General features: G+C 63.9%; 166 protein-coding genes and 2 tRNA genes. 70 read left to right on the forward strand and 98 right to left on the reverse strand.

What is annotated here, in order from left to right:
• Positions 1-96: 96 nt before the first annotated feature.
• The 5 genes from FJ958_RS14825 to FJ958_RS14845 all read right to left on the reverse strand — a co-directional run bounded on the left by FJ958_RS14825 (position 97) and on the right by FJ958_RS14845 (position 6,425).
• Positions 97-942, reverse strand: coding sequence for a fumarylacetoacetate hydrolase family protein (locus tag FJ958_RS14825; protein WP_140743798.1), 846 nt, complete (start codon positions 940-942; stop codon positions 97-99).
• 26 nt (positions 943-968) lie between these two features.
• Positions 969-1,700 carry an SDR family oxidoreductase gene (locus FJ958_RS14830; RefSeq protein ID WP_140743800.1) on the reverse strand — a complete coding sequence of 244 codons (732 nt, stop codon included), beginning with the start codon at positions 1,698-1,700 and terminating at the stop codon, positions 969-971.
• 188 nt (positions 1,701-1,888) lie between these two features.
• Positions 1,889-4,261: an aldehyde dehydrogenase family protein gene (locus tag FJ958_RS14835; protein WP_140743802.1), complete on the reverse strand. Its 2,373-nt coding sequence runs from the start codon at positions 4,259-4,261 to the stop codon at positions 1,889-1,891.
• A gap of 68 nt (positions 4,262-4,329) precedes the next feature.
• Entirely contained in the window at positions 4,330-5,373 is a 1,044-nt protein-coding gene (gene deoC, locus FJ958_RS14840) for a deoxyribose-phosphate aldolase (protein ID WP_140743804.1), read from the reverse strand.
• 224 nt (positions 5,374-5,597) lie between these two features.
• The gene (locus FJ958_RS14845) at positions 5,598-6,425 is read right to left on the reverse strand and encodes a ferredoxin--NADP reductase (protein ID WP_140743806.1); all 828 of its coding nucleotides are present in this window, start codon (positions 6,423-6,425) and stop codon (positions 5,598-5,600) included.
• A gap of 220 nt (positions 6,426-6,645) precedes the next feature.
• Between FJ958_RS14845 and FJ958_RS14850 the strand changes: the two genes are divergently transcribed.
• The 5 genes from FJ958_RS14850 (at position 6,646) to FJ958_RS14870 (ending at position 12,509) form a co-directional block, all read left to right on the forward strand.
• Positions 6,646-8,730, forward strand: coding sequence for a hydantoinase/oxoprolinase family protein (locus tag FJ958_RS14850; RefSeq protein WP_140743808.1), 2,085 nt, complete (start codon positions 6,646-6,648; stop codon positions 8,728-8,730).
• A gap of 2 nt (positions 8,731-8,732) precedes the next feature.
• Complete coding sequence (locus tag FJ958_RS14855) at positions 8,733-10,490, forward strand: hydantoinase B/oxoprolinase family protein (RefSeq protein WP_140743810.1); 1,758 nt, start codon at positions 8,733-8,735, stop codon at positions 10,488-10,490.
• A 117-nt stretch (positions 10,491-10,607) separates the two neighbouring features.
• On the forward strand, positions 10,608-11,723 hold the full coding sequence (locus FJ958_RS14860; protein WP_246679599.1) for an aminomethyltransferase family protein: 1,116 nt from the start codon (positions 10,608-10,610) through the stop codon (positions 11,721-11,723).
• A 75-nt stretch (positions 11,724-11,798) separates the two neighbouring features.
• On the forward strand, positions 11,799-12,005 hold the full coding sequence (locus FJ958_RS14865) for a hypothetical protein (protein ID WP_140743814.1): 207 nt from the start codon (positions 11,799-11,801) through the stop codon (positions 12,003-12,005).
• 3 nt (positions 12,006-12,008) lie between these two features.
• Positions 12,009-12,509 (forward strand): Fic family protein, encoded by a 501-nt coding sequence (locus FJ958_RS14870; protein ID WP_348642204.1) that lies wholly within the window; start codon positions 12,009-12,011, stop codon positions 12,507-12,509.
• A gap of 129 nt (positions 12,510-12,638) precedes the next feature.
• Here the strand turns inward: FJ958_RS14870 and FJ958_RS14875 are convergent, their stop codons facing one another.
• From FJ958_RS14875 to FJ958_RS14885, 3 genes are all read right to left on the reverse strand, one after another.
• Positions 12,639-14,126 carry an aldehyde dehydrogenase gene (locus FJ958_RS14875; protein ID WP_140743816.1) on the reverse strand — a complete coding sequence of 496 codons (1,488 nt, stop codon included), beginning with the start codon at positions 14,124-14,126 and terminating at the stop codon, positions 12,639-12,641.
• The gene (locus FJ958_RS14880) at positions 14,123-15,322 is read right to left on the reverse strand and encodes a cytochrome P450 (RefSeq protein ID WP_140743818.1); all 1,200 of its coding nucleotides are present in this window, start codon (positions 15,320-15,322) and stop codon (positions 14,123-14,125) included. The genes FJ958_RS14875 and FJ958_RS14880 overlap by 4 nt, the downstream gene beginning before the upstream one ends.
• Before the next feature lie 71 nt (positions 15,323-15,393).
• Positions 15,394-16,842, reverse strand: coding sequence for an APC family permease (locus FJ958_RS14885; protein WP_140743820.1), 1,449 nt, complete (start codon positions 16,840-16,842; stop codon positions 15,394-15,396).
• Positions 16,843-17,013: 171 nt separating this feature from the next.
• Between FJ958_RS14885 and FJ958_RS14890 the strand changes: the two genes are divergently transcribed.
• Genes FJ958_RS14890 through FJ958_RS14915 form a run of 6 tightly spaced genes read left to right on the forward strand, consistent with a single transcriptional unit; the run spans position 17,014 to position 23,466 of the window.
• Positions 17,014-17,784: an IclR family transcriptional regulator gene (locus FJ958_RS14890; protein ID WP_140743822.1), complete on the forward strand. Its 771-nt coding sequence runs from the start codon at positions 17,014-17,016 to the stop codon at positions 17,782-17,784.
• Positions 17,784-19,070 carry a Tm-1-like ATP-binding domain-containing protein gene (locus tag FJ958_RS14895; protein WP_140743824.1) on the forward strand — a complete coding sequence of 429 codons (1,287 nt, stop codon included), beginning with the start codon at positions 17,784-17,786 and terminating at the stop codon, positions 19,068-19,070. The genes FJ958_RS14890 and FJ958_RS14895 overlap by 1 nt, the downstream gene beginning before the upstream one ends.
• Positions 19,067-19,729: an HAD-IA family hydrolase gene (locus FJ958_RS14900; protein WP_140743826.1), complete on the forward strand. Its 663-nt coding sequence runs from the start codon at positions 19,067-19,069 to the stop codon at positions 19,727-19,729. Before FJ958_RS14895 ends, FJ958_RS14900 begins: the two co-directional genes overlap by 4 nt.
• Before the next feature lie 19 nt (positions 19,730-19,748).
• Entirely contained in the window at positions 19,749-21,098 is a 1,350-nt protein-coding gene (locus FJ958_RS14905) for an aminotransferase class III-fold pyridoxal phosphate-dependent enzyme (protein ID WP_140743828.1), read from the forward strand.
• A gap of 26 nt (positions 21,099-21,124) precedes the next feature.
• Positions 21,125-22,447 carry an aminotransferase class III-fold pyridoxal phosphate-dependent enzyme gene (locus tag FJ958_RS14910; RefSeq protein WP_140743830.1) on the forward strand — a complete coding sequence of 441 codons (1,323 nt, stop codon included), beginning with the start codon at positions 21,125-21,127 and terminating at the stop codon, positions 22,445-22,447.
• On the forward strand, positions 22,444-23,466 hold the full coding sequence (locus tag FJ958_RS14915) for a phosphotransferase (protein WP_140743832.1): 1,023 nt from the start codon (positions 22,444-22,446) through the stop codon (positions 23,464-23,466). The genes FJ958_RS14910 and FJ958_RS14915 overlap by 4 nt, the downstream gene beginning before the upstream one ends.
• 140 nt (positions 23,467-23,606) lie before the next feature.
• Here FJ958_RS14915 and hpaH read toward each other — a convergent pair whose 3' ends face one another.
• Genes hpaH through FJ958_RS14940 form a run of 5 tightly spaced genes read right to left on the reverse strand, consistent with a single transcriptional unit; the run spans position 23,607 to position 28,224 of the window.
• Entirely contained in the window at positions 23,607-24,407 is an 801-nt protein-coding gene (hpaH, locus tag FJ958_RS14920) for a 2-oxo-hept-4-ene-1,7-dioate hydratase (RefSeq protein WP_140743834.1), read from the reverse strand.
• Positions 24,404-25,279, reverse strand: a complete 876-nt coding sequence (locus FJ958_RS14925; protein WP_140743836.1) for a fumarylacetoacetate hydrolase family protein — start codon at positions 25,277-25,279, stop codon at positions 24,404-24,406. The genes hpaH and FJ958_RS14925 overlap by 4 nt, the downstream gene beginning before the upstream one ends.
• Positions 25,280-25,310: 31 nt before the next feature.
• A complete protein-coding gene (hpaD, locus tag FJ958_RS14930) occupies positions 25,311-26,291 on the reverse strand; it encodes a 3,4-dihydroxyphenylacetate 2,3-dioxygenase (RefSeq protein ID WP_140743838.1) in 981 nt (326 codons plus the stop codon).
• Positions 26,292-26,305: 14 nt separating this feature from the next.
• Positions 26,306-27,823 (reverse strand): 5-carboxymethyl-2-hydroxymuconate semialdehyde dehydrogenase, encoded by a 1,518-nt coding sequence (hpaE, locus tag FJ958_RS14935; RefSeq protein ID WP_140743840.1) that lies wholly within the window; start codon positions 27,821-27,823, stop codon positions 26,306-26,308.
• Between the two features lie 14 nt (positions 27,824-27,837).
• Positions 27,838-28,224 (reverse strand): 5-carboxymethyl-2-hydroxymuconate Delta-isomerase, encoded by a 387-nt coding sequence (locus tag FJ958_RS14940; RefSeq protein ID WP_140744093.1) that lies wholly within the window; start codon positions 28,222-28,224, stop codon positions 27,838-27,840.
• A gap of 219 nt (positions 28,225-28,443) precedes the next feature.
• Between FJ958_RS14940 and hpaR the strand changes: the two genes are divergently transcribed.
• Positions 28,444-28,839 carry a homoprotocatechuate degradation operon regulator HpaR gene (gene hpaR / locus FJ958_RS14945; protein WP_246679605.1) on the forward strand — a complete coding sequence of 132 codons (396 nt, stop codon included), beginning with the start codon at positions 28,444-28,446 and terminating at the stop codon, positions 28,837-28,839.
• A 240-nt stretch (positions 28,840-29,079) separates the two neighbouring features.
• Here the strand turns inward: hpaR and FJ958_RS14955 are convergent, their stop codons facing one another.
• Entirely contained in the window at positions 29,080-29,589 is a 510-nt protein-coding gene (locus FJ958_RS14955; protein ID WP_140743844.1) for a flavin reductase, read from the reverse strand.
• Between the two features lie 6 nt (positions 29,590-29,595).
• On the reverse strand, positions 29,596-31,140 hold the full coding sequence (locus FJ958_RS14960) for a 4-hydroxyphenylacetate 3-hydroxylase N-terminal domain-containing protein (protein ID WP_140743846.1): 1,545 nt from the start codon (positions 31,138-31,140) through the stop codon (positions 29,596-29,598).
• Between the two features lie 93 nt (positions 31,141-31,233).
• Here FJ958_RS14960 and FJ958_RS14965 point away from each other — a divergent pair, with 93 nt between their 5' ends.
• Positions 31,234-32,103: a helix-turn-helix domain-containing protein gene (locus FJ958_RS14965; RefSeq protein ID WP_140743848.1), complete on the forward strand. Its 870-nt coding sequence runs from the start codon at positions 31,234-31,236 to the stop codon at positions 32,101-32,103.
• Positions 32,104-32,319: 216 nt separating this feature from the next.
• Here the strand turns inward: FJ958_RS14965 and FJ958_RS14970 are convergent, their stop codons facing one another.
• On the reverse strand, positions 32,320-32,946 hold the full coding sequence (locus FJ958_RS14970) for an FMN-binding negative transcriptional regulator (RefSeq protein ID WP_140743850.1): 627 nt from the start codon (positions 32,944-32,946) through the stop codon (positions 32,320-32,322).
• Between the two features lie 73 nt (positions 32,947-33,019).
• On the opposite strand from FJ958_RS14970, the gene FJ958_RS14975 reads away from it, so the two are divergent.
• From FJ958_RS14975 to FJ958_RS15000, 6 genes are all read left to right on the forward strand, one after another.
• Complete coding sequence (locus tag FJ958_RS14975) at positions 33,020-34,477, forward strand: PLP-dependent aminotransferase family protein (RefSeq protein ID WP_140743852.1); 1,458 nt, start codon at positions 33,020-33,022, stop codon at positions 34,475-34,477.
• A 147-nt stretch (positions 34,478-34,624) separates the two neighbouring features.
• The gene (locus tag FJ958_RS14980) at positions 34,625-35,833 is read left to right on the forward strand and encodes an ABC transporter substrate-binding protein (RefSeq protein WP_140743854.1); all 1,209 of its coding nucleotides are present in this window, start codon (positions 34,625-34,627) and stop codon (positions 35,831-35,833) included.
• The gene (locus tag FJ958_RS14985) at positions 35,830-36,624 is read left to right on the forward strand and encodes an ABC transporter ATP-binding protein (RefSeq protein ID WP_181176400.1); all 795 of its coding nucleotides are present in this window, start codon (positions 35,830-35,832) and stop codon (positions 36,622-36,624) included. The genes FJ958_RS14980 and FJ958_RS14985 overlap by 4 nt, the downstream gene beginning before the upstream one ends.
• Positions 36,617-37,327 (forward strand): ABC transporter ATP-binding protein, encoded by a 711-nt coding sequence (locus tag FJ958_RS14990; RefSeq protein ID WP_140743856.1) that lies wholly within the window; start codon positions 36,617-36,619, stop codon positions 37,325-37,327. Before FJ958_RS14985 ends, FJ958_RS14990 begins: the two co-directional genes overlap by 8 nt.
• Positions 37,328-37,334: 7 nt before the next feature.
• A complete protein-coding gene (locus FJ958_RS14995) occupies positions 37,335-38,222 on the forward strand; it encodes a branched-chain amino acid ABC transporter permease (RefSeq protein ID WP_140613316.1) in 888 nt (295 codons plus the stop codon).
• Between the two features lie 45 nt (positions 38,223-38,267).
• Entirely contained in the window at positions 38,268-39,239 is a 972-nt protein-coding gene (locus tag FJ958_RS15000; protein ID WP_140743858.1) for a branched-chain amino acid ABC transporter permease, read from the forward strand.
• Between the two features lie 284 nt (positions 39,240-39,523).
• Here the strand turns inward: FJ958_RS15000 and FJ958_RS15005 are convergent, their stop codons facing one another.
• The 11 genes from FJ958_RS15005 to FJ958_RS15060 form a co-directional block, all read right to left on the reverse strand.
• On the reverse strand, positions 39,524-40,597 hold the full coding sequence (locus FJ958_RS15005) for an adenylate/guanylate cyclase domain-containing protein (protein ID WP_140743860.1): 1,074 nt from the start codon (positions 40,595-40,597) through the stop codon (positions 39,524-39,526).
• Positions 40,598-40,600: 3 nt separating this feature from the next.
• Complete coding sequence (locus tag FJ958_RS15010; RefSeq protein ID WP_140743862.1) at positions 40,601-41,095, reverse strand: Rab family GTPase; 495 nt, start codon at positions 41,093-41,095, stop codon at positions 40,601-40,603.
• Between the two features lie 12 nt (positions 41,096-41,107).
• Positions 41,108-43,771: an OmpA family protein gene (locus tag FJ958_RS15015; protein ID WP_140743864.1), complete on the reverse strand. Its 2,664-nt coding sequence runs from the start codon at positions 43,769-43,771 to the stop codon at positions 41,108-41,110.
• Positions 43,772-43,778: 7 nt separating this feature from the next.
• A complete protein-coding gene (locus FJ958_RS15020; protein ID WP_140743866.1) occupies positions 43,779-44,444 on the reverse strand; it encodes a hypothetical protein in 666 nt (221 codons plus the stop codon).
• Positions 44,445-44,830: 386 nt separating this feature from the next.
• Positions 44,831-45,811: a 2-dehydropantoate 2-reductase gene (locus tag FJ958_RS15025; RefSeq protein ID WP_140743868.1), complete on the reverse strand. Its 981-nt coding sequence runs from the start codon at positions 45,809-45,811 to the stop codon at positions 44,831-44,833.
• Between the two features lie 2 nt (positions 45,812-45,813).
• A complete protein-coding gene (locus tag FJ958_RS15030; protein ID WP_140743870.1) occupies positions 45,814-47,328 on the reverse strand; it encodes an acyl--CoA ligase in 1,515 nt (504 codons plus the stop codon).
• A 274-nt stretch (positions 47,329-47,602) separates the two neighbouring features.
• On the reverse strand, positions 47,603-49,189 hold the full coding sequence (gene ggt / locus FJ958_RS15040; protein ID WP_140743872.1) for a gamma-glutamyltransferase: 1,587 nt from the start codon (positions 49,187-49,189) through the stop codon (positions 47,603-47,605).
• A gap of 48 nt (positions 49,190-49,237) precedes the next feature.
• The gene (locus FJ958_RS15045) at positions 49,238-50,032 is read right to left on the reverse strand and encodes an ABC transporter permease (RefSeq protein WP_140743874.1); all 795 of its coding nucleotides are present in this window, start codon (positions 50,030-50,032) and stop codon (positions 49,238-49,240) included.
• Positions 50,029-50,955 carry an ABC transporter permease gene (locus FJ958_RS15050; protein ID WP_140743876.1) on the reverse strand — a complete coding sequence of 309 codons (927 nt, stop codon included), beginning with the start codon at positions 50,953-50,955 and terminating at the stop codon, positions 50,029-50,031. The genes FJ958_RS15045 and FJ958_RS15050 overlap by 4 nt, the downstream gene beginning before the upstream one ends.
• Entirely contained in the window at positions 50,952-52,037 is a 1,086-nt protein-coding gene (locus FJ958_RS15055; protein WP_140743878.1) for an ABC transporter ATP-binding protein, read from the reverse strand. Before FJ958_RS15055 ends, FJ958_RS15050 begins: the two co-directional genes overlap by 4 nt.
• Positions 52,038-52,115: 78 nt before the next feature.
• The gene (locus FJ958_RS15060; RefSeq protein ID WP_140743880.1) at positions 52,116-53,156 is read right to left on the reverse strand and encodes an ABC transporter substrate-binding protein; all 1,041 of its coding nucleotides are present in this window, start codon (positions 53,154-53,156) and stop codon (positions 52,116-52,118) included.
• 225 nt (positions 53,157-53,381) lie between these two features.
• Between FJ958_RS15060 and FJ958_RS15065 the strand changes: the two genes are divergently transcribed.
• Positions 53,382-54,083, forward strand: coding sequence for a GntR family transcriptional regulator (locus FJ958_RS15065; protein WP_181176401.1), 702 nt, complete (start codon positions 53,382-53,384; stop codon positions 54,081-54,083).
• Positions 54,084-54,095: 12 nt separating this feature from the next.
• On the opposite strand, the gene FJ958_RS15070 is transcribed toward FJ958_RS15065, so the two are convergent.
• Entirely contained in the window at positions 54,096-54,860 is a 765-nt protein-coding gene (locus tag FJ958_RS15070; protein WP_140743884.1) for an SDR family NAD(P)-dependent oxidoreductase, read from the reverse strand.
• On the opposite strand from FJ958_RS15070, the gene FJ958_RS15075 reads away from it, so the two are divergent.
• Positions 54,756-55,958 carry a hypothetical protein gene (locus tag FJ958_RS15075; protein WP_246679607.1) on the forward strand — a complete coding sequence of 401 codons (1,203 nt, stop codon included), beginning with the start codon at positions 54,756-54,758 and terminating at the stop codon, positions 55,956-55,958. The genes FJ958_RS15070 and FJ958_RS15075 overlap by 105 nt on opposite strands.
• A gap of 48 nt (positions 55,959-56,006) precedes the next feature.
• Here FJ958_RS15075 and FJ958_RS15080 read toward each other — a convergent pair whose 3' ends face one another.
• The 5 genes from FJ958_RS15080 to FJ958_RS15100 form a co-directional block, all read right to left on the reverse strand.
• On the reverse strand, positions 56,007-57,110 hold the full coding sequence (locus tag FJ958_RS15080) for a LysR substrate-binding domain-containing protein (protein WP_246679600.1): 1,104 nt from the start codon (positions 57,108-57,110) through the stop codon (positions 56,007-56,009).
• A gap of 106 nt (positions 57,111-57,216) precedes the next feature.
• Positions 57,217-58,521, reverse strand: coding sequence for an extracellular solute-binding protein (locus FJ958_RS15085; RefSeq protein WP_246679601.1), 1,305 nt, complete (start codon positions 58,519-58,521; stop codon positions 57,217-57,219).
• Positions 58,522-58,543: 22 nt separating this feature from the next.
• Positions 58,544-61,927 carry an adenylate/guanylate cyclase domain-containing protein gene (locus FJ958_RS15090; RefSeq protein WP_140743890.1) on the reverse strand — a complete coding sequence of 1,128 codons (3,384 nt, stop codon included), beginning with the start codon at positions 61,925-61,927 and terminating at the stop codon, positions 58,544-58,546.
• Positions 61,928-62,146: 219 nt separating this feature from the next.
• Positions 62,147-62,223: transfer RNA gene (locus tag FJ958_RS15095), tRNA-Arg, on the reverse strand.
• Between the two features lie 258 nt (positions 62,224-62,481).
• Positions 62,482-63,969 (reverse strand): HAMP domain-containing sensor histidine kinase, encoded by a 1,488-nt coding sequence (locus FJ958_RS15100; protein ID WP_140743892.1) that lies wholly within the window; start codon positions 63,967-63,969, stop codon positions 62,482-62,484.
• Between the two features lie 279 nt (positions 63,970-64,248).
• Between FJ958_RS15100 and rpmH the strand changes: the two genes are divergently transcribed.
• The 5 genes from rpmH to FJ958_RS15130 all read left to right on the forward strand — a co-directional run bounded on the left by rpmH (position 64,249) and on the right by FJ958_RS15130 (position 69,297).
• Complete coding sequence (rpmH, locus tag FJ958_RS15110; protein WP_008833937.1) at positions 64,249-64,383, forward strand: 50S ribosomal protein L34; 135 nt, start codon at positions 64,249-64,251, stop codon at positions 64,381-64,383.
• 14 nt (positions 64,384-64,397) lie between these two features.
• Positions 64,398-64,751: a ribonuclease P protein component gene (rnpA, locus tag FJ958_RS15115; RefSeq protein ID WP_140609842.1), complete on the forward strand. Its 354-nt coding sequence runs from the start codon at positions 64,398-64,400 to the stop codon at positions 64,749-64,751.
• A 14-nt stretch (positions 64,752-64,765) separates the two neighbouring features.
• Positions 64,766-66,577: a membrane protein insertase YidC gene (yidC, locus tag FJ958_RS15120; protein ID WP_140743894.1), complete on the forward strand. Its 1,812-nt coding sequence runs from the start codon at positions 64,766-64,768 to the stop codon at positions 66,575-66,577.
• 380 nt (positions 66,578-66,957) lie between these two features.
• Complete coding sequence (locus tag FJ958_RS15125) at positions 66,958-67,176, forward strand: hypothetical protein (protein WP_140744099.1); 219 nt, start codon at positions 66,958-66,960, stop codon at positions 67,174-67,176.
• 147 nt (positions 67,177-67,323) lie between these two features.
• Positions 67,324-69,297 (forward strand): protein-L-isoaspartate(D-aspartate) O-methyltransferase, encoded by a 1,974-nt coding sequence (locus tag FJ958_RS15130; RefSeq protein WP_140743896.1) that lies wholly within the window; start codon positions 67,324-67,326, stop codon positions 69,295-69,297.
• 163 nt (positions 69,298-69,460) lie between these two features.
• Here FJ958_RS15130 and FJ958_RS15135 read toward each other — a convergent pair whose 3' ends face one another.
• Genes FJ958_RS15135 through FJ958_RS15145 form a run of 3 tightly spaced genes read right to left on the reverse strand, consistent with a single transcriptional unit; the run spans position 69,461 to position 72,721 of the window.
• Positions 69,461-71,008, reverse strand: coding sequence for a DHA2 family efflux MFS transporter permease subunit (locus tag FJ958_RS15135; protein WP_140743898.1), 1,548 nt, complete (start codon positions 71,006-71,008; stop codon positions 69,461-69,463).
• Complete coding sequence (locus FJ958_RS15140; protein WP_140743900.1) at positions 71,005-72,300, reverse strand: HlyD family secretion protein; 1,296 nt, start codon at positions 72,298-72,300, stop codon at positions 71,005-71,007. Before FJ958_RS15140 ends, FJ958_RS15135 begins: the two co-directional genes overlap by 4 nt.
• A complete protein-coding gene (locus FJ958_RS15145) occupies positions 72,293-72,721 on the reverse strand; it encodes a MarR family winged helix-turn-helix transcriptional regulator (RefSeq protein WP_140743902.1) in 429 nt (142 codons plus the stop codon). Before FJ958_RS15145 ends, FJ958_RS15140 begins: the two co-directional genes overlap by 8 nt.
• Positions 72,722-72,898: 177 nt before the next feature.
• Between FJ958_RS15145 and FJ958_RS15150 the strand changes: the two genes are divergently transcribed.
• Together FJ958_RS15150 and yihA are read left to right on the forward strand one after the other, a co-directional pair.
• On the forward strand, positions 72,899-73,213 hold the full coding sequence (locus FJ958_RS15150) for a hypothetical protein (RefSeq protein WP_140743904.1): 315 nt from the start codon (positions 72,899-72,901) through the stop codon (positions 73,211-73,213).
• Positions 73,214-73,334: 121 nt separating this feature from the next.
• Positions 73,335-74,039, forward strand: a complete 705-nt coding sequence (yihA, locus tag FJ958_RS15155; RefSeq protein WP_181176402.1) for a ribosome biogenesis GTP-binding protein YihA/YsxC — start codon at positions 73,335-73,337, stop codon at positions 74,037-74,039.
• Between the two features lie 36 nt (positions 74,040-74,075).
• On the opposite strand, the gene FJ958_RS15160 is transcribed toward yihA, so the two are convergent.
• The gene (locus FJ958_RS15160) at positions 74,076-74,801 is read right to left on the reverse strand and encodes a TetR/AcrR family transcriptional regulator (RefSeq protein ID WP_140743908.1); all 726 of its coding nucleotides are present in this window, start codon (positions 74,799-74,801) and stop codon (positions 74,076-74,078) included.
• Positions 74,802-74,929: 128 nt separating this feature from the next.
• On the opposite strand from FJ958_RS15160, the gene FJ958_RS15165 reads away from it, so the two are divergent.
• Positions 74,930-76,117 carry an HlyD family secretion protein gene (locus FJ958_RS15165; RefSeq protein ID WP_140743910.1) on the forward strand — a complete coding sequence of 396 codons (1,188 nt, stop codon included), beginning with the start codon at positions 74,930-74,932 and terminating at the stop codon, positions 76,115-76,117.
• Positions 76,118-76,189: 72 nt separating this feature from the next.
• On the forward strand, positions 76,190-77,785 hold the full coding sequence (locus FJ958_RS15170; RefSeq protein ID WP_140743912.1) for a DHA2 family efflux MFS transporter permease subunit: 1,596 nt from the start codon (positions 76,190-76,192) through the stop codon (positions 77,783-77,785).
• Positions 77,786-77,902: 117 nt separating this feature from the next.
• Here FJ958_RS15170 and msrB read toward each other — a convergent pair whose 3' ends face one another.
• The 4 genes from msrB to FJ958_RS15190 all read right to left on the reverse strand — a co-directional run bounded on the left by msrB (position 77,903) and on the right by FJ958_RS15190 (position 80,646).
• Positions 77,903-78,406 carry a peptide-methionine (R)-S-oxide reductase MsrB gene (gene msrB / locus FJ958_RS15175; RefSeq protein ID WP_140743914.1) on the reverse strand — a complete coding sequence of 168 codons (504 nt, stop codon included), beginning with the start codon at positions 78,404-78,406 and terminating at the stop codon, positions 77,903-77,905.
• A gap of 198 nt (positions 78,407-78,604) precedes the next feature.
• The gene (locus tag FJ958_RS15180; protein WP_140743916.1) at positions 78,605-79,162 is read right to left on the reverse strand and encodes a fasciclin domain-containing protein; all 558 of its coding nucleotides are present in this window, start codon (positions 79,160-79,162) and stop codon (positions 78,605-78,607) included.
• Positions 79,163-79,387: 225 nt separating this feature from the next.
• A complete protein-coding gene (locus tag FJ958_RS15185) occupies positions 79,388-80,110 on the reverse strand; it encodes an anti-sigma factor (RefSeq protein WP_140743918.1) in 723 nt (240 codons plus the stop codon).
• On the reverse strand, positions 80,107-80,646 hold the full coding sequence (locus tag FJ958_RS15190) for a sigma-70 family RNA polymerase sigma factor (protein ID WP_140744101.1): 540 nt from the start codon (positions 80,644-80,646) through the stop codon (positions 80,107-80,109). The genes FJ958_RS15185 and FJ958_RS15190 overlap by 4 nt, the downstream gene beginning before the upstream one ends.
• 137 nt (positions 80,647-80,783) lie before the next feature.
• Between FJ958_RS15190 and FJ958_RS15195 the strand changes: the two genes are divergently transcribed.
• The gene (locus FJ958_RS15195; RefSeq protein ID WP_140743920.1) at positions 80,784-82,280 is read left to right on the forward strand and encodes an amidase; all 1,497 of its coding nucleotides are present in this window, start codon (positions 80,784-80,786) and stop codon (positions 82,278-82,280) included.
• Positions 82,281-82,434: 154 nt separating this feature from the next.
• Positions 82,435-83,328: an acetylglutamate kinase gene (gene argB, locus FJ958_RS15200; RefSeq protein WP_140609858.1), complete on the forward strand. Its 894-nt coding sequence runs from the start codon at positions 82,435-82,437 to the stop codon at positions 83,326-83,328.
• 33 nt (positions 83,329-83,361) lie between these two features.
• Here the strand turns inward: argB and FJ958_RS15205 are convergent, their stop codons facing one another.
• The 3 genes from FJ958_RS15205 to FJ958_RS15215 form a co-directional block, all read right to left on the reverse strand.
• Positions 83,362-83,820 carry a RidA family protein gene (locus FJ958_RS15205; protein WP_140743922.1) on the reverse strand — a complete coding sequence of 153 codons (459 nt, stop codon included), beginning with the start codon at positions 83,818-83,820 and terminating at the stop codon, positions 83,362-83,364.
• Positions 83,821-83,874: 54 nt separating this feature from the next.
• The gene (gene bchE / locus FJ958_RS15210; RefSeq protein ID WP_140743924.1) at positions 83,875-85,461 is read right to left on the reverse strand and encodes a magnesium-protoporphyrin IX monomethyl ester anaerobic oxidative cyclase; all 1,587 of its coding nucleotides are present in this window, start codon (positions 85,459-85,461) and stop codon (positions 83,875-83,877) included.
• A gap of 111 nt (positions 85,462-85,572) precedes the next feature.
• A complete protein-coding gene (locus FJ958_RS15215; RefSeq protein WP_140743926.1) occupies positions 85,573-86,049 on the reverse strand; it encodes an Lrp/AsnC family transcriptional regulator in 477 nt (158 codons plus the stop codon).
• 139 nt (positions 86,050-86,188) lie between these two features.
• On the opposite strand from FJ958_RS15215, the gene phhA reads away from it, so the two are divergent.
• On the forward strand, positions 86,189-87,025 hold the full coding sequence (gene phhA / locus FJ958_RS15220; protein ID WP_140743928.1) for a phenylalanine 4-monooxygenase: 837 nt from the start codon (positions 86,189-86,191) through the stop codon (positions 87,023-87,025).
• Positions 87,026-87,184: 159 nt separating this feature from the next.
• Here phhA and FJ958_RS15225 read toward each other — a convergent pair whose 3' ends face one another.
• Positions 87,185-87,631, reverse strand: coding sequence for an Lrp/AsnC family transcriptional regulator (locus FJ958_RS15225; protein ID WP_246679602.1), 447 nt, complete (start codon positions 87,629-87,631; stop codon positions 87,185-87,187).
• Positions 87,632-88,066: 435 nt separating this feature from the next.
• On the opposite strand from FJ958_RS15225, the gene FJ958_RS15230 reads away from it, so the two are divergent.
• From FJ958_RS15230 to FJ958_RS15240, 3 genes are all read left to right on the forward strand, one after another.
• A complete protein-coding gene (locus tag FJ958_RS15230; protein WP_246679606.1) occupies positions 88,067-88,831 on the forward strand; it encodes a transporter substrate-binding domain-containing protein in 765 nt (254 codons plus the stop codon).
• A gap of 79 nt (positions 88,832-88,910) precedes the next feature.
• Positions 88,911-90,215, forward strand: coding sequence for an FAD-binding oxidoreductase (locus tag FJ958_RS15235; protein WP_140743932.1), 1,305 nt, complete (start codon positions 88,911-88,913; stop codon positions 90,213-90,215).
• Positions 90,212-91,186 (forward strand): amino acid ABC transporter permease, encoded by a 975-nt coding sequence (locus FJ958_RS15240; protein WP_140743934.1) that lies wholly within the window; start codon positions 90,212-90,214, stop codon positions 91,184-91,186. Before FJ958_RS15235 ends, FJ958_RS15240 begins: the two co-directional genes overlap by 4 nt.
• 436 nt (positions 91,187-91,622) lie before the next feature.
• On the opposite strand, the gene FJ958_RS15245 is transcribed toward FJ958_RS15240, so the two are convergent.
• Positions 91,623-92,384 carry a GGDEF domain-containing protein gene (locus FJ958_RS15245; protein ID WP_140743936.1) on the reverse strand — a complete coding sequence of 254 codons (762 nt, stop codon included), beginning with the start codon at positions 92,382-92,384 and terminating at the stop codon, positions 91,623-91,625.
• A gap of 161 nt (positions 92,385-92,545) precedes the next feature.
• Between FJ958_RS15245 and FJ958_RS15250 the strand changes: the two genes are divergently transcribed.
• Positions 92,546-93,262 (forward strand): pyrimidine 5'-nucleotidase, encoded by a 717-nt coding sequence (locus FJ958_RS15250; RefSeq protein ID WP_140743938.1) that lies wholly within the window; start codon positions 92,546-92,548, stop codon positions 93,260-93,262.
• A 107-nt stretch (positions 93,263-93,369) separates the two neighbouring features.
• Here FJ958_RS15250 and FJ958_RS15255 read toward each other — a convergent pair whose 3' ends face one another.
• Positions 93,370-94,215, reverse strand: a complete 846-nt coding sequence (locus tag FJ958_RS15255; RefSeq protein WP_140744105.1) for an LOG family protein — start codon at positions 94,213-94,215, stop codon at positions 93,370-93,372.
• Positions 94,216-94,358: 143 nt separating this feature from the next.
• Between FJ958_RS15255 and dapD the strand changes: the two genes are divergently transcribed.
• The 4 genes from dapD to FJ958_RS15275 all read left to right on the forward strand — a co-directional run bounded on the left by dapD (position 94,359) and on the right by FJ958_RS15275 (position 96,770).
• Positions 94,359-95,213, forward strand: a complete 855-nt coding sequence (gene dapD / locus FJ958_RS15260) for a 2,3,4,5-tetrahydropyridine-2,6-dicarboxylate N-succinyltransferase (RefSeq protein WP_140743940.1) — start codon at positions 94,359-94,361, stop codon at positions 95,211-95,213.
• Between the two features lie 71 nt (positions 95,214-95,284).
• Positions 95,285-95,647, forward strand: a complete 363-nt coding sequence (locus FJ958_RS15265) for a DUF805 domain-containing protein (protein WP_140743942.1) — start codon at positions 95,285-95,287, stop codon at positions 95,645-95,647.
• On the forward strand, positions 95,640-96,017 hold the full coding sequence (locus FJ958_RS15270; protein WP_246679603.1) for a DUF805 domain-containing protein: 378 nt from the start codon (positions 95,640-95,642) through the stop codon (positions 96,015-96,017). Before FJ958_RS15265 ends, FJ958_RS15270 begins: the two co-directional genes overlap by 8 nt.
• Positions 96,018-96,050: 33 nt before the next feature.
• A complete protein-coding gene (locus FJ958_RS15275) occupies positions 96,051-96,770 on the forward strand; it encodes a hypothetical protein (protein WP_140743946.1) in 720 nt (239 codons plus the stop codon).
• A 40-nt stretch (positions 96,771-96,810) separates the two neighbouring features.
• Here FJ958_RS15275 and FJ958_RS15280 read toward each other — a convergent pair whose 3' ends face one another.
• Positions 96,811-97,827 (reverse strand): 2-dehydropantoate 2-reductase, encoded by a 1,017-nt coding sequence (locus FJ958_RS15280; RefSeq protein WP_140743948.1) that lies wholly within the window; start codon positions 97,825-97,827, stop codon positions 96,811-96,813.
• Positions 97,828-97,955: 128 nt separating this feature from the next.
• Between FJ958_RS15280 and dapE the strand changes: the two genes are divergently transcribed.
• Both dapE and FJ958_RS15290 read left to right on the forward strand, forming a co-directional pair.
• Positions 97,956-99,149: a succinyl-diaminopimelate desuccinylase gene (gene dapE, locus FJ958_RS15285; protein WP_140743950.1), complete on the forward strand. Its 1,194-nt coding sequence runs from the start codon at positions 97,956-97,958 to the stop codon at positions 99,147-99,149.
• A 2-nt stretch (positions 99,150-99,151) separates the two neighbouring features.
• Entirely contained in the window at positions 99,152-99,784 is a 633-nt protein-coding gene (locus tag FJ958_RS15290) for a transporter (protein ID WP_140743952.1), read from the forward strand.
• Positions 99,785-99,845: 61 nt separating this feature from the next.
• Here FJ958_RS15290 and truA read toward each other — a convergent pair whose 3' ends face one another.
• From truA to def, 4 genes are all read right to left on the reverse strand, one after another.
• Positions 99,846-100,622, reverse strand: coding sequence for a tRNA pseudouridine(38-40) synthase TruA (gene truA, locus FJ958_RS15295; RefSeq protein ID WP_140743954.1), 777 nt, complete (start codon positions 100,620-100,622; stop codon positions 99,846-99,848).
• Positions 100,623-100,737: 115 nt separating this feature from the next.
• On the reverse strand, positions 100,738-101,244 hold the full coding sequence (locus tag FJ958_RS15300) for an N-acetyltransferase (RefSeq protein ID WP_140609877.1): 507 nt from the start codon (positions 101,242-101,244) through the stop codon (positions 100,738-100,740).
• Complete coding sequence (gene fmt / locus FJ958_RS15305) at positions 101,241-102,194, reverse strand: methionyl-tRNA formyltransferase (protein ID WP_140743956.1); 954 nt, start codon at positions 102,192-102,194, stop codon at positions 101,241-101,243. The genes FJ958_RS15300 and fmt overlap by 4 nt, the downstream gene beginning before the upstream one ends.
• 6 nt (positions 102,195-102,200) lie before the next feature.
• Positions 102,201-102,731, reverse strand: coding sequence for a peptide deformylase (def, locus tag FJ958_RS15310; protein WP_140743958.1), 531 nt, complete (start codon positions 102,729-102,731; stop codon positions 102,201-102,203).
• A gap of 103 nt (positions 102,732-102,834) precedes the next feature.
• Here def and FJ958_RS15315 point away from each other — a divergent pair, with 103 nt between their 5' ends.
• Positions 102,835-104,106, forward strand: a complete 1,272-nt coding sequence (locus FJ958_RS15315) for a DNA recombination protein RmuC (RefSeq protein ID WP_140743960.1) — start codon at positions 102,835-102,837, stop codon at positions 104,104-104,106.
• 124 nt (positions 104,107-104,230) lie between these two features.
• On the opposite strand, the gene FJ958_RS15320 is transcribed toward FJ958_RS15315, so the two are convergent.
• From FJ958_RS15320 to FJ958_RS15330, 3 genes are all read right to left on the reverse strand, one after another.
• Positions 104,231-105,043, reverse strand: coding sequence for a class I SAM-dependent methyltransferase (locus FJ958_RS15320; protein WP_140743962.1), 813 nt, complete (start codon positions 105,041-105,043; stop codon positions 104,231-104,233).
• Between the two features lie 79 nt (positions 105,044-105,122).
• On the reverse strand, positions 105,123-105,527 hold the full coding sequence (locus FJ958_RS15325) for a GFA family protein (RefSeq protein ID WP_140743964.1): 405 nt from the start codon (positions 105,525-105,527) through the stop codon (positions 105,123-105,125).
• Positions 105,528-105,604: 77 nt separating this feature from the next.
• Positions 105,605-106,558 carry a cation diffusion facilitator family transporter gene (locus FJ958_RS15330; protein ID WP_140743966.1) on the reverse strand — a complete coding sequence of 318 codons (954 nt, stop codon included), beginning with the start codon at positions 106,556-106,558 and terminating at the stop codon, positions 105,605-105,607.
• Positions 106,559-106,776: 218 nt separating this feature from the next.
• Between FJ958_RS15330 and FJ958_RS32420 the strand changes: the two genes are divergently transcribed.
• The gene (locus tag FJ958_RS32420; RefSeq protein ID WP_081294138.1) at positions 106,777-106,902 is read left to right on the forward strand and encodes a hypothetical protein; all 126 of its coding nucleotides are present in this window, start codon (positions 106,777-106,779) and stop codon (positions 106,900-106,902) included.
• Between the two features lie 211 nt (positions 106,903-107,113).
• Positions 107,114-107,428: a quaternary ammonium compound efflux SMR transporter SugE gene (gene sugE, locus FJ958_RS15340; RefSeq protein WP_140743968.1), complete on the forward strand. Its 315-nt coding sequence runs from the start codon at positions 107,114-107,116 to the stop codon at positions 107,426-107,428.
• 152 nt (positions 107,429-107,580) lie between these two features.
• Here the strand turns inward: sugE and FJ958_RS15345 are convergent, their stop codons facing one another.
• Positions 107,581-108,009, reverse strand: coding sequence for a DUF6481 family protein (locus FJ958_RS15345; protein ID WP_140743970.1), 429 nt, complete (start codon positions 108,007-108,009; stop codon positions 107,581-107,583).
• 278 nt (positions 108,010-108,287) lie between these two features.
• Here FJ958_RS15345 and FJ958_RS15350 point away from each other — a divergent pair, with 278 nt between their 5' ends.
• From FJ958_RS15350 to FJ958_RS15370, 5 genes are all read left to right on the forward strand, one after another.
• Positions 108,288-109,349, forward strand: coding sequence for an LLM class flavin-dependent oxidoreductase (locus FJ958_RS15350; RefSeq protein WP_140743972.1), 1,062 nt, complete (start codon positions 108,288-108,290; stop codon positions 109,347-109,349).
• A gap of 169 nt (positions 109,350-109,518) precedes the next feature.
• Positions 109,519-110,688, forward strand: coding sequence for an AI-2E family transporter (locus FJ958_RS15355; protein WP_140743974.1), 1,170 nt, complete (start codon positions 109,519-109,521; stop codon positions 110,686-110,688).
• A gap of 71 nt (positions 110,689-110,759) precedes the next feature.
• Complete coding sequence (locus tag FJ958_RS15360; RefSeq protein ID WP_140743976.1) at positions 110,760-111,593, forward strand: arylamine N-acetyltransferase; 834 nt, start codon at positions 110,760-110,762, stop codon at positions 111,591-111,593.
• Entirely contained in the window at positions 111,590-112,591 is a 1,002-nt protein-coding gene (locus FJ958_RS15365; RefSeq protein WP_140743978.1) for an LLM class flavin-dependent oxidoreductase, read from the forward strand. The genes FJ958_RS15360 and FJ958_RS15365 overlap by 4 nt, the downstream gene beginning before the upstream one ends.
• 128 nt (positions 112,592-112,719) lie before the next feature.
• Entirely contained in the window at positions 112,720-113,508 is a 789-nt protein-coding gene (locus tag FJ958_RS15370; RefSeq protein WP_140743980.1) for an inositol monophosphatase family protein, read from the forward strand.
• Between the two features lie 20 nt (positions 113,509-113,528).
• Here the strand turns inward: FJ958_RS15370 and FJ958_RS15375 are convergent, their stop codons facing one another.
• Positions 113,529-114,548, reverse strand: coding sequence for a LacI family DNA-binding transcriptional regulator (locus FJ958_RS15375; protein WP_140744107.1), 1,020 nt, complete (start codon positions 114,546-114,548; stop codon positions 113,529-113,531).
• Between the two features lie 224 nt (positions 114,549-114,772).
• Here FJ958_RS15375 and FJ958_RS15380 point away from each other — a divergent pair, with 224 nt between their 5' ends.
• Genes FJ958_RS15380 through FJ958_RS15390 form a run of 3 tightly spaced genes read left to right on the forward strand, consistent with a single transcriptional unit; the run spans position 114,773 to position 118,658 of the window.
• Positions 114,773-116,362: a sugar ABC transporter ATP-binding protein gene (locus FJ958_RS15380; RefSeq protein ID WP_140743982.1), complete on the forward strand. Its 1,590-nt coding sequence runs from the start codon at positions 114,773-114,775 to the stop codon at positions 116,360-116,362.
• The gene (locus FJ958_RS15385; protein ID WP_140743984.1) at positions 116,359-117,693 is read left to right on the forward strand and encodes an ABC transporter permease; all 1,335 of its coding nucleotides are present in this window, start codon (positions 116,359-116,361) and stop codon (positions 117,691-117,693) included. The genes FJ958_RS15380 and FJ958_RS15385 overlap by 4 nt, the downstream gene beginning before the upstream one ends.
• Positions 117,690-118,658, forward strand: a complete 969-nt coding sequence (locus FJ958_RS15390; RefSeq protein ID WP_140743986.1) for a substrate-binding domain-containing protein — start codon at positions 117,690-117,692, stop codon at positions 118,656-118,658. The genes FJ958_RS15385 and FJ958_RS15390 overlap by 4 nt, the downstream gene beginning before the upstream one ends.
• 260 nt (positions 118,659-118,918) lie before the next feature.
• Here FJ958_RS15390 and FJ958_RS15395 read toward each other — a convergent pair whose 3' ends face one another.
• From FJ958_RS15395 to FJ958_RS15420, 6 genes are read right to left on the reverse strand one after another with little or no spacing between them, the layout of a single operon-like run.
• The gene (locus tag FJ958_RS15395; RefSeq protein ID WP_140743988.1) at positions 118,919-119,380 is read right to left on the reverse strand and encodes a MarR family transcriptional regulator; all 462 of its coding nucleotides are present in this window, start codon (positions 119,378-119,380) and stop codon (positions 118,919-118,921) included.
• Complete coding sequence (locus FJ958_RS15400; RefSeq protein ID WP_140743990.1) at positions 119,377-119,961, reverse strand: amino acid synthesis family protein; 585 nt, start codon at positions 119,959-119,961, stop codon at positions 119,377-119,379. Before FJ958_RS15400 ends, FJ958_RS15395 begins: the two co-directional genes overlap by 4 nt.
• Complete coding sequence (locus FJ958_RS15405) at positions 119,954-120,838, reverse strand: UPF0280 family protein (RefSeq protein ID WP_140743992.1); 885 nt, start codon at positions 120,836-120,838, stop codon at positions 119,954-119,956. Before FJ958_RS15405 ends, FJ958_RS15400 begins: the two co-directional genes overlap by 8 nt.
• Positions 120,838-122,379, reverse strand: coding sequence for a 6-hydroxynicotinate reductase (locus FJ958_RS15410; RefSeq protein WP_140743994.1), 1,542 nt, complete (start codon positions 122,377-122,379; stop codon positions 120,838-120,840). The genes FJ958_RS15405 and FJ958_RS15410 overlap by 1 nt, the downstream gene beginning before the upstream one ends.
• Entirely contained in the window at positions 122,376-125,345 is a 2,970-nt protein-coding gene (locus FJ958_RS15415; RefSeq protein WP_140744109.1) for a molybdopterin-dependent oxidoreductase, read from the reverse strand. The genes FJ958_RS15410 and FJ958_RS15415 overlap by 4 nt, the downstream gene beginning before the upstream one ends.
• A gap of 17 nt (positions 125,346-125,362) precedes the next feature.
• Positions 125,363-126,220, reverse strand: a complete 858-nt coding sequence (locus tag FJ958_RS15420; RefSeq protein ID WP_140743996.1) for a xanthine dehydrogenase family protein subunit M — start codon at positions 126,218-126,220, stop codon at positions 125,363-125,365.
• A gap of 296 nt (positions 126,221-126,516) precedes the next feature.
• Here FJ958_RS15420 and pncA point away from each other — a divergent pair, with 296 nt between their 5' ends.
• On the forward strand, positions 126,517-127,131 hold the full coding sequence (gene pncA, locus FJ958_RS15425) for a bifunctional nicotinamidase/pyrazinamidase (protein ID WP_140743998.1): 615 nt from the start codon (positions 126,517-126,519) through the stop codon (positions 127,129-127,131).
• Between the two features lie 45 nt (positions 127,132-127,176).
• Positions 127,177-128,589 (forward strand): sodium:proton antiporter, encoded by a 1,413-nt coding sequence (locus tag FJ958_RS15430; RefSeq protein ID WP_140744111.1) that lies wholly within the window; start codon positions 127,177-127,179, stop codon positions 128,587-128,589.
• 241 nt (positions 128,590-128,830) lie between these two features.
• Here the strand turns inward: FJ958_RS15430 and FJ958_RS15440 are convergent, their stop codons facing one another.
• The 8 genes from FJ958_RS15440 to gcvA (FJ958_RS15475) all read right to left on the reverse strand — a co-directional run bounded on the left by FJ958_RS15440 (position 128,831) and on the right by gcvA (FJ958_RS15475) (position 137,849).
• The gene (locus tag FJ958_RS15440) at positions 128,831-129,553 is read right to left on the reverse strand and encodes an ABC transporter ATP-binding protein (RefSeq protein WP_140744002.1); all 723 of its coding nucleotides are present in this window, start codon (positions 129,551-129,553) and stop codon (positions 128,831-128,833) included.
• Positions 129,550-130,275: an ABC transporter ATP-binding protein gene (locus tag FJ958_RS15445; RefSeq protein WP_140744004.1), complete on the reverse strand. Its 726-nt coding sequence runs from the start codon at positions 130,273-130,275 to the stop codon at positions 129,550-129,552. The genes FJ958_RS15440 and FJ958_RS15445 overlap by 4 nt, the downstream gene beginning before the upstream one ends.
• Complete coding sequence (locus FJ958_RS15450; RefSeq protein ID WP_140744006.1) at positions 130,272-131,234, reverse strand: branched-chain amino acid ABC transporter permease; 963 nt, start codon at positions 131,232-131,234, stop codon at positions 130,272-130,274. The genes FJ958_RS15445 and FJ958_RS15450 overlap by 4 nt, the downstream gene beginning before the upstream one ends.
• On the reverse strand, positions 131,231-132,112 hold the full coding sequence (locus tag FJ958_RS15455; protein WP_140744008.1) for a branched-chain amino acid ABC transporter permease: 882 nt from the start codon (positions 132,110-132,112) through the stop codon (positions 131,231-131,233). The genes FJ958_RS15450 and FJ958_RS15455 overlap by 4 nt, the downstream gene beginning before the upstream one ends.
• Before the next feature lie 214 nt (positions 132,113-132,326).
• Positions 132,327-133,631: an ABC transporter substrate-binding protein gene (locus tag FJ958_RS15460; RefSeq protein ID WP_140744010.1), complete on the reverse strand. Its 1,305-nt coding sequence runs from the start codon at positions 133,629-133,631 to the stop codon at positions 132,327-132,329.
• A gap of 183 nt (positions 133,632-133,814) precedes the next feature.
• On the reverse strand, positions 133,815-135,407 hold the full coding sequence (locus FJ958_RS15465; RefSeq protein WP_246679604.1) for a hypothetical protein: 1,593 nt from the start codon (positions 135,405-135,407) through the stop codon (positions 133,815-133,817).
• Positions 135,408-135,434: 27 nt separating this feature from the next.
• On the reverse strand, positions 135,435-136,739 hold the full coding sequence (pncB, locus tag FJ958_RS15470; protein ID WP_140744014.1) for a nicotinate phosphoribosyltransferase: 1,305 nt from the start codon (positions 136,737-136,739) through the stop codon (positions 135,435-135,437).
• Between the two features lie 135 nt (positions 136,740-136,874).
• A complete protein-coding gene (gene gcvA / locus FJ958_RS15475; RefSeq protein WP_140744016.1) occupies positions 136,875-137,849 on the reverse strand; it encodes a transcriptional regulator GcvA in 975 nt (324 codons plus the stop codon).
• Between the two features lie 206 nt (positions 137,850-138,055).
• Between gcvA (FJ958_RS15475) and speB the strand changes: the two genes are divergently transcribed.
• From speB to FJ958_RS15495, 4 genes are all read left to right on the forward strand, one after another.
• A complete protein-coding gene (gene speB / locus FJ958_RS15480) occupies positions 138,056-139,117 on the forward strand; it encodes an agmatinase (protein WP_140744018.1) in 1,062 nt (353 codons plus the stop codon).
• Positions 139,118-139,197: 80 nt separating this feature from the next.
• Complete coding sequence (locus FJ958_RS15485) at positions 139,198-140,004, forward strand: transporter substrate-binding domain-containing protein (RefSeq protein ID WP_140744020.1); 807 nt, start codon at positions 139,198-139,200, stop codon at positions 140,002-140,004.
• A 6-nt stretch (positions 140,005-140,010) separates the two neighbouring features.
• Positions 140,011-140,667 (forward strand): amino acid ABC transporter permease, encoded by a 657-nt coding sequence (locus FJ958_RS15490; RefSeq protein ID WP_140744022.1) that lies wholly within the window; start codon positions 140,011-140,013, stop codon positions 140,665-140,667.
• Entirely contained in the window at positions 140,664-141,311 is a 648-nt protein-coding gene (locus FJ958_RS15495) for an amino acid ABC transporter permease (RefSeq protein WP_140744024.1), read from the forward strand. The genes FJ958_RS15490 and FJ958_RS15495 overlap by 4 nt, the downstream gene beginning before the upstream one ends.
• Before the next feature lie 33 nt (positions 141,312-141,344).
• Here FJ958_RS15495 and FJ958_RS15500 read toward each other — a convergent pair whose 3' ends face one another.
• The 10 genes from FJ958_RS15500 to gcvA (FJ958_RS15545) all read right to left on the reverse strand — a co-directional run bounded on the left by FJ958_RS15500 (position 141,345) and on the right by gcvA (FJ958_RS15545) (position 152,961).
• A complete protein-coding gene (locus FJ958_RS15500) occupies positions 141,345-142,748 on the reverse strand; it encodes an MATE family efflux transporter (protein WP_140744026.1) in 1,404 nt (467 codons plus the stop codon).
• 169 nt (positions 142,749-142,917) lie between these two features.
• Positions 142,918-144,504, reverse strand: a complete 1,587-nt coding sequence (locus FJ958_RS15505) for an FGGY-family carbohydrate kinase (protein WP_140744028.1) — start codon at positions 144,502-144,504, stop codon at positions 142,918-142,920.
• Positions 144,501-145,184 (reverse strand): HAD family hydrolase, encoded by a 684-nt coding sequence (locus FJ958_RS15510; protein ID WP_140744030.1) that lies wholly within the window; start codon positions 145,182-145,184, stop codon positions 144,501-144,503. The genes FJ958_RS15505 and FJ958_RS15510 overlap by 4 nt, the downstream gene beginning before the upstream one ends.
• Before the next feature lie 15 nt (positions 145,185-145,199).
• Positions 145,200-146,678 (reverse strand): mannitol dehydrogenase family protein, encoded by a 1,479-nt coding sequence (locus FJ958_RS15515; RefSeq protein WP_140744032.1) that lies wholly within the window; start codon positions 146,676-146,678, stop codon positions 145,200-145,202.
• Between the two features lie 174 nt (positions 146,679-146,852).
• Entirely contained in the window at positions 146,853-147,623 is a 771-nt protein-coding gene (locus FJ958_RS15520) for an L-iditol 2-dehydrogenase (protein WP_140744034.1), read from the reverse strand.
• A gap of 2 nt (positions 147,624-147,625) precedes the next feature.
• Positions 147,626-148,624, reverse strand: coding sequence for an ABC transporter ATP-binding protein (locus FJ958_RS15525; protein WP_140744036.1), 999 nt, complete (start codon positions 148,622-148,624; stop codon positions 147,626-147,628).
• A gap of 63 nt (positions 148,625-148,687) precedes the next feature.
• Entirely contained in the window at positions 148,688-149,512 is an 825-nt protein-coding gene (locus tag FJ958_RS15530; protein WP_140744038.1) for a carbohydrate ABC transporter permease, read from the reverse strand.
• A 10-nt stretch (positions 149,513-149,522) separates the two neighbouring features.
• Positions 149,523-150,395 carry a sugar ABC transporter permease gene (locus FJ958_RS15535; protein WP_140744040.1) on the reverse strand — a complete coding sequence of 291 codons (873 nt, stop codon included), beginning with the start codon at positions 150,393-150,395 and terminating at the stop codon, positions 149,523-149,525.
• Positions 150,396-150,517: 122 nt separating this feature from the next.
• The gene (locus tag FJ958_RS15540; RefSeq protein ID WP_140744042.1) at positions 150,518-151,828 is read right to left on the reverse strand and encodes a sugar ABC transporter substrate-binding protein; all 1,311 of its coding nucleotides are present in this window, start codon (positions 151,826-151,828) and stop codon (positions 150,518-150,520) included.
• A gap of 227 nt (positions 151,829-152,055) precedes the next feature.
• Positions 152,056-152,961 (reverse strand): transcriptional regulator GcvA, encoded by a 906-nt coding sequence (gcvA, locus tag FJ958_RS15545; RefSeq protein WP_140744044.1) that lies wholly within the window; start codon positions 152,959-152,961, stop codon positions 152,056-152,058.
• A gap of 110 nt (positions 152,962-153,071) precedes the next feature.
• Between gcvA (FJ958_RS15545) and FJ958_RS15550 the strand changes: the two genes are divergently transcribed.
• Entirely contained in the window at positions 153,072-153,257 is a 186-nt protein-coding gene (locus FJ958_RS15550) for a hypothetical protein (protein ID WP_140744113.1), read from the forward strand.
• A 64-nt stretch (positions 153,258-153,321) separates the two neighbouring features.
• Here FJ958_RS15550 and FJ958_RS15555 read toward each other — a convergent pair whose 3' ends face one another.
• Positions 153,322-154,281 (reverse strand): sugar-binding transcriptional regulator, encoded by a 960-nt coding sequence (locus FJ958_RS15555; protein ID WP_140744046.1) that lies wholly within the window; start codon positions 154,279-154,281, stop codon positions 153,322-153,324.
• A 244-nt stretch (positions 154,282-154,525) separates the two neighbouring features.
• Between FJ958_RS15555 and FJ958_RS15560 the strand changes: the two genes are divergently transcribed.
• The gene (locus FJ958_RS15560) at positions 154,526-155,158 is read left to right on the forward strand and encodes an HAD family phosphatase (protein ID WP_140744048.1); all 633 of its coding nucleotides are present in this window, start codon (positions 154,526-154,528) and stop codon (positions 155,156-155,158) included.
• Between the two features lie 143 nt (positions 155,159-155,301).
• Here the strand turns inward: FJ958_RS15560 and FJ958_RS15565 are convergent, their stop codons facing one another.
• From FJ958_RS15565 to ureC, 8 genes are all read right to left on the reverse strand, one after another.
• Entirely contained in the window at positions 155,302-156,069 is a 768-nt protein-coding gene (locus FJ958_RS15565; protein WP_140744050.1) for a class II aldolase and adducin N-terminal domain-containing protein, read from the reverse strand.
• Between the two features lie 72 nt (positions 156,070-156,141).
• Entirely contained in the window at positions 156,142-156,783 is a 642-nt protein-coding gene (ureG, locus tag FJ958_RS15570) for an urease accessory protein UreG (protein WP_140744052.1), read from the reverse strand.
• Positions 156,780-157,220, reverse strand: a complete 441-nt coding sequence (locus tag FJ958_RS15575) for a DUF3995 domain-containing protein (protein ID WP_140744054.1) — start codon at positions 157,218-157,220, stop codon at positions 156,780-156,782. Before FJ958_RS15575 ends, ureG begins: the two co-directional genes overlap by 4 nt.
• Entirely contained in the window at positions 157,217-157,888 is a 672-nt protein-coding gene (locus FJ958_RS15580) for an urease accessory protein UreF (protein WP_140744056.1), read from the reverse strand. Before FJ958_RS15580 ends, FJ958_RS15575 begins: the two co-directional genes overlap by 4 nt.
• On the reverse strand, positions 157,881-158,471 hold the full coding sequence (ureE, locus tag FJ958_RS15585) for an urease accessory protein UreE (RefSeq protein ID WP_140744058.1): 591 nt from the start codon (positions 158,469-158,471) through the stop codon (positions 157,881-157,883). The genes FJ958_RS15580 and ureE overlap by 8 nt, the downstream gene beginning before the upstream one ends.
• Entirely contained in the window at positions 158,468-159,073 is a 606-nt protein-coding gene (locus tag FJ958_RS15590) for a glutathione S-transferase family protein (RefSeq protein WP_140744060.1), read from the reverse strand. The genes ureE and FJ958_RS15590 overlap by 4 nt, the downstream gene beginning before the upstream one ends.
• Before the next feature lie 42 nt (positions 159,074-159,115).
• Positions 159,116-159,709, reverse strand: a complete 594-nt coding sequence (locus FJ958_RS15595; protein ID WP_140744062.1) for a hypothetical protein — start codon at positions 159,707-159,709, stop codon at positions 159,116-159,118.
• A 95-nt stretch (positions 159,710-159,804) separates the two neighbouring features.
• Positions 159,805-161,517, reverse strand: coding sequence for an urease subunit alpha (gene ureC, locus FJ958_RS15600; protein WP_140744064.1), 1,713 nt, complete (start codon positions 161,515-161,517; stop codon positions 159,805-159,807).
• Positions 161,518-161,684: 167 nt separating this feature from the next.
• Here ureC and FJ958_RS15605 point away from each other — a divergent pair, with 167 nt between their 5' ends.
• Entirely contained in the window at positions 161,685-162,074 is a 390-nt protein-coding gene (locus FJ958_RS15605) for a hypothetical protein (protein ID WP_140744066.1), read from the forward strand.
• A gap of 114 nt (positions 162,075-162,188) precedes the next feature.
• Positions 162,189-162,683 (forward strand): hypothetical protein, encoded by a 495-nt coding sequence (locus tag FJ958_RS15610; RefSeq protein ID WP_140744068.1) that lies wholly within the window; start codon positions 162,189-162,191, stop codon positions 162,681-162,683.
• Positions 162,684-162,754: 71 nt separating this feature from the next.
• Here FJ958_RS15610 and FJ958_RS15615 read toward each other — a convergent pair whose 3' ends face one another.
• From FJ958_RS15615 to FJ958_RS15635, 5 genes are read right to left on the reverse strand one after another with little or no spacing between them, the layout of a single operon-like run.
• Positions 162,755-163,060 carry an urease subunit beta gene (locus tag FJ958_RS15615; protein WP_140744070.1) on the reverse strand — a complete coding sequence of 102 codons (306 nt, stop codon included), beginning with the start codon at positions 163,058-163,060 and terminating at the stop codon, positions 162,755-162,757.
• A 6-nt stretch (positions 163,061-163,066) separates the two neighbouring features.
• Positions 163,067-163,654, reverse strand: coding sequence for a HupE/UreJ family protein (locus tag FJ958_RS15620; RefSeq protein WP_140744072.1), 588 nt, complete (start codon positions 163,652-163,654; stop codon positions 163,067-163,069).
• A 36-nt stretch (positions 163,655-163,690) separates the two neighbouring features.
• A complete protein-coding gene (locus FJ958_RS15625) occupies positions 163,691-163,945 on the reverse strand; it encodes a DUF1272 domain-containing protein (protein ID WP_140744074.1) in 255 nt (84 codons plus the stop codon).
• A gap of 10 nt (positions 163,946-163,955) precedes the next feature.
• Complete coding sequence (locus FJ958_RS15630) at positions 163,956-164,258, reverse strand: urease subunit gamma (protein ID WP_140744076.1); 303 nt, start codon at positions 164,256-164,258, stop codon at positions 163,956-163,958.
• 13 nt (positions 164,259-164,271) lie between these two features.
• Entirely contained in the window at positions 164,272-165,114 is an 843-nt protein-coding gene (locus tag FJ958_RS15635; RefSeq protein WP_140744078.1) for an urease accessory protein UreD, read from the reverse strand.
• 202 nt (positions 165,115-165,316) lie between these two features.
• Between FJ958_RS15635 and FJ958_RS15640 the strand changes: the two genes are divergently transcribed.
• The 3 genes from FJ958_RS15640 (at position 165,317) to FJ958_RS15650 (ending at position 167,647) form a co-directional block, all read left to right on the forward strand.
• On the forward strand, positions 165,317-165,571 hold the full coding sequence (locus tag FJ958_RS15640; RefSeq protein ID WP_140491308.1) for an acyl carrier protein: 255 nt from the start codon (positions 165,317-165,319) through the stop codon (positions 165,569-165,571).
• A gap of 4 nt (positions 165,572-165,575) precedes the next feature.
• On the forward strand, positions 165,576-166,784 hold the full coding sequence (locus FJ958_RS15645; RefSeq protein WP_140744079.1) for a beta-ketoacyl-[acyl-carrier-protein] synthase family protein: 1,209 nt from the start codon (positions 165,576-165,578) through the stop codon (positions 166,782-166,784).
• Positions 166,785-166,942: 158 nt separating this feature from the next.
• On the forward strand, positions 166,943-167,647 hold the full coding sequence (locus tag FJ958_RS15650) for a glutathione S-transferase N-terminal domain-containing protein (RefSeq protein ID WP_140744081.1): 705 nt from the start codon (positions 166,943-166,945) through the stop codon (positions 167,645-167,647).
• Positions 167,648-167,702: 55 nt separating this feature from the next.
• Here the strand turns inward: FJ958_RS15650 and FJ958_RS15655 are convergent, their stop codons facing one another.
• The 3 genes from FJ958_RS15655 to FJ958_RS15665 all read right to left on the reverse strand — a co-directional run bounded on the left by FJ958_RS15655 (position 167,703) and on the right by FJ958_RS15665 (position 169,921).
• Complete coding sequence (locus tag FJ958_RS15655; protein WP_140744083.1) at positions 167,703-168,020, reverse strand: hypothetical protein; 318 nt, start codon at positions 168,018-168,020, stop codon at positions 167,703-167,705.
• Positions 168,021-168,113: 93 nt separating this feature from the next.
• The gene (locus FJ958_RS15660; RefSeq protein ID WP_140744085.1) at positions 168,114-168,725 is read right to left on the reverse strand and encodes a nucleoside triphosphate hydrolase; all 612 of its coding nucleotides are present in this window, start codon (positions 168,723-168,725) and stop codon (positions 168,114-168,116) included.
• Positions 168,726-168,820: 95 nt separating this feature from the next.
• Positions 168,821-169,921 (reverse strand): hypothetical protein, encoded by a 1,101-nt coding sequence (locus FJ958_RS15665; protein WP_140744087.1) that lies wholly within the window; start codon positions 169,919-169,921, stop codon positions 168,821-168,823.
• 203 nt (positions 169,922-170,124) lie between these two features.
• On the opposite strand from FJ958_RS15665, the gene FJ958_RS15670 reads away from it, so the two are divergent.
• From FJ958_RS15670 to FJ958_RS15680, 3 genes are all read left to right on the forward strand, one after another.
• Complete coding sequence (locus FJ958_RS15670) at positions 170,125-171,018, forward strand: D-alanyl-D-alanine carboxypeptidase family protein (RefSeq protein ID WP_140744089.1); 894 nt, start codon at positions 170,125-170,127, stop codon at positions 171,016-171,018.
• Positions 171,019-171,420: 402 nt separating this feature from the next.
• Positions 171,421-172,350 carry a DUF1003 domain-containing protein gene (locus tag FJ958_RS15675; RefSeq protein WP_140744091.1) on the forward strand — a complete coding sequence of 310 codons (930 nt, stop codon included), beginning with the start codon at positions 171,421-171,423 and terminating at the stop codon, positions 172,348-172,350.
• Positions 172,351-172,619: 269 nt separating this feature from the next.
• Positions 172,620-172,696 (forward strand) — tRNA-Arg (locus tag FJ958_RS15680).
• Positions 172,697-172,781 lie beyond the last annotated feature (85 nt).

Raw genomic sequence — 172,781 nt, forward strand, 5'->3', positions numbered from 1 at the left:
TTACTTCTGCAAAGCCGCAATCCTTCCAACACCCCTCATCCGACCTCGCTTCGCGAGGCCACCTTCTCCCACAAGGGAGAAGGGAAAGCCATCGAGCTACACGTCAGCCCTGAAAGTCTGCTTCTGCTGGCCGAGCCCTTCGATACCGAGCTCCACCACGTCGCCGGCCTTCAGGAACATCGGCGGCTTCATGCCAAGGCCAACGCCGGGCGGGGTTCCTGTCGAAATGATGTCGCCGGGATGCAGCGACATGAACTGGCTGAGATAGGACACCAGATATTTGACGCCGTAGACCATGGTCCTGGTCGAGCCGTCCTGCATGGTCTTGCCGTTGACGGTCAGCCACATCTTGAGGTTCTGCGGGTCTGATACCTCGTCCTTGGTCACCAGCCAGGGGCCGGTGGGGCCGAACGTGTCGCAGCTCTTGCCCTTGGTCCACTGGCCCTGGCGCTCGGCTTGGAAGGCGCGCTCGGACACGTCGTGGGCGACGCAGTAGCCGGCGACATAGTCGAGCGCGTCGGCTTCGCTGACATATTTGGCTGTCTTGCCGATGACGACGCCGAGCTCGACCTCCCAGTCGGTCTTTTCCGAGCCGCGCGGGATCAGCACGTCGTCGTCCGGTCCGACGATGGCCGAGCTTGCCTTCATGAAGATGATCGGCTCCGGCGGTACTTTGGCGCCGGTTTCGGCGGCATGGTCGGAATAGTTGAGGCCGATGCAGATGAACTTGCCGGTGCCTGCCACACAGGCGCCGAGTCGCGGCTTGCCGGAAACCGCCGGCAGTGACTTCGGATCGAGCTTGGACAGCATCTCCAGCGAGGCCGGATGCAGCACCGTGCCGGCAATGTCGGCGACATGGGCGGAGAGATCGCGGATCGTTCCATCCGCATCGAGCAGGCCGGGACGTTCGCTCCCCACCTCGCCATAGCGCAGCAGTTTCATGCAGTTCTCTCCTCAGTCAGATTGGTTCAGATCGACCAGCCACCGTCGATATTATAGGCCTGCCCGGATGTGTAGCTCGCACCGGCGAGATAAACCGCGAGATCGGCGATTTCCTCCGGCGTGCCGAGCCGGCCCATCGGCTGGCGCGCGATGAAGGCGGCGCGGGCGGCGTCATAGTCGCCTTGCGCATGCATGCGGTCCTGCAGCGACGGGCTCTCGACCGTGCCGGGGCATATGGCGTTGCAGCGTATGCCCTTGCCGACATAATCGGCGGCAACCGCTTTGGTCAGGCCGATCACCGCAGCCTTGGTAACCCCATAGGCGAAACGGTTCGGCACACCCTTCTGCGAGCTCGCCAGCGAGGCCATGTTGATGATCGACCCGTCACCACGCTCCAGCATGCCCGGCAGCACGGCGCGGATGGTGCGGATCATGGCGCGCACGTTCAGATTGAACGCGAAGTCGAGATCGGCGTCCTTCATCTCCAGGATCGATCCCGAATGAACGAAACCGGCGCAGTTGAACAACACGTCGACGCGGCCGATCTCGGCGAAGGCTGACTTGACCGCCTCGTCGTTCAGCACGTCCAATTTGCGGGTCTTGACGCCGGAAGTCCTGGCGAGCTCCGCCAGCAACACCTCATTGATGTCGGTGGCGTAGACGGTGGCTCCGGCCTGGGCGAAGGCCAGCGCGCTTGCCTTGCCGATTCCTTGTGCCGCTGCCGTGACGACAACGACCTTGCCTGCCAGATCCGCCATGCTCTTCTCCTCGCCTGCCTGATGCATCCGCTCTATCGGTGGCCGGCCGACAGGTCATGTACCAGTCAGGCTCGATTGTACGGCCTGTGCCGTAGCCGGTTCACAGATAAAGATGTTTTTTCTGGTTAAAGAACATGCGTTCGGGCGTCAAGCCCGAACACGATCATCATTGCGGCAGTATGGCGGTGTCAGTCGCCATAGGGCACCCAGACATTCTTCACCTCAATGGCGCGACGCAGCAGGGCGTCGCCGGCGGCCTCTTCCGACGCCCAGTCCAGGTTGCGCCCGTTGCCGCTCCAGACGCGCTTGAGGTTGCCGATGGAGTCGGCTTCCGCCTTGGCGCAGGTGTCGGCGTCGGCGAACAGCCAGAGCCCGTCGACATCGTCATGCTTGGCCAGCACGCCCGCAAGCTCGGCGCTGCGGCCGGTGACGATGTTGATGACGCCGGCGGGCACGTCGGAATATTCGATGACCTGGTAGAGATCGGTGGCCAGCAGCGGATAGCGCTCGGAAGGCACGGCGACCACGGTGTTGCCCATGGCGAGTGCCGGCGCGATGAGCGAGATGAAGCCGAGCAGCGGCTGATTGTCGGGGGCGACGATGCCTAGCACCCCGACCGGCTCATGCAGCGCCAGCGTGACGGCGCGAGCCGGCGGCTGGTGCACACGGCCCTCGAACTTGTCGGCAAGGCCGGCATAGAGGAACAGCCGTTCGATCGACTGGTCGACCTCCTCGCGCGCGGCCTTCGCGGGCACGCCGGTCAGCTGGACAAGCCGGGCAGCGAATTCATCCGCGCGGCCAGAAAGGTTCTCGGCCAGGTAATAAAGCACCTGGGAGCGGTTGTAGGCTGTCGCTTCCGGCCATGCCTTGGCTGTGCGAGCGGCTGAAACGGCGTCGCGTATATCCTTGCGGTTGCCGAGCCCGACTTCGCCCGCCAGTTTGCCCTTGGCGGTGGCGACGGCCAGCGAATAATTGCCGTCCGGCCGCACCTGCTTGCCGCCGATGAACAGCTTGGCCGTACGGTCGATGGCCGAACCCTCGGCCTGTTCGACCGGCTGCACCGACGCCATCGCCGGCTTGATGACCGGACCGAGCGGCAGCTTTGCCGTGAGATACTCGAACATGCCCTCGCGCCCGCCCTCGCGGCCGAAGCCGCTTTCGCGATAGCCGCCGAAGCCGCAAGCGGCGTCGAACATGTTGGTGCCGTTGACCCAGACGACACCGGCCTTCAGCTGCGGCGCGACGTGCAGGGCGAGATTGACATTCTCGCTCCACACCGACGCGGCAAGCCCATAACGTGTGTTGTTGGCGAGCTCGATCGCTTCCTCGGTGTTGCGGAAGGTCATCGTGGCCAGAACCGGCCCGAACACCTCCTCTTGCGCCAAGACATTAGCCGGCGAAACACCGGTCGCGAGCGTCGGCAGGTGGTAGTAGCCCGAGGAGGGCAGGGCCGCATCCGGCTGCCAGCAGACGGCACCCTGTCTGGCGCCCTCGGCGATCAGGCCCTTGACGCGATCAAGCTGCGTCAGATCGACCAGCGGGCCGATATCGGTGTTCTTGTCGAGCGGACTGCCGACGCGCAGCCGACTCATCCGCGTTTTGACCTTGGCGATGAAAGCTTCGGCGATGCCTTCCTGCACCAGCAGCCGCGAACCGGCGCAGCAGACCTGGCCCTGGTTGAACCAGATGCCGTCGACCAGCCCTTCGACCGCGCTGTCGAGATCAGCGTCCTCGAAGACGATGAAGGCCGACTTGCCGCCAAGCTCCAGCGACAGTTTCTTGCCCGAGCCGGCGGTCGCCTTGCGGATGATCTTGCCAACCTCGGACGAACCGGTAAAGGCGATCTTCTGGATGCCGGGATGGTTGACGATCGCCGCGCCCGCTTCCGGACCGCCCTGGACGATGTTGACGACGCCTTTCGGCACACCGGCGCGTTCGCAGATTTCGGCGAACAGGATCGCGGTCAGCGGCGTGAACTCGGCCGGTTTCAGCACAACGGTGCAGCCCGCGGCAAGCGCCGGCGCGATCTTCCAGGCCAGCATAAGCAGCGGAAAATTCCACGGGATTATCTGGCCGACGACACCGACGCCCTTCTGGCCGGGGAAATCCCTGTCCAGCGCCTGCGCCCAGCCGGCATGGTGGATGAAATGGCGGATCGCCAAGGGCACGTCGATGTCGCGGCTTTCACGGATCGGCTTGCCATTGTCTATCGATTCCAGCACCGCGAAAAGGCGCTGATGCCGTTGCATGGCGCGGCCGATGGCATAGAGCACCTTTGCCCTGACATAGCCCGAGGACGCGGACCATTTCGGCAGCGCCTTCGTCGCGGCCGCAACGGCCGCGTCGATATCGGCGGCATTGGCATCGGATACCTTGGCCAGCAGCTTGCCGGAAGACGGCTCGCTGGTCTCGAAGGTCTTGCCGCCGCCGGCCGCTTTCCAGTCGCCGCCGATAAACAAAGCTTTGGAGAAATCGCGCGCGGCCAGCCATGCATCGGACTCGTTGCGAGCCTCCGGCGCCGGGCCGTATTCCATGGCGTGATAGCGTTCAAGGATGTTCATCAGGTTCCTCCTTCACCCTCCCCCGTGTGGGGAGGGTCGATCGACAAAGCCGATCGGGGTGGGGGTGCTTATGCCATTGCGTGCCGGTGATTGGCCGAATAATGCCCGGTCAAATGGTGCTCGAGCTGTCGCTCGATGTCTGTCAACAGGCTCGATGCGCCGAAGCGGAACAGGGTCGGCTCCAGCCAAGGCCGGCCAAGTTCCTCCTTCATCAGCACCAGCCAGTCGAGCGACACCTTGGCGGTGGAGATGCCGCCGGCCGGCTTGAAGCCGATGAGATAGCCGGTCTCCTCGAAATAGGCCCTGATGGCGCGCACCATGGCGAGGCCGACGGGCAGTGTCGCGTTCACGCTCTCCTTGCCGGTCGAGGTCTTGATGAAATCGGCGCCCGCCATCATCGCCACCATCGAGGCCAGCATCACATTGCGCAGCGTGGCGAGGTCGCCGGTACCGAGAATGACCTTCAGATGCGCGTCGCCGCAGGCCGCGCGCATCGACACGATCTCGTTGTAAAGCTCCCGCCACTTCGCCCCGAACACCAGGCCGCGCGGAATGACGACGTCGATCTCGTCGGCGCCATCGCGGACCGAGGCCTCGATCTCCTGCAGGCGGGTCGAGAGCGGCGCCAGGCCGTGCGGGAAAGCGGTGGAGACGGCGGCGACATGAATGCCGGTGCCGCGCACGGCATCGACGGCGGTGGCGACAAAGGGATGATAGACGCAGACCGCCGCCGGGCGGATGGTTTCACCCGCAATGCCGAGACCTTCAATGATGTCGCGGCGGAGCGGGTTGATCGCCTTGGCGCAGAGCCGGCGCACGCGCTCCTCGGTGTCGTTCGAATTCAGCGTCGTCAAATCCATGCAGCTTATCGCCCGCAGCAGCCAGGCCGCCTGGTTGTCGGCCTTGATCGAGCGCCGCTTGGTCAGGCTGGCGACGCGTCGCTCCAGCGCCGAGCGATTGACGCTGCGCACCGATTCCATGAAGCCGAGATCGAGCTTCATTCCGGGGTTACGCGCGATGCGGTCCAGCGGCACAGCCGTGTTCGCGGCGGCACGCGCGGGCAGCGGCGTGACCTTGCCGCCCAGATCGGCTTCGCGGATTGTGCTGCTCATCTCCTGCCCTTTCATTCAGCGACATGCGCTTATGTCTTGGTGCGTGTCGTTGTCCCAAACCGCTCGATACGCTTGGACGACACGCAAGAAGATAGCCCGCGAAGCCGCGCTTCACGAGTCCTCAAGCGATGGATAGCCGAAAAAGGCTGCGAAAGCAGCTGATTTTTGACCGGAAGGTCAAAAGCAGATTCTTGCCAAGCAGTTTCTTGGAAGAAGCGCCGGCCTCAGCCGACGAAGGCGCGTTCGACGACGAAGGTCGAGGGATGGCTGAGCGAGCCTTCCTGGAAGCCGAGGCTTTCGGCCATCTCCTTGACGTCCTTCAGCATGTGCATCGAGCCGCAGATCATGATGCGGTCGGTCTCGGGATTGAGCTTCTCGATGCCGAGGTCGGTGTAGAACTTGCCCGAGCCGATCAGCGCGGTGATGCGGCCCATGCGCGCCGATTCCTCGCGAGTCGTCGAATTGTAGAGCGTGACGCGGCCGGTGGTCAGTTCGCCGATCAGCGGGTCGTTCTCGAGTGCCGCCACCAGCTCCTGACCGTAGATCAGTTCGGCATTGTCGCGGCAGGTATGGGTCAGGATCAGCTGATCGAATTTCTCGTAGGTGTCGGGGTCGCGCAGCAGGCTGGCGAAGGGCGCGATGCCGGTGCCGGTCGAGATCATGAACAGCCGCTTGGCCGGTGTCAGCGCGTCCACCACCAGCGTGCCGGTCGACTTCTGGCGCATGATGACGGTGTCGCCGACCTGGATCTTCTGCAGTTCCGAGGTCAACGGGCCATCCGGCACCTTGATGGAAAAGAATTCCAGTTCTTCGTCCCAGGCCGGGCTCGCCACCGAATAGGCGCGGAACACCGGCTTTTCAGCATTGGGCAGGCCGATCATGACGAACTCGCCGGAGCGGAAGCGCAGCGACTGCGGCCGGGTGATGCGGAACGAGAACAGCCGGTCGGTGTAATGCTTCACCGAGACGACGGTTTCGGCATAGACATTGGCCGGAATCGGGAACTGCAGCGGGCGGGCGCCGGCGGTGTTGAACGCGGAGGTGGTGTTCATCAAAACCAACTTTCTGGCCCAGCCGGGAACGCGGGCGCCAAACCTTTTCCTGCGCGCCCGGACCGTTCAGGTCCCGGCGTGCTGCTCACACACTCCAAAGCGGTAAGCTCTTGTGTCCGGAATTTATTAGTATACAAACGATATTTGCGTCAAGATGGCGCCGTAAAACACCTTTCCAAACTGTGACATATTCGTAGTCCCAGCATTTCAGGTTTCGACAATGAAAGAGAATTTTTCGGTGCAACCGTCGGATTCCCTGGGCAGCGTCGTTGCCGGCATCGATGTTGGCGGAACCTTCACCGACCTGCTTCTGATCGACGGCAGGGACGGCGGCAAGGTCCATATCGCCAAGACGCCCACCACGGTCGACAATCAGGCTTTCGGCGTGGTTTCGGCGCTCGGCGCCACCGGCTTCCCGGTCGACGGCATCGACCTCATCGTGCATGGCACCACCACCACCACCAACGCGGTGCTGGAGCGCCGGCTGGCCAAGACCGGCATGATCACCACGCGCGGCTTTCGTGACGTCATCGAACTTGGCCGGCGGACGCGGCCTCAAGCCTATGGCATGACCGGCACCTTCGTGCCGATCATCCCGCGCAATCTGCGGCTCGAAGTGTCGGAGCGCGTCGAAGCCTCGGGTGCCATACGCATGCCGCTCGACGAGACCGGGATGCGCGAAGCGGTGAAGGCGCTGGTCGCCGCCGGCTGCGAATCCCTGGTCATCCATTTCCTGCATTCCTACGCCAACCCCGCCCATGAGCGGCGCGCCGCCGAGATCGCCGCCGAGCTCTGGCCGAACGGCTACATCACCACGGGCCATGCGCTGCTGTCGGAAGCACGCGAATTCGAGCGCGGCGTGACCGCTTCGGTCAACGCTTCGGTGCAGCCGATCCTCGAGCGCTATGTCGAGCGCCTGCGCAAGGAATTGGCCGAGAAGGGCTATGCCCGCGATTTCCTGATCATGAACGGCAATGGCGGCATGATATCGGCCCGCTTCGTCACACGTGAATCGGCCAAGACCGTCATGTCGGGCCCCGCCTCCGGAGTCATCGCCGCCGCCTATACGGGCAAACGCGCCGGCTTCGAAAACCTCGTCACCTACGACATGGGCGGCACTTCGACCGACGTGGCGCTGATCCGCAACGCCGAGCCGGCTGTCTCGAACGAGATCGAAATCGAATACGCCATGCCCATCCATGTGCCGATGGTGGCGGTGCACACGGTCGGCGCCGGCGGCGGCTCGATCGCCCGCGTCGACGCGGCGGGGCTGATCCAGATCGGCCCGGAAAGCGCAGGCGCCAATCCGGGCCCGATCTGCTATGGGCGCGGCGGCCTGGAGCCGACCATCACCGACGCCAATCTGGTGCTTGGCCGGCTGGCGCCGAAAAAGCTGCTTGCCGTCGACAATCCGGTCACATCAGAGCGCGTTACGGATATTTTCGCCGAAAAGATCGGCGAGGCGACCGGCCTGCCCGGCGTCGAGGCGGCCGGGGCGGTGCTTAGGCTCGGCAACATGAAGATGGCGGGCGCCATCCGAATGGTCTCGGTGTCGCGCGGCCATGACCCGCGCGATTTCGCGCTGTTCGCCTTCGGCGGCGCCGGGCCGCTGCATGCGACTGCCCTGGCGCGCGAACTTGGCCTTCCCCGTGTGCTGGTGCCGGCGCGGCCGGGCATCACCAACGCGCTCGGCTGCGTCGTCGCCGATTTGCGCCACGACTTCGTCAACACCGTCAACCAGCCCGTGGCTATTCTCGACGAAGCCCAGCTTCATGCTGTATTGGAACGGCACCGAAACGAAGGCGGGGAACTGATCGGCAAGGAAGCGGTGAAACCGGAAACGATCCGCGTCACGCACTCCGCCGACATGCAGTTCGTCGGCCAGACCCACATCATCAACGTGCCGCTGCCGTCCTCGTCGGTGACGCGTGCGACGCTGCAAGCGCTGTTCGAAAAAGCCTATTTCGCCCGCTTCAAGGTCGAACTGCCGGAGATCCGCGCCAACCTCGTCAACCTCAACACCTCGGTCACCGGCGTGCGTCCGGCGATCGACCTGTCGCGGCTGATCGACCCGGCCGGGCGGGCAAAAACGCTCGACGAGGCGCGGCGCGAGGTCAGGCCTGTCTGGTATGCCGGTCGCTGGCACGACACGCCGGTCTATGCGCGCGAAAAACTGCCGCTCGACGCGGTAATAGAAGGTCCGGCGATCCTCGAACAAATGGACGCCACCACGGTGCTCGAGCCCGGCGACCGCGCCCGCTCGGACATCGACGGCAACATCATCATCGACATCGGCGAGGCCTGACAATGTCAGCTTTAAAAGGGGCAAAGCTCGACACCATCACGCTTTCGGTCCTCCAGGCAGCGTTGCAGCAGGTCTGCGACGAGATGGACCTGACCTTTTCCCGCGCCGCGTTCTCGCCTGTCATCGCCGAGGCCAACGACCGCTCCGACGGCATCTATTCCGCTGTCGACGGCTCGCTGATCGCGCAGGGCAGCCAGGGCCTGCCGGTCTTCGTCGGCGTCATGCAGTATTCGACCAGGACGGTGATCGAGATGATCGCCGATGCCCGCTGCCTGGCACCGGAGCCGGGCGACATCTACATCGTCAACGATCCCTATCTCGGCGGCACGCATCTGATGGATGTGCGCTTCGTCATGCCGGTCTACCGGAGCGAGAAAATCTTCTGCTGGCTGTCCAATACCGGCCATTGGCCTGATATTGGCGGCTCGGTGCCCGGCGGTTTCTCGGCTTCCGCGACCGCGGTCGAACAGGAAGGCCTGCGGCTGCCGCCGGTGAAACTGTTCAAGAAGGGCGTGCTCGATCCGGAGATCTATGCCATCATCTGCTCCAACATCCGCGTCGCCGACCAGCGCATCGGCGATATCAGGGCGCAGGCCGCCGCACTGCTGATCGGGCAAGACCGGCTCAACGAAATCCTAGATCGTTACGGAGACGAAACCGTTGTCGAGGCAATCGCCGAGCTGCGCCGCCGCGCCGCAGAGCAGATGCGCGCCAACATAGCGGCCATCCCGGATGGCACCTATAGTTCGCAGGCCTTTGTCGATTCCGACGGGGTGGTCAACGAGCCGCTGACCATCGCGCTCGCCGTCGAGAAAAAAGGCGACACGCTGACCTTCGATTTCGCGGGCTCGTCGAAGCCCTGCGCCGGACCGATGAACAGCGTGCTGGCGACGACCTTGTCCTCGGTCTATCTCGCCATGCGCCATATCTTCCCGGATGTGCCGATCAGCGCCGGCGCCTTCGAGCCGCTGATCGTCAAGCGGCCTGAGGGCACGTTCCTCGACGCGAAATATCCCCGGCCCGTTTCGGGCTGCGCGGCGGAAGTCTCGCAGCGCATCGCCGAGGCGGTGTTCGCCGCCATGGTGCAGGCGCTCCCGGAAAAGGTAACGGCCGCTCCCGCCGGCTCCAGCGGCAATTTCGCGCTCGGCGGCAACGACCCGGCGCGCGGCCGCGACTATGTCATGTACCAGATTTCAGGCGGCGGTTATGGCGGCAATTCCGGTCATGACGGCCTGACCAATGGCTGCTCGACCATCGGCATCTCGAAATCGCCGCCGGTCGAGATCATGGAACAGGCCTTTCCGGTGCTCTATCGCCACTATGCCTTGCGCGAAGGTTCGGGCGGCGCCGGCAAGCATCGCGGCGGCTTCGGCCTAGCCTATGAGGTGGAGATCCTGCGCGGCGAAGCGCGAGCTTCCTTCGTCATGGACCATGGCCGCTTCGGCCCGCAGGGCGCGCTGGGCGGCAAGGACGGCGAGCCCAACAGCGTCACCGTGTTCCGCAACAGCGAGGAACATGTGCCACCGCATCTGTCAAAGGAACAGGATATCGCGCTGAAGGCGGGCGACCGCGTGCGCGTCGGCACGCCGGGCGGCGGCGGCTATGGCGACCCGCGTGAGCGCGATGCGGAGCAGGTGTTGAAAGACGTGACGCTCGGCTATTACACGCCTCGGCAAGCGGCCGAGAAATTCGGCGTCGTGATTTCAGCGGACGGGCTCGCCGTAGACCGAGCGGCGACGGATAAAATGCGGGATAGCTGATCCACTGCACGTAGACGCGAAGTTTGCGGTCCGCCGGGATCGACAAGGCATGTCGTTTCCGTCTCCGCCGGCGATGCAAAAGCTCGTATTTTCCATCGACAAGCGATGGAGGCAGTCTTGGCCGAGCGGCGATCCCCTTTCTACAGCAGCCTCGTCGCGCTGGGCGCGACCATGGGTCGTGTCGGCGGCGATTTCATCTCGGCCAAATACTACTCCGGCATTGCCGACGAGCATCTGAACACCCGCGCCAATGTCGGCGTGCAGGATCTCAGCACCATGGGCAAGATGGACATCAAGGGTCCGCAAGCCGAGGCGCTGGTCAACCATGTCATCGTCAACGATGCCGCGGCGATGAAGCCGGGCAATGTGCGCTACTCCACGGTCTGCCGAGAGGACGGCGGCATCATGGATGACCTCACCGTCTTCCGGCTGGCACCCGAACATTTCATGCTGGTGACCGGCTCGGTCAACCGACTGAAGATGCTGCCCTGGCTCCAGCATCATGCCCGGGGGCGTCAGGCCTATGTCACCGACATCACCGCCGCGGTCGCCTTCCCGACCATCCAGGGCCCGCGTTCGCGCGAACTCCTGAAGGCGCTGGTTTCGGATGCCGATTTGGACGGGCTGAAGCGCTGGGCGTTCACCTCCGGGCGCGTCGGCGAGACCAGGGTGCTGATCTCGCGCACCGGCGTGACCGGCGAACTCGGCTTCGAACTCTTCGTGCCGGCCGACGAAGCGGTCTCCGTCTGGGATGCCCTGATGAAGGCCGGCCGGGATTTTGGCCTCAAACCCTATGGCGTGCTGGCGATGTTCACGCTTGGCCTGGAAAAAGCGTACCCGGCGCATGGCATCGACATGGACGAGACCCGCACGCCGTTCCATGTCGGCCTCGACCGCTGGATCAAGTTCGACAAGGGCGATTTCATCGGCCGCGAAGCGCTGCTCAAGATCCGCGGCGAGGGCCTCGACGAACGCTGGACCGGACTGGTCCTTGATGGCGACAAGCCGGCTGCGACAGATGCCAGGGTTTTGGCCGATGGCGAGGACGTCGGCATCGTCACCTACAGCGACCACGGCTATACGCTGGGCAAGGTGCTGGCGACGGCACATCTGCGGTTGCCCTTCACCGCGATCGGCACCGAACTCAGCATCGACATCGACGGCAAGCCGACACGCGCGGTGGTGGCGCCGATGCCGTTCTTCGATCCGGAGGGGACAAGGCTGCGGGCTTAGGAGTGGACCGACGGCACATGGCTTGCTTCGGAAATCGGTTTTGTCCGCCCTTTGAATTCATGGTATGATCTGCAGATGAAATCCCCAACTTCGAGACCCGGCCATTCGGCCAAAACAGGCCAATTCGTTCTGACCAGGGCGCGCGGCGAGAAAATCAGCGCCGTGGAAGGCATGAAACTGTCGCCCCGCATGAGCGAAGTGCTTAGTCAAGGTGCCCGGCACGGACTGTCCGGTGATGAGCGCCGCTCGCTCATCAAGGAAGAAATCCGCAAGAAGAAATAGACGTTGGTCTACGCAGCCGAGTCCGATCCGCTCTGCTATCCCGGCACAACGGTGCTCATCAACCTGCTGGATATGCGCGACCAGGCCGAACTTGAAGAGGTCGAACCCGCTCTCTTCCTAACTCGCGCCGAGGAGCCTTTACCGGCAGGCGAACTGGACTATCCCCACTATCTCAGCTTGCACCGACACCTTTTCCAGGACGTATACGCCTGGGCCGGCCAGGTGCGTACCATTCGCATCGGCAAGGGTGGCAATTGGTTCTGCTATCCCGAACACATTGCCAGCGAGATGGGGCGGGTCTTCCATGAACTCGGCAATCCCGACTACCTGGCTGACTTTAACACTACCGACTTCGCGAAGCACTTGGCGCACGTCATCGCCGAGCTCAATGCCGTGCATCCGTTTCGCGAGGGCAACGGCCGCACCCAGCTCGCATTCCTCGCAATGCTCGCCGAGCATCGGGCTTTGCTTTCAATGCCGATATGCAAGCCCGCGATCGGGTGATCCAGGCCATGATTGACAGTTTCAACGGCTCCGAAGCGCCACTGCAAGCGCTCATCGAAGATATAGTTGCCTTAGTTAGTTAGTCGGCGCATCATGTATTTTAGTGGGCGACCTTGCTCTGTCGCTGGCTCAAAGCGCGATCCATGCCGTCTTCAGCTCCATATATTTCTCCAGCGCGTGCAGCGACTTGTCGCGGCCGAAGCCGGACTGCTTGACGCCGCCGAGCGGCACGGTGATGTCGGCGCCGCCATAGGTGTTGACGTGGACGACGCCGGCATTGATGGCGCGCACCATGCGGTGCGCGGTGGAAAGGTTTGATGTCCACACCGCCGAGGCAAGCCCGTAGACGGTCGAATTGGCAAGCCGCACCGCTTCCTCCTCGGTCTCGAAGCGCATGACACCGAGCACCGGCCCGAACACCTCCTCGCGGGCAAGCTGCATGTTCTGCGTCACGTTCTCGAAGATCGTCGGCGCCATGTAGCTGCCGCCGGTCTCGGTCAGTATCCTTTCGCCACCGGTGACCAGCCTCGCGCCTTCTTCCCTGGCCTTGGCGACGAAGCCGAGATTCTTGTCCAGCTGCTCCGCGCTCGACACCGCGCCGATGTCGCTTGCGAGGTCAAGCGGATCGCCGACCTTCAACCGCGTGGTGGCCTGGAGAAGGTCGTCCATGAAGCGGTCATATACCGAGGATTGCACAAGCAGGCGCGAGCCGGCGACGCAGACCTGGCCGGAGTTGCGGAAGATGCCGTTGGCCGAGACGACCGCCGCCTGTTTCAGGTCCGGAGCGTCGGCAAAGACGATATTGGGCGACTTGCCGCCGAGTTCGAGGAAGACACGCTTCAAATTGGAACGGGCGGAATAGTCGAGCAGCCGCCGGCCGACCGGTCCCGACCCGGTGAAGGCAATGGCGTCGACATCCATATGCAGGCCGAGCGCCTCGCCGGTAACGGCGCCCCGGCCGGTCACGACATTGAGCACGCCGGCGGGCAGTCCTGCTTCGGCAGCCAGTTCCGCCAGCCGCAGCAGCGTCAGCGACGCGATCTCCGGCGGCTTGACCACCACGCAATTGCCGGCGGCAAGCGCCGGCGCGATCTTCCAGGCGCCGATCATCAGCGGGAAGTTCCAGGGAACGATGACGCCGACGACGCCGAGCGGTTCCTTGTGGATCAGACCCAGCACGTTCTCGGCCGTCGGCGCGATCTCGCCATAGACCTTGTCGATCGCCTCGGCGTAATAGCGGATGGTCCCGGCGGCCGACAGCGGCTCGGCCTTGTAGGCCATGCCGATCTCGGTGCCGTTGTCGCGTACGCCGAGCACGGCCAGTTCATCGGCATGCCTTTCGATCAGCTCGGCGAATTTGGTCAGCACCTTCTTGCGCAAGGCGGGTGCGGCGCGCGACCACGACCCCTTCTCGAACGCCTTGCGGGCCGATTTCACCGCGCGGTCGACATCGGCGGCATTGCCGTCGGCGATGCTGGCGAAAGACCGGCCGTCGATCGGCGAGACCACCGGCAGCGTCGCGCCGCTTGTTGCCTCGGAGTGTGCGCCATCGATGAACAGTCCGCGCGCGCCGATCTCGGCCTTGCGCAGCGTGTCGATGGTATTTTGACTGATCATGGGGAAACGGCTCCGAAACTGACATGCAACGTGGTTGGCGCCCGGAATTCCCAGCCGCGGAACACCGGCTCCTTGCCAGGCACCAGCCTGAGATCGGGGAACCGCTCGAGCAGCAGCCTTACGGCGAGGCACATCTGCTCGCGCGCGAAAAACCGGCCGGAACAGAAATGGTGACCGAAGCCGAAGGCGGCGTGATTGCCTTCGTCGCGGTTGATGTCGAAGCGGTCGGGATCGGCGAAGCGGCTCTCGTCGCGGCCGGCCGAGGAGACAAGTGCCGCCACCGGCGCGCCGGCGGGGATCGTCGCCCCGCCGAGTTCGACCGCGCGGGTCGTTTCGCGCGTCTGTGTGCCGATGGGCGCCACCCAGCGCAGGCCCTCGTCGACAGCCTTGGGCACGAAGGTCTCGGGATCGTCGAGCACCTGCCGCAACTGGTCGGGATTCCTCAGCAGCTCGACAAGGATGGAGCCGGCGCCATGGCCAGGCTCCTGCATGCCGCCAAGCAGGATGACCTTGATGGTCGGCATCAGCAAGTCTATCGGGCGCGTTTTGCCGTCAGGCATGCCGTCATGCAGCATGTGCGACAGCGCTGAATCATCGCGCTCGCGGGCAAGCCTTTCCAGCGTCGGCGTCACGGCATCGCCGACCTCTGCGCCGATAGCGTCGGCGATCTCCTGTCGCTTCGGGTCTTTCTCGAAATTGATGGCGCCCTGGGCAAGCCCATAGAACCAGCGGCGCAAGGTCGGCATGCCGATGTCGGCAAGGCCGAGCGAGCGTGCCAGGCTGAGCGTCGACACCGGTTCGAAATAGTCGGCCATCAGTTCGGCCGAACCGCGCTCGGCGATCGCGTCGAGATAGGGTTCGGCGATCGAGCGCACGAGATCGCCGGCATAGGAGGCGACGGTGCGCGGCCGGTATTTCGGATCGACGCCCTGGCGAAGGTCCTTGTGCACCTCGCCATCGGTGGTCAGGATCGTTGGCTTGCCGAAGGAGCGCTCGACGGGCGATACGCCCGCTCTGACGATCGCCGAGAAGATGTCGGGCGACTTCGCCACCTGTTCGACATCCTTCCAGCGGGTGACGAACCAGAGATTGACCGAGGGCACGAAGGCAACTGGCGCGTTGCACCTGAGCTCGGCGTAGATCGGGTATGGATCGGCTTCCAGCGCCTCGACGGTGATGTTTTCGACAAAGCTCAAACCCGCCACTCCTTATACGATGAGAAGGGCGGCGTGGCACGCCGCCCGGTAGTCTCTCAGCCAGGCTTCGCTCAATCCTTCAGCGGCACACCGAGGTTCTGGTAGGCGACCGGATCCCGGCCCTTCAACGCACCCGCCAGCAACAGGCCGATCACCGCCGCGATCAGCACCAATCCCGGCAGGAACACGCCGAGCAAGCCGCCGGCTCCCGACAGGCTGCCGAAATTGATGACAATCAGGTAGATGATGATGGCGAAGGCGATGAAGGTCAGCCCCGGCAGGATGGTGGTCTTCACGGCATTCTCCTGCGCCGACGGGTTGGCGCGGAAGTACATCACCACGGCGAGCGAGGCGACAGCCATCATCACGATGACGCCGAGCGTCGCGACATTGGTCAGCCAGGAAAACAGCGCCAGCACCGGATCTAGGCCGAGCACGGCGAACAGCCCGACGACGACGGCCGCAAGCACGCTCTGGATCACCGAGGCGACATGCGGGCTCTGGTGCGCCGAATGCGTCACACCGATCGACTGCGGCAAGAGCTTCTCGCGGCCGGAGACATAGATGTAGCGGGCGACCGCGTTGTGGAAAGCCAGCACGCCGGCGAACAGGCTCGATACGAACAGGATGCTCATCGCATGGGTAAGCAGCGTCCCCGCATAACGGTCGGACAGGCCGAACAGGAAGGTCGTCGGGTCCTGCAGGCCCTGCAGGGCCGGCAGCAATTTGTCGACGCCGGCGCCCACCGCCATCAGCCAGGCCGTGACCATGTAGAAGAGCCCGATCAGCAGCACCGAGAAATAGGTGGCGCGCGGAATCGTGACCTTGGGGTCGCGGGCTTCCTCGGCATAGATCGTCGTCGCCTCGAAGCCGATGAAGGCGGCGAAACAAAACAGGATGGCGATGGCCGGTGCGCCTGAGGTGATCTGGCTCCAGCTGAACGGTGCCGCCGAAAGGCCGCTGTCGCCGCCGGTCTTGAGGATGGCCAGATCAAGGACAAGCACCACGGCGTATTCGCACAGCACCAGCACCGTCAGGATCTTGGCCGACAGGTCGACCTGGCGGTAGCCGAGCACGGCGACGATGGCGATGGCGATGAAGCTCCATACCCACCAGGGCAGGTTGATGCCCCAGCCGGCGAACAGGCCGGATGTCGCGGCGCCGAGCAGCCCCATGACGCCGATCTGCATGGCATTGTAGGACAGGATGGCGATCAGCGCCGTGGCGCCGCCGGCCATGCCACCAAGGCCGCGCGCGGCATAGGCATAGAAGGCGCCGGCATTGCCGACATGGCGCGACATGGCGACATAGCCGACCGCGAACAGGAGCAGCAGCACCGTGACGATCAGATAGGTGCCGGCAAAGCCCGCGCCATTGCCCATCAGCATGCCGAGCGGCGTGCCGCCGGCGACCGCCGTGAGCGGAGCCGCCGCCGAGATCACCATGAAGGTGATGGCGCCGACGCCAAGACTGTTCTTGCGCAGCCTGTTGGCCGGCGCCTGTTCCGAAACTGCTGTCATTGGTCCTCCTGATTGCGAACCTTGGAGTTCGCCGGCCGACTGGCCTGTCCCACGCGCTCTGGATGATGGTTCATTATTTGAACCGTTATTTTGAATAGAGACTTGCAAACAAAGCCGCTTCCTGTCAAGTTAATTCACACGTTAAATGATTGCGCGATCTGGGAGGATGCGTTGGGTACGGTCGGCAAGGCGATTTCACTTCTGGAGCTGTTCACCGTGGCCGAGCCCGAGCTCGGGCTGACCGAGCTGGCGCGCCGGGCGGGCTTCGACAAGGCGACGACACGTCGGCTGCTGGTGGTCCTGACCGACAATGGCTTCGTCGAGCAGGACGCCGCCACACGGCACTACAGGCTCGGCGCCGGTCTGTCGCGGCTGGCACGCATCCGCGAGGCCCGCTTTCCTTTCCTGCAGACCGCGGTACCGCTGGTGCGGGATCTGGCCGGCGCGACGGCCGAGACCGTGCATCTGTCGGAATTCGGCACCGACAGGCTGGTCACCGTCCATGTCGAGCATCCGGCCTGGGCAAATCGGGTTAACATCGATATCGGCCAGCTTCTGCCGCTGCATTCGACCGCGTCGGGCATCGCCTATCTGGCCTTTGCCAGGGATGAGACCGTCAAGGCATGCCTGGCGGGCCCGCTCGATGCCTTCACGGCGCACACGCTGGTCGAGCCGGCCGCCATCTCCCGCTCCATGGGTGAGGCGCGCGATCGCGGCTATTCGATCTGCGACCAGGGCCTGGAAGAAGGCGTCATCTCCGTCGCGGCGGCGATCCTGGCGGCGGACGGCTTCGCGCTCGGCACCATTGCGGTGGCGGCGCCGAAGGCAAGAACGACGACGGCCGACATCGCGCAACGAGGACTTGCGGTGATGGCCGCGGCACGGGAGATTTCGATGCGCCTCAATGGCGACAATCTGCAAACGCTGAGGAGGCAGGCCTGATGTCCAAGCAGATCGCGACAGTGCCTCGCATCCTGGTCATCGGCACGGGCGACACCAAAGCCGACGAACTGCTGTTCATGAAGGCATGCATAGAGGCATCGGGCGGCAGCGCCGTGATGATGGATGTCAGCGTGCTGGGCGATCCGCCCTATAGCCCTGACCACGATAAGCATGCCGTGGCGCGGGCCGTCGATGTGACGATAGCCGAGATCGTCGCGAGCGGCGACGAGAACACCGCCATGACGCTGATGGCCGGCGGCGCCGTGCAATTGGTGCGCAGGCTTCACCAGGCCGGAGAGATCGACGCCTTCATCGCCATAGGCGGCTCCATGGGCACCGATCTGGCGCTCGACATCGCGCTCAGCCTGCCGCTTGGCGTGCCGAAATTCGTCGTCTCCACCATCGCCTATTCGCACCTCATCCCACCGGAGCGGGTCGCGCCGGACCTGATGATGATCCTCTGGGCCGGTGGGCTCTACGGCCTCAACACTATCTGCAAGTTGGTTCTGTCGCAGGCCTGCGGCGCCGTGGTCGGCGCTGCGAAAATCGTGCTTGCGTCGCGTGCGTCGGCTCCGGCGCACGGCCCGACAGTCGGCATGACCTCGCTCGGCTCCAGCTGCTTGCGCTACATGAAGACGCTGAAGCCGGCGTTGGAGCGGCGCGGCTATGACGTCGCCGTCTTTCACACCACCGGAATGGGCGGCCGCGCCTTCGAATCGATCGCCGGCCAGGACCACTTCTGCGCCGTCTTCGACTTCAGCCTGCAGGAAATCACCAATCACCTGGCCGGCTCCGTCGTCAGCTCGGGAGTGGACCGGCTGGAGAATGCCGGCGCTCGCGGCATCCCGCAGATCGCGGCGCCGGGCGCGGTGGACATGGTAGACCTGCCGACCTGGCAGGATTTGCCGGCTAAGTTCTCCGAGAGACCGTTTCATGCCCACAACCGGCTGATCGCCTCGGTCACCGTCGACGCGGACGACCGCCGCCAGGTCGCCAGAACCATTGCCGGAAAGCTCGCCATGGCAAAAGGCCGCTCCGCCCTCATCCTGCCATCCCGGGGCATCCAGGAATGGGACGTGCAGGGCGAGCCGCTCTATGAACCGGAAGCCCTTGCCGCCTTCGTCGATGAAATGCGCAAGGCGGTCCCCGCAAGCGTCGAGTTCCACGAGATTGACGCTCATATCAACAGCGACGACTTTGTCGGCAAGGCGCTCGAGATCTTCGACCGCTGGGTCGAGGAAGGCATCATCCCGCGCGGCATGCCGGCCAAGGGAGTGGCCGCGTGAGCGCTCCGTCGGCCCAGGCGCTTGTCCTCGATTTCGGTGGCGTCGTCACCCGGACGCTGTTCGAGACCCATGCCTTGACCGAACAGGCGCTTGGCCTGAAGCCCGGCACGCTGCAATGGCGCGGGCCGTTCGATCCGGACAGCGATCCGCTCTGGCGCTCGATGCAGGCCGACGAGATCAGCGAGCGCGACTACTGGCGCACCCGCACCAGCGAGGTCGGCCGGCTCGTCGGCGAGGACTGGCAGGCCATGGAAACCTTCGTCCGGCGCGCCCGTGGCGCCGAGCCGGAAAAGGTGGTGCGCCCCGAAGCCGACCATGCCATTCGCGCCGTCCATGCGGCGGGATTTCGCCTGGCGATCCTGTCCAACGAGCTCGACCTGTTCTACGGTGCCGACTTTCGCCATCGGCTGCCGCTGCTCGGCCTGTTCGACGTGATCGTCGACGCTACCTATACCGGCATCCTCAAGCCCGACCCGCGCGCCTATGCCTTCGTCACCGAGGCGTTCGGCCTGCCTGCCGGCACTTGCGTCTTCGTCGACGACCAACAGCGCAATGTCGATGGCGGCAGCAAAGCCGGCATGCGCACGGTTCATTTCGACGTTGCCCGGCCGACCCACTCCTATGCCGAAGCCCTTGCCCATTTCGACCTCGTCCCCTGAGACATCTGCGGAGCCTTTCATGCGCGACATCAATTTCCTCACCGAGACGAACGCCAAGCCGATCTGGCATCCGATGGCGCATCCGGCCGAGATGCGGGCAAACCCGCCGAAGGTGATCATGAAGGGCGAGGGCGTGATGGTCACCGATATCGCCGGTAACACCGTGCTCGACGCCGTCGGCGGCCTGTGGAACGTCAATCTCGGCTACACCTGCGATCCGATCAAGAAGGCGATCGCCGACCAGCTCAGCGCACTGCCCTATTATTCCGGCTTTCGCGGCACCTCGACCGGGCCGTCGATCGAGCTCGCCTATGAACTCGCTGATTGGTTCGCGCCGGAGGGCATGGTGCGAACCTTCTTCACCTCGGGCGGCTCGGATTCCGTGGAGACGGCGCTGCGGCTCGCCCGGCAATACTGGAAAATCCGTGGCCAGGGCGACCGCACCAAGTTCCTCGCCTTGAAGAAGGGTTATCACGGCACTCATTTCGGCGGCGCGTCGGTCAATGGCAACGCCAATTTCCGCCGCAACTACGAGCCGCTGCTGCCCGGCGTCTTCCACATCCCCGCCCCCTGGACCTTCCGCAACCCGTTCGACGAAACCGACCCGGCGCGGCTGGCGAAACTGTGCGTCAAGGCGCTGGAGGACGAGATCGCCTTTCAGGGCGGCGATACCATCGCCGCTTTCATCATGGAGCCGGTTCTGGGTGCAGGCGGTGTCATCGTTCCGCATGAAAGCTTCATGCCGCTGGTACGCGAGATCTGCGACCGCCACGAGATCCTGCTGATCGCCGACGAGGTCGTCACCGGCTTCGGCCGCACCGGCGCATGGTCTGGTTCGCGGCTGTCTGGCGTGAAGCCGGATTTCATGACCATCGCCAAAGCGATCACCTCGGGCTATTTCCCGCTTGGCGCTACATTGATCGGTGCCAAGGTCGCCGACGTCTTCGAGACCGACAAGACCAGTTTCGGCGCGATCGGCCATGGTTATACCTATTCCGGCCACCCGGTCGGCTGTGCCGCGGGGTTGGCGGCGCTTGCCGAAACCAAACGGCTGCGCCTGAGCGAGAACGCGGCCGCGCGCGGTCTCGAACTCGCGGCGGTGCTGGAAGGGCTGAAGGCCAAGCATACGATTGTCGGCGATGTCAGGTACAAGGGGCTGATGGCGGCGCTGGAACTGGTCTCCGACCGCGCGACGAAAAAGCCCGCCGACAAGAAGACGATGGGCGTGGTTTCCGAGGCCGCCTACGAAGCCGGCGTCATGCTGCGCGTTTCCGGCAACAACATCATCCTGTCGCCGCCATTGATCATCAGCGCCGCCGATGTGGCAAAGATGGGCGAGGCGATCGACGCCGGCCTGTCGAAGGTCTGAGCACGCAACGGAGGATCAGCAGGAAAATGACTCTCTCGCGGGAAAATCCGGCACACCAAAAGCCGGCTCAGGAAACGCTGGTCGGCAGGCGCTCGCGCCTGCTCGGTGCGAAATCGCAATTGTTCTATGACGAACCCGTGCATCTGGTGCGCGGTGAAGGCGTCTGGCTCCAGGACGCGGCTGGCCGCAAATATCTCGACGCCTACAACAATGTCGCCCATGTCGGCCACTGCCACCCGCATGTGGTCGAGGCTCTGTGCCGGCAGGCAAGCCTGCTCAACACCCACACCCGTTACCTGCACACCGCCATTCTCGACTATGTCGAGCGGCTGACCGCGACCTTCGACGCCAGCCTGTCCACCGCCATCCTGACCTGCACCGGCAGCGAGGCCAACGACATCGCGTTGCGCATGGCGCAGGCGAGTTCCGGTCAGATGGGCGTCATCGCCACCGACGCCACCTATCACGGCAACACCACGGCGGTTTCGCAGCTCTCGACGCGGATGCCGCCGGTCGGCGGCCGTGCCCGCCATGTCAGGCTGGTGCCGGCACCCGACAGCTTTCGCCATCCCGACGCGATGGCCAACGGCAAGGCTTTCGGCGACGCCGTGCGCGAGGCGATCGCTTCGCTGGCAAAGGACGGCATCGGCCTTTCCGGCATGATCCTGTGCCCGCTGCTCGCCAATGAGGGCTTCCCGGCATTGCGCGGTCGATTCTTCGAGGACGCGATATCGGCGGTGCGCGAGGCGGGCGGTCTGGTGATAGCCGATGAGGTGCAACCCGGCTTCGGCCGCACCGGCAGCCATTTCTGGGGCCATCAGCGCGCCGGTTTCGTGCCCGACATCGTCACCATGGGCAAGCCGATGGGCAATGGCCATCCGGTCGCCGCCGTCGTTACCACAACGGAAATCCTGGCGACCTTCCGCGATGCCTTCCGCTACTTCAACACCTTTGGCGGCAACCCCGTTTCCTGTGCGGTGGCCAATGCGGTCCTCGATGTCCTGGAACAGGAGAACCTTGTCGCCAATGCGCGCGATGTCGGCGCCTACGCGCTCGATTTGCTGCGACCGCTGGCCGACCGTCACGAATCCATCGGCGAGGTCAGGGGCGCCGGGCTGTTCTTCGGCGCCGAGCTGGTCCACGACCGCGAGACGCGCGAGCCCGCGCCCGACATCGCCGGGCGCGTCATCAACGCAATGCGCGACCGCGGCGTGCTGATGGGCAAGACCGGCATTCACGGCAATGTGCTCAAGATCCGCCCGCCAATGCCCTTCTCCCGGGAGAATGCCGATATCCTGATTGGCATACTCGACGAGGTGTTGGGCGAAGTCGGCGGAGTGACGGCGTGACCACAGTTTCCACGCGATCCGAGCCCGAGACGGCGGCCGATGTCACGGCGCTTGCCCGGCAGGCGCTCGAACATTGGGGCGTCCGCAACGGTGAACCGGAGCTGCTGAAATACCGCGAGAATGCGGTGTTCCGGGTCTGTTTGCTGGGTGGCCGCCCGGCGGCCATGCGCATCCATCGGCTTGGCTATCACACCGATGCGGCACTGCGCTCGGAACTGCAATGGATGGGCTTCCTGCAATCCGCCGGTGTCGCCACGCCATCACCGGTCGCGACGCTGAGCGGGGAACCCTTCGTGCTGGTAGACACGGCGGCTTCGACGCAGCCCCGTCAAGCCGATTGCCTGAGCTGGCTGGAGGGCCGCCCCGTTGGCGCGCGTGGCGTGCCGCTGGACTACTCACCCGAACAGGCAAAGCGAATTTTCACCGCGATCGGGCGAAACATAGCTCATATGCACACTGTCACCGCCGCCTGGGCACCACCCACCGGCTTTGCCCGCCACGCCTGGGATTTCGACGGGTTTTTTGGCCCGAACCCGATATGGGGACGTTTCGAGACCTCGCCTTTTCTCGATCCCTCCCGCCGCGAGCTGGTTCTGCAAGCGCGGGAAAAGGCGGTGAAAGCGCTCTCGAATCATGAACGCAGCGCCCGTAATTTCGGTCTCATCCACGCCGATCTCGTGCGCGAGAACGTGCTCATCCATGAGGATGCCGTGCGCATCATCGACTTCGACGATTGCGGCTATGGCTGGCACATGTACGACCTTGCAGTCGCCCTCTACCAGAACCGGGACGAGCCGATCTATCCCCTGATCGAGGCCGCTCTCCTCGACGGCTACCGGCAGGAGCGGGACTTGACTCGTGAGGACGTCGCCGCGCTGCCGTTGTTCTCCGCGTTGCGCGCCTTCGCTTTCCTCGGCTGGGTACAGAGCCGCGTCGAGGGCGACATCACCAGGGATGTCGGGCTGCGCATGTCAAACATCGCCGCCGATGTGGTGATTGCCTATCTCCGCTGCGCGTAGCGCGGCGGGTGCGGCAAGGCCTACAGCAATTCCAGGAAAAGTGCGTAGCGGTTTTCCGTCCGGGATTGCGTAAAAACAAAGAGTTAGAGCGAGTCAACGATTCCATCAAACGCTGAATCGCTCTAGCCAGGCTTGGCGTATCAGGCGAAGTGGATGCTGACCGTGCCCGAACCGCCGAAATCGGCGACGATCGTGTCGCCGGGCCGAGCCTCGACGGGACGCACGAAGGAACCCGAGAGAACAACCTCGCCGGCCGCGATCGACATGCCGTAGCGCGCGAGCCGGTCCGCCAGCCAGGCAATACCCATTGCCGGATGGTTGAGCACGCCGGCGCCGAGGCCGGTCTCCTCGACCTCGGCATTGCGCGAAACGATGGCGCCGATCCAGCGCATGTCGGCCTCATCAGGCCGTTGCGGCCGGCCGCCGATGACGATGCCGGCATTGGCGGCGTTGTCGGCGATCGTGTCGAAGAAGGTGCGCGCCTCTTTGGTCTCGGCATTGACACGCTCGATGCGCGTGTCGAGGATTTCCAGTGCCGGCGTGATGTAGTCGGTGGCGTTGAGCACGTCGAAGAGGGTCACATCAGGACCCTTCAGCGGCGCTTTCATGACGAAGGCGATCTCGGCCTCGACGCGCGGCTGGATGAAGCGGCCGGCGGGAACCGTCGCGCCGTCGTTGAAGAACATGTCGTCGAACAGCACGCCCGAATCCGGCGTGTCGATGGCAAGCGCATATTGCATCGCCTTGGAGGTCAGGCCGATCTTCCAGCCCTTCGGCTTCAGACCGGCATCGATCTTGCGCGCCACCAGTGCGGCCTGGACGCGATAGGCATCCTCCATCGTCGCCTCGGGAAAATCGAGGCTGAGCAGGCGGATCTGGCGGCGCGAACGCTCGGCCTCGAACAGCCGCGCCGCGGCATCTTCCACCTGGCTTGGGGTCATGCTGTTGCCTCGTCGACGACGCCGTTCCTGAGCACGCCGACACCGTCGGCCTCCACTTCGATCACATCGCCCGGCTTCAGCCAGATCGGCGGCTCGAAGCGGGCGCCGGCGCCGGTCGGCGTTCCGGTGACGATGATATCGCCAGGCACCAGCGTGGTGAAGGTCGAGATGTAGTTGATGATCTTGCGGAACGGAAAGATCATCCGGCTCGTACGGTCCTGCTGGCGCACCTCGCCATTGACGCGGGTGGTCAGCGCGATGTCGGCGATCTGCGCCTCGTCCGTGAACGGCACCAGCCACGGGCCGATCGATCCGGTGCGGTCGAAATTCTTGCCTTGCGTGACGTTGAACTTGGCGTGCCGCACCCAGTCGCGGATGGTGCCCTCGTTGCAAAGCGACAGCGCCGCGATGTGATCGAGCGCGTCGGCTTGCGTGATGCGTCGCCCGCTTTTGCCGATGACGATGACGACCTCGCCCTCATAGTCGAGCTGCGGCGATTCCGGTGGCCGCACCAGCGGCGCGCCGTGGCCGACGAAGGACCTGGCAAAGCGGATGAACAGCGACGGATTGGCGGGTGCCGCCTGGCCGTCCTTGTATTCCTCGTTGCGGTCGGGATAGTTGACGCCGACGCAGATGATCTTTTCCGGCGACGGTACCGGGATTTCATATGCGATGGCGTCGAGCGGGAAATCGACCGCGATGGCCTCGGCCTCTTCCGCCAGCCGCCGCAAGGCGCCGGCCTCGATCACTTCGCGCAATGTCGGCCATTGGCTGTACCGGGAAGACAGGTCGACGGCGCCCTTGCCGGTGATCGCGCCGTAACGCGTCCTGCCGCCGGCGGTGAAGGTGGCGAGGCGCCCATGCGCAGTCATCGAGGTCTCCTCGTCAGATCCATACCCATGATCACGGCGCGATGATCGGCGAAGCCGTCAGGTCCGGCTGGCGCACCGCCGCGCCGGCAAAGCTGCTGCCTTCCTCGAACCAGCTTTTCGGCGCCGGCGCGCCCCACAGCGTCTGCCGCTGCGGGTCCTTCAAATCCCATTTGATCGGCTCGAGGTCGGGATCGACCGTCTGGTAATCCGAACAGTAGATCTCGATGCGATGGTTGTCCGGATCGCGCACGTAGAGGAAGAAGGCGTTGGAAATGCCGTGCCGGCCGGGGCCGCGTTCGATGTTCGGCAGATAGCCAGTCGTCGCCATCAGGTCGAGCAGGTCGATGATGTTGAGCGGCGTCGGCACCCAGAAGGCGACGTGGTGCAGGCGCGGCCCGACGCCGTTGGTGAAGGCGATGTCGTGCACGCCGCCCTTGCGGTGGGTCCAGGCCGCCCACAGTTTTCCGCTGCCGGCGTCCTCGGTGTATTCGGTGACGCGAAAGCCCAGCTCGTTGTAGAAGGCGACGGACTCGTCGACATTGGGCGAGAAGCAGTTGAAATGGTCGATGCGCAGCGGCTTCACGCCCTTGTAGAGCGCGTATTTCTGGTGGATCGGCGCCAGCCGCTCCATCTGGGCATAGAATTCCAGCGGGATGCCGTGCGGGTCGCGCGTGCGGAAGGTGCGCGACTGGTAGGGCCGCTCGACCCATTCCACCGGCAGGCCTCTGCCCTTGAAGAAGTGCTCGGCCCTGTCGAGGTCCTCTTCGGAAAACACCTTGAAGCCGAGGTCGCGCGCTTCCGGCGTGGTCGTCTTCTTCAGCACGATGCAGTGATGGCCGCGCTCCTCCATGGCACGCAGGTAGATGGCGCCCGATGTCTCGTCGGTGACCTGCAGGCCAAGCGTGTCGACATAGAAGGCGCGGGATCTGGCAAGGTCGGTCACCGCCAGCTCGACATGGCTGAGGCGCACGATGTTGAAGGCGGGATAGAGGTTGGGTTTGGGCAAGGGCATCCGATGTCCTCCGGTCAGCCGCCGAGTTTCTGGATCGCGTGCGCTGACGTGGCGAAGGCGATGTTCTTGGTCTCCATGTAGAAATCGAAGGAATGGTCGCCGCCGTCGCGGCCGATGCCGGAGTTCTTGACGCCGCCGAACGGCGTCGGCAAATGGCGCACATTCTCCGAATTGACCCAGATCATGCCGGCCTCCAGCGCATCGGTGAAACGGAAGGCGCGGGTCACGTCGGAGGTCCAGAGATAGCCGGTCAGCCCATATTGCGTGTCGTTGGCCAGCGCCAGCGCTTCGGCCTCGTCCTTGAAGGCAATGGCGGTCAAAACCGGCCCGAATATCTCTTCCTGGGCAATGCGCATCCTGTTGGTGGCGCCGATGAACAGCGTCGGGCTGACATAGCAGCCGCCGCCCGGCCCGGCGAACTTGCCGCCGCCGGCGGCGACCACAGCACCCTCCGATTTGCCGATCTCGATATAGGACAGCACCTTTTCCTCATGCACCGGATGGATCAGCGGCCCGACCACGGTCTTGGGGTCGAGCGGATGGCCGATCCTGATGCGCTTTGCCTTCTCCGCCACCAGATCGGTGAACTGGTCGTAGATCGAGGCTTCCACCAGAAGCCGCGACGACGAGGTGCAGCGTTCGCCGTTGAGCGAGTAGATCATGAATACCGCCGCATCCGCGGCGCGCTCGAGGTCGGCATCGGCGAAGACGATCACCGGGTTCTTGCCGCCGAGCTCGAAGTGGACACGCTTCAGCGTGTCGGCGCCCTGGCGCAGGATCATCGAGCCGGTGCGGCTTTCGCCGACGAAGCCGATCGCCTTGATGTCGGGATGCTCGGTCAGTGCCTTGCCGGCGTGCTCGCCAAGGCCGTTGACCAGGTTCCAGACACCTCTCGGCAGGCCGGCCTCCTCGGCGATCTCGACCAGCAGCCGCGCCGTCAGCGGCGAGAATTCAGCCGGCTTATGAACCACCGTGCAGCCGGCCGCCAGCGCTGGAGCGATCTTCCAGGTCGACAGCATGAACGGCGTATTCCACGGCGTGATGATACCGACCGGCCCGATCGGCACCCGCGTCGTCAGGTTGATCTGGCCGGGTGTGCGCAAGGTTTCGCCGTCGCGCGCTTCGGGCGCGCGGTCGGCGAAGAAGCGGAAGTTCTCCGCCCCGCGCAGGGCGGCCTTGGCCATGAACTTCAGCGCCTGGCCGGTGTCCATGCATTCGACGAAGGCGATCTCCTCGGCGCGCGCCTCGATTGCGTCGGCTATCCTGTGCAGCAGCCTCTTGCGCGCTTCGCCTGATATGGCGGCCCAGGCCGGGAACGCCGCCTTCGCCGCCTTCGCGGCACGGTCGATGTCCGCGGCACCGCCGCGCGCGACCTTGGCGAGCGGCTTGAGATCGACAGGCGACAGCGTCTCGAAGGTCGAGCCGTCGGCGGCCGGCACCGCTTCGCCGCCGATCTGGTTCAGCACGCCATCGCTCTTGAAACGGGCGAGATAGGCTTCGGCCTTTTTCAGATTGCCTTCGAGGTCTAACATGTCCAGTTTTTCCGTCACTTGCCGCGTAGTCGCGGGTGGATTGCGTTCTTCTTCCAGCTCAGCACCGGATCGATTTCCCGGATCTCCAGCGACAAAGCGAAATGCGGGGTCTCGAACAGTTTGCCAAGGTATCCGCTCACTGCCGCGAACACGGCTTCGCCTGTCCGTTTCTTGTCTTCGCCGCTGCGGCCGGTGCCGATGCGAAACGACATGTCGAGAAAGGCGTTTTCCGGCAGGCTGTCGGCAATGGCGTAGGCGGTGGCCCGAAAGGCCCGGACCCGCACCGCGCCAGTTTCGAAAAGCCCGGTGTCCAGCACCGTGCGCAACACCAGCGCGCACAATTCGTCCATGTCGACCTTGGCATCGAGATTAGCCGAATACTCGATGGAGAAGTGAGGCACCGCGTCCCGTTCCCTGGGTTGTTGCATTGTTGTACTTAACGCGTTAATTACATGCGGTGCCGCCGAAGTCAAGTCTTGCATCGGGCTTGGCACGACGATACGGGATGACGGTGACGGGCTGTGCGGGCCAGCGCTGCTGGGCAAAGCTGGCCGCCGATCGCGAGCCAGCGCTGGAGAGAATTTCACTTGCTGCCGGAAAACACGCGTCGTTCCCTGCCGATGGCACTGCTTCATGCCCGCGAAGCGGTGATGGCGCGGTTTCGCCCCATGCTCGCCGCGCATGACGTGACCGAACAGCAATGGCGCGTGCTGCGCGTGCTGAGCGAGGCAGGCCCGGTCGAGGCGACGGAGCTCGCCGACCGGGCCTCGGTGCTGCCGCCCAGCCTGACCCGCATCATCAAGGCGCTCGAAGGCCGGAAATTCATCACCCGCAACAAGGCGGAAGGCGACGGCCGCCGCGTCATCCTGGCCATCGCCCCCGCCGGCTCGGCCCTGATCGAAGCCCTGTCGCCCGAACGCCGCGTCATCTACGACGACATCGAAAAACGGTTCGGGCACGAGCGGCTGGAACAGCTGCTCGACCTGCTGGAAAACCTGATCGACGGCGAGAGCTGAACACCGGCCTCTTCGAGATGTTGGCGGGACAGCACCCCCCTCTGGCCTGCCGGCCATCTCCCCCGCAAGGGGAGAGATCGGACGTCGCGAAGGCTTTCGCCAATTTTCAGCGTTGCAGAAGAGGCACAGCAGCGGAACTGCCAATCTCCCCCCTTGCGGGGAGATGTCCGGCAGGACAGAGGGGGTGGGAAGAAACTCGACAGAGGGTTCTGAATCGCCCCAGCCTTCGACAGCGGTTGTTCACCCCCCAAAACTCCCCAGCCGCGTCGGCTGCGTGTAGTTGCGGTCGACATAGAGCAGCGCCGAGCCGCCGCTGCCGTGGCGCACGTCGATGACGCGGCCGATCATGACGTTGTGCGTGCCGACGACATGCACATCCTCGATCTCGCAGTCGAAATTGACGATGGCGTCCGACAGCGCCGGCGTGCCCGACGTCAGCGTCTGCCAGCGCGCCGCCGAATAGCGCGCCTCCATGTCCTTGGTCGCGCCGGCGAACTTTCCCGCCAGATGCATGTGGTCATGCGTCAGCACGTTGACGCAGAAGCGCCGGTTGGCAAGGAACATGGCGGCCTGCGTCGAGCGTCCGTTCATGCATACCAGGAGCGTCGGCGGCTCATCCGAGACGCTGCACATGGCGGTGGCGGTGAAGCCGCCACGTCCGGCCGGCCCGTCGGTGGTGACGATGTTGACCGGCGCGCAGACCCTTGCCATCGCGTCGCGGAAATCGGTCTTCGAAATCTGCGCGGCCATCGCGGTTCATCCAGCCGTCGAAGCCAGCGGCGGGAGCCAGGTGTCGCCTGTCCAGCCATTCTCGTCATAATCGGCCATGCAGGTATCGACCAACTCCTCCATCGCCTTCAGCCGCCCGCCGCGCTCGGCGCCCTTCAACACTTGCAGCCGCACCTCTTCCGGCGCGCCGGCATAGTTGAGTTCGTAGAGCGCGTGCCGGCCGCCGAACTCGGTGCCGGTCGCGTCCCACAACAGCTTCATGACCTTGATGCGCTCGACATGGCCCATGTCGTTGGAGCCGCGCACATATTGAGCGAGGTATTTGTCGATCTCGGGGTTGTTGAAGTCACGCACCGACGACGGCAGGTAGATCAGGCCGGAGGCGATCACCCGGCGCACCGTGTCGATGACGCGCGGATAGGCTTCCGACATGAAGGTGCGGTAGGCCAATGCTGCTTCCAGATTGGGCAGCACGGCGCCGTTCGCCCACGGGATGGGGTTATAGGCCATGGCGTTGGAAAAGCTCCAGAACATGTGCCTGAGCGCGATCACCTCGCCAAGTGCCGCCTGGTTGCCGCGAAAGGCATCGCCGCCAGTGGCGCGCAACGCCTTGGCCAGCAGGCCGGCAAGGAAATCGAGCTTGACGGCGAAGCGAGTGCAGCCCTGGAAGCAATAGCCATGCATGAAGCCGGATGCCGGATGGAAGGACAGGATCTTCTGCGCGTCGCGCAGCACCAGCACGTCCTCCCAGGGGATGAAGACATTGTCGAGCACCAGGATCGCGTCGTTCTCGTCGAAGCGCGACGACAGCGGATAGTCGAAGGGCGCGGCCACGGAATTGGCCGTCTGCTCGTAGGAGACGCGGCAGAACATCTTTATCCCCGGCGCGTTCATCGGCACGATGAACATCACCGACAGCGACGGATCCTCGGTGACCGTCGCCGAACTCTGCGCCAGGAAATTGTAATGCGTCAGGGCCGAGGACGTCGCCACCACCTTGGCGCCGGAAACGAAAATGCCGGCATCCGTCTCCTTGGTGATGTGGACGAAGACGTCCTTCACCTGTTCGGCCGGCTTGTGGCGGTCGATGGGCGGGTTGACGATGGCGTGGTTCATGAACAGCACGGCTTCCTGGGCACGCTTGTGCCAGGACAACGCGTTCTCCTTGAACGGCCCGTACCACTCGGCGTTGGCGCCGAGCGTGTTCATCAGCGCCGCCTTGTAGTCTGGCGTGCGGCCCATCCAGCCATAGGACATGCGCGACCATTCGGCGATCGCCGTCTGCTGGGCGGCGAGTTCGCCGGAAGATTTGGCGACGCGGAAATATTTGTGGGTGTAGCCGCCCGAGCCGGTGTCTGTGGCCGAGGTCAGCGTATCCCGCCGCTTGGCGTCATGCAGCGCATCGTAGAGCCGTGCCAGCGACCGCGCCGAATTGCGCATCGCCGGATGGGCGGTGACGTCGGCGATGCGTTCGCCGTTGATATAGACCTCGCGGCCGTCGCGCAGGCTCTCCAGATACTCGGCCCCGGTGAACGGGCGCGCTTTGTCGGCACGAAAATCTTCTGACCGCATGATGCTCCTCCACTTGATATTGCAACCCTAGCGCCTTGGGCGTCGATCGGTTATGGACGGAACGGCAAAACCGATTGGACTTTTCCCGGCGCCATGGTCCAGAACTCCATTCCTGATTTCTTCGTCTATGGCGAGCCGGCGCGGCCGCTCGACGTCGGTTTCCTGCATGTCGAGACGGTGCTTGCGCGCGGCAGCATTCATCTCGGTCAGGTCGCGGCGCACAGACATCCGCAGATGGGTCAGATCACCTACTGGACCAGTGGCTCCGGCACCTACCGCATCGAGGATCAGTCCTGGGACTTTTCGGCGCCAGCCGTCAGCTTCGTGCCGAGCAATGTCGTGCATGGCTTCTCGATCGGGCCTGGCACCGACGCCATCGTCGTCTCGGTCGCCGACGATGCGCTCGCCGCACTTGCCGGTCAAAGCCTGCTGCCGCTGGACCGGCCTGTCTTTGCCGACGGTCTGCCGCAGCATGCCGCATGGCGAAGACTGGCGGCGGTGCTGGAGATGATCGCCGCCGAATACGCCGAAGCCCAGGCCGGCAATGACAAGACGTTGCCGGCGCTGATCGCCGTCGCGCTCTGCCACATCGCGCGCCTCGCGCCGGCGACAATCGCCGCTCCACCGTCTTCCGATATGTCGCTGGCCTTCGGCCTGCGCCGGCTTGTCGATGCGCATTTCCGCGACAACTGGCCGGTCGACCGCTACATTGAGGCGCTCGCCACGACACCGCATCTCCTCGACAAGGCCAGCCGCGCTGTGCTGGGCACCGGCGTCAAACGGTTCGTCGGCGAGCGGCGGCTGTTGGAAGCCAAGCGGCTGCTGCTGTTCACCGTGCGTACGGTCGAGGACATCGCCTACGAGATCGGCTTCGACGATCCGGCTTATTTCTCACGCTTCTTTCGTGAACGGACGGGCGAGGCGCCCGCCGCCTGGCGCCGGAGGCAGTTGGAAGCGCACTGATCCCGCGCTGGCTGGCGGATGCTGGCGCGCGGCCCGCATCCTGTTTCCGGCTAGCGTGCGGCGAGAAGCCAAGCCCGCGCGCCGCGTTCCTGCCGCGAACGATCAGCACCGGCTCCGCCTTCGATACCTCCGCCTATGCCTCAACGAAAGCGATGACCGGCGTGCGGTGTAGCGGCCGCGACCAGCCGCCACTGAGCGATGAGGGAAATTACCGCTTCACGAGATCGGGATGAGCTCCGAAACGATGTGGTCGGTTGCCCGGCTGCTTGCGGCAAGCCCCTCTTTCACGCCCCTGCGGTCGGCCTCCGGTCGATTTTGGCTCATCTTGCGTTTTCCCTGCAGGGAAGCAATCGGCATGCGGATACCGACGATGCCGCGCAGTTGGGCGTTGATATAGGCTTCCGGCGCGTCGGTCGGCGCCCACGGTGCCCGGCGGCCGCTTTCATGAAGGGCGGTGAGCCGGGTTACGACATCGCGCAGCCGCTCGGTATCGCTAAAGAACTCGACTGGTCCGCTGGCTTGGACAGCCGAGTAGTTCCAGGTGGGGACGACCTTTCCATGTTCGGCCTTGGATGCGTACCAGGACGGCGTCACATAAGCGTCCGGGCCCATGAAAACGGCCAGTGCGTGACCGATGACGGCAGCTTGCCACTGGGGGTTCGCCCGCGCCAGATGCGCATAGAGAACGCCCCTTTCTCCCTCCTTCTCGTCAAGAAACATCGGCAGCGGAGTGGCCATGGGGCCGTCGGACGTCGCTGTGATGAAGCTTGCTAGGCGACATTGCCGCATCATGTCGTAAATCTCGGCCGGGTCGGCCACTGTGAAGGCGGTTGGGGTGTACATTTACGGTCCTTGATTTGAACGCATCATTCCACTCAACTGGTCCAAAATATGCAGCCAGTTCGGGAGAGTTTCATTGGGCCACTTTGAACGGCGACCGCGCGGAACGGGCGTTACCCGCCGCATCTATCTTTCCCTGCGGGAGCAAATCGAATCCGGCATCTACAAGGCCGGAGCGAAGCTTCCGTCCAGCCGCTCGCTGGCCGAGGAGCTCGGCGTGTCGAGGACGACGGTAACCGCGGCTTTCGATCAACTGATTTCAGAAGGCTATGTCCAGGTCCGGCAGGGGTCGAAAGCCACCGTGGCCTCCACCGGACGTCCCTCCCGCATCAGTCAACCTCAGCTGGAGCCGAAGGCAACCCCTAAGCTTTCCGATTACGCAAGACGTGTCATGGCGTTGCCTTCGCACACCAGTGCCGGGCAGGCGCCACTGAAACACGACTTCCGCTATGGCGATATCGCATCGGCGGATTTTCCAAAACTCCTGTGGCGGAGAGCCTTGAACACAGCCATTCTGACCTATCGCGAACGCCTGGCTTATGAGCATCCCGCGGGCAATCCCCGCCTTCGCCAGGCCTTGGAAGGCTACCTCTGGCGAGCGCGCGGCATAAGGTGCGAGGCGGCGCGGATCATCATCGTCAGCGGGTCCCAGCAGGCTCTGGACCTGTGTGCGAGAGTGCTCGTCAATCCGGGAGACAGCGTCGTCGTCGAGGACCCATGCTACGCGATGGCTCGAAACGTCATGCTTGCCATAGGCGCCAAGCCCGTCGAGCTTGCTTGCGACAACGATGGAATGGATACCGCGCGGCTTCCCGATCCAGGCCGGATCGCGCTTGCCTACGTGACCCCAAGCCATCAGTTTCCGCTGGGAGGTGTTCTGTCGGTTGGCCGCCGCCAGGCCTTGATCGAATGGGCAAGCCTGGGGAACGCCTACGTCATCGAGGACGACTATGATGGCGAGTACCGCTATGACGTCAGCCCGATCCCGCCTCTGTATCTGTCAGGCCGGGATAAGGTCATCTATGTCGGCACGGTGTCCAAGACGCTGTCTCCGACACTTCGGCTGGGATACATGGTCGTTCCCGGTCCGCTGGTCGAACCCCTCATCCTGGGCAAACAAATTGCCGACCGCCACAGTTCGAGCTTCGAGCAGGACGCTCTGGCGACCATGATCGAGACAGGCGCGTATGAGCGCCATGTGCGCAGGATGAGGAGACGCAATGCCGAAAGGCGAACCGCTTTCCTGAACGCGATGCGGGAAGCATTCGGCGGCGAGATCGAAATCGTCGGAACATCGGCGGGCCTTCATGTCGTGGTCTGGTTCAACAGCCTGCGGTCCGACGAGGAGGAGCTTTTCGCCGAAGCGGCCCGGAAAAATGACGTCGGGATTTATCCGGTCTCGCGGCTGTTCGCGGCCAAGGGCGACCCGCGTGCCGGCTTCATTTTCGGATACGCCTCGATGGCGGTCGAGGCGATCGACAAGGGGGTGGCCAAACTGTTCGATGTTTTCCAGTCGAAGGCATTCCACGCATGAGGAAGCGAGAAAGGCTTGCGGCCGATCGAAAATGAAATCCGCAACGGCCCCTTGCCGTTCATCCCCATTTTCCTCATGTTCAGAGTGCTTGCAGATGATCGATCGTTGGGGGGCGGCCGGATGCATCGTAATGGGAGGAAGTAGACTATGAAGGCCTGCTATTTCGTTTCCGCCGCGCTTCTTGCCGCGGCCTCAATTCCCGCCTCGGCCGCCGAAATTTCCGATGGCAAGGTCAAGATCGGCATCCTCAACGACCAGTCCGGCGTCTATGCCGATTTCGGCGGCAAATGGTCGGTCGAAGCGGCCAAGATGGCGGTCGAGGATTTCGGCGGCAAGGTCCAGGGAGCGCCGATCGAGATCATCAGCGCCGATCACCAGAACAAGCCGGATATCGCCTCCAATATCGCACGGCAGTGGTACGACACCGAACAGGTCGACGCCATCATGGAGCTGACGACCTCTTCGGTCGCGCTCGCCGTCCAGGGGATTTCCAAGGAAAAGAAGAAGATCGACATCGTTACCGGTGCCGCGACCACGGACCTGACCGGCAAGCAGTGCTCGCCCTACGGTTTCCACTGGGCCTATGACACCCACTCGCAAGCGGTGGGAACCGGCGGCTCGCTGGTGCAGCAGGGCGGCGACAGCTGGTTCTTCCTCACCGTCGACTATGCGTTCGGCTATTCGCTGAAGGAGCAGACCGCCAAGTTCGTCGAAAGCCACGGCGGCAAGGTGCTGGGCGAGGTGCGTTATCCCCTGGGCTCGACCGACTATTCATCCTTCCTGCTGCAGGCGCAATCGTCCGGCGCCAAGGTCATCGGGCTGGCCAATGCCGGCCTGGACACCTCCAATTCCATCAAGCAGGCGGCCGAATTCGGCATCGTCCAGGGCGGCCAGCGTCTTGCAGCGCTTCTGTTCACGCTGGCTGAGGTGCATGGGCTGGGCCTGCAGGCGGCGCAAGGCGTCGTGCTGACCGAGGGCTTCTACTGGGATCGCGACGACAAGAGCCGCGAATTCGCGCAGCGCTTTTTCAAGCGCACAAACCGCATGCCGAACATGATCCAGGCCGGGACCTATTCGGCGGTGACACAATACCTGAAGGCGATCGACAAGGCCGGCACCGACGAGACCGAGGCCGTCGCCAAGCAATTGCATTCGATGCCGGTGAACGACGTCTTTACCGCCAACGGCAAGGTCCAGGCCGACGGCAACATGGTGCACGACATGTATCTCTACCAGGTCAAGTCGCCCAGCGAGAGCACCAAGGATTGGGACTATTACAAATATCTCGCCACCATTCCCGGCAATGAAGCCTTCCTGAGCGAGAAGGAAAGCGGCTGCCCGACGGCGGCCCAGTGACCGGCGCGGCCACGGTGCCGCCCGACCTGACCACGGATGAGCCGCGGGTGGTGTTGTCCGCCCGCGGGCTGCGACGCGACTTCGCCGGCTTCGTCGCCGTCAGGAATGTCGACCTCGATGTCCGCCACCGCAACATCCATGCCTTGATCGGACCGAACGGCGCCGGCAAGACGACCGTTTTCAACTTGCTCACCAAGTTCCTGGCGCCGACCAGCGGCAGGATCGAACTGCTCGGCCACGACATCACCCGCACGCCGCCGGCGAAAGTCGCGCGGATGGGGCTGGTGCGCTCGTTCCAGATATCGGCGATCTTTCCGCACCTCAGCGTGCTCGACAATGTGCGCGTCGCGCTGCAGCGGCCGGGCGGGCTTGGCGTCCAGTTCTGGCGTTCCCTGGCGGCGCTCGACCGGCTGACGCCGCGCGCGGTCGAACTGCTGCGTTCCGTCGGTCTCGACGATGCCAGGAACAGGCTGGCCGGCGATCTTTCCTATGGCAGGAAACGCGTGCTCGAAATCGCCACCACCCTGGCGCTCGACCCGAAAGTGCTGCTTCTGGACGAGCCGATGGCCGGCATGGGGCATGAGGACGTCGCCACGGTTTCCGCCATCATCCGTTCGGTGGCGAGCGAGCGTGCCATCCTGATGGTCGAGCACAATCTGACTGTCGTGGCCGATCTCTGCGACTGGATAACGGTCATGCAGCGCGGCGAGGTGCTGGCGGCCGGCGACTATGCCACGGTCAGCCGCGACGAACGCGTGCGGGTCGCCTATATGGGCACCGCCGATGACTAGCGCCGCGCCCCTGCTCGCGGTCCGCGGCCTTAACGCCTGGTATGGCGAGAGCCACGCGCTTCACGGCGTCGATCTCGAGGTGTTCCGCGGCGAAACGGTCACACTGCTGGGCCGCAACGGCGTCGGCAAGACGACGACGCTGCGCGCCATCATGGGCTTGATCCGCCGGCGGACTGGCCAGGTCGTGTTCGACGGCGCGGACCTGATGCGGCTGCCGCTGCACCGCACCGCCCATCAAGGGATCGGCTTCGTGCCGGAGGAGCGCGGCATTTTCGCGACACTGACCGTGGACGAGAACCTGACGCTGCCGCCGGTCGTCGCCGAGGGCGGCATGAGCGTCGAGGAGATATTCGATCTCTTTCCCAATCTGAAGGAACGGCGCAACACGTCCGGCACCAGGCTGTCGGGCGGCGAACAGCAGATGCTGGCGATAGCGCGCATGCTGCGGACCGGCGTCAAGATGCTGCTTCTCGACGAGCCCACCGAAGGCCTCGCTCCCGTGATCGTGCAGCGCATCGGCGAGCTGCTGGTGACGATGAAAAGCCGGGGCATGACGATCCTGCTGGTCGAGCAGAATTTCCGCTTCGCCAGCCGTGTCGCCGACCGTTTCTACCTGATGGAGCACGGCAAGGTCGTGGCCGGCTTTCCGGTCGGCGAACTGGCCGGCCGCATGACGCTGCTCCACGAAATTCTGGGTGTATGATGGCGCCATGACGATGATCTTCGGTATCCCCGTCCAGGCGTTCCTCGGCCAGTTGCTGGTCGGACTGATCAACGGCTCGTTCTACGCCATGCTGAGCCTCGGCCTTGCCGTCATTTTCGGCCTGCTGCGCGTCATCAATTTCGCCCATGGCGCCCAGTACATGCTCGGCGCCTTCATCGGCTATCTGCTGCTCACGCGTCTCGGCATTGGCTATTGGCCCGCGCTCGTCCTTGCGCCGTTGATCGTCGGCCTGTTCGGCATCGTGGTCGAGCGCCTGGCGCTGTCGCGGCTTTACGACACCGATCCGCTCTACGGCCTGCTCTTCACCTTCGGTCTCGCGCTCGTGATCGAGGGCATCTTCCGCTACTATTACGGCGTGTCGGGAAATCCCTACGCCGTGCCGCCGCTGCTTTCGGGAGGCACCAATCTCGGCTTCATGTTCCTGCCCAACTATCGCGGCTGGGTCGTGGTCGCCTCGCTGATCGTCTGTTTCGGAACCTGGGCGCTGATCGAGAAGACCAGGCTCGGCTCCTATCTGCGCGCCGCGACCGAAAATCCCCGCCTCGTCCAGGCCTTCGGCGTCAACGTGCCGTTGCTGCTGACCCTTACCTACGGCCTCGGTTCGGCCCTTGCCGGGCTGGCCGGGATCCTGGCGGCGCCGATCTATCAGGTGAGTCCGCTGATGGGGTCGGATCTCATCATCGTCGTCTTCGCGGTCGTCGTGGTCGGCGGCATGGGGTCGATCCTCGGCGCGATCGTCACCGGCTACATGCTCGGCCTAGCCGAAGGCCTGACCAAGGTCTTCTATCCCGAAGCCTCCAACCTGGTGGTCTTCATCATCATGGCCATCGTGCTCCTGGTGCGGCCGGCCGGCCTGTTCGGAAGGGACGCCTGACATGGCGGAAGGGACACGCCTGACCTGTCGGAAGGGACGCCTGACATGGCCGACCTGACACTTCGCGAAACGGCCGCCAGAACCCCGGCATGGCTTGAATGGACACTGATCGGGCTCGGCATCCTGGCGCTGCTGGCAGCACCCTTCTTCGTCTATCCGATCTTCCTGATGAAGATGCTGTGTTTCGCGCTGTTTGCCTGCGCGTTCAATCTCCTGCTCGGCTATACCGGCCTCCTGTCCTTCGGCCACGCCACCTTCTTCGGCGGCGCCGCCTACTTCACCGCGCATGCGGTCAAGGTGTGGGGCTGGCCGCCGGAAGCGGGCATCCTGCTCGGTACTGCGGGCGCGGCCCTGCTCGGCCTCGTCATGGGCTTCTTCGCCATCCGCCGGCAAGGCATCTATTTTGCCATGATCACGCTGGCGCTGTCGCAGATGTTCTTCTTCTTCTGCGTGCAGGCGCCGTTCACCCGGGGCGAGGACGGCATTCAGGGCGTGCCGCGCGGCACGCTGCTTGGTTTTCTCGACCTGAACGTTTCGTTGAACATCTACTATTTCGTGCTGGCGGTGTTCCTGATCGGTGTCTTCGCCATCTGGCGCATCGTCAATTCGCCCTTCGGCATGATCCTGCGCTCGATCCGCGAAAACGAGAATCGCGCCATTTCGCTGGGCTATTCCGTGGCCAACTACAAGCTCGCCGCCTTCGTCATGTCGGCGGCGCTGGCGGGGCTGGCCGGCGCGGTCAAGGCGATCGTCTTCCAGTTCGCCACGCTCACCGACGTCACCTGGCAGATGTCGGGCGAAGTGATCCTGATGACGCTTCTGGGCGGCATTGGCACGATGGTCGGCCCGATCATCGGCGCCAGCCTCGTCGTCGGCCTGGAAAACACGCTAGCCACCTCCGGTTTCCCGGTCACCATCGCCACCGGGCTGATCTTCATGGTCTGCGTGCTGGTGTTTCGGCGCGGCATTGTCGGGGAGGTTTATGCGCGGGTAGTGAAGCGGGCGGGGAAGGGGTGATCGGCTCCAGATCGACTGGATGCGATTGATCGGATCGCACGCGCTTCGCCCGGTGTAGGAAACGTCTTGATCGGGGCCGGAAGCAGTAGGTCCGCTTGTGGTGCAGGGAAGAATGATGGCGGGCGCTAAATCTCAGGACCGATGTCCTGAGTGCCCCAGGACGGACCTTTTGGCGGTCGCTCGGTGGTCGACTGCTTCTTGCACCTCTGCGGACATTCGACACGATGATGTTGGATTAGCTTGAGATGCAATGCGCTTCAGGGTCGGCACCGCCAAGCGGCAAATCAGGCCCGGAGCCGCCACATTCGCACACGACCTGTACCACGCAATTCCGTTTCCCCGAGTGGGTCGCAAGCAAAATTTGGTCCAAGCAGTTTGTGAGTTGCATCCGAAATACGTATCTCATCGGGCTCCGCGGACTTTTGAATACGTGCGGCGAGATTGACGGTGTCGCCCCACAGGTCATAGGCAAAGCGCCTGTTGCCTATGACGCCCGCCACGATTGGTCCTGAGTGGATTCCAATTCTCAGTCTCAGCGGTTCTCCCGCGAAGCGTTCGCGCCTACCCACCTCCCGCAGTTCAAGTGCATAGTGCGCAAGGGCTTCTGCATGATCGGACCGCGCGACGGGCAGGCCGGCCACCACCATCACACAGTCGCCGATTGTCTTGATCTTTTCGCAGCCGTATTCTTCTGAGAGCAGATCCGCCGCCTTGAAGAAGTAGTTCAAGATCGCGAGCGTCGTCACGGCTCCAACGCTCAGCGCTCTTTCCGTAAAACCGACGATGTCGGCGAAAAGCACACTCACCTCCGCATGGTTGTCCGCAATTTGTTCTTGCGCCTTTAACCGCTGCGCGATCGACGCCGGAAGAATGTTGAGGAGAAGGGTTTCGGCGCGCTGGTATTCACGCGACAATCCCTCCTGGCTCTCCCTCAGTGCCTCGTTCGTCGATTGCAGTTTCTCGTTGAGTTGACGCTCCCTCTCTTGCAGGAGCGTCATTTCATAAGCCTTCTGTTGAAGTCGCTGCCTGTTGTCGCGTTCGGCAGTGGCGTCAAGAAAGAGCAGCCACACGCAGGCATTGTCAGCAGCAAAAAGATGAAGGTCCGCGACACGCCCGCTGGGCAGTTCCACCATGGCCATATGATATGGAAGCTCGGGGCAAGGCAGCAAACCTTCCATGAAGTCAAGCTGATCGGCAACAGGCTTGCCAGTGCGAAGCGATGAGAGTCCGTAATGTTTAACGTTGCCGCCCTTCGCGGCTATGCAAAGCTGGGCGTCAATTTTCAGATATGCGACAGCGTGCTCATTGTAGAAGAAATTGAAAATCCAGCTTCTGACTTCTCTTGGCAATCCATGCATGATCTATTTGGCGACCATCGAGGCAAGCTGGCGAAACGCATCTTCGACATATGCACCCGAAAGCGCACTTGTCAGATAGATTTGCCATCCAAGCTGCCTCAGTTCGTCGATCTCACCATCCGGTATCGCCCATCGATCGGCGAGATCGGATTTGTTGAACAGCAATACGAACGGCATAGCGCCGAATTCGGCCTCGACCCGCTCGCGCAGCGTGAGCGCCACGGCCAGAGTAGCGGGCCGGGTTCCATCGACGACGAGCACGAGCCCGGTCGCTCCTCGCACATAGCTGACGCGGAATGAGCCGATATCGTCTTCGCCGGCCAGATCCCACAAAATCAGATCCACGGTTTTATCCGGAAACGCGACACTCTTCTTGTCGATTTTCACCCCAACCGTGGTCAGGTAGGTTTCCGAGAAGATGCTTTGGACGAACCTGCGCACCAGGCTCGTCTTGCCGACAGCAAACCCGCCCAACATGCATATCTTTTTTTGCAGCATCCCGGGCTCCGACTACTCCAGGTTTACCGTAACCGAAACCCGGCGATTGGTGGAGTTCCCAGTTCGACTATTTTCATTTTCGGGCACCGCTGGCTCAAAGGTGCCGGCGCCCCGAACCAGCAGCAGTTCCGGAGCGACGCCGCGCTTGTTGAGAAGCGCGCGAACTGTCTCGGCGCGGGCGGCACTGATCGACGCGTTGGCCGTCTCACGGCCCGTTGTGTCTGAATGGCCGGTCAACATGAACCGCGCTGTCACGCCTGCCTTGCGGGCATTTTCGGCGAATTCCTTCAATTGATCAGCCAATCTGTCGAGCACCGGCGACTGCTCCGGTCCCGGGACAACTCTACCGGAAGAGAAGAAAATATCGGTCGTCTGGATGGCCTCTCTCAAATGATTAAGTTCTGCAAGGTTCAGCTCGCGCAGCTGCGAGACGTCCAGAACCACTCCGTCCGCCGAAAGTTGTTCGGCGGCGGCCTGTGCCCGGCTGATCCAGCCGGCAGGAGCCTCCCCCACGACTAGGATGCGACCTTGGATGATCGAAAGCTGAACCGATTTCGGCGGGGACAGCGACGCCGTCAGCCGCTTCACCACGAACTTTGGATCAAGGCTCTGAAAGAATTGCCACTGTGAATGAACGCGGGCAGGATCAACCTGCGTTCCGGACAGCAGAGCTTTCGGGTCGGCGGCAAGCGGGTCTCTCAGGCCGGAAATGTAGAATTGGCCTCCCCTCTCCGTTTGTTGGGCGACGATGATTCCCGGTTGGGCCTCGAGTCGCGACACATAATACTGCCAGTGCTCCGCCTCGCGTGCTTCGGGGCTCACATCACGAACCTTGGAGATGTCGAATTCCGGTCCGCCTGCCGAAAGCAGTCGGGCCGCGGCGCGCGCTCGATCTATCCAGGTGTCGGGAGCCTCACCCTCGGCAACGATGTGATTGTCGACGATCGAAAGCCGAACCGATTTCAGCGGGTACAGCGACGCCGTCAGCCGCTTCAACACGAACTCCGGTTCAAGGCTTTGATAGAATTGCCACTGCGAATGGACCCTGCCGGGATCGACCTGCGTTCCCGACAGCAGCGACTGCGGGTCGGCGGCAAGCGGGTCTCGCAGGCCGGCAATATAGAATTGGCCATCGCGGATCTTTTGTTCGGCAACGATGATGCCCGGCTGGGTCCCCAGTCGCGACACATAGGCCTGCCAGTGCTCTGCCGCGCGTGCTTCGGGGCTCACATCACGGACCCTGGAGATATCGAATACCGGTCCGCCTGCAGAAAGCTGCTGGGCGGCGGCCTGCGCCCGGCTGATCCACGTGGCGTTAGCCTCGCCCTCGGCAACGATGCGATCCTTGACGACCGAGAGTCGCACCGAATCCGGCGGAGCCAGCGATGCCGTCAGCCGCTTCAACACGAACTCCGGCTCAAGGCTCTGATAGAATTGCCAGTTCGCATGAACGCGCGCGGGATCGACCTGCGTTCCGGACAACAGCGACTGCGGGTCGGCGGCAAGCGGGTCTCTCAGGCCGGCAATATAGAATTGGCCATCGCGCGCCGTTTGTTCGGCAACGATGATGCCAGGCTGGGTCTCCAGTCGCGATAAATAGGTCTGCCAGCGCTGCCCGGATTGCCAGGAAAGAAAGAACCAAATGCCCGTCGGAATCAAAACCAGCAGGACCGCGGCCACCACCAGCCACGGAAATCCCTCGTTTGATTCCTCGTGCTTCAGTTCAACACAGGTTTGCAACTGCGTCTCTACGCCGGCCAGTTGCGAACTGTCGCCGTCGAACTGCTCCAAAGCCTGTGAGTATTCATCATGGATGCGGAGCAATACGTCGCGAATTATTTCGTGTAGTTCTTCCGGCGGATTGCCCCTGATCACCGAAACCAGTGTCGCAAACGGTCCAACCTCCGACCAGAGACGAAGCTCCCCAAAACGGATAGTGTCCAGGCCGCTCTGCTCTTTCTCGTTAAATGAGTCCCTTACAAAATCTTGAATCGCGCTGAGCATCGAAGAAATGAGCTGAGGGTCTTCGCTCGTAGCATTTTCGGCAGTTACATGTGCAATCAAAAGCCCGGAACTGCGGTTGATGAGAAAGACATGTTCAACACGATAGACAAGAGAATGGTTAAGAACAACTTCTGAGAAGCTTGCGCCCGTTCTACAAGCTTCAAACCTCCACTTAAGTCCATGCCAGGTAAATATATGTCTTAAAGATTCATTCAGCGACTGAAAGGTCTGGTCGATCTTTTCGCCGATCGACTTGCGAATAGCCGGCAGAAACACCGGGTACAGTATATCCGTCAGCGTGCGCGGGTTCTTCTGGATGGACCTTTGCGCGGCCCTCTCGACAATCGGCGCGAATGCCTCGCCGAGTTGCGCATGAGACGCACGTGCGGCTGCATCGGGGAGAACGCTCCCCACTGCTGCCGCAAGCTGCTCAGGTTCGTCAAGCAGGTGCGCAACTCTTGAAAGCTCCGAAATTTCGCGGCCGACCAGCAGCTGGCGAAGCGTTTCCATGCGATGATCGGCGGTTGGAATTCCGTCGAAAAGCGCACCGTGGTCCGGATCAACGTTCCGGGCAATTTCGACCAAAAGCCGAGCCAGAGCCTCGCGATCAATCTCGGTATCGTTCGCAGCGGCTCTTTCAGAAGGGTTGATTGGGTCGACGGTCGACCTCAAGTTCCGATCAACTCACTTTCCAGCTGCGTTCCGAGTTGCCCTTGCTGCCGATGGGATCCTGATTCAGACACTTCGCAACCTCGATAAACAGGCCAGCCAAAAGATTTCGGTCGGTCTTGACGTTGCTGAGATCGGAAAAGAATTTCTCCATTAGCATCTGAACGCTTTCATTCTTCTGCTTGATTTCCTCACGCAGCGAATGGTCGCTTCGATTTATCCGATCCGAAACTTCGCGCTCAAGCTCGCTCAATTGATCCGACAACGAGCGCACCTGCTTTTCAAGTGCCTGATTTTGCTCGCGAAGATTCCGGTCAATCTCCTTGTCGGCATCGGCTCGTGCGTCTTTTTCGTTGCGCAATTGCCCCGCAAGTGAATCGACCTGCTTCTTTGCATTTGACTCGTACATCTCAAGATTGCGCTTGGCCTCGGATTCGACATCCTTGAAGCGCTGCAAGAACCGTTCTTCAAGCTTGGAAAAGCGGCGGTCATAGTCCTGCATCTGGTTGCCGAACAGCAGATCACGTATCTTGTCGACACCTACAGCCTCGCCGGAGACCCCGCTCTCGCGAACCTGGGCCGCCATGAAATTCAGCCCGTTTTCGGCTGCATTACCTATCAGATTTGCGTCCGCTTTATTTGCCGAAGAAGCGGCATTCGAAGAGTCCTTAGCCATCCTCACGCCCAATCGCCAGAGTGCAAAACTCGGAGAATAGGAAATTATGTCAGACAAATACCCTGCCCGCAAGCCGGAATCCCCTTGGCTCAAGCCGATTCTTGCGTTCCTTTTTCGTCTCTTGGACTAGAAACAAATGCACGAGTTCCGATTGGTGTCGCTCTTGTACCTCCTTTGATAGCGGCCACAGCCGGATGCCCGCTTTTGGTGAATCGACGGCACGGTAGGAATGACCGCCATTGAAGGCGCATTGCTGCCATTCGTAGCGCGGACATTAAGATTACGATGGGTGAAACGCGGTTATAGAGAGCGGATGCCTTAGATCAACAGTCAACCGCCGCGTCTCGCTGAGTAAGGACATAGTCGCGACGCCCAGACTTTTACCATCACCCATAGCACCCCCGCTCCACCGCCAGCCTTCTCACCAGCGCCAGCACCCCATCGATGGCCGGCGTCGGCGTCCCCGTCAGCCGTCCAAGCTCCCGCACGGCGCCCACCAGCGCGTCAATCTCCATCGGGCGGCCGCGTTCCAGATCCTGCAGCATCGAGGTCTTGTGCTCGCCGACATCGCCGGCGCCCTTGATGCGGCGGTCGACCCCTATGGCGAAGCGCACGCCGAGGCTTTCGCCGATCGCCTGCGCTTCCAGCATCATGGTGCGGGCAAGCTGGCGGGTGCCTTCGTCGGCGACGATCGCGGCAAGCGTGCTGCCGGTCAACGCCGAGATCGGGTTGAAGGAGAGGTTGCCCCACAGCTTCACCCAGATCTCCGAGCGTATGTCGTCGCGCACCGGCGCCTGCAGGCCGGCCTTGACCATCTCCTGCGCCAATGCCGTCACCCGCTCGCTGCGCTCGCCGGAGGGTTCGCCGAGCGAGAAGCGCTTGCCCTCGACATGGCGGATGAGGCCGGGCGCATCGACCTCGACGGCGGGGTAGACGACCGAGCCGATGACGCGCTCCGGCCCGATCCGCTGCCAGATCGCGCCGCCCGGATCGACTGCGCCCAGCCTTGTGCCTTCGAGCGGCCCGCCGATTTTGTGAAAGTACCACCACGGCACGCCGTTCTGCATGGTGACGACCGATGTGTTGTCCCCGAGCAGCGGTGCGATCTGGTCCAGCGCCGGGGTGAGCGAGTGCGCCTTCAGCGCCAGCACCACGTAATCCTGCACGCCGAGTTCCTCGGCCCTGGCGGCAGCGCGCATGGGCGCGACCGTCTCTTTTTCGTCCTCGATCAGGCGCAGGCCGTCTGCCTTGATCGCTTCGAGATGGGCGCCGCGCGCCACGATCGACAGATCGGTGCGGCCGGCGATCGCCAGCTTGGCGGCGAGATAGCCGCCGATCGCACCGGCGCCGAAAATGGTGATCTTCATGGTCAAAGCCCGAGTTTGGCGGCAAGGCCGATGCGCTGCAGCTTGCCGGTCGCGCCCTTGGGGATCTCCTCCAGGATCAGCACCTTGCGCGGCACCTTGAAGTCGGCCAGCCGCGTAGCGGCATGGCTGCGGATATCGCTCTCAGTGGCGCTCATGCCTTCGCGCAGAACAACTGCCGCCGCCACCTCCTCGCCGAGCTTGTCGTGCGGCATGGCGAAGGTGACCACCTGCGCCACCGCCGGATGGTCCATCAGCACGTCGTCGACCTCGAGCGGCGAGATCTTTTCGCCGCCGCGATTGATGATCTCCTTCAGCCGGCCGGTGACCCGGAGATAGCCGTCCGCGTCGAGCACGCCCTGGTCGCCGGTATGGAACCAGCCATGCGCGAAGGCCGTCGCATTGGCGTCCGGGTTCTTCTCGTAGCCGGCCGTCACGTTGGGCCCGCGAATGACGATCTCGCCGGTCTCGCCGGCTTCGAGCAGCCGTCCGTCCGGCGCCATCACCGCCACATCGGGTCCGGCCGATGCGCCGACACTGCCCGGCTTACGCAGGCCGGGCGGCAGCCGGTTCGAGGCCATCTGGTGGGCGGCCTCGGTCATCCCGTAGGATTCGATCACCGGACAGCCGAAGGTGGTCTCCAGTTCGGCCATCACCCGCGCCGGCAGCGATGCCGAGGACGAGCGGATGAAGCGCAGACGCGCCGCCGCCAGCACCTCCCCATTGCGCGCCGCGCGCGGCAGGATCGCCTGATGCATGGTCGGCACCGCCGTGTACCAGCTGGGTCTGGCGTCGCCCAGCCACTGGAAGAAGCGCAGCGCGTTGAAACCCGGCGTGCAGTAAATGCTGCCGCCCGAAGCCAGCGACGACAGCACCGCCGCGATCAGCCCATGGATGTGGAACAGCGGCATGATGTTGAGACAGCGGTCATCAGCCGTCAGGCCGAGCGTTGCGCCGATATGGGAGGCGGAAGCCGCGATATTGGCGTGGCTGAGCGGCACCAGCTTGGGCCGCGACGTGGTGCCCGACGTGTGCAGCAGAAGCGCGACATCGCCATCCCCGGCCATGTCGGGCGCCGCCTGCGGGCCGACCGCCGCGCCCTCGATGGTGAAGCTGCCGGCGGGAGTGCCAGGCTGCACGACAAGCCGCAGCACGCCGATGCCGAGCCGTTCGGCGACCGTCACGGCCGGCCCGGCCTCGGTCTCCGCGACAAGGATCGCCTTGGCGCCGATGTCGGTGAGGTAGAAATCAAGCTCGTCCGCCTGGTAGGCGGGATTGAGCGGTGCTGTCGAGGCGGCGGCCGCCACGGCGACGAAGGCTGTCGCCATCTCCGGCCCGTTCGGCAGGACAATCGCCACCCGGTCGTTGCGGCCGATGCCGAGCGCATGCAGCCGGCTGGCCGTGGCCGCGATCAGCGCGCGCAGGCCGCCATGGGTCAGCGTCGACCTGTTCGGCGCCAGGATGGCCGGAGCGTCGTCGGCGCCGGCAACGAGGCGGCGGGAGAGGTTTGTGTGGGTCATGGTCACCGGCTATGTTTCAAACGACGGGTTGTGAGGAGTCCAGTTGACGATCGAGAATCCAGCAATCGCTTCAGAGCGCTTGTCGAAGTCGGCGCCGCCCCTCATCCGCCTGCCGGCACCTTCTCCCCGTATAATCACAGGGAGAAGAGAGATAGCCGCCGACGTTGCGGCCAGCCCTTTCTCCCCGTCCCTATACGGGGAGAAATGCCCGGCAGGGCAATGAGGGGCGGCGCCAGCGTCCGGAAATTGTCCGCCGTCCCTGCGCCAATCACCCTCAATAGCCAAGCGCCAAACCATCCTTGCGCGGATCCGACGCGCCGGTCAGCGTTCCCTTTTCCCAGTCGATCAGCACCACTTGGCCGCCGCCGAGCGGGTGGGGCGGCTCCATGACCTCATGGCCGCGCCGGCGCAGTCCCGCAACCGCCTCGGCGGGCACGCTGCGCTCGGCCTCCACCACACCATCATTGTAGAACACCCGTGGCGCATCCACCGCCTGCTGCGGATCCATGCCGAAATCGACCATATTGGTCAAAAGATGGACATGGCCGAACGGCTGGTAGCCGCCGCCCATCACGCCGAACGGCATCACCACGCGGCCATTCCGGGTCGCCATGCCGGGCATGATCGTGTGCATCGGCCGCTTGCCGGGCGCGATCGCGTTGGGATGCGCCGGGTCGAGGCGGAAGCTCGAGCCACGGTTCTGCAGCACCACGCCGGTCTTCGGGCCGACGACGCCGCTGCCGAAGGAATAATAGGTCGAGTTGATGAAGGAGACCGCGTTGCGGTCGCGGTCGACGATCGAGATGTAGACGGTGTCGCTGCCCGGCAGGTCGACGCGCGGCGGATGCGTCATGGCGCGCTCGCTGTCGATCTCGGCCCGCAGCCGGTCGGCATAGGCGGCGGACAGAAGCTGCTCCACCGGTACCGTCACATGGTCCTGATCGCCCAGAAAAGTGTCGCGGTCCTGGTAGGCCAACCGCCCGGCCTCGATCTCCAGATGCAGGCGTTCGGCGCCATTGGGATCGAGCCCGCCAAGCTTGAACCCTGACAGCACGTTCAGCATCAAGAGCGCCGTCAGCCCCTGGTTGTTCGGCGGCATCTGGTGGATGTCATAGCCGCCATAGGAGGTGCTGACCGGCGCCACATAGTCGCCTTTGGTCGCGGCGAAATCCTGATGCGAATGAAGCCCGCCCAGTTCATTGAGCCGGCGCACCATGTCGTCGGCGACGGCGCCTTCGTAGAATCCGGCGCGGCCATGCTTGGCGATCACCCGCAACGTGGCGGCGAGTTCCGGCTGGCGATGGACATCGCCGGCTTCCGGCGCCTTGCCGCCCGGCAGGAAGATGCGCGATGCATGCTCATCCGCCGACAGGTCGGTCTCCGGCTCGGCCCAGTCGAAGGCGACGCGGTCGTGCACGACATAGCCATTCTCGGCATAGTGGATGGCCGGCGCCAGCACTTCGGCGATGCCCTTGCGGCCATGGTCCTCCAGCAGCCGGCACCAGGCGTCGATGGCGCCCGGTACTGTCACCGCATGCGGGCCTTGCTTCGGCAACTCGCCAAAACCCTTCTCCAGATACCAGTCGACGGTCGCGCCCGCCGGCGCGCGGCCGGAGCCGTTGAAGGCCAGCACATTGCCTTGTCCGGCCGGACAGTAGAGCACGAAACAATCGCCGCCGATGCCGGTCGATTGCGGCTCGACCACGCCTTGCACGGCGGCCGCGCAGACCGCCGCGTCCATGGCGTTGCCGCCGGCGCGCAGCATGTCGATGGCGGCAAGCGTCGCCAGCGGGTGCGAGGTGGCGGCCATGGCCTCGGTGGCACGAACCGGCGAGCGGCCTGGGAACTGGAAGTCGCGCATTCTATCTGGATATCCCCTGGTCACTTGAAGCGAATTGGTCCGATGAAATCAAGAACGGCGGCCGAAGACCTGCGCGATTGCCAAAAGCACGACCGACAGCACGATCAGGCAGGTGGAGATGGCGGCGATTGTCGGGTCGATCTGATCACGCAACGCGTTGAACATGCGGCGCGTCAACGTCGTCGTCTCGCCGCCCGAAATGAACAGCGAAACCACCACCTCGTCGAAGGAGGTGATGAAGGCGAACAGCGCGCCCGAGACGATCGAGAAGCGGATCTGCGGCATGGTCACCTGCCAGAACGCCGCGATGCGCCCGGCGCCCAGGCTGCGCGCCACCCGCTCCTGGTTCATGTCGTAGGACCGCAGTCCGGACAGCACGGTCAGCACCACAAGCGGCAAGGCTTGCACCGTGTGCGCGATGACCAGGCCGGTCAGCGTGTTGTTGAGCCCGATGCGGGCATAGAGGAAAAAGGTGCCGATGCCGATCAGGATCACCGGGATGATCAGCGACGCCGTGAGCAGCCCGTTGATGGTGCCATTGAAGCGCAGCGTGCCCCGGTTGATGGCATAGGCGGCTGCGGTGCCGAGCGGCGTCGCCACCAGAACGGTCATGAGTGCCACCTTCACCGAAACCATCGTGGCGTCGCGCCATTCCAGCGACTGGAAATAGGTCTGGTACCAGCGCAGCGACCATTGCCGTGGCGGAAACTGCAGCAGAGTCGAATCCGAGAACGACATGATGACGATGATGACCGACGGCGCGATCAGGAACAAAAGCACAAGGCCGCTCAGCGCATAAAGCCACAGGCGTTGCCAGTGCGAAATCGGCAGGCTCCCGTTCATCGCGAACTCCATACGCCGGTGGTGCGCGCGCCGAGCAGCCACCGGAACAGGCCGAGCAGTGCCAGCGTGACGACCAGCAGCACCACGCCGAGCGCGGCGCCGGCACCCCAGTTGGAATAGAGGCTGGTGGTCTGTTCCATGCGCATCGCCCACATGACCACCTTGCCACCGCCCATCAGCGCCGGGGTAACGAAGAAGCCGAGACACAGCACGAAGACGATGACCACGCCGGAGGCGAGGCCGGGCAGCGACAACGGAAAGAATATCTGCCGGAAGGTGGCGACGGGGCCGGCGCCGAGGTTCATGCCTGCGCGCAGGCAGTCGGCGTCGATGGTCTTCATCGAGGCGTAGAGCGGCAGGATGAGGAACGGCAGGAGGATGTGCGTCATGCCGACGACGACGCCCGACAGGTTGTTGGCGAGCGACAGCGGCTGGCTGATGACGCCAAGGTCGATCAGCCAGCTGTTGACTAGGCCCTTGCGCTGCAGGATCACCAGCCAGGCATAGGTGCGCACCAGCACCGATGTCCAGAACGGCAGGATGACAAAGACCAGGCAGATCGACGCCGCCCGGCGCGGCAGTTGCGACAGCATGTAGGCCAGCGGATAGCCAAGCAGCACGCAGGCGCCGGTAACGAGGAACGCGACCTTGAAGGTGGTGATAAAGGTCTTGATGTACGAAGCCTGCTCGAAGAAGCGCGCATAATTGGCGGCGCTCAAGGCGCCGGTCTCGTTGAACAGCGATAGCCAGAACAGCCAGCCGATCGGCACGACGATGATGGCGAAGACGAGGAAGAGACTGGGCGACAGCAGCGCCAGCAGCCGCAGCGACTCGCGCCGCGCGTCGGCGCGCAACGCCTGCGCATTCAGGTGCTCGCCGACGCCGCCGGCAGTCTCCTCGAGGAGGGCGGATTGCGCGCTCATCCCTCTGACGCCACCAGGATCGTGTCCTGCGCCTCGAGGCCGAGGCGGATCGGCTGGCCAGGCGCCGGCAACCGCGCCAGCACATCACCGCGGCAATAGTCGCGCAACGTCAGCTGGCGGCCATCGCGCAGTGAGACGTAGCAGACGAAACTGTCGCCCTGATAGATAACGTCAGCGACCGTGGCATCGAAGACATTGATCCCGTTCGACGGCTCCGTTGGAGTGACCAACCGCAGCTTTTCCGGCCGCACCACCATCAGGTGCCGGCCCGCGGCCGGGGCCGGCGTTGCTGTGTGGATGCGTCTGTCCTCGTACCAGACCGCCCCGTCGTGGCATTCGACGGGCATGAAATTCGATTCGCCGATGAAGCCGGCTACGAATTGCGTCTTCGGCGCGGCGTAGAGCGTTTCGGGTTTGTCGAGTTGTTCGATGCGGCCGGCATTCATCACCGCGATGCGGTCCGACATGGTGATGGCTTCGCGCTGGTCGTGCGTGACATAGACCGTCGTCATGCCAAGCCGCCGGTGCAGGGCGCGCAGTTCGATCTGCATGTGCTCCCGCAAGCCCTTGTCGAGCGCCGACAAGGGTTCGTCCATCAGCACGATGCGCGGCTCGAAGACGATGGCGCGCGCCAGCGCTACGCGCTGGCGCTGGCCGCCGGAAAGCTGGTCGACCCGCCGTTCGCCCAGGCCCTGCAGCTTCACCAGCTCCAGCGCCTTTTCGACACGCTGCGCCGTCTCGGCCGTCGCCACGCCACGCTGCTTCAGCGGAAAGGCGATGTTGTGGAAGACATTCATATGCGGGAACAGCGCATAATTCTGGAACACCATGCCGATGTTACGCTTGTGCGGCGGCGTGGTGATGATCTCGTCGTCGCCCACCTTGATGGAACCGGCATTGGCCCTGATGAAACCGGCCAGGATCATCAGCAGCGTCGTCTTTCCCGATCCGGAAGGACCAAGCAGCGTCAGGAATTCGCCGGCCGCGACATCGAGGTTCAGATCACGCAGCACCGAGACGGAGCCAAATCGTTTCTCGATCGCGCGCATGCCGATCGGCAGCGCGGATGGCGCAATGGACAAGATCACTTTCTCCCTAGCCGGCAAACATAAGACGACGGAGGCAGGGCGACACCGGTGCCGCCCTGCCGCATCAGCAGCCTATTGCTGGATCAGATTGTTGAACTTCTCCGTCGCCTCGACCAGATTGTCGCGCCAGAACCCGGCGTCCTCCAGCACCTGCTTCTTGACGTTTTCGGGCGACGAGTTGATGTCCTTGATGCGCTCCTGTGGGATCTTGCCGGTCTCGAAGGCCTTCTCGTTGACCGGCCCATTGTCGACATAGAGCGGCAGATTGGCCTGCAATTGCGGGCTGACGAACATGGCCAGCGCCTTCATGGCGGCTTCCTTGTTCTTGGCGCCCTTGGGGATCACCATGCAGTCGGCCGTGAGCACACCCTGGTCGAAGGAGAAGGAGACCGGCGCGCCTTCCTTCTTCAGTGTGCCGGCGCGGCCGTTCCAGATGCTCGCCATGTCGACTTCGCCGTCCTTGACCAGTTGCATGGCCTGCGCGCCCGACGTCCACCAGGCGTCGACATGGCCGCGGATCTTGTCGACCGATTTCAGCGCCCCGTTGATGTCGACGGGATAGACCTTGTCGATCGGCAGGCCGGAGGCGAGAGCGGCGACGCTCAACGTCTCCGTCGCCTGGCTGCTGCTCAGCGCGCGCCGCCCCGGAAATTTTTCCACGTTCCAGAAATCCGCCCACGTCTTCGGGCCTTTGTCGCCGAAGACGTCGGTGCGGTAGATCAGCACGACGGAGGTGTAGGAGATGCCGACCCAGTCGTCATGGACAAGCTTCGGGTTGATGCCGCTCTTGTCGATAATGCCGTAATCGAGCTTTTCGAACAGCCCTTCCTTCGAGCCGCGCGCGCATTCGTCGGCGCCGAGTTCGGTGATGTCCCACTTCACCGCGTTGCCGGTTACTTGCAGTCGCACGTCGTCAAGGCCGTTGGTGGTGTCTTCCTTGATGGTGATGCCGAGCGCGTCGGCGGTCGGCTTGAAGAACGCCTTTGTCTGCGCCTCCTGATAGGTGCCGCCCCATGAGGCGACGGTGATCGTGTCGGCGGCGACGGCGGGCACTGCCACGGAGGCTGCGAGGCCGGCTATGGCAAAGGCTTTAAAGCTGCTGGTCCTGTTCATTTCGGTTCTCCAACCGGTGTTCCCATTTATTTTTGATTTGGCATGCGATTTTGTATACAATTTTGAATGTAGCCGAGGGATCGGTGTTGTCAACACCGGCCGGCGCGATCTATTCGAGCCGGACAAGCCTGTGAGAGACGCCACCACCCGCGTGGCAAATTGGACCGACAACGACTACAAACGGGGCAATGTCCGGCCTGAGTGCTGGAGGACTGGAAGCGGATCTTGGCCAAGGAAACGAAAAACACGCTGCGCGACTCGGTCTACACCTCCCTCAAGGCGATGATCGTGACCGGCCAGATTCCGCCGGGCGCCCGCGTCACCGAGAGCGACATCGCGGCGAAGCTCAATGTCAGCCGCACGCCGGTGCGCGAGGCCTTCAACCGGCTGGAGCGCGACGGGCTTGTCACCGGCCGGCCGCGCCAGGGCTATGCCGTCACCGAGTTCGACATCAACATGTTCCGCGAGGCCTTCGACATCCGCGAACTGCTCGACGGCCATGCCACGGAACTCGCGGCCGTCGCCGCGACCGAGAAGGACATGGCGCGGCTGCGTGCCATGCTGGCCGAATGCGAGCGGCTTGCCGCCATTCCCGATCGCACCACAAAAGAAAAATTCCAGGAGCTGGAGGTCGGCATCGACCTGCACCGCGTCATCGCGCAGATCAGCGGCAACGCCATGCTGCACGGCATGCTGTGCGGCATCCTCGACAAGTGCCAGCACTATGTCTGGACCGAACTGTTGTGGCTCGACGAATGGAAGATCGCCCGCGACGAGCATGCCGAGATCGTCGAGGCCATCTGCGCCGGCGACGCCGGCCGGGCCGGCATGCTGGCGCGCGCCCATGTGCGCGGCTCGCGCGAGAACGTGTTGCGCCTGCTGCAGGCCAAGTCCGATTACCAGAGCTTTCTCGCCAAGGCGTCCTGAGCGGGCGCGCCGTCAGCCCTTGCGTTCCTGAAGGCTGTTGCCGCCGTCAACCACCAGCACGGCGCCATTGACATAGCTGGCGCCCTCCGATGCCAGGAACACGACCGCCGCGGCCACTTCATCCGGCCGGCCGGCCCGCGCCGGCGGCGTATGCAGGGCCGCTGTCAGCTCCACCGCGCTCGACGCGCCGGTTTCGATCCAGCCGGGCGCGACCGCGTTGACGGTGATGCCGTCCTTTGCCATTTCCAGCGCCAGTGCGCGTGTCAGGCCGACCATGCCGGCCTTGGCCGCGGAATAGGCTGATGTGCCTTCGAAAGACACGATCGGCCCGGTGACCGACGCCACATTGACGACGCGTCCGTAGCCCGCTTCGACCATCGCCGGCAGAAACGCCCTTGTGACGAGGAACGCGGTCTTCAGGCTGACGTCGATTCCTTGATCCCAGTCGGCCTCGGTCATCGAGACAAACGCCTTGTCGGCCGAGGGCGATGCCAGCGAGCCCATGCCGGCATTGTTGACCAGGATATCGACCGTTCCGGCGGCCACCCGCAGCCGCGTGACATCGGCAGCCAGGGTGAGATCGGCAACCGCGGCAGTGGCATCGAGGCCTTCGCCGCGAAGCTCCGCGGCGCGATCCATCACACGTGCACTGGCCCCGGTCAGGAAAACGGCGTGCCCGGCTTTGCCGAGGTGGCGGGCGATGGCGAAGCCGATTCCGTCCGCCGCTCCCGCGCCGGTAATCAAGGCGCGTCTGATCTTGCTGGTGGTCGCGGCCATGCGGGCTCCTTAGGGCTGGCATCATTTTCGATTGGATTGGTTTGCCGGTTTACCGGCGCGCCCGCAATCCGACGTAACAAGAATGTTGGCGCAAGAGAGCGCAACCCGAACGGGTCTGTCCGGCGCCAACGGGTCCGCGCCCTTCGTGCGAAGGACGACATTTCTGACATGCCGGGGAAACGCAACAACCGAGGCAGCGGTTGCAATCATCTCTTCGATGATTGGGGAAGGCTGCATAAGCTGAAGCTTATGGACTCCTCCGGCGATTCGAGCAAAGGTCAGAGCGCGGCGCTGCTGCCGGGGCCGGAAATGAGCGACAGTTTCGGATACATCGCGTTCGGCGATGACGAGCTATACGCGCGCGGCGCGCTCTTCAGCGCGCTGAGGCTGCTGCACTATTGCCCGGACGCGAAGGTCACTGTCCTCACCGACAGACCGCACATTTTCGACGGCTATCCCATCGGGACGATGGAGCTTACGGCGCGCCGGATGGCCGAGATGTCATTTGGCGGCCGATACCGCTTCGGCATCAAGGCCGCCGGCATCATCGATCTGCTGGGGGCCTGCGAGCGCCTGTTCCTCATGGACACGGACATGTATCCGATTGGCGACATTTCGGGCTGTTTCGGCCAGATTTCCCCCTCACATTCCGTCATGAACAGGTGCGAGGGCCGGCCAAAGGCCCCCTACCGTGCCCTCGAAGGCAGACATTTCATGCTTGGCGAGAAAATGCTGACCGGAAGCGAGCCGATGTGGAGCAGCGGGGTCCTGGGTGTCCACAATGCCGCCCTTCCCGCACTGAGCGACGCCTATCATGCAATCGAGCAACTGATCGGCGTCGTAAGGGCGCATACGCCGGAACAATTTTGCATTGGTGTCGCGTTGGCCAGGGATGGATGCAGGATAACGCCGCACCGGCTGCCGATCCGAAACTACACCACCAGGGGACAGAAGCTCTTTGCCCGGCGACGGCTCGAAGCCTTCTTTGCCGGCTATGGCCACCTAGGCGTGGGCCAGCAGATCGAGCAGGCCTCCAGATACAGGCTCTGGCGGGCGCCGATGGATATCTGGAAGCAGCGCGACATCTGGCATTTCTGATGCCGGTCGTCCGGAAGTGGCTCCGGGAGGACGGTCACAGGCAAGCACTCAAGTAACGGTTCTCATCCATGCCAGGAATGACTCTATGATGGTGGATCGCGGACTGTGATGCATCCAGACGACATAAAAGCTGTAGCCCGGCAAGGACAATGGATGCGCCTTGACGAGCGAGCCGTTCTCCAGTTCACGGCCGACCACAACGTCACTGCAGATCGCGATGCCTTGCCCGGCGACGACCGCATCGATCGCGTGCAGTTCCTCGCGGAAGCTCAAATCCCAGGCTTTGTCCGGGACCAGATCCGGATCGATCGAACGGGCCGTCGCCAGCCACCGGAGCCAGGTGGGAGCGTCCGGATCCCGGTTCATCCAGTCAAAATGGATCAGGGGATATCGCAGGAGATCGGCGGCACGCTCGATCGCCCGTCCATCGCTCGCCAACAATCGGGGACTGCAGATGGGAAAGAAGGAATCGCGGCACACTTCCTGAGCGGCAACGCCCAAAGGCGGGCGGCGCGTGTAGCGGATCGCAACATCGGCGGCGCCGGCACGAAGGTCGAGTACCGCGTCCGTCCCGATGATCTCCAGTGGCACGGCCGGGTTGGCCTCTCGCCATTTCGGCAACCGGGGCACCAGCCATCGGCTTGCGAAAGCGTTCGGGCTCGTCACCCGCAATGGCGATTGAACATCCGGCTCGGCGACTGCGGCAAGAGAGCCTGCGAGAAGATCAAAGCCGTTGCGAAGGATAGGAAACAGTCGCGCTCCCGCACTCGTCAGCACGAGCGGACGCGGCCGGCGCTGGAACAGCTTGCGGCCGCATATTTCTTCCAACGAGCGGATCTGATGGCTGATCGCCGTCGGCGTCACGCCGAGCTCCGCTGCTGCCGCCTTGAAGCTGCCGTGCCGGGCGGCGGCCTCGAAGGCGTGCAAGGCGCGGAGCGGCGGACAGTTTCTCATGCCGGCAAGCCAGAACCGCCGCGAACCCTCGTTTCGCGTCAAGCTTGAAATCGGCGGCGTTCGGAGTTCTGTGTTGAATGGCGCGCCGGAGGAGATGAAACTGGGCACCGCTATGTCATTGTTGTGCCTATTGATTTCTAAAATCGTGCTTGGAGCACAGGTCTGCTTGGCGCCATCAGCGGATGTGCGTTCGCCCAACTCGTAAGACTGTTTTCTACGCTAGAGTCAGACATTCGCAAGCGCGGCTCGATTGGCAGGCCCAGGCCGCACGCGCCTTGCGACGCAATTTTGCGATCAAGGGCGTCTATTTGCAGCCGTTTTCGGCGATCGTCATCTTCCAGTCGGCCGCGATCCCGTCGAGCGTCTCCTTTGCCGATCCCCCATCCTTGAGCAGGTAGGGTGCCAGACGTGCGTTCATCTGATCGACGAGCTTGGCGTAGTAGGGTTCTGCCCAGAAGTCCTTCACCACGAAGAGGCTCTGATAAAACGCTTCATTGTACGGCGTAGCGTTGCGGAACTTCTCCGACTCCAGAATGTGGGCGTCGGCGGTATAGCCGCCAAGGTCCGCCCATTTCTGCTGCGTGTCGTCGCGAGCGAGCCATTCAAGGAACTTCCTGGCTTCCGCCTGTTTGCGCGAATAAGAGACGATCGAGATACCTTGGCCCCCCAGCGCCGTGAATCGATCCCCGCCCGGTCCAGCCGGGCTGGCGAAGAATCCAGTAACGGAGGCGTTCGGATTTATCGCTGGATTCGCCAGCGCCGGAAAGAAGGCGAAGAAGTTCATACTCATTGCCGCCAGCCCCCCGGTGATCGCCAGGTCTTCCTCTCGATTGGTGGTATTACCCCAGTCCGGCGGCGTGAAGGAATAGAGTTCCTTGTAAGCCTCAAGCGCCTTGATGGCTTGCTGCGAGTTAACGATGCCTTCGACCGCACAAGTGCTGTAGTTCCCGAGCTCGCCGCCATAGCTGAACAATTCGGACATGAAGCCCATGATCAGCCCGTCGCCGTGCTGCTCTGTATAGATCGCGACACCATAGCGCGGTGGGTTGGCGTGCGGTCGGTAGAAGAACTCGGCGATGTCGCGCAGCTGCATCCAGGTTTTCGGCGGGGCGAGGTCGTAGCCGTACTTCTCTTTGAAGGCCTTCATTTCGGCGGGATCCTCGAACCAATCCTTGCGGTAGGCCCAGCCGACCGCGTCGGCCTCGAGCGGAACGGCCCAGTAGCGTCCGCTGCCCCTTGGATATTCGGAATAATAAGTCATCGACGCCGGGGTCATGACCTTGGTCAGATCGCTCTCCTTCACGAGATCGGTCAGCTCGGCGTAGTGACCCTCCGTGGCGCCGGCTCCAAGCCATTGCGAATCGCCGACGACCATGTCGTAGGAATCAGAGTGGGCATTGAACTCCATGAATGCCTTGTCTTGGAAACCGGGCCAGTTCACGGTCTCGACCGTGACCTTGACCCCGGTCTTCTTCTCATACTCGTTGGCGAGCTCCTGCAGATAGTTGGCCGGATCCCATTCTGCCCACAGGATCGTGAGTTCGGTTGTCGAGGCAGCCTGGCCACCAGGCGGCAGCAGTGCAACGCCCGCCAGCATGCCGATCCACATTCGTTTGAGCATGGCATCCTCCCTAGGGCACCGCGGTCGCTCCTTGCGGAAGCCGTTGCAGCAGGCGGCCGGCCTCCATCAGGTCAGGCGTGTCGAGGCCTTCGTTGAATGCCGCATAGACCGGTGCGAGCAACTCTCGCGCCTCCTTGCGGCGGCCGTGGTTGGCCCAAAGCCCCGCGAGGCGAAAGGCGGCCCTCAACTCGGCCAGTATCGCGCCCTGCTCGCGGGCGGCGGCCAGAGATTGCCGCAAAGGGTCTTCGGCGGCGTCGCCGCGCGGGTCCAGCCGTGACAGCAACTCTCCTTTCGCACTCAACAGCTCGGGCAGCTGATATGTGGAGCCTGATTTGGCGAGCGTGTCGAACGCCTGCTCCAGAACGGCCAGCCCCTCGCTTGCCTCGCCGCGCTCGCCGCAGGCCCGCGCGAGCGCGCACAGATAAGCGGCCATTCCCATGTCGGCGCCGGTCGCGGCCATCGCCGCGATCCCATCACGCATCTCGCCAATCCCATCGTCCAACGCACCCAGGCCGGCAAGCGCCCAGCCGAAGAAGGCGCGGGCCTGCCCCAGCAGCAGCGGGAGGGCGAACTCGGTGCACACCGCAATGGCTTTTTCGGTCCAGCCTCGCGCCTCTCCGGGCTCTCGCCGCAGGAGGTGGACAACGCCGAGGGCCATCTGTGCCTGGGCCAAGCTAAGGGGATGCGAGTCGCGCCGGGCCAGAGCGACGGCTTCCCTTGCCTGCCGGATCGCCTTGTCAGGCTTGCCGCATATGCAGAGCATCTGCGCGTGGAACGACCTGCAGCAGACGCCAGGATCGTGCCCGGTATAGCCCCACGCAAGGTGGCGGTGCCTCTCGTAGTCGTAGGTTTCGAGGCCATATCTGACAAACGATTCAACGGACTCGTACCTGCCGAGATAAAAATTGACGCCCCAGAGCTGATGGTGTGCCTCCAGCAGGTACTCAGAATCGCCGGATGCCTCGGCAAGCTCCATCCCGAGCGTCTTGCACTGCATGGCAAGAGCTTCGGCGGCGCGCAGGTCGCCCGAGATGGTGCGGCAGCCGCTCTCGCCGCGCACCGCTGCGAACAGCTTGACTTTATCGCCGAGCCGCGCGGCAAGTTCCCGCGCGGTCGAAAATGCCTGCAGGGGTTCCGGGGCGGCCCAACCTTTGGCGGGGACAAGAGCCGAGCCCATCGCCGTCCACAGTGAAACTTCCTGCCCGAGCCGGGTCTCGGAAGCGGGCAGCGACGCGGCAAGCTCGAGCCCCTTGGCGAAGTGAGCTGCGGCCTCGCGGTTGGCAGACCTTGCCATCGCGCGCTGCCCCGCCCGCAGCCACCATGGCACGCCCTCGCCCGCCAGTCCGGCCAGCGTGTAATGCTGCGCGACGGTTTCGGGTTCGGCTTCGGTGATTTCGGCGAACTCGGCTTCGAGCGCCGCGGCGATCCTGCCATGGATTTGCTGGCGCCGGCTCTTCAGCAGGCTCTGGTAGGCGGTGTCGCGCACCAGCGCATGCTTGAACGTATAGGTCGCCTCCGGCGCGATGCCGCTGCGAAACACCAGCTCGGCCTGTTCGAGCTGGTGGAGCGCATCGTCGAGCCGCGCCTGGTCCGTACCGCTCACCGCAGCGAGCAGCCGGTGGCCGAAGATGCGCCCGATGCAGGCGCCGATCTGGGCCGTCTCCTTGACCGGCGACAGCCGGTCGAGGCGCGCCATCAGCGAGTCCTGCAGGGTCGAGGGAATTGCCAGGTTGGGCAGCGACCCGATCGCGAGATAGCGCCCATCGGCCTCAAGCAGTAGCCCGGAATCGAGAACCGTCCGCGTCAGCTCCTCGACGAACAGCGGTACACCTTCCGTGTTGGCCAGGATCCGGTCGGCAATATCGGGCGGCAGTTTTTTGTTGCCTGCAACGCGCTCTATGATCGCTATGCCGTGTTTCTGTTCGAGCCGTCCGAGCCGCACGATCTCCACAGACGATAGCGCCGTCCAGCGCGGCTCGAATTCCGGTCGCGCCGTCACCACCAGCAAGGCGCGCAGGCCGGCGAGCCGCTCAACCAGCATTCCGAGCCACTCTGCCGTCGTCGGGTCTATCCAGTGGGTGTCTTCGACCAGCACAAGCGCCGGCCTATTCGCCGCCGACGCCTCGACCAGCCGTATCAACGCCGCCAGCGTGCGCGCCCTGAGTGTCGGCGCGGGCAGTCTGGGCGGCTGGTAGCGTCCGCCTGGGTCGATCGACAATAGGATCGCCAGCAGCGGCAGCGCCTCGTCCGTCTCCATAGGGAGCCTGGCGAGCAGTGCCCTGAGTTTGTCGAACTTGCTATCGGCACTGTCGTCACTGACGAGACCCCCCGCTCGCTCGAGATGCGCTATGAGAGGATGCAGCGCGCTGTTCGTATGATAGGCGGAGCAGAAGAAGCGCAGCTCGGCATGCGGTTCGGCGGCAACCCGCTCCGCGAGCGCGGCAATCAGGCGCGACTTGCCGATGCCCGCCTCGCCGCCGAGCAGCACGACCCGACCCTCTGCCGCTGTCGCGCGGTGCCAGCGTTCGAGCAGGCGTGCCAGCTCACGGTCCCGCCCGACCAGAGGTGCAAGCACGGCGTGCCGCGCTTCGAACCGGCTTTCGGCGGCTGTTTCGCCGACGACGCGCCGACACCGCACCGGAGCGGCAAAGCCCTTCAAAAGGCGCTCACCGAGGTCAGCTGTCACGAACAGCCCCGCGACCAGCTTTTGCGTAGTGTCGGCGATGATGACCGCGCCTGGCTCTGCGAGTGCCTGCAGCCGGGCTGCGAGGTTGGGCGTGTCTCCGACAACGGCTTCCTCTTGTGCAGCGCCTTCGCCGACCAGATCGCCGACGACCACCAGTCCCGTGGCGATGCCGACGCGCGCCGCTAGCGGCTTGCCGCCGGGCGCGGCCAGCCGGCCGGTGGCGGAAACAGCGGCGAGGCCGCCTCGCACCGCGCGCTCGGCGTCATCCTCGTGCGCCTGTGGCCAGCCGAAATAGGCGAGCACGCCGTCGCCCATCAGCTTGGCGACGCGCCCGTCGTAGCGAGCGATCTCCCGCGCAACCACCTGCTGATAGGCGAGAATGACCTCGCGCATGTCTTCCGGGTCGAGCGCCTGCGCAAGCTCGGTCGAGCCAACGAGGTCGACGAACATCACAGTGAGTTGCCGTCGCTCTGCACGAGAATCCGAGGAGGCGGGCGGCGGCTGGGCCGTTGTTGGCCGGGTCGGACTCTCGGCGAGGGCCGCAATGGCGCTGAGCAACTTGCGCCGATGGCCAATCGACGTGACCCCGAGCGCCGTCAGGTCGTCGGCGGTCAAGCTCGGGAGCACCTCTTCATCGATATCTTGGCTGCCGAAGGCGTCGGCATACTCGCCGAGGCCGAGGCTCACCAGCCATGCTCGAATATCCACGTGCCCACTCCCAGGCGGTGGTGGCTTTGCCCGAGCACTATATCGCAAACACTAAGTAGGGTCGCGCCTCTTATGCGAGGAGCAGTGTCAGCTTTGGGTCGCCCACAAGTCAGTCGAGTTGGGCCGTCCAGGCGTCTTCTTCGGGCCGGAAGCAGGCGCAGGTGCCCAGTTTTGTTCCAGTGCTGGGGAAAATGTCGCGCCAAATCAGTATGTCACGAATGGCGCGCCCGAAGAGATTCGAACTCCTGACCCCCAGATTCGTAGTCTGGTGCTCTATCCAGCTGAGCTACGGGCGCGCAACAGGCCGTGTTTTCAACGGCCCGCGATCCGATCCGAAAGACCGGCCGCGAATGTGTGCAGTTCCCTAACGACTGAAATCGCGAAAAGCAAGCCGATCCGGCAAAAGTTTTGTCGTGGTCCTGTCATCCGGTGACGACGGTCCCGATTCCCGGGCTTCGAAGCTGCCGGGAGCCGGTCTGGTTTCAAGCTCGGAGGAAAGAAGCTTCAGCGAAAGTGTCACGTCCGACGCGCCTCGGAAAGACAGCGCGCAAGCGTCACGCCGGGCGGCGCAGGCTGCCTCGGGCCTGGTCGAGCCGCACCGGCTGATCGGGGATGGTCACGGCGAAAGTGGTGCGCCCGCCAATGCTCTCGACCAGCTCCACCGTGCCGCCATGCGCCCGGATCAGTTCGTGCGCGATCGCCAGGCCAAGGCCGGTTCCGCCGCTGCGCGCCGAGCCGCGGAACGCCGCGAACAGGTTCTCGCGCGCTTTCGGCGGCAGGCCGGGGCCGGTGTCGGTGACGGCGATGCGGCTGACGCTGCCTATGCGCTCGGCCGACACGGCCAGCCGCCGCACGACGGCGCTCTCGGTGTCGGACGCCATCGCCTGCACCGAGTTGCGGCACAGATTGGTCAGCACCCGGAACAACTGGTCGGAATCGGCGTCCACCTCGAACGCCGTCTCGACGGCGTTGATGAACTCGATGCCCTGTTCGATGTCGAGCAGGCCGTGCACGTCCTCGACCAGCTGGCGCAGCCTCACCCGGCGGCGCGAAGGTGGCGGCTCCTGCGTGCGGCCATAGGCCAGCACGCCTTCCGAATAGGAGACGGCCCGGTCGAGCGTGCGCAGAAGCTTCGGCGCGAAGGCCTGCACGGTCGGATCCTTGACTTGGCGCAGGCGGTCCGAAATCAGTTGCGCCGAGGACAGGATGTTGCGCATGTCGTGGTTGATCTTCGACACGGCAAGGCCAAGGTCGGCCAGGTGCTTCTGTTCGGAAAGCATTTTCTGCAGCCGTATCTGCATCTGCGACAGCTCGCGTTCGGCGACGCCGATTTCGTCGGCGCGGTCGGCGGGATGGATGATGCGCGCAGGGTCGTCAGGGGCCTCGGAGAAGGTCAGCATCGAGCGCGTCATCGTGCGGATCGGCCCGATCATGATCAGGTCGATCGCGGCATAGACCAGCATGGCCGTGAACAGCGAGATCAGCAGCGAGACGAAGGCGACGTTGCGCGAATAGATCAGCATGGCCTTGCGCAGACTGTAGTCCGGCATGATCAGCTCGAATTCCTTGTCGCTCTCGCCGACCGGCCCGAAGACACGTAGCATGCGGTCGCCGCCGAAGAACAGCGTGTCGAGCGCGCCGGTCATGCCCTTGATCATGCCGACATTGGCGAGGTCGATATGGGAATCGACCTGCGGCGGCATGTCGGCCACCACCAGAAGCCGCGAGACGCCGCCATCGCGCACCGCGATCGCCTTGGCGCCGATCGCCATCAGCACGTCATTCTGGGCCGCGCGCGACAAGGAGGTCGATTCGCCCTGCACCAGCACGATCGATACGGCGGCGGCCGTGCTCAGCCGCTCCTTGAGCCAACTCAACCGGTAGCTGGCGATCCAGGGCAGGAAGATGAGCACTTCGGCCAGCAGCACGAAAACGATCGTCAGCAGCAGCAGCTTTGTCGACAGTCCGCGCGACAGCGGTACCGTGCGGACGGCGGCTGGCGCCGTTCCGGTCCCTTCACCCGCTTGGCTGGTTTCGCTCATGCGACTCTGTCTTCACAATCACTTGATCAGCCAAGATTAGGCGATTACGGCTTTTTTGCCAATTTTATCCTTGGTCGGAACATTAAATTTGCGCCAGATGGCCTGCCGCCCTGGCGAGACGACGCCGGATTGACTTTAAAAACCCTTCTTTCTATAAGCCCGCTCACGCTCGGGCCATTCGTCCCGGCGCGGTTTCGATCGCGCCAAAACCGGCCCGGCAAAGCTCCTGTTACAAAGTGACAGAATCAAGAAGGGCCGCACCCCGCGGTATTAAAACAAATGAAGCGTACCTACCAACCGTCCAAACTCGTCCGCAAACGTCGGCACGGCTTCCGTGCCCGCATGGCCACCAAGGGTGGTCGTGGCGTCGTCGCGGCTCGCCGCAACCGCGGCCGCAAGCGGCTCAGCGCCTAAGCGAGACGAGATCGTTGCCCGCAACCGGCAAGCCAGTGGGGCAAAATCCCAAGCGGCTTCTGAAACGCGCGGAATTCCTGGCCGTCCGCCGTGGTGAAAAGCGCCGCGGGCGGTTTTTCCTCGTCGAGGTCCTCGACCGCGACGACGGTGGGATGCCGCGTGTCGGCTACACCGTCACCAAAAAGGTCGGCAAAGCCGTTGTGCGCAACCGCATCAGGCGGCGGCTGAAAGAAGCCGTCCGCGTCCACGCGGCCGATGACATGATGCCCGGCAATGATTATGTCATCGTCGGGCGCGATGATGCGCTGCGCGCCCCCTTCGGCCAGTTGAAGGCCGAACTCTCCCGCCGACTTCGCGGAACACGATAGGCCAAGGGCTCTCGATGGAAAACAACCGGAACTTCTTCATCACCATCGCGCTGTCGGTGCTGATCCTGACTTTGTGGCAGGTTTTCTACATGAACCCGCGCGTCGAACAGCAGCGCGAGGCCGCCAAGGTCGAGCAGCAGCGCGTGGAAGAGCAGAAGAAGGCGGCCGAGGCCGCCAATCCGGGGGCTGGAACGCCGGCGCCGGCGCCGGGCACCATTCCCAACGCGCCCGGCGGTGATGCCGTCACGGCTGCCAGCCGCGATCAGGCCCTGGCGGCTTCCAAGCGCGTCAAGATCGACACGCCGAGCCTGATGGGTTCGATCAACCTGACCGGCGCACGCCTCGACGACCTCAGGCTCAAGCACTACACCGAAACCGTCGACAAGAATTCGCCCGAGATCGAGCTTCTCAACCCGCAGGCCCTGCCGACCGGCTATTTCGCCGAGATCGGTTTCGTCGGCAACGACAAGACGGGCACGGTACCGGGTGCGGAAACTGTGTGGAGCGTGGAAGGCAATCCGACGCTGACCCCGTCGACGCCGGTGACGCTCACCTACACCAACGACAAGGGCCTGACCTTCAAGCGTACGGTATCCGTCGACAATGACTACATGTTCACCGTCTCGGACACGGTGCAGAACTCGGGCAGCAGCGCGGTTTCGCTGTTCAACTACGGCCGCGTCACGCGCTATGACAAGCCGGCGGTCGCCAGCACCTACGTGCTGCATGAAGGCCTGATCGGCGTTACGGGCACCGAGGGTCTGGCGGAATACAAATACTCCAAGATCGAGTCGGACAAGCAGATCACGCCGGGCAAGTCGACCGACGGCTGGCTCGGCATCACCGACAAATACTGGGCCGTCACCTTGGTACCGACCGAGAAGCAGCCTTTCCAGCCGCGCTACGCCTATTTCGAGGATGGCCGCCACCGCTACCAGTCCGACTTCCTGACCGACCCGATCAATGTCGAGGCCGGCCAGTCGGCGACCGTCGAGACGGAAATCTTCGCCGGCGCCAAGGAAGTCGCCAAGATCAATGCCTATGAGGCGGACCGCCACATTCGCCAGTTCAACCTTGTGATCGACTGGGGCTGGTTCTACTTCATCACCAAGCCGATGTTCTGGCTGATCGACACGCTCTATAAATTCTTCGGCAATTTCGGCCTGGCGATCCTCGCCACCACCGTCATCGTCAAGGCCATTTTCTTCCCGCTCGCCAACAAGTCCTATGCGTCGATGGCGAACATGAAGAAGGTGCAGCCCAAGATGCTCGAGATCCGCGAGAAATACGCGGACGACAAGATGAAGCAACAGCAGGCGATGATGGAGCTCTACAAGACCGAGAAGATCAATCCGCTCGCCGGCTGCTGGCCGGTGGCGCTGCAGATCCCGGTCTTCTTCTCGCTCTACAAGGTGCTCTACATCACCATCGAGATGCGGCACGCGCCGTTCTTCGGCTGGATCCAGGATCTGGCGGCGCCCGATCCGACCTCGATCTTCAACCTGTTCGGCCTCGTTCCGGTCACCCTGCCGCATATGCTGATGATTGGCGTGTGGCCGCTGATTATGGGCGTCACCATGTTCCTGCAGATGCGCATGAACCCGACGCCGCCGGATCCGACGCAGGCCGCGATCTTCACCTGGATGCCTGTCATCTTCACCTTCATGATGGCGGGTTTCCCGGCCGGCCTCGTCATCTACTGGGCCTGGAACAACACGCTGTCGATCCTGCAGCAGGGCGTGATCATGAAGCGGCAGGGCGCCAAGATCGAACTGTGGGACAATCTGATGGCCCTGTTCCGCAAGAAACCGTCGCCGGCGGAATAGAGGGCTTCTTCGGCAAAGAGCCCGCCCCGGTAAACTGAACCATAAAGTTGGGCGGTTTGGGCAAGAGCGGATTTGACGGCTGGGTCCTGTGTCCTGCAGGGCTCAGCCTTTCATTTCAGTGATGCAGCGCGCGATGCCGTGGCCCGGCACGCGATAGGGACAAGGGACCGAGCCGGCATCTTCCTCGCCTCCCTTCATTGCCGCAAATCGAACCTCGCTGCTGCCGGATTGTCCGTATGGAACTTATCCTGCGTTCAAGAGTTCGCGCACAAGGCTTCCTAAAAGCTCCCGCGTGGGAGGATCAGGTCGACGCGCCCGTTAAATTCAAGGCAGTGCAGCGGATCGACCTCATCACATGCTACTTGCAGCGAGGCATTCCGATGAGCAGCAACATTCATCCAAAGACACGCAAGGTCACCGACAAGGATTTGAAGCAGAATCCCGGAATTGGCGCCTCCAGGGGCACGATCAAAGGTGGCGATCTTCTCGACGAGGACGAGGAACTGGACGGCGAGAACACTTTTGAGGGAGATGTCGAAAACGACACCACACCGCAAGGCGGGGTCAATCCCCGTCAGACCGGGCGAACTAACGAATAGGAGCCGGCACGACCGGCGTCGAGCGTGCGGAGGAAGACCGGCAGCGATGGTCCGGGGCCGGAAGCCGGGAGAGCGGATACCGCGGAAAAGAGTTCGCTCGTCAATGACGTCACGTCGACCCGATCAACCGCCTGATTGGAGGCTGTCATGCTGGATTTCGAGCACGCCAGGCATCGGATGGTGGAGGCGCACATCGCGCGCCGCGGTGTGCGTGACAAGCGGGTTCTGAATGCGGTGCGCCGGGTCGCGCGGGAGCAATTCGTCGACGAAGGTTTTGAGGAATTCGCCTATGAGGACAGCCCGCTGCCGATCGGCAGCGGACAGACGATCTCGCAACCCTTCATCGTGGCGAAAATGGCTGAGATGGCCGAAATCGAGGCTACCGATCGCGTGTTGGAAATCGGCACCGGCTCGGGCTACGCGGCAGCCGTACTGGCCGAACTTGCTGAACACGTTTTCACCATCGAGCGGCACCGATCGCTCGCGCAACAGGCGGAGCGGCGGCTGAATGCCGCCGGTTACCGAAACATCGAGGTTAGGGTCGGCGACGGCACGAAAGGCTGGCAGGAAAAGGCACCCTTCGATGCTATCGTCGTCGCGGCCGCCGGCAAATCCATTCCCCTCGGCTTGCAGGAGCAGTTGGAGATCGGCGGCAGGCTGATCATTCCGGTCGGTGAAGACCCTTACTCCCAGCGGCTCGTTCGGCTCACGCGGATTGCGGCAAACAAGTTCGAGGAGGAGGACCTCGGCGGTGTCATGTTCGTGCCGCTGATCGGCGAGCATGGCGGGCACGACGAAAGCACGCGGTCGGCGCGCGGGGTGCGCCCTCCTCCATTGCCGCGGCAAATCGCGCGGGCGGCCGAAGATCTGCCGCCGATCGACGATCCGGCCTTCGGCGCGATGTTCGACCGGTTCGGCAGCCGGCGCGTCGTCTTGCTCGGCGAAGCCAGCCACGGCACTTCAGAATTTTATCGTGCGCGCGCGGCTGTCACCCAACGCCTCCTCCAGCGACACGGGTTCACCATCGTGGCCGTCGAGGCGGACTGGCCGGATGCGGCGCAGATCAATCGATATGTTCGCGCAGAGGAACGGCAGTCGGATGCGCAGCCACCTTTCCAGCGCTTCCCGACCTGGATGTGGCGCAACACCGAGGTGGCCGCATTCATCGGCTGGCTGCGTGAATACAACCGGGATGTGCCCGATCATGCGCGGAAAGCAGGCTTCTACGGGCTGGATCTCTACAATATGAGCGGCTCGATCGCCACGGTGCTTGCCTACCTGGAAAAGGTCGATCCCGAAGCGGCCGCCGTCGCGCGCGAGCGCTATGGCTGTCTGATGCCTTGGCAGAACGAGCCCACCACCTACGGACGCGCGGCGCTGCGGCCGGGCTACAGAACCTGCGAAGAGGCCGTGGTGCGGCAGTGCATGGATCTGTTCGAACGATCCATGACGGAGGGCGACGGCGATCTCCTCGACGCCAAGCAGAGTGCACGTCTGGTCGCATCGGCCGAGCGGTACTACCGCGTTATGTATTATGGTGGCGCCGAGACCTGGAACCTCCGCGATCGGCACATGTTCGAAACGCTCGATCAGCTTCTCGAAGCGCAAGGACCGGATTCGAAGGCCGTGGTGTGGGCGCATAACTCGCATATCGGCGACGCGCGGCATACCGATATGGGCACTGTCCGCGACGAGCTGAACATCGGCCAGCTCTGCCGGGAACGCTTCGGTGCCCGGACGGCGCTGATCGGCTTCGGAACAGATACCGGTACCGTCGCCTGTGCCTCGGATTGGGACGGTGAGATGGAGGTGAAGGATGTGAATCCTTCGCTGCCGCACAGCTTCGAGCGGCTGTGTCACGACAGCGGCAAGCCGTCGTTCCTGCTGGATTTTGGGCGCCATGGCCAGCTCGGCGCCGATCTGGCGGCGCCGAGGCCGGAACGCTATATCGGCGTCATCTACCGGCCGGAGACTGAACGGCTCAGCCATTACATGGACTCGTCCGTCTCCCTCCAGTTCGATGCCTTCGTCTGGTTCGATCGAACGTCCGCGGTCACGCCGCTCGACATGTCGGCCGACAGCACCGGCAAGGTACCGGATACATTCCCCTTCGGCATCTGAGGTCCGGACTTCATTCCAGTGCATTGGCGGGTCAGACGTCCTCAACCGCACGGCCTGTCGAGAAAGACTGGTTCGGTCCGGGCTTTTTTGGGGGGCGGGCATCTGTTCCCGTGATCGGCGAAACTGAAAGCACTCGCGCGGCGCAATCAGCCGGGTTCTGGCGTCACTCCATGACGGCGCTGTGGTCGACCTTGGCCGGCGTCCCGGGCTTGCGCAGCAGGAGCACCAGCGGAATGGCGGCCAGCGACAGGATCATCATCAGCTTGAAGTCGTTCATATAGCTGATGATCGTCGCCTGCAGCGTCACCACGCCGTCCAGCGCGGCGCGGCCGGCGGCGGTGTAGGGGTTCATCGCTTGCGCGATCGCCGGATTGCCGAACGCCTGGTTGAAGGGCGTCACATAGGTGGCGATGTTGGCATGGTTGATCTGCACGTTCTGCGTCAGCAGAGCGGTGACCACCGATATGCCGACGCTGGATCCGATGTTGCGTGACAGATTGTAGAGCCCGGTGCCTTCCGCGCGCCGTTCCGGCGCCAGCGTGGCGAAGGTGATGGTGGTCAACGGCACGAACAGGAAGCCCAGTCCGGCGCCCTGGATGAAGCCGGTGCTGACGATCGTCCATTGCGACACGTCGGGCGTCCAGCCGGTCATGTCATACATCGCCCAGGCGGTGATCAGCAGGCCGGTCAACAGCAGCCAGCGCGTGTCCACCTTGCCGACCAGCCTGCCGACCAGGAACATGCACGCCATGGTGCCGAGGCCGCGCGGCCCCATGACGATGCCGGCCGTCACCACCGGATATCCCATCAGCGTCTGCAGATAGGGTGTCATCAGGGCGAGCGAGGCGAGATAGGTGATGCCGATGATGAAGATGAAGACCATGCCGACGGCGAAATTCCGATCGAGGAACAGCTTCGGGTTCACGAAGGTGTTGCGGCCGGTGAAGGTGTGGACGAGGAAGATGTAGAAGGCGGATGCGCAGATCAGCGCCTCGACGATGATCTCGGAGGACGAGAACCAGTTGAGCTGCTCGCCGCGATCGAGAAACATCTGCAGGGCCGCGATGGTGATGCTGAGCATGCCGAAGCCCAGCCAGTCCAGCCTTGCCTTGAAGTCCAGCTTCGTTTCCTGGACGAACATCGACACACCCGCGAAGGCCAGCGCCCCAATCGGCACGTTGATGTAGAACACCCAGCGCCAGCTGACATTTTCGGTCAGCCAGCCGCCGATGACCGGTCCCAGCACGGGTCCGACCATCACCGACACGCCGAACAGCGCCATCGCCGAGCCGCGTTCTTCCACGCTGTAGATATCGAGCAGGATGCTCTGCGACAGCGGCACCAAGGCCGCGCCGAACAGGCCTTGCAGCAGGCGGAAGCCGACGATCTGCGGCAGCGACCGCGCGAAACCGCACAGCACCGAGGCGACCACGAAGCCAGTGATCGAGGTCAAAAGGATGCGCTTGCGGCCGAAACGGTTGGCAAGGTAGCCCGAGGGCGGCGTCATGACCGCGGCCGCGACGATATAGGAGGTCAGCACCCAGTTGATCTGGTCGGCGCTCGCCGAAACGCTGCCCTGGATGTAGGGCAGCGCCACATTGGCGATGGTCGTGTCCAGCGCCTGCATGATGACGGCCAGGATCACGCAAGCCGTGATGGCGCCGCGATTGGCGACCACCGGTGTGGCACCTGCCGCGGTCGCGCTGGTCATGACTTTTGTCCGAAGCTCTTGATAAGATTGGTGATGAAGTCCGGCAGGCCGCGCGCATGGCCGGTGTCGACATCGACCACGACGCTCATGCCGCCCCGCAGCGGCGGTTTGCCCCCGATATCGTCAACCGTCACGCGCATCGGGATGCGCTGCACGACCTTGACCCAGTTGCCGGTGGTGTTCTGGGCCGGCAGCAGCGAGAATGACGACGACGAGGCGGGGCTGATCGAGGCAACCGTGCCATGCCACACGGCACCCGGATAGGTGTCAACGCTGATCGTCGCCGTCTGTCCGGGCCGCACATAGGTCAGCTCGGTTTCCTTGGGCTCGGCCGCGATCCACAGATCGGTCGACGAGACCAGGCTGAAGGCCGGCTGCGAAGCCGGCAGATATTTGCCGACCTGAAGCGCATCGACATTGGTGACGATGCCGTCGAACGGCGCCTTGACGATGGCATCGTCAAGGTTGCGCCGGGCGTCGTCCACGCCAGACTGGGCTTGGAGGTAGAAGGGGTTCTTCTCCACCGGCTGGTCGGCGTCGCCGCCAAGCTGGGCAAGGGTGGCCTGCGCCTGTGACTTGGCAACGGACACTTTCTGGCGCGCCGCGACGAGGTCGTGCTGGGCGCTGTCGAAAGACGCCTTGGAGGCGGTGGAGGTCTTGAGCAGATCCTGCTGGCGCTGGAAGGCGGCCTCGTAATAGGGAATGTCGGCCTCGGCCTGCTCGATCTGCGCCAGCGACTGCTGGTAGCTCGCCTGCAAGGTCAGCACCTGGTTGCGCACGGTCCCGAGCTGGGCCTGGGCGGCGGCGAGCGCGGTTTCGAAAGAAGCCGGCCGCAAGCGGAAGAGCACGTCACCCTTCTTCACAGCCTGGTTCTCGTGCACGTCTATTTCCCGCACGGTGCCGGAGACGTCGGTGGACACGCCGAGCGACTGGGCCTGGATATAGGCATTGTCGGTCGTCATGACCTGGCCGCCGGTGACATAGTAATAGCCGCCGATAACCAGCGCGACGGGCAGTAAGGCAAAGAGCACCGGCCGCGTCAGGCTGCGTCTCGGCTTGACCGGCCCGGGAGCGACAGCCGCGACCGGGGCCTGCCGTGGCTGCGGCTCCCTGGACGGGGCCTCGAGCGCCGCCGGCTCCAGGGCGATCGGCGCTTCCAGCTCGTCATTGTCGATGACGACGTTGGCGCGCCTTTGTTCGCGCTCGCTGTCCAGCCGGATGACCTGGTCGCTGGTTCTTTCGCCAACGCTTTCCTTGTCAGCAGGCTTCTTGGGTGATGTTGATTCAGCCATGTAATTTCTCCCGGTCGACGGCTGGCTGGGTGCAAGCCGCGAGCAGATTGGATTTGGTCAAGCTTAGGGTTTGCAGCAGATGCTGCCGTGCACCCGGCGAAAGGCCGGCGAAGGCCTCGTTTCGTGTTTTCTGGCCGTTGCCGCGCATGAGCTCGACCAGCGGATGGGCCTGCGGCGCCAGATAAAACAGCCAGGCCCTGCGGGCTACCCTCTTGTCCAGCAACCGGGCGGATGTGATCGGCATGATCTCGATGAGGTCGGCGAGCTTGTTCTGGTGAATGCCTTCATGCAGCGAAAGATAGGCCAGCACCTGCCATTGAGCCCGCGTCAGCCCCGATGCGCGCGAACGCTGCTCGAACCGCTTCCGTAGCAGACGCGCGACATCGTGCAGCACGAAGCTAATATTGGGCGAGGAGGACATGGAAGGGGATCAGGGTCTGCCGGGAGCTTTTCGTGAGCATGCTTATTATCATCATGCACATAATCCTGCTGGACGGCACGTGCAAGACGGATTAAGCCGCGCGGAAGAAAAATTGCATGGGCCACGGCGCGCAAAAGGCGCCCAGGCGGCGAGAATTTTCCGGCAAGGATTTCGACGATGGATTGGATCAGGATCGCAGCCGTGACGGCTCTCGTCGGGTGCCCGGGCGCGGCGGTGGCAAAGGAGGCGGTCAGCTGCGGCGGTGCCGCCATGCTGGGTGGCGCGCAGCTGAACTGCAGCCACGTCGAACCCAAGGCGCCCCAGCAATTCTGCACGTTTAGCTGGGCTCTCCATACGACATCAGGCGACCAGAAAGTGGTCGAAGGCACCTTCATGCTGCCGCCCGGCGCCGCCAACGTCACCGTCTATCAGGGCGGTGGTTTCGACAGCGCGCTGTCCAATCCGATCGTCATCTGCCGCGGCAACAAATGAGCTTGTCCGCCAACGAGGACTCGCTCCCCGGCCGTTTGGTGCTATAGGGCGGATCACGTTATTTTGACCGGCGCCTTCCGTTTCCGGATGCGCCGATCCGCCAATTCCCGGACGAACCGACATGGACGGACCGGGGCGCCGACATCTCTCTTCTGGAGGCAGCAGCTTGAACACTCAAAACAGCGCCACGATCGGCACCGATCTGTTCACGCGCGGGTGGATCTTTATCCGTGGCGTGCCGGCAATGAAGTTCCTGCCGCCGGAAGGCCCGCCGGAAATCGCCTTTGCCGGCCGCTCCAATGTCGGCAAGTCCTCGCTGATCAATGCCCTGGTCAATCAGAAGGGGCTGGCGCGCACCTCCAACACGCCCGGGCGAACGCAGGAGCTCAACTATTTCGTGCCGGATGGATTTTCGGGCGAGGGCGGCGACCTGCCGCCGATGGCGCTGGTCGACATGCCGGGCTACGGCTACGCCACCGCGCCCAAGGAGAAGGTCGACGAGTGGACGAAGCTGGTCTTCGATTACCTCAAGGGTCGTGTCACGCTGAAGCGGGTCTATGTGCTGATCGATGCCCGCCACGGCATCAAGGCCAAAGACGACGAGGTCCTGTCGCTGCTCGACAAGGCGGCGGTGTCCTACCAGATCGTGCTGACCAAGACCGACAAGATCAAGGCTGCCGGCGTGCCAAGGCTGATCGAGGAGACGCTGGCCAAGATCAAGAAGCGTCCGGCGGCCTTTCCGTTCGTGCTCGCGACATCATCGGAAAAGGGCGAAGGCCTTGAGGAATTGCAGGCCGCGATCGTGCTTGCGGCCAATGGCGGCTAGGGAACGGAGATAAGGACCGATGCCGGTGGATCGGCGCTACGACTTGGCCTCCAGGCCAATCATCTCGTGGCTCTCTTCGTCGGCAAGCTGTTCGGTGCCGTAGGCCTTCAGGAACATGCTGACACCCGACCTGACGATGTGGTCGATCTCTTCCTGGTTCGGAGCCTTGGTCCGGTAGGCGAAGATGCACTGCCGGAAAAGCCCGGCCAGGCAAAGCTCGGTGAACTGATAGGCGGCAAGATCGACATCGTCGATCTTGAGCAGGCCACGTTCGACGGCTGCATTGAGGAACGTCACGACCTTGTCATGGCCGCGTTTGGGGCCGCGCTCGTAAAAGCGCGCGCCCATGTCGGGGATCCTGTCGGAAGCGCCGATCACCGTGCGCTGCGCCTGGATGACCTTGGCCGAGGTGATCTTCATGGACAGCACCTTGCCGAACTTCACCAACGTCTGGCGCAGGTCGTCGGCACGGTCGAGCATGTCGTACATGTTCTTGAAGATGGTGCCGCGCTCTTCCTCGATCAGCGCCTCGAACAGCTCTTCCTTGTTGGCGAAGTAAACATAGATGGTGCCTTTCGACACGCCGGCCTCGCGCGTGATGTCGTTCATCGACGCGGCCTCGAAGCCCTTGTCGATGAAGACACGGCGGGCGCCATCGATGATCTGGCTGCGCTTGACCGGATCCTGTCCAGCCGCCGGGCGGCCACGGCGCAGGCTCTCCAACAGGTCGCACTGTTCCTTGTCAACATCGGGTTCGGCCATGGGATGACACCTCGAAAATAATTCGAACCAACCGGTTCGATTGTCTCTTGATATGGTCCTCTTTTCGCGCTATGTCAACGGCCGGATCGAACCGAACGGTTCAGTATTATAACAATTAGAGAGATGTCATGTCCTCGAACGCGCCCTCGACCGCCGAAGTCCGTCCTTTTCCCCACGCCAAGGTTGCCCCGGCGACGGAAGCACCGGAAGTCCCTTTCCAGCCTGTCGTTGCACCGCCGCCCGCGGAGGCGCCGGCAAGGAAGAAGCGTTCGGTGCGCTCGTTCCTGCTGCCGATCATTGGCCTTGCCCTGCTGACCGGTGGCGCCTGGTATGGCTATGACTACTGGACCACGGGCCGTTTCATGATTTCGACCGACGACGCTTATGTCCAGGCCGACATGGCGTTCGTTTCGCCTAAGATTTCCGGCTATGTCGACCAGGTCAAGGTCAGCGAGAACCAGGTGGTCAAGGCTGGCGACCCGCTGCTGACGATCGACGACGGCGACTACAGAATAGCCGTTGCCCAGGCCGAGGCGCAGATTTCCACGCTGGCGAAAACGCTCGACCGTATCGATGCGCAGACCAAGGCCGCGCAGGCGTCCCTGCAGCAGGCGCAGGCGCAGAAGGTCGCCGACCAGGCGGCCGCCGACAACGCCGCCCGTGCGCAGCAGCGCGCCGCGCAACTGGTCAAGACGCATGTCGGTACCCAGGCACAGCTGGACGACGCCCAGACCGCGCTCGACCAGGCCAATGCCGCTCTCGTCGGCGCCGACGCGCAGATCGCGGCCGCGCAGGCCAATATCGGCGTGCTCGAGGCGCAGCGCGCCGAGTCGGCGAGCACGCTCGCATCCCTGCAGCTCGGCCGCGACAAGGCCGCGCGCGACCTTTCCTTCACCGTGCTCAAGGCACCCTATGATGGCGTCGTCGGCAACCGTTCCGTCGAGCAGGGCGACCTCGTCAGCCCCGGCCAGAAGCTCGCCGTCGTCGTGCCGATGGACAAGCTCTACATCGTCGCCAATTTCAAGGAGACGCAGCTTGCCCGGCTGGTGCCGGGCGAAAAGGTGAACATCTCGGTCGACGCCATCGACGGCAAGCCCATCCAGGGAACCGTCTCGTCACTCGCTCCGGCGTCAGGCGCGGTGTTCTCGCTGCTGCCGCCCGAGAACGCCACCGGCAACTTCACCAAGGTGGTGCAGCGCATCCCGGTCCGCATCGATGTCCCGGCCGATGCCCTGAAGACCGGCAAGTTGCGCGCCGGGCTCAGCGTTGTCGTCGCCGTCGACAGCCGCACGGCGCCGGCCACGACCAGCAACTAAGCGCTTTCGGAGGGCGGCCCGGCGGCTTATCAAGCGCCGGACCGCCCGGCCTGCCTCAAGGAGGCTCAGGAAATGGCAACCGCAACCATCACCGCAGGATCGCCGCCGGCAAGGCCGGCCGTTCCCGACACCATCTCGACCCGGCGCGTCATCGCCTTCCTGGCGATGGTGTTCGGCATGTTCATGGCGATCCTGGACATCCAGATCGTCTCGGCTTCGCTGGCCGAGATCCAGGCGGGCCTCAGCGCCAGCTCCGACGAGATTCCGTGGGTGCAGACCGCCTACCTCATCGCCGAGGTGGTGATGATCCCGCTATCCGGCTTCCTCAGCCGCATGCTGTCGACGCGCGTGCTGTTCACCATCGCGGCGGCGGGCTTCACCGCGGCCAGCGCTCTGGCCGCGACAGCCACCAATATCGACCAGATGATCGTCTATCGCGCCGTGCAGGGCTTCATCGGCGGCGGCATGATCCCGAGCGTCTTTGCCGCGGCCTTCACCATCTTTCCGCCCTCGCGCCGCGCCATCGTCTCGCCGATGATCGGCCTGGTGGCGACGCTGGCGCCGACCATCGGCCCGACCGTTGGCGGCTATATCAGTCACGCCTTTTCCTGGCACTGGCTGTTCCTGGTCAATGTCGTGCCCGGCATCCTGGTGGCGACCGCGGCCTGGTCGTTGATCGATTTCGACAAGCCCAATCTCAAGCTGTTCAACAAGTTCGACTGGTGGGGCCTGGCCGGCATGGCGGCCTTTCTCGGCTGCATGGAATATGTGCTGGAAGAGGGTCCGAACAATGACTGGCTGCAGGACCAGGCCGTGTTTATCTGCGCCATCGTCATGACCATCGGCGCGGTGATCTTCTTCTGGCGTGTGTTCACCGCCGAGGAGCCGATCGTCGACCTCAAGGCGTTCAGCAACGTCAACTTCGCCTTCGGCTCGCTGTTTTCCTTCGTTATCGGCATCGGCCTCTACGGGCTCACCTATCTCTACCCGGTGTTCCTCGGCCGCATCCGCGGCTACGATTCGATGATGATCGGCGAAGCGCTGTTCGTCAGCGGCCTGGCCATGTTCGTCACCGCGCCGATCTCCGGTTTCCTGTCGAGCAAGATGGACCTGCGGCTGATGATGATGATCGGCTTCTTCGGCTTCGCCACCGGCACATGGTGGATGACGCATCTCACCGCCGACTGGGATTTTTATGAGCTGCTCATCCCGCAGATCCTGCGCGGCTGTTCGATGATGCTGTGCATGGTGCCGATCAACAACATCGCGCTCGGCACCTTGCCGCCCGATCGCCTGAAGAACGCGTCTGGCCTGTTCAACCTCACCCGCAATCTGGGCGGCGCGGTCGGCCTTGCCATCATCAACACCGTGTTGATCGACCGCAATGCCTTCCATTACGCAAGGCTTTCCGAGCATGTGCAGTGGGGCAGTGCGGCCGCGCAGACCAAACTGCAGAACATGACGCTCAACTTCGAACAGACCACGGGCCTCGACGCCACCACTGCCGCGATCTCCAAGCTGTCGGGCATGGTTCATCAGCAGGCGGCGCTGCTGTCCTTCATGGACGTGTTCTACCTGCTGACGGTGCTGTTCGCGACGCTAGGCCTGTTCACCATGCTGATCAAGAAGCCGGCAGCGCCCGGTGGCGGTGGCGGCGGCGGGCACTGAAGCAAGGAACCGTGGCAGCGGTGATCGGGAAGTTCCTCCAGTCCACGCCCGAAAACCCTGACCGCGCAAAAACTCCGGGTCGCAAGGCCCGGAGTTTTTTAATTCGGATTAGAGCTTTCAGGCCGTGGCGGGCTTGAAGGTCAGCGCCACGCCGTTGATGCAGTGGCGCAGGCCGGTCGGCGCCGGGCCATCGTCGAAGACATGGCCGAGATGGCCGCCGCAGCGGCGGCAATGCACCTCGGTCCGGGTCATGCCCAGCGACCGGTCCTCGGTCTTGCCGATGCCATTGGCGATCTCCTGCCAGAAACTCGGCCAGCCGGTGCCGGAATCGAATTTCGTCTCGGAGGGATAGACCGGCAAATCGCAGCCGGCACAGGCGAATATGCCCTTGCGATGCTCGTTGAGCAGCGGGCTGGTGCCGGGATACTCCGTGCCCTGCTTGCGCAGCACGTCGAAGGCGGCCGGCGACAGGATGGCCTTCCACTCGTCGTCGGTCTTGGTGACCTCGAATTTTTCGGCGGCCCGTGCGGGCTGCGGGCTGCCCATGCGCAGCATTGTCGCCGCGGCTCCTACAATGCCGATGGCGGCGGCGCCGCTCAAAAGAAAGTCGCGACGGTTCATCACCAATTCCTCCTGTTGTCCTTTTGCCAGACCGCGCCGCCACGCGGAAATCAAAAGCCGGTGACGGTTCACTCCCGAACGAACTCCGCGCCGTTCGATGTGAACGGCGCGGAGCGCGTGCCGGTTGCCGATCACGGGAGCGGGATCATGCAATCGACGAGAGCTCTTGCTGCGACTTCGTCGGCGGCAAGTCCTTTGTTACATCTTCGGCAGCAAAACCTTATCGATGACGTGGATGACGCCGTTGGACTGTTCGACATCGGCGATCGTCACATCGGCTGCATTGCCGTTCTCATCCGTGACGGTGACCTTGCCGCCAGCGGCCTTCAGCGACAACTCGCAGCCGCCGACCGTCTTGACCTTGTGCGTGCCGCCGTCGGCCTTCGCCATCGAGGCCACGTCCGCCGCCATCGCCCTGGCGCCGATCACATGGCAGGTCAGGATCTTGACGAGCTTTTCCTTGTTCCCGGGCTTGAGCAGCGTCTCGACCGTTCCGGCAGGCAGCGCCGCAAAGGCCTCATTGGTCGGCGCGAAGACCGTAAACGGTCCGGCGCCCCGCAGCGTGTCGACCAGCCCGGCGGCCTTGACCGCCGCGACCAGCGTCGTGTGATCCTTCGAATTGACGGCGTTGTCGACGATGGTCTTGTTGGCATACATGGCGGCGCCGCCAACCATCGGGTTTTGGGCATAGGCGGCGGTGGCCAGCGCGGAGACAACGATCGAACCGGCGGCAAAAAGGGTGGCGAATCTACGCATGATGTTCAAACTCCTCGGGTTTCTCTTCCCATTTTTGGGGACGCGAGAAGATACGGAGCACAAATGCGGGAGTTTCAGAATGTTTTGTCCTATTTAGCTTATTTAGCTCTAGTGAAGGGATTTATTCCACCCAAAGTTTGCCGGCTCACGCGGTCGCTTGGACATGCGTGACATAAGATGGATTGGAATTATTCTGGCGGCGGCCTCGCGGTGAGAGGTGGCGGGTCAGATGCCCTTCAGATCGCCGGCCGCGACCACCGGTCCGGTCGGCTGGCCGGTCGGCGAACCGCCAGATGGCTCCAGGCTGACCGCCAGCACAGCCCCCTGCCCGAGCTTCTGCTGCGTGGCGGGCGAGACGCCGATATGCGCCGTCGCACCGGCCGGGATGACGCCCATCGAGACCGGCGCGTTCTTGCCCTCGATCATCCACAGTTCGAAGTCCTTGCCGGACGCGAGCGCGCCGGAAATATGCGACAGGCTGACTTCATGCCGTTCTGAATCATAGACGGCGAGATATTTGACGTCGCTGCCGTCGGCGGCGAGCGAGGCGACCAGCCGCGTCTGCGGCTGTTCCGCCGGCCGATTGACATAGGGGACCGTGACGTAGAGTGCCAGCGCCGCGACAGCGGCGGTAGCCAGCCCGCGCCAGAAGGCGAGGCTGGACCATAGGCTGGCGCGCGGCTCGGTGGCCGGCTCGGTGGCGCCGGAGAACAGGCGGCGATCGACCGCGGTCTTCACCGCTGTCGGCGGCTCGACGTCCGGATAGGCGGCGGCGAGCGGCGACAGGCGGGCCTCCCAGCCGTCGACGAGCCGCGCGAAATCGGCCTCGGCGTCGATCCGCCTGGACGCAATCCGCCGTTCTTCCGCCGGCAGGACGCCGAGAACGTATTCGGCGGCGAACAGGTCGTCGCCGCCACGTTCCGGTCCATTGTCCTCTGCCAGCGTCATCTTTCCAGGCATTCCCTGAGCTTCATCAGGCTGCGACGCAGCCAGGTACGCATGGTGTTCAGCGGCACGCCGTGGCGTTCCGCAACTTCGGCATAGCTTTCGCCCTTGAGATAAGCGCCCCGGACGGCCGCCGCACGGTCCTTCTCCAGCTCGTCGAGACAATGATGGACGCGTTCGGATTCGTCGCCCGCCACCACCATCGCTTCGGGTCCAGGCGCCGGATCGGCCACGTCGAGCGCGGCATCGATATCGGCGGATGGCTTGCGCCGCGCCCTGACGCGATCGATCGCGTGGTTGCGGGCGATCGCCACCAGCCAGGAGATCGGGCTCAGGTCGGAGACGGCAAAGCGGTCCGCCTTCGTCCATATCTTGACGAAGACTTCCTGCAACGCTTCTTCCGCATCTCCCCGGTCGTTCAATACACGAAGGCACACGCCGAAAAGTTTCGCGCTGGTCCGCCGGTAGAGCAGATTGAACGCGGCCCGATCCTTCATGGAAGTCCGGACGATCAGCTTCGTGATGTCCTGCGGCGTCATGCGGGGCAAATTAGGTGATTGCATTGTATTTGCAACGACGGAATATTCCGTGCGCCTAAAGTTCCGGCGTTCCGGCGCCGGCTTCAATTGCCAAGTAAATCGCCGCTGGCTAGCTTGGCGGGAGTGGGGAAGCGCTGATGTCGATCGAACGGATTCTTTGGGAGGAAGACGCAACCAGCCTCGCCAGCATGGTGCGTAAGGGCGACTTGTCCGCGATCGAGCTGACCAATGCGGCGATCGCGCGCGCCGAGGCCACCCGGCCCGAGATCAATGCCACGGCCGAGCCGCTCTATGACTCGGCACGGGCGCGGGCAAAGACCATCGATCGCTCGCTGCCGCTGGCCGGCGTTCCCTTTGCCATCAAGGACCTCGGCATCGCCATCAAAGGCGTGCCGTCGCATGGCGGCAGTCGCATTCCGGCCTGGCTGCCCGACTTCAATTCGACCATGACCGAGCGCTACCTCGCCGCCGGGCTGATCCCGATCGTCACCTCGACATCGCCCGAGCATGGGCTTCGGCTGATGACCGAATCAAAAGCCTTCGGCATCACCCGCAATCCCTGGAACATCGGCCACACCAGCGGCGGCTCGTCGGGCGGTGCGGCGGCGCTGGTTGCCGCCGGCGTCGTGCCGGTGGCGCATGCCTCCGATGGCGGCGGCTCGATCCGCGTGCCTTCCGCCTGCACCGGGCTTGTCGGCCTCAAGACCTCGCGCGGCCGCATCCCGCTGACGCCGCTGGTGAGCGAAAGCTGGTACGGCATGGTGGTCGACCATGCCGTTACCCGCTCGGTGCGCGATTGCGCGCTGCTGCTCGACCTCACCCATGGCCCCGACTCCTTGTCGCCCTATGCGGCGCTGCCGCCGAAGGGCACCTTCGCCGCCGCCGCGGCGCGCGATCCCGGCAAGCTCAGGCTGGGCGTGTATCGCAAGTCGCCGCTTGGCCTGCCGATTTCGGCCGAGACGCTTGTCGCGCTGGACACGGCGGTGGCGCTCGCCCGCGAAGGCGGCCACACGGTCGAGGACATCGACCTGCCCTTCATCGGCCGCGATTTCTTCGCCGACTTCTGCAGGACGGTCGCTTCCGCCGTTGCCGGCATGCTGCGGGCGGAAAAGCTGCGCGTCGGCCGTTCCGTCACCGGCGACATCGAGCGCGCCACGCGGGTGCTCGGCCGGTTGGGCGAAATGATCTCGGCCGGCGAAACCTATGCCGGCCTGCAGCGGCTGCACGCCGCCTCGCGGCAACTGATCGCCGAGACCGCGCAATATGACGCCGTGCTGATGCCCATCATAGCCCACCCGCCGCTTGTCTGCGGCGCCATGGACCCGAAAGGCGCCGATGAGCTGATCGAAAACCTTCTCGACAAGCTGCATCTCACGCCCCTGCTGAAGCTGAAGCCATTGTTCGGCCAGCTGATGGACAAGAGCCTTTTGTTCACCCACTGGCCGGCGATTCACAATGTCAGCGGCCAGCCGTCGATCGCGCTGCCGGTCCATGTGACGGACGCCGGCCTGCCTCTTGGTATCCAGGCCGCCGGCCGCCCGGGCGACGAGGAGACGCTTTTGTCGTTCGCCGCGCAGATGGAGAAGATTTCGGGTTGGCTGAAGCAGCGGGCACCGCTGATGGTGCCTTCATGATGACGAGGTCGTGAGCCACCTGAATATGACAGCAAAGCCATTTGCGGGCGACGCCAATTCCCGCTAAGACGCCGCCGTCCACGTGCATGTCGCCCAAAGGTGCTCAGGTGTTTTGGGACGACGACATACATATCCAAAGCCGGGAACCATGCCGATGACGGACGTCGCCGCCACCGCCGAAATGCAAGCCGCCCTCCTGTCGCGGGCGCTGCCCTACATGCAGCGCTACGAGAACAAGACGGTCGTTGTGAAATATGGCGGCCACGCCATGGGCGACAGCGAACTCGGCAAGGCCTTCGCCCGCGACATTGCTTTGTTGAAGCAGTCTGGCGTCAATCCGATCGTCGTCCATGGCGGCGGGCCGCAGATCGGCGCAATGCTGACCAAGATGGGCATCGAATCCAAATTCGAGGGCGGCCTGCGCGTCACCGACCAGAAGACGGTCGAGATCGTCGAAATGGTGCTGGCCGGCTCGATCAACAAGGAGATCGTCGCCCTGATCAACGCCGAGGGCGAATGGGCGATCGGCCTGTGTGGCAAGGACGGCAACATGGTGTTCGCCGAAAAGGCGCGCAAGACGATGATCGACCCGGATTCCAACATCGAGCGGGTGCTTGATCTCGGTTTCGTCGGCGAGCCGGTCGAAGTCGACCGCACGCTGCTCGACCTTCTGGCGCGCTCCGAAATGATCCCGGTGCTGGCGCCGGTGGCGCCCGGCCGCGACGGTCACACTTACAACATCAATGCCGACACTTTTGCCGGCGCCATCGCCGGCGCCTGCAAGGCCTCTCGCCTTTTGTTCCTAACCGATGTGCCCGGCGTGCTCGACAAGAACAAGAAGCTGATCGACGAGCTGACCGTCGCCGAGGCCAGGGCGCTGATCAAGGACGGCACGGTCTCTGGCGGCATGATCCCCAAGGTCGAGACCTGCATCGAAGCGATCGAGCGCGGTGTCGAGGGCGTCGTCATCCTCAACGGCAAGACCGCGCATTCCGTACTGCTCGAACTCTTCACCGAGCACGGCGCCGGCACGCTGATCGTGCCCTGAGGTGGTGCGGCGACAGCGCTGGCTGACACGCGCCTAATCCGGCAGGGCCGCGACCGCCACGATTTCGACGACGAGGTCGGGATGGGCGAGTGCGGCGACTCCGATCACTTCCGACGGTGGCGGATTGTTGTAGCTGCAATGCTTGGGACAGTGCTCGGCGAAAAATTCATCCATCACGTCCAACCGAAAATTTGGCGAGCTGAGGGCACCTCCGTTCGGGAATGGTCCCGTGACGTATTGAGTGATCTTGATGAGGTGTTCGAGCGAACTGCCGAGCTCCTCCAGATCTGATTTGATGTTCATCAGAATGGAGCGCCATTGCGTCGCTGCGTCACCAACGGCACCGCCCTTGCCACTGGACGGATCGTAATTTTCGGCGGTGCCTGTATTGCCGGCAAGAAAGACGTATCCCTTGGCTCCCGTCACGACAGTGCCTTTTCCCCAAGGCATCTGCCGGTCACCCTTCATCTTCTTGTACGTGACAAGGTTCATCGCTTCCTCCTGCCGGTAGCCAGCGGCCCAATTGCAAAGTTAGCGCATTGCCCGTCAACGGCCAGGGTTGGTCCGGCCTCCGGCGGTGGAACGCGGAAGAGGACCGCTCAGGCGCCGCGCGACTGCCGCCGCTTTTCGCGCTGGTCGCGGAACTGCCATCGATTCCTCCTCGGCGTCCTGCGGCGCGCCCCAGAACGCGGCGAGTGTCGGACCATCCTTCGTCCGGCGGTCCGTCATCAGAAACCCCCAGACTTCCCGAAACCACACGCGCCGGCCCATCTTCGTATACCAGCGCATCGAGTGCCGCTGCTCGGGATCCCTATGGAAAAGGATGCGCGCCAGCGCCTTCGGCCGCGACTGCACCGCCAGCTCGATCAGCTTGACGCTGAAGAACAGCATCCACGGCTTCAGCCGCGTCATGTGCAGCACCTGGTGCTTGTAATCCCACAGCCGCGCATCCTGCTGGATCACCTTGCGGTCGCGGGCGATCCGGAAGAACGGCGTCCAGCGGTGCGGCGTCACGTAAAGCGCCTGGATCTGGTCGGGGTCATAGGCGAGGAGCTGGCGAAAGCCGCGCCAGAGGTCGCGAAACCCCTCGTCCTCGAAGCCTGCCACCCAGGTCGCCATCGACAGGATGCCGTGTTTCCGCAGCAGCCTTATCGCCTCGCGGTCGGATGAGGTGCTGCCGCCCTTGCGGATCAGTTGCAGCGTATGCTCGTCGGTGTTTTCCATGCCGAGCAGCCAACGGATGACGCCGGCCTTGCGGTAGAGATGCAGGATGTCGGCGTCGCGCACGATGTCGTCGGCACGGGTAGAGCCGACGATCAGCACCGGCACGTTCTCAGCAATCACCGCATCCAGAAACGCGCGCCAGGCCTTCTTCGAAACCGTCGGATTCTCGTCGGCCAGATTGATCAGTTCGACGCCGTGCTCGCGGTGCAGCCAGGCGATCTCCCTGGCGAACTTCACGGGGTCGCGATGCCGCCAGCGGGTCCAGAAGCCGCGCTGGCCGCAATAATTGCACTGATGCGGGCAGCCGCGCGAAAACTGCATGACCACGGCGCGCTTGCCGCCCCAATAGCTGTACTTGGGGTGTTCGATCAGCTCCCAGCCGACGCGGTAGGCGTCGAGCTCGGTGATCGTCATCGCCGCCTGCGTGGCGAAAGGCCGGTCAAGGTCGTCACGAAAGGCGATGCCGGCCACGCTTGCCGGCGCCTGGTGCATTTCCAGCGCCTCGACCAGGGCGACAACGGTCGCCTCGCCCTCGCCGCGCACGATGAAGTCGAAGACGTCGGTCGCCGCCAGTATGTCGCGCCAATGATAGGTCGGAAAGACACCGCCATAGATGATGAAGGTGGCGGGTTCGCGCTGCTTGATCATTTCGGCGATCAGCAGGGCGGTCGGGTGCGCCGAGGTCGATCCGGAATGGCCGATCAGGACGAAGTCGGGGTGGTCATCCAGCGCGTCGCGCACCACCATGTCGAGCGGCATCGGCCCGAATTCGGCATCGACGAGCCGCACGTCATGGCCGGCATCGATCAGCGGGCCGCCGATCGCCAGCAGGCCGAGCGGCGGCAGATGGTCGTCCGGCACGCGGCTGCCGATGGCGGTGTGCGGTGGGTTGATCAGGACGATTTTCATGGCGGACCTCCTCGGTGGCTGGTCCGTTCATGCTGGCCGGCGCGCCGGGCGCCGAATGGGCCGATCCCAGCAGTTTGCGTGCAGCTTTTCCGCAAAAAACCGGAAGCGGCCTCAGCGCTTCAGATGCCCGAGCGGCACGTGGCCGGGTCCCTTGATGTTCTGCAGCACCAATTGCGTGTGGACGTCGCGCACGCCGTCGAGCCGCATCAGCCGGTGCATGACGAAAGCGTTAAGGTCGTCTACCGAGGGCACCATGACATGCAGCAGGAAGTCATGATCGCCGGTCATCGTCCAGCATGACGACACCTCGTCCATACGCTGGACCGCGGCAATGAAGCTCTCTGGCGATCCGTCGCTGTGGCTGACCAGGCGCACCTGGATGAACACCTCGACCATCAGGCCGACCGCGCGCCGGCTGATCACCGCGGCGAAGCCCTTGATGATGCCGGCGTCCCGCAGCGCTTCGAAGCGCCGCGCGCACGGCGTCGTCGACAGGCCGATCTCCTGCGCCAGCTCGGAGACAGGCTTGCGTCCGTCGCGTTGCAGGACATCGAGCATCTTGATCTCGAAATCGTCGAACTGAGGCATTTTCACCCCTTAGAGGCGCTCTTTGAGTGAATATTATCCAGAATACGCCGTTCGATCCATCATCAAAACCGATTTGCCTCAGGAAATCCGATTAATCTCCGGGCACGTTCGCCATTCATGATTTGTGAGGAGAAAAACCATGACGACGATGAGTGTTGCCGAATATGCCCGCGACTGCGCGGCGCAGGGGTTGCGCGGCGACTATTCGGTCTGCCGTGCCGATTTCACCGTGGCGCAGGGCTATGACTACAGCGCCGAGGAACAGGCGGTGTGGCGCACGCTGTGCGACCGCCAGACCGAACTGACGCGCAAGCTCGCCCACCACTCCTATCTCGATGGCGTCGAGAAGCTCGGCCTGCTCGATCGCATTCCCGATTTCGAGGACGTCAGCGCCAAGCTGCGCGAGCTGACCGGCTGGCGGATCGTCGCCGTGCCGGGCCTCATTCCAGCCGCCCCCTTCTTTGATCATCTCGCCAACCGCCGCTTCCCGGTCACCAACTGGCTGCGCACGAGGCAGGAGCTCGACTACATCGTCGAGCCCGACATGTTCCATGATTTCTTTGGCCACGTGCCGGTGCTGTCGCAGCCGGTATTCGCCGACTTCATGCAGATGTATGGCAAGAAGGCCGGTGACATCATCGCGCTCGGCGGCGACGAGATGATCACGCGGCTCTACTGGTACACGGCCGAATACGGCCTGATCCAGGAGGCTGGCCAGCCGCTGAAGGCCTTTGGCGCCGGCCTGATGTCGTCCTTTACCGAATTGCAGTTCGCTGTCGACAGCAAGGATGCCCATCATGTGCCCTTCGATCTCGAAACGGTGATGCGCACCGGCTACGAGATCGACAAATTCCAGCGCGCCTATTTCGTGCTGCCGTCCTTCGACGTTTTGCGCGACGCCTTCCAGACCGCGGATTTCCAGGCGATCGTCGCGCGCCGCAAGGACCAGCCGGCGCTCGACCCGGCGATGGTATAGCCCCTGGGCCGGATCTGACCGGCCGACATCACGTCGGCACAATTTCGCGGTCGGCCGATCCTTCTCTCGGCCGCCGGTATGCCGCGGACGGCTTCTTGGAGGCTTCGGCGGCGCCGGTGTCTGGCGCCGTTGGCGCGACGCCCGTCTTACCCGTCTGTCTTACAATGCGTAGATGTTGCGATTGAACTTCGTTTCCATCACCACATGGGAAGCGGTTTTAACGACGCCGTTGATTTCATTGACGGCATTCACCTCCCGGTTGAGCTTCTCGAGCGTGTCGGCGGCAAGGTGGATGATCAGGTCCCATTCGCCGGTTATGGCAAAGACCGCCTGGATCGACGGCATCGCCTTGATCTTTCTGGAGACGTCCGGGTAGCTCTTGTTGTTCAGGGCGGCGAAGGTGAAACAGTGGACGGAATTCTGGGCCGCCGCCTTGGTCAGTCGCACGGCATAGCCTTCGATGATGCCGCCCGCCTCGAGTTTCTGTATCCGCTCCTGCAGCGCCGTCCTGGATACGCCGAGCTGACGTGCCAACGATGCGACCGGCTCACGTGCGTTCTTCTGCATCAGCGCGAGCAACTGGCGGTCCTTCTCGGTCAATTCCACAATCAAATCCTCTCGCACGGTCGGCGCTGGAACGGTCAAATCGGTCGGCACGATCCTATCGGTTGAACCGCCCCGGCGACAATCCTGAGCAATGGCTCAAGCCGGCGGTGCTGGGCGCAACATCCGGCATTATGCCGCCTCGAGGCGCGCAATGACTGCACGATCGCCATTATCCGGCATTTCGCCGGGTAGAACCCTTCTTTTTGCGACCCGACTGTCAGACGTAACAAACGCCGGTCCATCGGAGGGAACCAGCTTCGGCTGTGGTGGGCACAATCGAAACCTGATCCGCGTTGACCTTGTGGCCGAAAGCACTGGGGTCCGACGCCCGTCACGCATCATGTCAGTTTCAAACACGAGGGAGGGATAACTTTGAAAAAGCTGCTCGAATTCGCCGTTCTTGCCGCCGCGACGTTCGCGGTCACGACGGCAGCCATGGCCGGGGAAACCTTGGACCGCGTCACGTCCAAGAAGGCGATGATCGTCGCGACAAACGCGGCTTGGCCACCGCAGAGCTTCCTCAACGACAGCAACGAACTCGCCGGGTTCGACATCGATGTCTCGCGCGAGATCGGCAAGCGGCTCGGTGTCGAGGTCTCGTTCGAAACGCCCGACTGGGCGACGCTGACCGGCGGACGTTGGCAGGGACGTTACGACCTCGGGGTCGGATCGGTCACGCCGACCAAGGCCCGTTCCAAGGTGATCGATTTTGTCGGTATCTATTATTACAGCCCCTATGTCTACGTCGTGCACAAGGACAGCAACGCCAAGTCGGTCGCCGATCTCAACGGCAAGGTGATCGGTGTCGAGACGGCCACCACCTCGGAGGACTTCATTCGCCGCAAGCTCGAAATCGACGCTCCCGGCCTGCCTCCCGTCGAATACAAGCTCGAACCGGGCGAGATCCGCACCTTCGCCGATTCCATGCTTCCCTTCGATGATCTGAGGCTTGGCGACGGCGTGCGCCTGAATGCCGTGATCGCGCCGGAACAGACGGCGCAGAATGCCGTCAAGAATGGCTATCCCGTGAAGATCCTGGAAGGCGAGTACGCCTTCCGCGAACCGCTCGTCGTCATCGCCGAGAAGAACGACCCCCAGTGGACGGCAAAGGTCGCGGGCGTCATCGCCGAGCTGAAGACGGACGGCACGCTCGCCGCGCTGACCACGAAGTGGTACGGCAAGGACTACAGCGCCAAGTAAGATAATTCCGCCGGCTGCCGTCTGGCGGCCGGCGGGCGTCACCCCGCCAAATGCACCGCCACTTACCGCAAAGTCGCCGATGGCCTATCCCGACACCTACTATGCCCGCACCGCTGCCGACCGCAAGACGAGGCCTCCCCTCCAGGGCGAGGCGCAATGTGACGTGGCCGTCGTCGGTGCGGGACTGGCCGGTCTGACGACGGCGCTGCAGCTGGCGCGCGCCGGACTGCATGTCGCCGTGCTGGAAGCCCAGTCTGTCGGTTTCGGCGCCTCCGGCCGCAATGGCGGTTTCGTCACGCCCGGCTTCGCCACCGGCGGCGAGGCCATTGCCGCGCGCGTCGGCAGGGAGGCGGCGCGCGGACTGCACCGGCTGTCGATCGAGGGCGTCGAATTCGTGCGCGACACCATCGAGGCGCTGGCAATAGCGGCCGCCATGCCGCGCGCCGGCCTGCTCAGTGTCCTGCGTTACGACGACGGCGACGCGCTGAAGGCCTATGCCGAGCAGATGGTGCGCGACCACGGTTACGAGCTTCAATATCTAGGCACGGAAGCCGTCCGCTCGGTGCTGAGGTCTGCTCGCTACCATCAGGGCCTGCGCGACCCGAACGCCTTTCACATCCATCCGCTGAACTATCTGCGGTCCCTGGCCGACGAGATCGAGCGCCTGGGTGGCAAGATCCATGAGAGTTCCGAGGTGGTGCAATGCGACCTGTCCGGGACGCGAAAGATGCTCCACACGGGACAGGGCACGCTTCGGGCGTCCCATGTCGTGCTGGCGACCGGCGGCTACACCGGTCCGGTGTTCGGCCAGCTACACCGCGCCTTTCTGCCCATCGCGACTTATGTGATGGTTTCCGAGGCGGCTCCCCGCCTCATTGCGCAGGCCGTCGCCACGACGGATGCAGTCGGCGACAACAGGCGGGCCGGCGACTATTATCGTCTGGTCGAGAGCGGCAATCGCCTTTTGTGGGGCGGGCGCATCACCACGCGCGCCGCTCCCGCCGAGGCATTGGCGCGCGAGCTGCGCCGGGAGATGGTCGGCACCTACCCGCAGCTCGCCGGCCTCAAGACCGAATTGGCCTGGTCCGGGCTGATGTCCTATGCCCGGCATCTGATGCCCCAGATCGGGGAACTGCAGCCGGGTGTCTGGTATTGCACCGCTTTCGGTGGCCATGGCCTCAACACCACGGCGATTGCCGGAAAACTCGTCGCTGAAGGCATTCTGGGCGTTTCGGACCGGTACCGGCAGTTCGCGCCGTTCGGGCTGAGCTGGGCAGGCGGCGCCGCCGGCTTGGCCGCCGCGCAGGTCACCTACTGGAAATTGCAGGCGCAGGACTGGTGGCGGGAACGCCGCGCCACCGCCAAAGACAAGGTGGCGGCATGATCGGCAGGCTGATGCTCTCCAACCCAGGGCTCGCCCGCCGTGCGGCGGCCGCGCTTGTTCCGGCGCTGCTGGCAGCGGCCCTCTACACCATGGGCATCAAGTCGAGCTGGATCGGCTCGTTGATGCCGGTTGCATCCGACTGGCTGCAGGCCAACCCGGCCCTGTCGCGCGCGCTTTCCGCCGTGTTGATCGCGCTCCTGGTATTGGTGAATTGCAAGCTGCTGCTGCTCCTGCCGCGACGCCAGCAGATCGCCGGCGTCTGGATCGAGCTGTTCGCGCTGCTGATGCTGTTCTTCTATTCCTTCGACCTCTCCTTTGCCTTTATCGCCAGGAAGGTCGGCTTCCTGATTACCCAGGGTGTCGCCACGACGCTTTACATCTCGGCAATCTCGATCCTGATCGCGACGACGATCGCGCTTGTCGGCGCCATCGCCAAGCTGACCGGCAACGGCCTCGTTTTCGGGCTGGCGACCTTCTACACGTCGCTGTTTCGAGGCCTGCCGCTGCTGATGCAGATCTACATCATCTATCTCGGCCTGCCGCAGGTCGGCTACGTGATCGGCGCGGTGCCGGCCGGCATTCTGGCGCTGTCGTTGTGTTATGGCGCCTATATGACCGAGATCTTCCGCGCCGGCATCGAAAGTATCCCGCGCGGACAAAGCGAAGGCGCGACCGCGCTCGGCCTGAGCCCGGGTCAGACCATGGCGCTGGTCATCCTGCCGCAGGCCATGCGCGTCATCATCCCGCCCACCGGCAATCAATTCATCGCCATGCTGAAGGATTCCTCGCTCGTATCCGTCGTCGGTGTCTGGGAGATCATGTATCTCGCCCGCACGATGGGCCAGACGGAGTTCCGCCATATCGAGATGCTGATCACCGCTTCGATGATCTACTGGATACTCTCGATCGCGCTGGAATTCGGCCAGGCATATCTGGAACGGCGTTTCGGCAGGTCCGAGCGGCAGGCATAGGCGCTCTCACGCTTTTGCATCACCGCGCCGACCTGACAGCGCTCAACAAACCGTTGACCTGACCGGCAACCGCGCCCGTCGCCGGCGCGGAAGTCCCTGGCCACTCAGACGGATATCACCGTGCACCGTGGTGCCACGGTGGAAATCCCGCGGCTTGTCGCTGAACTCCGCGAGCCGGCTTCCAGCACCACAACCGGAATGCTGGCGGCGCGATACGCCTCGTAGCTGTCGAAGATCATGCCAGGTCGCTCGCTTCAGGATCCAGCCATTGACCTCGACGACTTCATTCGGGTCGGCCCGGGACGGATCGGCCCCCGACAACCTAGTATCGTGCCAAGCCCGGTCTCAAGGCATTGATAAGGCGGGCAAGCGGCACAACCCGGTGCAAACAGGGTTGGACAGGCCTTAACGGGCCGGGTTTGCCAGGCCGGCCCGCTCACGCGGCCTCGGAAATGTCCGTACCGAGGATCGTCTGGTTGCGGCCCCGGTGCTTGGCCTGGTAGAGGCGCCGGTCCGCGGCGCGCATCAGCTCCGATACGTTGACATCCTCGCCGCAGACCGTGCCGCCGATGCTGACGGTCAGCGGGATGGTCCGTTCATCGACAGGCCGGAAGCGGATCAGCTCGACCTCGCGGCGGATCCGCTCGGCAACGCGCTTGGCCTCCTGCTCGGTGGCTCCGACAAGATAAGCGCCGAACTCCTCCCCGCCGATGCGGCCGAGCACGTCGCCGCTGCGCACGCCACGCTCGATGGCGCTGGCGATCAACAGCAGCGCGTCGTCGCCTGTCAGATGCCCGAAATTGTCGTTGATCGTCTTGAAATGGTCGGCGTCGATGATCAGCAGCGAGCCGCGGTCGGACTTGCGCCGGGAACCGTCCAGGGCGGCAAAGAAGCTTTCCCGGTTGAGCATGCCGGTCATGTCGTCGCGGCTCGCCTTTTCCGCCAGGCTGCGGTGCGCCGCGGCGAGTTCGGCATGGGCGCGGGCAAGTTCGCGGTGCGCGTTCTGCAGTCGGTCACTCTGCCAGAAGGTGCTGACGCAGGCCACCCACGCAAGCACAAGCGGACAGAGCGTCGAGGTCAGCCAGATCGTCCGGTTGATCGGGAAACCCATGGCCGGAACGATGATCAGCGTCAGCAGGAGAGAGGCGGCGACGGAGGCAAAAGCGACGGCGGCGGATTTCAGAATGATGCTGTTCATCGCGGGCTCCCACAGGTATGCCTCTGTGCCAGCAAGCCCTGAAGGCCACCTTTCCCGGTTGCTTAAAATTTGAATGGTGGGGTCATTTCCGCCACTGCCGGCGCGCGGAAGTTGTGGATAAAGTTCCTTCCAGAATTCCCGTTTCATGCCATAAGGAGCGCATGACCACGCTTCCTGATCCCGCCCGCTTCGCTCATGTCACCGATTGGGTGTTCGACCTCGACAACACGCTTTATCCGCACCATTCGAATCTGTTCTCGCAGATCGACGTCAAGATGACCGCCTATGTCGGGGAACTGCTGGCGTTGCCGCGCGAGGAGGCGCGCAAGCTGCAGAAGGAGCTCTATCTCGAATATGGCACGACGCTGAACGGGTTGATGACGCGCCACGGCATCGATCCCGACGATTTTCTCGAGAAGGTCCATGATATCGACTATTCATGGCTGGTGCCCGACCCGGTCCTGGGCACCGCCATCCGCCAGCTTCCGGGCCGCAAGTTCATCTTCACCAATGGCGACCGCAAGCACGCCGAGCGCACCGCGCGCCAGCTCGGCATCTTAGATCATTTCGACGACATCTTCGATATCGTCGCGGCCGATCTCAATCCCAAACCCGCCCGCCAGACCTACGAGAAGTTCGCCGAACTGCACGCCGTCACCGGCCACAATGCGGTGATGTTCGAGGATCTGGCCCGCAACCTGGCCGTGCCGAAGTCGCTGGGCATGACCACCGTTCTCGTGGTGCCGCGCAATTTCGAGCCGACCTTTTCCGAGATATGGGAACGCGACCCGGCGCAGGAGGACGACGTCGATTTCGTCACCGACGACCTGGCCGGGTTCCTGACAGGGATAGTCGCAGGGGCAGGGCAACAAGAGTGAGGCAGTAGGCAGTAGGGGATAGGAAATAGGGAAACACAGTGCTTCCAGTCTCCGCTTCGAGCGCAATTCTTCTACTGCCTACTGCCTACTGCCTACTGCCTACTGCCTTACTCCCCTAATTTGTAGAAGCGGCTGATGATGTCCCAGGCCTCGTCGGCGGTGTCGACGAAATCGATTATGTCCTGGTCGCCGGGGCTGATCGTGCCTTGCTCGGCGAGGAAGTCGAGGTTGATCGCCCGTTTCCAGAACGACTTGCCGAACAGGATCACCGGCACGCGCTCCATGCGCCCGGTCTGGATCAGGGTCAGCGTCTCGAAGAATTCGTCCATCGTGCCGAAGCCGCCCGGAAACACCGCCACCGCCTTGGCGCGCATGACGAAGTGCATCTTGCGGACGGCGAAATAGTGGAAGTTGAAACAGAGCTCCGGCGTCACATAGGCGTTCGGCGCCTGCTCGTGCGGCAAGACAATGTTGAGCCCGATCGACGGCGCGCCAACATCATCGGCGCCACGGTTTCCCGCCTCCATCACGCCCGGACCGCCGCCGGTCACCACGACATATTCGCGGTAGTACGATGTGGCCGACTGCTGCGAGCACAGGCGGGCGAATTTGCGCGCCTCCTCGTAATATTTGCTGTTTTCCTCGAGGTTCTTCTTCTGCGTCTCGTTCTTGGCCGCCCAGGCTTCGCCACCGGGCTCCGGCAGGCGCGCGCCGCCGAACAGAATCACCGTCGAGCGGATGCCGCGCTCGGCCAGGATCATTTCCGGCTTCAAGAGTTCCAGTTGCAGCCTGACCGCGCGCAGTTCGCGCCGCGTCATGAAGTCGGGATCGTTCCAGGCCAGGCGGTAGGTTTCGGCCCGCGTCTGCGGCGTGTCCGGCACGCTTTTCGACCGCTCCAGATCCTCGTCTGAATGCGGCAGCGGCGTCCATCCCGCCTTTTCCATGGGAGTCATCGAATCCACCCGTCCATTCCTTTACTTGCGTCGTCCCGTGACGCAGCCACGATTGACCCTCATTGAGCCTTAACATAGGGTCCGCGCGACTTTTAAACAGGTTAAGGCGCAGCCCCTTAACAGCTTGGTAATGGAGCGAAATCATGTCGAAGCCCGATCTGGCGAGCCTCGAAAAGACCATCGACAAGGCCTTCGAGGAACGCGACGCCATTTCGACGGCGACACGCGGCGAGACGCGCGACGCCATCCAGTCGGCTCTCGACCTGCTCGACCGCGGCACCGCCCGCGTCGCCGAGCGGCAGGCCGACGGCAAGTGGCACGTCAACCAGTGGCTGAAGAAGGCCGTGCTGCTCTCCTTCCGCCTCAACCCGATGGAGATCATCAAGGGTGGTCCGGGCCAGGCTGTCTGGTGGGACAAGGTGCCGTCCAAGTTCGACGGCTGGAGCGCCGTCGATTTCGAGAAGGCGGGCTTCCGTGCCGTGCCGTCGTCGATCGTGCGTCGTTCCGCCTATGTCGCCCCGGGCGCCGTGCTGATGCCGTCCTTCGTCAATGTCGGCGCCTATGTCGACAGCGGCACCATGGTCGACACCTGGGCCTCGGTCGGTTCCTGCGCCCAGATCGGCAAGAATGTCCACCTGTCTGGCGGCGTCGGCATCGGCGGCGTGCTGGAGCCGATGCAGGCCGGCCCGACCATCATCGAGGATAACTGTTTCATCGGCGCGCGTTCCGAAGTCGTCGAGGGCTGCGTCGTGCGCGAAGGCTCGGTGCTCGGCATGGGCGTCTTCATCGGCCAGTCGACCAAGATCGTCGACCGCGCCACCGGCGAGATCTTCTATGGCGAAGTGCCGCCAAATTCCGTGGTCGTCGCCGGCTCGCTGCCGGGCAAGCCGTTACCCAATGGCGAGTCTGGCCCGAGCCTCTACTGCGCCGTCATCGTCAAGCGCGTCGATGCCAAGACCCGTTCCAAGACCTCGATCAACGAGCTGCTGCGCGATTGATCTTTCCGCGAAGCGGGCGCACCTTCCGCCGGCGCGGCAATCGGTCGCGCTGGTTCAAATGGAGGGGTGACATGGACTGGAAGTATCTGTTGACAAGTTTCGACGGTCACATCAACCGGGGCAAATTCTGGGCCGGCATAGGCATATTCGTCGTGATCGCCATCATAGCCTTCATCCTCGATGCTATCCTGGGCACACGCTTCACGACGGCCAGTGGCGCCCAGGTCGGCATCATCGGCATCCTCGTCGCGCTGGCATCGATCTATTTCGCGATTGCTCTCTATGCAAAACGCTGGCACGACCGCAACAAGTCGGGCTGGTGGACGCTGATCGGCTTCGTACCCGTCATTGGCGGCATCTGGCTGCTGGTCGAGCTCGGCATCCTCGCAGGCACCAGGGGTGCCAATCAATATGGATCGGACCCGCTTGCCTGACAGATCAGATCTCACCTGGCTCTTCTTCAAGACATCGGGCCGCGTCAGCCGCGCGGCCTATTTTCTCGGCGGATTGCTTGTCGCCATTATCCAGGCCTTCCCGCTGTACCGCTTCACGCTGGTGCCGGAAGGCTCGGCCGAGAGCAACATGTGGTCGTTCATCTTCTTCATCGCTTTCGTCGCCTCGCTGTGGTCGAACATCGCGTTGGCGGTAAAGCGGCTGCACGACCTCGACAAGCCAGGCATTGCCGCGCTGATCCTGTTCGTGCCGGTCGTCTCGATTGTCGCCTTCCTTGTGTTGTGCCTGTTTCCAGGGCAGCCTGGGCCCAACCGCTATGGCCCGCGCACCAACGAGCCGGCTCAACCCTGAGGCCCGATTCATGAGGGGGTCGGATATCTTGCCATGCGCTACCGCACGCTTGATCCGAAACTGATCGTCGAGACCGCCGAACGCCTGGAAGGCCGCATCGCCGACCGTTTCCCGGAAGCGGGCTTGCGCGGCGTCGCGGCCGAACTGGTGTCGTTGTCGCGCGATCTGGCCAAGGCGGCAAAGGCGCTCGAGGAACCGATATGGTGGCTGCGCGGCCTCATCGTCGCGGCCTTCATCGCCGGTGTGCTGATCTTCCTGTTCGTCGGCACCATCCTGCCGCTCGACCGCATTTCCGGAACCGACGATGCCGTGCAATCGGTGCAAGGCATCGAGGCCTCGATCAACACCGTCATACTCGCCGTGCTCGGTTTTCTGGCCCTGGTCCGCACCGAGGAGCGCATCAAGCGCAAGAAGGTCTTTCGCCAGCTGCATGGCCTGCGCTCGCTGATCCACGTCATCGACATGCACCAGCTGACCAAGGATCCGGCGACGCTTTCGGCCAGCTTCAAGCCGACCGCTCACTCCCCGGCTCGCCGTCTCACAACCGCCGCCGACCTGGCGCGTTATCTCGACTATTGCTCGGAGATGCTGTCGATCACCGGCAAGGTCGCCGCCCTGTTCGCCCAGTCGGTCAACGATGACGTGGTCATCGACGGCGTCAACGACATCGAGAATCTGAGCTCGAACCTGTCGCGCAAGATCTGGCAGAAGATCACCTTGATCGAGGACCGAGGCTCTCGATCACCCAAATAGGGCATGATGTCGTCCTAAAACCGCTTCACACTTTTCGGTATCATGCCCTGACGGCATCCGGCGACAGGCCAGGCGCACCACGCCTGTCGGCCTCCGCCTGATGCACGAGCGCCGCCACGCGCCGTATGATCGGCGCCGGCGTGCCCGCCTTTTCGGCCAGGCGTAAAATGGCGCCCTGCAGGTCGTCGATCTCCGTCGGACGGCCGCGCTGCAAGTCGTCCCACATCGACGAGCGGGCCTCGGGGTCGATCGCCAGCATCCGCCGCGCCAGCAGTTTGAACAGCCAGTCCGGCAGCCTCAGCACCTTGGGCAGCAGCGCCGGCCGCAAGCCGGCGGTCCGCGCCGGCTCGATGCCGCAGGCTTTCATCGCCCGCAGCGCCTCGTCCATCTGGCTGGCCAGGATCAGGCGCCAGCGGCGATCGGCGAGCTCTCTCGCCAACGGCAGGTCCGACAGTGCCACCAGCGCATTGTTCAGGTTCATCAGCAGCTTGCACCACAGCACCGCCTTCATGTCGCGATGGGTTTGGACGGCAAAGCCTTCGACATCGAGAAGATTGGCAAGGCCGTCGCTGTTCTCGATCATCACCTTGCCGTCGCTGGCGCGGCGTACCTCGAGCGGCAGTTCGCCGTCCGGCGATAGCACGACATTGAACGGCACCATCCCGGCCAGCACGGTCCGCTGGCCAAGCCCGGCGCGCAGCCTGTCGGCATTGTCGACGCCGTTCTGCAGGCTGACCACGATGGCATCCGGGCGGGCATGCGCCTCGATGAGCGCTGCGATCTCCTGCGTCGCGCCGCTCTTGACGGTCACCAGGATGACGTCCGCTTGCGGCAAGGCGGCTGCGGGATCGGCGGTGATTCCAAGCGCCTCCGGCTTGATCAGGCGATCGCGGCCTTCAAGGTCGCTGATGCGCAATCCGCCCTGCCGCAACGCTGCCTCGATGCGTGGCCGGGCGAGCAGGACGACCTGACGACCGGCAAGCGCCAGGCAGCCCCCGGCGTAGCAGCCGATGCTGCCCGCGCCGGCGACGACGATCCTTTTTTCCCCACTTGCCATCCTGCCGCTCCGCACCTGCCGGTAACGATACGACGTGAATACCATAATGTTGGCGGTATCGTCGGGCATTGCGCTGGCCCCTATGTCTGGCCGTGACAGGCCCTCAGCTTTCGACTATCGCTTTTGCCATGACGCTGCCGACCGATCCCGCCGCAAACCTCGCCGCCCTTATCCGTTGCGCTTCGGTGACGCCAGCCGAAGGCGGTGCGCTGACCGCGCTGGAGACGATGCTGAAGCCGCTCGGCTTCGCAGTCGAACGGCCGGTGTTCTCCGAGGACGGCACGCCCGACATCGAGAACCTCTATGCAAGGCGGTCCGGCAACGGCCCGCATCTGATGTTCGCCGGCCATACCGACGTCGTGCCGGTCGGCGACGAAGCCGCCTGGACACACCCGCCTTTCGGTGCCGAGATCGCCAATGGCGAGATGTTTGGCCGTGGCGCCGTCGACATGAAGGGCGGCATCGCCTGTTTCATCGCCGCCGTGGCGCGTCATGTCGAGACAAATGGCGGCCCCAAGGGCTCCGTCTCGCTGCTGATCACCGGCGACGAGGAAGGGCCTGCCATCAACGGCACGGTCAAGCTGCTCGAATGGGCCGCCTCCAGGGGCGAGACATGGGACGCCTCGATCGTCGGCGAGCCGACCAATCCCGATACCCTGGGCGACATGATCAAGATCGGCCGGCGTGGCTCGCTGTCCGGCGCCATAACGGTCAACGGCCGCCAGGGCCACGCGGCCTATCCGCAGCTTGCCGACAATCCGGTGCGTGGGCTGATGAGCCTGGTCGACGCCTTGCTGCATCCTGTCTTCGACAAGGGGACCAGGGATTTCCAGCCGACCAATCTTGAGGTCACCTCCATCGATGTCGGCAACCCGGCCACCAATGTCATCCCGGCCAAGGCGACCGCGACCTTCAACATCCGTTTCAACGATACCTGGACGGCCGAGACCGTCCAGGCCGAAATCCACAACCGCCTCGACCAGGCCGCCAAGCGCAAGAAGTATCGGTCAGGCAAGAAGACGCCGGTCGACTACGATCTTGTCTGGCGCGACCGGCCGAGCCATGTCTTCCTGACCCGCGACGACAGGCTGGTCGAAACGCTGCGCGGCTCGGTCAAGGCTGTGGTCGGCAAGGAACCGGGGCTGTCCACCTCGGGCGGCACATCGGATGCGCGCTTCATCAAGGATTATTGCCCGGTGGTCGAGTTCGGCCTGGTCGGCAAGACCATGCATATGGTCGACGAGCGCGTCGCCATTGCCGATCTCGAAACACTGACGCGGATCTACCAGCGTTTCATCGCAGACTGGTTCGGGCAGGGCTGAGCATGCTTTCAGCGGACGAAACCCAAGCTTCGCTGACCGGCGCCTGGCGGCTGATGCTCGGCAAGGCCGATGGCCTGCGCCTGCTCGACCTGTCGGCGGATGGGTTCTGGAATTCCTTTTTCGCCATCATCGTCGCGGCACCGGCACTGATCGTCGGCTGGGTCGGCATCGCCAACGAGATCGCTGATCCCGATGCCTTCGTTGGCCGCTTCAGCATGCTGGTGCGCCTGGCGACGGTCGATGTCGGCTCCTGGGTTCTGCCGCTGGTCGCGCTCGCTCTGGTCGCGCCGCGTGCCGGCATCGGCGGCCGCTTCGTCCATTATGTCGTCGCCAGCAACTGGGCTTCGGCCATCACCGCCTGGCTGATGCTGCCTTCGGCGCTGATCAGGCTTTTCCTGTCGTCGGCAAACCAGGTCTCGAGCCTTGTGTCTCTGCTGTTGTTTTCCCTGTCGATGGTGCTGACCTGGCGCATGACCAATGCGACGATCGGCAGGGGCGCGGCGGTCGGCACCGCCGTTTTCGTCGGCATGTTCATCGCCTCGCTGCTGGTGCTGTTCGGGCTGCAGATGTTGCTTGGCATCACCGTACCGGACGATGTCGGTGCCCAGAGCTTGTCGGGGTTCGTTCCGGGTTAAACTTCCCGACTTTACCCCGGTAAAGCCTTCCGACTTTACCCGGGGATAAAGCCTTCCCGACTCAATCGGGGTTAGAGCCTTCCAGATTCTGGCTGGGATAGTCGACCCCGATCAGGAAAAGCCCGTCGGGCGGCGCCACCTGGCCGCAGGCGGCGCGGTCGCGCGCCTCGAGCGCCGCCTTGAGGTCGCCGACGGTCCAACCGCCCTCGCCGATCCGCTTGAGCGAGCCGACCATGGAGCGCACCTGGTTGTGCAGGAAGGAACGCGCCGAGGCCCGCACCTCGATCAGGTCGCCCGTCCGGCTCACATCGAGCCGCTCCAGCGTCCTGACAGGGCTGTTGGCCTGGCACTGCGTCGAGCGGAAGGTGGTGAAATCGTGCCGCCCGAGCAGGATCTTCGCTGCTTCGTGCATGGCGCCGGCATCAAGCTGCTTTGGCACCCACCACACCTTGCCCTTTTCCAGCGCCGAAGGCGCACGGCGGTTGAGGATGCGGTAGAGATAGTGACGGCCGGTGGCCGAGAAGCGCGCGTCGAAATCGTCCGAGACGGCCACCGCCCTCAGGATCGCGACACGTGCGCCGGCGGCCTGCAGATGGGCGTTGACGGCATCGCGCACCTTGTCGCCAGGCCATGCCTTGGCGAGGTCGGCATGCGCCACCTGGGCTGTGGCATGCACGCCGGCATCGGTGCGGCCGGCGGCGCGCAGCCGGACAGCCTCGCCGCAGAATCGTTCGATCGCCTGTTCGATCGCCTGCTGTACCGAAGGCTGGTCGGCCTGATACTGCCAGCCGGCAAACAGGCTGCCGTCATATTCGATGTCGAGGCGAAAACGCGGCATTTGCGACCAGAGCTCTCGCCTCGAGCAATTCCAGGAAAAGTGTGAAGCGGTTTACCGTTCGGAATTGCGTTAAACAAAGACGTAGTTCGCCGTTTCCGTGAAACGGCGGACTGCGCTACGCGGCGAGAGCGGTGAAGGCCGGGGCGTAGACCAGTCTGCCGGCTTCCGGGGCGTCGCCCCAGGCCAGCGCCTGCAGCGCCTCGCCCTGATACTCGCTCTCGAACTTCTCGGCGCGGGCGTGGCTGTAGCCGAAACGGCCGTAGTAGGCCGGATCGCCCAGCACGACGGCCAGCGTCTCGCCGGCATCCTTGAGCCGGATATGCGCCTCGCGGATCAGCGCGCCGCCAATGCCGCTGCCATGGAACGAAGGTTCCACCGCCAGCGGCGCCAGCGCCACGGCCGCGAAACGCTTGCCGCCGTTCTGCACGAACAGGCGCGAAAACAGGATGTGGCCAATGACTTGGCCGTCCTCTTCCGCCACCAGTTCGGCAACGGCATCGCCGCCGGTCACCAGCGCATCGACCAGCCCGGCTTCCGACTGCTGGCCGAAAGCGTGTTCCTCAACGAGGCGGATAGCCTCGCGATCCCGCGGCGTCGCCGCGCGTATCGACATCATGCTCATGAGAACTTCATTCCTTTTTCGATCTTGGCTCCGCGCAGGAATTCCGACGCGGCGGCGGGCCTTCCGCCCGCCCGTTGAACTTCGACCAGCCTGATCGCGCCTGTCCCGCAGGCGACCGTCAGACGGTCATCGAGAATTCCTCCCGACTCGCCCAAATCTTCCGAAAGCGATACGCCTTCAGACAGCGTCGAGCGGAGCAGTTTCAGCCGCTCAGGGCGGCCGCCAATGTCAATCTCGGACCAGGCGCCGGGAAAGGGCGACAGGCCACGAAGGTGGTTGTGGACCTCGGCCGCCGGCCGAGTCCAGTCCATGCGCGTCTCGGATTTATCGATTTTTCTGGCGTAAGTCACCCCTTCCGCCGCTTGCGCGGTAAATGTAAGGGTGTTCTTTTCCAGCCGGGCCAGCGCCTCCACCATCAGGGCAGCACCAACACACATCAACCGATCATGTAGATCGCCGGCTGTCATATCGGGGTCGATGGCGCATTTTTCAACCAATCCCACCGGTCCGGTGTCGAGCCCCTCCTCCATGCGCATCACCATCATGCCGGTCTCGCTGTCGCCAGCCATGATGGCGCGCTGGATGGGGGCAGCCCCCCGCCAGCGTGGCAAAAGCGATGCATGGCCGTTGATGCAGCCAAGCCGGGGCGCCTCCAGAACCGCCTTCGGCAGCAGCAATCCATAGGCGACCACCACGGCGACATCGGCCTGCAAAGCGCGGAAAGCAGCCTGTTCGGCCTCGTTCTTGAGGGATGTCGGCGCACGCACCGCGATGCGCAGCCGCTCGGCCTCGCGCTGCACCGGCGACGGCGTCAACTCCAGCCCACGCCGTCCGGCGGCACGCGGCGGCTGCGTATAGACGGCTGATATTTCATGCCCGGCCTCGGCGATGGCGCGCAACGTCGGCACCGAAAACTCCGGCGTGCCCATGAAGATGACGCGAAGGGGCATTTCCCCCTAGCCCACCAGCTTGCCCGGCGCCTTGTCCCTGGCGAGCTTTTTGAACTTTTTCACCACCATGTCGCGCTTCAGCTTCGAGATATGGTCGATGAACAGCACGCCGTTGAGGTGGTCGATCTCGTGCTGCAGGCAGGTCGCCATCAGTCCTTCGGCCTCCATCTCCTGCAGCTTGCCGTCGCGGTCAAGATATTTCACCCGCACGGAAGCCGGGCGTTCGACCTCGGCGTAATAGTCCGGGATCGACAGGCAGCCTTCCTCGTAGACGGAGCGCTGATCGGCGCTATCCAGGATCTCAGGATTGATGAAGATGTGCGGCGCCGGCGTTTCGTCTTCCTTGGCCAGGTCAATCACCAGCATGCGCAGCGGTTCGCCGACCTGGATTGCCGCCAGTCCGATACCGGGCGCGTCGTACATGGTCGCCAGCATGTCGTCGGCCAGCTTTTGCAAGGGCGCGTCGACGCGTTCCACCGGCTTGGAGACCTGGCGCAGGATTGGATCGGGAAGGATGATGAGCGGCTTGATCGGCATGGCGTTCCACCTAAGACCTCGCAGGAATGGCGTCAACCGGTGCGCCCGAGCCTCGTTCACGTTTTGATCTGTGCTATCAGGCCGAATCGGCTATGCTGTCCACATGAATGACCTGAGCACCATCCTTTCGGAGCCTGTCGCACGGCTTGGCGCCTCGACAATCACGCTCGGCCACGCGCTGGCCTTCGGCGCGTTGCTATTTTTCGGCCTGTTCGTGGCGCTCGTCGTTGCGCTGTGGCGGTCGGCCAAGGCGCGCGCGGTCGCCGCCGCGGAAGCTGCCGACCACGCCCGCGACGCCGAGGCGCGGATGGCCGGCATATTGCAGGCCCAGGCCGAAATGCAGGGGCGCATGGGCGCTATCGCCGAAGTGTTCGGCGCGCGTCAGGCGGAGCTGACGCAGTCGATCGGCCTGAGGCTTGACGCCATGACCGGCCGCCTCGGCCAGACCATGACCGAGCAGACCAAATCCACGCATGAGAGTCTGGCGAAGCTCCAGGAGCGGCTGGCCGTCATCGACACCGCGCAGGGCAACATCCAGTCGCTCGCCGGTCAGGTCGTGCAGTTGCAGGCCATCCTCTCCAACAAGCAGACGCGCGGCGCCTTTGGCCAGTCGCGCATGGAGGCGATCGTCGCCGACGGCCTGCCGCACGGCGCCTATGAATTCCAGGCGACGCTGTCGAACGGCAGCCGGCCCGATTGCCTGGTGAAGATGCCGAACGGCGCGCCGTCGCTGGCCATCGATGCCAAATTTCCGCTGGAGGCGTGGAATGCCATCCGCGCCGCCGATGGCGCCGACCTGCAGAAGGTCGCCGCCCAGGCCTTCCGCCGCGATATCGAAATCCACGTTCGCGATATTTCGGAAAAATACCTGATCCAGGGCGAGACGCAGGACACCGCCTTCATGTTCGTGCCGTCGGAATCGGTATTCGCCGAGATCCACGAGAATTTCGAGGCGGTGGTGCAAAGGGCGCATCGGGCCCGCGTCGTCATCGTGTCGCCGTCATTGCTGATGCTGTCGATCCAGGTCATCCAGGCAATCCTGAAGGATGCCCGCATGCGCGAGCAGGCGCATCTGATCCAGGGCGAAGTGATCCGCCTGATGGAGGATGTCGCGCGCGTCGACGAGCGGGTCCGCAAGCTGCAGACGCATTTCGGCCAATCAGCCAAGGACATCGACGATATTCTCGTCTCGACATCGAAGGTGACCAAGCGTGGCCAGAAGATCGAGGCGCTGGAGTTCGGCGCGCAGGCCGATGGCGATGCCGGCCCGGAGACGCCGTCACGGGCGCCGGCCGCGAAACTCGACCCCGGCCCGCGCGTTGCCGATTCGAAGACCGGGCAGCTCAGGCTGCGGGTCGTCGAAGGCGACGACTAAAGCAACTCCAGGAAAAGTGCGTAGCGGTTTTCCGTCCGGAATTGGGTAAGAACAAGAGGCCGAGCGGGTCAACCCAGTGAACGCCGAACCGCTCGAGGGCTGCACCCCCAGTAGGAGAACGGACCTAAACGGTAGCCATGATGATGTGCGCCTGGATTTTGGCGGCAACCTCGCCGTTGCCGTGCCTTTCGGCTATCGCCGATGCGGCATGGTCCGTGGCAGCATCCAGTTTCCCCGGATCACGAGCCTCGATTTCGGTGCGAAGAACCGTTCCCTGGCAATAGGCGACGGCCGGGATGCGCGGCGAGGATGCGCGGCTTTGTTCGGCTCGCGTCTCAATCACCACTTGGGAAAACCCGGCGTCCTCCAGCTCACTGCGGATGAGTGCCTTATCGTGGTAGCCGTGTGGCGTGCGTGCCAGAAAGCGCGGCGGATCGTCGGGAAAAATCCTTGCCAGCGCATTGGTCACATTATCGGCAAACACATTCTCCTCGATGCGATCCCAGACATTGAACAGAAAATACCCACCGGGTTTCAGGACCCGCTTGGCCTCGCGATAGGCAGACAGGCGGTTGGGGAAGAACATCGCGCCGAATTGGCAACAGACGAGATCGAAAGCCGCATTTTCAAACGGCAGCGCCAGCGCATCGGCCTGCCGCCACAGGATACGGCTGTCGGGAGCCTGTCGCGAAGCGGCATAATCGAGCATCGGCTGGTTGAGGTCGGTCACGACATAGCTTGCGCCAGGCGACAGTTTTGCCGCCAATGCGCGGGTGACGACCCCGGTGCCCGCCGCGACTTCCAGAACGGCGCTGGGCGACAAGGAGGCCGCTCGTCGTGCAAGGTCCGTGGCGAACGGCTCGAAAATCAACGGCACCATGTAGCGGTCGTAGTTTTCCGGAATCGAGCCGGAAAAGAGCTTGTCGGCTTCGTGCATGACGATCACCCACCATGTCTATGGCGCACAGCCTAGCACATGCTTGCAGGTCCTTGGACACGATTTCCGAAAAGAGCGGCTACCGCTCTTCCGCGATCGTGGTGACCTTGAATTCCGGCAGCCAGTGCAGGGCCGAGCGATGCCATTTCTGTTGTGTCGGGACGAGATCCTCGCGTTGCCGCGCGGTTCCCGCCCTGATCCCATACACCTTCGGACCGTCGCCGACCGACGTCGCGTAAAGATGCGAACCGCAGTCGCCGCAGAAAGCCTGGGCGCGCTTGGCGCCGCTCTCTCCGGTCTTGATATAGATCTTCGGCGCGCCCCTGGTGATCCGGTAGTGATCCTCGGTCGCGGGAACGGTCACGCGAAAGGCCGTGCCGGTCAGTTTCTGGCAATCCGTGCAGTGGCAGATCGAGGTCTTCTCCGGGTCGACCTCCGCTTCATAGGTGATGGCGCCGCAATGGCACCCGCCGTCGATCTTCATGTTCGTTCCTCCAGAAATTCCCCCGAATTTTAGCGGCGGGAGCTCGCCGAGCCAATGGCGCAGCGCTAGTCCAGGGCCTAATCGGACGCCGCCTCGATCCTCTTGCGCCGCTGCTCCCAGGTGCCGGTGGTCTGCGGTTTGACGAACAGCCGCGTGATCTCCGGCATCTCCTTCTTCAGCCGCGCCTCGATGCGTTCGACACAGGCTTCGATCTCGGGTGCGGTCAGATGGTCCTCGAACTCGATGCTGAGGCCGGCCACGATCTCTTCCGGCCCCATGTGGACGGTCAGGACTCCGTTCGCCCGTTGCACCGCCTGGTCCTGCTGGACGATCTCCAGCACGCGTCTCTGCACTTCGGGTGAAGCCGGCTCGCCGATGAGCAGCCCCTTGCTTTCACGGGCCAGGAAAATCGCCGTCGCGCCGAGGATAAGCGCGATGCCGATCGAAGCCACGCCGTCGAGTTCCGGCATCTCCAGCAGCTCCGCCGCCAATATGCCGGCAAAGGCGACGGTCAGGCCGAGAAGGGCAGCGCTGTCCTCGAACAGAACGGTATAGACGCTCGGATCCTTGCTCGATTGCGCGGCCTCCAGCCAGCCTTCTCCGCCCTTGTGCCGGCGAAATTCCCTCAGCGCCACCAGCCAGGAGCTGCCCTCGAACAGGAAGGACAGGCCGAGAACGATATAGTTCACCTTGACGTTGGCGGCAGGCTCGGGCGCCATGATGTGGATGATGCCCTCGTAGAGCGAAACGCCGGCGCCCAGCGCGAAGACGAGAAGAGCGACGATGAAGCTCCAGAAATAGAGCTCGCGGCCATGTCCGAGCGGATGGGTGCGGTCGGCCGGGCGCGCGGCACGGTGCATGCCGTAGAGCAGGAGGCCGCCATTGCCGGTATCGACCAGTGAATGGACGCCTTCCGATAGCATCGCAGAACTGCCGGTGAAGAAGGCGGCGCCGAATTTGGTCAGCGCGATGGCCAGATTGCCGGCCAGCGCCGCATAGATGACCGTTTTTGAGCCGCCGTGCCCGGCCATCGTTTCCTCGCGGTTGCCGATGCCTGAGCTTAGCTCCCCGTCCGCCGAAGCTCCACACTATCCTGAACGCACGAACAGCCGATGCGTTCAGGCCGCCCGTCGCCGGGCCTCTCAAACCGGTTGACAGCCATCCGCGGGGCGCAAGGCCGCAAACAGCCCTCTTGCTTAGAGGCGTTTCTCTTGTTTCACTTCACTTCCCACAATTGGAGGAACGAATCATGGCTAAAGGTGCGATGAAGGCGGGCAAGGAAGCTCGCAAGCCGAAAAAGGACGCCAAGAAACCCGCGGCCGCTCCGGCCCTCAAGGCGCCGCCGGTCAAGGCGATGCGGATCAAGGAAAAGTAGGTCTCGGCCAACCGGCGCGGCGAGATCTCGCCGGCGGTATTCGACGATGCCGCCGGGCAGATGTTGATCGGGCGCCTGGACAACCCTATGTTTCCGGCGCGGGGACGACCCCGCGCCTCTCCGAAAATTCGGTCGGGACGACCCGCCCACTGTTGATCACGCATCTGCGGATCGGATCTGTTCCGGTCCGATGCGGGATGGAGCGTCTCCGATGTCTTGGATTTTTTTGTTTTTCGCCGGCCTGTTCGAAATCGGTTGGGCGATCGGCCTCAAATATACCGACGGCTTCACCAGGCTCGTTCCGACCGTGCTCACGGTCGCTTCGATGATCGTCAGCGTCACCCTGCTCGGCCTGGCGCTGAAGGCGCTGCCCGTCGGCACTGCCTATGCGGTGTGGACCGGCATCGGCACCGTTGGCACGGCGCTGCTCGGCATCTGGCTGCTCGGCGAGCCGGCCACCGCGATCCGGCTCGCCTGCATCGCGCTGATCGTCTGCGGCATCATGGGGCTGAAATTCGCGGCCTGATGAGGGTGTTCCCCCGCCTCAAGGCCTGGCTCGAAAGTGAACTCGCCTGACATCGATGCCGGGCATCGTCCAATGAGAGGGACCGACAAGCGCAAAAAGGGCCGCGCCTTAGCGCGTCCCTTTGTCCACTGCCTTCGAGGCGAATGCCGCGCTTAGCGGCCGGTAAAGCCGGGCGGGGCCCTGCCGGTGCGCGCCTTGCGCGCCGCGTAACGCGCGTCGCGCTTGGCCTTGCGTTCGGCCTCGTCGGCGAGCAGCCGGGCGATGCGCTCGGTCTCCTCGGCTTCGCGGATCTTCGCTTCAGCCGCGGCGGCTTCCTCGGCGGCGATACGCGCCGCTTCGGCAGCGGCCTCGCGTTCAGCCTTCTCGGCCGCTTCGCGCGCCAGCTTTTCCTGCTTCAGCCGGGCCTTCTCGGCCTCACGTATTTCACGGGCCGCAAGGATCGCCTTGCGTTCGGCCTGTCGCGCCAGCACCGCGGGATCGTCTGCTGCCGGCTTTGACTTGAAGCGCTCCAGAAGCGCCTTCTTTGCCTCGTTCGCGGCATTGCGCCGCTCGAAAATATCTTTTTCCCTGTAGATAGCCAAGTCCACTTCCCTGAAGTCAATTCGCGAGGCTTACATACGCGCGAAAACCGAGAGTTCAAGCGCCAAATCGGTATGGCAGCCATGAATTTCTGGGCTGTTGCGCGCGGGAGACGCCTTTCCTTCGGAAATCGGCATGCACTGTTCATCGTCCGCCCTCTGGCGACGGGGCTGGCGGATCGCTACCTCTGAAGCGAAACGGAAAGCGGCGCGGTGGTTCTCTTCCCACGCCGCTTGCACTCTCGCGAACTCCGAATTCGCCGAACCAGGATGACATTGACATGGAACTCGGTCTTTACACTTTTGCCGACGTCAGTCCGCAGCCCGGCCCGGGCGCCATCAGACCACATGAGCGCTTGCGCAATCTGATCGAGGAGGTCGAACTGGCCGACCAGGTCGGTCTCGACGTATTTGGTCTTGGTGAGCATCACCGGCCAGATTATGCCGCGTCCGCGCCGGTCGTCGCCTTGGCGGCGGCTGCCGAGCACTCCAAACGCATCAAGCTCACCAGCGCGGTCACGGTGCTGTCTTCCGATGATCCGGTGCGCGTCTTCCAGCAATTTGCCACGCTCGATCTTCTCTCGGGCGGCCGCGCCGAGATCATGGCCGGGCGCGGTTCGTTCATCGAATCCTTCCCGCTGTTCGGCTACAATCTGGAGGATTACGACGAGCTCTTCGCCGAAAAGCTCGATCTGCTGCTTGCCATCCGCGATCAGGTGAAGGTCACCTGGTCCGGCAATCTGCGCGCGCCGATCAACGATCGCGGCGTCTACCCACGGCCCTTTCAGGACAAATTGCCCGTGTGGATCGCCATCGGCGGCACGCCGCAGTCCGCTGCCCGCGCGGGCGCGCTCGGCCTGCCCCTGGCGCTTGCCATCATCGGTGGCGAGCCGGCGCGGTTCGCGTCGCTGTTCGACCTCTACCGTGAGGCTGCCAGGCGTGCCGGCAGTGATCCGGCTGGCCTTGCCACCAGCATCAACGTGCATGGCTTCATCGCGGACACGACCGAGCAGGCGGCCGATGATTTTTACGGCCCGCAGGCCGAAGTCATGAACCGCATCGGCCGCGAGCGCGGCTGGGGCCCGACATCGCGGGGGCATTTCGACCAGTCGCGCGGTCCGAACGGCGCGCTTTTCGTCGGCAATCCCGAGCAGGTAGCCGAGAAGATCGTCGCCCAGCACACGATCTTCAACAATGACCGCTTCTTGTTGCAGATGGCGATCGGCATCATGCCGCATGCCAAGATCATGAAGGCGATCGAGCTCTACGGCACCAGGGTGGCGCCAATCGTGCGCAAGGAAACGGCGAAATCAACGCCGGCGGTGGCGTCGCCCGTCGCCTGAACCGCGCCGACTCTCGCTCGTGTGGCGTCCCGCTTCGCTTGGACCCTACGCGGTTGTCGCGCGACGATCTCGCGGCCATCCGAAGCCGGCTTATGGAACCTTGCCCGCAACTCCGCGTTTTGCCAGCGCCCGCCATGCGTCCATTGCCGGGTGGCAGGCAAGGGGAAATATGAAGACCGAGTCCGCCGCTTCGGGCGCAGGCACAGCCGCATCAGACGATCCGCGCGTCGAGGCCCGCGCCGACACGCATCTGATGCGATCGCTGCTTGTCGGCATCTTCATTTTCATGACCGTCTATGCGCTTTATTTCGCCCGCGCCTTCTTCATGCCCGTCATTCTGGCCTTCCTGCTGGCGCTGACGCTGACGCCGATCGTCCGGCTTTTGCGCAAGCACGGCATTCCCGAGGTGGCCTCGGCGACCCTTCTGGTACTGCTCTCGATCTGCGTCTTCGCCAGCGCCGGTTACCTGCTGTCCAGCCCGATCATCGACCTCATCAACAACACCTCGTCCATCGGCCAGCAACTGGCCGAACGGCTGGCGCAGTTGCGCCGTCCATTCGAAAAGGTCATGCAGATCTCGCATCAGATCGAGCAATTGACCGAGACTTCCCAGGAACCCGACATACAAAAGGTCGCGGTCGCCCAGTCCGGCATTCTGTCGTCCGCCGCCAGCAACATCCTGTCGGCGGGAACCAGCCTCACCATCATCTTCGTCCTGTCGTTGTTCCTGCTCGCCTCGGGGACGATGTTCTACGAGAAGATCATCCAGTCTTTCGCCAGCCTCACCGAGAAGAAGCGGGCGCTGCGCGTCGTCTATGACGTCGAGCGCGAAATCTCGCACTATCTGCTCACCGTCACCATCATCAACGGGGGTCTCGGCACCGTCATCGGCCTTGGCCTGTGGGCACTCGGCATGCCCAACCCGCTGGTCTGGGGCGTCGCGGCGGCGCTGCTCAACTTCCTGCCCTATGTCGGTGCGCTGCTGACCATCGTGCTGGTCGCGGTGATGGCGCTGATCAGCTTCGACAGCATCTCCTACGCGCTTCTGGCGCCGGCCTTCGTGCTGCTCTGCGACATCGTCGAAGGCCAGTTCGTAACGCCGATGGTGGTCGGCCGGCGTCTGGAGATCAACGCGGTGGCGATCTTCATCGCGATTGCCTTCTGGTCGTGGCTGTGGGGCTTCGTTGGCGCCCTGATGGCTGTACCGCTGCTGGTGGTCATCAAGGTGTTCTGCGATCATTTCGAGGGGCTCGGTCATGTCGGCAATTTTCTCGCCGCGCAACAGACCGCCGTGGTGGAGGACGAACCCGAGGAGGAGGACAGCAAGGCCGCTGCATGAGCGGCACGCTGTGTTTGCGGCATCCTGACTGAGTGCCTATATCCGCTCTGACAATGGCCGGTGCCCTTCCGATGAGTGATGTTTCCTTCGACCTCGACGCCTATTTCGCACGCATCGGCCATGCCGGGTCCAGGGATGTCTCGCTGGACACGTTGAAGACGCTCCATTTCCTCCACCCGCAGGCAATCCCCTTCGAGAACATCGATCCGTTTCTTGGCCGCCCGGTCCGTCTGGATCTTGCAGCGCTGCAGGACAAGATCGTCGTTGGCGGGCGCGGCGGCTATTGTTTCGAGCACAATCTCCTCTTCATGCATGCCCTGAAGGCGCTGGGTTTCGAGGTCGGCGGGCTAGCGGCGCGCGTGCTCTGGGGTCAGAACGAGGACGCCATCACGGCGCGCGGCCATATGCTTTTGCGGGTCCAGCTTGCTGGCAAGACCTACATCGCCGATGTCGGCTTCGGTGGCCTGACCCTGACGGCGCCCCTGCTGCTGGATCACGGCACGGAACAGAAAACCCCGCATGAGACGTTCCGCATCGCCGAAGCGGACGATCATTTCCGATTGCAGGCCGCCATAGGCGGCGACTGGCGCTCGCTCTACCGCTTCGATCTGCAGCCGCAATACGAGGTCGACTATTCCGTCACCAACTACTTCCTGTCGACCAACCCGACATCGCATTTCCTCACCTCCGTCATGGCGGCGCGCGCCGCGCCCGACCGGCGTTTCGCGTTGCGCGGTGCCAAGCTGTCGATCCATCACATTGACGGCCGCAGCGAGCAGAAGGACATCGCCACCGCTGCCGAACTCGCCGACACGCTGGAAGGCCAGCTCGGCATCATCATTCCCGACCGCGCGGTCTTCGAGGCCAGGGTGCGCAAGAAGAAGATCGTGGAGACCTCTGCATGACCGAACTGTCCGTTCTCGACCTGTCGCCGATCGTCGAAGGCAGCGATGCCTCGCACTCGCTGGCCAACTCGCTCGATCTCGCCCGTCATGCCGAGCGGCTGGGCTACAAGCGCTACTGGCTGGCGGAACATCACAACATGCCGGGCATCGCCAGTGCCGCCACCGCCGTGGTCATCGCCCACATCGCCGGCGGCACCAGGGCCATCCGCGTCGGCGCTGGCGGCATCATGCTGCCCAACCATGCGCCGCTGGTCATCGCCGAGCAGTTCGGCACGCTGGCCGCCTTGTTTCCCGGCCGCATCGATCTCGGTCTTGGCCGGGCGCCCGGCACCGATATGAATACGGCGCGCGCCTTGCGCCGCAACCTCGAGGCGGGCGTCGACAATTTCCCGCAGGATGTCGTCGAGCTTATGGGCTATTTCCTGCCGGCCGAGGAAGGCCAGCGCCTCAGGGCCGTGCCTGGCGAAGGCCAGAACGTGCCGATCTGGATTCTTGGATCGAGTCTCTACGGCGCGCAACTCGCCGCCATGCTCGGCCTGCCCTACGCCTTCGCTTCGCATTTCGCGCCGGCGGAGCTCGATCACGCACTGGACATCTACCGTTCGCGCTTCCAGCCGTCGGAGCAGCTCGACAAGCCGCGTGTCATGCTCGGCCTCAATGTCTTTGCAGCGCCCACCGACGCCGAGGCACGATTGCTGTTCACCTCGCTGCAGCAGGCCTTCGTCAATCTGCGCACCGGCCGGCCGGGAAGATTGCCGCCGCCGGTCGAGAACTATGACCGCGATCTCGACCCGATGGCCAAGACCATGCTCGGCCAGGCGCTGTCCTGCGCCGTCGTTGGCTCCCCCGAAACGGTCCGGCAAGGCATCGATGCGTTCGTGCGCCGCACCGGTGCCGACGAACTGATGGTCACCGCGCAGATCTTCGATCATGCCGCCCGCCTGCGGTCGTTCGAGATCCTGGCCGAGGCCCACAAATCCCTGGCGGAAGCAGCCTAACTCCTTGTTTCCGTGCAATTCCGGACGGGAGCAATTGCACTGTTTTCCCGGAATTGTTCTTGGACACTTTTACGGACGGCATTCTTTTGCTAAGGCGGGCTGTCTCCCTCAGGATCGAGCGTCGCCCCGTGAAAAATGACCATGACGCGCGAATGCAATTCGCCATCGAGCTGGCGCGTCGCGCGGGCGAACTTGGCCTCAAATATTTCCGCGATCTGGAAAGCCTGACCATCGAAAGCAAGGGCCATCAGGACCTGGTCTCGCAAGCCGACCGCGAGGTCGAGCTGTTCATCCGCGCCGCCATTGCCGCCGACTATCCGCAAGACGGCATCGTCGGCGAGGAGCATGCCCCGGTCGCCGGCACGACAGGCTACGTCTGGGTGATCGACCCCATCGACGGTACGGCCAATTTCGTGCGCGGCATTCCGGCCTGGTGCGTGGTGATCGCCTGCGCCCGGGACGGAGAGACGGTTGTCGGCGTCATCCACGAGCCTTCGACCGGCGAGACGTTTCACGGAAGGCTCGGCGGCGGCGCCTTCGTCAACGGCAGGCCGATCAGGACGAGCCTGGCGACCAGCCTGGAGGAAGGGTCCGTGGGGACCGGCTTCTCGAATCGGGCCGAGGCCGAGAACATCGCCGTGCTGATCAAGAAGATCCTCGCCGAAGGCGGCGTCTCCTTCCGCAACGCGTCCGGCGCCCTGATGCTTGCCTATGTGGCGTCGGGCCGGCTGCTTGGCTATGTGGAAGAACACATGAACGCCTGGGACTGTCTGGCTGGCATGCTGTTGATCGAGGAGGCCGGCGGCACGGTTCTGAAGGCGGATCCGAAGACGGTGCTGCGGAGCGGAACGCAGATCATCACGGGCGGCAAGGGCGTCTTTTCGAAGCTGCAGGCGCTTTGTTCCGGCGTCTTCTAGCCTGATGCGCGGACGTTCGTTCAGGCACTCACGCTCTGCACAACCGCCCCCAGCGGCCGGCACGAATTGCGGATCATCAGCCGGCCCTTGAGCACCAGTTTGCGCGGCGGCGCGTCACGGTTGCCGGCGAGACGGTCAAGCAGCAGATTGGCCGCCTGTTCGCCGATCGCCTGCACGGGTTGCGCCACCGTGGTCAGCTGCGGCTGGAACACATCGGACCACGGAAAATCGTCAAAGCAGGCAACCGAAATGTCCTCGGGGCAGGAAAGGCCGATGTCACGGATCGCCTTCATGGTGCCGATCACCATCGGGTTGTTGGCCGAGAAGATCGCGCTCGGCCGGTCGTGCAGCGAAAGCAGCTGCATGGTCGCGTTATAGCCGTCGATCTCGTGGAAATTGCCGGAGCGGACCAGCTCTTCGGCCACCGGCAGTCCGGCGGCCTGGAGCGCCTCACGGTATCCCGTCATGCGGTCGTGCATGGGCGAAATGTCCGAGGTGCCGGTGATGTAGCCGATGCGCCGGTGACCGAGATCGATCAGATAGGTGATGGCGTCGAACACCGCGCGCTCGTTGTCGAGCACCACCATATCGGTATCGACGCCCTCGCAGATGCGGTCCAGAAGCACCACCGGCACCTTGGCGTCGTCGACGATCCCCTTGAGGATCGCGCCGTCGCCGACACGCGCCACAATCAGCCCATCGACCATGCGGTCAAGCAACAGTCTGATCTGGTCGTCCTGGGTGTTCAAATCCTCGTCGGTGCAACACAGCATGACCGCATAGCCGGCGCGGTCGAAGGCCTGCTGGATGACCGAGACGACATCGGTGAAGAACGGGTTGGTGATGTGCGGCACGGTCAGCCCGATGGTGCGCGTCGTGCCCATCTTGAGGCTGCGGGCGATCGCATTGCGCTTGTAGCCGATATCGCGGATCGCCTGTTCGATGCGCTGGCTGAGCTCCGGGCTGACGGTCGCCGTGCCGTTGATCAGTGCCGAAACGGTGGCGACCGAGACACGCGCGGCTTCCGCCACATGCAGCATCGTCGGTGCCGTGGATTTCCGCTGCCGCGTCCGCTTGGATGATGCCATCTTTCGAAACGTTTCGCCCGTGTCTGTCCGCTATATACCTACGGAGTATCAAGGTTTTTCGCAAGATTTGAAAGGAGTCAATCCTGCCTGGTCAGATAGCGGCTTGACATGATCGAAACGTTTAGATTAGCGTTCGGGTCGAATTTGACGAAGACGGAAGGGAGGCCGCCATTGTCATGGAGCACAGCAGTTCCCTTTCCCCGGGGCATAACGCGCCAGCGGCGGACCAGCCAGATACGGTTCTGAGCGCGGAGCATATTTCCAAGAGCTTCGGCGGTATTGCAGCGCTTAGCGACGTCCGCTTCGACCTGCGCGGCGGCGAGGTCCACGCCTTGATGGGCGAAAACGGCGCCGGCAAGTCGACGCTGATGAAAATCCTCTCCGGCGTTTATACCGGCTATGAAGGCACGGTCAGCGTCGATGGCCGGCCGGTCAGCTTCGCCGGCGTGCGTGACGCCGAGGATGCCGGCATCGCCATCATTCACCAGGAGCTCAACCTGGTGCCGGAGCTCAGCGTCGCCGACAACATCTTTCTCGGCCGCGAGAAGCTGATCGCAGGGCTGATCGTCGACCGCAAGGCGAGCAGCCGTGCCGCCGGCGCCCTGTTGCAGCGGCTCGGCATCGAACTCGATCCCGAAGCCCGCGTCGGCGCCTTGCGCGTCGGTGAACAGCAGCTGGTCGAGATCGCCAAGGCACTGTCGATGTCGGCGCGCATCCTGATCATGGACGAGCCGACCTCCGCGCTGTCGCCGGCCGAATGCCAGCGGCTGTTCCGCATCATCCGCCAGCTTGCCGACAGCGGCGTCGCCATCGTCTACATCTCGCACCGCATCGACGAGGTCATGCATCTGGCCGGCCGGATCACCGTCTTCCGCGACGGGCGCCATGTGCTGACCAGGCTGATGGCCGAGCTTGACGAGAATGCCATCATTTCGGCGATGGTCGGCAGGGACCTGCTCGCATCCTCCCAAGAGGAGCGGGATATCGGCGGCGGGACTGTGCTTTCGGTCAGCGATCTGTCGCTGTCGAAGCCCGACCGCCAGGGCTGGCGGCAGGTGATCGACGGCGTCAGCTTCGATCTTGCCGCAGGCGAAATCCTCGGCATTGGCGGCCTGCTGGGTTCCGGCCGCACCGAGATCATGGAGGCGATTTTTGGTTCGGGGGATGGCCGGACCGGCGGCGAAATCCGGCTCGACGGCGCCCCCGTGAACATTCGCTCGCCGCGCGACGCAAGGCGGCTGGGCATCGCGCTGGTGACCGAGGATCGCAAGACGCAAGGCCTGCACCTGCAGGCCTCGATCACTGACAATGTGGCGCTGCCGCTGGTCGGATCGCTGGCGCGCTTCGGCATCCGCTCGCTGGCCGGCGAACAGGGGCTGGCGCGGCAGGCGGTCAAGGCGCTCGGCATCCGCTGCCAGGACATCGACCAGCCGGCCGGCACGCTGTCGGGCGGCAACCAGCAGAAGGTCGTCATCGGCAAGTGGCTGGCGACCAGGCCACGCGTGCTTTTGCTGGACGAACCGACGCGCGGCATCGATGTCGGCGCCAAGCGCGAAATCTACGACCTGATCTTCAGGCTGGCGCGCGAAGGCCTGGCCATCGCCGTCATCAGCTCCGAGCTGCCGGAACTGCTGCATCTCTCGGATCGTATCCTGGTGATGGCCGACGGCCGCCAGACCGGCATTCTTTCCCGCGAGGCGGCAAGCGAGGAGGCCATCATGCGCCTCGCTGCGCCGCGCCGTACCATTTCGAGACCAGCCGCATGACTGCCCTGAAGCTCCTGGCCCGGACCAAGCTCTACTGGGGCCTGATCGCTATCTTCCTGATCGGCGTGCTGGGCTCGCCGGTGAGTTCCAAGGGCAACAACATCTTCCTGTCCTACGGCAACCTGCTCGACGTGCTGCGCCAGGTGTCGACCACCGGGCTGATCGCCACCGGCATGACGGCGGTGATCATCACCGGCGGCATCGATCTTTCCGTCGGCTCGCTGATGGCCATCTGCTCGGTGGTCTGCGCCATGCTGCTGACGGTTCCGGGCGTGACGCCGGGTGTCGTGCTGGGCGTGCCGACCGTTGCCCTAGTGGCGCTTTGCCTTGGCTTCGTCATCACCCGCTTCATCTTCCTCAACCTGGAAAAGTCCCGCGCCGGTCCGGATGCCGCCGCGAGCGATATCCGGCTGAACAGCGCTCGGGGGCTGGTCACACCGGCCATCGTCGGCATCGTGCTGTGTTGCTTGTCCCTTTGGTATCTGCTGCCGCAGATCGAGCCCAGATTCGGCGTGCTCGGCGTGCTGCTGGTGGCGCCCTGCGTCGGCCTGCTGTTTGGCGCCGTCAACGGCTTCATTATCGTTGGCGGGCGCCTGCAGCCTTTCATCGTCACCCTGGCGATGATGGTGACGGCACTCGGCATCGCCAGGCTCACCGCCGGCCAGAACAATGCGGTGCTGCCGGTCTATACCGGCTCGAATGCCACCGCGGATTTCGAAATGCTGCGCTCGCTGGTGTTCGGCGTGATCCCAATGCCCGGCCTGTTCTTCCTGGGCGCGATCCTGATCTACGGCGCGGTGCTGCGCTTCACGCCGTTCGGCCGCTATGTCTATGCCATCGGCGGCAATGAGGAGGCGGCCCGGCTCTCCGGCATCGCCGCCGGGCGCGTCAAGATCGCCACCTATGCAGTTTCCGGCCTGCTCGCCGGCATCGCCGCCGTGCTCTATGTGGCGCAGTACCGGCAAGGCAAGCCGGACGCCGGCGCCGGGCTGGAGCTCGACGCCATCGCCGCCGTGGTCATCGGCGGCACCAGCCTGATGGGCGGCCGCGGCAGTCTGACCGGCACCTTCTGCGGCGTGCTGATTTTCGGGCTGCTCTCCAACATATTGCAGCTCCACAATATCAACTCGAACCTTCAGCTGGTGCTGAAGGGAATGATCATCATCGGCACCGTGCTCGTCCAGGAGCGCAATGCCGGTGATCTCCTGGCCTATCTGCGCCTCGTACCTGCGTCCGTCCGGCGCGGGCAACCGGCGCGCACGGAAACGGCCGCGGTCAAGCGGCCGTCGCAAGAGACCCCGTCTCTCAATCTCGGAGGAAACAAGAAATGAAACGACGTGACATGCTGAAGCTTGCCGCCCTCGGCGCGGCAATGCTGACCACCACCGCGCTGCTCTCCACCGGCCATGCCTTCGCCCAGGACAAGAAGTGGAAGATCGGCTTCTCGCAGGTGACGACCATCGAGCCCTGGCGCGCCCAGTTCAACAAGGACATTCTGGCCGAAGCCGCCAAGCATCCGGACGTCGAGCTGATCGTCACCGATGGCGAGGACAAGACCGAGAAGCAGGTCGCCGATGTCGAGAATCTGATCCGCCAGGAAGTCGACGCGCTGCTGGTGTCGCCGAAGGAATCCGCCGGCCTGACGGGCGTCGTGCAGCAGGCCATCGACGCCAAGATTCCGGTCTTCGTGCTCGACCGCAATGTCGACACCAAGGACTATACCCAGTTCGTCGGCGGCGACAATAAGCTGATCGGCCGCGCGGCCGGCGAATATGCCGTCGAACTGCTCGGCGGCAAGGGCAAGGCGGCGGGCAACGTCGTCGAGATCTGGGGCGGCATGGGTACCCAGCCGGCGCATGACCGCCATGACGGCTTCCACGAATTCACCGACAAGGAGCCGGGCATCAAGTATCTGCTCGACCAGCAGTCGGGCGACTGGAAGCAGGACCAGGCCTACAACATCATGGCGACCGCGCTGCGCAACGACGAGAAGATCGACCTCGTCTACGGTCACAACGATCCGATGGCCTACGGCGCCTATCTCGCCGCCAAGGATGCCGGCCGCGAGAAGGACATCAAGTTCATCGGCATTGACGGTCTGCCCAATGAAGGCGTGCAGTTGGTCAACAAGGGCGAGCTGACGGCGACCTTCACCTATGTGACTCCCGGCGCCGAAGGCCTGCGCCAGGCGATCAGGTTCCTCAAAGGCGAGAAGGTCGAAAAGACCATCACGCTGCCCACCGAGAAGATCACCAAGGAAAACGCCGCCAAGGTGCTGAAGGATAACGGCCTCTGAGGACTTGTGGGATGGGTTGGCGCTGCCCTCATCCTCCTGCCGGGTGTTCGTCGTTCGAAAAGCCAAGCAATTGGCTTTTCGTCCGCTGCGCGGACCACTTTCTCAACTCCCCGTCACCATACGGGGAGAAGTGTCCGGTGTCCGACCGGAAACATAGGTAACAGAATAGACCGATTGCATGGGTGCACGGACGCCGACAGCATGACGCGGATGCGCCAACTGCCTCGTCCAACCAACCTCTGCAGCCTGTAAGTCTGTTCTCAAGCCAGTTTCGCCAGCAGCTTCATGAAGATGGCGATCTCCTTTGCCGAGAGCGGCGCCAGCGTTTCCCTGGTGATCTCGCGGGCCAACGGGATCAGGCGATCGATCGCGTCGCGTCCTTCCGCGGTCAGGTTGACCAGCAGCCGCCTTTTGTCGACCTCATGCTTGGAGAGTTCGACCAGGCCGCGCGCCTTCAGCCGGTCGATGACGCCCTTCACCGTCGCCGCATCCATGGCGATCAGCGTGCCGAGCTGGTTCTGCGAGGTCTCGCCGACATCGCGCAGCTTGGCCAGTGCCGCGAATTGCGGCGGCGTCAGGTCCGCGATATGCGCGGCGAAGATCGAGACGTGGCGCTGATGCGCCTTGCGCAGGATGAAGCCGACCTGCTCCTGCAGGCGGTAATCGTGATCGTCGGCCTCTTCGACCTCGACCAGCTTGAGCAGATTGTCCTCGCCGCTCACCGCAGCCCGTCCCAGGCCTTGATGTCTTCGGCCGCCAAGCCTCCCACACGATCGTGGACGCGCGGGCCGCAGGTCATGGCGAGGCAGAACAGGATTTCGTCGGGGCGCGGCCCGTCGCTGACGCCGACTTCCATGGCGTCGAAATGGCTGCGCACATAGGCGGCGTTGATATGGCCGAGCGGCACGTCGAGCCTTGACCCGAAGGCGCCGACCTTCTTGGCCGACGGCACGATCGCCTTCGCGTCGCCGAGCCGCTCGCGCATGGCGTAGCCGCCCGGCACATGCCAGAGCGCGCCATGTTCCAGTTCGCCCGCGGTGCCGACAATCGCCCCCTTGCCGTAGCCGTCGATCTGTTTCACGTCGCCGCCGAGGGCTGCGATCAGCCGATCGGCGAGCAACAGCCCAAGCGGCTTCAGATCGTCCATGGCGCTCTGCAAATCCTCGACATAACGCCCGGCGAACGGGTTCTTGACCACGGCCATTGCCGCGGCACGTCGGCGCGGCACTTCGGCCACCGGCCCGCCATCATGAAAGATCTCCTCGCTCAGCACCGCGATCTTGCGGACTGGAAACTCAGGCATGGGCAACTTCCTTCCGTTCATCCTTGTTGGGTGCGGCGAGTGCGACGGAGCCACCGATACGGGCTTCGCCGCCAAGAAAAAGCGCCGATCCGGCAATCAGGCCGCGCCGGCGAAAATCTTCGGCGACGGCAAGACCACTGTCCAGCGCCCGCGCCACCTCGCCAGGTGCAAGCGCGCCGACGCCTTGCGTCACCAGCCGCGCGCCAAGATCGCTGTCGGGCGACAGTTCACGTGCGGGCACGCGCCTGATGGCAGGATTGCCCGGCAGGTCCACCGCGTTGGCAATGAGCGTCGCCGCGGCATCGGCCTCGGCGCCGGTCCGCGCGAGCACTGTGACGGCGTCGGCAATGCCAAGCGAGAAGGAACGACCACGCCAGCCACTGGTGGCGACGCCGCGAACGCAATCTTCCGCGCGAATGGTGATCCGGTCAGCCATGCCATTGCCGGTGCCGGCGACGGCCAAGCCCATAGACCGGCCCTTGCCGATGTGGAGAGCGCTGTCCCCGCCATTGTTGACATAGGCGCGATCGAGCCTGCGGCCGGCAAGCAGTGCGGCGAGCATTTCGTCGGCTACCGATCCTGCAACGGCGGCCATCGGTGTTATGAAGCACTCCGCCAAGGGTATCACGGCCGCTTCCATGCGGCGCGCCGTCGGACCATCAAAGGCGCGTGGCCGCAGGAAGAAGGCCGGAAGCCGCAATTCGGGAAGCTCTCTGACCAGCTCGATCAGGATCGTCTGGAAACGCGCGACTGCCTGCTCATAGGCCAGGCGGCATTCCTGCGCCTCACCAAACGCCTCGACGATCAGGTCGATCGGTCCATGGTGGAGATGCAGCCGCTTGCCGTCCTGCAGCCAATGCGCTTGCGGACCGTCCATCATCCGGCCCCGTTCGACGCGGCGCGCCGCAATTGCGCCAGTGGCGGCCAGGGATTGCTGCCCGGCGCGCCGGTGCCACGCCGGGGATTGAGATACTCGCCGCCCTTGGCGACGATATCCTCGACGCTGCGGATTTCGGCCTCGTAGCCGCCGAGCCTGACATAGTCGTCACGGCGCAAGGTGAACTCGATCGGCGCCACAAGCGCCGGCGTCGGCACATAGCCGAAGGCGCCTTCCGGCACCCTGGTGACATCGACCATCAGCGTGATGCCGCCGCCAGGCCAGACATAGACCGGCGCGCCGCCGACCGTCACATAGGTCTTCAGGCCTTGCACCGAGCGGGTGAGATTGACCGGGTTTTCGGTGACGCCGGCGCGCAGCGAACCGCCGGCGCCGCCGATGAACAGCACGGTGCACAGCGCCGGTTCGCAATTGTCCTCGATCAGTTCGACCGACTTCCGCAGTCGTTCGGGAAACGGTTTTTCGACCGGCTTCAGATCGTCGTCGAGTTCGTAATAGGCGAACTGCTCGCCGGTGGTCGAAACCATCAGCAGCGACAGGCCCGGCCGTGCGCCCTTCTTGGTGTTCCACGCGCCGAGGATCGACAGCGGGTCGGAAATACTGGTACCGCCCCAGCCGAGACCGGGTTCGGAGACCTTGAAGTAGCGGCCGGGCGTCGAACGGCGGCCGATGATCTTTATCCCGGTATCCTGCCAGCCCAGCACTTTGCCGGCCTGGTGCTCGGAAACGACGCCTGTGATGTGGTCGTCGACCACCACAACCTCGTCGACCAGCCCGCGCCACTGCGTGGCGAACATGCCGATCGTGGCCGAGCCGCAGCCGACGCGCATGCGGTGTTCCTGCTTGCCGTCGATGACAGGTGGTCTGCCGGCTTCGACGATGATGGTGGCGCCGCCGTCGATGGTGAGTTCCACCGGTTTGCGGTTGCACAGATTGAGCAGCGCTTCACACGTGGCGCGGCCTTCCGCTTTGGAGCCGCCGGTCAAATGATGCACGCCGCCCAGCGATAGCATCTGCGAGCCGTATTCGCCCGTGGTGACATGGCCGATCGCCTCGCCTTCGGCCCGAACAGTCGCGGTTTCCGGCCCGATATGCCGGTCGGTGTCGATCTTCACCTTGACGCCGCAGTACGAAAAAATGCCTTCGGTGACGACGGTGACAAGGTCGACGCCCTCGACCTCCTGGCTGACGATGAAGGGGGCCGGCTTGTAGTCGGGATAGGTGGTGCCGGCGCCGATCGCGGTGACGAAGCGGCGGCCGGTGTTGAGCAACTCGCCATTCCATGCTTCGCCCTCGGCGACGAACGGAACCATGGCGCCGCCGATCTCCGCCGCATGGTCGAGGATGGTCAGCGGGTCCATGCGCACGATGCGGCCGCCGACATTGCCGTAGCGATCGCAGGCGCCGGTGCGGCCATCCGCGATGTAGCACATGACCGGGCAGGCATCGCAGCGAATCTTCTCCGCCACCTGCTTCTCGCCGGGATCATGGGTTTCGAAGCGTTCGGCAAGCTCGCTCATGGGCGTGCCTCCTTTTCGCGGATGGCGGCGCGGATACGCGTCGGCGTCGCCGGAATTTTTGTAACCAGAACGCCTGTGGCGTGGCGGATGGCGTTCAGGATCGCCGGCGCCGTCGGGATCAGCACATGCTCGCCCAGGCCCTTGGCGCCGAACGGCCCTTCGGGATCGGGCACCTCGACCAGGATGGTCTCGATCGGCGGCACGTCGCCGATCGTCGGGATGAGATAATCGTGGAGGTTCTCGGTGCGGCCGGGAATGTATTCCTCCATCAGCGCCATGCCGATGCCTTGCGCGATGCCGCCCTCGATCTGGCCTTCGACCAGCAGCGGGTTGATCGCCTTGCCGACATCGTGCGCGGCGGTGATCCTGATCAGCTTCACCGTGCCGAGCTTGAGGTCGACCTCGAGCTCGGCGATCTGCGCGCCATAGCCATAGACGGCATAGGGCTTGCCCTGGCCCTTGGCATCCAGCGGCAGTGTTGGCGGATCGTAAGTTTCCTCGGCGCGGAAGACGAAGCCGTCGGCATCGACGTCGAGGGAGGCGAGGTCGATGCGCCGTGTGGCCTCGCCCTCGCCAATGACGATCGTCAAGCCATCCAACTGGAGAGAGGCCTTTTCGGAGACGTTGGCGAAGCGCAAAATGGTTTCGCGCAAGGCGCGGCCAGCCTTTTCGGCCGCCTTGCCGGTGACGAAAGTCTGGCGCGAGGCTGAAGTCTTGCCGGCGTCGGGGCTGATCGCCGTGTCTGCGCTCTTAAGCCGGAATTTTTCCAGCGGCAGTCCAAGCGCGTCGGCGCAGATCTGCGTGATGACGGTGTTCGAGCCCTGGCCGATGTCGACGGCGCCCTGGTGCAGGATCACATCGCCCGAAGCCGCGATGCCGACCCGGATCGTCGACGGATTGGGCAGCGAGGTGTTGCCGCAGCCATACCAGCAGGACGCCAAGCCAACGCCGCGCTTGATGTCCGCGTGGGTAGTGTTGAAGGCGTCCGCGTCCGCCGTCGCACGCCGCCAGTGGGGCCGCAGCGCCTCGAGGCATTCGGCGATACCGACACCGGACTCCAACCTCTGTCCGGTAACCGTTTCGGAGCCGTTCCGAAGGCAGTTTTTCAAACGAAAATCGAGCCGGTCGACGCCGAGCTTGCCGGCCAGTTCGTCATAGAGCGTCTCCTGCATGATGGTCGCCTGCGGCACGCCGAAGCCACGGAAGGCGCCCGAGATCGGACCATGGGTGTGGATGGCGCGGCCCTCGGCCCGGTAGTTGGGCGTCGCATAGGGGCCGGATGCATGCACCGGCACCCGGTTGGCCACCGTCGGCCCCCAGCTTGCATAAGGGCCGGTGTTGAAATCGCCGGTGAAGATCATGCCGGTGACATGACCATCGGTGTCGGCACCGATGGTCGCTTTCATCTCGGCCGGATGGCGCTTGGTGGTCGACATCATCGATTCGTTGCGGGTGTAGGCCAAGGCTGCCGGGCGTCCCGTCTTCAATGCGACAAGGCCGATCAGCGGCTGCAGCGAAACGTCGAGTTTCGAGCCGAAGCCACCGCCGGTCGCGGTCGGCACGATGCGCACCTTGTCGACGGCAAGGCCAAGCACCTTCGCGGTATCGTCGCGGTCCATGTAGGGCGCCTGCGTGCAGGCGACGACGACCAGCGTGTCGCCGTCCATATAGGCATGGCCGGCCTCCGGCTCGATATAGGCGTGCTCGACATAGGAAGTGTCGATCGCGCCCGACACGGTGACGGCTGCATTGGCGAGCGCGGCTTCGGGATCGCCGCGTTCGACGAAGCCCTTGGTCAACAGGTTGGCGGGGCGGTTGTCATGGATCAGCACCGCACCTTCGGCTTGCGCTTCGCCGACATGCAGCACATGCGGCAGCTCGGTCCAACGGATGGGGAAATCGGACAGGTCGAGATCGAGGATCGCCTCGCGCTCGCCCGCGACCAGCGCCACCGCCTCGCCGCGCAGCCGGGCAAATCCTTCGGCCAGGGCCGGCTGGTCGGCGAACGGGCCAATCACACCGAAACAGTTCTTTCCCGGAATGTCGGCTGCCGTGAACACACCGACGACGCCGGGATGGCTCTTTGCCCAGTCATCGAGATCGCCGAAGACGAAGCCGGCATGATAATGCGGCGAACGGACCACCAGAACGGCAAGCGCGTCGGCAGGGAAGGAATCGCCGCCGAATTTTTCGTCTCCAGTGACTTTCGGCACACCGTCGAGCCGGATCGGCGAGGAGCCGACGGCCTTGCCCGAGGCCGGCATCCTGCGATCGAGGGCGAGATCCAACGATTGATGTTGGCGCTGCCCCTCACCCTTACCCTCTCCCCGTGAAAAACGGGGAGAGGGGGTCGCCAGCATTGGAGTGCGTCCCTTCTCCCCGTTTCTATACGGGGAGAAGGTGCCGGCAGGCGGATGAGGGGCAGCGCCTGCATTCGAAAACTGTTCAGCATTCATCACCGCCGCGATGATCTTCCGGTAGCCGGTGCAGCGGCACAAAATGCCGCCCAGCGCGTCCTGCACCTCGGTCTCGGTCGGGCTGGGTTTTTTCTCCAGCAGCGCCGTCGCCGCGACCAGCAGCGCCGGCGTGCAGATGCCGCACTGCGCCGCGCCATGCGCGAGGAAAGATGATTGCAGCGCCGACAGCCGGTCATTGGCGAGGCCTTCGACCGTGGTCACCGCCGTGCCGGCGACGGATGCCGCCGGCATCAGGCAGGCGCAGACCGGATCGCCGTCGACCAGCACAGTGCAGGCGCCGCAATCGCCGGCGTCGCAACCGACCTTGGTGCCCGTCAGGTGCAATTCGTCGCGCAGCACCAGGGATAGTCGGCGCAATGGGGGAACATTGACAGAGACGGCAGCGCCATTGACCGCGAAGGCGATGTCGGAGCGCTCAAGGCCGAGGCCCGGTGGAACTCCGCCCGGATCGGTCCGGGTTTCGCGGACGTCAGGCAGGACCTGGCTCATGTCAGGCTGAGCTTGTCTCATGCCGCCGCCACCATGTGGCCGTCCATCGGTCCGGCTGCCGTCAGCACGGCCCGCGCGACGATCTCGCGTACCGCCTCGATCCGATACTCGGCGCTGCCGCGCACATCGGCGATCGGCGACAGCTCAGTCATCGGCGCGGACTGCACCGCAGCCGCGAGCCCGTCATCGGCCCATCGACCACGCAAGGCCTGCTCAACACCGGCAAGGCGCTTGGCAACCGCTGAACAGGAGCCAACGGCGACCGCTGCTTCCGTGACCGTACCGTCTTCAACGACCAGGCGCGCCGCCGCCATGGCAATGGAAATGACGAGATAGCGCCGTGCGCCCAGCTTGACGAAAGCTGACGTGCCGGCCGGTTTCGGCACGCGGATGGCCGTCACCATTTCGCCGGGCTCTAGCGCCGTGCGGCGGTTGCCGAGGATGAAATCCGGCAGGGACAGATGACGCGTCGCGGCTGTCGAACTGAGCTCGACCTCGGCGTCGAGGATCAGCAGGCCGGGCACGCCGTCGGCGGCCGGCGAGGCGTTGCAGAGATTGCCGGCGACCGAGGCAACATTCTGTATCTGTGGCGAACCGACCTCGCGCGCGGCCTGTTTCAGCGCGTCGAAGGCCGACGGCAAGGGATGGCGAATGATGTCGGTCCATGTCGTGCGTGCGCCGATGACGAAGTGGTCATCCGTTTCAAAGATACCGCGCAACGAAGTGAGACCGTTGATGTCGAGGACATTGTCGCGGAACGGTTTGGCGCCCTGTGCCGGATAGAAATCCGTGCCACCGGCCAGGATACGCCACGCACCCTCGCCAAGCAAAGCGAGAGCCTCGTCGACCGTAGTGGGTTTCGCGTAACGGATCACGCTTTGCCTTCCCAGAGAATGAGCCTTCCCGAATTTGGCCCGCCCAGGTGTCTTGCCTGGAGTTTCTTGCCGGTTTCCGAAACCAGAAATTCATTCGTATGCAAATGATATCAAGCCGGTGGAAATTGTCAAAGCCAGAGTTTGCACCGTTGCCGGCTCCGGGTGAGCCGAAACGCATTTGTTATGGCATGGGAGGTTGACGCGGCCGGCCATCTGGTCAAGTTTCTGCGTCCAGTCGCGTCAGCGGCATCTTTCTGCTGTAGCCTGAACCACATGACAGAGAAGAAGGAGGCCCCATGGCCGACGAAGCGCTTGTTGTCATCGACCTGCAAAATGACTTTTGCCCGGGCGGCGCGCTGGCCGTGACCGGTGGCGACGAGATCGTGCCGCTGGTCAACGATCTGATCCGGCGAGCCGACCATGTCGTGCTGACGCAGGACTGGCATCCCGCCGGCCATTCGAGCTTCGCCTCCAGCCATCCGGGCGCACAGCCCTTCACGATGATCGACATGCCCTATGGCCCGCAGACGCTGTGGCCGGACCATTGCATCCAGGGCAGCCTGGGTTCGGATTTCCACTCCGGGCTTGCCTGGACCAAGGCCGAGTTGGTTGTCCGCAAGGGATTTCGCCCTGACATCGACAGCTATTCGGCCTTCTTCGAGAATGACCATACGACGCCCACCGGTCTCGCCGGCTATCTCAGGGAACGGGGCATCGACACGCTGACCCTGGTCGGCCTGGCGACCGATTTCTGTGTCGGCTTCTCGGCCCTGGATGCTGTCAGCCAGGGGTTCAAGACCACCGTCCGGCTCGATGCCTGTCGCGGTATCGACCTCAACGGATCCCTCGACGCGATGCTGCAGCGCATGCGCGAAGCCGGCGTGGCGCTTGAAGACAGTTTGACGGACTGAACAGTGGGACATCGTGGGGACTTTTTGCGGATCACCGCAGGCGTGATGACGGGTGCGGCCATCGCCATGACGGTGATGATCCCGGGCGCGGCCTTCGCGGCCGAGGCACACGGATTGCCGGGTGAAGTGATGTCGTTGTGGTGGGTGCTGCCATTCGCCGGCCTGCTGCTGTCGATTGCCACCGGACCGCTGCTGTTCCACCATGTCTGGGACCCACACTACGGCAAGATCGCGGCCCTCTGGGCCGCCCTTGCGGTCGTACCGCTGGCGCTTGCCTTCGGCGTCCCATCGGCGACCGAGGCAGTGCTGCATGCGCTGCTCACCGAATACATGCCGTTCATCATCCTGCTGTTCGCGCTGTTCACCATTTCGGGCGGCATTCTGGTCGCCGGCAACATCCACGGCACGCCGCTGGTCAATGCCGGATTGCTGCTCACCGGCGCGCTGCTCGCTTCGGTCATCGGCACGACGGGCGCCTCGATGATCCTGATCCGGCCGGTCATCCGCGCCAACGACGCCAGGCCGTTCAACGCCCATGTCGTCGTCTTCTTTATCTTCCTGGTGTCCAACATCGGCGGCTCGCTGACGCCGCTCGGCGACCCGCCGCTGTTCGTCGGCTTCCTGCGCGGCGTCGACTTCTTCTGGACGACCACGAACTTGTACCGGGAGACGCTGTTTACCGGCGGTGTCGTGCTTGCGGTATTTCTCGCCATCGACATCATCCTGCATCGGCGCGAGGCCGGGGCGCCGAAGATCAAGGACCCGACACCGGATTCGAAGGTGCGCATTCGCGGCCTGCCCAACATTCCGCTGCTGGCCGGCGTCATCGGCGCCATCCTGCTGTCGGCCAGCTGGAATCCCGGAGTGAGCATCTCCATTCAAGGGGTGACCCTTGAGCTGCAGAACCTGGTCCGCGACGCCATCATCCTGATCTTCGCCTTCGTTTCGCTTGCCGTCTCGCGCAAGGAGTACCGCCAAGCGAACGGCTTCAACTGGGGGCCGATCGCGGAGGTGGCAAAATTGTTTGCCGGCATCTTCATCTGCATCGTGCCGGTCGTCGCCATCCTGAGAGCCGGCCACGACGGCGCGCTGGCGCCGTTGGTCGCGCTCGTCACCTCGGGCCATGGCACGCCCAACGATCTCGCCTATTTCTGGCTGACCGGAGCATTGTCGTCCTTCCTGGACAATGCGCCGACCTATCTCGTGTTCTTCGAGCTTGCCGGCGGCGATCCACGACACCTGATGACCGAGCTTGCCTCGACGCTCGCCGCGATTTCGGCCGGCGCGGTGTTCATGGGCGCCAACACCTATGTCGGCAATGCGCCCAACTTCATGGTCTATGCCATCGCCCGGCAGCACGGTGTGAAGATGCCTGGCTTTTTTGGCTACATGCTTTGGTCAGGGCTGGTGTTGATCCCGATCTTTTTGGCCGCGGGCTTTTTGTTCTTTGGTGGGTGAATTGGTGCTTTTTGAATCGTACCGTTTGCGCCGCCCCTCATCGCCCTGCCGGGCACTTCTCCCCGTATGGTGACGGGGAGGAGAGCGCCTTTGCCAATGGTTTCGCCAATCATCAACGTTGTCGGAAGGGCGCCGTCGTTGCTGCCCTCTCCCTTCTCCCCGTCACTATACGGGAAGAAGGTGCCGGCAGGCGGATGAGGGGCTGCGTTATCGTTTGCAAAGTGTCATTGCCGTTGCAGTCTCAGCCCACGCCCACATAGCGCCTCACCGCCGACGGGTCGGCACGCAGGTGCTCGACATCCACCGTCTCGCGGTTGCGGCCGTTTTCGATGAACGAGACGCGGTCGGCCACCGACAGCACCGCATCGACGCGCTGCTCGACCAGGATGGTGGAGACGCCCAACTCGCGCAGCGTCGACACGGTCTCGCGGATTTTTGCGATCATCGACGGCATCAGGCCCTCGGTCGGCTCGTCGAGCAAGAGCACCCGCGGCTCGAGGCACAGCGCGCGGGCCATCGCCAGCATCTGCTGTTCGCCGCCCGACAAGGTGCCCGAGCGCTGCCGCAGCCGCTGGCGCAGCAGCGGGAAGAGGTCGAGCACGCGCTCTCGCGTCGCCTTGCCCTTGCCGCGCGCCATCAGCCCGATCTCGATGTTTTCCGCCACCGTCATCTCGGCGAACAGCCGCCTTCCTTGCGGCACATAGGCGACACCTGCCCTCGGCACTTCATGCGCCGGCAAACCGGTCAATTCCTGGTCCCCGAGCCGGATCGAACCGGCGCTGGCTGGAATCAGGCCCATGATCGCCTTGAGCGTCGTCGTCTTGCCGGCGCCGTTGCGGCCGAACAGGCACAGCACCTCGCCCTTGTTCAGCACGAGATCGAGCCCGTAGAGCACTTGGACCTCGCCATGGAAGCAGTCCAGCCCCGAGACCGCCAGGGCTTGCGTCTTGCCTATGTCCGTCATGGGGCGGTCCCCAGATAGGCGTCCTGCACCGCCGCATTGTCGCGGATCGCCTCGGGCGTGCCTTCGGCCAGGATCTTGCCGGCGTTGAAGACCGTGATGCGGTCGGCAAGCTGCATGACGACAGGCATATTGTGCTCGATCAAAAGCACCGTGGCGTTCGTGGCGATGTCACGCACCAGCTCCACGAAATTGTCGATCTCGCTGTCGGCCAGCCCCTGCGTCGGCTCGTCGAGGATCAGCAGACGCGGCTTCAGGGCCAGGCCCATGGCGACCTCCAGCAGGCGCTGGTGACCATAGGACAATTGCCCGGCTGGCATATGGGCGCGGTCGGCCAGGCCGGTGTGTTCGAGTGCCGCCATGACCGCGGCCTGTATCGCGCTCTTGGAATGGCCATGCCGCGGCGTCAGCTGCACGGGCAGCGCGACGTTGGCGTAGACGGTGAGGTTGGCATAGATGCTGGTGATCTGGAACGTATAGGCTATACCCTGGCGGACGCGGGCATAGGCCGGCAGGTCAGTGATGTCGGCGCCGTCGAAGATGATCGTGCCGGATGTCGGCCGGATGCGACCGCTGACCAAGCTGACAAAGGTGGTCTTGCCGGCGCCGTTGGGGCCGATGACGGCGCGGATTTCTCCGGGCATCAAGGTGAAGTCGACGCTGTCGACGGCGCGCAGGCCGCCAAAGCTGCGCGATAGGCCTTTCGTCGTCAGCAGTGGCGTCATGGCAGCCATCCAAGCCAGCGCTGGCGAATGGTGCCGAGAATGCCCTTGGGAAAGAACAGCACCAAAAGGATGAGTGCGACCCCGACGATCAGCAGATAGGCCGATGTGTAGCCGCTGGTGACGTCGATGACATAATACATGAACAGCGTGCCGAGCAGCGGCCCGAGCGTCGTGGCGGCACCCCCGAGCAGCACCCACAGCAGCGGCAGGATCGAATATTGCACCGAAGCGAAGCTCGAGCCGACATAGCCGAACAGCAGCGCATAGGCGGCGCCCGAGGCCGCGCAGATCGCGCCGGACACGACGACTGCCAGGAGTTTGTTGGAGAAAGTGTCGTAACCCAGCATCTTGGTCCGCTCCTCGTTCTCGCGGATGGCGACCAGCACGCGGCCATATCGGGAGCGGACGATGGCTAAAGTGATCAGCAGCACGATCGTGAACAGCGCCAGCGCACTCATGTAGCGCACGGTCGGGTTGGTGAGATCGAGCGAGGTCGCGCCGAAATTGAGAACGCGCGCCGGCTGCGGCACGACCTGGCCCTGATCGCCTCCGGTCCACGTCGCGAAGTAGAGGATGAGCAGATAAAAGACCTGCGCGAACATCATGGTGACGATCATGAAGGCGACACCCGTGGTGCGCAGCGCCAGCAGGCCAATGATCAGGGAAACAACAACACCGCAGCCGAGGCCTGCCGCGAATGCCGCCGGCACGCTCCAGCCGAGTTGGATGATGGCGAGCCCGGCGCCATAGAGCCCGGCGCCGAAGAACATGGCGTGGCCGAGGCTGAGCAGGCCGACATAGCCGAACAGCATGTTGTAGCCCATGGCGAACACCGCCAGCACCATGATGCGGGCGAGCAGGCCGTGATAGTAGTCGGGCAGCACGAAACTCAGCGCGAGAAGCAGCGCGATGACGCCGAGATGCAGTGCGTAGGCCTTTGCCGGCGAAGCTTCGCTCATCGCGATGCCGTTCCAAACAGGCCCTGCGGCCGGAACACCAGCACCATGGCGACCAGCAGCGTGGCGATGATCTTGGCCAAGGTAGGCGAGAAGAACATAGAGATGATGCCATCCGACAGGCCGATCAGCACGGCGGCGACCACGGTGCCGCGCAGCGAGCCGAGGCCGCCAATGATGACGACGATGAAGGAGAGCAGCAGCGGATCCTGCCCCATCAGATAGTGTGCCTGGCTGATCGGCACGATCAGCACAGCGGCAATGGCCGCCAGCATGGCGCCGAGCGCGAAGACGCCGGCATAGACGCGGCCCACAGGGATGCCGAAGGCCTGCGCCGTTTCGCTGTCATACTGCGTGGCGCGCATGATGAGGCCGACTTTCGTGCGCGTCAGCACCAGCCATGTGGAGATGAGCAGCAACGCGGAAGCAGCGATAACAGACAGTTTGTAGCCGGAATAGCCGAACCAGGGCAGCAGGATGCGATAGCTGAACGGCGGCTCGACGGGCCGTGCCTCGGGGCCATAGAAGGTCAGCGCCAGCTGCTGGATGATGTAGAGCATGCCGATGGTGGCAACGATGGTGGCTTCCGGATTGTAATCGAGCCGGCGCAGCACCAGCCGCTCGGCGACCAGCGCAATGGCACCGACGATCAGCGGCGCGATCACCAGTGCCGCCAGGAAGCCGAGCGCCGGGTGGCCCGATATCGCCGTCGAGATCGCCCAGGCCAGCACGGCGCCCAGCATGAAGAATTCGCCATGCGCGACATTGACGACGCGCATCACGCCAAACACCAGGGATAGCCCAAGCGCCGTCAGCGCCAGCACGGCCGAGGTGACGAGCCCTTCGAGGGCGGCGAGGAGGAGATGCGGACCGAAGTGCATGGACTAGACGCCTGCGGATGCGCGAGGCACCCCCCTCTGGCCTGCCGGCCATCTCCCCCGCAAGGGGGGAGATTGGCAGTGCCTGCGGCGGCGCTTTTCTGACGTTGGCAGCTGGCGAAACCCGTCGCGAGATCCAATCTCCCCCCTTGCGGGGGAGATGTCCGGCAGGACAGAGGGGGGTGGCTGGGCGCTCACGCTGGCTGCTGGAATGAGTTCACAGCGCCTGTGTCGTGTAATCCCCTTCAGCCTCGTAAAGCCCATCCTCGATCTTGGTCTTGTGCACGACCTTGAGCTTGCCGCCCTCGACCTTGGAGATGTTCTGGATGCCGAAACACTGGTGGATCTTGCCGTTGAAGGTTTTTGGACCCTGCGGGTGCTCAGGTCCCTCGGCGAAGGCGGTAAGTGCCTCGGTTGCCTCGACCAGCTTGGCGCGGTCTTCCGGCCCCTTATAGCCGGCGTCCTCCATCGCCTTCTTGACGACGTAGAGCGTTTCCCAGCAGCCGAACATATGCGCGGCGGTGGATACGTCCTTGGGGTCGCCGACGGCCGCGCCATTGTCGTCGATGCCAACGGCGGCGCGGTAGGCTTTCTGTGCAGCGGAATCGTCGGGTTGCGCATAGCGCGGCGAGCCTTCCCAGAAATGACTGCCGTCGAGGAATTTGAGCCCGGGGCTGTTGATGTCGACGGCTTCCAACGAATCGATAAAGCCGAACAGCTGCGGCCGGTTGGAGCCGTAGAACTCGCCGAGTTCCTTGACGAAGGTAAGCACCGCCGGGCCGACCATGACGTGGTAGATCACCTCGGTCTCGGCCGGGATCTGCGGGAAGTACTTGGTGAAGGAGGATTCCGTGGGTGGGATGGCGATCTGCGCGATCACCTCGGCGCCTTGCGCCTTCAGCGCCGGCGGCAGGTAATCGCGGTGGTCGTAGCCGAAGGCGAAATCGGGGAAGATCTGCGTCACCTTCTTGCCGGCATTGGCCGCGATCCACGGCGCCATCGACTGGATCTGGCTCTTCACATCGGTGATGCCGGGCTGGAAGACATAGCGGTTGAGCTTGGTCGAGGCGACGTGGTGGCCTTCGCTGACGACGAAATAAGGCATCTTGGCTTCGCCGGCGGCGGGAGCCGAGCCGATGACGACATGCGAAAACAACGTGCCGAAGACGATGTCGGTCTTGTGCTGGGTGGCGAACTTGCCGACCACTTCGGCGCCGCGGCCGGGATCGGTGCCGTCATCCTCGATGATGACCTCGACCGGACGGCCATTGATGCCGCCGGCGGCGTTGATCGCCTTGATCGCTGCGGCGGTGGTCTTCTCGTACCAGCGGCCATAGGCAGCGCCAATGCCGGTGCGGTGCGACTGGAAGCCGATCTTGATCGGCGCCGAACTCTGCGCCTGGGAATAGCGGACGAAACCTGGCGCCATGGCGAGGCCGGCGCCGGCGGCCAGACCTTTCAGCGCCGTGCGGCGGCTGAGACCGGTTTTCGGGAGGTTGAAGGTCTTGCTCTTGTCCATGATGCCGTTCCCCTTGTTCAGCGTTAGGAGCGCAAAGTCCGCTCATGTCCGGAAGTCGAAAAATTGCATGTGTACAAACTAAATCACCAAAGTCCGGACACGGCAATGCCGCTTCCCTAGGGGAATTCCGGTTTATTTTCCAGCGCCAATGGCTTCAAGGCATGTCGCCGGAAGGTGGTACGCACCTCAGCCGACCGTCGGCGTCGTGAGCAGCCAGAGGCCGAAGACGGTGTAAGCGATCATCAGCAGGGTCAGCGGGAACTGGCCGAGCGCGGCGCGGGCAGGTCGCGGATGCAGGCGCCAGGCGCAGCCGTGGGCGACGAGAACGGCGAGCACATGGCCTGTTATGATGGCGCCGGCCTGGATATTCCACAGCCACCAGGCTGAGCTGGCTCCGGCAACGATCCCGGCCTCGATCTGCATGTCGGCGGTGCCGAACAGGTTCCAGCCCAGCGCGAACGGATCGGAGAGGGAGGCCAGCGCGTACTGGCCGTCGACCAGCAGCGCCGCCAGATAGTGCGCGACATGATAGGCGAGTGCGATCGGCACGATCGACCACACCAGAAGGCCAATTGCCTGGCTGAAGCGCTGATCGCCGCCGGCAAGGCGCTGGCCGAGGAAAACGGCGAAAAGAAACACCGCCGCCAGCAGCACGAATGTCAGCACCAGTCCGAAAGTGCCGCTGCCGATCACGGTGGTGCGTCCCGGGAATTCGAGCGGATTGACGCCGAACAGGCCGAGCCAGAAAAAGGTTTTCGACAGGCCATCGAACGAGACCGAGGACAGCGCCAGCAGCAGGAAGGCCACGCCGCTGGGCGGCAATGGCTCGGCCGTCAGCAGCTTGGCCCCTGGCCAGCACAGAGCAAGCCGGCCTTCGCCGTCGCGCTCGACCGGCGCGAAGCGCGCCACCATCGAGAAGAAGACCGTCAGGAACTCGCCGCCGCGGCTCCACTCCCGATAGCCGAACACCAGCATGGCGAGGAAGGCGAGCAGCCAGTAGAGGCCGGCGGCCCAAGCGAGACGAGCCGGGTCGTCGGGAGCCGGATCGATGAGTTCGAACCAGGCAAAGGCCAGGAACAGGATGACGGCCGGCCAGCGGCCGAGCCATCGGGGGAGGCGCCACGGTCCCTTGTCGCTCATGCTGAACAAGCGCGAGACCAGGCGCCACGCCCCGTACCAGGGGTTGAGCCATGACCAGAGGTCGCCGAAGAGGCCCTGCAGCAGCGTGACGCCGGCCCACAGCAGCGTCCAGACCACGAGCGGCAACGGGTTGGAGAGTGGGTCGCGGCTGCCAAAAAGGCCGGCGGCGATGAGGATTGAAAAGCCGGCAAAGGAGATCAGACTGATGGCCGTGCGAGCGCCGTCGCCGAAGACGAAAAGCGGCAGGCGCCGGCGCCAGAATTTGTCCAGAGCCGCCGGCGGCAGCAGCGCCAGCACGAGGAAGCTGACAGACACGGCGAAAGCGCCGCCAGCCAGGTAGTAGCCGGTCGGGAGAAGCAGGACGTGGCCACGGTCGGAGGCATGGGCGAATGCGGTGGTGGGCGAGGCGCAGATGAGGGCCAAAAGAATGAGGACGGGAGCACATTTTCGCCAGTCGAGATACTTCCCACCCCCCTCTGTCCTGCCGGACGTCTCCCCCGCAAGGGGGGAGATCGGATGTCGCCGCGGCTTTCGCCAAACTTCTACGCCGCAGAATAAGGTGGCACGACAGAAGCTGCCAATCTCCCCCCTTGCGGGGGAGATGTCCGGCAGGACAGAGGGGGGCGCGAAGGAACTCATACTTGTCAAAGAGTCCCCCGCCACCTCTCACACCTTGACCAGCTGCTCCACGCGATCCTTCTCGCCAAAGATCCGCAGATAACGCTGGATCTCCTTCTCGTCGCCGGTCGCCTTGGCTGGATTATCGGAGAGCTTGACCGCCGGCCGGCCATTGGCCTCGGTGACCTTGCAGACCAGCGATATGGCATCCAGGCTGTTGGTTTCCGTTGGCGCGCAGCCTTCGAAATCGTTGGTCAGATTGGTGCCCCAGCCGAAGGACATGCGCACCTTGCCCTTGAAGTGGCGGTACGTCTCCTCGATGGTTTCCACTTCGAGCCCATCGGAGAAGATCAGCAGCTTCTGCTTGGGGTCCTTGCCCTTCTCGCGCCACCACGACAGGATCTTTTCGCCGCCCTCGATCGGCGGCGCGCTGTCGGGGCGGAAGCCGGTCCAGTCGGCCACCCAGTCCGGCGCGTCGCGCAGGAACGACGCCGTGCCGAAGGCGTCAGGCAGCACGATCAGCAGATTACCGCCGTAATAGCGCTGCCAATCCTGCAGCACTTTGTAGGGCGCTTGCCGCAATTCCTTTTCCGAGTTTGCGAGGGCCGCGAACACCATCGGCAATTCATGTGCGTTGGTGCCGAGCGCTTCGAGGTCGTTGTCCATGGCCAGCAGCACGTTGGAGGTGCCGGTGAAGGCCTCGCCGATGCCTTCCTTCAGCGCTTCGACGCACCAGCGCTGCCACAGGAAGGAATGCCGCCGGCGCGTGCCGAAGTCGGAAATGCGGATGCCGGGCAGCGCCTTCAGCCGCTCGGTCTTGTCCCACATCTTGGCCTTGGCGCGGGCATAGAGCACGTCGAGCGTGAACGGCCCGAACGCCCGCATCGCGGCCCGGGAACGCAATTCGTTGATGATGGCGAGCGCGGGAATTTCCCACAGCGTGGTGTACATCCATGGGCCGGGAAAGGTCAGTTCGTACTGCCCGTCATGCTTGGCAAGCTCGTAGTCGGGCAACCTGAAGCCTTCCAGCCAGGCGAGGAATTCCGGCTCGAAAATCTGCTTGCGGCCATAGAAATTGTTGCCGCCGAGCCAGATCATCTCCTTCTTGGAGAAGCGCAAGGTGCGGGCATGATCGAGTTGTTCGCGCAACTCGCCCTCGTCGATCTCGTCGGCAAGCCGCACCGAGGTGGTGCGGTTGATCAGCGAGAAGGTGGCGTCGACCTTGGGGTACATGCCCCAGATCATCTGCAACATCAAAAGCTTGTAGAAGTCGGTATCGAGCAGGCTGCGCACGATCGGGTCGAGCTTCCAGGTATGGTTGTAGACGCGCCGCGCAATATCGGTCCTGGCCATGTCTCGTTGTCGCCTTCGCTGCCTGCCATCCACAATCGCGACAGGCCTCATAGCATCGAATTAGCCAAAACGCTGCCCGCTTTCAGGCTGGCCCGACAAAAAGAAGGGCCTGCATGCGGCCGGGCCTAGGCTGCATCAGCTCGCGGGTTTGCCGCCCGCCACCTTGAGCGCCGGACGTTTGCGTCGGGTCACGAGGCGGCCCGCGACCGGGGCGTCGGCGCGGCTGTCATCCCCGGCTTTCTCGGCGAACAGCCAGTCGATAAACACCTGTACGATCGGCGTTGTCCGCATCTCGTTGCGGCAGACGACATAGAAGTCATCGACCGCCGGCACCGACAGGCTGAACGGCGCGACCAGCATGCCCCTGGCCAGCAGCGCGCTTGCCGTCACGGAATCGCCCAGCGCCACGCCGTGACCGTGCACCGCGGCCTCGGCCGCCATGCGGGCATCACCCAGATGATGGCGGCGGCCGCGTTCGAGGTCAAGCGCATCGGCTGCCGCCAGCCAGGTGTGCCATTCGCGGCCGTCGTCGCCATGCAGGAACACATGGTCGGCGAGGTCGCGAACAGTGCGGATCGGGCGGTTGTTGATCAGTGTCGGGCTGACCACCGGGAACAGTTCGAGGCCCGACCATTTGCGCATCCAGCAATCGGTCCAGCTGCCATTGCCATAGTGCACGCAGACATCGATATGCGGCGCCCGGATATCCCTGGGATCGTTGGAAGGGATGAGCGTCAGCTGGATGTCGGGATACTGCGCGGTGAAGCTGCCGAGCCTCGGCGTCATCCACAAAAGCAGCAACGCCGGCACGCAGGACACCGAAAGCGCGCCGCTGCTTGCCGGCCGCGTCAGCCGCTGCGTGGCGGCGGCGATGCCGTCGAAAGCCGTCGACACCGCCGGCAAAAGCTCCGCGCCATGCGGCGTCAGCTTGACCCGCTGGCCTGATCGTTCGAACAGCCTGACGCCGAGCGACTGCTCCAGCGCCTTGATCTGGTGGCTGACGGCGCCATGCGTGACATTGAGCTCACTCGCCGCCTTGGTCAGCGAGCCATGGCGCGCCGTTGCCTCGAAGGCGCGCAGCGGGTTCAGAGGGGGCAGGCGCTTGGCCATGGACGCTCGGCTCACTGTGAGATTTTCTCACAGAAAACACCCTAACAATATCAATTGCTTTTTCAATGCGGCTGCCGGACACTTTGCCTGCAATCGCATCAAGACCTGAAATCTGCGGGCAGCGAGCGGGACAGGCGACCCGGCCGGATGATGGTCGGTTCGCCCGAGGTCCCGCTGGTCGGCGACACCATCGAGGAGGAATGGATATGGGTTATAACAGCGGCAAGCTCGACGCGTTGCGTCGCAAATATGGCGAGAGCCATGGCGGCGAGATGTTCGACCCGAAATTCCGCAAGGTCGCCGACAAGATCTTCTCCAAGAGCGGCACCAGGCTGGCGCCCTATTCCGGCATCCCCACCTTCCTCGCCGCGCCCTACCGCGAAATATCAGCGGAGAACCCGGATTTCGGCGACCTGCAGGTGGCCATGATCGGCGTGCCCATGGACCTCGGCGTCACCAACCGGCCGGGCTCGCGCTTTGGGCCGAGGGCGCTGCGCGCCATCGAGCGCATCGGCCCCTACAATCATGTGCTGGAATGCGCGCCGACGCACGAGCTGCGCGTGGCCGACATCGGCGACACGCCGTTCCGCAGCCGCTACCGGCTGGAGACCAGCCATGAGGACATCGAGCGCCGGACCAACCAGATCGTCGATGCCGGTGTCATCCCGCTCTCGGTCGGCGGCGACCATTCGATCAGCCATCCAATCCTGAAGGCCGTCGGCAAGAAGGCTCCGGTGGGGCTGATCCACATCGATGCCCATTGCGACACCAGCGGTCTGTTCGACATGACCAAGTTCCACCACGGCGGGCCGTTCCGCAACGCGGTGCTCGATGGCGTGCTCGACCCGACGCGCACCATCCAGATCGGCATCCGCGGCTCGGCCGAATATCTCTGGGAGTTCACCTACGAATCCGGCATGACCGTCGTTCACGCCGAGGAGGTGACGGGGCTCGGCATTCCCGCCATCATCGAGAAGGCGCGCAGAATAGTCGGCGACGGCCCGACCTATGTGTCCTTCGACATCGACAGCGTCGACCCGGCCTTTGCCCCAGGCACCGGAACGCCGGAGGTCGGCGGTCTGACGACGCGCGAAGTGCTCGAACTGCTGCGCGGCCTCAAGGGTCTCAACATCGTCGGCGGCGACGTCGTCGAGGTGGCGCCGCAATATGACGCGACCACCAACACCGCGCATGCCGGCGCCCAGGTGCTGTTCGAGATACTGAGCCTGATGGTGTTCAGCCCGGCCGTGATCGGCAAGGGAGCCTGACGCCTGAAATCCAAGGCGGCCGCCGTGCTGGAGCCGGCGACCGCCTCAAACAATCAAAAGCTTCCAGAAGGGGAATGACAATGACAATCCACTCGACACTGAAATCATCGATCGCCGCCGTCCTGATGCTGGGCGCCGGGCTTGGTATCGCCACGCAGAAGGCCAACGCCGACGCGCTGGCTGATATCACCAAGGCCGGCACCATCAATGTCGGCGTCTTCGCCGACTTCCCGCCCTTCTCCTCGGCCAGCGCCGATATGAGCCTCAAGGGCTACGATATGGACGTCGCGCAGTACATTGCCGACACACTCAAGGTGAAGCTCAATCCCGTCGCCGTCACCGGCCAGAACCGCATTCCCTATCTGAACGACCATCGCGTCGATATCCTGATGAGCGTCGGCTACTCGAAGGAGCGCGAACAGGTGATCGACTTCGCCGCCGCCTACGCGCCCTACTACATCGCGGTGATCGGCCCCGCCGCAATGTCGGTCAAAGGCAAGGAAGACCTTGCCGGCAAGTCGATCGCCGTCAATCGCGGCACGCTCGAGGATACCTCGCTCACCGAGGCGGCACCGGCGTCGGCCGACATCAAGCGCTTCGACAACTACAATGCCGTGATCCAGGCCTTCATTTCCGGCCAGACCCAGCTGATGGTCGTCGGCAATGATGTCGGCGCGCAGGTGCTGGCACGCCAGGAAGCGCTCAAGCCCGAGCAGAAATTCCAGCTTCTGACTTCGCCCTCGCATATCGGCCTCAACAAGAACGAGGACGGCCTGAAGAAGGCGGTCAATGACGCCATCGCCAAGATGCTGGCCGACGGCAAGCTGGACGAAAGCTCGAAAGCCTGGCTGAAGACGCCGCTCAACCCCGACAACCTCAAGGATTGAGCTCCCGTGGCCTTCGGCTGGCTTCCGGGTGCCCTGGGCGACATCGCACACGGCGCGGCCACGACGATCCTGCTGATCGCCGTGACCACGCTGGCGGGAACGCTGCTCAGCATCCTGGGTGCCGCGGGACGGCGAAACGGCCCTGTGCTGCTTCGCCGGGCCATCGCCTGGTATGTCGAGGTGATGCGCAACACGCCGTTCCTGGTGCAGCTGTTCTTCATCTTCTTCGGCCTGCCGAGCCTCGGGGTCAGGCTCGACCCGATCCTGGCCGCCATGCTGGCGATGACGCTCAACATGGCGGCTTATACGATCGAGATCGTCGGTGCCGGGCTTGATGCCGTCCCGCTCGGGCAGACGGAAGCCGCCCTGGCACTCGGGCTGCGGCCACGCCAGGTGTTCATCAAGATCGTGCTGCCGCAAGCGCTAAAAATTATCTATCCCGCGCTCACCAGCCAGATCGTCATCATGATGCTGGAGTCCGCCGTGGTCTCGCAGATCGCGGTGCGCGAGCTCACCTACGAGGCCGACATGCTGCAGGCGCGCACGTTCCGGTCCTTCGAGACCTATTTCGTCGTGACGCTGGTCTATCTCCTGATGTCGATGGCCTTGCGCCGGCTTCTGGTCACCGGTGGGCGCCGCGCGCTCGGGGCTGGCGTGTCATGATCGAATTCACCTTCTGGGACATCGTGCGCAACCTCCTGCTGGCCACACGCTGGACGGTGCTGTTGTCATTGGCCGCCTTTGTCGGCGGCGCGGCGGTTGGAATGGCGGTGCTGTTCTTCAGGATCGCCAAGAATAAATGGAGCCGGCGCCTTGCCTCCGGCTACATCGCCCTGTTTCAGGGAACGCCGCTGTTGATGCAGCTCTTCCTGATGTTCTTCGGCCTGCCGATGCTCGGCCTGCGCATCGAGCCCTGGACCGCGGCGGTGCTCGGCCTCACCTTCTTCGCCAGTGCCTATCTTGCCGAGATCTGGCGTTCCGGCGTCGATGCATTGCCGCTTGGCCAATGGGACGCCGGCGCCAGCCTTGGCCTGCACTATCTGCAGGAGCTGCGTCTGATCATCCTGCCGCAGGCGTTCTCGATCACCCGCGCGCCGACGGTAGGCTTCCTGGTGCAGCTGATCAAGTCGACCGCGCTGACCTCGATCATCGGCTTCGAGGAACTGGTGCGGACCTCCAACGCCATCAACAACGCCACCTTCGAGCCTTTCAAGGTCTACGGGCTGGTGGCGCTGATCTTCTTCCTCATGTGCTTTCCGCTGACGCAATACGCCCGCCGGCTCGAACGGCGCGCTTCGGCGCGCTGACAGCCGAGAAGCAGCATCGGCGGCCGTTTTGCTTCAATGCCCGAAGGCGAGCGGCGGTGCCAAGCGGTCCCGGCGCAACCAGCGTGCCAAAAGCAGCGCCGCCACCACCGCCAGCCCGCTGGACAGCCCCATCCAGATGCCGACGCCGTGCAAGCCGAAATGGAAGGCCAGCAGCACGCCGAGCGGCAAGCCGACGCCCCAATAGCCGATCGCGGCATAGATCATCGGCACCTTGGTGTCGTGCAGGCCGCGCAGCATGCCGGCCGCAACCGCCTGGGCGCCGTCGAAGACCTGGAACAGGGCGGCAAAGACCAGGAACGACACGGCAAGCGCGATCACCCTGGCGTTGGCCGGGTTGGCGAGATCGATGAAGGCGCTGATCAGGAGATGCGGCCACAGGATCATAACCAACCCCATCAATGCCATGAACGAGACGCCGATGACGAAAGCGGTCCAGCCGGCACGCGACACCCCCTCCCGGTCGCCCGCGCCATGGGCAAGCCCGACGCGTACCGTCACCGCCTGGTTGAGGCCGAGCGGCACCATGAAGGAGATCGAGGCGATCTGGATGGCGATGGCGTGTGCTGCCAGCGAATCCGCATCGATCAGGCCCATCAGCAGCGCCGCGGCATTGAAGATCGTCACCTCGAAGGCGAGGATGCCGGCAATCGGCAGGCCGAGCCGCAGCAGGCCCTTGAAACGCGGCCAGTCGGACCGCCAGAAGCGGCCGAACAGGCGGTAGCGCCGGAACTTCTTCTCCCACATGACCACTACGGCCATGCCGACGAACATCAGCGTGCTGGAGAGCGTCGTGGCAAGGCCCGAGCCGGCGATGCCCATAGCCGGGACGCCGAGATTGCCGAACATGAACACCCAGTTGAACAGGGCGTTGCAGGCGACGGCGACGAAGACGATGATCAACGCCCAGCCCGGCCGCTCCAGCGCCGAGATGAACGAGCGCAGCACGATATAACCATAGAAGGGCAGCACCGCCCATTCCAGCCAGCGCAGATAGATGCCGGCCTGATGCGCCAGCGCGGGCTCCTGGCCCATGGCCAGCAGAATGGCCTCGCCGTGCCAAAGCACGAGCCAGATCGGGATCGAAATCAGGATCGCCAGCCACAGGCCCTGGCGCACGGTGCGGCGCAGGTCGCGCACGGAATGGCGGCGGCGGCCAAGCTCGGTGGCGATCATCGGCGAGGTCGCCAGCATCAGGCCGAGCCCGAAGATCAGCGGCATGAAATAGAGGTTGGCGCCAAGCGCGCCGCTGGCCAGCGTGTCCGCACCAAGGCGCCCCATCATCATGACGTCGGTGGCGGTCATCGCGGTCTGGCCGAGATTGGTCAGCACCATGGGCCAGGCGAGCGTCAGCGTCGCCCTGATTTCCTGACGCCAAAGATTTTCCGGCGCGCGAGCGCCGGCTCCGATCGCAGACATTGTTCCGCTCTTCCAGGCGCGGCGCGTCGGCGAAAAGCCGGAAGCCGCATGTCAAACCGCAAAAAAACCTTCGGTTTCGCTGCGTTTGCGTCAGCTTTTGTACGAAACGCGACATGAAGGCAAGGGAGGAGGTGCCGGAACAGATTGAGCCAGGCAGTCGGCCTTGGCTCTACCCAATCGCGTCGAGCGCTTGCCGCTGCCGGTGCATCTCCAGGAAAATCCGGTAGTCGCGATCGAAGCGCGCGCCGGCTGCCGGGTTGGCGGCGCGCGTCTTGCCGCCCTGCTGCATGGCAAGACAGGCGGCGTTGAGATCGGAGAACAGCCCTGCTGCGGTTGCGGCGACCATGCCGGTGCCGAGCAGCACCGCCTCGTCGGCCAGCGGCTCGACCACCGTGCAGCCGGTCGCATCGGCGTATAGTTCCATCAGAAGCGGGTTCTTGGTGTGGCCGCCGGTGACATGCAGCGTGTCGATCAGATAGCCGTTCTCGTTCAACGCCTCCAGCACATGGCGCACGCCGAGCGCGATGCCGACGGCGGTGCGCCAGTAGAGCTTGCACAGGCTGTCGAAGGAGGAATCCAGCGTCAGCCCACTGACGACGCCGACGGCGTGCGGGTCGGCGAGCGGCGAGCGGTTGCCGTGGAAATCCGGCAAAACGTGCAGCCTTTCGGCCAGCTTCTCGCCCTCGGCGGCGCGCAGTTCGGCGACACGCTTGGCGATCCTGGCGTGCATGGCGGCGTCCGGCTCGCCGCCGGCGCCGTGCCAGCGGATGATGTGGTCGAGCAGGGCGCCGGTGGCCGACTGGCCGCCTTCCGACAGCCACAGCTTCGGCAGCGCCGCGCCATAATAGGGGCCCCAGACGCCGGCGAAAGGCTGCGGGTCGGGCGACATCGCCATCACGCAGCTCGATGTGCCGGCGATCAGCGCCAGATGCCGGCCGATACCCTGTTCGTCGCCGGCGAAGCCGCCGAGCACGCCAAGCGCGCCGGCATAGGCATCGATGACCCCGGCGCCGACACGGCATTTCTCCGTCAGGCCGAGTTCGGCCGCCGCTTGCGGCGTCAACAGGCCGATATCGGCGCCAACCGGGCTTGCCTTTTCAGGGAGATTGCCGTGGTCGAAAAGATCGTCGAGGCCGACGATTTCGAAGAAATCGCGTTGCCATGCGATCTCCTGGTGCGCCAGATAGGTCCATTTGGCCGTCAGCGTGCATTGCGAGCGGGCCAGCGAGCCTGTCGCCTGCCAAGTGAGAAAATCGGTCAGGTCGAATAGATAGCCGGCTTCATTCCACGTATTTGGCAGGTTGCGCTTCAGCCACATCAGCTTCGGCGTCGCCATTTCCGGCGACATGACGCCGCCAATATAGTTGAGCACTTCGTGGCTGCTTGCCGTGCATTCGTCGGCCTCGGCAATGGCGCGGTGGTCCAGCCAGACAATGGTGTCCCAGCGCCTGTCGCCCGACACCGAGACACTGAGCTGTTCGCCCTGCCGGTCGCGCACGACCAGAGAACAAGTGGCGTCAAACGAGATGCCGATAACATCGTCAGCGGCAACGCCGGCCTTTTCGCGGGCGGCGTGCACGGCGGCGCAGACGGCGGACCAGATATCGCGCGAATCATGTTCGGCGTGATCGGGCTTTGGCTGGTTCATGGCGATCGGCCGGTCGGCGCGGCCAAGCAAGGTGCCACTGGTGTCGAGAATGCCCGCGCGAGCGCTCCCGGTGCCGACATCGACCGCGCAGACAAACTGTTTCGTCAAGATGCTCTAACTCTCGCTCCCAGGCCTGCAATCAGATCGGGCAATTGCAGCATGTCAGCGAATATAAAGTCAGGTTCGGTCGACGCAAGCCGCGCTTTCAGGGCCGGGTTGCCGGCATGCGACCCGCCGGTGAAGGCGAAGACACGCATACCAGCCGCGTGCGCCGCCGCAATGCCGGCCGGACTGTCCTCGATGACGAGGCATTTGCGCGGATGCGCCTGCATGCTGGCGGCGGCATGCAGGAACAGGTCGGGCGCCGGCTTGCCCCTGGCGACCATGGCAGCGCTGAACAGATGCGGCTCCAGGAACCCGAGCAGGCCGGTGACGTCCAGCGCATAACGGATGCGTTCCAGCGTGCCGGAGGAGGCGACACAGAATGGCTGGCCGAGCTTGGGAAGCATCTCCTTGACGCCGGGGATCGGTTTCAGCTCTTCACGGAACTTGCGCATGAGATCGACACGCATGGCGGTGAGATGCTGATCGGTGATCTCGAGCCCGAAATCGCGGCCGAGGATTTCGCGCACGCTTTTCATGCTCTTGCCGAGGAAATGCTCATAGGCGGCGTCCTCGCCGATGCTGCCACCGGCAAGTTCGATCATGCCGAGCAGCGCCGAGACGGAGAGCGCTTCGCTGTCGACCAGCACGCCATCGCAGTCGAAGATGACCAGTTCAGGCGTCATGGCGTCGGATGGCTCTCAGAGCTTGCCGTCGAGATAGCGTGTCAGCGTGGCGCGCGCGCCATTGGCCCACAGCACGTTGAGCGCATGGGCAAACGCCTCGACGAATGCCGTGGCGCGGCCGACATCGCCATAGATGTCGTCCATGGCCAGCCAGGCGGCGGGTGCGTCCTTTGCCGCCTTTGCCGTCGCCTGCAGCCGGTCCCAGCTCGGGTCGTTCGGCTCGATTACGGCGCCGCTGTCGGTGGCACCGAAGCAGTAGCGGCACCAGAGCGCCGATTCCAGCGCCAGGCCGGCGACGCTTTTTCCCGCCTTCAGGCGGTCGGCGATGGTCGGGATGATGAATTTCGGCTGGCGGTTGGAGCCGTCCAGGCAAAGCCGGCGCACCGTGTCGCCGATCTTGGGGTTGGAAAAGCGCTTCTCGATGAGTTGGTAATAATCCTCCAGCACCGTGTCCGGTACCGGCGGCACGGTCGGAATGATCTCGTCATGTTCGAGCTTGTCGAGAAAGCCGCGAACCAGCGGCTCCTGCATCGCCTCATGGACGAAATGGATGTCCATCAGCCCGGCCGGATAGGCAATGGTGGCGTGGCCGCCATTGAGGATGCGGATCTTCATCAATTCATAGGGAGCGACATCCCTGACGAACTGCACGCCGACCTTCTCCAGCGCTGGGCGGCCGGCGGTGAAATGGTCCTCCAGCACCCATTGCTTGAACGGTTCGCAGAATACCGGCCAGCTGTCCTCAACGCCAAAGTCCTTGGCCAGGATGCCGCGCTCGCGATCCGTGGTGGCCGGCGTGATGCGGTCGACCATGGCGTTCGGAAAGGCGACATTGTCGGCAACCCAGGTCGCCAGGTCCTCGTCGATCAGGCGGGCGAGCCCAATGACGCCATCCGAGGTGACATGGCCGTTGTGAGGGATGTTGTCGCAGGACATCACGGTGAACGGCACGATGCCGTCGTCGCGGCGGCGCATCAGGCCGGCGAGGATGATGCCGAACACCGTCTTCGGCACAGCGCCCGGCTGGGCGTCGGCGACGATGTCGGGATGGGTCGGATTGAAGACGCCGGAGGCCGGGTCGATGAAATAGCCGCCTTCGGTGATGGTCAGCGAAACGATCCTGATCGCCGGGTCGGCAAGTCGTTCGATGATTCCGGCCGCATCGCCCGGCATCAGGAAATCGACCATCGCGCCGGTGACGCGGGCGCTCATGTGGCCCTCGTCCTGCTCGACCACGGTGGTCAGCCAGTTCTGCTCTTCCAGCTTAGCGCGGCCGATCTTCTCGCCGGCGAAGACGCCGGCGCCGACCAGCGCCCAGTCGTGGCCGAGTCCGGCATTGAACAGGTCGTCGAGATAGACGGCCTGATGCGAGCGATGGAAGTTGCCGACGCCGAAATGCACGATGCCGGCCTTCAGTTTGGAACGGTCGTATTTCGGTCCCGCGACGTTGGCGGGAAGCCTGGCGAGATTGGAAGAAGAGAGTTTCACGGTCATCTGCTTTACCCTTTGGCCGGGCTGCGGCCCTTGATCATTCTCCCTCTCCCCGTCCTTCACGGGGAGAGGGTAAGGGTGAGGGGCAGCGCCAACGCTTCTGATGTCTGCGATGCCCCTCATCTGCCTGCCGGCCTCCTCTCCCCGCGGAGGTACGGGAAGAAGAGGCCGCCCCCCTCAACTCATCCACTGGCCGCCATCGACATTGTAGGTCTGGGCGACGATGTATTCGGCGTCGCTGCTGGCCAGAAACACCGCCATGCCGGCAAGATCCTGTGCCGTGCCCATGCGTCCATAGGGCACACTCTCGCCGACCAGCCTCTTCTTCTCGCCCTTCGGCCGGTTCTCGTATTTGGCAAACAGCGAATCGACGTGGTCCCAGTGCTCGCCATCGACGACGCCGGGCGCGATGGCGTTGACGTTGATGCGATGCTTGATGAGGTCGAGCCCCGCCGACTGGGTCAGCGAGATGACGGCGGCCTTGGTGGCGCAATAGACGCCCACCAGGGCCTCGCCGCGCCGTCCGGCCTGGCTCGCCATATTGATGATCCTGCCGCCCTTGCCCCGCGCGATCATCGAGCGTGCCGCCGCCTGCAACATGAACAGCGTGCCGGCCACATTGACGGCGAACAACTTTTCATAGCTCGCCCTGGATATTTCGACGATCGGCGCCAGGTCGAACAAGGCGGCGTTGTTGATCAGGATGTCGAGGCCGCCGGCCTTGTCTTCCACCGCCTTTACCGCGGCGTCGATGGATGCCTGGTCCGTGACGTCGAGCTTCACCGCATAGGTGCCGCCGCCAATCTCGGCGGCCGTCTTCCGAGCGGCCTCGAGGTTGATGTCGGCAATCGCGACGATAGCGCCTTCGCGCACATAGGCTTCGGCGAAGGCCTTGCCGATGCCGCGCGCCGAACCCGTGATCAGCGCAGATTTGCCAGCCAGTCGCATGCTTACATCGCCTTTCCGTCAGGACCGAAGCGATGCAGCTTGGCTTTGTCTGGCGTCAGGTAGATCGTGTCGCCGTGATGGACGGCCAGTTCGCCGTCGGCGCGGACCGTCAGTGGGCCGACGCTATCGGCCTGGACATGCAGGAATGTGTCGGATCCCAAATGCTCGGCCACGCCGACGGTCGCCTTCCAGTCGCCCGCCGTTGTCGAGATCTGCATGTGCTCGGGTCGGATGCCGATGGTCTTGGCGCCGTATTTGGCGGCGGGCGCGCCCTCGATGAGGTTCATTTTAGGCGAGCCGATGAAGCCGGCGACGAACAGATTGTTCGGGCTTTTGTAGAGCTCCATCGGCGAGCCGACCTGCTCGATGTTGCCGGCGTTCAGCACGACGATCTTGTCGGCCATGGTCATGGCTTCGACCTGGTCGTGGGTGACGTAGACCATCGTGGTCTTGAGCTGGTGGTGCAGTTCGCTGATCTCCAGCCGCATCGTGCCGCGCAGCGCCGCGTCGAGGTTGGACAGCGGCTCGTCGAACAGGAAGGCCGAGGGCTGGCGCACGATGGCGCGGCCGATGGCGACGCGCTGGCGCTGGCCGCCGGAGAGCTGGCCCGGGCGGCGCTCGAGATAGTTGGTGAGGTTCAGGACGCGCGCCGCGTCCTTCACCTTCTTGTCGATCGTCGCCTGATCCTCGCCCGCCATCTTCAGCGGGAAGGCGATGTTCTTGGCCACGGTCATGTGCGGGTAGAGCGCATAGGACTGGAACACCATCGCGAGCTTGCGCTTGGCCGGCGCCTCGCCGGTGACGTCACGGCCGTCGATGTTGATGGTGCCGCCGCTGGTGTCCTCCAGCCCGGCGATCAGCCGCAGCAGCGTGGACTTGCCGCAACCCGACGGGCCGACGAAGACGACGAACTCGCCATTCTCGATCACCAGGTCGAGGCCGGGGATGATGGAGGTCGATCCGAAGGATTTGGAGACGTTCTTGAGCGTGATGTTTCCCATGATTTCCTCCCCGAGGGGTTATTGTCCGCCGTCTGTTTGTTCGTGGCGCTGCCGGTCTGCCCGCTACTTCACGGCACCGAATGTCAGGCCGCGCACCAGCTGCTTCTGGCTGAACCAGCCCATGATCAGGATCGGTGCGATCGCGAGAGTGGAGGCCGCCGAAAGCTTGGCCCAGAACAGGCCTTGCGGGCTGGAGAAGGAACTGATGAAGGCGGTGAGCGGCGCGGCATCCGTTGTGGTCAGGCGGATCGTCCAGAACGCCTCGTTCCAGGCCAGGATGATGTTGAGCAGCATGGTCGAAGCAATGCCCGGCACCGCCATCGGGGTCAGCACATAGATGATCTCGTTCCATAGCGAGGCGCCGTCCATGCGCGCCGCTTCCAAGATCTCGCCGGGGATTTCGCGGAAGTAGGTGTAGAGCATCCACACCACGATCGGCAGGTTGATCAGCATCAGCATCACCATCAGGCCGATGCGGCTGTCGAGAAGGCCGGTGTCACGGAAGATCAGATAGATCGGGAACAGCACGGCGACCGCCGGCATCATCTTGGTGGACAGCATCCACATCAATATGTCCTTGGTCCGCTTGGTCGGCGAGAACGCCATCGACCATGCCGCCGGTATCGCCACCAGCAGGGCGAGGATGGTCGAGCCGACCGAGAGCAGCACCGAGTTCAGGAAGAACTTGAAGTAGCCGCTCTGCGCCTGAACCTCGGAATAGCTCTCGAATGTTCCCGACGGGATCAGGTTGAAGCCCTGGATCGCCTCCTGTTCCGATTTGAACGAGGTGATGATCGTATAAAGGATCGGGAAAAAGATCAGCAGGGCGACGATCCAGGCGGCCGCCGTCGCGATGGTCTTGTGCCGGGTGGTGACTGCGCGTGCCATCTTTTCCTCCTTACTTGTCCAGGTTCTTGCCGACGGCGCGCATGGCGAAGAAGGCGACGATGTTGGCGAGAATGACGGCGATCACACCGCCCGCGGATGCCTGGCCGATTTTGAACTCCAGCAGCGCCTTCTGGTAAACGAGGAAGGGCAGGTTGGTGGAGGCGTAGCCGGGGCCGCCATTGGTGGTGACGAGGATTTCGGCATAGACCGAGAGCAGGAAGATCGTCTGGATCAGGATGACGACGGTGATCGCCCGCGACATGTGCGGCAGCGTCAGATAGATGAAGCGGCTGATGAAGCCGGCGCCGTCCATCTCGGCGGCTTCCTTCTGCTCGCCGTCGAGCGACTGCAGCGCGGTCAGGAGGATCAATGTCGCGAAAGGCAGCCACTGCCAGGCGACGATGATGATGATCGCCGTCATCGGATGCTGCCCGAACCAGTCGATTGGTTGTGCCCCGAAGAAGCGCGCTATGTCGGCGAACACACCATATTGCGGGTGCATTATCATGTTCTTCCAGACCAATGCGGCCACCGGCGGCATGACGAAGAACGGCGAGATGACGAGGATGCGCACGATCCCCTGGCCCCACATCGGCTGATCGATGAGCAGCGCCAGCAGGATGCCGCCGATCACCGTGATCAGCAGCACGCTGATGACGAGTGTGAGCGTGTTGAGGATCGATTGCAGGAAGGCCGGGTTGGAATAGAAGAGCTTGTAATTGGAGAACCAGACAAATCCATCGTGGACCGGATTGAGCGGGTTGTACTGGAGGAATGAGAACCAGATGGTGAAGATCAGCGGCACGATCATCCAGACGAACAGCAGCACCACGGAAGGCGCCATCATGAATCGGGCAAGCGAACGGGTCTGCTGAGTAGCCATGACGGTCACCCTTCAAGGATCAGGCTGAATTTTCAGAGGCATTGAAGACGGCCGCCCGAACTGGGTTTCGGGCGGCCGTTGCCGGTCAGCAAGCTGGCCGGCATTCGGCACCGGGAGGAGCCTTACTTGATATACCCGCCCTCGGTCATCGTCGCGGTGGCGGCGTCCTGGGCCTGCTTCAGCGCATCGTCGACGCTCGACTGGCCGGCAAGAGCCGCCGAGAAGAGTTGGCCGACGGTGGTGCCAAGACCCTGGAACTCAGGGATGGCGACGAACTGCACGCCGACATAGGGCACCGGCTTGACGGTCGGATGCGTCGGATCGGCGGCGTTGATGGACTCCAGCGTCATCTTGGCGAACGGAGCCGCCTTCTGGTACTCGGGGTTGGCGTAGAGCGAGGAGCGCGTGCCCGGAGGAACGTTGGCCCAGCCTTCCTTCGACGCGACGAGCTCCGCATAGTGCTTGCTGGTCGCCCACGACACGAACTTCTCCGCGGCGTCAGCCTTCTTGGTGCCGGCGGGAATGGCCAGCGACCAGGCCCACAGCCAGTTGCCGCGCTTGCCCAGGCCGTTGTCGGGCGCCAGCGCATAGCCGACCTTGTCGGCGACGGTCGAATTCTTCGGATCGGAGACGAAGGATGCCGCGACGGTGGCGTCGATCCACATGCCGCACTTGCCCTGCTGGAACAGCGCCAGGTTCTCGTTAAAGCCGTTCGACGAAGCGCCTTCCGGACCGTCGGCCTTCATCAGGTCTACGTAGAACTGCAGCGTCTTCTTCCATTCGGGCTGGTCGAACTGCGGCTTCCAGTTCTCGTCGAACCAGCGGGCGCCGAAGGAGTTCGACATCGCGGTCAGGAAGGCCATGTTCTCGCCCCAGCCGGCCTTGCCGCGCAGGCAGACCCCGTTCACGCCGTTGGCGCGGTCGGTCATCTTGTCGGCGGCCTGCTTGATGAAGTCCCAGGTCGGCGCGTCGGGCATCTTCAGGCCGGCCTTCTCCATCAGGTCCTTGCGGTACATGACGAAGGAGCTTTCGCCATAGAAAGGCGCGGCATAGAGCTTGCCGTCGACCGAAAGGCCACCGGCAATGGCCGGGATGATGTCCTTGACATCGTAGTCGGCGCCGAGCTTGTCGAGCGGCAGGAGCCAGCTCTGCTTGGCCCAGATCGGAACCTCATAGGTCCCGATGGTCATCACGTCATACTGGCCGCCCTTGGTGGCAATGTCGGTGGTGACGCGCTCACGCAGCACGTTTTCCTCGAGCGTGACCCAGTTGAGCTGGATGTCGGGATTGGCCTTGGTGAAGTCGTCGGTCAGCTTCTGCATGCGGACCATATCGCCATTGTTGACGGTGGCGATGGTGATGGATTCGGCATGTGCGGCGAAGGCGAGGGCGCTGGCCGACAACAAGCCCAGGGTGAGCGTGCGAAGTTTCATCAAATTCCTCCCATAAACCAAGATGAGCATTTGCCTTGGCTGTGAGCAATTACTCACTTAGTCTTAATTATGTCAAGACGGATTCGATGCTGCAGCGCAGCACGCGACCCAAGAATGGCAACAAAACGGCCGAGGATCGGGGGCGCGATGGTGGGGCTGCCGCCGCCTGAGGTCAGGCAGTGGGATCAAAATCTTTGAAATCGTATGTCGGTTCCGTCGCCTGCCGATCAGCAGGCGATCTCAGCCAACAGCCAGTCGCGGAAGGCGCGGATCTTCGGCACGTTGCGGCGCGCTTCGGGATAGACCAGCCAGTAGGCGTGGCCATCGTCTCCGACCAGGTCGAAGGGCTGGATCAGGCGGCCGTCGGCGAGTTCGGCCTTGAACAGCGCTCTGGTCAGGATCGCCACGCCATGGCCGGCGATCGCGGCATTGGCCTCATAGGCTTGCGCGCCCATGCTGCTGCCGGGCCGCTTGGCAAGGTCGTGCGCGTGCACGCCGGCGGTTTCGAACCACTGTGTCCACCAGATGTCACCGGGATCGAGGATCGGCAACCGCAGCAGGTCGGCCGGCTCCTTGATGCCGCCAATGCTCGCAGCGAGCTTGGGGCTCAGCATCGGCGTGAAATCGGCGTCAAGCAGCTTGTGGGCTTCCAGCCCCGGCCATTTGCCGCCGCCCGAACGGATGGCGAGGTCGACGTCCTCGCGGGCGAAATCCGTCAATCGACTTGACGTCTCCAGCCGCACCGCATGCGACGGATGAGCGATCTGGAAAGAGCCGAGGTGGTGCGCCAGCCAGTTCGAGGCGAAGGTCAGCACAGTCGTGACGCACAGCAAACCATCCGCGCCGCCACGCGCCGCGGCATAGGCCTGGCCGAGAATGGCAAAGGCTTCGCTGACAGCTGGTGCCAGGCGCTGTCCGGCTTCGGTCAGCGCAATCTGGCGTGGGCGCCTCAGGAACAGCGGCGCTCCGATCCGCTCCTCCAGCACCTTGATCTGATAGCTGACCGCCGCCTGCGTCATGGCAAGCTCCTCGGCGGCCTTGGTGAAGGAAAGATGCCGCGCCACCGCTTCGAACACCCGGATAGCCTGCAGCGGCGGGAGTTGCGAAACCTGGCGCGAGCTGAGGTCCGGCATAAAACCTCCTTATGGGTCCTTATCCACGTTCGATTGGCAAAGCTGGCCGGCAAGACCGACATTCAGTGTCAACCCGTCATTCGGGTTCAGGATAGCGAAGGTTGACGATCATGACCATGGCGCAGCAAAAGTGCACTCCCGCTCCGGATCACCGCTGGATTTCGTGGCTCACGGACGGTTTTGGCTGGTTCGCGATCAGAAAAAGGGCGCATCTCGACATCAGGGACCTGTCGCCGCATCTGCAGCGCGACCTCGGTTTCCTCGATGGCAACGACCCTTTCGGGCGGCACAGATAGCCCTGTTGGCTTTATCGCGACGCGGACGACATCGGCCCATTCCGCCGGCAGCAGCGGCTGTCGGTCAGACGCCGGCCAAAAGGGCGGTCGCCGTCCGCTCATCGGTGATGAGCCCGTTGACCAGACGGCGGTTCACGGCCGCCAGTATGCCCGGCAGCTTGCGCTCGCCCATGGCCAGCGCAATGACCAGCGACTTCTCGCGCGATGGCAGCGACGCCGACGACACGCGGTCGTTGGTGATGCCTTCGATCATCCGTCCGTCGCGATCGAACACCCAGCCGACGATCTCGGCAATGCCGCCTGCCTTCTGCAAGGCCTTCAACTCGGTTTCGGAAATGAAGCCGTCCTCGTAGAGCGGCGCCTTTGGGCCGAGGTCGCCGATGCCGACGAAGGTGACGTCGGCTTCGGCGGCGAGCGCCAGCGTCGGCTGGATCATCGGCTGGTTGAGCAGCATCTCGCGCTCCTGCGGCGAGGAGGCGATGACCGGTAGCGGCATCGGGAAGGAGCGCGCCTTGACCCTGTCGGCCATGGTGAAGATGACGTTGTAGAAGGCGGCCGAACCGTCCGGCGAGATGTTGCCGGTCAAGGACACTACCTTGTGCTGCGGACATTCCATCGGCGGCAATTGTTCGATCGCCGCCTTCAGCGTGCGGCCTGTGCCGATCGCGAGCACGATCGGAATCGGCGATCTCAATCGCCTTTCGATCTCGGCTGCAGCCGCCTCGGCAATGCCGATAGTCGTCGACGACGAGGTCGGGTCGCTCGGCACAACCTCGACGAGATCGAGCGCGAAGCGAGATTTCAGCCGCGCCGCCAGGTCCAGGCAGTTGGCGATTGGATGGTCGACGCGGACCTTGATCAAGCCTTCCGACACAGCCAGCGACACCAGCCGCTGCGCGGTCTGCCGCGAGATGCCGAGTGTGGCTGCGATCTGGTCCTGTGTGTTGCCGGCAACATAATAGAGCCAGCCGGCGCGCGCCGCGTCGTCCAGCCTGTTGCTGCCGCCATCCTGCCGGGTATTCACGTCCTGCCTCCCAAACCCGCTGATCACACGAGCGGTCCGCTTCTAGTTTCGCAGGGAACGGCTCTCTGCGCAATTGTCAATCTCAAGAGCAAATGCTTGCTTGCGTATCCGGGTTGATTTTGCCGCACGATGTCTTTGCCGGGCCAAGCGGGTGGTCTTGTTCCCGGCCGATGGCACGTTCTGTCGCTCGGATGGTTTATCTCCCGGTGTAAACCCTTTAAGGGATCGCAAAAAGGAGCGCTGCATGACACCGAAGGCGGTTTTCTGGGACATGGACGGCACGCTGGTCGACAGCGAACCGCTGCATGCGGCGGCCCTGGTGGCTGCAATGCACAATGCCGGCCTCGAGCCGCCGGCCGACCTGCACGAGCGCGTGCTGGGCGTTGCCGCCTGGCCGGTCTACGAGATGATGCGCGACGAGTTCGGTCTTGATATGCCTTTCGACGACTGGATCATGCGCAAGTACGAGCACTATCTGCCATTGGTGGAAGGTCTCAAGCCGCGTCCCGGCGCCGTCGAGGTCTTCAATGAATTGCGCGCGCTTGGCGTGCAGCAGGCGGTGGTCTCCAATTCGGACCGGATGATCGTGGACGCCAATCTGCACATGGTCGGGCTGACCTATCCCGGCATGAAGTCGATCAGCCGCAACGACGTGCGCGAAGGCAAGCCGCACGCCGAACCCTTCCTGCGCGCCGCCTATCTCGCGGGTGTCGATCCCGCGCACGCGGTTGCGGTCGACGACAGTTGGCCGGGCGCCATGGCCGGACTGGCGGCGGGGATGAAGACGATCTTCTGGCCGGAAGCGCCGATGGAAGGGCCGCCTGGCGCTATCGTCATCAACAGCGCGGTGGAATTGCGCAGGGAACTCGGGCTCTGAGCGAGAATTAACATAGGTTCGCGCTGCCCCTCATCCGCCTGCCGGCACCTTCTCCCGTTAGGAACGGGGAGAAGGGCAGCGCCAAGCTCACAAAATCAAGTGGAGCTCGCGAGAGCCGCAGCATCAGCTAAAACGCGGGATCTTCAGTTCCGGTAGACCGGTTCCTGCTCATCGAGGATCGCCTTCAACTCTGCGAGATGACGTTCTGCCTGGCCGGGATAGTCGTCCATCTCGGCTGCTGTCTTCTCGGCGATGGCGTCGGACAGCGTACGCAGCGGACGGCCGGTCCACAGCGCCTTGATGTAGGTCTCGGCGGCGCGCTCGAAATAAAACATGCGGTTGAAGGCATCGGCGACCGTATCGCCGATCACCAGCACGCCGTGATTGCCCATCACCATCACCTTGACCTTGGGATCGGTCAGAAGCTGCGAGCAACGCTCGCCCTCCTCCTCGAAGGCCAGCCCGCCATAGTGGGCGTCGACGACATGGCGATTGAAGAACATCGCCGAATTCTGGTCGATCGGCGGCAATGTCGAGTCGGCGAGCGAGGCCAGCACCGTGGCGTGGATGGAATGGACATGCATGACGCAGCGCGCGTGCGGCACATTGCGATGGATGGCGCCGTGCAGGCCCCACGCCGTCGGGTCGGGCGCGGCGGGGCCGGACAGCGTGTCAGGGTTGTTGGCATCGATCTCGATCAGGTCGCTCGCCTTGATGCGCGAGAAATGCACCTGGTTGGGATTCATCAGGAACCTGGTGCCGTCCTCGTTGACGGCCAGCGAGAAATGGTTGGCCACCGCTTCGTGCATGTTGAGCCGCGCCGTCCAGCGAAAGGCACAGGCGAGATCGACGCGCTCCTCGTAAAAGGGCAGGTTGGTCAGCGTTTCCCTTGGCAGGCGGGCAATGCTCATGAAAAATCCTCCGAGTTTTGGAAAGAATGCCGCGCTCCGCTGGTGCCCGCAACCGCTTTCGTTTGGTGCAGGCTACGCTGCGGTGCTCGCGGTAGCGCTCGCCCTCAGCCCGCTATGCTCGACGATGAAGTCGATGACTTCCTGCAGGCCCTTGCCGCGTGACAGGTCGGTGAAGCCGAACGGCCGCTTGCCGCGCATGCGGGCGGCGTCGCTTTCCATGACATCGAGATTGACGTTCACATAGGGCGCCAGGTCGCTCTTGTTGATGATCAGGAAATCGGAGCGGGTGATCGCCGGTCCGCCCTTGCGCGGGATTTCCTCACCCTGGCAGACCGAGATGACGTAGAGGGTGAGATCCGCCAGGTCCGGCGAGAAGGTGGCGGCAAGGTTATCGCCGCCGGATTCGATGAAGATGATGTCGAGGTCCGGGAATTTGCGGTTCAGCTCGGCGATCGCCTGCAAATTGATCGAAGCGTCCTCGCGAATGGCGGTGTGCGGACACCCGCCCGTCTCGACGCCGACGATGCGGTCCTCCGGCAGCGCCTGCAGCCGGGCCAGCATCATGGCGTCTTCCCTGGTGTAGATATCGTTGGTGACGACGGCGATGGAAAATTCGTCCCGCAGCGCCTTGCAGAGTTTTTCGGTGAGCGTCGTCTTGCCCGAGCCGACGGGGCCGCCAATGCCGACGCGAAGGGGACCGTTGGGCTGCGTCATGTTGGGAACTCCGTGACGGCAAGGACTGCGAAACCGAGCCCGATCAATACGCACAGCGGCGAATAGTAGCGGACATCGAGTCGCGCGAAAGGCTGCTCGGGCGCCAGCCGCCGCCACCACGGCGTGAAGCCGGCAATACCGCGCCCCAGGAACACCAGTCCGATGAGCAGCGACGTGGCGGCGAGGCCCTCGCGGGGAAAGGGCGAGGCAAAGAATCCGATGAGCGCCAGCGGCCAGAGCGTTGCCAGGCAAAGGCACGCCGCGACGGCGAAACTGGCGAAAGGCGTCGGCATTTCATCGACGCCGCGAAATCCGACCACCGCGCGGGCGCAGGTCGCGGCGTCCTTGCCCGGCCAGACGCCGCCGATACCCCAATAGACATGCAGCGCGGTGATCAGCAGCAGGACGAATGAAAGGATGAAGGCAAGGAGGATCATGAGCGGAACAGCCGCGAATACTGGGTTTCGTGGCTCATCGCCATCACGTCGGAGACGAAGGCGCAGCCGCCGAGATCATCCAAAGTCGAGCGGGAAGCGCGGGCGGCGGTCGCCAGGGCCAGCGGCTCGAAGCCAGCCAGCAGCGCGGTGGCTTCGTTCTGCCCGATGGTGCCGAGGCGGATGGCCGCCTGGACGAGATTGGAGAAAAAGCCTTGCAGGAAGGCGGACAGCGCACTTGGAAGCGCGATGCCATGGCCGCCGGCCACCGCGCCGACAGCGACGCAATAGGCGCAATCGGCCGGCAAGCGCCCCAGCACCGGATTGGGCCATGCGGCGGCGGCCTTCAGAAAGGCGGCCCCTTGCAGCGTGGTCTCGCTGTGGCGTTCCCGCGAGCCGGCGAGCGCCTCGGCCAGCGCCGCGACTTCGTCGAGATCGCCGGCTGTGCGGGCGCGCCGCCAACTCTCGGCGAACAGCACCGCATCGTTCCAGCCGGAGCCCATCTCGACCAGCGTCTCCAGCCATTGGGCGAGGCTCCCGGCATCGCTGACCAGCCCATCATGCACCGCCCGCTCCAGGCCGTGGCTGTAGGCAAAGCCGCCGACCGGAAAGGTAGGCGACAGCCACGCCATCAGCCGCAGCAGCGCCATGTTCGAAGGTTGGTCAGTCATGATCGTGATGGTCGTGCGAATGGCTGTGTGAATGCGCCTCGCTGTGACTGTGGCCATGACTGTGCGCTTCGGCGTGGGCATGAGCGTGGCCGTGGTCATGTCCATGCGCGCCGCCATGGGCGGAATAGGCGCCGCGCACCGGCTTGAACGGCTCGGAGACGTCGGTCACCGTGGCGCCTAGCCCCTGCAGCATCGCCTTGATGACGTGGTCGCGCAGGATGAGGATGCGGTGCGCCTCGATCGCCGCCGCCAGATGGCGGTTGCCGATGTGCCAGGCAAGCTCGGCCAGATGCACGGCGTCGCGGGCGCGGATGTCATGGACCTCTTCCGGCGCGGCGGCGATCTCGATATGGCGGCCATCCTCCAGCACCAGCCGGTCGCCGTCGTTCAGGGCAACGGGCTCGGGCAGGTCGACCAGCACCTTGCTGCCGTCGACGAGTTCGATGGCGCGGCGGCGCAGATGCCGCTCGTCATGAGCAAGAACCGCGCGGCCCGCCGGCGCCGTGGTCCCGGCCTCGTTTCCCGTCAGCACCGAAACGGCGCGCGGGAATTTGGTGAAATCGATCTTGATATCGAGCTTCATGTCATGGCTCCGCCATTAGCTTGTGCCCGCGCACGGGCAGGGCGCGAAAGCACCCCGTCGAAATAGGCATTGACGCGCTCGGAGTCGATCGGGAAACGGCCGGCGCGCGCCCAGGCGCCCATGTCGCCGAGCAGGATATCGACAGCCGAGAATCGGTCGCCGAGCGCGAACGGCTTGTCGCCAAGCCGGCGGTCCAGCGCCTTGACCTCCGAGGCGAAATCGTAGGCCGCCGCGGGACCGACATCGACCCGGACCTCCTTGGGCAGGAGAAAGCGGTGGCGCAGCTTGTTCCACAGCGGTGCCTCGAACTCGCTCTGGGCGAAATGCATCCAGGAATCCATTTCCGCGCGGCCGGCAACACCGGGATTGGCGCCCATCCCCTTCTCGGCGTGCTTGTCGGCCAGATAGACGCAGATCGCCGCCGAATCCGTTACCGTCAGTTCGCCGTCGATGAGGATTGGCACCTTGCCCGACGGGTTGAGCGCATAGGCCTCCGGCGAGCGCAGTTTGACCTCGGTGAATTCATAGGGTTGCCCGAGTTCCTCGAGCATCCAGAGGACGCGGCTGACCCGGGATCCGCGCGATCCGATGGCCTTGTACATGAGAACCTGCCTTTTCCCCGGACTCTAGACCATCCGCTATAGTCATACGATCGTGTCGAAGAGCCGCAGGATGAATGATATCTGGTAGATGAGCGCGGCCGCGACGAAAGCGATGTGGAAGCGGCGGTCGCGCCCCAGGATCGCGGCGATGCAGAGCGCGACGAAGACCGGCGTGCGGAACAGGTATTCGTTGCCGAAGCGGGCGAAATGCTCCGGTCCTTTCAGCAGCGTGTCGATCACATCGAGCAGGTAGGTCGCGGCCAGCAGGCCGAAGAACCAGGCGCGGCGCGAATAGAAGAAGTCCTCGTAGCTGGTGTAGTCCAGCATAGAGTCCGGAAACAGCAGCGCACAGAGCAGGAACAGCGTGATCGCGTAGAAGATGATGAAAAGGTACTTGCCGAACGTCCATGTCTCGATGGCGTAGAGGCCAAACTCCCACCACCAGAAATGCACCAGCGTCAACAGCACCGAGGCGACCCAGGCCAGGTGCACGGGATAGAGCCGGTATTGGCCGGGATGCTGGACGATGCGCGCCACCCCTGACAGCAGGCGGGCGACGCCGAGCCCGATCACCATGCCCATGACGATGCGGATATGAGGGAAGATGTCGTGCGGAGAGGCTATTTCGCTGGCCATGCCTGATCATAGTAAGGTTCTGCTCGGCTGCATCTTGCGGCCTAAATATGCTAGCCGCAACGGAATTTGGCCTGCCGGTCAAACGGAAAATATTCTCAAAACAGAAAATACCTCTGCGCCATCGGTAGCACGGTTGCCGGCTCGCAGGTGAGCAACTCGCCATCCGCGCGTACCTCGTAGGTTTCCGGATCGACCTCGACATGCGGCGTGGCGTCGTTGAGCACCATCGAATGTTTGCCGATGCCGCCCCTGGTGTTTTCGACAGCGACGAACTGCTTGTCGACGCCGAGCCTGCCGTGCAAGCCGGACTCCAGCGCGGCTTTCGAAACGAACGTTACGGAAGAGTTGGTCCTGGCCTTGCCATAGGCGCCGAACATCGGCCGGTAATGCATCGGCTGTGGCGTCGGGATCGAGGCGTTGGGGTCGCCCATCGGGGCGGCGGCGATCATGCCGCCGATCAGCACCATATCCGGCTTGACGCCGAAGAAGGCCGGGTTCCACAGCACCAGGTCGGCGCGCTTGCCCACCGCGATCGAGCCGATCTCCTTCGACAGCCCATGCGCGATGGCCGGGTTGATCGTGTACTTGGCGATGTAGCGGCGGACGCGGAAATTGTCGTTGTCGCCGGTTTCCTGCGGCAGCGCGCCACGCTGGCGCTTCATCTTGTCGGCGGTCTGCCAGGTCCGGATCGCCACCTCGCCGACACGGCCCATCGCCTGGCTGTCCGACGAGATGATCGAGAAGGCGCCGATATCGTGCAGGATGTCCTCCGCCGCGATCGTCTCCTTGCGGATGCGGCTTTCGGCAAAGGCGATGTCCTCGGGGATCGACGGCGACAGATGGTGGCAGACCATCAGCATGTCGAGATGCTCGGCCAGCGTGTTGACCGTGTAGGGCCGCGTCGGATTGGTCGAGGACGGGATGATGTTGGGCAGGCCACAGACCTTGATGATGTCGGGCGCATGGCCGCCGCCGGCGCCCTCGGTGTGGAAGGCGTGGATGGTCCGGCCCTTGATCGCCGCCACCGTGTTTTCGACAAAGCCGGATTCGTTCAGCGTGTCAGTGTGGATCATCACCTGCACGTCGTAAGCGTCGGCGACCGAGAGGCAGCAATCGATTGCCGCCGGCGTCGTGCCCCAGTCCTCGTGCAATTTCAACGAACAGGCGCCGCCCAGCACCATTTCCTCGAGCGCCGCCGGCAGCGAGGCGTTGCCCTTGCCCGACAGGCCGATGTTCATCGGGAAGGCGTCGAAGGACTGGATCATCCGGGCCATATGCCATGGTCCCGGCGTGCAGGTGGTGGCCAGCGTGCCATGCGCAGGGCCGGTGCCGCCGCCAAGCATGGTGGTGATGCCGCTCATCAGCGCTTCCTCGATCTGCTGCGGGCAGATGAAGTGGATGTGCGCGTCGAAGCCGCCTGCGGTCAGGATCTTGCCTTCGCCGGCAATGATCTCGGTGCCGGGCCCAATGATGATGGTGACACCGTCTTGAGTATCCGGATTGCCGGCCTTGCCGATTGCCGCGATGCGTCCGTCCTTGAGGCCGATATCGGCCTTGAAGATGCCGGCGCCGGCATCGATCACCAGCGCATTGGTGATGACGGTGTCGACCGCGCCCTGCGCCCGTGGCACCTGGCTCTGGCCCATGCCGTCGCGGATCACCTTGCCGCCGCCGAATTTCACCTCCTCGCCGTGAACGGTGAGATCTCTCTCGACCTCGACGATGAGTTCGGTGTCGGCCAGCCGGACCTTGTCGCCAACCGTCGGACCATACATCTGGGCGTAGGCGGCACGGGTTATTCTGGCCATCGGCGATTGCTCCCGAAATGCGCTGTGGTTGAAGCCGGGTTGCACATTGCCGCCATCCAATGGTCACGCAATGACCCGCTGGGCGACACCTTCTCATCCCATTTGGCGGTTGAGGTTGGCAGGTCACCCCAAAACGACCGTTTGCCAAATCGATGGAAGGAAAATCCATGCGCAAATCGATAGTTCTTGCAGCCGCCGCCAGCCTGATGCTGGCCGGTGCCGCCAGTGCCCAGCAGCAGCCAGCACAACAGCCCGCTCCGGCCACACCGGCCCCCGCGGCGAAAACGCCGGCGCCCGGCGGCCAGCAGGCCGCGCCGGCGATCCAGAGCGTCAACATTGTCGACATCACCGAACTGCCAAAGGACACACAGACGCAGGTTAATCAGGTGATCGCCCAGCGCGGCGATGCCGGCCTGCAGAAGTTGCGCAGCTCGATCGACGCCACCCCCAAGGTCAAGTCCGCCCTTCAGGCCAAGGGAATGACCTCGGCGCAGGTGGTTGCGGCCAGCATGGAGCCCAATGGCGCGCTGACCCTGATCACCAAGAAAGCCAGCTGACGAACCAGTGCGGCGGGCCGGTACCCGGTCCGCCGGTCGCATCAAGAAGGGAACTGTGACAGGGCCGGAGTCGTTTCGTCTCGTAAGTGTTAAAACAAGCCTCGAAAGCGAACGATGACCGTCACCACCTTGCCCAATGCCCGATGGCTGCATGCCATCGCGGCGGCTGCGTTTCTGGCTGCGAGCCTTCCGCATGCCGCGCTGAACGCGCAGGGCCTCGAAAGCCCGGAAACGGTCGACCGGATCGTCGGCTCCCAGGTCAACCAGCAAGAAGCCAAGACAACAGCTGAAATCGATAAAGTGAGTTCGGCGATCGACCGCACGCGTGAAAACATCAGCACGGTGCGCAAGACGTCCAAGCTCGACAAGGTCGACATCGTGTTCTTGACCGACGCCGCGCGCAGCGAGGGCGGTCCGCCGCCGGCCATCGAAAACAAGGTCCGGCAGCATCAGGAGGATGTCGCCGAACTGCGCAAGGAGATCGAGGCCAACGCCTTGCTTTACAATGCCATCGATTCGCGGCGCGTGCTTGCCGAGGACGTTCTCGCCGTGGAGTTCGATGACCCCGGGAAGATCGTCATCTATGCGGCGGCCAAGCCGTCGAACTGAGCCGAAAGCAGCGTCTGCTTTCATGCTGGCCCCAAAGCCGGGCACACGCCGCGCACGAGACGCCGCCGGTCTCACAGCTTGCCCATCACCTTCTGCTGGAACCCATAGACCTCGCGCTTGCCGCCAAGCGGCACCAGCGTGACATCGCGTTCCTGGCCGGGTTCGAAGCGCATGGCCGTGCCCGCGGCGATGTCGAGGCGCATGCCGCGCGCCCGTTCACGGTCGAATTTCAGCCCCTCATTGGTTTCGTAGAAATGATAGTGGCTTCCGACCTGGATCGGTCGGTCGCCGCTGTTGGCGACTTTCAAGGTGACGGTCGGCAGGCCCTTGTTGAGTTCGATGTCGCCTTGTGCGGGGATGATTTCGCCGGGAATCATCTGAAATCACACGATGCCGAAGGCGAGGCCGGCGCCGATCGCCGCGCAGGCCGCGCCCGCAACGCGAGCCAGGCCAGGCAACCTCTGGCCAAGGCTCAGGCCGGCGGCGATGCCGATGGCATGCGGCAGCACCGTGGCGATTGCAAAGCCGGCCATGTACTCGAGCCCGCCGGCATTTTCCGGCACTCCGGTGCCGTGGGCATGTCCGTGAAACACCGCGAACAGGCCGATAATGGCGACACCGGCCGAAACGGGCAGGTCGACCGCCAACGCCACCAGCAGACCAAACGCCACGACGGAGGCCAGTATCCCCGGCTCCACGAACGGCATCGGCACATGGGCCATGCCAAGGGCCGCGCCGCCCAGCATGACGCCGACGAAGGCGAGCGGCCAGGCCCAGATCGCTCGGCCGCCCTTGAGTGCCGCCCACAGCCCGACCGCGATCATGGCGGTCATGTGGTCGAGGCCGGAAAGCGGATGCATGAAGCCGGCCGTGAAGGAGGAGGTGGTGCCGACACCGACATGGGCATAGGCCGGCATGACGGCGGCCATCAACAGGATCGCAGAGAGGCAGAGGCGTCTGGCGGGGATCATTCTACTTGCCTTTCGTGGTTGCGGGTGCCGCGGTGGTCACGCGGCCTTGCGGGGGCCGCAGCCTTCGGCCTTGAGGACACGCTTGGTCGAAGCCGGATATTTCTTCAGCATCGCGGCGGGTCGGATCGGTCGGGCCGAAAAATTGCCGCCGCAGTTCGGGCAGACGCCATCCAGCACATGTTCCACACAATCGGCGCAGAAGGTGCATTCGAAGGTGCAGATCAACGCATCCGCCGCCTCGGGCGGCAGGTCCTTGTCGCAGCATTCGCAGTTCGGGCGCAGTTCAAGCATTTTTCTCTCCTCACCGGATGGGTTGGTGCACGGTCACCAGCTTGGTGCCGTCGGGGAAGGTCGCCTCCACCTGCACGTCATGGATCATCTCGGCGATTCCTTCCATCACCTGTGCGCGGCGAACGACATGGGCGCCGGCCTCCATCAGTTCGGCGACCGGGCGGCCGTCGCGGGCGCCCTCGACGACGAAATCGGTAATCAGCGCGATCGCTTCCGGATGGTTGAGCTTGATGCCGCGCTCCAGCCGCTTGCGTGCCACGATCGCCGCCATGGCGATCAGCAGCTTGTCCTTCTCTCGCGGCGTCAGGTTCATGCGGTTTCCTGAATCACAGTGACCATAATTTGGGCAGCCCCGCCCTTCCATTGAGCAATCCGACGAGCGGAACCAGCCGCTGGCGCAGCTGGTAGCCGTCCTCGGCGTAGAGCCTCGCAAGAAGCTTGCCAGATCTCTTCACGCTCCAGGCGCTCGCACCGCCCCGGTCGCCGATGATTTCGCGCACCGGATCGAGCAAATCCTCGGCCTGCACCGACACCATCAACAGCGTGGCCATGGCGATTGCGCCTCCGGCGACTGCCGGACGGGCCATGCTTGCTGCGATGTCAGGCCCGATGCGGAAATCCTCGGCATGGATGAGAAAGCCGTTCTGGCGAACTCGCCAGCGGTCCCGGAAAGTGCCCAGCGTGGCGCGTTCGCCCATCGCCAGCCGGCCGAAGACCGTCGCTTCCAGCACCAGCGCCTCGGCTCCGGCGGCAAGATCGACATCGAGCGTGCGGGCGAAGGCCGCCCTGTCGAAGACGATGGTTTCCTGCGGCAGCCAGGCGATGCGGCCGTTTTCGCCGACGGTCAGCTTGACCCGCACGTCGGCATGGTCGGATGCGGCGCGATAGACCTTCTCGCAGGCCTGGGTCGTTATCGTGGCGCTGGCATCCGCGCCGACATCCACATCCCATTCGAGGCGATCGCCGCCGGTCAGTCCGCCGGCGGTGTTGATCAGGACCGCTTCCAGCGGCTCGACCGAAACGGCCGGCAGCCTGATCTTGGCGGAGCCGTCCTGATAGAGGCGCCGCAGCCGCGTGCGGCCGCCTGCGCTGGCGCAGCCCAGCTGTGCCAGGCCCGCGGCGCGCTGGGCGCGAGGGGCCGAAAACCTCGTATATTCGATGGTGTCCACGCCGTCAGGTTAAGCACTGCGGCGGTTTTGTCGATATATAGCTTGTTGCTTGATGGCGTTTCCGTTTCTATAGAGGGAGCCACCTTGGTGCGGTCACCCGATGCTTGGCGGGGGTGTAAGGCGACGGTCGCGGCCTGATATCGAGGACAACAAGGCGCTGTTCAGTTGGCGTCGGGAAACGACAAAGTGGGGAAGAAACCGAATGGCTGACCAGCTGGCAACGGAAATCATCGAGAAGATCAAGGCCCATGCCGAGCCGGGCGGTGAAGAAATCACCACCAGCACCGAATTGACGGCGCTCGGCATCCATTCGCTGGAGCTGACGGAGATCATCTTCGATCTCGAGGAGCAGTATGGCATCGAGATCGAGATGAACACCGTCGATGCCTGGAGCAATCTCAAGAATGTTGGCGACATGGTCGAGGCCGTTCGCGCGCTGATCGCGAAAAAAGCCTGACCGAATGCTGAAGCGCGTCGTCATTACCGGCATTGGTGGGCTGTGCGGACTAGGCGCCGATGCACAGGCAATCTGGGCCGAGATGCGGGCCGGCCGTTCGGCGATAGGCCCGATCGATAATCCTTTTCTGCACGACCTGAAGGTCAAGACCGGCTGCGAGATCAAGGCGCTGCCCGATCACGGCATCGAGCGCAGGCAACTGGTGTCGATGGACCGCTTCAGCCTGCTGGCTGTGATCGCGGCGAAGGAAGCCATGCAGCAGTCCGGCCTGATCCCGCATGCGGACAACACTTACCGGATGGGCACGGTCATCGGCATCGGCGTCTGCGGGTTCGAGACGATCGAGGAGAACTACCGGGCGATCCTGATCGAGGGCAAGAACCGCGCCGGCATTTTCACCGTGCCCAAGGTCATGCCTGGTGCTGCCGCCGGCCAGGTCAGCATGCATCTTGGCCTGCGCGGGCCGGTGTTCGGCGTCACCTCGGCCTGCTCTTCGGCCAACCATGCCATCGCCTCGGCGGTCGACCAGATCAGGCTCGGCCGCGCCGATGTCATGGTCGCCGGCGGCACCGAAGCGCCGCTGGTCTGGGGCGTGCTCAAGGGTTGGGAGGCGTTGCGCGTGCTGTCGCCCGACACGTGCCGGCCGTTCTCGGCCGATCGCCAGGGACTGGTGCTGGGCGAAGGCGCCGGCATGGCGGTTCTTGAAAGCTACGATCATGCCATGGCGCGTGGCGCCACCATCCTCGCCGAAATCGCCGGTGCCGGCCTCTCGGCCGACGCCTCCGACATCGTCGCTCCGACCGTCGAAGGGCCGGAGGCGGCAATGCGCTTCTGCCTCGCCGATGCCGGGCTCAATCCCGAAGACATCGATTATCTCAACGCCCACGGCACCGGCACCAAGGCCAACGACCAGATCGAGACCAACGCGATCAAGCGCGTCTTTGGCGAGCATGCGCGCTCACTGTCCGTTTCCTCGACCAAATCGATGCATGCGCATTGCCTGGGCGCATCGGGCGGACTGGAGATGATCGCCTGTGTCATGGCGATCCGCGAGGGGGTCGTGCCGCCGACCGCGAATTACCGCGAGCCCGATCCCGATTGCGATCTCGACGTGACGCCCAATGTCGCGCGCGAGCGCAAGGTGCGCGCCGCGATCAGCAACGGCTTTGCCTTCGGCGGCACCAACGCGGTGCTGGCGTTCAAAGCCATCTGATCCCGGGCCAACATCTGTCTCGGGCGGTCCGATTGAGAGGACTGTCCCTGCGCGGCGAAACTGTCGCCGCATGTTGATCATGCCGGGTCGCGCGCATAACTCTTGGCCTGTCCCGCCACACCGCGCCCCTTGGCGCAAATCCCCCGCAGGAGTTCCCGATGGCCGATTTGTCCGCCTTTCCGATCACCACCCGTTGGCCGGCCAAACATCCGGACCAGATCCAGCTCTATTCGGCAACGACGCCGAACGGAGTGAAGATATCGATCGCCCTGGAAGAGCTCGGCCTGCCCTATGAGCCGCACCTGATCAATATCAGCAAGGATGAAAGCTGGACGCCGGAGTTCCTGTCGCTCAATCCCAATGGCAAGATCCCGGCGATCATCGATCCCAACGGCCCGGACGGCAAACCGATCGGCCTGTTCGAATCCGGCGCCATCCTGCTCTACCTCGCCGACAAGACCGGCCTGCTCGTCCCCGCGGACGCCGCCCGGCGCTACGAGACGATCCAGTGGGTGTTCTTCCAGATGGCCTCAATCGGGCCGATCTTCGGCCAGGTCGGTTTCTTCCACAAATTCGCCGGCCGCGAGATCGCAGATAAGCGCCCGCTGGAGCGCTATCGCGATGAGTCGCGGCGGCTGATCGGCGTGCTGGATGGCAGGTTGAAGGGCCGAAAATGGATCATGGGCAACGACTACACCATCGCCGACATCTCGCTGCTCGGCTGGGTGCGCAACCTGATAGGCTTCTATGAAGCACGCGACCTCGTCGGTTTCGACGATTTCGCCAATGTGGCGGCATGGCTGGAGCGCGGCCTGGCCCGGCCGGCGGTGCGGAAGGGCCTGACCATTCCATCCAAGAGCTAGCAGCCTTCTCGCATCAGCGTCGCCAGCGGCGGTTTAGCCGGCTGGTGCAGGACGGCTACTTCGCCTTGGCTTTCGGGCCTCTTTTGCCGATCACGGAAGCCGCGAGCGAGGCGGCACCGCGTGCGGTCGCGATAACCGCGCCAGCCGCCACGCTTGCCACGGTCCGGGCGGCACCGGCGTTGGAGGGCGCCGGTTTACGCGGGCTGGCTGTCTTCGCGGCGGTCGGCACGACCTTTCTCGGCGCGGCCTTGCCGAAAGCGGCCTTGGCGTCTTTCGAGCGCTCGGCAATCGCCGGACCAGCGCCGGCCTTCGCTTGGCTGGCCTTCGCGGTCCTGGTCTTGGCGGCTGCGGGTTTTCTTGCCTTGGTTGCCATTGGAAAATCCCTCACGCCTGACAATCGGGTTCTCGGCCATAACGGCGCGAAAGTCTTAAGGTTCCCGTCAAAAAGTATCGAAAATTAAGCGGGTTAACCAACGACCAGATCGGCGGCCCGGCGCCGTGCCAGCACCCGTTCGATGTTGGGCATGTCGTTGGAGGCGATCCAGACGCGCGCATCCTCGTCTGAACGCCCATGGCCGTGCCAGCGCTCCATCAAGCGGCGTTCGAGTTCGTTGCGCGGCACCTCGACGAAGATCGAGTAATCGAACAGCGGCGCCAGCCGCGACCATGGCTCCTCATCGAGCAAGAGATAATTGCCTTCGACCAGGATGAATTTGGTCTCGGTGCCGATGATCGCCGCCGCGGCACGCGACAGTTCCATGCTGCGGTCGAAGACCGGGATAGCGATGTCGGGTTCGCCGGCACGAATGCGTTTCAACAAGGTTTCGAAGCCGGCGAAATCGAAGGTTTCCGGCGCGCCCTTGCGCGCGCGCAGGCCGCGCTGGTCGAGCACGACGTCGTCGTAGTGGAAGCCATCCATCGGCACGACTTCCACGGCCCCTTCCGGCAGCAGGTCATGCAGGCCGGCCGACAGCGTCGACTTGCCCGCGCCGGGCGGCCCGGCAATCGCGACGATGAAGCGCTTTGCCTTGCCGGCGCGCTTGAAGATGGTGGCGGCCAGGTGGGCGATTTCGGACATGGGAGCCTCACTTGCCTGGATGATCGACATGATGTTTCCGCCGCATCTTGGCGGCAGTCGCCGGAAATTTCAAACCCCGTGTTGCGCAACCCTGCTCAAACAGGGACGGGCTGACCAATGCGCAGGAAATCGTCGTCGAAGGGGACGACCCATTGGGTGTCGCCGGCCGAGAGCCGCATCTGGCCGTTGGCCGTGGCAATCGCCCGCGGCGGCGTGCCACCTGACAGGGGCAAAGCGCCGATGACGTGGCGAAAGGCAAAACTGCGCCGTTCACCGAGCGCAAACGCTGTCGCCACACCTTCGCGCTTCAGCCAGTTGTCGCCGATCGAGGCGGCATGGCCGACGGCCGTGCGCCCATCCTCGATGCCGAGCACGCCCAAATGACGGCCGCTCCAGGGCGCGTAATCGCGCCCGCCATTGCTGAGCCACAGCATGGTGACCGGCAGTTCGGCCGGGTTCTTCAGCACCAGCACAAGGTCCTCCTCGGCACGGCGCGCCAGCGCCGTCCAGCCCGGCCCGCCATGGTCGGCCTCGACAAGGGTGACGAAATCCTCGCGCCGGTCTTCCATGCGGTACTGCGTCAGGTCGAGCGTGCCGCCGCCGGCGGCGGGAAAATGGCTAAGGTCCGCCGACCGCGCCGGATAGGCCAGCATGAAGCGGCCGCGCGCGGGGTCCGGCTCCAACGGATCGGCCGGCGTCGCGGCAAAGCGCTTGGGCGAAAAGGCCAGCGTGCCGCCGCCCATCATCACCGTCATCGGATGGTGGGCGACCGAAATCGCGCCGGAACCGCCGGAAAACACATGTTCCTGATAAAGGAAGGGATGATCGTCGACGAGCGTGAGGGTCTTGTCGACGCTGGCGCCCATGACCTTGTGCCGCAGCCGGAACACAACCCGCCAGCCGCCCTCCGTCGCGCCGCTGTCGACCATATCCCAGGCGCTGTTGGCCGGCCAGCCATGCAGCGGCGCCTCCTCGACATCGCTGCGCGAAAACGGCGCGCACAGAAAGTCGCCGGACAGCCGGACCGTGCCTTGCGGCAGGTCCTTGGGCAGCGTCTCGCCCGCATCGACCCAGGGCGCGCGGTGCAGCGGTTTTATCAGGCGGCCGCCGCTCTCGACGGTCATGTCGGCGATATGGCCGACGGTGAGATCGAGCGAAACCGAAATGCCTTTTGCCTTGATCGTGCAGGTATCCATAGCGTGCTCACCCGATTCTGGAGGCGCAAGCAGAACCCTTTCGGCGCCCGTTGCGCAAGCGCCGCGACAGGCATTTTGCATCAGCGGTGCTTGTGAAGGCGGACAATCCTGGGGCTAACCACCATTAACCAAATGGACGCATCAATCGCGTTACGTTAGCTTCGCCTCATCTCAGCAACGCCATCGCCAGAACAGACCTGCCCTTGTCCAATTTGCGTTCCGTCCCGTTTGTCCAGAGACTTTTCGTCGCTCTTGGCCTGTTGCTGCTTGTTGCCGGCTGCTCGACCACGACCCCGCCGGACTCGGTGCTGGCCGTGCCCGCGCCGCCGCAGAAATATGCCGCCATCGTCGTCGACGCCAGGACCGGCAAGCAGCTGTTCGAGGTCAACTCGACGGCGCAGCGCTATCCGGCGTCGCTGACCAAGATGATGACGCTCTATCTCCTGTTCGAGGCGATGGAGTCCGGCCGGGTCACCAAGGAAACGCAGATCCCGGTGTCCGGCCACGCCGCCTCGCAGCCGCCCACCAAGATGCGCTTCCGGCGCGGCGAAACGATCGACGTCGATTCCGCCATCCGCGCCATCGTCGTCAAATCGGCCAACGACGTGGCGGTGGCGGTCGGCGAATATCTCGGCGGCTCGGAAGACCGGTTCGCCGCCTTGATGACGTCCAAGGCGCGCGCGCTCGGCATGACCGGCACCACCTTCCGCAACGCATCAGGCTTGCCCGACGACGGCCAGATGACGACGGCGCGCGACATGGCGGTGCTCGGCATGGCGCTGCGCCAGCGCTTTCCCCAGCATTTCCACTACTTCTCCGAAAGCGATTTCATGTTCCGCGGCAGGCTGGTGCGCGGCCACAACGACATGCTCGGCCGCGTGCGCGGCGTAGACGGCATCAAGACCGGCTACATCAGGGCTTCCGGCTTCAACATCGTCACCTCCTACAATGCCGATGGCCGCCAGCTGATCGTGGTGGTGATGGGCGCCGACAGCGCCCGCCAGCGCAACGACCATGTCGAGGCGCTGATCCAGCGCAGCCTGTCGCCCGCGATGGCCGACAGCAAGGCAAGGCTGATGTTCGCCGAACAGCAATAGGGGACAAACCCCCCTGACCTCGTCATCCACGGGCGGACCAAGGAGCGCAGCGACGCGGTGCGGACCCGCGGATACATGCCGCGACACATGAGCGCCGCAGCGGTGCGGAGTTCTGCTCCGCCGCATTCCTAGGCTGGCGCAACGGCATGGATATCAGGGTCTCCGCGAGGCCGCTGCTTTGCTCAGGGATGGCGACGTTGGGGGGCCTCGGCCAATCCTAGATGTTCCTAGTGGTCCGCCGCCCTGAACCTGCGAAGGCCTCGTAAGGCCGGCAGCCGGCTATCGTCTTGCAGCTGTCACGCAATCGTGCGGAAGACATGGCATAGGCTGCGGAAACCGACAGTGGATATGTCCCGCCACCTCGGCGTATCCTCCCGTGCAGCGCGACAGCAGGAGCCCATCATGAGCACCACTCCCAAGGCATCCGAGCAGCAAGCCGCCGACAATCAGAACGACAGCGGCGGCGAATATCTCGAGGCGCCGACCACGCAGGAGGATTTGCACGGGGTTTCGGACGAGCATTTCGACACGCCCGAAGTGCCGGATTCCGAACCGGCCGGCCCAGGCGCGTCGCGGATAAAGCCGAAGAAGAAGCCGTCGGCGATCTCGGGCCGCAAATTCCGCAAGCGCGACCTGGTGCGCATCGACGATCTCAGGCCGAGCCTCGCCGACCGCATCCGCTCCGACCACCCGGACCTGCCCAGGGGCGCCCGCATCAGCCGCGAGGAGCTCGGCCGCTACCGCATGCGCTACATGGAGGAGCTGCTGCAGCAGGAGCACGGCGAATTTTCCGAGCTCGACCGCCAGGTGGTGGAATCGATCGCCCGGCAGGACACGATCTCCGAAAACTCGGAAGAGGAGTTCGAGGAGCACCGCTCCTTCGCCGACCGCATCTCCGACAACATGGCCGCCTTTGGCGGCAGCTGGTGGTTCCTGATCTCGTTTGCCAGCGTGCTTCTGGTGTGGATCGGCATCAACCTGTTCGAGGGCATGGCCGGCGCCTTCGACCCCTATCCCTTTATCCTGCTCAACCTGCTGCTCTCCTGCATCGCCGCCATCCAGGCGCCGGTCATCATGATGAGCCAGAAGCGCCAGGAGGTGAAAGACCGCCTGCGCTCCTTCAACGACTACCGCGTCAACCTCAAGGCCGAGCTCGAAGTGCGCCACCTGCATGAAAAACTCGACTACCTCATCTCACGCCAATGGACACGGCTGGCCGAAATGCAGCAGATGCAGCTCGACGCCATGCACGAGCTGGCGGGGGCCAAGAAGCAGAAGCGGGAAGTGCGCGGCGCGAGAAGAAGGACGGTGAAGAGCGAGGTGGAGGGGTAGGGGACAGTAAGTTTGGGTTCCTCGCCCCCATGGAATTGGGGGTCCGAAGGACGGGCGAGACCCGTGGCGCGCCCCGGCAAGTGGCTCGGCGAAGCCGAGGCGGGACCGGGGAGCGCCATAAATAGTCGACACCAGTGGCAGGGGGGCCTCGCATCCCATCACGGGGCGCCGCACAATCGCCAATTGCCCGTTGAAGCCCGCGCCCGCTTCCGCTAAGAAGCCGTGACTTGCCGGTTCACCGGCTGGTTCGTTTTCCGCATAACCGGAAAGCACCCGTAGCTCAGCTGGATAGAGCGCTGCCCTCCGAAGGCAGAGGTCACAGGTTCGAATCCTGTCGGGTGCGCCAATAGCTCTGTGTACGGCCCGGAGACATGGGTGACAGAGCGTACCTAAGACATGGGTGACAATCTCGTGCCGAACGGATTGTCGAT

The sequence above is a fragment of the Mesorhizobium sp. B2-3-5 genome, from assembly GCF_006442395.1.
Lineage (GTDB): Bacteria > Pseudomonadota > Alphaproteobacteria > Rhizobiales > Rhizobiaceae > Mesorhizobium.

What these genes read in the sequence shown, in the direction of transcription:
- FJ958_RS14825 (WP_140743798.1), bottom strand. Translation starts at nt 942, where the DNA reads ATGAAACTGCTGCGCTATGGCGAGGTGGGGAGCGAACGTCCCGGCCTG.
- FJ958_RS14830 (WP_140743800.1), bottom strand. Translation starts at nt 1,700, where the DNA reads ATGGCGGATCTGGCAGGCAAGGTCGTTGTCGTCACGGCAGCGGCACAA.
- FJ958_RS14835 (WP_140743802.1), bottom strand. Translation starts at nt 4,261, where the DNA reads ATGAACATCCTTGAACGCTATCACGCCATGGAATACGGCCCGGCGCCG.
- deoC (WP_140743804.1), bottom strand. Translation starts at nt 5,373, where the DNA reads ATGAGCAGCACAATCCGCGAAGCCGATCTGGGCGGCAAGGTCACGCCG.
- FJ958_RS14845 (WP_140743806.1), bottom strand. Translation starts at nt 6,425, where the DNA reads ATGAACACCACCTCCGCGTTCAACACCGCCGGCGCCCGCCCGCTGCAG.
- FJ958_RS14850 (WP_140743808.1), top strand. Translation starts at nt 6,646, where the DNA reads ATGAAAGAGAATTTTTCGGTGCAACCGTCGGATTCCCTGGGCAGCGTC.
- FJ958_RS14855 (WP_140743810.1), top strand. Translation starts at nt 8,733, where the DNA reads ATGTCAGCTTTAAAAGGGGCAAAGCTCGACACCATCACGCTTTCGGTC.
- FJ958_RS14865 (WP_140743814.1), top strand. Translation starts at nt 11,799, where the DNA reads ATGAAATCCCCAACTTCGAGACCCGGCCATTCGGCCAAAACAGGCCAA.
- FJ958_RS14875 (WP_140743816.1), bottom strand. Translation starts at nt 14,126, where the DNA reads ATGATCAGTCAAAATACCATCGACACGCTGCGCAAGGCCGAGATCGGC.
- FJ958_RS14885 (WP_140743820.1), bottom strand. Translation starts at nt 16,842, where the DNA reads ATGACAGCAGTTTCGGAACAGGCGCCGGCCAACAGGCTGCGCAAGAAC.
- FJ958_RS14895 (WP_140743824.1), top strand. Translation starts at nt 17,784, where the DNA reads ATGTCCAAGCAGATCGCGACAGTGCCTCGCATCCTGGTCATCGGCACG.
- FJ958_RS14905 (WP_140743828.1), top strand. Translation starts at nt 19,749, where the DNA reads ATGCGCGACATCAATTTCCTCACCGAGACGAACGCCAAGCCGATCTGG.
- FJ958_RS14910 (WP_140743830.1), top strand. Translation starts at nt 21,125, where the DNA reads ATGACTCTCTCGCGGGAAAATCCGGCACACCAAAAGCCGGCTCAGGAA.
- hpaH (WP_140743834.1), bottom strand. Translation starts at nt 24,407, where the DNA reads ATGACCCCAAGCCAGGTGGAAGATGCCGCGGCGCGGCTGTTCGAGGCC.
- FJ958_RS14925 (WP_140743836.1), bottom strand. Translation starts at nt 25,279, where the DNA reads ATGACTGCGCATGGGCGCCTCGCCACCTTCACCGCCGGCGGCAGGACG.
- hpaD (WP_140743838.1), bottom strand. Translation starts at nt 26,291, where the DNA reads ATGCCCTTGCCCAAACCCAACCTCTATCCCGCCTTCAACATCGTGCGC.
- hpaE (WP_140743840.1), bottom strand. Translation starts at nt 27,823, where the DNA reads ATGTTAGACCTCGAAGGCAATCTGAAAAAGGCCGAAGCCTATCTCGCC.
- hpaR (WP_246679605.1), top strand. Translation starts at nt 28,444, where the DNA reads ATGGCACTGCTTCATGCCCGCGAAGCGGTGATGGCGCGGTTTCGCCCC.
- FJ958_RS14955 (WP_140743844.1), bottom strand. Translation starts at nt 29,589, where the DNA reads ATGGCCGCGCAGATTTCGAAGACCGATTTCCGCGACGCGATGGCAAGG.
- FJ958_RS14960 (WP_140743846.1), bottom strand. Translation starts at nt 31,140, where the DNA reads ATGCGGTCAGAAGATTTTCGTGCCGACAAAGCGCGCCCGTTCACCGGG.
- FJ958_RS14965 (WP_140743848.1), top strand. Translation starts at nt 31,234, where the DNA reads ATGGTCCAGAACTCCATTCCTGATTTCTTCGTCTATGGCGAGCCGGCG.
- FJ958_RS14970 (WP_140743850.1), bottom strand. Translation starts at nt 32,946, where the DNA reads ATGTACACCCCAACCGCCTTCACAGTGGCCGACCCGGCCGAGATTTAC.
- FJ958_RS14980 (WP_140743854.1), top strand. Translation starts at nt 34,625, where the DNA reads ATGAAGGCCTGCTATTTCGTTTCCGCCGCGCTTCTTGCCGCGGCCTCA.
- FJ958_RS14990 (WP_140743856.1), top strand. Translation starts at nt 36,617, where the DNA reads ATGACTAGCGCCGCGCCCCTGCTCGCGGTCCGCGGCCTTAACGCCTGG.
- FJ958_RS14995 (WP_140613316.1), top strand. Translation starts at nt 37,335, where the DNA reads ATGACGATGATCTTCGGTATCCCCGTCCAGGCGTTCCTCGGCCAGTTG.
- FJ958_RS15000 (WP_140743858.1), top strand. Translation starts at nt 38,268, where the DNA reads ATGGCCGACCTGACACTTCGCGAAACGGCCGCCAGAACCCCGGCATGG.
- FJ958_RS15005 (WP_140743860.1), bottom strand. Translation starts at nt 40,597, where the DNA reads ATGCATGGATTGCCAAGAGAAGTCAGAAGCTGGATTTTCAATTTCTTC.
- FJ958_RS15010 (WP_140743862.1), bottom strand. Translation starts at nt 41,095, where the DNA reads ATGCTGCAAAAAAAGATATGCATGTTGGGCGGGTTTGCTGTCGGCAAG.
- FJ958_RS15020 (WP_140743866.1), bottom strand. Translation starts at nt 44,444, where the DNA reads ATGGCTAAGGACTCTTCGAATGCCGCTTCTTCGGCAAATAAAGCGGAC.
- FJ958_RS15025 (WP_140743868.1), bottom strand. Translation starts at nt 45,811, where the DNA reads ATGAAGATCACCATTTTCGGCGCCGGTGCGATCGGCGGCTATCTCGCC.
- FJ958_RS15030 (WP_140743870.1), bottom strand. Translation starts at nt 47,328, where the DNA reads ATGACCCACACAAACCTCTCCCGCCGCCTCGTTGCCGGCGCCGACGAC.
- ggt (WP_140743872.1), bottom strand. Translation starts at nt 49,189, where the DNA reads ATGCGCGACTTCCAGTTCCCAGGCCGCTCGCCGGTTCGTGCCACCGAG.
- FJ958_RS15045 (WP_140743874.1), bottom strand. Translation starts at nt 50,032, where the DNA reads ATGAACGGGAGCCTGCCGATTTCGCACTGGCAACGCCTGTGGCTTTAT.
- FJ958_RS15050 (WP_140743876.1), bottom strand. Translation starts at nt 50,955, where the DNA reads ATGAGCGCGCAATCCGCCCTCCTCGAGGAGACTGCCGGCGGCGTCGGC.
- FJ958_RS15060 (WP_140743880.1), bottom strand. Translation starts at nt 53,156, where the DNA reads ATGAACAGGACCAGCAGCTTTAAAGCCTTTGCCATAGCCGGCCTCGCA.
- FJ958_RS15070 (WP_140743884.1), bottom strand. Translation starts at nt 54,860, where the DNA reads ATGGCCGCGACCACCAGCAAGATCAGACGCGCCTTGATTACCGGCGCG.
- FJ958_RS15085 (WP_246679601.1), bottom strand. Translation starts at nt 58,521, where the DNA reads ATGTGGATCGGCATGCTGGCGGGCGTTGCACTGCTGCCGCCTGGTGGC.
- FJ958_RS15100 (WP_140743892.1), bottom strand. Translation starts at nt 63,969, where the DNA reads ATGAGCGAAACCAGCCAAGCGGGTGAAGGGACCGGAACGGCGCCAGCC.
- rpmH (WP_008833937.1), top strand. Translation starts at nt 64,249, where the DNA reads ATGAAGCGTACCTACCAACCGTCCAAACTCGTCCGCAAACGTCGGCAC.
- yidC (WP_140743894.1), top strand. Translation starts at nt 64,766, where the DNA reads ATGGAAAACAACCGGAACTTCTTCATCACCATCGCGCTGTCGGTGCTG.
- FJ958_RS15125 (WP_140744099.1), top strand. Translation starts at nt 66,958, where the DNA reads ATGAGCAGCAACATTCATCCAAAGACACGCAAGGTCACCGACAAGGAT.
- FJ958_RS15130 (WP_140743896.1), top strand. Translation starts at nt 67,324, where the DNA reads ATGCTGGATTTCGAGCACGCCAGGCATCGGATGGTGGAGGCGCACATC.
- FJ958_RS15135 (WP_140743898.1), bottom strand. Translation starts at nt 71,008, where the DNA reads ATGACCAGCGCGACCGCGGCAGGTGCCACACCGGTGGTCGCCAATCGC.
- FJ958_RS15140 (WP_140743900.1), bottom strand. Translation starts at nt 72,300, where the DNA reads ATGGCTGAATCAACATCACCCAAGAAGCCTGCTGACAAGGAAAGCGTT.
- FJ958_RS15145 (WP_140743902.1), bottom strand. Translation starts at nt 72,721, where the DNA reads ATGTCCTCCTCGCCCAATATTAGCTTCGTGCTGCACGATGTCGCGCGT.
- FJ958_RS15150 (WP_140743904.1), top strand. Translation starts at nt 72,899, where the DNA reads ATGGATTGGATCAGGATCGCAGCCGTGACGGCTCTCGTCGGGTGCCCG.
- yihA (WP_181176402.1), top strand. Translation starts at nt 73,335, where the DNA reads ATGGACGGACCGGGGCGCCGACATCTCTCTTCTGGAGGCAGCAGCTTG.
- FJ958_RS15160 (WP_140743908.1), bottom strand. Translation starts at nt 74,801, where the DNA reads ATGGCCGAACCCGATGTTGACAAGGAACAGTGCGACCTGTTGGAGAGC.
- FJ958_RS15165 (WP_140743910.1), top strand. Translation starts at nt 74,930, where the DNA reads ATGTCCTCGAACGCGCCCTCGACCGCCGAAGTCCGTCCTTTTCCCCAC.
- FJ958_RS15170 (WP_140743912.1), top strand. Translation starts at nt 76,190, where the DNA reads ATGGCAACCGCAACCATCACCGCAGGATCGCCGCCGGCAAGGCCGGCC.
- msrB (WP_140743914.1), bottom strand. Translation starts at nt 78,406, where the DNA reads ATGAACCGTCGCGACTTTCTTTTGAGCGGCGCCGCCGCCATCGGCATT.
- FJ958_RS15180 (WP_140743916.1), bottom strand. Translation starts at nt 79,162, where the DNA reads ATGCGTAGATTCGCCACCCTTTTTGCCGCCGGTTCGATCGTTGTCTCC.
- FJ958_RS15185 (WP_140743918.1), bottom strand. Translation starts at nt 80,110, where the DNA reads ATGACGCTGGCAGAGGACAATGGACCGGAACGTGGCGGCGACGACCTG.
- FJ958_RS15190 (WP_140744101.1), bottom strand. Translation starts at nt 80,646, where the DNA reads ATGACGCCGCAGGACATCACGAAGCTGATCGTCCGGACTTCCATGAAG.
- FJ958_RS15195 (WP_140743920.1), top strand. Translation starts at nt 80,784, where the DNA reads ATGTCGATCGAACGGATTCTTTGGGAGGAAGACGCAACCAGCCTCGCC.
- argB (WP_140609858.1), top strand. Translation starts at nt 82,435, where the DNA reads ATGACGGACGTCGCCGCCACCGCCGAAATGCAAGCCGCCCTCCTGTCG.
- FJ958_RS15205 (WP_140743922.1), bottom strand. Translation starts at nt 83,820, where the DNA reads ATGAACCTTGTCACGTACAAGAAGATGAAGGGTGACCGGCAGATGCCT.
- bchE (WP_140743924.1), bottom strand. Translation starts at nt 85,461, where the DNA reads ATGAAAATCGTCCTGATCAACCCACCGCACACCGCCATCGGCAGCCGC.
- FJ958_RS15215 (WP_140743926.1), bottom strand. Translation starts at nt 86,049, where the DNA reads ATGCCTCAGTTCGACGATTTCGAGATCAAGATGCTCGATGTCCTGCAA.
- phhA (WP_140743928.1), top strand. Translation starts at nt 86,189, where the DNA reads ATGACGACGATGAGTGTTGCCGAATATGCCCGCGACTGCGCGGCGCAG.
- FJ958_RS15230 (WP_246679606.1), top strand. Translation starts at nt 88,067, where the DNA reads ATGGCCGGGGAAACCTTGGACCGCGTCACGTCCAAGAAGGCGATGATC.
- FJ958_RS15235 (WP_140743932.1), top strand. Translation starts at nt 88,911, where the DNA reads ATGGCCTATCCCGACACCTACTATGCCCGCACCGCTGCCGACCGCAAG.
- FJ958_RS15240 (WP_140743934.1), top strand. Translation starts at nt 90,212, where the DNA reads ATGATCGGCAGGCTGATGCTCTCCAACCCAGGGCTCGCCCGCCGTGCG.
- FJ958_RS15245 (WP_140743936.1), bottom strand. Translation starts at nt 92,384, where the DNA reads ATGAACAGCATCATTCTGAAATCCGCCGCCGTCGCTTTTGCCTCCGTC.
- FJ958_RS15250 (WP_140743938.1), top strand. Translation starts at nt 92,546, where the DNA reads ATGACCACGCTTCCTGATCCCGCCCGCTTCGCTCATGTCACCGATTGG.
- FJ958_RS15255 (WP_140744105.1), bottom strand. Translation starts at nt 94,215, where the DNA reads ATGACTCCCATGGAAAAGGCGGGATGGACGCCGCTGCCGCATTCAGAC.
- dapD (WP_140743940.1), top strand. Translation starts at nt 94,359, where the DNA reads ATGTCGAAGCCCGATCTGGCGAGCCTCGAAAAGACCATCGACAAGGCC.
- FJ958_RS15265 (WP_140743942.1), top strand. Translation starts at nt 95,285, where the DNA reads ATGGACTGGAAGTATCTGTTGACAAGTTTCGACGGTCACATCAACCGG.
- FJ958_RS15275 (WP_140743946.1), top strand. Translation starts at nt 96,051, where the DNA reads ATGCGCTACCGCACGCTTGATCCGAAACTGATCGTCGAGACCGCCGAA.
- FJ958_RS15280 (WP_140743948.1), bottom strand. Translation starts at nt 97,827, where the DNA reads ATGGCAAGTGGGGAAAAAAGGATCGTCGTCGCCGGCGCGGGCAGCATC.
- dapE (WP_140743950.1), top strand. Translation starts at nt 97,956, where the DNA reads ATGACGCTGCCGACCGATCCCGCCGCAAACCTCGCCGCCCTTATCCGT.
- FJ958_RS15290 (WP_140743952.1), top strand. Translation starts at nt 99,152, where the DNA reads ATGCTTTCAGCGGACGAAACCCAAGCTTCGCTGACCGGCGCCTGGCGG.
- truA (WP_140743954.1), bottom strand. Translation starts at nt 100,622, where the DNA reads ATGCCGCGTTTTCGCCTCGACATCGAATATGACGGCAGCCTGTTTGCC.
- FJ958_RS15300 (WP_140609877.1), bottom strand. Translation starts at nt 101,244, where the DNA reads ATGAGCATGATGTCGATACGCGCGGCGACGCCGCGGGATCGCGAGGCT.
- fmt (WP_140743956.1), bottom strand. Translation starts at nt 102,194, where the DNA reads ATGCCCCTTCGCGTCATCTTCATGGGCACGCCGGAGTTTTCGGTGCCG.
- def (WP_140743958.1), bottom strand. Translation starts at nt 102,731, where the DNA reads ATGCCGATCAAGCCGCTCATCATCCTTCCCGATCCAATCCTGCGCCAG.
- FJ958_RS15315 (WP_140743960.1), top strand. Translation starts at nt 102,835, where the DNA reads ATGAATGACCTGAGCACCATCCTTTCGGAGCCTGTCGCACGGCTTGGC.
- FJ958_RS15320 (WP_140743962.1), bottom strand. Translation starts at nt 105,043, where the DNA reads ATGCACGAAGCCGACAAGCTCTTTTCCGGCTCGATTCCGGAAAACTAC.
- FJ958_RS15325 (WP_140743964.1), bottom strand. Translation starts at nt 105,527, where the DNA reads ATGAAGATCGACGGCGGGTGCCATTGCGGCGCCATCACCTATGAAGCG.
- FJ958_RS15330 (WP_140743966.1), bottom strand. Translation starts at nt 106,558, where the DNA reads ATGGCCGGGCACGGCGGCTCAAAAACGGTCATCTATGCGGCGCTGGCC.
- FJ958_RS32420 (WP_081294138.1), top strand. Translation starts at nt 106,777, where the DNA reads ATGGCTAAAGGTGCGATGAAGGCGGGCAAGGAAGCTCGCAAGCCGAAA.
- sugE (WP_140743968.1), top strand. Translation starts at nt 107,114, where the DNA reads ATGTCTTGGATTTTTTTGTTTTTCGCCGGCCTGTTCGAAATCGGTTGG.
- FJ958_RS15350 (WP_140743972.1), top strand. Translation starts at nt 108,288, where the DNA reads ATGGAACTCGGTCTTTACACTTTTGCCGACGTCAGTCCGCAGCCCGGC.
- FJ958_RS15355 (WP_140743974.1), top strand. Translation starts at nt 109,519, where the DNA reads ATGAAGACCGAGTCCGCCGCTTCGGGCGCAGGCACAGCCGCATCAGAC.
- FJ958_RS15360 (WP_140743976.1), top strand. Translation starts at nt 110,760, where the DNA reads ATGAGTGATGTTTCCTTCGACCTCGACGCCTATTTCGCACGCATCGGC.
- FJ958_RS15365 (WP_140743978.1), top strand. Translation starts at nt 111,590, where the DNA reads ATGACCGAACTGTCCGTTCTCGACCTGTCGCCGATCGTCGAAGGCAGC.
- FJ958_RS15375 (WP_140744107.1), bottom strand. Translation starts at nt 114,548, where the DNA reads ATGCTGCATGTGGCGGAAGCCGCGCGTGTCTCGGTCGCCACCGTTTCG.
- FJ958_RS15380 (WP_140743982.1), top strand. Translation starts at nt 114,773, where the DNA reads ATGGAGCACAGCAGTTCCCTTTCCCCGGGGCATAACGCGCCAGCGGCG.
- FJ958_RS15385 (WP_140743984.1), top strand. Translation starts at nt 116,359, where the DNA reads ATGACTGCCCTGAAGCTCCTGGCCCGGACCAAGCTCTACTGGGGCCTG.
- FJ958_RS15390 (WP_140743986.1), top strand. Translation starts at nt 117,690, where the DNA reads ATGAAACGACGTGACATGCTGAAGCTTGCCGCCCTCGGCGCGGCAATG.
- FJ958_RS15400 (WP_140743990.1), bottom strand. Translation starts at nt 119,961, where the DNA reads ATGCCTGAGTTTCCAGTCCGCAAGATCGCGGTGCTGAGCGAGGAGATC.
- FJ958_RS15405 (WP_140743992.1), bottom strand. Translation starts at nt 120,838, where the DNA reads ATGGACGGTCCGCAAGCGCATTGGCTGCAGGACGGCAAGCGGCTGCAT.
- FJ958_RS15410 (WP_140743994.1), bottom strand. Translation starts at nt 122,379, where the DNA reads ATGAGCGAGCTTGCCGAACGCTTCGAAACCCATGATCCCGGCGAGAAG.
- FJ958_RS15415 (WP_140744109.1), bottom strand. Translation starts at nt 125,345, where the DNA reads ATGAGCCAGGTCCTGCCTGACGTCCGCGAAACCCGGACCGATCCGGGC.
- pncA (WP_140743998.1), top strand. Translation starts at nt 126,517, where the DNA reads ATGGCCGACGAAGCGCTTGTTGTCATCGACCTGCAAAATGACTTTTGC.
- FJ958_RS15430 (WP_140744111.1), top strand. Translation starts at nt 127,177, where the DNA reads ATGACGGGTGCGGCCATCGCCATGACGGTGATGATCCCGGGCGCGGCC.
- FJ958_RS15440 (WP_140744002.1), bottom strand. Translation starts at nt 129,553, where the DNA reads ATGACGGACATAGGCAAGACGCAAGCCCTGGCGGTCTCGGGGCTGGAC.
- FJ958_RS15445 (WP_140744004.1), bottom strand. Translation starts at nt 130,275, where the DNA reads ATGACGCCACTGCTGACGACGAAAGGCCTATCGCGCAGCTTTGGCGGC.
- FJ958_RS15450 (WP_140744006.1), bottom strand. Translation starts at nt 131,234, where the DNA reads ATGAGCGAAGCTTCGCCGGCAAAGGCCTACGCACTGCATCTCGGCGTC.
- FJ958_RS15455 (WP_140744008.1), bottom strand. Translation starts at nt 132,112, where the DNA reads ATGCACTTCGGTCCGCATCTCCTCCTCGCCGCCCTCGAAGGGCTCGTC.
- FJ958_RS15465 (WP_246679604.1), bottom strand. Translation starts at nt 135,407, where the DNA reads ATGAGTTCCTTCGCGCCCCCCTCTGTCCTGCCGGACATCTCCCCCGCA.
- pncB (WP_140744014.1), bottom strand. Translation starts at nt 136,739, where the DNA reads ATGGCCAGGACCGATATTGCGCGGCGCGTCTACAACCATACCTGGAAG.
- gcvA (WP_140744016.1), bottom strand. Translation starts at nt 137,849, where the DNA reads ATGGCCAAGCGCCTGCCCCCTCTGAACCCGCTGCGCGCCTTCGAGGCA.
- speB (WP_140744018.1), top strand. Translation starts at nt 138,056, where the DNA reads ATGGGTTATAACAGCGGCAAGCTCGACGCGTTGCGTCGCAAATATGGC.
- FJ958_RS15485 (WP_140744020.1), top strand. Translation starts at nt 139,198, where the DNA reads ATGACAATCCACTCGACACTGAAATCATCGATCGCCGCCGTCCTGATG.
- FJ958_RS15495 (WP_140744024.1), top strand. Translation starts at nt 140,664, where the DNA reads ATGATCGAATTCACCTTCTGGGACATCGTGCGCAACCTCCTGCTGGCC.
- FJ958_RS15500 (WP_140744026.1), bottom strand. Translation starts at nt 142,748, where the DNA reads ATGTCTGCGATCGGAGCCGGCGCTCGCGCGCCGGAAAATCTTTGGCGT.
- FJ958_RS15510 (WP_140744030.1), bottom strand. Translation starts at nt 145,184, where the DNA reads ATGACGCCTGAACTGGTCATCTTCGACTGCGATGGCGTGCTGGTCGAC.
- FJ958_RS15515 (WP_140744032.1), bottom strand. Translation starts at nt 146,678, where the DNA reads ATGACCGTGAAACTCTCTTCTTCCAATCTCGCCAGGCTTCCCGCCAAC.
- FJ958_RS15520 (WP_140744034.1), bottom strand. Translation starts at nt 147,623, where the DNA reads ATGCGACTGGCTGGCAAATCTGCGCTGATCACGGGTTCGGCGCGCGGC.
- FJ958_RS15525 (WP_140744036.1), bottom strand. Translation starts at nt 148,624, where the DNA reads ATGGGAAACATCACGCTCAAGAACGTCTCCAAATCCTTCGGATCGACC.
- FJ958_RS15530 (WP_140744038.1), bottom strand. Translation starts at nt 149,512, where the DNA reads ATGGCACGCGCAGTCACCACCCGGCACAAGACCATCGCGACGGCGGCC.
- FJ958_RS15535 (WP_140744040.1), bottom strand. Translation starts at nt 150,395, where the DNA reads ATGGCTACTCAGCAGACCCGTTCGCTTGCCCGATTCATGATGGCGCCT.
- FJ958_RS15540 (WP_140744042.1), bottom strand. Translation starts at nt 151,828, where the DNA reads ATGAAACTTCGCACGCTCACCCTGGGCTTGTTGTCGGCCAGCGCCCTC.
- gcvA (WP_140744044.1), bottom strand. Translation starts at nt 152,961, where the DNA reads ATGCCGGACCTCAGCTCGCGCCAGGTTTCGCAACTCCCGCCGCTGCAG.
- FJ958_RS15550 (WP_140744113.1), top strand. Translation starts at nt 153,072, where the DNA reads ATGACCATGGCGCAGCAAAAGTGCACTCCCGCTCCGGATCACCGCTGG.
- FJ958_RS15560 (WP_140744048.1), top strand. Translation starts at nt 154,526, where the DNA reads ATGACACCGAAGGCGGTTTTCTGGGACATGGACGGCACGCTGGTCGAC.
- FJ958_RS15565 (WP_140744050.1), bottom strand. Translation starts at nt 156,069, where the DNA reads ATGAGCATTGCCCGCCTGCCAAGGGAAACGCTGACCAACCTGCCCTTT.
- ureG (WP_140744052.1), bottom strand. Translation starts at nt 156,783, where the DNA reads ATGACGCAGCCCAACGGTCCCCTTCGCGTCGGCATTGGCGGCCCCGTC.
- FJ958_RS15575 (WP_140744054.1), bottom strand. Translation starts at nt 157,220, where the DNA reads ATGATCCTCCTTGCCTTCATCCTTTCATTCGTCCTGCTGCTGATCACC.
- FJ958_RS15580 (WP_140744056.1), bottom strand. Translation starts at nt 157,888, where the DNA reads ATGACTGACCAACCTTCGAACATGGCGCTGCTGCGGCTGATGGCGTGG.
- ureE (WP_140744058.1), bottom strand. Translation starts at nt 158,471, where the DNA reads ATGAAGCTCGATATCAAGATCGATTTCACCAAATTCCCGCGCGCCGTT.
- FJ958_RS15590 (WP_140744060.1), bottom strand. Translation starts at nt 159,073, where the DNA reads ATGTACAAGGCCATCGGATCGCGCGGATCCCGGGTCAGCCGCGTCCTC.
- FJ958_RS15595 (WP_140744062.1), bottom strand. Translation starts at nt 159,709, where the DNA reads ATGGCCAGCGAAATAGCCTCTCCGCACGACATCTTCCCTCATATCCGC.
- ureC (WP_140744064.1), bottom strand. Translation starts at nt 161,517, where the DNA reads ATGGCCAGAATAACCCGTGCCGCCTACGCCCAGATGTATGGTCCGACG.
- FJ958_RS15605 (WP_140744066.1), top strand. Translation starts at nt 161,685, where the DNA reads ATGCGCAAATCGATAGTTCTTGCAGCCGCCGCCAGCCTGATGCTGGCC.
- FJ958_RS15610 (WP_140744068.1), top strand. Translation starts at nt 162,189, where the DNA reads ATGACCGTCACCACCTTGCCCAATGCCCGATGGCTGCATGCCATCGCG.
- FJ958_RS15615 (WP_140744070.1), bottom strand. Translation starts at nt 163,060, where the DNA reads ATGATTCCCGGCGAAATCATCCCCGCACAAGGCGACATCGAACTCAAC.
- FJ958_RS15620 (WP_140744072.1), bottom strand. Translation starts at nt 163,654, where the DNA reads ATGATCCCCGCCAGACGCCTCTGCCTCTCTGCGATCCTGTTGATGGCC.
- FJ958_RS15625 (WP_140744074.1), bottom strand. Translation starts at nt 163,945, where the DNA reads ATGCTTGAACTGCGCCCGAACTGCGAATGCTGCGACAAGGACCTGCCG.
- FJ958_RS15630 (WP_140744076.1), bottom strand. Translation starts at nt 164,258, where the DNA reads ATGAACCTGACGCCGCGAGAGAAGGACAAGCTGCTGATCGCCATGGCG.
- FJ958_RS15640 (WP_140491308.1), top strand. Translation starts at nt 165,317, where the DNA reads ATGGCTGACCAGCTGGCAACGGAAATCATCGAGAAGATCAAGGCCCAT.
- FJ958_RS15645 (WP_140744079.1), top strand. Translation starts at nt 165,576, where the DNA reads ATGCTGAAGCGCGTCGTCATTACCGGCATTGGTGGGCTGTGCGGACTA.
- FJ958_RS15650 (WP_140744081.1), top strand. Translation starts at nt 166,943, where the DNA reads ATGGCCGATTTGTCCGCCTTTCCGATCACCACCCGTTGGCCGGCCAAA.
- FJ958_RS15655 (WP_140744083.1), bottom strand. Translation starts at nt 168,020, where the DNA reads ATGGCAACCAAGGCAAGAAAACCCGCAGCCGCCAAGACCAGGACCGCG.
- FJ958_RS15660 (WP_140744085.1), bottom strand. Translation starts at nt 168,725, where the DNA reads ATGTCCGAAATCGCCCACCTGGCCGCCACCATCTTCAAGCGCGCCGGC.
- FJ958_RS15665 (WP_140744087.1), bottom strand. Translation starts at nt 169,921, where the DNA reads ATGGATACCTGCACGATCAAGGCAAAAGGCATTTCGGTTTCGCTCGAT.
- FJ958_RS15675 (WP_140744091.1), top strand. Translation starts at nt 171,421, where the DNA reads ATGAGCACCACTCCCAAGGCATCCGAGCAGCAAGCCGCCGACAATCAG.